The sequence below is a fragment of the Streptomyces sp. NPDC052042 genome, assembly GCF_044548345.1.
Lineage (GTDB): Bacteria > Actinomycetota > Actinomycetes > Streptomycetales > Streptomycetaceae > Streptomyces.
This window is the reverse complement of record NZ_JBIUBU010000001.1, coordinates 997,309-1,227,994: the sequence shown is the minus strand read 5'-3', so window position 1 is coordinate 1,227,994 and position 230,686 is coordinate 997,309. Positions and strand designations below refer to the sequence as shown.

At 71.5% G+C, this 230,686-nt stretch carries 187 protein-coding genes, 6 tRNA genes, 1 other RNA gene, 3 pseudogenes and 1 riboswitch (2 of these 198 running past the window's edge); of the genes and pseudogenes, 107 read left to right on the top strand and 90 right to left on the bottom strand.

The window, feature by feature from the left end; genetic code table 11:
* Nucleotides 1-1,111 carry the 3' end of an NAD-glutamate dehydrogenase gene (locus ACIHCL_RS05180; RefSeq protein WP_399857012.1) on the top strand. It extends 3,935 nt beyond the left edge of the window, so the window shows 1,111 of its 5,046 coding nt (coding positions 3,936-5,046); the start codon falls outside the window, past its left edge; its stop codon occupies nt 1,109-1,111.
* A 231-nt stretch (nt 1,112-1,342) separates the two neighbouring features.
* Here the strand turns inward: ACIHCL_RS05180 and ACIHCL_RS05175 are convergent, their stop codons facing one another.
* Complete coding sequence (locus tag ACIHCL_RS05175; protein WP_399857165.1) at nt 1,343-2,122, bottom strand: ABC transporter ATP-binding protein; 780 nt, start codon at nt 2,120-2,122, stop codon at nt 1,343-1,345.
* A 34-nt stretch (nt 2,123-2,156) separates the two neighbouring features.
* Complete coding sequence (locus tag ACIHCL_RS05170; RefSeq protein ID WP_399857010.1) at nt 2,157-3,098, bottom strand: ABC transporter permease; 942 nt, start codon at nt 3,096-3,098, stop codon at nt 2,157-2,159.
* A 129-nt stretch (nt 3,099-3,227) separates the two neighbouring features.
* Between ACIHCL_RS05170 and ACIHCL_RS05165 the strand changes: the two genes are divergently transcribed.
* The gene (locus ACIHCL_RS05165) at nt 3,228-3,842 is read left to right on the top strand and encodes a TetR/AcrR family transcriptional regulator (protein WP_399857008.1); all 615 of its coding nucleotides are present in this window, start codon (nt 3,228-3,230) and stop codon (nt 3,840-3,842) included.
* A 252-nt stretch (nt 3,843-4,094) separates the two neighbouring features.
* Here the strand turns inward: ACIHCL_RS05165 and ACIHCL_RS05160 are convergent, their stop codons facing one another.
* A complete protein-coding gene (locus ACIHCL_RS05160) occupies nt 4,095-7,787 on the bottom strand; it encodes a CDP-glycerol glycerophosphotransferase family protein (RefSeq protein ID WP_399857006.1) in 3,693 nt (1,230 codons plus the stop codon).
* Between the two features lie 375 nt (nt 7,788-8,162).
* On the opposite strand from ACIHCL_RS05160, the gene ACIHCL_RS05155 reads away from it, so the two are divergent.
* The 4 genes from ACIHCL_RS05155 to ACIHCL_RS05140 all read left to right on the top strand — a co-directional run bounded on the left by ACIHCL_RS05155 (nt 8,163) and on the right by ACIHCL_RS05140 (nt 15,492).
* Entirely contained in the window at nt 8,163-11,852 is a 3,690-nt protein-coding gene (locus tag ACIHCL_RS05155; RefSeq protein ID WP_399857163.1) for a CDP-glycerol glycerophosphotransferase family protein, read from the top strand.
* Nucleotides 11,853-11,989: 137 nt separating this feature from the next.
* A complete protein-coding gene (locus ACIHCL_RS05150) occupies nt 11,990-13,234 on the top strand; it encodes a glycosyltransferase family 39 protein (RefSeq protein WP_399857004.1) in 1,245 nt (414 codons plus the stop codon).
* A gap of 160 nt (nt 13,235-13,394) precedes the next feature.
* Complete coding sequence (locus ACIHCL_RS05145) at nt 13,395-14,909, top strand: methyltransferase domain-containing protein (protein ID WP_399857002.1); 1,515 nt, start codon at nt 13,395-13,397, stop codon at nt 14,907-14,909.
* A gap of 208 nt (nt 14,910-15,117) precedes the next feature.
* Nucleotides 15,118-15,492, top strand: coding sequence for a hypothetical protein (locus ACIHCL_RS05140; protein WP_399857001.1), 375 nt, complete (start codon nt 15,118-15,120; stop codon nt 15,490-15,492).
* A 49-nt stretch (nt 15,493-15,541) separates the two neighbouring features.
* On the opposite strand, the gene ACIHCL_RS05135 is transcribed toward ACIHCL_RS05140, so the two are convergent.
* From ACIHCL_RS05135 to ACIHCL_RS05120, 4 genes are all read right to left on the bottom strand, one after another.
* The gene (locus tag ACIHCL_RS05135; protein ID WP_399857000.1) at nt 15,542-16,441 is read right to left on the bottom strand and encodes a carbohydrate ABC transporter permease; all 900 of its coding nucleotides are present in this window, start codon (nt 16,439-16,441) and stop codon (nt 15,542-15,544) included.
* Nucleotides 16,438-17,883 (bottom strand): carbohydrate ABC transporter permease, encoded by a 1,446-nt coding sequence (locus ACIHCL_RS05130; protein WP_399856998.1) that lies wholly within the window; start codon nt 17,881-17,883, stop codon nt 16,438-16,440. The genes ACIHCL_RS05135 and ACIHCL_RS05130 overlap by 4 nt, the downstream gene beginning before the upstream one ends.
* A gap of 4 nt (nt 17,884-17,887) precedes the next feature.
* Nucleotides 17,888-19,255: an ABC transporter substrate-binding protein gene (locus ACIHCL_RS05125; protein ID WP_399856997.1), complete on the bottom strand. Its 1,368-nt coding sequence runs from the start codon at nt 19,253-19,255 to the stop codon at nt 17,888-17,890.
* A 277-nt stretch (nt 19,256-19,532) separates the two neighbouring features.
* Nucleotides 19,533-23,171, bottom strand: a complete 3,639-nt coding sequence (locus tag ACIHCL_RS05120) for an FHA domain-containing protein (protein ID WP_399856996.1) — start codon at nt 23,169-23,171, stop codon at nt 19,533-19,535.
* 674 nt (nt 23,172-23,845) lie between these two features.
* On the opposite strand from ACIHCL_RS05120, the gene ACIHCL_RS05115 reads away from it, so the two are divergent.
* The 4 genes from ACIHCL_RS05115 to ACIHCL_RS05100 all read left to right on the top strand — a co-directional run bounded on the left by ACIHCL_RS05115 (nt 23,846) and on the right by ACIHCL_RS05100 (nt 29,567).
* Entirely contained in the window at nt 23,846-25,468 is a 1,623-nt protein-coding gene (locus ACIHCL_RS05115) for a serine/threonine-protein kinase (protein WP_399856994.1), read from the top strand.
* A gap of 200 nt (nt 25,469-25,668) precedes the next feature.
* The gene (locus tag ACIHCL_RS05110; RefSeq protein WP_399856992.1) at nt 25,669-26,904 is read left to right on the top strand and encodes a serine/threonine-protein kinase; all 1,236 of its coding nucleotides are present in this window, start codon (nt 25,669-25,671) and stop codon (nt 26,902-26,904) included.
* Nucleotides 26,905-27,076: 172 nt separating this feature from the next.
* Nucleotides 27,077-28,183, top strand: coding sequence for a peptide chain release factor 2 (gene prfB, locus ACIHCL_RS05105; protein WP_399856991.1), 1,107 nt, complete (start codon nt 27,077-27,079; stop codon nt 28,181-28,183).
* 424 nt (nt 28,184-28,607) lie between these two features.
* On the top strand, nt 28,608-29,567 hold the full coding sequence (locus tag ACIHCL_RS05100) for an LPXTG cell wall anchor domain-containing protein (protein ID WP_399856989.1): 960 nt from the start codon (nt 28,608-28,610) through the stop codon (nt 29,565-29,567).
* 220 nt (nt 29,568-29,787) lie between these two features.
* Here the strand turns inward: ACIHCL_RS05100 and ACIHCL_RS05095 are convergent, their stop codons facing one another.
* Nucleotides 29,788-29,982 (bottom strand): hypothetical protein, encoded by a 195-nt coding sequence (locus ACIHCL_RS05095; protein ID WP_399856987.1) that lies wholly within the window; start codon nt 29,980-29,982, stop codon nt 29,788-29,790.
* Between the two features lie 270 nt (nt 29,983-30,252).
* On the opposite strand from ACIHCL_RS05095, the gene ftsE reads away from it, so the two are divergent.
* The 5 genes from ftsE to ssrA all read left to right on the top strand — a co-directional run bounded on the left by ftsE (nt 30,253) and on the right by ssrA (nt 34,243).
* A complete protein-coding gene (ftsE, locus tag ACIHCL_RS05090) occupies nt 30,253-30,942 on the top strand; it encodes a cell division ATP-binding protein FtsE (protein ID WP_399856985.1) in 690 nt (229 codons plus the stop codon).
* Nucleotides 30,943-30,965: 23 nt separating this feature from the next.
* The gene (gene ftsX, locus ACIHCL_RS05085) at nt 30,966-31,883 is read left to right on the top strand and encodes a permease-like cell division protein FtsX (RefSeq protein WP_399856983.1); all 918 of its coding nucleotides are present in this window, start codon (nt 30,966-30,968) and stop codon (nt 31,881-31,883) included.
* A 67-nt stretch (nt 31,884-31,950) separates the two neighbouring features.
* Nucleotides 31,951-33,159, top strand: a complete 1,209-nt coding sequence (locus tag ACIHCL_RS05080) for a S41 family peptidase (RefSeq protein ID WP_399856981.1) — start codon at nt 31,951-31,953, stop codon at nt 33,157-33,159.
* Between the two features lie 18 nt (nt 33,160-33,177).
* Entirely contained in the window at nt 33,178-33,669 is a 492-nt protein-coding gene (gene smpB, locus ACIHCL_RS05075; protein WP_399856979.1) for an SsrA-binding protein SmpB, read from the top strand.
* Nucleotides 33,670-33,873: 204 nt separating this feature from the next.
* Nucleotides 33,874-34,243, top strand: a transfer-messenger RNA (tmRNA) gene (gene ssrA, locus ACIHCL_RS05070).
* Nucleotides 34,244-34,583: 340 nt separating this feature from the next.
* Here ssrA and ACIHCL_RS05065 read toward each other — a convergent pair.
* From ACIHCL_RS05065 to ACIHCL_RS05055, 3 genes are all read right to left on the bottom strand, one after another.
* Nucleotides 34,584-35,831 carry a TrmO family methyltransferase gene (locus ACIHCL_RS05065; RefSeq protein WP_399856977.1) on the bottom strand — a complete coding sequence of 416 codons (1,248 nt, stop codon included), beginning with the start codon at nt 35,829-35,831 and terminating at the stop codon, nt 34,584-34,586.
* Between the two features lie 203 nt (nt 35,832-36,034).
* Nucleotides 36,035-37,255: a helix-turn-helix domain-containing protein gene (locus ACIHCL_RS05060; protein WP_399856976.1), complete on the bottom strand. Its 1,221-nt coding sequence runs from the start codon at nt 37,253-37,255 to the stop codon at nt 36,035-36,037.
* Between the two features lie 146 nt (nt 37,256-37,401).
* Nucleotides 37,402-38,592, bottom strand: a complete 1,191-nt coding sequence (locus tag ACIHCL_RS05055; RefSeq protein WP_399856974.1) for an MFS transporter — start codon at nt 38,590-38,592, stop codon at nt 37,402-37,404.
* Between the two features lie 83 nt (nt 38,593-38,675).
* Here ACIHCL_RS05055 and ACIHCL_RS05050 point away from each other — a divergent pair, with 83 nt between their 5' ends.
* The 3 genes from ACIHCL_RS05050 to ACIHCL_RS05040 all read left to right on the top strand — a co-directional run bounded on the left by ACIHCL_RS05050 (nt 38,676) and on the right by ACIHCL_RS05040 (nt 40,857).
* Entirely contained in the window at nt 38,676-39,647 is a 972-nt protein-coding gene (locus tag ACIHCL_RS05050) for a LysR family transcriptional regulator (RefSeq protein WP_399856972.1), read from the top strand.
* 180 nt (nt 39,648-39,827) lie between these two features.
* Complete coding sequence (locus tag ACIHCL_RS05045) at nt 39,828-40,208, top strand: DUF4259 domain-containing protein (protein WP_399856970.1); 381 nt, start codon at nt 39,828-39,830, stop codon at nt 40,206-40,208.
* Between the two features lie 85 nt (nt 40,209-40,293).
* On the top strand, nt 40,294-40,857 hold the full coding sequence (locus ACIHCL_RS05040) for a GNAT family N-acetyltransferase (RefSeq protein ID WP_399856968.1): 564 nt from the start codon (nt 40,294-40,296) through the stop codon (nt 40,855-40,857).
* A 61-nt stretch (nt 40,858-40,918) separates the two neighbouring features.
* On the opposite strand, the gene ACIHCL_RS05035 is transcribed toward ACIHCL_RS05040, so the two are convergent.
* Nucleotides 40,919-41,236 (bottom strand): hypothetical protein, encoded by a 318-nt coding sequence (locus ACIHCL_RS05035; protein WP_399856966.1) that lies wholly within the window; start codon nt 41,234-41,236, stop codon nt 40,919-40,921.
* A gap of 80 nt (nt 41,237-41,316) precedes the next feature.
* Here ACIHCL_RS05035 and ACIHCL_RS05030 point away from each other — a divergent pair, with 80 nt between their 5' ends.
* The 3 genes from ACIHCL_RS05030 (at nt 41,317) to ACIHCL_RS05020 (ending at nt 46,567) form a co-directional block, all read left to right on the top strand.
* Nucleotides 41,317-43,710: a HelD family protein gene (locus ACIHCL_RS05030; protein ID WP_399856965.1), complete on the top strand. Its 2,394-nt coding sequence runs from the start codon at nt 41,317-41,319 to the stop codon at nt 43,708-43,710.
* An 814-nt stretch (nt 43,711-44,524) separates the two neighbouring features.
* Nucleotides 44,525-45,958, top strand: coding sequence for an NAD-dependent malic enzyme (locus tag ACIHCL_RS05025; RefSeq protein WP_399856963.1), 1,434 nt, complete (start codon nt 44,525-44,527; stop codon nt 45,956-45,958).
* Nucleotides 45,959-46,285: 327 nt separating this feature from the next.
* On the top strand, nt 46,286-46,567 hold the full coding sequence (locus tag ACIHCL_RS05020; RefSeq protein ID WP_017237029.1) for an HU family DNA-binding protein: 282 nt from the start codon (nt 46,286-46,288) through the stop codon (nt 46,565-46,567).
* Nucleotides 46,568-47,245: 678 nt separating this feature from the next.
* Here ACIHCL_RS05020 and murA read toward each other — a convergent pair.
* Entirely contained in the window at nt 47,246-48,586 is a 1,341-nt protein-coding gene (murA, locus tag ACIHCL_RS05015) for a UDP-N-acetylglucosamine 1-carboxyvinyltransferase (RefSeq protein WP_399856962.1), read from the bottom strand.
* 450 nt (nt 48,587-49,036) lie between these two features.
* Between murA and ACIHCL_RS05010 the strand changes: the two genes are divergently transcribed.
* The 10 genes from ACIHCL_RS05010 (at nt 49,037) to ACIHCL_RS04965 (ending at nt 62,817) form a co-directional block, all read left to right on the top strand.
* On the top strand, nt 49,037-49,597 hold the full coding sequence (locus ACIHCL_RS05010) for a YqgE/AlgH family protein (protein WP_399856960.1): 561 nt from the start codon (nt 49,037-49,039) through the stop codon (nt 49,595-49,597).
* 30 nt (nt 49,598-49,627) lie between these two features.
* A complete protein-coding gene (locus ACIHCL_RS05005; RefSeq protein WP_399856958.1) occupies nt 49,628-49,915 on the top strand; it encodes a DUF3039 domain-containing protein in 288 nt (95 codons plus the stop codon).
* Between the two features lie 651 nt (nt 49,916-50,566).
* Nucleotides 50,567-51,871, top strand: a complete 1,305-nt coding sequence (locus ACIHCL_RS05000; protein ID WP_399856956.1) for an extracellular solute-binding protein — start codon at nt 50,567-50,569, stop codon at nt 51,869-51,871.
* A 311-nt stretch (nt 51,872-52,182) separates the two neighbouring features.
* The gene (locus ACIHCL_RS04995) at nt 52,183-53,028 is read left to right on the top strand and encodes a carbohydrate ABC transporter permease (protein WP_399857161.1); all 846 of its coding nucleotides are present in this window, start codon (nt 52,183-52,185) and stop codon (nt 53,026-53,028) included.
* A gap of 2 nt (nt 53,029-53,030) precedes the next feature.
* Nucleotides 53,031-53,873, top strand: coding sequence for a carbohydrate ABC transporter permease (locus ACIHCL_RS04990; protein WP_399856954.1), 843 nt, complete (start codon nt 53,031-53,033; stop codon nt 53,871-53,873).
* Nucleotides 53,874-53,877: 4 nt separating this feature from the next.
* Nucleotides 53,878-55,548, top strand: a complete 1,671-nt coding sequence (locus ACIHCL_RS04985) for a beta-N-acetylhexosaminidase (protein ID WP_399856952.1) — start codon at nt 53,878-53,880, stop codon at nt 55,546-55,548.
* 695 nt (nt 55,549-56,243) lie between these two features.
* Nucleotides 56,244-57,140, top strand: coding sequence for an FAD binding domain-containing protein (locus ACIHCL_RS04980; protein WP_399856950.1), 897 nt, complete (start codon nt 56,244-56,246; stop codon nt 57,138-57,140).
* Nucleotides 57,137-59,797 carry a 2Fe-2S iron-sulfur cluster-binding protein gene (locus ACIHCL_RS04975; protein ID WP_399856949.1) on the top strand — a complete coding sequence of 887 codons (2,661 nt, stop codon included), beginning with the start codon at nt 57,137-57,139 and terminating at the stop codon, nt 59,795-59,797. The genes ACIHCL_RS04980 and ACIHCL_RS04975 overlap by 4 nt, the downstream gene beginning before the upstream one ends.
* The gene (locus tag ACIHCL_RS04970; RefSeq protein ID WP_399856947.1) at nt 59,794-62,130 is read left to right on the top strand and encodes a xanthine dehydrogenase family protein molybdopterin-binding subunit; all 2,337 of its coding nucleotides are present in this window, start codon (nt 59,794-59,796) and stop codon (nt 62,128-62,130) included. The genes ACIHCL_RS04975 and ACIHCL_RS04970 overlap by 4 nt, the downstream gene beginning before the upstream one ends.
* Nucleotides 62,131-62,289: 159 nt before the next feature.
* The gene (locus ACIHCL_RS04965; RefSeq protein ID WP_399856945.1) at nt 62,290-62,817 is read left to right on the top strand and encodes a hypothetical protein; all 528 of its coding nucleotides are present in this window, start codon (nt 62,290-62,292) and stop codon (nt 62,815-62,817) included.
* 62 nt (nt 62,818-62,879) lie between these two features.
* Here the strand turns inward: ACIHCL_RS04965 and ACIHCL_RS04960 are convergent, their stop codons facing one another.
* Nucleotides 62,880-63,395 (bottom strand): hypothetical protein, encoded by a 516-nt coding sequence (locus ACIHCL_RS04960; protein WP_399856943.1) that lies wholly within the window; start codon nt 63,393-63,395, stop codon nt 62,880-62,882.
* Between the two features lie 1,017 nt (nt 63,396-64,412).
* Here ACIHCL_RS04960 and mycP point away from each other — a divergent pair.
* From mycP to ACIHCL_RS04945, 3 genes are all read left to right on the top strand, one after another.
* Nucleotides 64,413-65,777 (top strand): type VII secretion-associated serine protease mycosin, encoded by a 1,365-nt coding sequence (gene mycP, locus ACIHCL_RS04955; protein WP_399856941.1) that lies wholly within the window; start codon nt 64,413-64,415, stop codon nt 65,775-65,777.
* Nucleotides 65,778-65,965: 188 nt separating this feature from the next.
* Nucleotides 65,966-66,553, top strand: a complete 588-nt coding sequence (locus tag ACIHCL_RS04950; protein ID WP_399856939.1) for an AAA family ATPase — start codon at nt 65,966-65,968, stop codon at nt 66,551-66,553.
* A gap of 163 nt (nt 66,554-66,716) precedes the next feature.
* The gene (locus ACIHCL_RS04945) at nt 66,717-67,424 is read left to right on the top strand and encodes a hypothetical protein (protein WP_399856937.1); all 708 of its coding nucleotides are present in this window, start codon (nt 66,717-66,719) and stop codon (nt 67,422-67,424) included.
* Nucleotides 67,425-67,609: 185 nt separating this feature from the next.
* Here the strand turns inward: ACIHCL_RS04945 and ACIHCL_RS04940 are convergent.
* Nucleotides 67,610-67,681 (bottom strand) — tRNA-Cys (locus ACIHCL_RS04940).
* 187 nt (nt 67,682-67,868) lie between these two features.
* On the opposite strand from ACIHCL_RS04940, the gene ACIHCL_RS04935 reads away from it, so the two are divergent.
* From ACIHCL_RS04935 to ACIHCL_RS04925, 3 genes are all read left to right on the top strand, one after another.
* On the top strand, nt 67,869-69,350 hold the full coding sequence (locus tag ACIHCL_RS04935) for an MFS transporter (RefSeq protein ID WP_399856935.1): 1,482 nt from the start codon (nt 67,869-67,871) through the stop codon (nt 69,348-69,350).
* Between the two features lie 3 nt (nt 69,351-69,353).
* Nucleotides 69,354-69,728: a type II toxin-antitoxin system death-on-curing family toxin gene (locus ACIHCL_RS04930; RefSeq protein WP_399857159.1), complete on the top strand. Its 375-nt coding sequence runs from the start codon at nt 69,354-69,356 to the stop codon at nt 69,726-69,728.
* Nucleotides 69,729-69,887: 159 nt separating this feature from the next.
* A complete protein-coding gene (locus ACIHCL_RS04925; RefSeq protein WP_399856933.1) occupies nt 69,888-71,669 on the top strand; it encodes a DEAD/DEAH box helicase in 1,782 nt (593 codons plus the stop codon).
* A 165-nt stretch (nt 71,670-71,834) separates the two neighbouring features.
* On the opposite strand, the gene ACIHCL_RS04920 is transcribed toward ACIHCL_RS04925, so the two are convergent.
* The gene (locus ACIHCL_RS04920; RefSeq protein WP_399856931.1) at nt 71,835-71,981 is read right to left on the bottom strand and encodes a hypothetical protein; all 147 of its coding nucleotides are present in this window, start codon (nt 71,979-71,981) and stop codon (nt 71,835-71,837) included.
* 359 nt (nt 71,982-72,340) lie between these two features.
* Here ACIHCL_RS04920 and ACIHCL_RS04915 point away from each other — a divergent pair, with 359 nt between their 5' ends.
* Complete coding sequence (locus tag ACIHCL_RS04915) at nt 72,341-72,982, top strand: IclR family transcriptional regulator (protein WP_399856929.1); 642 nt, start codon at nt 72,341-72,343, stop codon at nt 72,980-72,982.
* Nucleotides 72,983-73,037: 55 nt separating this feature from the next.
* The gene (locus ACIHCL_RS04910; protein ID WP_399856927.1) at nt 73,038-73,835 is read left to right on the top strand and encodes a S16 family serine protease; all 798 of its coding nucleotides are present in this window, start codon (nt 73,038-73,040) and stop codon (nt 73,833-73,835) included.
* 52 nt (nt 73,836-73,887) lie between these two features.
* Here ACIHCL_RS04910 and ACIHCL_RS04905 read toward each other — a convergent pair.
* The 7 genes and pseudogenes from ACIHCL_RS04905 to ACIHCL_RS04875 all read right to left on the bottom strand — a co-directional run.
* Nucleotides 73,888-74,139 (bottom strand): annotated as a pseudogene (locus tag ACIHCL_RS04905) (MFS transporter); the annotation flags it as partial.
* Nucleotides 74,136-74,354, bottom strand: coding sequence for a hypothetical protein (locus ACIHCL_RS04900; protein ID WP_399856925.1), 219 nt, complete (start codon nt 74,352-74,354; stop codon nt 74,136-74,138). The pseudogene ACIHCL_RS04905 and the gene ACIHCL_RS04900, both read right to left, overlap by 4 nt.
* A gap of 55 nt (nt 74,355-74,409) precedes the next feature.
* Complete coding sequence (locus tag ACIHCL_RS04895) at nt 74,410-75,411, bottom strand: glycine betaine ABC transporter substrate-binding protein (protein ID WP_399856923.1); 1,002 nt, start codon at nt 75,409-75,411, stop codon at nt 74,410-74,412.
* Nucleotides 75,412-75,413: 2 nt separating this feature from the next.
* Entirely contained in the window at nt 75,414-76,364 is a 951-nt protein-coding gene (locus ACIHCL_RS04890) for an ABC transporter permease (RefSeq protein WP_399856921.1), read from the bottom strand.
* Nucleotides 76,361-77,587: an ABC transporter ATP-binding protein gene (locus tag ACIHCL_RS04885; protein WP_399856919.1), complete on the bottom strand. Its 1,227-nt coding sequence runs from the start codon at nt 77,585-77,587 to the stop codon at nt 76,361-76,363. Before ACIHCL_RS04885 ends, ACIHCL_RS04890 begins: the two co-directional genes overlap by 4 nt.
* Before the next feature lie 187 nt (nt 77,588-77,774).
* Nucleotides 77,775-78,422 carry an ABC transporter permease gene (locus tag ACIHCL_RS04880; RefSeq protein ID WP_399856917.1) on the bottom strand — a complete coding sequence of 216 codons (648 nt, stop codon included), beginning with the start codon at nt 78,420-78,422 and terminating at the stop codon, nt 77,775-77,777.
* A gap of 28 nt (nt 78,423-78,450) precedes the next feature.
* Nucleotides 78,451-78,924 (bottom strand): Lrp/AsnC family transcriptional regulator, encoded by a 474-nt coding sequence (locus tag ACIHCL_RS04875; RefSeq protein WP_399856915.1) that lies wholly within the window; start codon nt 78,922-78,924, stop codon nt 78,451-78,453.
* A gap of 134 nt (nt 78,925-79,058) precedes the next feature.
* Here ACIHCL_RS04875 and hppD point away from each other — a divergent pair, with 134 nt between their 5' ends.
* Nucleotides 79,059-80,204, top strand: coding sequence for a 4-hydroxyphenylpyruvate dioxygenase (gene hppD, locus ACIHCL_RS04870; protein WP_399856913.1), 1,146 nt, complete (start codon nt 79,059-79,061; stop codon nt 80,202-80,204).
* A 93-nt stretch (nt 80,205-80,297) separates the two neighbouring features.
* On the opposite strand, the gene ACIHCL_RS04865 is transcribed toward hppD, so the two are convergent.
* Nucleotides 80,298-82,007 carry a hypothetical protein gene (locus ACIHCL_RS04865; protein ID WP_399856911.1) on the bottom strand — a complete coding sequence of 570 codons (1,710 nt, stop codon included), beginning with the start codon at nt 82,005-82,007 and terminating at the stop codon, nt 80,298-80,300.
* Between the two features lie 448 nt (nt 82,008-82,455).
* Here ACIHCL_RS04865 and ACIHCL_RS04860 point away from each other — a divergent pair, with 448 nt between their 5' ends.
* Entirely contained in the window at nt 82,456-83,823 is a 1,368-nt protein-coding gene (locus ACIHCL_RS04860) for an FAD-binding oxidoreductase (protein WP_399856910.1), read from the top strand.
* Nucleotides 83,824-84,011: 188 nt separating this feature from the next.
* Here the strand turns inward: ACIHCL_RS04860 and ACIHCL_RS04855 are convergent, their stop codons facing one another.
* Nucleotides 84,012-84,488: an SsgA family sporulation/cell division regulator gene (locus ACIHCL_RS04855; RefSeq protein ID WP_399856908.1), complete on the bottom strand. Its 477-nt coding sequence runs from the start codon at nt 84,486-84,488 to the stop codon at nt 84,012-84,014.
* 211 nt (nt 84,489-84,699) lie between these two features.
* On the opposite strand from ACIHCL_RS04855, the gene ACIHCL_RS04850 reads away from it, so the two are divergent.
* Both ACIHCL_RS04850 and ACIHCL_RS04845 read left to right on the top strand, forming a co-directional pair.
* Nucleotides 84,700-86,526, top strand: a complete 1,827-nt coding sequence (locus tag ACIHCL_RS04850) for an RDD family protein (RefSeq protein WP_399856906.1) — start codon at nt 84,700-84,702, stop codon at nt 86,524-86,526.
* 138 nt (nt 86,527-86,664) lie between these two features.
* Nucleotides 86,665-87,441, top strand: a complete 777-nt coding sequence (locus ACIHCL_RS04845) for an RDD family protein (RefSeq protein ID WP_399856905.1) — start codon at nt 86,665-86,667, stop codon at nt 87,439-87,441.
* Nucleotides 87,442-87,647: 206 nt separating this feature from the next.
* Here ACIHCL_RS04845 and ACIHCL_RS04840 read toward each other — a convergent pair whose 3' ends face one another.
* Nucleotides 87,648-88,037, bottom strand: coding sequence for a hypothetical protein (locus ACIHCL_RS04840; protein WP_399856903.1), 390 nt, complete (start codon nt 88,035-88,037; stop codon nt 87,648-87,650).
* 368 nt (nt 88,038-88,405) lie between these two features.
* Here ACIHCL_RS04840 and ACIHCL_RS04835 point away from each other — a divergent pair, with 368 nt between their 5' ends.
* Both ACIHCL_RS04835 and ACIHCL_RS04830 read left to right on the top strand, forming a co-directional pair.
* Nucleotides 88,406-90,805: an immune inhibitor A domain-containing protein gene (locus tag ACIHCL_RS04835; RefSeq protein ID WP_399856901.1), complete on the top strand. Its 2,400-nt coding sequence runs from the start codon at nt 88,406-88,408 to the stop codon at nt 90,803-90,805.
* A gap of 125 nt (nt 90,806-90,930) precedes the next feature.
* Nucleotides 90,931-91,242 (top strand): annotated as a pseudogene (locus tag ACIHCL_RS04830) (hypothetical protein); the annotation flags it as partial.
* Nucleotides 91,243-91,468: 226 nt separating this feature from the next.
* Here the strand turns inward: ACIHCL_RS04830 and ACIHCL_RS04825 are convergent.
* Entirely contained in the window at nt 91,469-92,071 is a 603-nt protein-coding gene (locus tag ACIHCL_RS04825) for a nicotinamidase (RefSeq protein WP_399856899.1), read from the bottom strand.
* 493 nt (nt 92,072-92,564) lie between these two features.
* Entirely contained in the window at nt 92,565-93,893 is a 1,329-nt protein-coding gene (locus ACIHCL_RS04820) for a nicotinate phosphoribosyltransferase (RefSeq protein WP_399856897.1), read from the bottom strand.
* A 78-nt stretch (nt 93,894-93,971) separates the two neighbouring features.
* Here ACIHCL_RS04820 and clpS point away from each other — a divergent pair, with 78 nt between their 5' ends.
* The 7 genes from clpS (at nt 93,972) to ACIHCL_RS04785 (ending at nt 99,173) form a co-directional block, all read left to right on the top strand.
* Complete coding sequence (clpS, locus tag ACIHCL_RS04815) at nt 93,972-94,286, top strand: ATP-dependent Clp protease adapter ClpS (protein WP_399856895.1); 315 nt, start codon at nt 93,972-93,974, stop codon at nt 94,284-94,286.
* 218 nt (nt 94,287-94,504) lie between these two features.
* Entirely contained in the window at nt 94,505-95,089 is a 585-nt protein-coding gene (locus ACIHCL_RS04810) for a DUF2017 domain-containing protein (protein WP_399856894.1), read from the top strand.
* 436 nt (nt 95,090-95,525) lie between these two features.
* The gene (locus ACIHCL_RS04805; RefSeq protein WP_399856893.1) at nt 95,526-96,962 is read left to right on the top strand and encodes an amino acid permease; all 1,437 of its coding nucleotides are present in this window, start codon (nt 95,526-95,528) and stop codon (nt 96,960-96,962) included.
* A gap of 166 nt (nt 96,963-97,128) precedes the next feature.
* The gene (locus ACIHCL_RS04800) at nt 97,129-97,560 is read left to right on the top strand and encodes a Mov34/MPN/PAD-1 family protein (protein WP_399856892.1); all 432 of its coding nucleotides are present in this window, start codon (nt 97,129-97,131) and stop codon (nt 97,558-97,560) included.
* 123 nt (nt 97,561-97,683) lie between these two features.
* The gene (locus ACIHCL_RS04795) at nt 97,684-97,809 is read left to right on the top strand and encodes a putative leader peptide (protein ID WP_274535416.1); all 126 of its coding nucleotides are present in this window, start codon (nt 97,684-97,686) and stop codon (nt 97,807-97,809) included.
* Between the two features lie 135 nt (nt 97,810-97,944).
* A complete protein-coding gene (locus ACIHCL_RS04790) occupies nt 97,945-98,223 on the top strand; it encodes a MoaD family protein (RefSeq protein WP_399856890.1) in 279 nt (92 codons plus the stop codon).
* On the top strand, nt 98,223-99,173 hold the full coding sequence (locus tag ACIHCL_RS04785; protein ID WP_399856888.1) for a PLP-dependent cysteine synthase family protein: 951 nt from the start codon (nt 98,223-98,225) through the stop codon (nt 99,171-99,173). Before ACIHCL_RS04790 ends, ACIHCL_RS04785 begins: the two co-directional genes overlap by 1 nt.
* A 123-nt stretch (nt 99,174-99,296) precedes the next feature.
* On the opposite strand, the gene ACIHCL_RS04780 is transcribed toward ACIHCL_RS04785, so the two are convergent.
* Nucleotides 99,297-99,800 (bottom strand): type II toxin-antitoxin system PemK/MazF family toxin, encoded by a 504-nt coding sequence (locus ACIHCL_RS04780; RefSeq protein ID WP_399856886.1) that lies wholly within the window; start codon nt 99,798-99,800, stop codon nt 99,297-99,299.
* 177 nt (nt 99,801-99,977) lie between these two features.
* Between ACIHCL_RS04780 and ACIHCL_RS04775 the strand changes: the two genes are divergently transcribed.
* A complete protein-coding gene (locus tag ACIHCL_RS04775) occupies nt 99,978-100,727 on the top strand; it encodes an MBL fold metallo-hydrolase (protein WP_399856884.1) in 750 nt (249 codons plus the stop codon).
* Nucleotides 100,728-101,160: 433 nt separating this feature from the next.
* Here ACIHCL_RS04775 and ACIHCL_RS04770 read toward each other — a convergent pair whose 3' ends face one another.
* Both ACIHCL_RS04770 and ACIHCL_RS04765 read right to left on the bottom strand, forming a co-directional pair.
* A complete protein-coding gene (locus ACIHCL_RS04770; protein WP_399856882.1) occupies nt 101,161-102,444 on the bottom strand; it encodes a PTS transporter subunit EIIC in 1,284 nt (427 codons plus the stop codon).
* A 303-nt stretch (nt 102,445-102,747) separates the two neighbouring features.
* Nucleotides 102,748-104,058 carry a PTS transporter subunit EIIC gene (locus tag ACIHCL_RS04765; protein ID WP_399856880.1) on the bottom strand — a complete coding sequence of 437 codons (1,311 nt, stop codon included), beginning with the start codon at nt 104,056-104,058 and terminating at the stop codon, nt 102,748-102,750.
* Between the two features lie 242 nt (nt 104,059-104,300).
* On the opposite strand from ACIHCL_RS04765, the gene ACIHCL_RS04760 reads away from it, so the two are divergent.
* From ACIHCL_RS04760 to rdgB, 4 genes are all read left to right on the top strand, one after another.
* Nucleotides 104,301-104,534, top strand: a complete 234-nt coding sequence (locus tag ACIHCL_RS04760) for a glucose PTS transporter subunit EIIB (protein WP_014046255.1) — start codon at nt 104,301-104,303, stop codon at nt 104,532-104,534.
* 415 nt (nt 104,535-104,949) lie between these two features.
* A complete protein-coding gene (gene rph / locus ACIHCL_RS04755; protein WP_399856878.1) occupies nt 104,950-105,687 on the top strand; it encodes a ribonuclease PH in 738 nt (245 codons plus the stop codon).
* Between the two features lie 101 nt (nt 105,688-105,788).
* Entirely contained in the window at nt 105,789-106,181 is a 393-nt protein-coding gene (locus ACIHCL_RS04750) for a hypothetical protein (protein WP_399856876.1), read from the top strand.
* Between the two features lie 34 nt (nt 106,182-106,215).
* Nucleotides 106,216-106,818, top strand: coding sequence for an RdgB/HAM1 family non-canonical purine NTP pyrophosphatase (gene rdgB / locus ACIHCL_RS04745; protein ID WP_399856874.1), 603 nt, complete (start codon nt 106,216-106,218; stop codon nt 106,816-106,818).
* 43 nt (nt 106,819-106,861) lie between these two features.
* Here the strand turns inward: rdgB and ACIHCL_RS04740 are convergent.
* Nucleotides 106,862-106,939, bottom strand: a tRNA-Leu gene (locus ACIHCL_RS04740).
* A gap of 243 nt (nt 106,940-107,182) precedes the next feature.
* Nucleotides 107,183-107,650, bottom strand: a complete 468-nt coding sequence (gene bcp / locus ACIHCL_RS04735; protein WP_399856872.1) for a thioredoxin-dependent thiol peroxidase — start codon at nt 107,648-107,650, stop codon at nt 107,183-107,185.
* Between the two features lie 127 nt (nt 107,651-107,777).
* On the opposite strand from bcp, the gene ACIHCL_RS04730 reads away from it, so the two are divergent.
* From ACIHCL_RS04730 to ACIHCL_RS04720, 3 genes are all read left to right on the top strand, one after another.
* The gene (locus tag ACIHCL_RS04730) at nt 107,778-108,098 is read left to right on the top strand and encodes a DUF3618 domain-containing protein (RefSeq protein WP_399856870.1); all 321 of its coding nucleotides are present in this window, start codon (nt 107,778-107,780) and stop codon (nt 108,096-108,098) included.
* Nucleotides 108,099-108,198: 100 nt separating this feature from the next.
* Nucleotides 108,199-108,501, top strand: coding sequence for a co-chaperone GroES (locus ACIHCL_RS04725; protein ID WP_107430514.1), 303 nt, complete (start codon nt 108,199-108,201; stop codon nt 108,499-108,501).
* 345 nt (nt 108,502-108,846) lie between these two features.
* Nucleotides 108,847-108,905, top strand: a riboswitch (guanidine-III (ykkC-III) riboswitch).
* 40 nt (nt 108,906-108,945) lie between these two features.
* Nucleotides 108,946-109,266, top strand: coding sequence for a DMT family transporter (locus tag ACIHCL_RS04720; protein ID WP_399856868.1), 321 nt, complete (start codon nt 108,946-108,948; stop codon nt 109,264-109,266).
* On the opposite strand, the gene ACIHCL_RS04715 is transcribed toward ACIHCL_RS04720, so the two are convergent.
* Nucleotides 109,260-111,917: a transglycosylase domain-containing protein gene (locus ACIHCL_RS04715; RefSeq protein WP_399856866.1), complete on the bottom strand. Its 2,658-nt coding sequence runs from the start codon at nt 111,915-111,917 to the stop codon at nt 109,260-109,262. The genes ACIHCL_RS04720 and ACIHCL_RS04715 overlap by 7 nt on opposite strands.
* Before the next feature lie 170 nt (nt 111,918-112,087).
* Between ACIHCL_RS04715 and ACIHCL_RS04710 the strand changes: the two genes are divergently transcribed.
* The 4 genes from ACIHCL_RS04710 to ACIHCL_RS04695 all read left to right on the top strand — a co-directional run bounded on the left by ACIHCL_RS04710 (nt 112,088) and on the right by ACIHCL_RS04695 (nt 115,899).
* Complete coding sequence (locus ACIHCL_RS04710) at nt 112,088-112,888, top strand: ABC transporter permease (protein WP_399856865.1); 801 nt, start codon at nt 112,088-112,090, stop codon at nt 112,886-112,888.
* 55 nt (nt 112,889-112,943) lie between these two features.
* Nucleotides 112,944-113,801: an ABC transporter permease gene (locus tag ACIHCL_RS04705; protein WP_399857157.1), complete on the top strand. Its 858-nt coding sequence runs from the start codon at nt 112,944-112,946 to the stop codon at nt 113,799-113,801.
* 176 nt (nt 113,802-113,977) lie between these two features.
* Nucleotides 113,978-115,156 (top strand): ATP-binding cassette domain-containing protein, encoded by a 1,179-nt coding sequence (locus ACIHCL_RS04700; RefSeq protein ID WP_399856863.1) that lies wholly within the window; start codon nt 113,978-113,980, stop codon nt 115,154-115,156.
* Nucleotides 115,157-115,209: 53 nt separating this feature from the next.
* Entirely contained in the window at nt 115,210-115,899 is a 690-nt protein-coding gene (locus tag ACIHCL_RS04695; RefSeq protein WP_399857156.1) for a DUF1707 domain-containing protein, read from the top strand.
* Between the two features lie 16 nt (nt 115,900-115,915).
* On the opposite strand, the gene ACIHCL_RS04690 is transcribed toward ACIHCL_RS04695, so the two are convergent.
* Nucleotides 115,916-117,364 (bottom strand): GDSL-type esterase/lipase family protein, encoded by a 1,449-nt coding sequence (locus tag ACIHCL_RS04690; protein WP_399856861.1) that lies wholly within the window; start codon nt 117,362-117,364, stop codon nt 115,916-115,918.
* Between the two features lie 143 nt (nt 117,365-117,507).
* On the opposite strand from ACIHCL_RS04690, the gene ACIHCL_RS04685 reads away from it, so the two are divergent.
* Nucleotides 117,508-119,229, top strand: a complete 1,722-nt coding sequence (locus ACIHCL_RS04685; RefSeq protein ID WP_399856859.1) for a DUF445 domain-containing protein — start codon at nt 117,508-117,510, stop codon at nt 119,227-119,229.
* A gap of 173 nt (nt 119,230-119,402) precedes the next feature.
* Here the strand turns inward: ACIHCL_RS04685 and ACIHCL_RS04680 are convergent, their stop codons facing one another.
* The gene (locus ACIHCL_RS04680; RefSeq protein ID WP_399856857.1) at nt 119,403-119,753 is read right to left on the bottom strand and encodes a hypothetical protein; all 351 of its coding nucleotides are present in this window, start codon (nt 119,751-119,753) and stop codon (nt 119,403-119,405) included.
* A 223-nt stretch (nt 119,754-119,976) separates the two neighbouring features.
* Here ACIHCL_RS04680 and ACIHCL_RS04675 point away from each other — a divergent pair, with 223 nt between their 5' ends.
* The 3 genes from ACIHCL_RS04675 (at nt 119,977) to ACIHCL_RS04665 (ending at nt 122,790) form a co-directional block, all read left to right on the top strand.
* Entirely contained in the window at nt 119,977-121,497 is a 1,521-nt protein-coding gene (locus ACIHCL_RS04675) for an MFS transporter (RefSeq protein WP_399856855.1), read from the top strand.
* Nucleotides 121,494-122,141: a TetR family transcriptional regulator gene (locus ACIHCL_RS04670; protein ID WP_399856853.1), complete on the top strand. Its 648-nt coding sequence runs from the start codon at nt 121,494-121,496 to the stop codon at nt 122,139-122,141. Before ACIHCL_RS04675 ends, ACIHCL_RS04670 begins: the two co-directional genes overlap by 4 nt.
* 85 nt (nt 122,142-122,226) lie before the next feature.
* Nucleotides 122,227-122,790, top strand: a complete 564-nt coding sequence (locus ACIHCL_RS04665; protein ID WP_399856852.1) for a hypothetical protein — start codon at nt 122,227-122,229, stop codon at nt 122,788-122,790.
* A 331-nt stretch (nt 122,791-123,121) separates the two neighbouring features.
* Here the strand turns inward: ACIHCL_RS04665 and ACIHCL_RS04660 are convergent, their stop codons facing one another.
* Nucleotides 123,122-124,129 (bottom strand): hypothetical protein, encoded by a 1,008-nt coding sequence (locus ACIHCL_RS04660; RefSeq protein ID WP_399856850.1) that lies wholly within the window; start codon nt 124,127-124,129, stop codon nt 123,122-123,124.
* Nucleotides 124,130-124,534: 405 nt separating this feature from the next.
* Nucleotides 124,535-125,104 (bottom strand): DinB family protein, encoded by a 570-nt coding sequence (locus tag ACIHCL_RS04655; RefSeq protein WP_399856849.1) that lies wholly within the window; start codon nt 125,102-125,104, stop codon nt 124,535-124,537.
* 887 nt (nt 125,105-125,991) lie between these two features.
* Here ACIHCL_RS04655 and ACIHCL_RS04650 point away from each other — a divergent pair.
* Together ACIHCL_RS04650 and ACIHCL_RS04645 are read left to right on the top strand one after the other, a co-directional pair.
* The gene (locus ACIHCL_RS04650; RefSeq protein WP_399856847.1) at nt 125,992-126,726 is read left to right on the top strand and encodes an LPXTG cell wall anchor domain-containing protein; all 735 of its coding nucleotides are present in this window, start codon (nt 125,992-125,994) and stop codon (nt 126,724-126,726) included.
* Between the two features lie 383 nt (nt 126,727-127,109).
* Entirely contained in the window at nt 127,110-128,033 is a 924-nt protein-coding gene (locus ACIHCL_RS04645) for a YDG/SRA domain-containing protein (RefSeq protein WP_399856845.1), read from the top strand.
* Nucleotides 128,034-128,197: 164 nt separating this feature from the next.
* Here the strand turns inward: ACIHCL_RS04645 and ACIHCL_RS04640 are convergent, their stop codons facing one another.
* On the bottom strand, nt 128,198-128,719 hold the full coding sequence (locus tag ACIHCL_RS04640) for a GNAT family N-acetyltransferase (protein ID WP_399856843.1): 522 nt from the start codon (nt 128,717-128,719) through the stop codon (nt 128,198-128,200).
* A gap of 174 nt (nt 128,720-128,893) precedes the next feature.
* The gene (locus tag ACIHCL_RS04635) at nt 128,894-129,895 is read right to left on the bottom strand and encodes an SEC-C metal-binding domain-containing protein (RefSeq protein ID WP_399856841.1); all 1,002 of its coding nucleotides are present in this window, start codon (nt 129,893-129,895) and stop codon (nt 128,894-128,896) included.
* An 87-nt stretch (nt 129,896-129,982) separates the two neighbouring features.
* Here ACIHCL_RS04635 and ACIHCL_RS04630 point away from each other — a divergent pair, with 87 nt between their 5' ends.
* From ACIHCL_RS04630 to ACIHCL_RS04620, 3 genes are all read left to right on the top strand, one after another.
* Nucleotides 129,983-130,774 carry a class E sortase gene (locus ACIHCL_RS04630; RefSeq protein ID WP_399856839.1) on the top strand — a complete coding sequence of 264 codons (792 nt, stop codon included), beginning with the start codon at nt 129,983-129,985 and terminating at the stop codon, nt 130,772-130,774.
* A gap of 166 nt (nt 130,775-130,940) precedes the next feature.
* Nucleotides 130,941-131,273 (top strand): DUF6412 domain-containing protein, encoded by a 333-nt coding sequence (locus ACIHCL_RS04625; RefSeq protein WP_399856837.1) that lies wholly within the window; start codon nt 130,941-130,943, stop codon nt 131,271-131,273.
* Between the two features lie 200 nt (nt 131,274-131,473).
* On the top strand, nt 131,474-132,244 hold the full coding sequence (locus ACIHCL_RS04620; RefSeq protein ID WP_399856835.1) for a YidC/Oxa1 family membrane protein insertase: 771 nt from the start codon (nt 131,474-131,476) through the stop codon (nt 132,242-132,244).
* 66 nt (nt 132,245-132,310) lie between these two features.
* On the opposite strand, the gene ACIHCL_RS04615 is transcribed toward ACIHCL_RS04620, so the two are convergent.
* Nucleotides 132,311-133,459 carry a Gfo/Idh/MocA family oxidoreductase gene (locus tag ACIHCL_RS04615; RefSeq protein WP_399856833.1) on the bottom strand — a complete coding sequence of 383 codons (1,149 nt, stop codon included), beginning with the start codon at nt 133,457-133,459 and terminating at the stop codon, nt 132,311-132,313.
* 618 nt (nt 133,460-134,077) lie between these two features.
* Between ACIHCL_RS04615 and ACIHCL_RS04610 the strand changes: the two genes are divergently transcribed.
* The 11 genes from ACIHCL_RS04610 (at nt 134,078) to ACIHCL_RS04560 (ending at nt 145,094) form a co-directional block, all read left to right on the top strand.
* Nucleotides 134,078-135,157, top strand: coding sequence for a hypothetical protein (locus ACIHCL_RS04610; protein WP_399856831.1), 1,080 nt, complete (start codon nt 134,078-134,080; stop codon nt 135,155-135,157).
* 96 nt (nt 135,158-135,253) lie between these two features.
* Nucleotides 135,254-136,024, top strand: a complete 771-nt coding sequence (locus ACIHCL_RS04605; protein WP_399856830.1) for a GntR family transcriptional regulator — start codon at nt 135,254-135,256, stop codon at nt 136,022-136,024.
* Between the two features lie 336 nt (nt 136,025-136,360).
* Nucleotides 136,361-137,485: a TIGR03364 family FAD-dependent oxidoreductase gene (locus ACIHCL_RS04600; RefSeq protein ID WP_399856828.1), complete on the top strand. Its 1,125-nt coding sequence runs from the start codon at nt 136,361-136,363 to the stop codon at nt 137,483-137,485.
* 95 nt (nt 137,486-137,580) lie between these two features.
* A complete protein-coding gene (locus ACIHCL_RS04595) occupies nt 137,581-138,261 on the top strand; it encodes a phosphonatase-like hydrolase (RefSeq protein WP_399857154.1) in 681 nt (226 codons plus the stop codon).
* Complete coding sequence (locus tag ACIHCL_RS04590) at nt 138,258-139,442, top strand: ABC transporter ATP-binding protein (protein ID WP_399856826.1); 1,185 nt, start codon at nt 138,258-138,260, stop codon at nt 139,440-139,442. The genes ACIHCL_RS04595 and ACIHCL_RS04590 overlap by 4 nt, the downstream gene beginning before the upstream one ends.
* 82 nt (nt 139,443-139,524) lie before the next feature.
* Nucleotides 139,525-140,538, top strand: coding sequence for a 2-aminoethylphosphonate ABC transporter permease subunit (locus tag ACIHCL_RS04585; protein ID WP_399857152.1), 1,014 nt, complete (start codon nt 139,525-139,527; stop codon nt 140,536-140,538).
* Nucleotides 140,525-141,322, top strand: a complete 798-nt coding sequence (locus tag ACIHCL_RS04580) for an ABC transporter permease (protein ID WP_399856824.1) — start codon at nt 140,525-140,527, stop codon at nt 141,320-141,322. The genes ACIHCL_RS04585 and ACIHCL_RS04580 overlap by 14 nt, the downstream gene beginning before the upstream one ends.
* Before the next feature lie 169 nt (nt 141,323-141,491).
* Complete coding sequence (locus ACIHCL_RS04575; protein WP_399856822.1) at nt 141,492-142,553, top strand: 2-aminoethylphosphonate ABC transporter substrate-binding protein; 1,062 nt, start codon at nt 141,492-141,494, stop codon at nt 142,551-142,553.
* Nucleotides 142,554-142,781: 228 nt separating this feature from the next.
* The gene (locus tag ACIHCL_RS04570; protein WP_399856820.1) at nt 142,782-143,570 is read left to right on the top strand and encodes an HAD-IIA family hydrolase; all 789 of its coding nucleotides are present in this window, start codon (nt 142,782-142,784) and stop codon (nt 143,568-143,570) included.
* A gap of 173 nt (nt 143,571-143,743) precedes the next feature.
* The gene (locus ACIHCL_RS04565; RefSeq protein WP_399856818.1) at nt 143,744-144,409 is read left to right on the top strand and encodes a hypothetical protein; all 666 of its coding nucleotides are present in this window, start codon (nt 143,744-143,746) and stop codon (nt 144,407-144,409) included.
* Between the two features lies 1 nt (nt 144,410).
* Nucleotides 144,411-145,094, top strand: coding sequence for a class F sortase (locus tag ACIHCL_RS04560; RefSeq protein ID WP_399856817.1), 684 nt, complete (start codon nt 144,411-144,413; stop codon nt 145,092-145,094).
* Between the two features lie 703 nt (nt 145,095-145,797).
* Here ACIHCL_RS04560 and ACIHCL_RS04555 read toward each other — a convergent pair.
* Nucleotides 145,798-145,871 (bottom strand) — tRNA-Lys (locus ACIHCL_RS04555).
* 184 nt (nt 145,872-146,055) lie between these two features.
* Here ACIHCL_RS04555 and ACIHCL_RS04550 point away from each other — a divergent pair.
* The 3 genes from ACIHCL_RS04550 (at nt 146,056) to ACIHCL_RS04540 (ending at nt 150,068) form a co-directional block, all read left to right on the top strand.
* Complete coding sequence (locus ACIHCL_RS04550; RefSeq protein WP_399856816.1) at nt 146,056-147,453, top strand: peptidoglycan-binding protein; 1,398 nt, start codon at nt 146,056-146,058, stop codon at nt 147,451-147,453.
* Nucleotides 147,454-147,463: 10 nt separating this feature from the next.
* Complete coding sequence (locus ACIHCL_RS04545) at nt 147,464-149,320, top strand: SPFH domain-containing protein (protein WP_399856815.1); 1,857 nt, start codon at nt 147,464-147,466, stop codon at nt 149,318-149,320.
* A gap of 157 nt (nt 149,321-149,477) precedes the next feature.
* A complete protein-coding gene (locus tag ACIHCL_RS04540) occupies nt 149,478-150,068 on the top strand; it encodes a lytic polysaccharide monooxygenase (protein ID WP_399856813.1) in 591 nt (196 codons plus the stop codon).
* Between the two features lie 429 nt (nt 150,069-150,497).
* On the opposite strand, the gene ACIHCL_RS04535 is transcribed toward ACIHCL_RS04540, so the two are convergent.
* The 7 genes from ACIHCL_RS04535 to ACIHCL_RS04505 all read right to left on the bottom strand — a co-directional run bounded on the left by ACIHCL_RS04535 (nt 150,498) and on the right by ACIHCL_RS04505 (nt 156,023).
* Nucleotides 150,498-150,571: transfer RNA gene (locus tag ACIHCL_RS04535), tRNA-Lys, on the bottom strand.
* Nucleotides 150,572-150,688: 117 nt separating this feature from the next.
* Complete coding sequence (locus tag ACIHCL_RS04530) at nt 150,689-151,447, bottom strand: IclR family transcriptional regulator (protein WP_399856812.1); 759 nt, start codon at nt 151,445-151,447, stop codon at nt 150,689-150,691.
* Nucleotides 151,448-151,613: 166 nt separating this feature from the next.
* Nucleotides 151,614-152,465 (bottom strand): ectoine/hydroxyectoine ABC transporter ATP-binding protein EhuA, encoded by an 852-nt coding sequence (gene ehuA, locus ACIHCL_RS04525; RefSeq protein ID WP_399856810.1) that lies wholly within the window; start codon nt 152,463-152,465, stop codon nt 151,614-151,616.
* Nucleotides 152,455-153,111 (bottom strand): ectoine/hydroxyectoine ABC transporter permease subunit EhuD, encoded by a 657-nt coding sequence (ehuD, locus tag ACIHCL_RS04520; RefSeq protein WP_399856808.1) that lies wholly within the window; start codon nt 153,109-153,111, stop codon nt 152,455-152,457. The genes ehuA and ehuD overlap by 11 nt, the downstream gene beginning before the upstream one ends.
* Nucleotides 153,108-153,848: an ectoine/hydroxyectoine ABC transporter permease subunit EhuC gene (ehuC, locus tag ACIHCL_RS04515; protein WP_399856807.1), complete on the bottom strand. Its 741-nt coding sequence runs from the start codon at nt 153,846-153,848 to the stop codon at nt 153,108-153,110. The genes ehuD and ehuC overlap by 4 nt, the downstream gene beginning before the upstream one ends.
* 24 nt (nt 153,849-153,872) lie before the next feature.
* Nucleotides 153,873-154,775, bottom strand: a complete 903-nt coding sequence (ehuB, locus tag ACIHCL_RS04510; RefSeq protein WP_399856805.1) for an ectoine/hydroxyectoine ABC transporter substrate-binding protein EhuB — start codon at nt 154,773-154,775, stop codon at nt 153,873-153,875.
* 288 nt (nt 154,776-155,063) lie between these two features.
* A complete protein-coding gene (locus ACIHCL_RS04505) occupies nt 155,064-156,023 on the bottom strand; it encodes a D-2-hydroxyacid dehydrogenase (protein WP_399856803.1) in 960 nt (319 codons plus the stop codon).
* Nucleotides 156,024-156,572: 549 nt separating this feature from the next.
* On the opposite strand from ACIHCL_RS04505, the gene ACIHCL_RS04500 reads away from it, so the two are divergent.
* Both ACIHCL_RS04500 and ACIHCL_RS04495 read left to right on the top strand, forming a co-directional pair.
* Entirely contained in the window at nt 156,573-157,394 is an 822-nt protein-coding gene (locus tag ACIHCL_RS04500) for a decarboxylase (RefSeq protein WP_399856802.1), read from the top strand.
* Nucleotides 157,395-157,785: 391 nt separating this feature from the next.
* Nucleotides 157,786-158,898 (top strand): LLM class flavin-dependent oxidoreductase, encoded by a 1,113-nt coding sequence (locus tag ACIHCL_RS04495; protein ID WP_399857150.1) that lies wholly within the window; start codon nt 157,786-157,788, stop codon nt 158,896-158,898.
* A 179-nt stretch (nt 158,899-159,077) separates the two neighbouring features.
* Here ACIHCL_RS04495 and ACIHCL_RS04490 read toward each other — a convergent pair whose 3' ends face one another.
* Entirely contained in the window at nt 159,078-161,030 is a 1,953-nt protein-coding gene (locus ACIHCL_RS04490; protein ID WP_399856800.1) for a putative bifunctional diguanylate cyclase/phosphodiesterase, read from the bottom strand.
* A gap of 420 nt (nt 161,031-161,450) precedes the next feature.
* Here ACIHCL_RS04490 and ACIHCL_RS04485 point away from each other — a divergent pair, with 420 nt between their 5' ends.
* Nucleotides 161,451-162,671 carry a M6 family metalloprotease domain-containing protein gene (locus tag ACIHCL_RS04485; protein ID WP_399856798.1) on the top strand — a complete coding sequence of 407 codons (1,221 nt, stop codon included), beginning with the start codon at nt 161,451-161,453 and terminating at the stop codon, nt 162,669-162,671.
* A gap of 201 nt (nt 162,672-162,872) precedes the next feature.
* On the opposite strand, the gene ACIHCL_RS04480 is transcribed toward ACIHCL_RS04485, so the two are convergent.
* The 7 genes from ACIHCL_RS04480 to ACIHCL_RS04450 form a co-directional block, all read right to left on the bottom strand.
* A tRNA-Lys gene (locus tag ACIHCL_RS04480) sits at nt 162,873-162,946 on the bottom strand.
* Nucleotides 162,937-163,638 carry a hypothetical protein gene (locus tag ACIHCL_RS04475; RefSeq protein ID WP_399856797.1) on the bottom strand — a complete coding sequence of 234 codons (702 nt, stop codon included), beginning with the start codon at nt 163,636-163,638 and terminating at the stop codon, nt 162,937-162,939. Before ACIHCL_RS04475 ends, ACIHCL_RS04480 begins: the two co-directional genes overlap by 10 nt.
* Nucleotides 163,639-163,929: 291 nt before the next feature.
* Nucleotides 163,930-164,271 carry a hypothetical protein gene (locus ACIHCL_RS04470; RefSeq protein WP_399856796.1) on the bottom strand — a complete coding sequence of 114 codons (342 nt, stop codon included), beginning with the start codon at nt 164,269-164,271 and terminating at the stop codon, nt 163,930-163,932.
* 395 nt (nt 164,272-164,666) lie between these two features.
* Nucleotides 164,667-166,001 carry an AAA domain-containing protein gene (locus tag ACIHCL_RS04465; RefSeq protein WP_399856794.1) on the bottom strand — a complete coding sequence of 445 codons (1,335 nt, stop codon included), beginning with the start codon at nt 165,999-166,001 and terminating at the stop codon, nt 164,667-164,669.
* A 79-nt stretch (nt 166,002-166,080) separates the two neighbouring features.
* The gene (locus ACIHCL_RS04460; RefSeq protein WP_399856792.1) at nt 166,081-167,694 is read right to left on the bottom strand and encodes a hypothetical protein; all 1,614 of its coding nucleotides are present in this window, start codon (nt 167,692-167,694) and stop codon (nt 166,081-166,083) included.
* Nucleotides 167,685-168,920 carry a hypothetical protein gene (locus tag ACIHCL_RS04455; RefSeq protein ID WP_399856791.1) on the bottom strand — a complete coding sequence of 412 codons (1,236 nt, stop codon included), beginning with the start codon at nt 168,918-168,920 and terminating at the stop codon, nt 167,685-167,687. Before ACIHCL_RS04455 ends, ACIHCL_RS04460 begins: the two co-directional genes overlap by 10 nt.
* Nucleotides 168,805-169,839: a phosphatase PAP2 family protein gene (locus ACIHCL_RS04450; RefSeq protein WP_399856789.1), complete on the bottom strand. Its 1,035-nt coding sequence runs from the start codon at nt 169,837-169,839 to the stop codon at nt 168,805-168,807. Before ACIHCL_RS04450 ends, ACIHCL_RS04455 begins: the two co-directional genes overlap by 116 nt.
* A gap of 371 nt (nt 169,840-170,210) precedes the next feature.
* On the opposite strand from ACIHCL_RS04450, the gene ACIHCL_RS04445 reads away from it, so the two are divergent.
* Nucleotides 170,211-170,816, top strand: coding sequence for a histidine phosphatase family protein (locus tag ACIHCL_RS04445; RefSeq protein WP_399856787.1), 606 nt, complete (start codon nt 170,211-170,213; stop codon nt 170,814-170,816).
* Between the two features lie 240 nt (nt 170,817-171,056).
* Here ACIHCL_RS04445 and ACIHCL_RS04440 read toward each other — a convergent pair whose 3' ends face one another.
* Nucleotides 171,057-172,415 carry a tetratricopeptide repeat protein gene (locus ACIHCL_RS04440; RefSeq protein ID WP_399856785.1) on the bottom strand — a complete coding sequence of 453 codons (1,359 nt, stop codon included), beginning with the start codon at nt 172,413-172,415 and terminating at the stop codon, nt 171,057-171,059.
* 312 nt (nt 172,416-172,727) lie between these two features.
* Between ACIHCL_RS04440 and ACIHCL_RS04435 the strand changes: the two genes are divergently transcribed.
* The gene (locus tag ACIHCL_RS04435; protein ID WP_399856784.1) at nt 172,728-173,183 is read left to right on the top strand and encodes a hypothetical protein; all 456 of its coding nucleotides are present in this window, start codon (nt 172,728-172,730) and stop codon (nt 173,181-173,183) included.
* Between the two features lie 436 nt (nt 173,184-173,619).
* The gene (locus ACIHCL_RS04430; protein WP_399857148.1) at nt 173,620-174,405 is read left to right on the top strand and encodes a spermidine synthase; all 786 of its coding nucleotides are present in this window, start codon (nt 173,620-173,622) and stop codon (nt 174,403-174,405) included.
* A 266-nt stretch (nt 174,406-174,671) separates the two neighbouring features.
* On the opposite strand, the gene ACIHCL_RS04425 is transcribed toward ACIHCL_RS04430, so the two are convergent.
* Both ACIHCL_RS04425 and ACIHCL_RS04420 read right to left on the bottom strand, forming a co-directional pair.
* Nucleotides 174,672-174,887 (bottom strand): hypothetical protein, encoded by a 216-nt coding sequence (locus ACIHCL_RS04425; RefSeq protein ID WP_399856782.1) that lies wholly within the window; start codon nt 174,885-174,887, stop codon nt 174,672-174,674.
* Nucleotides 174,884-175,141: a hypothetical protein gene (locus ACIHCL_RS04420; protein ID WP_399856780.1), complete on the bottom strand. Its 258-nt coding sequence runs from the start codon at nt 175,139-175,141 to the stop codon at nt 174,884-174,886. The genes ACIHCL_RS04425 and ACIHCL_RS04420 overlap by 4 nt, the downstream gene beginning before the upstream one ends.
* A gap of 103 nt (nt 175,142-175,244) precedes the next feature.
* Here ACIHCL_RS04420 and ACIHCL_RS04415 point away from each other — a divergent pair, with 103 nt between their 5' ends.
* The gene (locus tag ACIHCL_RS04415; protein WP_399856778.1) at nt 175,245-176,009 is read left to right on the top strand and encodes a GntR family transcriptional regulator; all 765 of its coding nucleotides are present in this window, start codon (nt 175,245-175,247) and stop codon (nt 176,007-176,009) included.
* 112 nt (nt 176,010-176,121) lie between these two features.
* Here the strand turns inward: ACIHCL_RS04415 and ACIHCL_RS04410 are convergent, their stop codons facing one another.
* Nucleotides 176,122-176,457 (bottom strand): hypothetical protein, encoded by a 336-nt coding sequence (locus ACIHCL_RS04410; protein ID WP_399856776.1) that lies wholly within the window; start codon nt 176,455-176,457, stop codon nt 176,122-176,124.
* A gap of 306 nt (nt 176,458-176,763) precedes the next feature.
* On the opposite strand from ACIHCL_RS04410, the gene ACIHCL_RS04405 reads away from it, so the two are divergent.
* Entirely contained in the window at nt 176,764-177,882 is a 1,119-nt protein-coding gene (locus tag ACIHCL_RS04405) for a helix-turn-helix domain-containing protein (RefSeq protein WP_399856774.1), read from the top strand.
* Between the two features lie 12 nt (nt 177,883-177,894).
* Entirely contained in the window at nt 177,895-178,476 is a 582-nt protein-coding gene (locus ACIHCL_RS04400; protein ID WP_399856772.1) for an HD family hydrolase, read from the top strand.
* Between the two features lie 146 nt (nt 178,477-178,622).
* Here the strand turns inward: ACIHCL_RS04400 and ACIHCL_RS04395 are convergent, their stop codons facing one another.
* The 11 genes from ACIHCL_RS04395 to ACIHCL_RS04345 all read right to left on the bottom strand — a co-directional run bounded on the left by ACIHCL_RS04395 (nt 178,623) and on the right by ACIHCL_RS04345 (nt 187,272).
* A complete protein-coding gene (locus ACIHCL_RS04395; RefSeq protein WP_399856770.1) occupies nt 178,623-178,799 on the bottom strand; it encodes a hypothetical protein in 177 nt (58 codons plus the stop codon).
* 148 nt (nt 178,800-178,947) lie between these two features.
* Entirely contained in the window at nt 178,948-179,199 is a 252-nt protein-coding gene (locus tag ACIHCL_RS04390; RefSeq protein ID WP_399856768.1) for a hypothetical protein, read from the bottom strand.
* 559 nt (nt 179,200-179,758) lie between these two features.
* A complete protein-coding gene (locus ACIHCL_RS04385; protein WP_399856766.1) occupies nt 179,759-180,946 on the bottom strand; it encodes a methyltransferase domain-containing protein in 1,188 nt (395 codons plus the stop codon).
* Entirely contained in the window at nt 180,943-181,908 is a 966-nt protein-coding gene (gene tgmB / locus ACIHCL_RS04380; RefSeq protein WP_399856764.1) for an ATP-grasp ribosomal peptide maturase, read from the bottom strand. Before tgmB ends, ACIHCL_RS04385 begins: the two co-directional genes overlap by 4 nt.
* Nucleotides 181,909-181,912: 4 nt before the next feature.
* The gene (tgmA, locus tag ACIHCL_RS04375; RefSeq protein ID WP_399856762.1) at nt 181,913-182,209 is read right to left on the bottom strand and encodes a putative ATP-grasp-modified RiPP; all 297 of its coding nucleotides are present in this window, start codon (nt 182,207-182,209) and stop codon (nt 181,913-181,915) included.
* A gap of 527 nt (nt 182,210-182,736) precedes the next feature.
* Entirely contained in the window at nt 182,737-182,922 is a 186-nt protein-coding gene (locus tag ACIHCL_RS04370) for a hypothetical protein (protein ID WP_399856761.1), read from the bottom strand.
* Between the two features lie 506 nt (nt 182,923-183,428).
* Nucleotides 183,429-184,634, bottom strand: a complete 1,206-nt coding sequence (locus ACIHCL_RS04365; RefSeq protein ID WP_399856759.1) for a helix-turn-helix domain-containing protein — start codon at nt 184,632-184,634, stop codon at nt 183,429-183,431.
* A gap of 234 nt (nt 184,635-184,868) precedes the next feature.
* The gene (locus tag ACIHCL_RS04360; protein WP_399856757.1) at nt 184,869-184,997 is read right to left on the bottom strand and encodes a hypothetical protein; all 129 of its coding nucleotides are present in this window, start codon (nt 184,995-184,997) and stop codon (nt 184,869-184,871) included.
* A gap of 110 nt (nt 184,998-185,107) precedes the next feature.
* Nucleotides 185,108-185,180: transfer RNA gene (locus tag ACIHCL_RS04355), tRNA-His, on the bottom strand.
* A 258-nt stretch (nt 185,181-185,438) separates the two neighbouring features.
* Complete coding sequence (gene orn, locus ACIHCL_RS04350) at nt 185,439-186,041, bottom strand: oligoribonuclease (RefSeq protein ID WP_399856755.1); 603 nt, start codon at nt 186,039-186,041, stop codon at nt 185,439-185,441.
* Nucleotides 186,042-186,051: 10 nt separating this feature from the next.
* A complete protein-coding gene (locus ACIHCL_RS04345; protein ID WP_399856753.1) occupies nt 186,052-187,272 on the bottom strand; it encodes a helix-turn-helix domain-containing protein in 1,221 nt (406 codons plus the stop codon).
* Between the two features lie 989 nt (nt 187,273-188,261).
* Here ACIHCL_RS04345 and ACIHCL_RS04340 point away from each other — a divergent pair.
* Entirely contained in the window at nt 188,262-188,783 is a 522-nt protein-coding gene (locus ACIHCL_RS04340) for a universal stress protein (RefSeq protein WP_399856751.1), read from the top strand.
* A gap of 1,018 nt (nt 188,784-189,801) precedes the next feature.
* Here ACIHCL_RS04340 and glmS read toward each other — a convergent pair.
* The 7 genes from glmS to ACIHCL_RS04305 all read right to left on the bottom strand — a co-directional run bounded on the left by glmS (nt 189,802) and on the right by ACIHCL_RS04305 (nt 199,608).
* Nucleotides 189,802-191,631 (bottom strand): glutamine--fructose-6-phosphate transaminase (isomerizing), encoded by a 1,830-nt coding sequence (gene glmS / locus ACIHCL_RS04335; RefSeq protein ID WP_399856749.1) that lies wholly within the window; start codon nt 191,629-191,631, stop codon nt 189,802-189,804.
* Between the two features lie 183 nt (nt 191,632-191,814).
* The gene (locus ACIHCL_RS04330; RefSeq protein ID WP_399857147.1) at nt 191,815-192,090 is read right to left on the bottom strand and encodes a hypothetical protein; all 276 of its coding nucleotides are present in this window, start codon (nt 192,088-192,090) and stop codon (nt 191,815-191,817) included.
* A 297-nt stretch (nt 192,091-192,387) separates the two neighbouring features.
* Entirely contained in the window at nt 192,388-193,377 is a 990-nt protein-coding gene (locus ACIHCL_RS04325; RefSeq protein WP_399856747.1) for a DUF4429 domain-containing protein, read from the bottom strand.
* A gap of 278 nt (nt 193,378-193,655) precedes the next feature.
* The gene (locus tag ACIHCL_RS04320) at nt 193,656-194,822 is read right to left on the bottom strand and encodes an acyl-CoA dehydrogenase family protein (RefSeq protein ID WP_399856745.1); all 1,167 of its coding nucleotides are present in this window, start codon (nt 194,820-194,822) and stop codon (nt 193,656-193,658) included.
* A gap of 85 nt (nt 194,823-194,907) precedes the next feature.
* Nucleotides 194,908-195,846: a hydroxymethylglutaryl-CoA lyase gene (locus ACIHCL_RS04315; RefSeq protein WP_399856744.1), complete on the bottom strand. Its 939-nt coding sequence runs from the start codon at nt 195,844-195,846 to the stop codon at nt 194,908-194,910.
* The gene (locus ACIHCL_RS04310; protein WP_399857145.1) at nt 195,843-197,972 is read right to left on the bottom strand and encodes a biotin carboxylase N-terminal domain-containing protein; all 2,130 of its coding nucleotides are present in this window, start codon (nt 197,970-197,972) and stop codon (nt 195,843-195,845) included. The genes ACIHCL_RS04315 and ACIHCL_RS04310 overlap by 4 nt, the downstream gene beginning before the upstream one ends.
* A gap of 13 nt (nt 197,973-197,985) precedes the next feature.
* The gene (locus ACIHCL_RS04305) at nt 197,986-199,608 is read right to left on the bottom strand and encodes a carboxyl transferase domain-containing protein (protein WP_399856742.1); all 1,623 of its coding nucleotides are present in this window, start codon (nt 199,606-199,608) and stop codon (nt 197,986-197,988) included.
* A gap of 179 nt (nt 199,609-199,787) precedes the next feature.
* Between ACIHCL_RS04305 and ACIHCL_RS04300 the strand changes: the two genes are divergently transcribed.
* From ACIHCL_RS04300 to ACIHCL_RS04285, 4 genes are all read left to right on the top strand, one after another.
* A complete protein-coding gene (locus ACIHCL_RS04300) occupies nt 199,788-200,423 on the top strand; it encodes a TetR/AcrR family transcriptional regulator (protein WP_399856740.1) in 636 nt (211 codons plus the stop codon).
* Nucleotides 200,424-200,731: 308 nt separating this feature from the next.
* Nucleotides 200,732-202,204 (top strand): glycosyltransferase, encoded by a 1,473-nt coding sequence (locus ACIHCL_RS04295; RefSeq protein ID WP_399856739.1) that lies wholly within the window; start codon nt 200,732-200,734, stop codon nt 202,202-202,204.
* 170 nt (nt 202,205-202,374) lie between these two features.
* Complete coding sequence (locus ACIHCL_RS04290; RefSeq protein ID WP_399856737.1) at nt 202,375-204,036, top strand: DUF6056 family protein; 1,662 nt, start codon at nt 202,375-202,377, stop codon at nt 204,034-204,036.
* Nucleotides 204,037-204,345: 309 nt separating this feature from the next.
* Nucleotides 204,346-205,125, top strand: a complete 780-nt coding sequence (locus ACIHCL_RS04285) for a phosphatase (RefSeq protein WP_399856736.1) — start codon at nt 204,346-204,348, stop codon at nt 205,123-205,125.
* A 315-nt stretch (nt 205,126-205,440) separates the two neighbouring features.
* Here ACIHCL_RS04285 and ACIHCL_RS04280 read toward each other — a convergent pair whose 3' ends face one another.
* The 4 genes from ACIHCL_RS04280 to ACIHCL_RS04265 form a co-directional block, all read right to left on the bottom strand.
* On the bottom strand, nt 205,441-206,178 hold the full coding sequence (locus ACIHCL_RS04280) for an SAM-dependent methyltransferase (RefSeq protein ID WP_399856735.1): 738 nt from the start codon (nt 206,176-206,178) through the stop codon (nt 205,441-205,443).
* A 254-nt stretch (nt 206,179-206,432) separates the two neighbouring features.
* A complete protein-coding gene (locus ACIHCL_RS04275) occupies nt 206,433-207,368 on the bottom strand; it encodes an acyl-CoA thioesterase (RefSeq protein ID WP_399856733.1) in 936 nt (311 codons plus the stop codon).
* A gap of 18 nt (nt 207,369-207,386) precedes the next feature.
* Entirely contained in the window at nt 207,387-208,544 is a 1,158-nt protein-coding gene (locus ACIHCL_RS04270) for an acyl-CoA dehydrogenase family protein (protein WP_399856731.1), read from the bottom strand.
* Between the two features lie 787 nt (nt 208,545-209,331).
* Entirely contained in the window at nt 209,332-209,727 is a 396-nt protein-coding gene (locus ACIHCL_RS04265; RefSeq protein ID WP_399856729.1) for a peptidase inhibitor family I36 protein, read from the bottom strand.
* Nucleotides 209,728-210,343: 616 nt separating this feature from the next.
* Between ACIHCL_RS04265 and ACIHCL_RS04260 the strand changes: the two genes are divergently transcribed.
* A complete protein-coding gene (locus tag ACIHCL_RS04260; protein WP_399856727.1) occupies nt 210,344-211,555 on the top strand; it encodes a lanthionine synthetase LanC family protein in 1,212 nt (403 codons plus the stop codon).
* A gap of 264 nt (nt 211,556-211,819) precedes the next feature.
* Here ACIHCL_RS04260 and ACIHCL_RS04255 read toward each other — a convergent pair whose 3' ends face one another.
* Nucleotides 211,820-213,286 carry a PucR family transcriptional regulator ligand-binding domain-containing protein gene (locus tag ACIHCL_RS04255; RefSeq protein ID WP_399856726.1) on the bottom strand — a complete coding sequence of 489 codons (1,467 nt, stop codon included), beginning with the start codon at nt 213,284-213,286 and terminating at the stop codon, nt 211,820-211,822.
* Nucleotides 213,287-213,607: 321 nt separating this feature from the next.
* Between ACIHCL_RS04255 and speB the strand changes: the two genes are divergently transcribed.
* The 4 genes from speB to ACIHCL_RS04235 all read left to right on the top strand — a co-directional run bounded on the left by speB (nt 213,608) and on the right by ACIHCL_RS04235 (nt 220,943).
* Nucleotides 213,608-214,591 carry an agmatinase gene (gene speB / locus ACIHCL_RS04250; RefSeq protein WP_399856724.1) on the top strand — a complete coding sequence of 328 codons (984 nt, stop codon included), beginning with the start codon at nt 213,608-213,610 and terminating at the stop codon, nt 214,589-214,591.
* 331 nt (nt 214,592-214,922) lie between these two features.
* Complete coding sequence (locus ACIHCL_RS04245; protein ID WP_399857143.1) at nt 214,923-218,708, top strand: ABC transporter ATP-binding protein; 3,786 nt, start codon at nt 214,923-214,925, stop codon at nt 218,706-218,708.
* 277 nt (nt 218,709-218,985) lie between these two features.
* A complete protein-coding gene (locus ACIHCL_RS04240; protein WP_399856722.1) occupies nt 218,986-219,357 on the top strand; it encodes a hypothetical protein in 372 nt (123 codons plus the stop codon).
* A gap of 98 nt (nt 219,358-219,455) precedes the next feature.
* The gene (locus ACIHCL_RS04235; RefSeq protein ID WP_399856720.1) at nt 219,456-220,943 is read left to right on the top strand and encodes a S28 family serine protease; all 1,488 of its coding nucleotides are present in this window, start codon (nt 219,456-219,458) and stop codon (nt 220,941-220,943) included.
* Nucleotides 220,944-221,094: 151 nt separating this feature from the next.
* On the opposite strand, the gene ACIHCL_RS04230 is transcribed toward ACIHCL_RS04235, so the two are convergent.
* Both ACIHCL_RS04230 and ACIHCL_RS04225 read right to left on the bottom strand, forming a co-directional pair.
* Nucleotides 221,095-222,987, bottom strand: coding sequence for a glycoside hydrolase family 3 protein (locus ACIHCL_RS04230; RefSeq protein ID WP_399856718.1), 1,893 nt, complete (start codon nt 222,985-222,987; stop codon nt 221,095-221,097).
* A 164-nt stretch (nt 222,988-223,151) separates the two neighbouring features.
* Nucleotides 223,152-223,880 carry a LysR substrate-binding domain-containing protein gene (locus tag ACIHCL_RS04225; protein ID WP_399856716.1) on the bottom strand — a complete coding sequence of 243 codons (729 nt, stop codon included), beginning with the start codon at nt 223,878-223,880 and terminating at the stop codon, nt 223,152-223,154.
* On the opposite strand from ACIHCL_RS04225, the pseudogene ACIHCL_RS04220 reads away from it, so the two are divergent.
* A pseudogene (locus ACIHCL_RS04220) lies at nt 223,789-224,606 on the top strand (EamA family transporter); the annotation flags it as partial. The gene ACIHCL_RS04225 and the pseudogene ACIHCL_RS04220 sit on opposite strands and share 92 nt — an antisense overlap.
* A 46-nt stretch (nt 224,607-224,652) precedes the next feature.
* On the opposite strand, the gene ACIHCL_RS04215 reads toward ACIHCL_RS04220, so the two are convergent.
* From ACIHCL_RS04215 to ACIHCL_RS04200, 4 genes are all read right to left on the bottom strand, one after another.
* Nucleotides 224,653-225,450, bottom strand: coding sequence for a sugar phosphate isomerase/epimerase family protein (locus ACIHCL_RS04215; RefSeq protein ID WP_399856715.1), 798 nt, complete (start codon nt 225,448-225,450; stop codon nt 224,653-224,655).
* Between the two features lie 55 nt (nt 225,451-225,505).
* Complete coding sequence (locus ACIHCL_RS04210) at nt 225,506-226,087, bottom strand: GAF domain-containing protein (protein WP_399857142.1); 582 nt, start codon at nt 226,085-226,087, stop codon at nt 225,506-225,508.
* A 130-nt stretch (nt 226,088-226,217) separates the two neighbouring features.
* The gene (locus ACIHCL_RS04205; protein ID WP_399857140.1) at nt 226,218-227,075 is read right to left on the bottom strand and encodes a S8 family peptidase; all 858 of its coding nucleotides are present in this window, start codon (nt 227,073-227,075) and stop codon (nt 226,218-226,220) included.
* A gap of 167 nt (nt 227,076-227,242) precedes the next feature.
* Nucleotides 227,243-230,686: the 3' portion of an adenylate/guanylate cyclase domain-containing protein gene (locus tag ACIHCL_RS04200; RefSeq protein WP_399856713.1), read on the bottom strand. Its footprint extends 126 nt past the window's final position; 3,444 of the gene's 3,570 nt are visible here — the last part of the coding sequence; its start codon lies beyond the right edge, outside the window — the gene reads right to left on this strand; the stop codon is at nt 227,243-227,245.

Here is a 230,686-nt window from a genome sequence, read left to right as displayed (position 1 = left end):
CCGCGACGGGGACCTGAACCGCTCGCTGGAGTTCCTGCCCACCGACCGGCAGATCCGGGAGCTGCTGAGCGGCGGCAAGGGACTGACCCAGCCGGAGCTGGCCGTGCTGCTGGCCTACACCAAGATCACGGCGGCCCGGGACCTGATCCGCACCAGCCTGCCGGACGACCCGCACCTCCAGGAGCTGCTGCACGCCTACTTCCCGCGGCAGCTGCGCGAGCGGTTCCCCGAGGCGGTCGACGGGCACGCGCTGCGCCGCGAGATCATCACCACGGTGCTGGTCAACGACACCGTCAACACCGGTGGTTCGAGCTTCCTGCACCGGTTCCGGGAGGAGACCGGCGCGTCCATCGAGGAGATCGTGCGGGCGCAGTTCGCGGCCCGCGAGATCTTCGGTCTGGGCCGGGTGTGGGACGCCGTCGAGGCGCTCGACAACAAGGTCGCCGCCGATGTGCAGACCCGGATCCGGCTGCACTCGCGCCGGCTCGTCGAGCGCGGTACGCGCTGGCTGCTCGGCAACCGGCCGCAGCCGCTGGCGATCGCCGAGACGGTCGACTCCTTCAAGGCGGGCGTCGAGCAGGTCTGGGCCGAGCTGCCGAAGACGCTCCAGGGCGCCGACCTGGAGTGGTACCAGTCGATCCTGGACGACCTCGCCGCGGCCGGTGTCCCGGACGAGCTGGCCCAGCGGGTCGCCGGGTTCTCCTCCGCCTTCCCGGCGCTGGACATCGTGGCGATCGCGGAGCACACCGGCAAGGAACCGCTCGCCGTCGCCGTGGTGTACTACGACCTCGCGGACCGGCTGGGCATCACCCAGCTCATGGACCGGATCATCGAGCTGCCGCGGGCCGACCGCTGGCAGTCGATGGCCCGTGCCTCCATCCGCGAGGACCTGTACGCGGCGCACGCCGCGCTCACCGCGGACGTCCTGTCCGCGGGCGACGGGAGCTCGACGCCGCAGGAGCGGTTCGAGGAGTGGGAGGAGAAGAACGCGGCGGTCCTCACCCGGTCGCGCTCCACCCTTGAGGAGATCCGGGGCTCGGACTCGTTCGACCTGGCGAACCTGTCCGTGGCCATGCGGACGATGCGGACGCTGCTGCGCACGCACGCGTAGGGACGCTCGACGAGGCGGGGCGGTCACCGGTTCTCCGGTGGCCGCCCCGCCTCGCTTCTCCCGCCTTCCCCGCCGCCCCGGCCGCGTTCCGCGCTCTTCCGCAGTCCTGCGTTCCCGGCCGTCCCCGGCCGGCCGCCTCCCGCGGCGTTCCGTCCGCCGGGGGCACGCGGAAGGGCGGGGGCCGCCGGACCGGTGCGTCCGGGCTCCGACGGCTCCCGCCCGCGACCCCGTTCACTTCCTTCCGGAGGTGAACTTCTCGTACGCGGCCACGACCTCGTCCGCCGGGCCGTCCATCCGCAGCGTTCCCGCCTCCAGCCAGATCGCCCGGTCGCAGGTCTCGGTGATCGACTTGTTGCTGTGGCTGACCAGGAAGACCGTCCCGGCCTCCTGGCGCAGCTCCGCGATCCGGTCCTTGCTGCGGCGCTGGAACTTGGCGTCCCCGGTGGAGAGCGCCTCGTCGATCAGCAGGACGTCGTGGCTCTTGGCCGCGGCGATCGAGAAGCGCAGCCGGGCGCCCATGCCGGAGGAGTACGTCCGCATCGGCAGCGTGATGAAGTCGCCCTTCTCGTTGATGCCGGAGAAGTCGACGATCTCCTGGTAGCGCTCGCGGATCCGGGCACGTGACATGCCCATCGCGAGGCCGCCGAGCACCACATTGCGCTCCCCGGTCAGGTCGCCCATCAGCGCGGCGTTCACGCCCAGCAGCGAGGGCTGGCCGCGGGTGTACACCCGGCCCTTCGTCGCGGGCAGCAGCCCGGCGACGGCCTTCAGCAGGGTCGACTTGCCCGAACCGTTGGAGCCGATCAGGCCGATGGCCTCGCCCCGGTACGCGGCGAAGCTCACCCCCTTCACGGCGTGCACCTCGCGTGTCCCGGGGGTCTGCCGACGCGAGACGATCCGGCTGAGCGCCGAGGTGGCGCCGCCCCTTCCGGTGCGGGCCCCATGGACCTGGTACGTGATGTGCACGTCGTCCACGACGACGGTCGGCACCCGCTCGTCGGCGCCGCGCACGCCGCCGATGCGACAACCGGTGTTGCCGTTGAGGTCAGCCACGTCCGTACCGCTCCTCCGCCTGCCAGAAGTACACGAAACCGCCCACGCCGCACACGAGCGCCCAGCCCGCGGCGATCGCCCAGACGTGCGGCGGCAGATGGGACGCGCCGAAGCTGTCGATGAGCGCGAACCGCATCAGATCGATGTAGACGGCGGCGGGATTGCACTTCAGGGCCACCTCGACGATGTGGGGAACCCGGTCGCCCTTGAGTATCTGGTCCACGCTCCACATGACGCCGGAGGCGTACATCCAGGTGCGCAGGACGAACGGCACCAGCTGGGCGATGTCCGGGGTCCGGGCGGTCAGCCGTGCCACCGCCATGGAGACGCCGGTGTTGAACACGGCCTGGAGGAACAGGGCCGGGACGGCCAGCAGCCAGGAGGGCCTGGGGAACTGACCGAACCCCACCAGGATCAGCGTCAGCGCGGCCAGTGAGAACAGCAGCTGCTGGAGCTGCTGGAGGGCCAGCGCGATCGGCAGCGAGGCGCGCGGGAAGTGCAGGGCCCGGACGAGCCCCATGTTTCCGCTGATCGCGCGGGTCCCCGCGGTGATCGAGCTGCTGGTGAAGGTCCAGATGAACACGCCGGTGACGAGGAACGGCACGAAGTCCTCGACATGGCGCTTGGTGTCCATCAGCACGCCGAAGATGAAGTAGTAGACGGTCGCGTTCAGCAGCGGGGTCATGATCTGCCAGATCTGGCCCAGTTTCGCCCTGCTGTACTGGGCGGTCAGCTTGGCGGTGGAGAACGCCGTGATGAAGTGCCGCCGGTCCCACAGTTGCCGGACGTAGGCGCCGAGCGAAGGCCGGGCCCCGCTCACCGCCAGTCCGTGCCGGGCGGCGAGTGCGGCGAGTTCGCCCGGCGCGTACACGGGGAGGGCCGCGGCGGCGGGGGTGTCGGGCGGGGCCGCTGGGGTCGTTGTCTGGCTCACCACGATCGCTTTCGACGGAGGGGGGAACGCGGGATCGGTCGATGGAACGGGACCGTATCGTCGCAACGCAGAGAGTAGGGCGGGCCGACGTCGCAACGCAACCGTTTCGTCGTGGCGGACTATCATTCGGCCATGACCACCGCTCCCGGAACCCGCCGCCGTGCCCCCGCCGGAGCCGCCGTGCTGCGCGAGGACGTCACCGACGCGATCCGCAGCGCGGTCTTCGAGGAACTGGCCGCGGTGGGCTTCGCCCGGATGTCGATCGAGGGCATCGCCCGGCGCGCGGGCGTCGGCAAGACCGCCGTCTACCGGCGCTGGAAGTCGAAGCTGGCCCTGGTGCTCGACCTGGTCTCCGCGGTGGCCGTGCAGGGCATGCCGGCCCCGGCGACCGGTTCGCTGCACGGGGACGTGCGCGCCGTGCTGGAGCTCGCCGCCTACGCCCTGCGCCATCCGGTCGCCTCGCAGGTCATCCCGGACCTGCTGGTCGAGGCGGCCCGCAATCCCGAGATCGCCGACACGATCAAGGCCGCCCTGCTGGACCCGCAGCAGGGCATCGCCGCCGTGGTCGTGCGCGACGCGGTGGCACGCGGCGAACTGCCCGAGTGCAGTGACCCGGACCGGGCCCTGGACCTGATCGTCGGCCCGCTCTACTGGCGCCTGGCCGTCGTCCGCACCCCGCTGCCCGAGGGCTACCTCGACGAGCTGGCGGTCGCGGCGGTCGCGGCCCTCAGAACGCCCGCGGGGTGAGGCCGCGGGCGGAGCGAGCGGCTTCGTCCAGTCCGCGGACCGGGTGTCTTCCGGCCGCGACCGGTCCGCGGACCGGGTGTCCAGCGAGCGGAGGGCCGCGGGCCGTGTCCCGTGTCCGTGAATGGTGTGCCCTTCGGCCGCGTCCTGTGCCCATGGACCGCGTTTCCTCCGGCCGCGTGCTGTTTCCGGGCCGCCGTCGTCGGGGCGGAGGCCGGGCGGTCGGCGTCCGGGTGGCGGGTCGTGCCCTGCGACCTACCCGGCGACGGCGAGGAGACGGTCCGCCACGCGGGACGCCGCTCGGCCGTCGTCCAGGTCGCAGAAGTCGCGGCGGAAGCTCTCGTACTCCGCAACGTACCGGGCGGCCGAAGCGGCCAGGGCGCCGGTGTCGCGCAGTACGGCGGCGACGGCTTCCGTGTGGGGGAGCAGCGGGCCCGGGGCCCGGTTCTCGAAGTCCAGGCAGAAGCCGCGCGCCGTGTCGCGGTAGTGGGTCAGGTCGTAGGTGTGGAAGAGCATCGGCCGGCCGGTGTGCGCGAAGTCGAACATCACGCCCGAGTAGTCCGTCACCAGCACATCGGCGATCAGCAGCAGCTCCACGACGTCCGGGTGCGCCGACACGTCGCGCACCCCGTGCTCCTCGGGCACGGTCCCGGTCACCCGGGGATGGCGCCGGACCAGCAGGGTGTGGCCGTCGCCCAGGGAGCGGGCCAGGGTGGGCAGGTCGAGGGCCGGGTCCCAGCGGTAGCGGGGGTCCTCGCCGTCGTCGGCGCCGGCCGGATGGGTGAGGTGGTCGCGGTAGGTCGGCGCGTACAGCACGACGCGGCGGCCGTCCGGGATGCCGAGCCGGTGGCGCAGCCGTTCGGCGGTCTTGGCCCGGTCGGCGGCGAAGAGCAGGTCGTTGGCCGGGGAGCCCGCCTCCAGGACCTCGCCGCCGTAGCCGAGCGCGCGGCGCAGCAGCGGTGTCGAGTGGCGGCTGGGGGAGACCAGGACGGACCACTGGGCCGCCTGGCTCGGCAGCGAGGCCAGCCGCTGGTGGTCCGCGTACAGGGTGCCGCCCAGGTCGGTGCCGAAACGGCCGAGCGGAGTGCCGTGCCAGGTCTGCACGACCGTCTGGCCAGGCCGCCGTCGGAACCACTCGGGGAGCTGTCCGGCGGTGACGATCCGGCGGGACCGGGCCAGCGCCTCGTACCAGGCGGCGCTGTGCTCGACGACGGGGACCGCGGTGTGCGGGACATGGCCGTGGAGACCGTCGGTGACCCAGAGGTGCTCCGCGTTCACGCCCCGGCGCACCAGTTCGGCGTGCACGGCGCGTGGTGCGCCGCCGCCCGCCCGGCCGCCGGAGTACAGGACGGTGTCCCGCAACGGGAGTGCGCGCCGCGCCGGGTAGTGCCTGCCGCGCAGTTGGGCCCGTCGGTACGCGCCCCGCTCGGTGACCGCGAGGACCGGCCCGGCCCGCAGCGCCATCCGGTCGCCGAACCGGCGGTCCAGGGCGAACTCCCGGCCGGAGGAGGGGGCCGCCGGGTCCGTGCCGCTGCGGGGCAGCGGAAGCCGGGCGCCGAGCGCGGTCAGCACCCGGACCGGCCGGCCGCCGAGATACGCGTCCCAGCAGCCCTCGTGCAGCCCCGCCGCCACCTTCGGCGCGAGGAACGCGGTGAAGCGGCGCCCCTCGTACGTCCCCGTGCCCGTGCCCTCGTACGCCCCGGCCGTTCCCGGGCCGGCGTGTGTTCCGGGGCCCGTGCCGATGTGTGTTCCGTGGCCCGGCTCCCCGTAGGCGCCCGCCTGCTCGTACGCTCCGGAGCCGCCCCTTCCGTCCGCGCCCGCGCGCGCACCGGCACCCTTCTTCCCGTACGCCTCCGCTCCCGTGGACGGCGGCGCGTGGGTGACCGGGACCGCCACCGTCTCGCGCAGTTCCTCGTGCCGCAGGACCAGGCGGGCCGGACCCTCCTCCTGCCGCAGCCCCGTCCCGGCCCCCGCGACCCCCTCGATCCGCAGGGCGCCCTCCGCCGTCCACACGGCCGCGTCCACGAACGGCTGTCCGCTCAGGTCCAGCACCAGTTCGCCCGCCGCGTCCGCCACCACCGGCGGAGCCGTCTCCGGGGCCGCGGCCAGCGGCACCCGTGAACCGTCCGCCAGGACGAGCCGGGCCCGCCACCGCCCGCCGGGCTCCGGCTCCACCTCGCGCGGCGCCGGGTGCGGGGCCGCCGGTGCGGATGCCATCCCGGCGAGGTCGGCGAGCGGGATCCGTACCGTGAACCGGCCGTCCGCCCGGCATGCGACCGGATGGCCGAACTCCTGGTCCGGCACCCCGTCACAGGCCAGCACCACGGCCTTCGGACGGGGGCCCGCGTACAGCCGCCCCGTCAGCTCCAGATCCCGGCCGAAGTGCCGGTCCTCGCACCGGGCCGGGAGCTGCTCCAGGGTCAGCCGCAGCCGCTCGCGCCGGTAGTCGAGCACCGCCCGCCGCCCGTCACCCAGGTCGTGGACGAGCGGCTGGACGGTCCCGGCCTCCACCGCGCGCAGGGCCACCCGGCGGACCGTTCCCTGGGCGGCCACCATGACGCCCACCAGCCATTCGCCGGACCGCAACCGGCGTGGATCGATGGTCAGCTCGAAGCCGGAGTTCTCGTAACAGTGCAGCTCCTGACCGGAGTTGATCGTCGCCTCCGGTGCGGGAACGTTTCGCAGCGGCACGGTGCGCAGTTGTCTGCCATGGACCGCGTACACCATGCCCATCTTCAGCGAAGTCCGCGGCGAGGCGGCCGGAAGGTTGCGGACGTACGCGTAGCCGCGCAGCCTCAGCTTCCCGTCGTGGCCCCACCGCGCCTCCAGCAGCCGGGCCACGGCCGGGAGATCGGGGCGTGCCAGGCGGGTGAGGTCCGGCAGCCCGGGAAGACCGGCCTGTCGCAGCCCCGGCACGCCGTCGACCATGAACGCCCCCGACCCGTTGGCCCGTTCGAAGGCGAGCACGGACAGCAGCTCGGCGAGTCTGCGCTCCCGCACCAGCCGCCATTTGATCCGCAGTGCCGCGGGCAGTTCCTGGAGCGCGTCCCGCCCCGGCGCGTCCATCTGCTCCATCCGGTCCAGGAACGCGCCCGCGCCCGCCATGAACGCCTCCCGGTACGCGGGCCCGCCCCGCGCGAGCCCCTCCAAGCAGTGCACGAGATCGTCGCGCAGGCACGACAGGTCGTAACGCCGTCGCGCACCGGCGCCCGCCAGCCCGCCCCGGTCCGCCAGGAACGCGCTGACCCGCTCGCACGCCGCGATCCGGTCCCGTACGCCCCGCGCGTCCGTACGCCTCCGGGTGACCGAACCATCCCGCATCCGCCAGTAGTAGACGTGTTCGTGCAGCACGTCGACCGCGCCCGCGAGGTAGTGCGCCGGGATCGTCACAGGGGCGTCCTCGCAGAGCCTCCCCTCCGGGAACATGAAGGAGTGACGGTCCCAGAAGGAGCGCCGGAACACCTTGTTCCAGGCGATCCGGTCGGCGAGCAGCCGGGGTTCGCGGCCGATGTGGGTGCGCGTCCGGGTGGTGGTCAGCCAGCGGTACTGCCACGCCTGCCGCCGCCCCCGCTCGTCCAGCCGCCACACGTTGCCGGTGGCGAAGTCGGCCCCGGTCGTCTCCAGCGAGGCCAGCATCCGCTGGAAGGCGTCGTGCACGACGACGCCGTCGCTGTCGACGAACGCGAGGTACGGCACGTCCGGAGAGGTGTGCCGCACGCCCGTGTTTCGGGCCGCGCCCAGCCCGGCGTTGTCCCGGCGCACATAGCGGACGCGGCGGTCGCGGGCGGCGAAACCCCGGGCGATGTCCGTGCTGCCGTCCGTCGAACCGTCGTCGACGAGGACCACCTCGATGTCGGAGACCGTCTGTCCGGCCAGCGACCGCAGGCAGTCCTCCAGGCAGTCCTCGACGTTGTGGACCGGGACGACGACACTGAGGCGCGGTTTCATGCACGGACAACAGGGGCGGACGCACACGGTCACCGGCACTGCCCCGATCGGGTGAACACGGGGGCCAAAGGCCGCGGACGTGCGGTGCTGGAAGCGGTGGACACGGCCCCGCTCGGTAGCCGTGCCGGTGCTCGGCTTCGCCGTGGCGGTCCACCGCACCCCGGGACGTCTCCGGGCGACCCCGGAGTCCGCGCTCGGCCACGGGGCCGGTGGCCCCCGGCCCGGCCTGCGCACATGTTCGCCGCCGGTTGACGTTTCGTCAGCGCGCCGCGCCGGACGCCACCCGTTCGGGAGAGACCGTGAGCGGTGACCCCCGGCCGCCCAGGCGGTTGAGCCGTACGCACAGCCAGGCCCCGATGAACGGACGTGCCCACCATGCCGCCACGGCTCAGTGTCGTCGTACCCGTCCACAACGTCGAGCTCTATCTGACGGACTGCCTGAAGTCCCTCGCCGAGCAGACCATGAGCGACCTGGAAGTGGTGATCGTCGACGACGGGTCCACCGACGGCAGCGCGGGCCTGGCCACCGGCTTCGCCGCCCGCGACCGCCGCTTCCGGCTCGTCAGCCAGGCCAACGGCGGCCCCGGGCACGCCCGCAACACCGGGGTCCGCCACTGCGACCCGGGCGCCCGCCACCTCGCCTTCGTCGACAGCGACGACGTGATCCCGCCCCGCGCGTACGAACTCCTCGTCGGGGCCCTGGAGGAGACCGGCTCCGACTTCGCGTCCGGCAACGTGCTGCGGCTGCGTCGCTCCGGGACGCTCCAGCAGTCGCCCGACTTCCGCAGGCCGATGGCGACGACCCGGCTGCGCACCCACATCTCCCGCGACTGGGACCTCGCCGCCGACCGGATCGCCTGCAACAAGGTCTTCCGCCGCTCCTTCTGGGACGAGCACGCCTTCGCCTTCCCCGTCGGCGCGCTCCACGAGGACATCCCGGTCGTCCTGCCCGCCCACTTCCTGGCCCGGTCCGTCGACGTGCTGAAGGAGCCGGTCTACCACTGGCGCGAGCGGCCGGGCTCGGCCCCCTCCCGCCGCGCCGTCGTCCGGGGCGTCCAGGACCGGGCCTCGCACGTCCTCGGTGTCTCCGCCTTCCTCGACGAGCACCGCGGCGCCGCCGACAAGCGGCGGTACGAGGAGCACGTGCTCGCCGACGACCTCCGGCACTTCATGGAGGCGCTGCCCGGAGGGGACGAGGACTACCGGCGCGCGTTCTTCACGTACGCCAACGAGTTCACCGACCAGGTCGACCCCGCCGTGCTGGACGCGCTGCCGGTGCGGCTGCGGCTGATGTGGCACCTCGTGCGCGAGCGAAGGACGGAGGAGCTGCTGGCCCTGCTGGCCCACGACGCCGCCGAACCCGGCGCGTTCGCGGTACGCGGCATGCGGCGCCGCACCGCCTCCTTCCCGGTGCTCACCGGCCCCGTCCCGCGCCCGGTGCTCAAGGTCACCGAGCGGGACCTGCCGCTCACCGCCCGGCTCCGGAACGCCCGCTGGCAGGACGGCAGGCTGCACCTGTCCGGATACGCGTACATCCGCAACCTCCCCGCCGCCTCGCGGGTCGGCGAGATCCGCGCCGGCTGGCTGAGGGCCGGGCGCAGACGCCTGGTGCCGCTGTGGCTGCGGACCGTCGTCGACCCCGAGGCCACCGCCCGGTCGCGGCAGAGCCTGCACGACTACGACCGGTCCGGCTTCGAGACGGACATCGACCCGGCCCGGCTCCGCATCGACGCCCACCGCGGGCCCGCGAGCCTCACCTGGCGGCTGGAGATCGGCATCGCCGGCCACGGCATGCTGCGCCGCTCCGCCCTGTCGACGGACGAGGCCGCCGCCCCGCCGCCCGTGCACCGGCCCGACGGCGACCACCGGATCGTGCCCGCCTTCGACGACGACACGCTGGTGCTGCACGCCGAACGGATCGACGCCCGCTTCGAGTCCCACCGGGCGGGCGGCACCGGCGGCCCGGACGGTCGGTGCGACAGCGTGGTGATCGACGGAATGGTCCGCGCCCGCCTCGCCGAGGGGCCGCTGCTTCTCGCCCTCACCCACCACCCCTCCGGGTCCTCCTTCGACAGCCCGGTCGCGGTCCACGACACCGGACCCGCGTCGTCCGGATGGCGCCGCTTCACCGCCACCGTCCCGCTCGGCGCGTTCGCCGGCGCCCGTGCGGGCGCGGGGGAGGGGGAGCCGCCCGCGCAGATCGCGTACAGCGTGCACCTCCTCGGCCCGGACGGGCGCCGGACGCCGATCGACGTTCCGGGGCCGGTGCTTCCGGGCCGCTACCCGCTGGACGGGGACGAAGGCATGCAGGCCGGAGGCGTACGGGACGGAGGCGCACCGCGCGGAGCGGGGCCGGACCGGGAGCCTCGGCGTGAACTCGGGCTCACCGCGAGCGCGCGCGGCGATCTGCTGATCGGCGACCGCACCGTACAGCCCGCCGTCGACCTCGCGACCTGGACGGACGACGGGCGGATCGTCCTGGAGGGCACCTTCCCAGGATGTTCCGGACGCCCCGCCGCACTCGTGGCCCGGCACAGCGGCCACGACGAGGAGGCCGTCCTCCCCGTCGCGTTCCACGGGGCCGACGGGGCGCGGCGGTTCCGGTCCGTGTTCCGGCCGGACGCCGTCGACGGGCCCGGCGGACCGCTGCCGCTGGGCGAGGGCCGCTGGTACCTCTTTCTCCGCGAACCCGGCGCGGACGGGGACGCGTATGAGACCCCGCTGCGCGTCCCGGCCGCCGCCCACCGCACCCTGCCCGCCGCCCGCACCCTCGACGGCCGTGTGTACGTCGTCGAACGGCGCTGCCACGACCAGTTGCTGATCGACTCCGCGCCGGTGCTCCCCGCCGCCGAACGCGGTGCGCGCGGCAGACGGCTGCTGCGCGGCACCTACCGGAGCAGCCGCACCGCGCCCGCGCGCGACACCGTCCTGTACAGCAGCTTCGACGGCCGGCAGTACTCCGACTCGCCCCGCGCCGTCCACGAGGAACTGGTACGGCGGGGCGTCGAGTTCGAGCACCTGTGGGTGGTGCGCGACCGGCAGGCGCGCGTCCCGGCCGGGGTCACCGCCGTCGAACACGGTTCTGCCGCCTGGCACGAGGCGCTGGCGACCAGCCGGTACGTCGTCACCAACACCCAGCTCCCGGAGTGGTTCGAGCGGCGCGACGACCAGTTCGTCGTCCAGACCTGGCACGGCACGCCCCTCAAGCGCATCGGCCTCGACCTCGCGGGCGCGGCATGGGCCGACGCCGCCTGCCTCGCCACCATCGAGCGGCGCGCACGCCAGTGGAGCGTCCTGGTCTCCCCGAACGGCTTCTCCACCCCGGTCCTGCGGCGCTCGTTCGGCTACCGGGGCGAGGTCCTGGAGTGCGGCGCCCCCCGCAACGACCTGTTCCGTGCCCCGGACCGGGCCAAGGTCGCCGCGGGCGTACGGGAACGGCTCGGCATCCCCGAGGGCCGACGGGTCGTGCTGTACGCGCCGACCTGGCGCGACGACCAGCCGCGCGGCGGTGGGCGGTACGCCCTGGACCTGCGCCTCGACCTGGCAGCCGCCGAACGCGAACTCGGCCCGGACACCGTACTGCTGGTACGCCGCCACCACCTGGTCGCCGACCGGCTGCCGGACGGCGGAAGCGGCTTCGTCCGCGACGTCTCGCGCCACCCGGACGCGGGAGAGCTGATGCTGATCAGCGACGCCCTGGTCACCGACTACTCCTCGCTGATGTTCGACTTCGCCCTGACCGGCCGCCCGATGCTGTTCCACAGCTACGACCTGGCGCACTACCGCGACACCCTGCGCGGCTTCTGCTTCGATTTCGAGGCACGGGCCCCCGGCCCGCTGATCCCCGGCTCCACCGGACTCGTCGAGGCGCTGCGCGACCCGGAGCGCGCCACACGGGGCCACGCGCGGGCGTACGAGGCGTTCCGCCGGGACTTCTGCGACCTGGACCACGGGCACGCGGCGGCGGACGTGGCCGACCGGATGCTCCGGGGGAACGGGAACGGGAACGGGAACGGGAACGGGAACGGGAACGGGAACGGGGCCGGCCGGGCGGGCCGGAGGTGAGCGTTTCCGGCTGATCCGTTCGAGTGATTCGGGAATACGGGCGTCCACCCTGCTCCGCAGGGAATCGACGCGGCGGTCCGCACACCGGAAGCAACGATGCGTCACTCGGCGTCCACGGGTTGCTACGTTCTGTTTTCATGGGTATCCGAACGCGGTGCGAGACCTGGGGCGTGCGACGAGCGAGAGCAATGGTGCTCGCCGTCGCCGCCGTGGGTCTCCTCACCCGAATGCTGATCGCGGCCAACAAACCCGGACCGGCCGACGTACACATCTTTCGCGGTTTCGCCGAGGCCGTCGCGCGTTACGGCCCCATTCGGATCTACGAACAACCGCTGCCGGGACTGCCCGTCTACAACCATCCACCCCTGGCGGGATGGCTGCTGCTCGGTTTCCATGAACTCTCCGAACTCGGAATCCCGTTCGGAATCCTGATCAGGTCGCCCGCCTCGATCGCCGATTTCTGCTGTGCGCTCCTGGTCTTCGAAATCGTGCGCCGACGCCGCTCCATGGGCACGGCGGTCGCCTGCGGGGCGGGCGTCGCCCTCTGCCCCGTGCTCATCGCCACGTCCGGCTACCACGGAAACACCGACGCGGTCGCCATCACCTTCGCCCTGGCCGCCGCCCACCTGCTCGTGGACCGGAAGGCACCGCTGGCCGCCGGGCTGGCCGCGGCGCTCTCGATCAGCGTCAAGTTCATTCCGGTGGTGACGATTCCGGCGATGTTCGTCGTCGCGCTGCGGGCGGGGCGTCCGGCCCTCGTCCGCTTCACCGCCGCGTTCACCGCCCTGACCGCCCTCGTCTGGGGGCCCGTTGTGGCGACCGTGCCGCAGGACCTCAAGGAGAACGTCCTGGAGTACGCGGGCGGCGACCACCGCCTCTGGGGCGTCGTCCGGTTCGCCGACCTGTTCGGGCTGCCGGACGCCTTCATCGCGTTCGTCCAGGGCGGCGGGCACTTCCTCTTCGTGCTCACCTGTGCGGTGGCCGGGGCGTGGCTCGCCCGGTTGCGGCCCGTGCAACTGCCCGTCGTCGTCGGCCTCACGATGGGACTGCTGCTGCTGCTCTCCACCGCGTCCGCCCTCCAGTACCTGACCTGGGCGGCCGCCGGGCTCTTCCTCGTCGGGTTCTGGGAGGGCGCCGCGTACGGCTGCCTGCTGGGACTGACCGCGCTCCTCGGATACATGGGGCGTTCCGCCGTGCGCTGGAGCGAGACCGTGATGCACCTGGGCGAGGCCGGCTGGGTCGTCCTGGCCGTCGGCCTCGCCGGCGGGGTGCGCGCGATCCTCGCCGCGCCGGCGTCCGTGCCCTCCGCCCGGTGCGCCGCCGGGCCCGCCCCGCTCACCGCGCCCCGCTCCTCGCGGCCCGCCGGTTCCCCCGCCAAGTGACCCGCCGTCCCGCCGGGCCCCGGGCCCCGAACCTCCCGGCTCCCGCCCCCGGGCCACGGGCCGCAGGGCCATCGGGCCGCCGGACCTCCGGCCCCGAGCCGCCGAGCGCCGGACTCCTGGACCTCAGTACCGAGCACCGAGCACGACTGGAGAACGTTCCGTGAAGGAAAGCCCGAGCCCCAGGATCGGCATCCTGGTGGTCGCGTACAACGCCGAGACGACACTGGAGAGGACCCTCGACCGCATCCCGGAGGACTTCCGGTCCAAGGTCGCCGAGATCCTCATTCTCGACGACGCGAGCCATGACGCGACCTTCACCGCGGGCTGCCGCTGGTCGCAGACGGAGGGGATGCCGCGGACGGTCGTCATGCGGCACACCAAGAACCTCGGATATGGCGGGAATCAGAAGGCCGGCTACGCCCTGGCCGCCGACCACGGACTCGACATCGTCGTGCTGCTGCACGGCGACGGACAGTACGCCCCCGAACTCCTGCCCGAAATGGTCGCGCCGATCGAACGCGGCGAATGCGAGGCCGTGTTCGGCTCGCGGATGATGAAATCCGGCTCCGCCCTCAAGGGCGGTATGCCGATGTACAAATGGCTCGGCAACCGCATTCTCACCCGCCTGGAGAACGCCCTCCTCGGCTCGCGGCTCACCGAATTCCACTCCGGATACCGCGCCTACAGCGTCGCCGCGCTCAAAAAACTGCCGATCGACCGGAACACCGATGCGTTCGACTTCGACACCCAGATCATCGTCCAGCTCCTCGACGCCGGAATGCGGATCAAGGAGATCCCCGTCCCCACCTACTACGGCGACGAGATCTGCTACGTCAATGGCATGAAATATGCGAAGGACGTCATCAAGGACGTCCTCGAATACCGCTTCGCCGTCAAGGGATTCGGCACCTGTCCCTGGATCCCGAAACCCGTCGAGTACGCGTTCAAGGAGGGAGACGGCTCCTCGCACGCCGTCATCCTGGAGCGGATGCGCGGTCTGCCGCCCGGCCGGGTCCTCGATCTCGGCTGCTCGGGCGGCCTGTTCGCGCAGCGTCTCGAAGCCCTCGGCCACGTGGTGACGGGCGTCGACCTCGTCGAGGTCCCCGGGGTGCGCGAGAGGTGCAGCCACTTCCACCTCGCCGACCTGGAGGCGGGGTTGCCGGCGGAGGTCGGCACCGGCTACGACTACGTGGTCGCCGGGGACGTCATCGAGCACCTCTCCCGGCCCGAGCGGCTCCTCACCGAACTCGCGACCGTGCTGCGGCCCGGCGGCCATGTGCTGCTCTCCGTACCGAACTTCAGCCACTGGTACTCCCGGCTGCGGGTCGGGCTCGGGGTCTTCGACTACGACCGGCGCGGCATCCTCGACGAGACGCATCTGCGCTTCTTCACCCGGGCCAGCCTGCGCCGCACCGTCCGTGGCGCCGGGTACGACATCCTCCACATCACGTCCACCGGGGCTCCGTTCTGGGCACTGCTCGGCGGAGGGCCGCTCCCCGCGGTCCTCGGCGGGCTGTCGAAGCTGCTCACCCGGCTCCGGCCGACGCTGTTCGGCTATCAGCACGTCGCCCTGCTCACCCCGCACGCCGCCGAGACGATCATCGCTGGAGAGCACGTCGATGTTCAGGACATCCTCAACCGACAGTACGTCCCGGCCGACCGGGTCGGGGTCTGAGACGACGCGGCCGGTGACGCGGACGACCGGTCGGGCGTCCGGAGCGGCGTCCGGGGCGGCCGGCCCCGTACCGGAAGTGCCCAGGGCTGTACCGGAAGCGACCGGGACCGCACTGGAGGCGACCGGTCCGGTGTCCGGGGCGACCGTCCCCCGTCCCACCCCCGCCCCGTCGTCCGGGCCCCCGGCCGCCGCAGTCAGGAGCAAGACCTTGACCGTCCCCAGTCTGATGCTGCTGCTGTTCGCCGTGTTCTCCTCGGCGGGCGGCCAGATCATGCTCAAGCACGGGATGAAGGGGGCCGCTGCCGCCGCCGCGCACGGTGGCGGGTCCGTGGCCCTGCGTGCCGCGGCCAGTCCCTGGGTCGTCCTCGGCCTGCTGGTCTTCGCGGTGTCCGCCGTCGCCTGGATGACCACCCTGGCGACGGTGCCGCTGTCCATCGCCTATCCGTTCAACGCGCTCGGATATCTGCTGATCGTGCTGGCCGGGGCGACCGTGCTGCACGAACGGACCTCGCTGTGGACCTGGGGAGGCTCGCTGCTCGTGGTCATCGGGCTGATCACGGTGATGGCCGGGCAGCAACGCTGACCGCGCCGCCGGACGGGTCCCGCTCCCGGCCCGTCCGGCGGCGCTGCAGCTACTTCACCGCGCCCGCCATCACACCGGAGACGAACTGGCGCTGGAAGGCGAAGAAGACGGCCAGCGGAATGACCATCGAGACGAACGCGCCGGGGGCCAGCACGTCGATGTTGTTGCCGAACTGCCGCACCTGCTGCTGGAGCGCCACCGTGATCGGCGGCGATCCGGAGTCCGCGAAGATCAGCGCGACCAGCATGTCGTTCCACACCCACAGGAACTGGAAGATGCCGAGCGAGGCGATCGCCGGACCGCCCAGCGGCATCACGACCCGGGTGAAGAGCCGGAGCTCGCCCGCCCCGTCGAGCCGTGCCGCCTCCAGCAGCTCCCTCGGGATCTCCGCGAAGAAGTTCCGCAGCAGGAAGATCGCGAAGGGCAGGCCGAAGGCGGTGTGGAAGAGCACCACGCCGAACGTCGTCTCGAAGATCCCGACCGCGCCGAAGAGCTTCGAGACCGGTACGAGGGCGACCTGCACCGGGACCACCAGCAGCCCCACCACGACCAGGAACCACCAGTCGCGGCCGGGGAAGTCCATCCAGGCGAAGGCGTATCCGGCCAGGGAACCGAGGACGACGACGAGAACGGTCGACGGAACGGTGATCAGGACCGTGCTCAGGATGGAATGGGTGATCGTCGGATTGTCCAGCAGCCGGGCATAGTTGTCGAAGGTGAGCTGCGACGGGGCGGTGAACACCCGCCACCAGCCGCTGGAGGCGATGTCCTCCGCGCCGCGCAGCGAGGAGAGCAGCAGCCCGATGGTCGGCATCAGCCAGAACAGGCCCACCAGGACGAGGAAGACCCGCATCGCGCCGCCCCCGGCGCGGGCCGCGGCCCGGGCGGCCAGGGACCGTTCGGCCCGCACCGGCCCGGCCCCGGCGGACGTGGTCGAGGCGGTCGTCATCGGCGCCCCTCCTTCCGGATCCGGCGGATGTTGACGTACATCATCGGGAGCACCAGCAGCAGCAGGAGTACGGCGATGGCGCTGCCGATGCCGAGGTTCGCCTCGGTGCCGAACGAGGAGCGGTAGAGCTGGAGCGCCAGCACGTTCGCGTCGGCCAGCGAGGAGCCCGGCGCGATGATGAAGACCAGGTCGAAGACCTTCAGGACGTTGATCATCAACGTGACCAGCACCACCGAGAGGACCGGTGCGAGCATCGGCACCGTGATCCGGCGGAACACCTGCCACTCGTTGGCGCCGTCCACCCGGGCCGCTTCGAGGAGTTCGCGGGGCAGCCCGGCCAGGCCCGCGGCGATCAGCACCATCGCGAACCCGGCCCACATCCACACGTAGGAACCGATGATCGCCGGGGTGACGAGGGTCGGGCCGAGCCACTCGACACCGTTGTACGGCTCTGTGAAGTTCGATGCGGGGAGCCGGAGTTCGGCGCCGTCGGCGGAGGCGGGCAGGGTGAACACCCCGTCCGCGCCCGCGGTCGCCCGGGCCACCACCTCGCCGCCCCTGACGGCCTCGACCTCGACGCCCCTGAGCCCCAGCTCCTCGGGGTCGATGACGTTGGGCCGGCCACCGCCGCCCCGGGTGAAGTCCAGCCACACGGTGCCGGTGACCTTTCCGGGCTCGGCCGCGGCGGCCCGCGCGGGCTTCGCGTCCGAGGGCATCTTCGCCGGGGCCACGCCGACCAGGGGCAGCCGTACCGGCTGCCCGGCCCGCACCGGCTCCTTGGTGACGAACGAACCGCCGCCGCCCGCCTTCAGCGGATGCACGGGCAGCGGATGCGCGTTCGGGTAGCCCGCCGACTCGGCGAACGTGTCGTGCACCCCCACCCATACGGCGTTGGCGACGCCGCGCTCCGGGGCCTGGTCGTACACCAGCCGGAAGATGATGCCCGCGGCGAGCATGGAGATCGCCATCGGCATGAAGACGACCAGCTTGAACGCCGTTCCCCAGCGGACGCGTTCGGTCAGCACCGCGAAGATCAGCCCGAGGGCCGTGGCGACCGTCGGCGCGAACACCACCCAGATCGCGTTGTTCTGGATCGCCGTGCGGATGGTCTCGTCCGTGAACAGCGCCTTGTAGTTGTCGAATCCGGCGAAGCCCGTGCCCGCCTGGTCGAGGAAGGACCGGTAGACCGAGTACCCGATCGGGTAGACCACGAGCGCGCCGAGCAGCACCAGCGCGGGCGCCAGGAAGAGCGCGGCGAGCATCCGGCGGGTACCGGTCACGCTCCGCAGGCGGCGCCTCGGGGAGCCGGACGGGGCGCCCGCCGGACCCGCGTCCCCCGGACCGCCGGACGGCTTCCGGGGCGCGGGCAGCGGCGGACGCGCGGACGCATGAGGGTCGGCGGGGGGCACCTCGTCGGCGCCCCCCGCTGCGGCTGTCGTCATCGCGTCAGCTCTTGTACGCCTTGGCCGCTTCGGACTCCAGTCTCGCCTGGGTCCCCGCGATGTCCTTCGGGTTCTTCAGGAAGTCCTGGAGGATCTTCCACTCGCCCTTTCCGGGCGTCCCGCCGAACGACTGCGGGGCCTGGTCGGACATGTCGAACCGGACCGCGTCACCCGCCGCGACCAGCGCCTTCGCCATGGTGCGCTGCACCTCGTTCGGGTAAGCGGCGGGGTCCAGGGCCTTGTTCGGGGAGATGAAGCCGCCCTGCCCGGCCATGATCTGCGCCGCGTCGACCGAGCCCAGCCAGGTCAGCAGGGCCTGCGCACCCTTGCCGTCCTTCAGCGCCACCGCCGCGTCGCCGCCCGTCACCAACGGGGACTCGGGGCCGACGGCCGGGAACGGGAACACCTTGGCGTCGGTCCCGATCTTCGCCTTCGTCTGCGCGATGTTGACGGCCACGAAGTCGCCCTCGAACACCATCGCCGCCTTGGGCTGGTCGCCCCCGGTGAAGGTCTGGGTGACCGAGGTCGGGAACTCCGTCTGCAGCGCGCCGTCGGCGCCGCCCGCGATCAGCGACGGCTTGCCGAAGAGCTCGGCAAGGCTGATCAGCGCGTCCTTGACGGACGGGTCCGTCCACTTGATCTCGTGCTTGGCCAGCTGGTCGTACTTCTCCGGGCCCGCCTGGGAGAGGTAGACGTTCTCGAACCAGTCGGTGAGGGTCCAGCCGTCCGCGCCGCCGACCGAGACCGGGGCGACGCCCGAGGCGGAGACCGTCTCGGCCGTCGCGAGGAAGTCCTTCCAGGTCTTCGGCTCGGACGCGCCCGCGTTCTCGAACGCCTTGGCGTTGTACCAGATCAGGGACTTGTTGGCGGCCTTGAAGTAGACCGCGTACTGGGTGCCGTCCACCGAGCCGAGGTCCTGCCAGACCTTCGCGTAGTTCTTGGTCAACTGGGCCTTGGCCTCGGCACCGACCGGTTTGGCCCACTTCTTCTCGGCCGCCTGCTGGATCGCGCCGACCTGCGGGATCATCGCGATGTCCGGCGGCTGGCCGCCCGCGATCTTCGTACCGAGGAAGTTGATGATCGGGTCCTGCGCCGGGACGAAGGTGACCGTCGCTCCCGTGCGCTTCTCGAACTCCTTGAGCACCTTGACGAAGTTGGCCTGCTCCGCCCCGGTCCAGACCGCCGCGACCGACAGCTTCTCGCCGTCCAGCTTCGGCAGGACCACGTCCGACGCGCTCGGCTTGCCGCTTCCGGAGTTCCGGTCGGGCTCTCCCTTTCCGCTGTCGTCGCTGCCACCGCAACCGGTGAGGGCCAGTGTGCCGATGGCGGTGAACACCACGGCGGCTCTGCTGATCCGATGGGTCGTGCGCATAGCTTCCCCGTCTCTCACATCGTCGTGTGCGCACAGTCCTACGCTGCGTGTACGAGGCCCGCAATACCGCTTCCCGGAACAACTCCTTGATCGTGATGGGCTCGTGACGTGCCATCAAGGGAGGGCGCGGGGTGTGCGGGCGGTTCCGGCGGACGCATCGGACCGGATGCAGCGGACCGGACACACCGGGTCGGCGGCCCGGACCGGCCCCGCGGCAGGACGGGAACGGGCCGGGGCGGCCGGGCAGGGGCGGACGAGGTGGATGGGGCGGGGACGCTCAGGAGTGGACGGGCCCGAGCGGGGCCACCGGTTCGGCGTTCACCGTCCGCGCCGCCCGCTCCAGCGCACTCGCCAGCAGCGCCAGGTCCGTCGGGCCGTTGCCCAGCTCGCGGACCGGGCGGCGGGTCGGCGGGTCCCCCATCCGCTCCCAGTCCAGCGGGACGACGGTGGGCCGCGATGTCGCCGTACGCGGTATGCGTCCTGTCACCCGGCCGCCCTGGAACGGCGTCACCCGCCCGTCCGGATGGCCCAGGCGGCCGCGTCCGGGCTCCGGGTCCTCGGGCGAGCGCGGAACGGCCGGGGCGTCCAGCACGATGCGCAGCCGGGCTCCCTGAGCGAGGTCCGTGTCCTCCGTGCGCTCCGGGCGGGCCGATGCCGCGACCAGATGGACGCCGAGCCGGCCGCCCTCCCGGGCCACGGCCTCCAGCGCCCGAACGACCGAACCGGCGGCGGGGCGACCGGGATTGCCGAGCGAGGGGGCGACCAGCGCGTCGAAGTCGTCGACCAGGACGACCAGCCGGGGCAGCGGGGTCGGCCCGGGGACCTCGGGCCGCGCACCCGCGGGGCGCAGCCGGAGCGTCCCGCTCATCGGGGAGTCCAGGTCGCCGCGCTGCTCCGCGGCGCTCGGCGGGCGCTGGCCGACCATCCGCCGCGCCAGCTCCCGCTGCCGGTGCCACCCGCCGAAGTCCTCCTCGCCCAGCAGCTCGGCTCGCCGCTTCAGCTCACCGCCCAGCGCCTGCGCGAACTCCCGCATCCGCACCGGGTCGCAGGCCACCAGATGAGCGAAGGCGTGCGGGAGTTCGGCGCACGGGGCCAGGCCCTCGCCGCCGGAGCCGTCCACCAGCACGATGCCCAGCCGGTCGGGCCGGTCGGCGGCGGACAGCGAGGCGGCGACGGCGCGCAGCAGCTCCGTGCGCCCGCTGCCGGGCGGCCCCTCGACGAGGAGATGGGGGCCCTCCTCCGTCAGATCCACGCCGACCGGGCCCTGCGGCCCGGCGCCCAGCACCACGTAGGGGCGACCGAAGGCGGGGGCGGGGGACGCCCGTCTCCGGGTGGCGGCGGCCACCTCCGCGCCCGCGGCCCTTCCCGCCGCGGTGCCCGGGTCCGTGCCCGGGGCGGTGTGCGGGGCCACCGCGGCACGGGCTGCCACGGCTCCGCCCGCGCCACCTCGGCCACCCCCGCCGCTCCACGGACCGGATCCGGCGACCGTGCGGGCGTCCGGGGCGTCCGCGGGCGCCTCGCCGTAGCGCCCGCCGCTGACCCGTGGGGCGGCCCCGGAGCCCCGGCCCTCGTGGTTCGCGCGCCCCCCGGGCCCCTCGTCGGCCTCCGGCGCGCCCTGGGCCCCGTGCGCTCCGCGCACATCGTCGCGGGCCAGGCCGTGGCCGACCGCGCCGACATGCGTGACGGTCTCGCTGCCGGGGTACGGGGCGCGCCCCGGGGCGGAGCCGTACCCGCCCGGTCCGTACGACGGTCCGGCGACCGTGCGCTGGGCGCCCACGCGCGGGGTCACGCCGCGCGCCCGCTGGGCGGGGTACGGCGTGCGGCCCGAACCGGGGCCGTCCGCCTCGCCCGCGCCGCCGCTGCCGCTGCCCGCGGAGCCGACCGGCCGACGGGTGGCGGGCGCCGGGGAGGCGGGGCGCCGTTCGTCCGCCGCGGAGGCCCAGCGGGCCATCAACGAGGCCGGGGTGGCCCGGGCCAGGCCCAGCTCGTCCAGCAGCCGGGCGGAGAGCGGCAGCGCGGTCGAGACGGGTCCGTGCGCCGGGGCCGGGGCGTCCGTGCGCAGCGGGGCCAGGGCCCGGCCGAAGCGTTCCGCCCAGTGCGCCGACACCGCGTCCACCGCGGCGACGGTGCCGTGTCCGGCGGCCCGGCCGTCGGACGTGCGCAGCAGCCGCAGGGCCGTCGCCACGTCACCGCTCAGCATCGCGACGGCCCCGCACTCGCGGAACGCGATCGAGGCGTGACAGGCGTCCTCGTATGTTGCCGCGACCGGCGACGTGGGCGTGGCGGCCGACGTCTCGGCCAGACAGATCAGATGGATCCCGGCGGCGGCACCGGCGGCGGCCAGCCGGGCGGTGCTCTCGCGCAGCGCCGCCGAACCGGGGTCGCCGTCGACGACCAGCACCGTGAACGGCCCCGTGTGCCGTGCGGCGGCCTGCCCGACCGCGGCCCTGTCCTGGCTTGCCCAGCCGGGGCCGAGCAGCCCCTCGTCCAGGCGCCGTTCCAGCTCGGCCGTGCGGGCCGCCGCCTGTTCGCGGTCGTACGCGAGCAGCAGCCGGCAGTCCTGGCCGCGCGTCGGGCGCACATGGGGCAGCCAGCCGAGCCAGGCCCACTCGCGTCTGCGCTCCTCGGCGCCGCGCGACCGGTCCGTGCTGATCAGGACGATCTCCAGGTCGGCGGGGGAGTGCAGCGCGGCGAGCTGCGCCACCGTGGAACGGGCGAGTCCGGCCAGCCGGTTCCGCGGCCCGGCCAGGCCGAGCGAACCGGCCTCCCGCAGTCCCACGGTCACCGGTACGACGGGCAGTTCGGCCCGGTCGGTCGTGCCCAGCCGCACCACGAGCGCCTCCGGGTGAGCGGGGTCGCGCTCCCAGAGCCGGGGGCCGGGGCCGAGCGCGGTCAGCAGTACGGCCGCGGGGTCGGGCCAGACGCTTCCCGCCGCCGAGGCCGCGGGGGGCACCTCCGACGGCGTGTGCGGCGCCGCGGCGGATCCCGCTCCGTCGGGCGCCGCCTCATGAACGGCTTCGCCCCGGCTGCCCGCGAGCTTGCGCGCCCAGGCGCCTATCCCGCCGCGCCGGGGCGTGGCACCTTCCGGGAGGCCGGCGGAGGCGTCCTCCGGGAGGCCGGAGGAGGGACCGGGAGCGTCATCATGCCCGCCGTCGCCCCCCTCCCGCGTGTCCTGCGGGGCAGCCCCGGGCCCGGCTCCGGGGAAGACGGCCGGGGCGTGCCCGTGACCGGAGTCGTGCTCCCCGGGCCGCCCGCCCTCGGCGCCCGCCGTGCCGGACACCCGCAGGTGGCCCTCGCCGTCCGGCGCCGTCGCCAGCGTCGGCGTCCGCGCACCGGAGGCCAGCAGGAGTGTCGACTCGCCGAGCCTCAGCAGGGCGCCGGGCTTCAGCCGGACCGGGTGCTCGCGAACCGCCCGGCCGTCGAGCAGGGTGCCGTTGGTGGAACCCAGGTCCGCCACCGAGACCAGGCCGTCCTCGGCGACCGTCACCGCGCAGTGCACCCGGGAGACGTCCGGGTCGTCGAGCGGGACGTCCGCGTCGGCGGAGCGGCCGATGCTGACCCGGCCGCCGTGCAGCAGATGGACCCCGCCCGCGTCGGGGCCCGCCACCACGTGCAACTGCGCCGGAACGATCTCGTCCCCGGCCTCGTCCTCGCCCGGGACCTGGAGGGACAGCACGGCCCCGTCGAGCAGCGGGGGCTCACCCAGCGCGCACCGCTGCGGGTCGAGCCGCTCACGCCCGGCGAACAGCGCCACGGACCCGCCGGCGGGCGGCCCGTCGGGCCCGGAGACGGCCGAGGCCAGCTCGGACGCCACGGCGGCGAGCGCCGTCCCGGTCGGGGCGGTGACCAGCACGTCACAGGCGCGCGCCGGGGTCTGGCCGCTGCGCGGCGCGAGGACGGTCAGCCGGATCTGCATCGCCGTCAGCGGTCCCTTCTACGCGGGGCGCCGGGCAGGGGGAACGCCCTGTCGGTCTCCCCCACCCGGCACGGACGCGTCGTCCGGTACAGGATCGTCACGAGTCGCGGGGCTTCCCCTCCCGCGGCCCGTGCTGTAGGCATCCTCGCACCTGTCGGCGGCAATCCGCCCGGCGGCCGTCAGAAAATGATCTTGAATGGCCGAGTGTGCTCCCATAAGTGCCTGATCCGAGCGCATTGCGTGGCACGGGAACCCTCCCGGAGCTTCCTTCGGGGCCCCGGTGGCCGTTCCACGGCCCCGGTCCCCGCCGTATGCCCCCGGTCGCCGCCGCACGGCCCCGGTCCCACTGAATGCCCCAGACCCGCCCGACCCGGGACGGTGCGGCCCCGGACGCGGCAGGGAACGCGGGGAGCACGGGGCCCGGCAGGCGCGCGCGGTGCCCGTCGGCCGGGTGCGCGGCAACCATCGGTGGAAAAGGAGCGTCTTGTTCCGTGGCGGCGGGGTGCCGGACCCCGCCCGGCCGCCCGCCGGGCGACGGCGCCGGTCACGACGGCCCCCGGAGCCTCCGGTGCAGTGACCGGCGAACGTTGCCGGGAGCGGCACTAGAGTGGGCCGGACCCCCGGTGCGAATCCGGGGACACCGTGAACACCACGATCTGCAGGGAGCGCATGACGTGCGGCCGGTAGGCAGCAAGTACCTGCTTGAGGAGCCGCTGGGGCGCGGCGCCACGGGCACCGTCTGGCGAGCCCGCCAGCGGGAGGCAGCGGGCGCCGAGGCGGCCGTCGCCGGCGAGCCCGGCGCGACCGTGGCCATCAAGGTCCTGAAGGAGGAGCTCGCCAACGACGCGGACATCGTGATGCGGTTCCTGCGCGAGCGCTCGGTGCTGCTCCGGCTCACCCACGAGAACATCGTGCGCACCCGCGACCTGGTCGTCGAGGGCGATGTCCTCGCCCTCGTCATGGATCTGATCGACGGCCCCGACCTGCACCGGTACCTCCGCGAGAACGGCCCGTTCAGCCCGGTCGCCGCCGCGCTGCTCACCGCGCAGATCGCGGACGCGCTCGCCGCCAGCCACGCCGACGGCGTGGTCCACCGCGACCTGAAGCCCGCCAACGTCCTGCTCGACGAGCGCGACGGGCAGATGCGGCCCATGCTCACCGACTTCGGCATCGCGCGCCTGGCCGACTCCCCGGGGCTCACCCGGACCCACGAGTTCGTCGGCACCCCCGCCTATGTCGCGCCGGAGTCCGCCGAGGGCCGCCCGCAGACCTCCGCCGTCGACGTCTACGGCGCGGGCATCCTGCTGTACGAGCTGGTCACCGGCCGCCCGCCGTTCTCCGGCGGAACCGCCCTCGAAGTCCTGCACCAGCACCTCAGCGAGGAGCCCCGCCGCCCCACCACCGTCCCGGAACCACTGTGGACGGTCATAGAACACTGCCTGAGCAAGGACCCGGACCGCCGCCCCAGCGCGGAGAACCTCGCCCGCGCGCTGCGCACCGTCGCGGCCGGCATCGGCGTCCACGCCTCCGCCGCCGAGATCGCCGCGGCCGACGACGTGGCGTCCCTGCTCGCTCCCGACCCGTCGCCCGCGCACGTTCCGGAGCCCCCGGACGCCGCCGCCCCGACGCAGGTGCTGCCGAGCAACGCCGGCTCCTACGACCCCGGCGCCGCGACCAGCGTGCTGCCGCACACCTCCGGCCAGGACGGGCAGGCCGAACCGACCACGGTCATGCCGCCCATGCCCCCGCGCCCGGACGACCCCCCGCGCCCCGAGGGCCCGCATCCCTGGCAGTCCCAGCTCCAGGCGGCCCGCGACCGCAACGAGCAGACGCAGGTCCAGTACCTCGACCCCAGCCAGGACCCGCTGCGCCGCCGCCCCCAGCGGCCCCAGCCGCCGCAGCCCCAGCCCCAGCCCCGGCCGCAGCAGTACGCTCCGCAGCAGCCGTACGCCCCGCAGCAGTACCAACCGCAGCAGTACCAACCGCAGTTCCAGCCCCAGCAGCCCCAGCCGTACGCGCCCCCGCAGCAGCCCGCACCCCGCCCGCCCCGCGAGCCGAGCCCTCCCCGTGAACCGCGGCAGCGCAGCGCCAACCCGATGCGCATTCCCGGCCTCGGCTGCCTCAAGGGCTGCCTGTTCACGCTGGTCCTGCTCTTCGTCGCGGGCTGGCTGATCTGGGAACTGACTCCGCTTCAGGACTGGATCGGCCAGGGCAAGAGCTACTGGCAGGCCATCAGTGACACGATTTCCAATATCACCGACTGGGTCTCGAAAATCGGCGACATCGGCAAGAGCTGAACCGCCGTCCGACGCGAAGGCGTCGGCATGTCATCGACTCTGTAGCTATGTCGACTTCCGCGGGCCGGATTCCACCGCGATTCGCCCGCGGAAGCGAGGGCTGGCACCATCCCAGGCACTCAACCCCCCGGTCGGCGCGTAACTTTGTCGACCGGGGGTCGTGAGCGACGGTCCACCCGCCAGCCGCTGAGGGAGCAGTCTTGGCACGGAAAATCGGCAGCCGGTACACCGCCCACCAGATCCTGGGGCGAGGCAGCGCCGGAACGGTGTGGCTCGGCGACGGGCCCGAGGGCCCCGTGGCGATCAAGCTGCTCCGCGAGGACCTCGCGTCCGACCAGGAACTCGTGGGCCGTTTCGTCCGGGAGCGCACCGCCCTGCTCGGCCTGGACCATCCCCACATCGTCGCCGTCCGCGACCTCGTGGTGGACGGCAACGACCTGGCCCTGGTCATGACCCTGGTGCGCGGCACCGACCTGCGCACCCGTCTCGACCGCGAACGCCGCCTCGCCCCCGAGGCCGCCGTCGCGATCATCGCGGACGTCGCCGACGGCCTGGCCGCCGCGCACGCCGCCGGAGTGGTCCACCGCGACGTCAAGCCGGAGAACATCCTCCTCGACATGGAGGGCCCGCTCGGCCCCGGCAACGCGCACCCGGCCCTGCTCACCGACTTCGGCGTCGCCAAGCTGATCGACACCCCGGGCCGCACCAGGGCCAGCAAGATCATCGGCACTCCGGACTACCTGGCCCCCGAGATAGTCGAGGGCCTTCCGCCCCGTGCCGCAGTCGACATCTACGCCCTCGCGACCGTCCTGTACGAACTCCTGGCCGGCTTCACCCCGTTCGGTGGTGGGCACCCCGGCGCCGTGCTGCGCCGCCATGTGACGGAGACGGTCGTCCCCCTCCCCGGCATCCCCGAGGAGCTCTGGCAGCTCCTGGTCCAGTGCCTGGCCAAGGCCCCGGCCTCCCGGCTGCGCGCCTCCGAGCTCGCCTCCCGGCTGCGCGAGCAGCTTCCGCAGCTGGCCGGCATCCCGCCGCTGGACGTGGACGAGCCGGGCGCCGAGCCCGAAACCCGGGCGTACGACGAGCAGCCGTACGCCCCCGCCGAGTCGCCCCGCCGCCGCGGCGCCGTGCCGCTGGTCCCCGGCTCGTCCACGGACTCCAACCGCGACACCCACACCAGCATGCGCGTCCCGGCCCCCGACGAGCTCTCCGGCGGCCCCCTCGGCACCGCACGGGCCCCGCGCTCCCCGGGCGCGCCCCGCCCCGGCTCGGCCCGCAACAAGTCCGCGGCCGTCCGCAAGCGCCGCCTCACCCTGGGCGCCGCCGCCCTGGTGCTGGTGGCCGCGCTGGGTGTGGGCGGCTGGTTGATGCTGCGCGACGGCTCCTCGGACGTGCCCCCGCAGGAAACCGAGAGCTCGGCGCCGGAGACCCCCTGAGCCGAGGCGCCCGCACCACCGCGCCGAGAGCCGGCGGGGCCGTGACGCCCCGGACCAGCGGGGCGGTGAGGCCGCGGACCGGCGGGCCCGCGAACCGTGATTCAGCGGTGTCGGCGCATCGTGATCATGCCGTCCGGGGAATGTCCGCTCCGACAGCCGTTACGCTGGACCCGTGGCAGTCGTCGATATTTCCGAAGAGCTGAAGTCCCTCTCCTCGACCATGGGGTCCATCGAGGCCGTTCTGGACCTGGATGCGCTGAGGGCGGACGTCGCCGCGCTCGAGGAGCAGGCGGCCGCGCCCTCCCTCTGGGACGACCCCGAGGCGGCGCAGAAGATCACCAGCAAGCTTTCGCACCTCCAGGCCGAAGTCCGCAAGGCCGAGGCCCTCCGCGCCCGCATCGACGACCTCGGAGTCCTCTTCGAGCTCGCCCAGGACGAAGGAGACGCCGACGCGCTCGCCGAGGCCGAGGCCGAGCTGGAGGACGTCAAGAAGGCGCTGGACGAGATGGAGGTCCGTACGCTCCTCTCCGGCGAGTACGACGCCCGCGAGGCCCTGGTCAACATCCGGGCCGAGGCAGGCGGCGTGGACGCCGCCGACTTCGCCGAGAAGCTCCAGCGCATGTACCTCCGCTGGGCCGAGCAGCACGGCTACAAGACCGAGATCTACGAGACCTCGTACGCGGAGGAGGCCGGCATCAAGTCGACCACCTTCGCCGTCCAGGCCCCGTACGCCTACGGCACGCTCTCCGTCGAACAGGGCACGCACCGGCTCGTCCGGATCTCGCCCTTCGACAACCAGGGCCGCCGCCAGACGTCCTTCGCGGGCGTCGAGGTGCTGCCCGTGGTCGAGCAGACCGACCACATCGAGATCGACGAGTCCGAGCTGCGCGTCGATGTCTACCGCTCCTCGGGCCCCGGCGGGCAGGGCGTCAACACCACCGACTCCGCGGTGCGCCTGACCCACATCCCGACCGGCATCGTCGTCTCCTGCCAGAACGAGCGCTCGCAGATCCAGAACAAGGCGTCCGCGATGAACGTCCTCCAGGCGAAGCTCCTGGAGCGCCGCCGCCAGGAGGAGCAGGCCAAGATCGACGCCCTGAAGGGCGACGGTGGCAACTCCTGGGGCAACCAGATGCGGTCCTACGTCCTGCACCCGTACCAGATGGTCAAGGACCTGCGTACGGAGTTCGAGATCGGTAACCCGGAATCGGTCTTCAACGGCGAGATCGACGGCTTCCTGGAGGCGGGCATCCGCTGGCGCAAGCAGCGGGAGAAGTAGGCGGAGAAGCGACCGCCGACGAAGCGGCCGGCGGAGACGACCGACGGAAGAGCGACCGGTGCCGAAATCCCCCGACGGGGTTCGGGCGCCGGTCGCTTTTCCGTCGGAGCAGGTCACCGGACCGGTCCCAAGGGGGAGTTGGGGCTGGGCGCCGCACGGGCGGCGTGGCGAGTGCGTCACAGTCTCGCTGCTGAATGATGGCCAACTGCGAGCAAAGCGGGGCACATTGCTTGGAACGGCCTTGACGTAATTCTTAACTGTGGACAGGGTGCTAGAGCAGCATGCGTATGTCCGGGACGGGTGTGAGCGGGGGCGGGCGGCATGGCTACGACTCGATGTGGCGCCGTTCGGAGCGAACCCCGCGGAGCCGAGGCCCACATATGGCTGCTCCACTGACGAGAACAGCTACTGGGGGTAGCAACAGATGACCAAGAAGACGCGAGTACGCGTCGCGCGGATCACCGCCGGTGCGGTGATCGCCGCAGGTGCCTCGCTCACCGCTGCCGGTGCGGCGTCGGCCACCGGAATGGTCGATGTGAACGTGCCCGGCCTGTCCGCGAAGGCCGAGGTCGACAACACCAGTGTGGAGCTCGACGCCGGTCTGGGACTGGAAGGCGGGTCGGAAGGCGGGTCGGAGGGCGGGTCGGAAGGCGGTGACGCCGCCGGTGGCGCCGATGTCGGCGGTGGCGGTGACGCCGCGGGTGGCGCCGATGTCGGCGGTGGCGGTGACGCAGGTGGCGGTGACCAGTCCGGCGGTGGTGACCAGTCCGGTGGCGGTGACCAGTCCGGTGGCGGTGACCAGTCCGGCGGTGGAGACCAGTCCGGCGGTGGAGACCAGTCCGGCGGCGGTGACCAGTCCGGCGGTAACGGCAATGGTGACCAGTCCGGCGGTAACGGCAATGGTGGCCAGCAGTCCGGCGGTAACGGCAATGGTGGCCAGCAGTCCGGCGGTAACGGCAATGGTGGCCAGCAGTCCGGCGGCAACGGCAACGGTGGCCAGCAGTCCGGCGGCAACGGCAACGGTGGCCAGCAGTCCGGCGGCAACGGCAACGGTGGCCAGCAGTCCGGCGGCAACGATTCGTCCGGCACGTCCGGGAACGGTTCGTCCGGCACCACGGGCAGTGCCTCCTCCGGCACCACCGGCTCCGGTACCGGTGGGGCCGACACCTGCACCGTCGACCACAACGGCGCGAAGTGCGCCGACAACACCAACCCGAACTCCGTCGGCAACCAGCCGGTGGAGCAGAGCAAGGGCAAGGACGAGCTCGCCGAGACCGGTGCCGCCGAGACCACGTTCCTGCTGGTCGGCGCCGCGACGATGATCGCCGGAGGCATCGGCTTCCGGATCCTGCCGCGTCTGGTGGGCGGCCGTACCGTCGCCTGAGGACGATCGCGCGACGCGTAGTGTTCACAAGGGTGCCACGCATACGCGCAAGGGGCCCGGGACGCCGATGACCGGCATCCCGGGCCCCTCCGCATGACCGCACACGTACACACCCGCCGTAACCGCCCGCTCGCACCCGGTGCGCGTTGGTCCGGCCCTCCGGCGCGTGCCTCCGTCCGCCACGGGACGGGGTGCGCGGACCGGCTCCGTGCGGTCGCCGCTACACGGTCTGGTGCGCCAGCAGTGCCAGCGCGCCCAGCATCACCACCAGCAGGGCCACCAGCGTCACGGGGCTCAGCCCCGCGAGGACGCCCTGCTCCTGCTGCAGCCGTTCCCGGCTCGCCCGGCACGTGGGGCAGCGGCCCTCGTTCACGGGCGCCGCGCAGTTCGCGCACACCAGTCGGTCGTAGGTCATGCGCTTTCCTCCTCTCGCGCGGCGGAGCCGCATGTGCCTTCTCTCCGCACAACGCTCACGGAAACGCAACCGTTCCCCCTCCCACTGTGCCAGCTTGCGCGGATTTCGGCGCGGCCCGCCCGGCATCGCCCGTTCCGCATCGTTCCCGCCCCTGCTCCCGGCTGGTTCCGTTCCCCCATAAATCGCCCATGACCGGACGTCCGCCTGCACGCGTAAGGCCGGTTCGCGTATGGTCACGCACACCTACTCCCGGCCGACCGTGGTGCATCCGTGATCCGATTCGACAACGTCTCCAAGACCTACCCGAGGCAGAGCCGCCCGGCTCTCCGGGATGTGTCGCTCGAAATCGAGAAGGGCGAGTTCGTCTTCCTGGTGGGCTCCTCCGGCTCAGGCAAGTCCACCTTCATGAAACTCATGCTCCGCGAGGAGCGCGCCAGCACGGGCTCGGTCCACGTTCTGGGCAAGGACCTCGCCCGCCTGTCCAATTGGAAGGTGCCGCACATGCGCCGCCAGTTGGGCACGGTGTTCCAGGACTTCCGGCTCCTCCCCAACAAGACCGTCGCGCAGAACGTGGCGTTCGCGCAGGAGGTCATCGGCAAGCCGCGCGGCGAGATCCGCAAGGCGGTGCCCCAGGTCCTCGACCTGGTCGGCCTCGGTGGCAAGGAGGACCGGATGCCCGGCGAGCTCTCCGGTGGTGAGCAGCAGCGCGTGGCGATCGCGCGGGCGTTCGTGAACCGTCCCATGCTGCTGATCGCGGACGAGCCGACCGGTAACCTCGACCCGCAGACCTCCGTCGGCATCATGAAGCTGCTGGACCGGATCAACCGGACCGGTACCACCGTGATCATGGCGACCCACGACCAGAACATCGTCGACCAGATGCGCAAGCGCGTGATCGAGCTGGAGCAGGGCCGTCTCGTACGTGACCAGGCCCGCGGCGTCTACGGCTACCAGCACTGATCATCCAGCACTGAAAGGACGCCATGCGCGCCCAGTTCGTCCTGTCGGAGATCGGCGTCGGCCTCCGTCGCAACCTCACGATGACCTTCGCCGTCGTCGTCTCCGTCGCCCTCTCGCTCGCCCTGTTCGGCGGCGCGCTGCTCATGCGCGAACAGGTCAGCACGATGAAGGACTACTGGTACGACAAGGTCAACGTCTCGATCTTCCTCTGCAGCAAGAACGATGTGACCTCGACGCCCAAGTGCGCCAAGGGGGCCGTCACCGCCCAGCAGAAGAAGGAGATCGAGGCCGATCTCACCAAGATGGACGCGGTCCAGAAGGTCACGTACGAGTCGTCCGACGAGGCGTACAAGCACTACCAGCAGCAGTTCGGCGACTCGCCCATGGCCGGCAACATCACGCCGGACCAGATGCAGGAGTCGTTCCGGGTCAAGCTGCACGACCCGAAGAAGTACAAGGTCGTCGCCACGGCCTTCGCGGGCCGTGACGGGGTGCAGTCCGTCCAGGACCAGAGGTCGATCCTGGACAACCTCTTCGGTCTGATGAACGGCATGAACGTGGCGGCCATCTTCGTGATGGTGCTGATGCTGGTGATCGCGCTGATGCTGATCGTGAACACCGTCCGGGTGTCCGCGTTCAGCCGACGGCGGGAGACGGGCATCATGCGGCTGGTCGGCGCCTCCGGTTTCTACATCCAGATGCCGTTCATCATGGAGGCCGCGTTCGCCGGCCTCATCGGCGGCGTGCTCGCCTGCGTGATGCTGCTGGCCGGGCGGTACTTCCTGATCGACGGCGGTCTGGCGCTCCAGAGCAAGCTGACCCTGATCGACTTCATCGGCTGGGAGGCGGTCCTCACCAAGCTGCCCCTGGTGCTGGCGATCGGGCTGCTGATGCCCGCCGTTGCCGCTCTCCTCGCACTCCGCAAGTACCTCAAGGTGTGACGAGTGCCCCGCGGGGAGGCGGTCAACCGTCCGTGCGCCCGCGGGGTGTTGTCCTAGACTCGGCGCCATGTCGGGTCCCGCACGGTGTTTCGCGCCCCGCGGTGTGCGCCGCGGGGCCGCTCTGAGCTTGGTCTTCGTGTCCGTGCTGGCCACCGCCGCGGCCACCGGCTCGCTGCCGCGCGACAAGGCGAAGTCCCCATGGCCGGCGGCCCGTTCCGCGGCCCCCCTCAACGCCGCCTCCGCTCCCGCCGTCGACGGCGACGAGGTGGCCTCGGCCGCCGCCCGCGCCGTGGCCGACGGCAAGTCCGGTACGGAGGCGGCCGAGCGGGTCGTCAGCCGGAGCGGGGACCGCTGGGGCGCGGTCTACGACGAGCGGCAGTACGAGGAGTTCGAGCAGGCCCTCGACGGCTCGTACACCGGCGTCGGGATCGCCGCCAGACGCGCGGCCGACGGACGGGTCGAGGTGGCCCGGGTGCAGCCGGGCAGCCCCGCCGAGCGGGCCGGTATCGCGCCGGGCGACCTGCTCCGCACGATCGACGGGCGGCGGATCGACGGACGCCCCGTCGCGGAGGCCGTCGCCCTGTTGCGCGGGGACCGTACGGGGGCGGCGGCGGGCAGCACTGTGGTCCTGGGAGTCCAGCGCGGCTCCGCCCTCCGCGCGAAGAGGCTGCACCGGGCCAGGCTCAGCACCGAGGCGGTCACCGTCCGGCGGCTCGGACCGGACCGGATCGCACCCTCGGCGGCGGTGCTGATCGACGTCGACTCGTTCACCAGGGGGTCGGGGGCCGAGGTGCGGGACGCGGTCCGCGGGGCCCCGGCCGGTGCCGGGGTGCTGCTGGACCTGCGGGGCAACTCCGGCGGCCTGGTCACGGAGGCGGTCACCGCCGCCTCCGCCTTCCTGAACGGGGGCCTGGTCGCCACGTACGACGTCCGCGGAGAGCAACGGGCGCTCTACGCGGAGCCGGGCGGTGACACCGACCGCCCCCTCGTCGTCCTCGTCGACGGCGGCACGATGAGCGCCGCCGAACTCCTCACCGGGGCGCTCCAGGACCGGGGCCGCGCCGTCACCGTCGGCTCGCGCACCTTCGGCAAGGGATCGGTCCAGATGCCCAGCAGGCTCCCGGGCGGCGCGGTGGCCGAACTGACCGTGGGCCACTACCGCACCCCCGCGGGCCGCGGTGTCGACGGCCACGGCATCACTCCGGACCTGGTGGTCGAATCCCGGGCCGAGCAGCGGGCCGAAACGGTATTGAGTGGCCTCGGAGGCGGCTCGTAGTGCGAAAATGGCCGCACTATGGCCAAGGAAAAAAACACCGGGCGCAAGCTCATCGCGCAGAACAAGAAGGCGCGGCACGATTACCTCATCCTCGACACCTATGAGTGCGGTCTCGTCCTCATGGGCACCGAGGTCAAGTCCCTGCGGCTGGGCCGGGCCTCCCTGGTGGACGGCTTCGTCCAGATCGACGGGGGCGAGGCGTGGCTGCACAACGTCCATGTACCGGAGTACGTGCAGGGCACCTGGACCAACCACGCGGCCAGGCGGAAGCGGAAGCTGCTGATGCACCGGGCCGAGATCGACAAGCTGGAGTCGAAGTCGAGCGAGACGGGCCACACCATCGTGCCCCTCGCGCTGTACTTCAAGGACGGCCGGGTCAAGGTCGAGATCGCGCTCGCCAAGGGCAAGAAGGAGTACGACAAGCGGCAGACCCTGCGCGAGAAGCAGGACCTGCGCGAGACGAACCGCGCGATCGCGGCGGCACGGCGGCGTCAGCGTGCCACCGGCTGAGCCGGGGGACGTCGGATCGGCGGGTGCTGGAGCACGACGGGCGGCCGGGCGGACCCATGGGTCCCCGGCGGCGACGGTCCGTGACCGGGCCGGGACGTCCGGCTGCCGACCGGGGCCCGCGGGAATAGGCTGGCATCGTCATGCGTTGGTCACGTACGATGGCATCGCACCTCACAGCGGGTGCACGCATTGAAAACACAACATGGGGATGATCGGTTTCGACAGCGGCTGTCGAAGCAGGGGAAGCGTGTCGAGGAAGCGGCAATGATCTCGTAAACCATATGTCGCAACCAATAATCGCCAACACCAAGCGCGATTCCTTCGCCCTCGCTGCCTAAGTAGCGACTTGCGAAGTGTCAGCCCGGGGGTGATCCCGACCCGGATCCTGGCATCATCAAGGGATCTAAACTCCTAGACCCGGTCACGGGGCCTGGGAGGAAATCAAACAGTGACTGAGCCCGTCGGAGACTTGTTCGCGTGATCTCCGGGGCCGAGAAAAGCGCAGCGAACTGCACACGGAGAAGCCCTGATTCCGCACCGTTGGACGCGGGTTCGATTCCCGCCATCTCCACAATTCCCATGTGATCGAGGACCCCGTTGCCCACGCGGCAGCGGGGTCCTCGTGCTTTTCCGGACCTCGGGCCTGCGATTTCGTCGTAGCGCAGGGGGCACCCCTCTATGCGGGAGCACCCTGGGAGCAGCACGCTCATGGGAGCACAGGCAGAGCGCAGGCAACGAGATCAGTGCCGACGCTCTGGGATCTGCCCGGTCCTCGTCTCCTCTCCCCACGCGCCGATGCCCGCCCGCCACACGCCGGCCATCCGCGTGCCTGTGGGCCCGTTGTCGCGTTCCACGTAGCCGCTGACACGGCCTCGAATGTGCACGAGGGACGTCCGAGGCCAACGGCGCAGCGGTCAGCCCTTGGTGGGGGCGTAGTAGTTGCCGAGCATGTCGGTGACCCATTGGGGCTGGTGGACCTCGCCCCGGGGGCCCATCTCCTTGAACCAGGGCTTCACTTCGATGACCGGGGTGCCGTCCACGGCATCAAGATCTTCGACATGAAGGTCCAGGCCGTCCACCTTGACCAGACGGCAGCGGGAGACGCCGAGCCGGTTGAGACGGCGCATGTTGCGGTGGCCGACGAAGCCGACTTCGGGCCAGTCGGGATTGTCCCGAGGACGGCGGGCACCGAGGGGGAGGGCGACGGGGTCGGTCAGGTGGAAGCGGAAGACCACGTCGAGGTGGGAGAACTCTTCCAGCCTCTGCGTGGCCTCCAAGGGGAAGCGGCCGTCAAGGCGGATGATCGCACGGGTGCCGCCCCAGTAGTCGTCAGTCGGCTCGGTGCGGCCTCCGACGACGTGGCCCAGTGCCTCTACCTCGAATTTCTCTGCCATCAGGTTCCTTCCAGAGTCGGGCTGTAGCGGCCAGGTAGGCCGCAGCCCGGGTGTCCACGGTGGTGGCGGATCGGATGCCGCGGCGGCGAAGTGGGGAGAGGGCCGCTCGCATGTCGGCAGCCGCCTTGCGGGTGCGTGCGGACCGGACGCCGTCCATGGCGTCCAGGGACGCGGACCACGTCGCGCAGGCCTCTTCGGCGCCCCGCCTTCGGGGCGATCGCTCGGGCTGTAAGTCGCCGCTCGCTGTTGCGGCCTGTGTTGTTGGATATGGGAGGCGTACCGCATCAGGTAGTAGACCGCCTTGCCCAGCAGCCGGAGCATAGCGGCCGAGTCACCGTCCTGCTCGCAGAACAGGCCACGGGCGTGGCCCACGGTGGCGGTCGCAATGTCCCGGGCCCGGGAGTCGGCCAGGCCCATCGCGTACTCCTCGGCCGGGTCGGCGAGTAGTCCGATGTAGGAGCGGAGCCGCTGGCGGACCTCGTCGGCCGCCGGACCGGCCGGCCGCCCCTGAGCGAGCGCGAGCGCCAGGTCCACGTCCCGGCCCATGTCGATCCAGGTCGGGGGCGTCTCGGTCACCGCGCTCACCGCCCGGTCTGCTCGTCGGTCCGGCGGTGCTCGACCTCCTTGCGGCCCGGTGCGGGCCGGGAAGGTGTTCCAGCCATGCTGGGCCCGTGTGAGCAGACTGGTGGACGGGTGGCCGTCGGACAGGCTCGTGCCGGAGGCGCGGATTGGAAGCGCGGGCTCGGAACGGTCGGGCTGGGTGCTCATGCCAATCTCCGTGTGCGGCGGGTTCCGCCGCACATTTGTGTCGGGGCCCGTAAGGGCGGTGGGCTTTGCTGACATTCAGTGAACGCGCGGCAGCGCCCCGGAACTGACACACGTTGTGACAGTCTCGGGGCGCTGTGTGACAGTCTGGATAAAGGGGCTTTACGCTGTGCCGACACTACGTACAGCCAGTGCCGCTCACGGCACTAGAGCTGGGCGCCGCACCAGGAGGCGTAGCCGATGAGGGCGTCCGGGGTGCGCCGGGCGACGTGCACCAGCCCGGCGACGGTTTCGCGGACGGACGGGTGGTACTTGGCCTGCTGCGGTGCCACCTTCCGCGCCTTTAGTAGGGAGACGAGGGCGGCGTCGGTCTTGCCGGTCCAGAGCTGGGAGCGGGCGGTGTCGATCCAGAAGTGCCCCAGCCGGTCGGGAAAGTAGTCCGCCGGGGGCTGCACCAGCTTGGCGAGCTGGAGTGACTTGCTGTGGTTGCCCAGCTCCATCTCCACCGCAGCCGCGTGGATCGCCACATTGGTCGGCCCGAACGACTGGACGTGCGCCCCGTCCCCTTCCCCGCCGACGACTTCACGACCCAACTGTTCCGCTAGGCGGCGGGCTTCGGCCAGCTCGTCCCGGGCAGAGTCGGCGTTGCCTTGCCGGGTGGCCAGCATTGCTGCCCGCAGGTGCAGATTCCCGGCGGAGCAGAGGGCGGGGAGTTCCCCGGCGCACACGCCCTGGTCGATGGTCTCGCGGGCCTTGGTGATGATCTTCCGTCCGACCTCGTGCCGTCCGGCGGCGAACGTCGAGTAGGCGCGCATGTAGCCGTACAGGCTCATCAGATACGGGTCGCCTGCGCGCCGGGCGGAGTAGTCCATGCGGGAGAGCAGCAGCGACACCAGATCCGACAGGCCGAGCCCGTAGGCGACGTCGTAGGCGGACCGGTACACGTGCGCGAGAAGCCGGTGCGCCTCTTCAGCCGACCGGCCCTGCGCGGTCTGGGAGACCTGGACCAGTTCATCCACGAGCGGGGGTGTCATGGCGACGATCCGCCCGAAGTTCGCCCCCCTGCGGGCGAGGAGCACGGCGCGCACGTCGGCGGCGATTTCCGGCAGGGCGCGCACGGGGAGTTCGTCCAGTGGGAAGTCATAGTTGTCGAGCGCGGCGCGCAGGTCGGCCAAGGGGCTGTCGAGGCGGTCGTGGGTGTGGTCGGTGGTGTAGGGCTGGCCGGTGAAGGTGGTGACGGGTACGCCCATGGCCCGCGCTACGGCGGCGATGAACGAGCCGCTGGCGGGGCGGCGGCCCTGTTCGACCTTCACCAGGAGCGAGTAGGAGACGGCTGCTCTGCTGGCGAGTTGGTTTTGCGTCAGGCGGTGCAGGCGCCGGTAGGCGGCGATTCGTGACCCTGTTCCGATGCCAGTAGGCGTGGGCATACTGAGCTCCGTCCTCATAGTCGCGTACTGGGACGGTACCCGTCTGCATGCGGCGGGTGATACGGATCGGCCCCTGCCGCCAAGTTCCCGGCGGTGGCGAATCGTTCACCTCAATGCCTGTTCCCATTTCCGTGCTCCGGTTCCGGTTATGGGACGCGGACCGCCGCTGCCGCGACGGCCAGTGCCAATCCCGCCGCGCAGACCGGCGCGGCGTAGCCCGTGACGGGCCCCATGTGTTCCACCAGCCGGCCGCCGATCGCCGACCCCGCGGCGATCCCGCCGAGCAGCGCGGTCACGGCCAGCGTCATTCCTTCGTTCAGCCGGTCCTGCGGGGTGAGGCGTTGGACCAGCGTCATCCCGGTGACCATCGTCGGGGCGGTCGCCGCGCCGGCCAGCAGCAACGCGCCCGCGAGAGCGGGCAGCGAATCGGTCGAGGAGACGGCCAGCAGCGGCAGGGACATCAGCGCCGTCATTCCCGCCAGGCAGCCCAGCAGCCGCCGCCTGATGTCCCGGGCCGGTCGCAGTGATCCGTACAGCAGCCCCGCCGCACAGGAGCCGGCCGCCTGAAGGGCCAGGACCGCGCCTCCGGCGTGGGCGATCGTGACGATCTCCATCGAGCCGAAGACCGCGCCGGTGGCGAGGAAGGCGGTCAGCAGGGCGGGCATGCCGGGGGCGCGGAGCGGGGAGCCCGCGCGGGTGCGGGGTGCGACCGGTGGCTCCGTGGCGCGCTGGGCGGCGAGGATCAGTACCCCGGTCATCAGCAGGACCGCCCCGATGAGCGTTCCGGCCTCCGGGAAGAGCGAGCCGCACAGCAGGGCGGCGAGGGCGGGGCCGAGCATGAAGCAGAGTTCGTCCACGGCTTGTTCGAAGGAGTTCGCGGTGTGCAGGGCGGCCGGATCGTCCCGGTGCAGATGGGACCAGCGGGCCCGGGACATCCCGCCGGTGTTGGGGGTGGTGGCGGTCGCGGCGTAACAGGCGAAAAGCGTCCAGTCCGGGGCGCCGTAGTGGACGCAGAGCAGCAGGGAGAGCGAACCGAGCACGGCCGTCGCGGTGGCGGGCACCGCGATCCGGCCCTGCCCGTACCGGTCGACGAGCCGGGCCGTCCACGGTGCGACCACCGCCGTCGCGGCGAGCCCGGCCGCGGTGACGGCGCCTGCCAGGGCGTACGAGCCGCGCGATCCGGCGATCATGATCACCGCGCTGACGCTGAACATGCCCATGGGCAGCCGGGCGAGCAGGCCGCCCGCCGTGAACGCGCGGGCGCCGGGGGTGGCGAGGAGCCGGAGGTAGGGATTGCGGGCGGTCACGGGGCCGGCGGTGGTGGATTTCTGGGACACGGACCAAGCCTCCTGGCGGGCCGTTCCCGCCGTCCAACACCTGTTCGGCACCCATTCACATACCTGGGTTGTAAATTCGGCGGGTGACCGCTCCCGACACCGATCCCCGGCTGCTGCGCGCCTTCGTGGCCGTTGCCGAGGAACTGCATTTCACCCGTGCCGCCGCCCGCCTCTTCGTCGCCCAGCAGGCGCTGAGCCGGGACGTCCGGCGGCTGGAACGCGAGCTGGGCAGGGAGTTGTTCGCCCGCACCACCCGGCAGGTGGCGCTGACCACCGACGGGGAACGGCTCCTTCCGTATGCCCGGCGGGTGCTGGACGCGCACGCCGATCTCGCTGCCGCCTTCACCGACCCCGCGGCCCGGCCGCTCTTCGTCGACCTCAACACCGACGGCATGACGGCCGCCCGGGTGCTGGCCCGTTCCCGTGAACTGGCCCCCGCGTGCGAGCTGATGGCGCGCTTCGAGAGCGGGCTGACCTGGGCGGCGGGAGAGATCCTCGCCGGTCGGCTCGATGTCTCCTTCGGCCGCGCCGCCGGGCTCGACCCCGGGGTGCGGGCCCGGCTCGGCGTCCTGCCGGTGCGGTACGAGCCGATGGCCGTCCTGCTGCCCGACGACCACCCCCTCGCCGCGCGCGCGAGTGTCGCCATGGGCGACCTGGCGGGCGAGACCGTCTACGCGGGCGACGGGAACCCGCGTACCGGGGAGTGGACGGACCTGGCCCGGCTGCTCTTCGCGGAGTGGGGCATCGAACTGGCCCCACCGGTTCCGCTCGCGGTCGGCACGGCCGAGTTCCAGCGGGTGATGGCGAAGTCGTGGCACCCGGTCCTGTGCGTCATCGACTTCCCGCCGCTGCCGGGGACCGTGGTGCGTCCGCTGGTCCGGCCCGTACCGGTCTCCCCGCTGCTGATGGTCTGGCGCAGAGGCTTGCGCCATCCGGGCCTCGACGCCCTGCGCGAGGCCGCGGCCCGGCTGGGGGCCGAGGAGGACTGGATGGTGCGGCCGGACGGGAGCTGGCTGCCGGAGGCCGATGCCGCGCTGATGCTGACGCGCGGTTGAGGGGAAGCGTCCGGCCCGCGGCGGCGCGGTGGCGCGTGGTGTGGCGGGAACGGGAGGCGGGAGCGGGGGCGGGAGGGGCGCGACGACGGGGAACAGCCCCTCGTCCGGCCGCTGTTGTCGGTGCCGTGCGATAGAACCGTGAGGACGGCGTGGAACGGACGCGCGGCGGAGGGGAAATCCATGGGCACCTGGGGCAGCGGGAACTTCGACAGCGACACGGCGGCGGATCACTTGTCGGAGATCACCGGACGTCTCCTCTCGGGGATCGAGGAGGCGATGGCGGGCGATCCGGTGGGGCTGGAGCCCGACGACTACTGGGGGGTGACCGTGCCGTGCGACATCGAGCTGCTGTGCCTGATCGCGGACCAGGGCCATGTCGGTGCGGCGCTGCCGGAGCCGGCGGTGGCCGAGGCGTGGAAGAAGACGTTCATGGACGTGTGGGAGCGGACCATCGACGAACTGGAGCCGGAAGACGGGTACAAGGAGGCACGGCGGGCGGAGCTGAACCGCACGTTCGACCGGCTGGTGGGCCTGGCGAGAGAGCGGCACACGGAGGGGTGAGCGGCGGCGAGGGGCGGTTGGCCGCAGGGGGAGTGTCCAAGGAGGGGACGGGGGTCACCCTGCGGCGCGGCGATAGCCTGAAGAGATGATCAGCGACACCCATCAGCTCGACGCGGAGATACGGCTCCGCCCCGCCACCCTGGCCGATGCCGCCGCCCTCGCCGCCTCGCTGACCCGCAGCCGCGCCTACATGCGGCCCTGGGAACCCACGCGCCCCGCGTCCTTCTACACCGAGCACGGACAGCGGGAACGGCTGGCCGGGAGGCTCGCGGAGCAGGACGCGGGACGGTCGATGTCCTGGGTGCTCGCGGATGGACAGGACCGCGCGATGGGCGGGTTCGACCTCAACGGCATCGTGCTCGGGCCGTTCCGCAGCGGCACGCTCGGCTACTGGGTCGACGTCGAGTACGCGGGCCGCGGGCTGGCCACGACCGCCGTGCGCCGGATCTGCGAGACGGCCAGGGACGATCTGCGGCTGCACCGGATCGAGGCGGGGACGCTGCTGTACAACGTGGCGTCGCAGCGGGTGCTCACCAAGTGCGGCTTCGAGGAGTACGGGGTGGCCCCGCGCTGTCTGTACATCGACGGCGAGTGGCGTGACCACCGGATGTTCCAGCGCATCCTGCACGACGATCCGCCGATCGATTGAGCATCGGCTCCGGGCGGGGATCTTCCCGTCCGACGCTCCGGGGAGCGCCGAGGGCGGATGGTCAAGAGCAGCGCTGCCCGGTGTCCTCGGGGCGGACCCGCACATGCCGGTGGTCGTCCCGCGGCCAGGGCGGCCGTGCCGGTACGACCTCCGCGAGGCCGTAGCCGCACTTCTCCGTGACCTGGCACGAGGCGACGTTGCCCACCTGGTGCAGCAGGTCCAGCCGCCCCGGCCCCTTCTCGGCGAACGCCGCGAACGCCCAGTCCGTGAGTGCTCCCGGCGCCGCCGACGGGGGTACGACGGGGAAGCCGGGGAGAGGGGGAGGGACGGGGCGGGCGAGGAATCCGAGCAGCCCGGAAAACGGGGCCCGCCACGCCATTCTCCTGCGGCGCGGATGCGTCGTGGCCCCCCTTCGCATATGGTTGACGGCTGCCCAATGCACGTCAGAAAGGGGCCTCGGTGGCCGCGCAGGATGCCGCTGTCGATTCACTGCGGGACCGGGAGATCGGTGTCGAGCAAGAACATCTCGACCGTGTGTACCGCCGTCTCGAGGAGAAGATCCACGAGGCGGAGTTCCTCATGGACGACGCCGCCAAGCGCGGCCAGGTCGGCACCCCGGGGGCACTCGCCGAGCGCGACGCCCAGGTATTCCGCGCCGGAATCCACCTCAACCGGCTGAACAGCGAGTTCGAGGACTTCCTCTTCGGACGCGTCGACCTGCTGCTCGGCAAGGACGGCGAACGCGGGCCGGACGGCGCGTACACCTCGGTCGAGCCGGCCGACGACGCCGTACGCCCCGACATGAGCGCCGACATCGCGGAGACACTGCACATCGGCCGGATCGGTGTCCTCGATTCCGAATACGTGCCCCTGGTCATCGACTGGCGCGCCCCGGCTGCCGCACCCTTCTACCGGTCGACGCCGAAGGACCCCGGCCGGGTGGTGCGCCGCCGGGTCATCCGCTCCAAGGGCCGCCGGGTGCTCGGCGTCGAGGACGACCTGATGCGCCCCGAGCTGACCGCGTACCTGGACGAGCAGCGGCTGCCCGTCATCGGCGACGGCGCCCTGATGGCGGCACTGGGCCAGGCGCGCAGCCACACCATGCGAGACATCGTCTCTTCCATCCAGGCCGAACAGGACCTGGTGATCAGGGCCCCCGCCGCCTCCGTCACCGAGGTGTCCGGCGGCCCCGGCACCGGCAAGACCGCCGTCGCCCTGCACCGTGCCGCCTACCTCCTCTACCAGGACCGACGGCGCTACGCGGGCGGCATCCTCATCGTCTCGCCGACCCCGCTCCTCGTCGCGTACACCGAAGGCGTGCTGCCCTCGCTGGGGGAGGAGGGTCAGGTCGCGATCCGCGCGGTCGGCTCGCTCTCCGACGAGGCGGCGGGCACCGAGGGCGCCACCGTCTACGACGATCCCGCCGTCGCGCGGATCAAAGGCTCCTCCCGGATGCTCCCGGTGCTGCGCAAGGCCGCGCGCGGAGCGCTGGAACGGCCCGGTGCGGCGGGCGCGGCGGAGGACCGCGAAAGCGGCCAGCTCACCTTCGGCGATGTGGGCGACGCGGCCGGTGCGCCCCCCGCCACCCCGACCCGGCTCCGGGTCGTCGCGTTCGGCGCTCGCGTCGAGCTGGACGCCGAGGAACTGCGCCGCATCCGGCAGTCGGTGCTCGGCGGCACCGCGCCGGTCAACCTTCTGCGCCCGCGCGCCCGTCGCATGCTGCTGGACGCCCTGTGGAACAAGTCGTCCGGCCGGGACCGCTACACCGATCCCGAACTGGCCGCGGAGCTGCGTTCCTCCTTCGACGAGGACGTCTCCACGGAGACCCCCTTCATCGAGTTCCTGAACGCCTGGTGGCCCGAGCTCACCCCGCGCGGGGTGCTCGCCGCGATGGCGGACGAGAAGCGGCTCGGCCGCTGGGCGCGCCGGGTCCTCGGCCAGGGCGAGGTGCGCCGTCTGGCCCGTTCCCTGAAGCGGCTGGGCGAGGACGGCGACGGCCCGGTCTCCGCGCACGACGTGGCGATCCTCGACGAGCTCCAGGTGCTGCTCGGCACCCCGCACCGGCCGAGGAAGAAGCGCGAGATCGACCCGTTGGACCAGCTCACCGGACTGGACGAGCTGATGCCGCAGCGCGAGGAGACCCAGCGCGAGCGGGCCGAGCGGCTGGCGGCGGAACGCACGGAGTACACGCACGTCATCGTCGACGAGGCGCAGGACCTCACCCCCATGCAGTGGCGCATGGTCGGCCGCCGCGGCCGGCACGCCACCTGGACGATCGTCGGAGACCCCGCCCAGTCCTCCTGGTCCGACCCGGACGAGGCCGCGCGGGCGCGCGACGAGGCGCTCGGCACCCGGCCGCGCCGCTGCTTCACCCTCACGGTCAACTACCGGAACCCGGCGGAGATCGCGGAGCTGGCCTCCAGGGTGCTGGCGCTGGCGATGCCCGGGACGGAGCCGCCGGCCGCGGTCCGCTCCACCGGTGTGAAGCCGCGGTTCGTGACCGTGCGGGACGGCGACGACCTGGCCGAGTCGGTGCGCGAGGAGGCCCGGCGCCTGCTGGCCGAGGTGGACGGAACGGTCGGCGTGGTCGTCGCGATGCACCGCAGGGCACAGGCCCGTGCCTGGCTCGCCGGTCTCGGCGAGCGGGTGGTGGCACTGGGCAGCCTGGAGGCGAAGGGCCTGGAGTACGACGCCACGGTGGTCGTCTCGCCCGCGGAGATCGCCGACGAGTCCCCGGCCGGACTGCGGGTGCTGTACGTGGCGCTGACGCGCGCGACGCAGCAGCTCACGGTGGTCTCGGGCGAGCGGGACCTGCCCGACGAGGACGGCATCCCGGACCTGCTGCGGGACTGACGGCGGACCGGCTCCACCACCTGCGGGTACTGACGGCGGACCGGCTCCGCCATCGCACCGGGGACACTCGCCGCCGCCGACGGGGTGACGGCGTCCGGCCTCGTTCCGGGCCTTCTCCACTTCCGGCCGTGACCGGGCCCCGGCGCCCGGGGCCGAGCAGTGACCTCCTGGTGTCTCCCGGGCTCCTGGCTGGATTCCGGACCTCGCGCCCCGGTCTGCCGTCGGACTGCCACCGGGCGGACGGGGCGCGGACGGGCCCCGGACCGGTCCGGTCACCGGAATCGGGACCGCCTTCCAGGAATCGCTTCCCCCGGGTTTTTGTTAGCCTGGTGTGCGGCACCGGCTCGATCCAAGCCCCCGGGCCCAACCTTCGTCGCTTCGAGCGACCACTTGCCGCGAGGCGAGCATGGCGGGTCGGTGCCGTTCAAGCAGTCGAAAGACCCGTGTCACCTCCCGGTGGCGCGGGTCTGTTCTCGTTCACGGGGGCGCGAGCGCGGTTCACGCCTCGGCCGTGGCCGAATCCGGTGGGTGCCGCCCGTGACGGCCCGGTCCGCGGAAGAGGGCATGGTCGGACGCGTCCCCGGACGTGGTCCAGGAGGTCACGTACGGGCACGCGCGATCCGGCCCGGGGCGAGCGGACGCACCGGGTTCGGACTTCCCTCAAGACCTCTTGTCTCGTATGGTGGAAATCACTTTCCGGCATGTGATAGTCATTACCGGCTACCGGCTGGTAGGTGCGACGATCGGGAGGCACGTCCGAGGCGAGTGCCCCGGCCGCGCGGCAAAGAAGCTAAGGAAAGCGAAGGACTCGGCCATGGCAACGGCGCCCAGCGTCTCGTACTCGATGACGGTCAGGCTGGAGGTGCCCACGAGCGGCACATCCGTCTCCCAGCTCACCACGGCCGTGGAGTCCTCGGGTGGTACGGTCACCGGCCTCGACGTGACCGCCTCCGGCCATGAGCGGCTGCGCATCGACGTCACCGTCGCCGCCACCTCCACCGCGCACGCCGACGAGATCGTCGAGAAGCTGCGCGGCATCGAGGGTGTCGTCCTCGGCAAGGTCTCCGACCGTACGTTCCTGATGCACCTCGGCGGCAAGATCGAGATGGCGTCCAAGCACCCCATCCGCAACCGTGACGACCTCTCGATGGTCTACACGCCGGGCGTGGCCCGCGTCTGCATGGCGATCGCCGAGAACCCCGAGGACGCCCGCCGCCTCACCATCAAGCGCAATTCCGTCGCAGTTGTGACGGACGGTTCCGCCGTGCTGGGCCTCGGCAACATCGGGCCGAAGGCCGCCCTGCCCGTGATGGAGGGCAAGGCGGCCCTCTTCAAGCGGTTCGCCGGCATCGACGCCTGGCCGATCTGCCTGGACACCCAGGACAGCGACGCCATCGTCGAGATCGTCAAGGCGATCGCGCCCGGCTTCGCGGGCATCAACCTGGAGGACATCTCCGCCCCCCGCTGCTTCGAGATCGAGGCGCGCCTGCGCGAGGCCCTGGACATCCCGGTCTTCCACGACGACCAGCACGGCACCGCCATCGTGGTGCTGGCCGCGCTGACCAACGCACTTCGCGTGACCGGCAAGGGAATTGGGGACGTACGGGTCGTCATGTCCGGCGCCGGGGCGGCCGGTACGGCCATCCTCAAGCTCCTCATCGCCGCGGGCGTCAAGCACGCCGTCGTCGCCGACATCCACGGTGTGGTGCACGAGGGCCGTGAGGACCTGCTCTCCGCCGCCGCCGACTCGCCGCTGCGCTGGATCGCCGACAACACCAACCCCGAGTCCATCACCGGCACCCTCAAGGAGGCCGTCGTCGGCGCCGACGTCTTCATCGGCGTCTCCGCTCCGAACGTCTTGGACGGCACCGACGTCGCCGCCATGGCCGATGGCGCGATCGTGTTCGCGCTCGCGAACCCGGATCCCGAGGTGGACCCGGCGGTCGCCCGTCAGACGGCAGCGGTTGTGGCCACCGGCCGTTCCGACTTCCCGAACCAGATCAACAACGTGCTGGTCTTCCCGGGTGTCTTCCGCGGCCTCCTCGACGCCCAGTCCCGTGCCGTCAGCACGGACATGATGCTCGCCGCGGCCCGCGCGCTTGCCGATGTCGTCGCCGAGGACGAGCTGAACGCGAACTACATCATCCCGTCGGTCTTCAACGACAAGGTCGCGGGCGCGGTCGCCGGAGCCGTCCGGGAGGCGGCGAAGGCCGCCGGGGGTGCTGTGACGGGGCCCACGTCGATCTGAGTCACCACCGGCCCGCCTACGGCGCGTCGCGGGTCGCACCGCCCCAAACACCCCTTTAGGGTGGGCGGGCGGCGCGTCCCGCACAGCCCCGCACCCGCTGCGGACTGCTTCGCGGCGTCGACGGAACGTCACCACGGCGACGAAGTGGTGCTTTTCGTGTGACTCCGGAGGGTGCCGGATTGGCTTTCCCGCCGTGGGTGGGGGCAGGATGCGTAATCGGGCGCGAGGGTCTGACGAAAGACCCGGGGCCGGGGACTGTCCGAGGGCCCTGGCAGCATCGGCTTCGATCTCACGCCTCACAGGCAAGAAGAACACGGGAGTAACAAAATGAACCGCAGTGAGCTGGTGGCCGCCCTGGCCGACCGCGCCGAGGTGACCCGCAAGGACGCCGACGCCGTTCTGGCCGCGCTCGCCGAGACCGTTGGCGAGGTCGTCGCCAAGGGCGACGAGAAGGTCACCATCCCCGGCTTCCTGACCTTCGAGCGCACCCACCGTGCCGCTCGCACCGCTCGTAACCCGCAGACCGGCGACCCGATCAACATCCCGGCCGGTTACAGCGTGAAGGTCTCCGCGGGCTCCAAGCTCAAGGAAGCCGCCAAGGGCAAGTAAGCCCCCCAGGCGCCACGAAGGGCGGACACCCGGTTCGGGGTGACCGCCCTTCCCTGTACCCGCCCGAGAAGGCCCGTTGCGGCCCTCCGTCGCCTGCCTGGTGCCGTGGCCGGGAAGGTTTGCCGGGTCGCTCGCCGAAAGAGATCGGCGCGGCGCTGCTCCGCGAACGACGTACGGGGCCGCTGTGTCGCGGTGTCGAGCCCGCGAACAGCCGGACGAGGCCTGCGGAACGAGGCCTTCTGACGCCGCGTACGGTCGGACGCCGTGTACGGTCGGACGCCGCGTACGGTCGGTCGCCGTGTACGGGCTGACGCCGCGTACGGGATCTGCGGGACCGCCGCGTACAGGGAGCTGCGGAGTGGGGCGCCCGGGAGCGCGACAGGGCCTGCGAGGGCGCCGCGTTTCGGGCCTGTCGCGTACCGGGCCCGAAGCGCCGAACAGGGGTGCGGAACGGGCTTTGCGCGTATGTGGACGGAGGCCTCGGAACAGGCTCCGCGAACGCCGGGCGGGGGCCCGGGGCAGCGCCCCGAACCCCCGCCCGAACCCGCGTCGGCGGTCCTCGATCACACGGCCCTCGGCCCGGCACCGGGCCTGGAGCCGCACGGGATCCAGCCCCGAGGCGGGTCCGTCAACGGACCCGTACCTGGCCCCGGAACGGCACCGCCCCCGGGCGGTGGATCAGACCAGTGCCCCGCCCGGCAACTCCACGTTCGCGCCCAGTTTCTCCAGCTTCTCCATGAAGTTCTCGTAGCCGCGGTTGATCAGGCCGATGCCGTGCACCCGTGAGGTGCCCTGCGCCGCCAGCGCCGCGATCAGGTAGGAGAAGCCGCCGCGGAGGTCGGGGATGACCAGGTCCGCCCCCTGGAGCTTCGTGGGTCCGGACACCACCGCGGAGTGCAGGAAGTTGCGCTGGCCGAAGCGGCAGTCCGAACCGCCCAGGCACTCGCGGTAGAGCTGGATGTGCGCGCCCATCTGGTTGAGCGCGGAGGTGAAGCCGAGCCGCGACTCGTACACCGTCTCGTGGACGATGGACAGGCCCGACGCCTGCGTCAGGGCCACGACCAGCGGCTGCTGCCAGTCGGTCTGGAAGCCGGGGTGCACGTCCGTCTCCAGGGCGATGGCGTTCAGCGCGCCGCCAGGGTGCCAGAAGCGGATGCCCTCGTCATCGATCTCGAAGGCGCCGCCGACCTTGCGGAAGGTGTTCAGGAACGTCATCATCGAGCGCTGTTGTGCGCCCCGTACGTAGATGTTGCCCTCGGTGGCCAGGGCCGCGGACGCCCAGGAGGCCGCTTCCAGACGGTCGGGGAGCGCCCGGTGGGTGAAGCCGTCCAGGCGGTCGACACCGGTGATCCGGATCGTCCGGTCGGTGTCCATCGAGATGATCGCGCCCATCTTCTGCAGCACGCAGATGAGGTCCTCGATCTCCGGCTCGACCGCCGCGTTGGTCAGTTCGGTGACGCCTTCGGCGAGCACGGCCGTCAGCAGCACCTGCTCGGTGGAGCCCACCGACGGGTACGGCAGCCGGATCTTCGTGCCGCGCAGTCGTTGCGGCGCCTCAAGGTACTGGCCGTCCTCGCGCTTCTCGATGGTCGCGCCGAAGCGCCGCAGCACGTCGAAGTGGAAGTCGATCGGCCGGCCGCCGATGTCGCAGCCGCCGAGCCCGGGGATGAACGCGTGGCCGAGCCGGTGCAGCAGGGGGCCGCAGAAAAGGATCGGGATGCGCGAGGAACCCGCGTGGGCGTCGATGTCGGCGACGTTGGCGCTCTCCACATGGGTCGGGTCCAGGATCAGCTCGCCCGGCTCGTCACCCGGGCGCACCGTCACGCCATGGAGCTGCAGCAGACCCCGCACCACCCGCACGTCGCGGATGTCGGGCACATTGCGCAGTCGGCTGGGGGCGCTGCCGAGCAGCGCGGCGACCATCGCCTTCGGCACCAGGTTCTTGGCGCCTCTGACGCGGATCTCGCCCTCCAGCGGGGTTCCGCCGTGGACAAGCAGGACATCGTCTGTGCCGGTCATGAATCTCGCGTTCCGGAGTGGTCGGGCAGGGGCCAAACGAAAGGGTAATGGCCCATCGTGCCCCCTCCCGCCGGGGACAGGGGATGCGGGAACGTCATGAATTCGCCACAATACGCTCCGCTTCCCCGCTCTTGCGGACGGTTATCGTCCGCTACGCCTTCTTGCGTCGCTTCGGTCACTTGTGCCCCTCGGGTCTCACCGGGATGTTTCCCGTTCGGCCGCGCCGCGCCGCGCGGGCGGGCCATGCGGGTGGGCTGCGGGGGCCGTGCGGGCCGTGCGGGAACGCGCCGATGGGCGCGCCGTGCCATGGCGACCGGCTTTGCCCGTACCTTCCGGTCATACGCGCTCCTTGTGCATCCGTGCGCCCTGAACTGCGCGCAGGGGTGCCTTCGGTGTCCGGAAGGCCGGCCGGGGCTCCGCGGAGAGCCGAGATGCGGGATCATTTCTGCCATGACCGAGGTGTCCTCGCTCACAGGGCGACTGCTCGTGGCCACACCCGCGCTCGCGGATCCGAATTTCGACCGTGCCGTGGTGCTGCTCCTCGACCACGACGAGGAGGGCTCGCTCGGCGTCGTCCTGAACCGGCCGACCCCGGTGGGCGTCGGTGACGTCCTCATGTCCTGGGCCGGGCTGGCCGGCGAGCCCGGCGTGGTCTTCCAGGGCGGCCCGGTCTCGCTCGACTCGGCACTCGGCGTGGCCGTGATCCCCGGGGACGAGGGACCGCTCGGCTGGCGCCGGGTGTACGGGGCGATCGGCCTGGTGGACCTGGAGACGCCACCGGAGCTGCTGGCCGCGGCCCTCGGCTCGCTGCGGATCTTCGCCGGGTACGCCGGGTGGGGCCCCGGCCAGTTGGAGAAGGAGCTGACCAGTGGCGCCTGGTATGTCGTCGAGTCCGAGCCGGGAGACGTCTCCTCGCCTCGCCCGGAGCACCTCTGGCGGGCGGTCCTGCGCCGCCAGCGCAGCGAACTGGCCATGATCGCCACGTATCCCGACGACCCTTCGCTGAACTGAAGTCCCGGGCTTTCAGTACCCTTGGCCTCTATGAGCACTCTTGAGCCCGAGCGCGGGGCAGGTACGGGCACCCTCGTAGAGCCGACGCCACAGGTGTCGAACGGCGACGGCGACCACGAGCGCTTCGCCCATTACGTCCAGAAGGACAAGATCATGGCGAGTGCCCTGGAGGGCACCCCCGTGGTCGCGTTGTGCGGCAAGGTCTGGGTACCGGGGCGCGACCCCAAGAAGTACCCGGTCTGCCCCCTGTGCAAGGAGATCTACGACTCCATGGGCGCGGGTGGCGACAAGGACAAGGGTGGCAAGGACAAGAAGTAGTCCGCGGATCCGCCGGTGGTCCCCAGCGGCCCGCGGCGGTCAGGGCTCTGCGGCGTCAGTGAGCGGACTGCGGGCGGCTGGTGTCCCTTCCGGCCATGTCCGCCCCGTCGCGTCGTTCGGCCCTTCCCCGGCCTCTCGGCTTCGTCCGGGCAGGGGAGTCCACGTCCGAGGCGTCCGGCCGCCTTGCGATCGCACGCGTCGAACGCCGTACGGCCCGGCCGTCGGCCGGACGCCGCCGGATTGAAGAAACGGCCCAGTACCGTTCGGGCACCATGACTTCGGGTCCCCGGGGTGTGCGTCGACACACCCCGGGGACCCTTGGCGTTGTACGGGGTCTTCCGCGTCGGACGGGAGGCGCGGCCTTTCGGTCACGCGCGCGAGCGCGAGGCCACGCGATCCGCAGTCCTCGTTCGTTGCGCTCGGTCCGCTTTCATCGCGCTACTCGGTCCGCCTTCACCGCGCTATTTGTGCACCTTATGCAGGATCTGTGTGTATCGCGTGGTCTGCATGCGTTGCACGGACTGCGTCCCTGGGTCACAGAGTGGTTGAGACCACTTGTCGGCGTCGGCGTGCGCCCCTACTCTCCTGCCAGTTGTGCAGAACGAAACGCGCGTTGCACATGTTGCAACGCCTGGCGGTAGGAGTGCCCGGATGAAGCTTTCTGTCCGAATCGCCGCCCCGGCCGCGGCGCTTGTGCTGGCGGGGCTCACCGCCACCGCCTGCGCGCCGCAGACCTCCGACACCGGGGCCAAGGGCGACGAGAAGACCGGCACACTGCGGGTCTGGCTCTTCCAGGAGGTCGGCAACAAGCCCAAGGAACAGGTGGTCGACGCCGCCGTCGCCGAGTTCGAGAAGGCGCACAAGGGTGCGAAGGTCGAGGTCGAGTACATCCCGGTCGATACGCGAGCCCAGCGCATCAAGGCCGCCTTCAACGACCCGAAGAGCGCCCCCGACATCATCGAGTACGGCAACACGGACACCGCGGGATACGTCAAGGACGGCGGACTCGCCGACGTCAGCAAGGAGTTCGCCGCCTGGGACGAGGCCAAGGACATCGACCCGACCGCCAAGCAGTCCGTCACCGTCGACGACAAGGTCTACGGGGCTCCGCTCTTCGTCGGCGTACGGGCGCTGTACTACCGGACCGACGTCTTCAAGGAGTTGGGGATCGAGGCTCCCAAGTCCCAGGCCGAGCTGATCTCCACCGCGAAGAAGATCCACCAGAGGAAGCCGGACCTGTACGGACTGGCGGTCGGTGGCGCGTACACCTACGGCGCGATGCCGTTCCTCTGGGCGAACGGCGGCGAACTGGCCGAGGAGAACGGCGGCACGTACAAGGCGGCCATCAACAGCGACAAGGCCCGCAAGGGCATCGAGGCGTACACCGCGCTCTTCGGCGACGACAACTGTCCGGCCGCCAAGTGCGCCTCCATGGGCGGCAACGCGACCGTCACCGCGTTCGCGTCCGGCAAGGCCGCCATGGCGATCGGCGGCGACTTCAGCCACGCGGCCGTCGAGGCGGGAACGGTGAAGGGCAAGTACGCGGTGGTGCCGCTGCCCGGTGTCGAGACGGGCTCCATCGCCCCGGCGTTCGCGGGCGGCAACAACATCGGCGTGCTGAAGAGCAGCCCGCGCCGCACCCTCGCCGTCGACCTGATGAAGTCCCTGACCGGCAAGCAGACCCAGGAGAAGATGTTCGACGCGATGGGCTTCCTGCCGACGTACACGGACGTGCGGGCCGCCGCCGCGAAGAAGGAACCGTTCGTCGAACCGTTCGTCAAGACGCTCGGCGCGGGCGCCAGGTTCGTCCCCGCCTCGCCGGGCTGGGGCTCCATCGACTCCTCGCTGGTCCTGCCGACGATGTTCCAGGAGATCGTCAGCGGCCGCAAGGACGTGGCGGCCGCCTCGGACGACGCGGCGAAGAAGATGGACGCGGCGTTCGCCGACGCGGGCTGACGATGACCGCGAACACAGCGAACAACGCCGCGAGCGGCGACGGGAGCGACGCCGAGGGCGACGCGGCGGCCGGTACGGTCGCCGCGAACGGCCCGGCGTCCGCCACCGCCACCGCGAACGGCCCGGCGTCCGCCACCGCCACCGCGAACGGCCCGGCGTCCGCCACCGCCACCGCGAACGGCCCGGCGTACAAGACGCCCGGCGTATCCGCCGGACGCGGCGCGTCCGGGACGGACGGCCCCCGTCCGTCCCGGCCCCGCCGCCGAACCGCCTCACCCGGGCACCGCTCTGGCTGGACGCCCTGGCTCTATCTGCTGCCCGCGCTCGTCCTCCTCGGCGGGCTGCTGGTCTACCCGATCTACCAACTCGGCCTGATCTCCTTCCTGGAGTACACCCAGGCCCAGGTGAGCGGCGGCGAGCCGACCACCTTCCAGGGGTTCGGGAACTACGCGACGCTCTTCGGCGACAGCCAGTTCTGGCAGGTCCTCCTGGCGACCGTGGTCTTCGCCGCCGCCTGCGTCCTGGCCACCCTGCTGGTCGGCTGCGCGCTCGCCGTCCTGCTGACCCGCATCCGGGCCGTACCGCGACTGGTGCTCATGCTCGCCGCGCTCGGCGCCTGGGCGACCCCCGCGATCACCGGTTCCACCGTCTGGGTCTTCCTCTTCGACCCGGACTTCGGCCCGGTCAACCGGGTGCTGGGGCTCGGGGACTTCTCCTGGACGTACGGGCGCTACAGCGCTTTCGCCCTGGTGCTCCTCGAAGTGCTGTGGTGCTCGTTCCCGTTCGTGATGGTGACCGTGTACGCCGGCATCCGGGCGATCCCCACGGAGGTCCTCGAAGCCGCCGCGCTGGACGGTGCCTCGCAGTGGCGGATCTGGCGGTCGGTCATGGCCCCGATGCTGCGGCCGATCCTCGTCGTCGTCACCATCCAGTCGATCATCTGGGACTTCAAGGTCTTCACCCAGATCTACGTCATGACCAACGGCGGCGGCATCGCCGGCCAGAACCTGGTGCTCAACGTGTACGCGTACCAGAAGGCGTTCGCGTCCTCGCAGTACAGCCTCGGCTCGGCGATCGGCGTCGTGATGCTGCTGATCCTGCTGGCCGTCACGCTGGTCTACCTGCGCCTGATGCGGCGCCGGGGGGAGGAACTGTGAGCATGCCGAACCCGCTCCGAATCCGCCGGCCCGGCCGGCTGGCCGCCGAGGCCGCGGCCCTGCTGATCGCCGCCGCGGTCGCCTTCCCGCTGTACTGGATGGTGCTCTCCGCGTTCAAACCGGCCGGAGAGATCCAGTCCGCCCAGCCGCGCCCCTGGACGCTGTCGCCCTCCCTGGACTCGTTCCGCCGGGTCTTCGAGCAGAACGACTTCGGGCGGTACTTCCTCAATAGCGTGATCGTCGCCGGAACGGTCGTCGTGGTCTCCGCGCTGATCGCCTTCCTGGCGGCGACGGCCGTGACGCGGTTCCGCTTCCGGCTCCGCACCACGTTGCTGATCATGTTCCTGGTCGCACAGATGGTGCCGGTGGAGGCGCTGACCATCCCGCTGTTCTTCCTGATGCGGGACTTCGGGCAGCTGAACACGCTCGGCTCGCTGATCCTGCCGCACCTCGCCTTCTCGCTGCCGTTCGCGATCTGGATGCTGCGCGGCTTCGTCCGGGCCGTACCGGAGGCACTGGAGGAGGCCGCGTACCTCGACGGTGCCAGCCGCGCCCGCTTCCTGTGGCAGATCCTCTTCCCGCTGGTCTTCCCCGGCCTCGTCGCCACCAGCGTCTTCTCGTTCATCTCGACCTGGAACGACTTCCTGTTCGCGAAGTCGTTCATCATCAGCGACACCTCCCAGTCGACGCTCCCGATGGCGTTGCTGGTCTTCTTCAAACCCGACGAGAACGACTGGGGAGGGATCATGGCGGCCTCGACCGTCATGACCATTCCCGTGCTGGTCTTCTTCGTACTCGTACAGCGCCGCCTGGTCTCGGGACTGGGCGGGGCGGTAAAGGACTGACGTCATGGACATGGACCTCATCCCGGCCCCCGTACGCGTCGGCGACGCCGGCGACACCACGGGCGCCGACGGCACCGGAAGCGGGGCACCGGACGGCCTTGCGCTGGACTCCGCCACCACCATCACGGCGGCTCCCGGCACCGAAGGCACCGAACGCTGGCTGCGCTCCACGCTCGGCGCTGCCTTCGGCCTCCCGCTCGCGCCCGGTGGCGAGGACGCCACGCACACGATCCGGCTGGACATCGACCCCGCCCTGGAGGCCGAGGGCTACCGGCTGGCCCCGACACCCGGCGGCGGTGTCGAGATCACCGGAGGAAGCCCGGCGGGCGTCTTCTGGGGCGCGCAGACACTGCGTCAGCTCCTGGGCCCCGAAGCCTTCCGCCGCGCGCCCGTCAACCCCGGCGCACGGCCCGTCATCCCCTTCACGCACGTCGAGGACGCCCCCCGCTTCCCCTGGCGCGGGATGATGCTCGACGTGGCACGGCACTTCCTGCCGAAGGACGACGTCCTGCGCTACCTCGACCTCATCGCCGCCCACAAGCTCAACGTCTTCCACTTCCACCTCACCGACGACCAGGGCTGGCGCATCGAGATCAAGCGCCATCCCAGGCTCACCGAGGTCGGCTCCTGGCGGTCGCGCACCAAGCACGGCCACCGCGCCTCGGAACTGTGGGACGAGACCCCGCACGGCGGCTACTACACGCAGGACGACATCCGCGAGATCGTCGCCTACGCCGCCGAGCGGCATATCCGGGTCGTGCCCGAGATCGACATCCCCGGCCACTCGCAGGCCGCCATCGCCGCGTACCCGGAACTGGGCAACTCCGACGTCATCGACACCACCGCCCTCTCCGTCTGGGACACCTGGGGCATCAACGCCAACGTACTCGCCCCCACTGACAACACCCTGCGCTTCTTCGAGGGAGTGCTCGAAGAGGTCCTGGAACTCTTCCCCGCCGCCACCTCGCCGTTCATCCACATCGGCGGCGACGAGTGCCGCAAGGAGCAGTGGAAGGACTCCCCGACCGCCCAGTCCCGGATCGAAGGGCTCGGCCTGGCCAACGAGGACGAGCTCCAGTCCTGGATCATCCGGCACTTCGACGCCTGGCTCACGGCGCGCGGACGCCGCCTCATCGGCTGGGACGAGATCCTCGAAGGCGGCCTTCCGGCGGGCGCCGCCGTGTCGTCCTGGCGCGGCTACGGCGGAGGCGTCACGGCCGCCGAGGCGGGCCACGACGTCGTGATGTGCCCGGAACAGCACGTCTACCTGGACCACCGTCAGGACGGCGGCCCCGACGAGCCGATGCCCATCGGTTTCATCCGCACCCTGGAGGACGTCTACCGCTTCGAGCCCGTGCCCCCGGGCCTCTCCGAGGAGGCGGCCCGCCACATCCTCGGCACCCAGGCCAACGTCTGGACCGAGGTCATGCAGAACCGGGGCCGCGTCGACTACCAGGTCTTCCCCCGCCTCGCCGCGTTCGCCGAGGTTGCCTGGTCGCCGCTGCCCGCCTCCGCCGAGCGCGACTTCGCCGCCTTCGAACGGCGCATGGCCGCGCACTACGCCCGGCTCGACGCCCTCGGCGTCGACTACCGGCCCCCGTCCGGCCCGCTGCCGTGGCAGCAGCGCCCGGGTGTGCTCGGACGCCCTCTGGAGGGTCCGCCCCCGAACGTGTGATCCCGGCCCGGTACGGGAAGCGCCCCTGTCTCCCCGTACCGGTATCGGTATCCGACCTCTGTCGGACCTCGGAGCCCCGGTCCTCACGCTGGTCCGACTCCCGGTCCCGACTTCCGGTCCCGACTTCCGGTTTCTGTCCCCGGCCGTCACGCCTCTTCCGAAGGAGCGTGACGGCCGGGGTGCGTTCAGCGCCGCACCCCGGCCTCCACGGGGCGACCCGCCCTGCGCACCCGTATCTCCTTGCGGTACCTCCCCGCGCGCACGGCATCCCGCCACATGGGTGATGGTGCGGCACCCGACCCCACGAGGACCGGCGGCAACGCCACGGCTCCACGGGAACGGGCGGCATCCGTGCCCGTGCGCACAGGCCGAGCCCGTGCCCGTGCGCACAGGCCGAGCCCGCGGACGCGCGGTCGGGCGCATCCGTCCCGCGAGGGCGGGACGACACCCTTCCGACACCTCTCGCGAGAGTGGGACGGCCCGCACGGGATTCGCCGGACCGTGGCAATTCCTCGCCCCTGCCGAAGGGGAGCGAATCAGGATCATTCCCCCTGCTCATGGACGGATGCGCCCTTCGTGGACCCTCGCGTCGGTCTGGTCGGAAGATGTGCCAGAGTTGCAACGTCCAGGCTTTGAGCACGTACCGTACGGCGATACAAGCCGGACAGCCGGGACACCGGGAAGGGGCAGCTGGGTTGACCACGCACGCACCGCAGGCAACGCAGTCCGTGACGCTGCCGGCCTCGCTCGACGAGGCCGTGGCGGCACTCGGCGCCATGCCTGCCGCCGTTCCCGTGGCAGGCGGGACAGACCTGATGGCGGCCGTCAACAAGGGGCTGTTGCGTCCCTCGGGGCTGGTCGGCCTCGGCCGCATCAGCGAACTCCGCGGCTGGCACTACCAGGACGGCCACGCCCTGCTCGGCGCGGGGCTCACCCACGCACGCATGGGACGGCCGGACTTCGCCGCCCTCATCCCCGCCCTGGCCGCGGCGGCGCGCGCCGCCGGCCCACCCCAGATCCGCAACGCCGGAACGCTCGGCGGCAACGTCGCCACCGCCGCGCCGACCGGCGACGCCCTCCCGGTGCTCGCCGCCCTGGAGGCCGACCTCGTCATCGCGGGCCCGAACGGCGCCCGCCGGGAGATTCCCGTCTCGCACCTGCTGGCCGGCCGCGACATGCTCGGACCGGCCGAGCTGATCGGCTTCGTCCGCGTACCGCTGTTGCACGCACCCCAGGTCTTCTTGAAGGCCACTGGTCGCACCGGCCCCGGCCGCGCCACCGCCTCCGTCGCGATAGTCCTGGACCCGGCCCGGCGCGGGGTGCGCTGCGCGGTCGGCGCCATCGCGCCGATGCCGCTGCGCCCGCTGGAGGCCGAGCGCTGGATCGCCTCACTGATCGACTGGGACGGTGCCCGGGCCCTGGCCCCCGAGGCGCTGGCCGCTTTCGGTGAGTATGTCGCCGCCGCCTGCGTCCCCGACCAGGCACCGCCCGTCGAGGGGGGAGAGGCGCCACCGCTGCCCCCCGCCGTACTGCATCTGCGGCGTACCGTCGCCGCACTGGCCCGGCGTGCGCTGGGGAGGGCACTGTCGTGAGCAACGAGGACCGCAACAAGCAGCACGAGCAGCACGAGCAGTACGGGCAGGGGGAACAGACTCCACCGCAGCCGCAGCCGCAGCACGGGGGCTGGCAGCCCACACCGCAGGGCGGCGAGTTCGACACGGAGGCGACCGCCTTCGTCCACCTGTCGCCGGAGGACCTGGCGAACATTCCGCTGGCCGCGCCCGGCCACGGCTACGTACCACCGATGATCGTGCCGCTGACCCCCGCGGCCGACTTCGACCCGGCCAGCACACAGAACTGGGTCTCGCAGCCGCAGGACGGCCAGGAGGAGACCACGGGCGCCGGCGCGGAGCAGCCGGCCCAGCCGTCGGCGCCGGACGCGGTGCACTGGCCCGACCCGAACGGACAGCAGGCGCCGTACGGATACGGATACCCGCAGCAGACGCCGTACGAGGAGACCCCGACCGGGACGGGCCAGTGGAACTTCCACGAGTCCGCCGATGCCGGGTCCGGCAGTCATGTCGAGCCCGGCGGGCATGCCGGGGGTAGTGGGTACGGCCAGTCCGGTGGATACGGCGAGCACGTCGGTCACACCGGCCACACGGACCTTTCCCGTTACGAGGGTTACACCGGCTCCGGTTACGACGGGTCCGCCGTCCACGGCGTGCAAGGGGACCCCGCAGACCACGGCGGTCCGTCAACTCAGGCGGATCACACCAACGCTGCCGGTTTCACCGGCCACACCAACCACGCCGGTTTCACCGACGAGACGGGCCACACCGGCCGGATCGACCCCGGCGTACAGACAGGCCACACCGACCACATCGGCCGTACCGAGCACGCAGGCCGGCCTGCCCCTGCCGGCCAGCCCGGTCACACCGGCGGCTCCGGCCACATCGGTGGCTCCGGGCACACCGGCCAGTGGACGATTCCGGTCGCCGAGGGCGACCTGCCAGAGGAATCGGGCGAGTTCGCGGCCTCGGCACTGGCGGCTCAGTGGTACGGGGACCGCACCCCGCCGGCCACGCTGCCGGGCGGCGCCCCCGCACCGTGGGCGGCGCAGCAGCCGGTGGCGGAGCCCGAGCCCGAGCCCGGACCCGCCCCCGCGTCCGAACCCCACGCCCCGCACCAGCCCGGGCCCCAGGCCGATTCCCGGGCGCCCGAACCCGTGGCCGAGCCCGCGCCCGGCGCGGACGTCGAGCCGGAGCGGGCATCGGAAGCCGGCGTCGCCCCCGCGACGGAACCGGCCACCGCCCCTTCGACGTCCCCGCCCCCGGCCGGGGCGAGCCCCACCGCGCACCTTGAAACGTCCCCGGTGGCGTACGAGGACGCTGCTCAGCCCTCCGACGCGGTCCCGGCGACGCCCGTCGAGGACATCCCCGACGTACCCGTTCCCGGAAGGCGTCTTGCCCAGCCTCCGGTCCCTGACGACAACGTCGGGGCCGGAGCCGGAGCCGGAGCCGGTGCGGGTGCCGGAGCCGGTGCCGGAGCTGAAACCGGTGTGGGTGCCGAGACCGTCGCCAATGCCGAACGCGCTGCGGAGACTGCCGTTCCGTCGCCGGACACGGCGTCGGGCGCGTCCCGCGACGGGACGTCACCGGGCGTCGGACCGGACGGTACTGCTGCGGAAGCTCCGTCACTGGAAGCTCCGTCGTCCGAGGCCCTGTCACTGCAAGCCGCGTCGCTGGAAGCCCAGTCACCTGACGCACGGCCCGGCGAGTCCCGGCCGACCGAAGCGGAGAAGGCCGAGGCGGACAGCGCCGAACCGTACCCGGCCGCCCCCCGACCCACCGATCAGGAGCCCGGGGGTCCGGAGCCGGCCGAGCCGCGGCCCGGTGAACCGCACCCCGGCGAACCGCAGCCGGCGGCGGCCCACGCCGACGACTCCCAGGTCGCCGGGTCCGACGATTCCCGGGTCTCCGGGTCCGACGATTCCCGGGTCTCCGGGTCCGACGACTCCCGGGTCTCCGGGTCCGACGACTCCCGGGTCTCCGGGCCCGACGACTCCCAGGTCTCCGGGTCCGCAGACGCCGCTTCCCGGCCCAGCGCAGCCGAGCCGACCGACCCGCAGCCGCTCGGCGTACCGGACGAACACCCCTCCATCTCCTACGCCCTGCACGTGAACGGCACCGACCGCCCCGTCACCGATGCCTGGATCGGCGAATCGCTGCTCTACGTACTCCGTGAGCGCCTCGGCCTCGCCGGTGCCAAGGACGGCTGCTCACAGGGCGAGTGCGGCGCCTGCAACGTCCAGGTGGACGGGCGGCTGGTCGCCTCCTGCCTGGTCCCCGCGGCCACCGCGGCCGGCAGCGAGGTCCGTACGGTGGAGGGCCTGGCCGTGAACGGCGAACCGTCCGACGTCCAGCGCGCCCTCGCCAAGTGCGGCGCGGTCCAGTGCGGTTTCTGCATCCCGGGCATCGCGATGACCGTCCACGACCTGCTGGAGGGCAACCATGCCCCCAGCGAACTGGAGACGCGCCAGGCGCTCAGCGGCAATCTCTGCCGCTGCTCCGGCTATCGCGGCGTCCTCGACGCCGTGAACGAGGTCATCGAGAGCCGCGAGACGCACCCCGCCCCCGCCTCGTCGGACTCCACGTCTTTGGAGCCCGATGGGGCCCACATCCCGCACCAGACGGCCCCCGACGCCGCCGGTGCCCAGTCGCTCCCGCAGGACGGAGGCATGGCGTGAGCAACGACGCGGCCACCGCGGCCACCGCGACCAGCACACGGAACGCCGCCTCGTCGGCCGAGGGGACCGGCACCGAGCCGCCCGCGCTCGGCCTCGGCGCCTCCCTCATGTCCGCCGACGCGCGTGCGAAGACCGAGGGCACGTTCCCGTACGCCGCCGACCTCTGGGCCGAGGGCCTGCTGTGGGCAGCCATCCTCCGTTCCCCGCACCCGCACGCCCGCATCGTGTCCATCGACACCTCGGGCGCCTCCCGGATGCCGGGGGTACGGGCCGTCGTCACCCACGAGGACGTACCGGGGGAGGACACGTACGGGCGGCAGGTCGTCGACCGCCCGGTCTTCGCCTCCGCCGTGGTGCGCCACCACGGCGAACCGATCGCCGCGGTCGCCGCCGACCACCCCGACACGGCCCGCCTCGCCGCCGCCGCCATCGCCGTCGAGTACGAGGTCCTCGACCCGGTCACCGACCCGGAGAAGGCGTTCGCCGCCGAACCGCTGCACCCCGACGGCAACCTGATCCGCCACATCCCGCTGCGTTACGGCGATCCGGAGGCCACCGGGGACGTCATCGTCGAGGGCCTGTACCGCATCGGCCGCCAGGACCCGGCCCCGATCGGCGCCGAGGCCGGCCTGGCCGTGCCCCGTCCCGACGGTGGCGTGGAGATCTACACCGCGTCCACCGATCCGCACACCGACCGCGACCTCGCGGCCGCCTGCTTCGGCCTCGAACCCGACCGGGTGAAGGTCGTCGTCACCGGAGTGCCCGGCGCGACCGGCGACCGCGAGGACCCCGGCTTCCAACTTCCGCTGGGTCTACTGGCGTTGCGTACCGGCTGCCCGGTCAAGCTCGCCGCTACCCGTGAGGAGTCCTTCCTCGGCCACGCGCACCGCCACCCCACCCTCCTGCGCTACCGCCACCACGCGGACACCGAGGGCAGGCTGGTGAAGGTCGAGGCGCAGATCCTGCTCGACGCGGGCGCGTACGCCGACTCGTCGTCCGAGTCGCTGGCCGCGGCGGTCGCGTTCGCCTGCGGCCCGTATGTCGTACCGCACGCCTTCATCGAGGGCTGGGCGGTCCGCACGAACAACCCGCCGTCCGGCCATGTACGCGGCGAAGGTGCGATGCAGGTGTGCGCGGCGTACGAGGGCCAGATGGACAAGCTGGCCGCCAAGCTCGGCATCGACCCCGCCGAACTGCGCCTGCGCAACGTCCTGGACACCGGTGACATCCTGCCCACCGGCCAGACGGTCACCTGCCCCGCCCCGGTGGCCGAACTCCTCGGCGCCGTACGGGACTTCCCGCTTCCCGTCCTGCCCAAGGACACCCCGGAAGACGACTGGCTGCTCCCCGGCGGCCCGGAGGGCGCGGGCGAACCGGGCGCGGTGCGACGGGGCGTCGGCTACGCGCTCGGCATGGTGCACATGCTCGGCGCGGAGGGCGCCGACGAGGTTTCCACGGCCACGGTCAGGGTCCACGACGGCGTTGCGACGGTGATCTGTGCGGCGGTCGAAACGGGCCAGGGCTTCTCCACGCTCGCCCGCCAGGTGGTCCAGGAGACCTTGGGCGTCGAAGAGGTGCACGTCGCGCCCGTCGACACCGACCAGCCCCCGGCCGGCCCCGCCACGCACGGACGCCACACCTGGGTGTCGGCCGGAGCGGTGGAACGCGCCGCCAAGATGGTCCGTACGCAGCTTCTCCAGCCGCTGGCCCACAAGTTCGGCATGTCCACGGAACTGCTGCAGATCAACGACGGCAAGATCACCTCTTACGACGGCGTGCTGTCCACCACCGTCACCGAGGCCCTGGACGGCAAGGAGCTCTGGGCCACCGCCCAGTGCCGCCCCCACCCGACCGAGCCCCTGGACGAGTCGGGCCAGGGCGACGCCTTCGTCGGCCTCGCTTTCTGCGCGATCCGCGCGGTGGTGGACGTCGACATCGAGCTCGGCTCCGTCCGCGTCGTGGAGATGGCGGTCGCCCAGGACGTCGGCCGGATCCTGAACCCCTCCCAACTGGCCGCCCGTATCGAGGCAGGTGTCACCCAGGGCATCGGCGCGGCCCTCACCGAGAACCTCCGCACCGCCCGCGGCCTGATCCGCCACCCCGACCTCACCGGCTACTCGCTGCCGACGGCCCTCGACGCTCCGGACGTTCGCATCGTCAAACTCCTCGAAGAACGCGACGTGGTCGCCCCGTTCGGCGCCAAACCCGCTTCCGCGGTCCCCGTCGTGACCTCTCCGGCCGCCGTCGCGTCGGCGGTGCGAGCGGCCACCGGACGCCCCATCAACCGTCTCCCGATCAGGCCCCAGTCGGCCGTGGCCACCCCCAACCCCTGACCTCCGTACCGATGGCGTAATCCGGGTTGCAGCTGCAACCCGGAAGTGCACACTGTCATGGGGGCTGTCTAAGGTGAACCCTTGGGCAGTGATGGGCTGTTGCCAAACGGGGGAGGGGTTGCTGTGGGACAGAGCGAACCGGGAGTCGAGTCTTCGCCATTGTCATCGGCCGTCATGGGCGGTCTCGGGGCCATGGGCGCCATCAGCCCCTTCGGCGTTGGCGTCCAGGCAGCGGCGGGCGATCTGGTCACCGAACTGTCGTCGTTCACCAAGTTCCGTGAACGGATCGAGGAGATCCTGCGCGACCTCAAGGCTTCACCGGCGGGCCCGGGCAAGGTCGGCGAGGACCTTGCCTCGCGCGCGCACTTCGGCGGTGCGGCGGGCGAGTGGGCAGAAGCAGATGGCCTTTACAAGTCGTATTCCACCGTCATCGAGGAGCTGGAGCGGCTGTCCAAGCTGCTGTCGGACTCCATCGAGGGCCTGAGCATCGCGGTTCTGGCGGCGCACAAGGGCTACGAGAACATCGACGAGGACATCCGCGAGCGCATGGCCGCGATCAAGCAGGACATGCAGGCGCACTACGACGGGGAGTACAACCCGGTCCCCGAGGAGGGGAAGCCCGGCGGCGGGAAGCGGGCTGCTGCGAAGCCGGCAGGGGGCGAGACTTCGGGCGGCACTGGCATCTGATGGCTTGCCATCATGGGTTGGACACCGGGAGAAACGGGGGGCGAGATGGGTACGACGTCGTTCTATGACAAATCGCACGAGCAGATGAGCGCATGGCTGGACAAGGCCAACAACGGGGCGGTCCAGGCCGCAGCTGATCGTTTGTCGAGCGCGGCAGCGGAGATCGACAAGATCGGTGAAGAGCTGAAGATCCGGCCGCAGTTCGTGGACTGGAAGGGGGATGGAGCGAATTCGTTCCGCACCTGGAGTGCCGACTTGGCCAATGCGACCTTGCGGCTGGGCCTGTTCAGCCGGGAGGTGTCGAAGCGACTTGGCGAGGCCGCTGATTCGATCGCCTCGGCCAAGGCGGCGGCACCCCGCCCGAAGGCGGGTGCGGAGGCGTCGCTGAAGGCGGCTCTCACCACGCCGAACGACCCGGACGCGGTGTCACTGGCAAGGGAGTTGCGTACTGAGAAGGACGCCATGGCCAGGGAGATGACGAAGCTCTCTGAGGCGTACAACCAGACGGTGGAGAGGATCGGCGCTCTGGAGAAGCCGGAATTTCCTCCGCCGCCGAAGGCAATCGCGCAGACTGGCACAGGGGCGGAATACGACCGCTCGGCACATGGATATGCCTCTGACGGGCGTACGGCAGTGGGCGTTGCCGGTACGGCGGTGGGCGCTGCTGGCGTGGTGTCACGGGGTGTTTCGACGCCTGGCGGTGGTCATGTTTCCCCTGGCGAGGTGGCAGCGCCGTCAACTGCGCACGCGAGCGAGAGCGTTCCGGTAGGTGGTGCCGTGTCGCGTCCGGTGGGCATGGAGATCGATAGCGTTGCTACGCTGCCGACGACCTCACCGACCACCTCAGTGAATCAGCCTGGCGCGCCGGGCCCGGTGAGACCGGAGGGCGGTTTGCCTGTGACGTCTACCGTGCTGCCGCCCAGCATCAGTGGCGGACCCGGTGTACAGCCTCCGTCGACCAAAGCGGGCGGCGGGCCAACTGGTATGCCTCGTTCACCGATGCCTTCGGTTATTGGGAACCCGGGGGCCGGTCCCGTGGGCAGGTATCCGCAGGACAGTGGAATCGTTGGTGGCCGGCCTGTGGCGCAGACTCCTGGGCGTTCCACGGGCGGTGTTCCCCGCGGCACCGTGGTCGGTGGTGAGGGCGCTCAGGCCGGTCGCGGAATGATGGGGCACGGCCCTGGGATGGGTGGAGCTGGGGGCGGTGGCCAGAACGGGGTTGCTGGTGGCCGTCGGTTGGCACGTGAGGCGGGCGGGGTGGTGGGAGGGCGTTCCCAGCAGCCCGGCCGCACGAGTACTCGCCCTTTTACGCCCGGCGGTACCGGTCTGGTGCGGGGGGCGGCAATGGGAGACGGCAGCCGTGGGGCTGGGCAGTTGGGGCGCGGGGCCTCCAACAACTCCCGCCCCGGAGACGCGCGCCGTGATGAGCGGGAGCGTCCGGGTTACCTCGTTGAAGACGAGGAGACCTGGCAACAGGGTGACCGGCGGGTTGTGCCGCCGGTCATTGACTGATCAGTCGAGACCAGAAAAAAGGGAATGGGATGCGTACCAGCAGAGCAGCGGTAATCCGTCGTGGAATCGCCCTATCGTCCGCGTTGGCGCTGCTGCTGGTGGGCGCTGGCCCCGCTTACTCGAACCCTGTCCGTTCGGATCAGTGGTACCTGGATGCGATGAAGGCCGAGCAGATGTGGGAACTGAGCACCGGGGAGGGCGTCACTGTAGCCGTTATCGATACGGGTGTGGACGCATCCATTCCGGACCTCCGAGGGAGGGTTCTCAAGGGGTTGGACCTGGCGAAGGATTCCCCAGGTAATGAACAAACCGACTACCGTGATCACGGAACTGGTATGGCAAGTATTATCGCCGGAACTGGTAATTTTCGTGGTGGCGGCGGTTCTTTCGGTCTCGCTCCGGGGGTGAAAATCCTGCCGATTCGCTTGAGGGACAACGTCGGTAAAGTGAACGGGGCTACGGCGAGCAAGTATCTTAATGAAGACTTGTCCGCGGGGATTCGTTTCGCTGTCGATCACGGCGCGAAAATTATTAATGCTTCGGTTGGGGACACCATTGGAGGGTCGCAGCAGCTCACGGATTCCGTGAAGTATGCTGTGGATAAAGGTGCGCTCATTTTCGCGGCTGTAGGGAACAGTGCTGACGAAGGAAACCCTGTCTCGTACCCTGCCGCGACCCCGGGGGTCGTCGGTGTGGGGGCGATCGGGAAGGACTTGCAGAAGGCAGATTTCTCTCGGCACGGTCCAGAGGTCGATCTCTCGGCCCCCGGAGTGGACATGGTGCACGGTTGCAGTACGGGCACTAAACTCTGCAGAACCAGTGGTAGCAGCGATTCCGCAGCCATCGTGTCCGCTTCGGCTGCGCTGATCTGGTCCAAGTACCCGAAGTGGACCAATAATCAGGTCCTGCGTACCTTGCTCAATACGGTCGGCGGTCCGACCAGTGGCGCGCTGCGCAATGACTACATTGGTTACGGAATCGTCCGCCCCCGTTTCGTGCTGAAGAACCCGGGCGATCCCGGCCCTGCCGATGTCTACCCGCTTCCCGACCTCGCCGAGGCGGCGTCTCCGTCCCCTTCCGTTCAGCCCTCCCAGGCCGGTGGTGGTGTAAAGGAAGGCGACAAGCCCGCTGCTGCCTCTCCGGCTGCTGACGATCGGGGCGGTAACACTCCGCTCTGGATTGGCTCGGGCATCCTTGTGGCCGCTCTCGTCGGTGGTGTGGTGACCTTCGCCGTCGTCCGTTCCCGTCGTCGTCGGGCCGTAGCCGCGGTTCCGCCGCCGCCCTCGTACCAGCCGCCGCACGGCTATCCGCTGCCGCCGCAGGGCTATCAGCAGCCACAACAGGCGTATCAGCAGCCGCCGTACGCGCCCTACGCTCCGCCGCAGGGCGGCCAAAGCGCCGGCTCGCCGTACGGCGGAGCACCGAACCAGGGCGACCCGACCGGGTGAGCGTGGAGCGCCATGCGCCTGTCGCGACGGCGCAGGCTGGTCGCTGCCTTGGGCGCAATGGGGTCTGCCACGGTCGTTCTGTTCCGGCGAGGACACTCGGCGCGGCGCGGGCCGGAGCAGTGGAGTAGGCGGAGTTGGTGGAGTAGACGGACTTGAACGTCAGGAGGCGCATCCGAGTGGAGCACGACATGAAAGCCGGAAAGTCGGCACGCGGCCAAAAGAACGTCCAGGACGAGGGGCCGGGCCCGGCCGTCATCCTCATCACCGGTGTGATGGCCTCCGGGAAGTCCACCGTCGCCCAGGCTCTCGCCGAGCGATTGCCGCGGGCGGTGCATGTGCGGGGCGACGTCTTCCGGCGGATGGTGGTGTCGGGGCGGGCCGAGATGGTGCCGGGGGCGTACGAGGAGGCGACCGCCCAACTCCGGCTCCGGTACCGGCTGTCCGCGATGACGGCCGACACGTACGCGGAGGAGGGCTGGACCGCCGTGGTCCAGGACGTGGTGGTGGGCGAGGAGTTGAACACGTACCTCGGCCTCGTGCGCACGCGACCGCTGTACGTCGTCGTGCTCGCTCCCGAAGCACGGGCCGTGGCCGCGCGGGAGGCCGGGCGGGCCAAGAGCGGGTACGGCGCCGGGTGGACGGTCGAGGCGCTGGACCGGGTGCTGCGGGAGGAGACGCCGCAGGTCGGGCTCTGGCTGGACACGACCGGGCAGAGCGTGGACCAGACGGTCGACACGGTGCTGGGCGGGTTGGAGCGGGCGCGTGTGACGGGCTAAGACGCCGTTTCTCACGACATCCAAGGCCGTGTCCACGTGGTGGGGCGTGGGCGCGTGGTGGGGCGGACGCTGTGCCGGTACGGCTGTCGGCAGGACGATTCGCTTCGGCGCCAAGTGAGAGGTTGTTCGAGCCCGTGATCCACTGTTCCCGAAGGGAAATTCCGTGTTCGCACGACGTACCAGGCCGGCCCTCCGCAGCCTTGCCGTGGTGGTGATTCTCGCCAGTGGCGCAGTCGGCTGCGGCAAGGGGGACGATTCCTCGTCCGGCAGTTCCGAATCGTCGGCCTCGGCGCGCATCGACGCGGTCAACAAGACCATGCGCGGGACGTCGTTCACCGCCACCGGCACGACCACCGCCTTCGAGGGCGCGACCCAGAAGACGTCCTGGGATCCGAAGCAGGGGTACCGCATGGAGGTCGGCGGCACACCGGAGACGGAGGGCGGCAGCATGTACTGCAAGGACGGTACGAGCTACACCAGCACACGTCTCTTCGCCGCGATGCTCGCGCAGAAGGGGCAGCTGGTCACCGTTCCGGACCGCCTCTCCGACAGCTATGTCAGCAGTGACACCGGCCAGGACTGCTCCTTCTCCTTCGCCATCTCCTCGGACGGACGGTTCGCTCCGGACAAGGACACGGCCGTCGACGGCAGGAAGGCGCAGGCCATCGAGGTGTCGTCGGAGCTGGCGGAGGACGTCTACCTCGTCAGCCGCGAATCCCCGGACCACCTGCTGAAGCAGGAGGCGAAACGGGACGGGAAGGCCAGCAGCACCACGTACTCCGGCTTCGGCGAGAAGATGGACATATCCATGCCGCCGGCCGACAAGACGATGACCATGAGCGAGTTCCGCGACGCGGTCGGCGCCGGCTGAGGGTGGTGAACGGCCGTGGGCCGAGGCTGTCGGCACGCGGCCCCGTTGACGTGGGTCGGTCCCGGAAAGCGGCCCGCAGGGGGAGGAGCGCGTCGCCGGGGGTGAGGGCCTCGCGTGGCCCGGGCCGGGGTACGGCCGCCCCCACGCGATGAGGGCGGTCGTACCCGTGCGGGTCGTTCATCCGGAGGCCGTGACCGGATTCGAACCGGTGTAACTCGAGTTGCAGTCGAGCCCCTGAGCCACTCGGGCACACGGCCGGGTGTTCCTTGTCGTGGTTCGACCGTAGGGGGCTGGGCCGGGGCGGCTCAAGGGTGTGGGACGGGGTGCAACACGACTGCCATACGGCGTTCACGAACGGCTGTTCCGGTCCTACGACCAACGGCCTAGCGAGGGACCTCCTCCCGACAGCGCTCACCAGGGGATATGCCCCTTACTCTGGGGTTCATGAGTGCCCTGGAACCCCGAGACGCCGCTACCGGCACCGCCGACGACACGCCCCTGCCGGCCCCGCCCGCCGCCGAGGCCGCCGAGCCGGGAGGGGTGCTCGGGCGGACGTACCGGGCGCTGAGTGTCGGCATCGTCTCCGTCGTGTTCCTGATCGCCTTCGAGGCGACCGCCGTGGGGACCGCGATGCCGGTGGCCGCCCGTGAGCTGCATGGCATTCCGCTGTACGCGTTCGCGTTCTCCGCGTACTTCACGACCAGCCTGTTCGCCATGGTGCTGTCCGGGCAGTGGGCGGACCGGCGGGGGCCGCTCGGGCCGCTCGCCGCCGGGATCAGCGCGTTCGGGGCGGGACTGCTGCTCTCCGGGACCGCCGGGACCATGTGGCTCTTCGTCGCGGGGCGGGCCGTGCAGGGGCTCGGCGGCGGGCTGGTGATCGTGGCGTTGTACGTGGTGATCAGCCGGGCCTACCCGGAGCACCTGCGACCGTCGATCATGGCGGCGTTCGCGGCGAGCTGGGTGATTCCGTCCGTCGTCGGGCCGCTGGCCTCCGGAACGGTGACCGAACACCTGGGATGGCGGTGGGTCTTCATCGGCATCCCGCTGCTCGTGGTGTTCCCGCTGGCACTGGCGCTGCCCGCGATCCGGCGCCGGGCCTCCGGGCCGCCCGACCCCGCGGCGGCGGCCGAACCGTACGACCGTCGCCGCATCCTGCTCGCGCTCGGCATCTCGCTGGGCGCCGGGCTGCTCCAGTACGCCGGACAGCAGCGGAACTGGTTCGCCCTGCTGCCGGCCGCCGCGGGCTTCGCCCTGCTCGTGCCCGCCGTGCGTGGGCTGCTGCCGCCCGGGACCGGCCGGGCGGCGCGAGGGCTGCCGTCGGTGGTGCTGCTGCGCGGGGTGGCCGCCGGCTCGTTCATCGCCGCGGAGTCGTTCGTACCGCTGATGCTGGTGACCCAGCGCGGTCTGAGCCCGACGCTGGCCGGGCTTTCGCTCGCGGCCGGGGGCGGGACCTGGGCGCTCGGTTCGTTCGTGCAGTCCCGGCCGCGCCTGGAGCCGTACCGGGAGCGACTGATGGTGGGCGGCATGGTGCTGGTCGCCGCCGCGATCGCCGCCGCGCCGTCCGTGCTGATCGACGCGGTGCCCGTCTGGACCGTGGCCGTGGCCTGGGCCTTCGGCTGCTTCGGCATGGGCATGGTGATCGCATCGACGAGTGTGCTGCTGCTGAAGCTCTCGGCCCCGGAGGAAGCGGGGGCGAACTCGGCGGCCCTCCAGATCTCCGACGGGCTCTCGAACGTGCTGCTGCTGGCCGCCGGGGGTGCGGCCTTCGCGGCGCTCGGCGGCGGGACGGTGGGGGCCGTGCACGAGGCGGTGGGGGCGGGGTCGTCCGGGGCGCACCCGGGGGCGTTCGCCGTGGTCTTCCTGCCGATGGCGGGCGTGGCGCTGGTGGGGGCGTGGGTGGCGTCGCGGGTGCGGGCGAAGCCTTAGTACCTGACACTTCCCGAGCTGCTCATCCTTGCCGAGCGCCTCGGGGCTGCCGAGGTGCGCGACTACGGGCTGCTCGATTCGGCACTCGTGCGCCCGCAGGCGAGCGTGTTCGGCCAGGATGCCTATCCGGACGTGTGGCAGAAGGCCGCGGCGCTCATGGAGTCCCTGGCGCGCAATCATTCGCTCGTCGACGGAAACAAGCGCATCGCCTGGTATGCCACCTGGGTCTTCCTGTACATCAACGGGTCTCGCCTGAGCGCGGACTTCGATGTCGACGAGGCCGAGAGGTTTGTGCTGGACGTGTGCCAGGGAGCGCTCGACATGCCCGGGATCGCGGAGCGGCTCCCGGCTTTCGCCGTGCGTGACGACGTTTTGTGACGTTTGTGAGGGGGGTCTCAGTACGGCCGAACCGCCGTTCGCCCGTACGGGATTCCGCCGCGCCCACCGGTAGGGTGGCCCGGTTGTCGTATCGCCTGCGGGCCCGTCCCGGCCCGCACGGACAGCACCCACGTACCCGAGAGACCCGAACCGGAGACCGTGACTACTACCGCCTCCCACCACCTCTCACCCGCCTTTCCCGGCCGCGCCCCCTGGGGCACGGCCGGGAAGCTGCGAGCCTGGCAGCAGGGCGCCATGGAGAAGTACATCCAGGAGCAGCCGCGCGACTTCCTCGCGGTCGCCACGCCCGGCGCGGGGAAGACCACCTTCGCGCTGACCCTCGCGTCATGGCTGCTGCACCACCACGTGGTGCAGCAGGTCACCGTCGTCGCGCCGACCGAGCATCTGAAGAAGCAGTGGGCCGAGGCAGCCGGCCGGGTGGGCATCAAGCTCGACCCCGACTACAGCGCGGGCCCGCTGAGCAAGGAGTACGACGGAGTCGCGGTCACCTACGCGGGCGTCGGCGTCCGCCCCATGCTGCACCGCAACCGCTGCGAGCAGCGCAAGACCCTCGTGATCCTGGACGAGATCCATCACGCCGGCGACTCGAAGTCCTGGGGCGAGGCGTGCCTGGAGGCGTTCGAGCCGGCAACGCGACGGCTGACGCTCACCGGCACGCCGTTCCGGTCCGACACCAACCCGATCCCGTTCGTCGAGTACGAGGAGGGCAACGACGGCATCCGGCGCTCCTCCGCCGACTACACATACGGCTACGGCAACGCGCTCGCCGACGGGGTCGTCCGGCCGGTGATCTTCCTCAGCTACAGCGGCAACATGCGCTGGCGCACCAAGGCGGGTGACGAGATCGCCGCCCGCCTCGGCGAGCCCATGACCAAGGACGCCATCGGGCAGGCGTGGCGCACCGCCCTGTCGCCCACCGGCGAATGGATCCCCAATGTGCTGACCGCCGCGGACAAGCGGCTGACCGAGGTGCGCAAGGGCATTCCGGACGCGGGCGCACTCGTCATCGCCACGGACCAGGAATCGGCGCGCGCGTACGCCAAGATCCTGAGGAAGGTCACGGGCGAGAAGCCGACCGTGGTCCTCTCCGACGAGAAGGCCGCGTCGAAGAAGATCGACCAGTTCAGCGCGGACGACTCGCGTTGGATGGTCGCGGTCCGCATGGTGTCGGAGGGCGTCGACGTGCCGCGCCTCGCCGTGGGCGTGTACGCCACCACCATCTCCACGCCGCTCTTCTTCGCGCAGGCCGTCGGGCGTTTCGTGCGTTCGCGCAGGCGTGGTGAGACCGCTTCGGTCTTCCTGCCGACCATTCCGATGCTGCTCGGCTTCGCGAACGAGATGGAGGTCGAACGCGACCACGTCCTCGACAAGCCCAGGAAGGGCGGTGACGAGGAAAACCCGTTCGCGGAGGAGGACAAGCTCCTCGCCGACGCCGAACGGGCGGAGGACGAGGCGACCGAGGACCAGCTGCCCTTCGAGGCCCTCGAATCGGACGCGGTCTTCGACCGGGTGCTGTACGAGGGCGCCGAATTCGGCATGCAGGCGCATCCCGGGAGTGCGGAGGAGCAGGACTACCTCGGGATCCCGGGGCTGCTCGAACCGGACCAGGTGCAGCTGCTGCTCCAGAAGCGGCAGGCCCGGCAGATCGCGCACAGCCGGCAGAAGCCGGCCGATCAGGCGGACCTGCTGGAGAAGCCGGCCGAGGCGCGCCCGGTGGTCACGCACAAGGAGCTGTTGGGGCTGCGCAAGCAGCTCAACACGATGGTGTCGGCGTACACGCACCAGAGCGGCAAGCCCCACGGGGTGATCCACACGGAGCTGCGCCGGGTGTGCGGTGGGCCGCCGAGCGCGGAGGCCACGGCCGGGCAGATCCAGCAGCGGATCAAGAAGGTCCAGGAGTGGGCCACCCGTATGAGATGACGGGGCATGGCCGACTGTGCGGAGTGACGGGTAGGTGGCCACCCGTGTGACGTGATGAGCGGGGGTCCACCTGTGTGAGGCGGCGGGTGGGGGTTCTGGACGCGCCGGTCCGGGGGCAGGGTTCGTTTTCCGTCCCGGACCGGTTCGTTGTGTGTGAGGTGTCGGTCAGTTGTCGTCGGGGGTGGCGGCGGGCACCTTGTCGGGCAGTTGTGCTTGTGCGGCGCAGCCCAGTTCCGCGCCTTCACCGTCCGCGACCCGGCGACGAAGGCGATCAGGGCCTGCGAGGTCCGCGTAAGCGGAAAAGTTATACAAGGATCGTTCACGGTGAGTTAACGTGCGTTTGCGTCGGGTGTACTGAGCGCGATTGGGGCGTCGGCCGACCTGGACGCGCGTAGACATCCGGGTTCCAGCCATCGTCGCGCTGACCGGGGGTTATGCCCCCGCATCGCGTTTCGCTCCGCGCGCACGCCCGGATTCTGGACGAGGTCTTCCGCTGAGCGGACTGGCTCGCTACTGTCCCCCGAAATGGACGCACCGTGGCAATGCCGCCGCGGAGCGCAGCCGGTGTCTTGGCCAGGTAGGCGGCCCTCTCCGTGCGACGCCGACGGGACCGGTGGCCGCACATCCGCGGGAACCAGCCGCCGCCGCTCACCACAAGAGGAGAGGGCGTCGTGACCGCTGAGACCTCCCAGACGCTCGACCGGGGACTGCGGGTCCTCAAGCTGCTCGCCGACACCGACCACGGCCTGACCGTCACCGAGTTGTCCAAAAAACTCGGCGTCAACCGAACAGTGGTCTACCGTCTGCTCGCCACTCTGGAACAGCACGCCCTGGTGCGCCGTGACCTGGGCGGCCGGGCCAGAGTGGGCCTGGGCGTGCTGCGTCTGGGTCGTCAGGTGCATCCGCTCGTACGGGAGGCGGCGCTGCCCGCGCTGCGGTCCCTGGCCGAGGACATCGGGGCCACCGCACACCTCACGCTGGTCGACGGCAACGAGGCGCTGGCGGTGGCGGTCGTCGAACCGACCTGGACCGACTACCACGTGGCCTACCGGGCCGGTTTCCGGCACCCGCTGGACCGGGGTGCCGCGGGCCGGGCGATCCTCGCCGCCCGTCAGAAGCCGACGGGCGGTACGGCCCTCACCCTCACCCACGGCGAACTGGAGACCGGGGCGAGCGGGGCGGCGGCCGCACTGGTGGGGGTGACGGGTGTCGAGGGCAGCGTGGGCGTGGTGATGCTCTCGGACTCCGTACCCGAGCGGGTCGGCCCCCGGGTGGTGGACGCGGCCCGTGAGGTGGCGGAGGCGCTGAGGTAGGGCCGGACCGGGCGACCGGCCTGCCGTGCCCCGTCCGGGCGGTTAGATTGGACGGGTGCTCACACGCCTCACTCGTCTCTCGCGTCCCCGTGCCCTCGCCCTGTGCGCGGTGCCCGTCCTCGCCCTCTTCGGCGTGGCCGCGTTCGCGCCGCTGCCGTTCACACTGGCGCAGCCCGGTACGACCGCGAATGTGCTCGGGGACGATCACGGTACCCCCGTGATCAGCGTCAAGGGCGTCCCCGCCCGCACTCCCGGCGGTGAGCTGAGGATGACGACGATCGTCGCGACCGGGCCCACCGCCGACATCGGCATCGGTGATGTGATCGACAGCTGGTTCCGGACGGACCGCGCCGTCCTGCCGCGCGACTCGGTCTACCCGTCCGGCGGCTCCGTGAAGGAGATCGAGAAGCACAACCTTCAGGACATGAAGAAGTCGCAGAACTCCGCCGTCGACGCCGCTCTGAACTACCTCGGCAAGCCCAAGGGGTCGGTCGACGTCACGCTGCACCTCGCCGATGTGGGCGGCCCCAGCGCGGGCCTGTTCTTCGCGCTCGGCATCGTCGACAAGCTCGCCGGCGACGGCTCCGGAGGCGATCTCACCGGCGGTCGCACGATCGCGGGCACGGGCACGATCCAGCCGAACGGCGAGGTCGGGCCGGTCGGCGGGGTGTCGCTGAAGACCCAGGCGGCGCATCGCGACGGCGCGACCGTCTTCCTCGTTCCGAAGGCCGAGTGCACGGAGGCGGGCGCCGAGCTTCCCAAAGGGCTGCGGCTGATTCCGGTCTCGACTCTGAAGGACGCGGTGTCCTCGCTCCGGGCGCTGGAGCGAGGACACCGGGTCCCGAGCTGCTGACCTCGGCCTTCGTCTCGGCTTTCGGTTCGCTCCGGGGCCTCGTCATGCCGGACACCAGGTCGGAGGCGATGGAGACGCGGCGGCGTCCGACGGGGTCGATGACCGGCCCACCGATCAGCGCGGAGACCACGATCGGGAGGGGCGCGCAGAACGCGACCACACCGGCTCGTCCCGCGCTGCCCGTGGCCTCCAGCACGAACCAGGGGGCCGAGATCAGGGTGAGTGAAGTGCCCGCCATGGATACGGAGTTGGCGGACAGTACGGCAATGAGCGGGGCGCGGCTCCGGTGCGCCCGGCCGTTCATGTCGTACTGGGCAGGGCGGAGCCGCGGCCGGGGCGTCCGGGGTGGCGGGGCAGGATGCGCAGCCCCGACTCGACGAGGAACCAGCCCAGCCGGGTGCGTAATCCGGTATGCGTCGCGGTCGGGGCGAGGTTGAACTCCATGGCCTGACACCGGAGTTCAGCGTGGATGCTGTGCCGGTTGGCGGGGCGCTCGCCGCCGTTGTCTTTTGCGGGCATGACGCGACCGCGAGCTTGCAAAGAAAACTTTGCAAGCTGTCTTTGTAACTTCTGGTCAGCCGTTCCTGATGAACCCCTCCCGGATCAGCCAGTCCTTCGCCACCTGGTGCGGGTCCTGCCCCTCCACGTCCACCTTGGCGTTGAGTTCCTGGGCGACCTCGGTCGTCAGCTTCCTGGTGAGCGGGTCGAGGAGCCGTGCGATCTGCGGGTACTTCTCCAGCGTCCTGGTGTGGACGACGGGTGCGGCGTTGTAGTTGGGGAAGAAGTGCTTGTCGTCCACGAGCACCTCCAGGTCCATGGCCTTGACCCGGCCGTCGGTGGTGTACACCTCGCCGAGCAGGCAGGAGTGGGACTGGGAGACCTGGGTGTAGATGATTCCGGCATCCATCTTCTTGATGTTGCCGGCGGGGAGGGACATTCCGTACGCCTTCTGCATGCCCGGCAGCCCGTCGTCCCGGGAGGCGAACTCGTTCTCCACGCAGACCGTCACCGCCGACGGGTTCCGCTTCGCCAGCGCGGCGACATCGGAGAGCGTCCGCAGACGGTACTCGGCGTTGTTCTTCCTGCTGATGGCGAGGGCGTAGGTGTTGTTGAGCGTGGACTGCGGCAGCCAGGTCACGCCGTTCCTCCGGTCCTCGTCGCGGACCGCCCGCCACTGCTGCGTCGGATCGGGGATCGGCCTGGCGTGACCGAGGTAGGTGATCCAGCCGGTGCCGGTGTACTCGTACATGGTGTCCGCGTCGCCCTTGACGATCGCCTCGCGGGCGCTGATCGAGCCGGGCAGGTTGGTGCGGTCCAGCACCTCGGCGCCCGCGGCCTTGAGGACCAGGCCGATCATCTGGCCCAGGATGATGTTCTCGCTGAAGTTCTTCGACGTGACGGTCAGCGAGGCGCCCTCCAGTGGCCGGCCCCGGCCGACCGAGCCCGGCCGTACCTCGTCCGCCATCGGTGAGCCGCTCTTCAGCCCGCACCCGGAGAGCGCCGACGCCAGGGCCGTCGTGGCCGCGAGCGCCCGCAGGAGCCTGCCACGCGTCCGGCGCCCGTCACACGGTCCCATCCTCAGTCCACCTCCAGTCCGCGCGGCGTCAGCGCCACCTCGGCCAGCGAGGCCAGCCAGTCGACCAGCAGTGCCAGCACCACCGTCAGTACCGAGCCCAGCACCAGCACCGGCATCCGCTGTGTCTGGATGCCCGAGGTGATCAGGTCGCCGAGGCCGCCGCCGCCGACGAACGTGGCCAGCGTCGCCGTACCCACGTTGAGCACCAGCGCCGTCCGCACACCGGCCAGGATCAGCGGGACGGCGAGCGGGAGTTCGACCTTGGTGAGCGTGCCCCACGACGACATGCCGATGCCGCGCGACGCCTCGACCAGACTCGGGTCGATCGCCCGCAGACCCGCCACCGTGTTGGAGAACACCGGCAGCACCGCGTAGATCACCATGCCGGTGATCGCCGTCGACGGACCGATGCCCAGCCAGATCACCAGCAGCGCCAGCAGACCGATCGCCGGGGTCGCCTGCCCGATGTTGGCGAGCGCCGTGACCAGCGGCGCGCCCCTGCGCAGCCCGCGCCGGGTGAGCGCGATGCCCAGCGGAACGGCGATGACCAGCACCCAGAACGTCGAGATCGCGGTCAACCTCACGTGCTGCCACCAGCGCAGCCGCACATTTCCGCCGGTGAGCGAGTTCCGCGCGATCGAGTCCAGCGGGACGTGGGTGATCCACAGATAGGTGACGGCCAGGACCGCCACCAGCGCGGCAGGCAGTACCACCAGCTTGCGCCAGGTGAGCCGGCGCCGCGGCTTCGACGGCGGGGGCGGCGGCTCCTCCTGCTCCTCGTCGCGGAAGGCATGGCCCTTGACATCGTGTTCGCCGGGCGGGCGGTCCCGGTCGGAGGACGGCGCGGTCCGCTCGGATCGCGCCGGGCGGGAAGCCCGGGAGGTCCGCCGGGTCCGCGCCGGGCCGGAATTCGTCCGCGTCGGGCCGTGGTTGGACGGGGATTCACGGGTCATGCGCCGGCACCGCCCTCCAGCTCCTGCTCGGTCTGATGGGCGCGCAGCACCTCCAGATCGTGCTGGTGCTCGATGGCGGCCAGCCGGTCGGCCTCCAGCAGCTCGTGCACCGAGTTCATCAGGGTGTGCATGTCGACGACCCCGATGAACTCGCCGCGCCGCCCGGTCACCGCGACCCGGCCGCCACTGTCGGTCAGCACCGCCTCCAGCGCGTCGTGCAGCGTCGCGTCCCGCGTCACCGTGTCGTGCACCAACTGCCCGGCACGGGCCAGCGAACCGCGCGCCCGCATCAGGTCACCGCGCCGCAGCCACTTGTACGGGCGGTTGTGGCGGTCCAGCATCAGGATCTCGTTGTGCGGGCCGATGCGCAGCTTGTTGAAGATCGACTGGAGCGGATCGTCGACCGTCACCGTCGGGAACCGGGCCACCTCCACATCGCGTACGCGGGTGAGATTGAGCCGTTTCAGCGCCGCCCCGGCACCGACGAACCCGGAGACGAAGTCGTCCGTCGGGTTGGTGAGGATCGCCTCCGGGGTGTCGAACTGGGCGATGTGCGAGCGCTCCCGCAGGACGGCGATCCGGTCGCCCAGCTTGATCGCCTCGTCGAAGTCGTGGGTGACGAAGACGATCGTCTTGTGCAGTTCGTGCTGGAGCCGGATCAGTTCGTCCTGGAGGTGGTCGCGGGTGATCGGGTCGACCGCGCCGAACGGTTCGTCCATCAGCAGCGCCGGGGGATCGGCCGCCAACGCCCTTGCCACGCCCACACGTTGCTGCTGCCCGCCGGAGAGTGCGCGCGGATGGCGATCGTGGAACTCCCTCGGGTCGAGCCCGACGAGGTCGAGCATCTCCTCGACCCGTTCCTTCACCCGCGCCCTCGGCCAGCCGACCATCTTCGGGACGAGGGCGATGTTCTCCGCGACCGTCATGTGCGGGAAGAGCCCGGACGACTGGATCGCGTACCCGATCTTGCGGCGCAGCCGCACCGGGTCGATGTCGGTCACGTCCTCGCCGCCGATCAGGATCCGCCCGGACGTCGGCTCGATCAGCCGGTTGATCATCTTCAGGGTGGTGGACTTGCCGCAGCCGGACGGGCCGACGAAGATCACCGTCTCGCCCGCCCTGATGTCCAGTGTGACGTTGTCCACCGCCGGGTTCGGATGGCCCGGGTACCTCTTGGTCAGGTTGTCCAGGTGGATGGTGGCGCCGGACGCGGCCTTCGGCACGTCGGCGCTGTCGGCGGCCCTACGGCCCGGGGCCCTACGGCCGGAAGCCGTCCCCCCGGAAGCCGTACCGCCGGCGCCCGTCCCCTCGGCGGACGCACCGCCGGAACCGCCGGCGCGGGCGCCGGGGTTCTCAGGCGCACCGGAGGGACCGGGCGCGCCGGAGGAGGCACCGTGCGTGTCGGGTGTCTCAGGCACGGATCCCCCTGGGAATGGTGAGCCGCCCGAGCAGGACGTACGCGGCGTCGAAGAGCAGGGCGAGGACGACGATGCCGAGCGTCCCGGCGAGCACCTGATTGATCGCGTTGGCGCTGCCCAGCGAGGCGATGCCCCGGAAGATCTCGTTGCCCAGGCCGGGGCCGGACGCATACGCGGCGATGGCCGCGATGCCCATCAGCATCTGCGTGGACACCCGGATGCCGGTGAGGATCGGTGGCCAGGCCAGCGGCAGCTCCACCCGCAACAGCCGGGCCGGCCGGGACATCCCGATGCCCTTCGCCGCGTCCACGAGCGCCGGATCGACGCCGCGCAGCCCCACGACGGAGTTGCGGACGATGGGCAGCAGCCCGTACAGCGTCAGCGTGATCACCGTGGGTGCCACCCCGAGCCCGACCAGCGGGATGAGCAGACCGATCGCGGCGAGGGACGGGATCGTGAGCACCGTCGCGGTCGATGTGACGGCCAGCGACCCGGCCCAGCCGCTGCGATAGGTGACGACGCCGATCAGGACCCCGAGCACGGTGGCGATGACCATGCACTGGAACACGGCGCTGACGTGCTGGAACGCGTCCGTGAGCAGCTGTTGGTGCCGGTTGCCCAGATACTCCCAGAAGCTCACACGCCCCTCCTCGGCCTCGGCACGGTCGTCAGTCGGCGTCCTCCGCGGCCTGCTCGACGAGCGGGATGACGCGCAGTGGTACCGGGTTCTCCATGACGATGGCCGTGGAGGCCCGGACGATGCCATCAAAACCGACAACCCGGTCGATCACCCGCTGGAGATCGGCGTTGGAGCGGGCGACGAGCCGGCAGAGCATGTCGCCGTGCCCGGTGGTGGTGTGCAGCTCCAGCACCTCCGGGACACCGGCCAAGTGGGCCCGTACATCGGCCCCTTGGCCCTGCTTGATCTCCAGCGTCGCGAACGCGGTGACGGGGTAGCCGAGCGCCGCCGGATCGACGGTCGGACCGAAACCGCGAATGACTCCATTCGACTGAAGCCGGTCCAGACGCGCCTGCACCGTTCCGCGCGCCACACCGAGCCGGCGCGACGCCTCCAGCACGCCGATGCGGGGTTCACGCGCCAGAAGCACGATGAGCCGGCCGTCCAGATGATCGATCGCCATGGTCCGCCTCCGGAGCCTCACTGTGATGGTCATCATGTACAGATAGCCCGACCATCATCGCTATTCGCTGTACAGATTGCCCAGCGATTCCGCGAACTATTGCGCACCTTGCGAAGCGGCGAGAACCTTCGGGCATGACTGAGACTCTGCACACCACCCCCGAAACAGCCCGGCAGGCCGACCCCTTCCCGGTCAAGGGAATGGACGCGGTCGTCTTCGCCGTCGGCAACGCCAAGCAGGCCGCGCACTACTACTCGACGGCCTTCGGCATGAAGCTGGCCGCCTACTCCGGACCGGAGAACGGCAGCCGGGAGACCGCCAGTTACGTGCTGACCAACGGCTCCGCCCGCTTCGTGTTCACCTCCGTCATCAAGGCGTCCACCGACCACGGCCGCTTCCTCGCCGAGCACGTGGCCGAGCACGGCGACGGCGTCATCGACCTCGCCATCGAGGTCCCGGACGCCCGCGCCGCCTACGCGTACGCCGTCGAGCACGGTGCCCGCGGCATCGACGAGCCGTACGAGGTCAAGGATGAGCACGGCACGGTCGTGCTCGCCGCGATCGCCACGTACGGCAAGACCCGCCACACCCTCGTCGAGCGATCCGGCTACGACGGCCCGTACCTGCCCGGCTACGTGGCCGCCTCCCCGGTCGTCGAGCCGCCCGCCAAGCGCACCTTCCAGGCCATCGACCACTGCGTCGGCAACGTGGAACTCGGCCGGATGAACGAGTGGGTCGGCTTCTACAACAAGGTCATGGGCTTCACCAACATGAAGGAGTTCGTGGGCGACGACATCGCCACCGAGTACTCCGCGCTCATGTCCAAGGTCGTCGCCGACGGCACGCTCAAGGTCAAATTCCCGATCAACGAGCCGGCCATCGCCAAGAAGAAGTCCCAGATCGACGAGTACCTGGAGTTCTACGGCGGCGCCGGCGTCCAGCACATCGCGCTGGCCACCAACGACATCGTCGCCTCCGTGCGCGCCATGCGGGCCGCGGGCGTGGAGTTCCTGGACACCCCTGACACCTACTACGACACCCTCGGCGAGTGGGCGGGCGAGACCCGGGTACCGGTCGAGATCCTGCGCGAGCTGAAGATCCTCGTCGACCGCGACGAGGACGGCTATCTGCTCCAGATCTTCACCAAGCCGGTCCAGGACCGTCCGACCGTCTTCTTCGAGATGATCGAGCGCCACGGCTCGATGGGCTTCGGCAAGGGCAACTTCAAGGCCCTGTTCGAGGCGATCGAGCGCGAGCAGGAGCGGCGCGGCAACCTCTGAGTCGCGAGGGCACGGACCAGGGCGGGGCACCGGTGATCCGGGGCCCCGCCCCCTTTCGTGCACCGGCCGTTCCTCCGCGTCGGCCGGTGCCCGTCAGCCGCCGGGCGTGGAACGCGGTGCCGGGGCTGCGCCGCCGGGGGCACGCGGTGTCGGAGGCCCGGCGGACGCCCCCGCCCGCGGCCCGGGGGCGGCGGGTCCGTCCGCACCGGGCGGAGCCGGGATCGGCCGCACGGGCGCGGGCGGGACCGACTCGTCCGCCGGGGCCGGAGCGGGCAGCACACCGCGCGGCAGAACCGTCGGCAACCGGTCCAGGGAGACCAGGGCCCTTTGGGCGGCCGGGGCCTCCAGCGGCGAGAAGTACGGGTTGGCGCGCAGGGCCTCCGTCAGGTGGCGGCGGGCCGGACCGTAGTCCTCCAACGCCCGCTGGATCGCTCCGAGGCGGGACAGGTACCCGGCGTTCCACGCCTCCGCCGCGACCGCCCGCCTCGCATAGGGCAGCGCCGCCGCCGAGTCGCCCGAGCGGTGCAGCGCCCAGCCCAGCGCGTCCGCCACGGCGGCACCGCGGTGCCCGCGTGCCCACTCGGCGGTCAGCAACGCCACCGCGGCCGTCGGCTCCCCGTGCGCGGCCTCGAAACGCCCCCGGAGCAGCACGTCGTCCACGCCGCTCTCCTGGTCCCGGGCCAGGACCGTGCGCAGCCGCTCGTACTGCCTCCGCGCCTCCGCGCTCCGGCCCAGCGACTCGTTCAACTCGCCGAGTTCCAGCAGGAGGCCCGGACTCGGCGGATCGCCCAGCGCCGCCTCGTAGTCGCGCCGGGCCTCGCTCGTCCGGCCGAGCGCCGCCAGCGCCCTGGCCCGGCCCGCCAGCGACGGCCGGTGAGCCCGGTCGATCCGCAGCACCGCACCGTACTGCGCCATCGCCTCCCGCGGCTCGCCCCGCTCCCATGCCAGATCGCCCAGCAGACGCAGGCACTCCGCCTTCTGCGCGGGGGTGCCCGCCCGGTCCGCCGCGTCCCGCGCCCCCGCCACCGCGTCCTCGCCGCGCCCCATGTCCCGGTACATCCGCGCCGTCAGCAGCAGCGCCCCGACACCGGGTCGCAGCTCCGCGAAGCGCCGCACGGCCGCATGCGAGGAGGCGAGGTCCCCGAGCCCGTCGTACGCCTCGACCAGCGCCGGGTACACCGACCACTCCTCCGGATGTCGTGCCCGTACCTCCTCGCCCCACTTCTTCGCCGCGCCGAAGTCGCGCCGGGCGGCGGCGAGCCGCGCCATCCCCACCCGGGTGACCACGCCCGCCTCCTCGTCCGGTCCGGCGCGCAGCGAGCGCTTCAGCGCCTGCTCGGCCCGGACGTAGTACGACGCGTCGGCGGAACGCCTCGCCCACTCCACATACGCCGTGCCGAGCGCGGCCCACGACCGTGCGTCGGAGGGATGCCGTTCCACGTGCCGCCGCCGGTTCTCGACCAGCGCCTCCAGATCGCGGAGCGAGGCCGGATAGCCCAGGTCCGCGGCCTTCAGGGCGCGCGAGACCGCCCCGGTGGCGGACGTCGCGGACTCCTCCCCGTCCTCCGGAGCGGCCACCACCATCCCCACCACCAGCGCCGCGGACACCACCGCTCCCAGGGCGGCGCGGCACAGCGCGGCGCACTGCGTCATGGGCGGCGCGTCCCCGGTCTCCCCGGTCTCCCCGGTCTCCCCGGTGGGCGGCGGCACCTCGGCGGGCGGCGGCTTTTCGTCGGGCGGCCGGTCCTCGGTGGGCGACCACTCCTTCGCGGGCGTGGGTTTCGGCGGCGCGGGGCCGGCCACGGGATCCTCGGAACGCTCGGAGTGTTCGGAGTGCTCGGGGCGCCCGCCGGGTCCGGAACGCTCGGAAGGGCCTGAGGAAGCCGGGGGCTTCTCGGTGCGCCCGGCGGGCTCGGCGGGTGTCCCGGGCTCGGCGGATACCGCGGGCTCGGTGGATGTCGCAGGCTGGGCGGGCGTCGCGGACTTCGAGGGGTCGGGAACGGGCGACGCGGTCGAATCCTGGGGCTTCTGGTTCCTCGGGGGCCTCTGGGGGCTCCGGCGCATCTGCGTCTTCCGAGGCTTCTGCGTCTTCCGAGGTTTCCGGGGGCTCCGGGCTTTCTGAGGCTCAGGGGGCTGCCGCGGTGTGACATCCATGCCGATCACTCTGCGTCGGCAAGATGATCACGTTGCGCTGTCCGGAGGTCGTCGCGGACGGGTTCACACCAATGGACCCGGGTGTCAGTCTTGGATCGTGACCGGACTTCTCGAACACCTCCGCACGGGACTTCCCGCCGAGGCCCTGATCACCGATCCGGACATCACCGCCTCGTACGCCCGGGACATGGCGAGCTTCTGTGAGGCCGGCACGCCCGCCGTCGTGGTGCTTGCGCGCACGGTCGAGCAGGTCCGGCATGTGATGCGCACCGCGACGGCCCTGTGCGTGCCGGTCGTCCCGCAGGGAGCCCGCACCGGCCTGTCGGGCGCGGCCAACGCCTCCGACGGCTGCATCGTGCTGTCCCTGGTCAAGATGGACCGGATCCTGGAGATCGACCCGGTCGACCGGATCGCGGTCGTCGAACCGGGTGTCGTCAACGCGGTGCTGTCCCGGGCAGTCGAGGAACACGGTCTCTTCTACCCTCCGGATCCTTCCAGTTGGGAGATGTGCACCATCGGCGGCAACATCGGCACCGCGTCCGGCGGGCTGTGCTGCGTGAAGTACGGGGTCACGGCGGAGTACGTACTCGGCCTGGACGTCGTCCTCGCCGACGGGCGTCTGCTCACCACCGGCCGCCGCACGGCGAAGGGCGTCGCCGGTTACGACCTCACCCGGCTGTTCGTCGGTTCGGAGGGCAGCCTCGGCATCGTCGTCAAGGCCGTGCTGGCACTCAGGCCGCGGCCGCCGCGCCAACTGGTCCTGGCCGCCGAGTTCCCGAGCGCGACGACTGCCTGCGACGCGATCTGCCGGATCATGGAACGTGGTCACACCCCATCACTCCTCGAACTGATGGACCGCACGACGGTCCGGGCCGTCAACCGGATGGCCGCCATGGGCCTGCCCGACGGCACCGAGGCGCTTCTGCTGGCAGCCTTCGACACCCCGGACCCGTCGGCCGACCTGGCCGCCGTCGGCGAGCTGTGCGCCGCGGCGGGTGCCACCGAGGTGGTGCCCGCCGAGGATGCCGCGGAGTCCGAACTGCTGCTCAGAGCCCGGCGGATGTCGCTCACGGCGCTGGAGTCCGTCGCGTCGGCGACGATGATCGACGACGTGTGCGTACCCCGTTCGAAGCTCGGCGCGATGCTCGACGGCACGGCGGCCATCGCCGGGAGGTACGGCCTCACCATCGGTGTCTGCGCGCATGCGGGGGACGGCAACACCCATCCCGTCGTCTGCTTCGACCACACCGATGCCGACGAGACCCGTCGGGCGCGCGAGTCCTTCGACGCGATCATGGCGCTCGGTCTGGAACTGGGCGGGACGATCACCGGTGAACACGGCGTCGGCGTCCTGAAGAAGGACTGGCTGGCACGGGAACTCGGCGGGGTCGGCATCGAACTGCACCGGGGGATCAAGCAGGTGTTCGACCCGCTGGGGCTGCTCAATCCGGGCAAGGTGTTCTGACGTCCGTTCGCGCCGGAGCCGTTCGGCTCGGGACGGCTCGCGCGCGGAGCGGTTCGGTTCAGGACCGCTCACGCCGGCACGGGTCGGCTCGGGAAGGCCCACGCCGGCGTGGTTCGGGCGGGGGCGGCTCGCCTCATGTCGGTTCGCGCGAGGGAGGCGTGTCCCGCGCTCGTCGAACTCTCCCGTGCTCATGCGTCGCCGTCCTGCGACTCGTCCGACTGCCAGGGGTCGCTCAGCCACAGGTCGTCGGCGGGCAGCGGGGCGAGCAGCTCTGCGAGTGCTTCGTCGATGTTGAGGCGGTCGCTCTCCGTGCCCGGCGGAACCACACGCAGGGTCCGCTCCACCCAGGCGGCCACGGCGGCCGACGGCATCTCCAGAAGGGCGTTTCCGTCGGGTGAGGTCAGCGCCACGAAGACGACGTTGCGCTGCTCGACCTTGGTCGGCCAGATCCGTACGTCCCCGTGCCCGCACGGCCGGAAGACCCCTTCGACCAGCAGGTCGCGGGCAAACGTCCAGTGGACGGGGAACTCGGAGCCGATGTGGAATTCGATGTGCACGGCGTACGGGTCGTTCGCGCGGTACGACAACCGGGCGGGAACGGGAATGCTGCGCTCGGGCGACAGCACCAGCCTGAGCTCCATGTCGCGCTCCATGACGGTGTTCATGAGTACGTCCTCTCGAAGTCCGTGAACCGGCCCCATGACCGGTCCCGCACTGGAGAGAGCGCCCTGCACGCCGACTATTACGCGACTTCGGGAAAAAATTTCTTGGCGGCCTGAAAGAGGACCAAACCGCTGGACCGGCCCGGGGGCGGGCGGGTGTCTGATAGATGTGGACCCGTTGATTTGAGGCAGCGAGAGATACGGGACCACGGTGATGAGCGCCCCAACTCCGGCACCCGGTGACGAAAGCCCCCGCGAGGGCTACTACCCCGATCCCTCCATTCCTGGATACGTCCGGTACTGGAACGGTGCTTCCTGGGTGCCCGGTACGAGCCGGCCGGCCCCGCGGCAGGACGAGCCGATGCCGGCGCCGCCGCCGGCCGGTCGGCAGTACCAGCCTCCGCAGCCGAACTCCCCGGTCCCGTCGGCCTCATCCACCTCATCCACCTCATCCGCGCCGTCGAGTCCGTCGACCCCCTCGAATGCTTCGAACCGTTCGAACTCCTCGAACCCGGTGGCCGCGTCCGTTCCGGCCGCCGTACCGGCGGACCTGCCGATCGACGAGACCGGTCCGGTCTTCCTCGATGAGGAGCCGCAGCCGGACAACCGCCCGGAACCGGCCACCGCCTGGCAGGCCGATGCCTCTCGACAGGCCGGTTTCGGCGGCGAACACGGCCGGTGGGTCTCCTGGGGCGCCGCACCGCAGCCGGGCGGCCAGGCCGATCCGGCCCTGCCGTCCGGACCCGGGCCCGAGGCGGGAGCCGGGACGGGTCCGGGAGCGGTGGCCGGCCGGGGGCCCGGTATGCCCCCGGGCCCGGTACCGGCCGACCGCACGCCCACTGACGGAGCGACGGCGGACCGGGGCCCGCACGACGGGGCGCCCGCGGTCCGCGCGGCCTCCGCTGCGGTTGTGGCCGAGCCGCGTCGGTCCACCCCGCAGGCACCGGCCGACGGCGCGCTCCCGGGCAGGCGCGGCAGCGGCGACGCCCAGGCGGCCGAGAACACCGTGACCCTCCGTGCCGTGGGCCGGGGCGAGCGCCCGCCGGCCGTCGGGACGTCCGGACCGCCGCCCGAGGAAGGGACGATGGCGATCCGCGCGCTGTCTCCGGGTGCCGGCGCATCGGGCCCGGTGCCGCAGACCCCGAGTGCGGGCCGCGGTCCGGTTCCGGCCCAAGGCCCGGTCTCCGTCCCCGCCGCGCCCGTGCCCGTGCCCGTGCCCGCGAGCCCGAACCCGGTGCCGGCGCAGAGCCCCGTTCCTCCCGTGGACTCCGGAGCCGGGGCCGCCTCCTGGGGCCAGCAGGCCCGCCGAAACACGCAACCCGCGCCGGTGGCTCCGCAGCAGCCTCAGCAGTCCCAAGCGCCTCAGCTTCAGCAGTCTCAACCTCAGCAGTACCAGCCTCAGCCCCAAGCCCAACCTCGGCAATCCCGCCTTCCACTCCAGGCACAGGAGCCCCATCCGCAACTCGGCATGGCGGGCGGGCAGCAGCCGGACCAGCCCGTCACGCCCTGGAAGCCCCCGGTCGACGACCTCTTCCAGCAACTCGCCCAGGCGCAGATGTCGGGCCGGCCCGCCGGGCTCGGAAAGCGGTTCGTCGCCCGGCTCGTCGACACCGTGGTGCTGGGCGCTCTGGTCGGTGCGATCGGGTTCCCACTCGTCACACGGGCGTTGGACCACATCGACGCGAAGATCGACGCGGCGAAGATGTCCGGCCGGACGGTCACCGTCTGGCTGGTCGATCCCACCACGGCGGGTCTGTTCGGTGCGGTGCTCGGCGCGTTCCTCGTACTCGGGGTCCTGCTGGAGGCGCTGCCGACCGCGAAGTGGGGCCGTACGCTCGGCAAGAAGCTCTGCGGACTCGACGTACGCGGCATCGAATCCCACGAACCCCCCTCCTTCGGCGCCGCGTTGCGGCGTTGGCTGGTGTACGGGGTGCTGGGTGTCCTGGTGGTCGGAGTGGTCAACGTGCTGTGGTGTCTGTTCGACCGCCCATGGCGCCAGTGCTGGCACGACAAGGCGGCACACACCTTCGTCGCGGGCTGAGACGGGCCGGGCCTCGCGTGCTGCGGCCGGCGGAGCCGGTCACCCCTTTGGGCGGCGGCCCATCGGGTGGGGGCGGGGTGTTCCCCCGAATGCACCTGAGCCGTTGCGAGCGTCCTGGGGCCGGGGTGCACTGCCCCCATGAGCAACGATCAGCCGCCGTCCGGACAGCCGCCCGAGGATGACCCGTTCCGCAAGAAGCCGGAGGAGGAGGAGCCGCGGCGGTCCGAACCGTGGCGGTCCCAGGGCCCGCGGGAACCGAACGGGCCGGAGGAACCCCACGGCCCGCAGGGTCCGCAGGGGCCACCCCCCGGTCCCGGTCCGTCGTCGGGCCCGCCCTACGGGAGCATGCCCCCTCCTCCCCCTCCGCCGCCGTACGGCCCCGGCCCCTACGGCGGCGGAGGGCCGTACGGGGGAGTGGACCCGCTGGCGGGCATGCCGCCGCTGGGCGAGCCGGGCAAACGGATCCTGGCCCGGCTGATCGACCTTCTCATCATCTCGATCCCGCTGTATCTGATCTCCCTGCCGTGGGGCGGCGCGGTCGGGACGTCGAACACCGGCACCACCAACAACGGCGATGTCGGCGATCTCTTCACCCAGACGTACAGCGCGCGCCAGATGCTCTGGTCGCTGATCGGGCTGGTGGCCTACGTCGCCTACGACACGTACTTCACGCACAAGGACGGCCGCACCATCGGCAAGCGGCTGCTGAAGCTGCGGGTGGCGATGCTCAACGACGGCCGGGTGCCGGACACCGGGACGTCGTTCCTGCGCGCCGTGGTGCTGTGGCTGCCCGCGCTGTTGTGCTGCCCGTGCCTGTGGTGGTTGATCAACATCGTGTTCATGTTCACCGACAAGCCGTACCGGCAGGGGCTCCAGGACAAGTCGGCGAAGACGGTGGTCGTCCAGACCGACTGATGCGCGCCCCGCGGCCGATGCTCCTTCCCGCACCGGGGTGTCCGAACGGATCGGCGCGGGTCCCCGGACGTCTCGGCGCGGGCACCGGTCACGCGGCACCGGCTGGTCGGCCGCCCGTGCCATCGGCCGGACGCCCCGGCCTGCCGGGCGTCGTTCACCCGAGGACGGGCGAGTAGACCCGGGCGGGACCGGCGCGCAGTGCTGGGCTACTGCCGCAGTGAGCGGTTGTCACGGTGGTCTTCCGTTCGCGCCGGAGTGGCCGGAGTGGCGGGCCCGGCGGCCCGTTCGGCCTCGCGGACGGACGGGGCCGAATCCCGTACTGCCTCGTCGAGGGAGAGGCCCTCGGCCTCGACGGCGGCGGAGACCGCGTCCAGGTCGGTACGAGCCGAGGTCCGGGCCCTCGCGGACTTCGCCGTTCCGGCCGGGGCCGGGCGGGGTACCTTCACGGCCACCAGCAGACCGAGCGCGAGCGCCGCGGTCCCGATGACGGCGACGCCGATCCCCGACTCCGTACGGGAGAGCAGCAGCATGGCGAGGGTCGAGAAGACGACGGTGACCGAACCGTAGGAGAACTGTGCGGCGGTGATGCGCGGCATAGCGGTGTCCGTCCTCGGGGCATCGGATGGGCCGTCCTCGGCACGGTCGGACGACCCTTGGCGACTCTACGACGGATGCCCGAGAGGTACCGGAACCAAGCCCGGTCCGAGGCGCGAGGCCGATGCACGGGGGGCGCACGGAGTCACTCCGCAGCCGTGGGAACGGATCTGACGCACCGTATCCGGACAGGGCGAACGTCCGGATATCGGAAAATGGCTCCTACATAGTGCAGTTGATTTGTCCAAGTCAAGATCTGTATTTTTTCTTGCACCTCCGGTCGAATGTCGTCACTTGTGAGCGTTTCCGCGCGCGGCCCTTCATCCGACTCCCAGGCCGCAGCCGTGGACGCCGGGGAGGACTGCATCACGTGAGTACCAAGAGACGGGCGCTGCGCGGCGCGGCGGTTGTCGTGGCCATGGCCGCCATGGCTGCCACCGCGTCGACCTTCGCCACGGCCCAGGCCGATGACCACACGTCAGGAGCGGGGGGCGCGACGGTCGACCGCCGTGACCCGGGGACGGGCAAGGGTAACGCGCACGACCTCCAGGGGCCGTTCAGCGAGCAGCAGGACGCTCAGCGCCAGGCCGCCCTGGAAAAGGTCATATCGGGCGAGAAGAAGATATCGAAGCGGGACGGCTCGCAGGTCGTCAAGCTCGGCGACAAGAAGTACGTCGAGCTCGGCCGCGAGAAGACCGACAAGATCTTCACGATCCTGGTCGAGTTCGGCGACCAGGTCGACGACACCACGATGTACGACCCGGACGGCGAGGGCCCCCTGCCGCCCGTCAAGAAGTACGGCGGCACGCCCGGCCCGGCGCACAACACCATCGCCCAGCCGGACCGCGAGAAGGACAACAGCACGGCCTGGCAGGCGGATTACAACCAGGAGCACTTCCAGGACCTCTACTTCGGCACCGGTCCCGGCAAGAACTCGCTGAAGACGTACTACGAGAAGACGTCCTCCGGGCGCTACTCCGTCGACGGCGAGGTCAGCGACTGGGTCAAGATCCCGTACAACGAGGCGCGTTACGGTTCCAACTACTGCGGCTCGTCCAACTGCGCCAACGTCTGGGACATGGTCCGCGACGGCGTGAACGCCTGGGTCGCCGACCAGAAGGCCAAGGGCCGTACCACGGACCAGATCAAGGCCGATCTGGCCCAGTACGACCAGTGGGACCGTTACGACTACGACAACGACGGCGACTTCAACGAGCCGGACGGTTACATCGACCACTTCCAGATCGTCCACGCCGGCGAGGACGAGTCCGCGGGCGGCGGCGCGCAGGGCACCGACGCCATCTGGGCCCACCGCTGGTACGCCTACGGCACCGACGTCGGTGCGACCGGTCCGGCGGAGAACAAGGCGGGCGGCACCCAGATCGGTGACACCGGTTTCTGGGTCGGCGACTACACCGTGCAGCCCGAGAACGGCGGCCTGGGCGTCTTCGCCCACGAGTACGCCCACGACCTGGGCCTGCCCGACCTGTACGACACCACCAACACCGCCGAGAACTCGGTCGGTTTCTGGTCCCTGATGTCGGCGGGTTCCTGGCTCGGCACCGGCAGGAACGAGATCGGTGACCTGCCCGGCGACATGACCGCCTGGGACAAGCTCCAGCTCGGCTGGCTCAACTACGACGAGGCCAAGGCTGCGACGAAGTCCACCCACAAGCTGGGCGTGTCCGAGTACAACACCAAGGACAAGCAGGCGCTCCTGGTCAAGCTCCCGGACAAGGCCGTCACCACCCCTGTCACGAAGCCCGCGGAGGGCTCCAAGCAGTGGTGGAGCGACATGGGTGACAACCTGAACAACACCCTGTCCCGCCCGGTCGATCTGAGCGGCAAGACCACGGCCTCCCTGGACCTCGCGGGCTGGTGGGACATCGAGCAGGACTACGACTTCCTCTACACCGAGGTGTCCGAGAACGGCGGTGCCGACTGGACCGCGCTCGACGGCACGGCCGACGGCAAGGCGCTTCCGCGCGACGCCAGTGACAAGCCGGCTCTGACCGGTGTCTCCGGCGCGTACCAGAAGCTCTCCTTCCCGCTGGACGCCTACGCGGGCAAGAAGATCGACATCCGCTTCCGCTACAGCACCGACGGCGGCGCGGGCGGCCTCGGCTTCGCGGCCGACATCATCGAGGTCAACGCGGACGGCGCCGCGCTCTTCGCGGACGACGCCGAGGGCGACGACAACGGCTGGACCGCCAAGGGCTTCTCCCGCGTCGGCGAGTCCTTCACCAAGGACTACGCGCAGTTCTACATCGCGGAGAACCGCCAGTACGTCAGCTACGACCGGACCCTCAAGGTCGGTCCGTACAACTTCGGTTTCTCCCACAGCCGCCCGGACTGGGTCGAGCACTACCCGTACCAGACCGGCCTGCTCATCTGGCAGTGGGACACCTCTCAGAAGAACAACAACGTCTCCACCCACCCGGGCAAGGGTCTGATCCTGCCGATCGACGCGCACGCCAAGCCGCTGAAGTGGGCCGACGGCACGATCATCCGCAACAAGATCCAGCCGTTCGACGCGCCCTTCAGTCACTACCGGACGGACGCCTTCACGCTGCACAACGCCGATGTGCCGGTGAAGATCCCGTCGCAGCCCGGTGTCCCGGTCTTCGACGACCACAAGGGCACCTACTGGTACGCCGAGAACAAGACCGGAAGCGTTCAGGTCACTGACACGAACACCCGGATCGCGATCACCGGCCAGCCGCCCCACGGCTCGACGATGACCGTCAAGGTCGGTCCCTCGACCAAGTAATTTCGCATCACCGCAGGTCAGAGCTTGATCGGCCGTCGCCCTCTAGCGGGCGGCGGCCGATCGTGTTTAGGTGCGTCTTGACCACATCCTTATTGACACGACGTCTCACGGGGGGAGCGCGGAACATGGCATGCGGAGGGTTCAGCAAGCTGCCGAACGGCAGCGTGGTGGTGGCGATCACACTGCCCCGTCCCACGAACGGAACGGGGCCGGGCCCTCTGGTCCGGGTCCTGGTGCACGCGGGCAACCGGGCCCGTGCGCTGACCCGGCTGCGCAATCTGGGGCTCCGCTCCGTCTACCTGCGAGGCAACGCCGAGCCGCCCACCCCGGACGAGATCACGGCCGTGCTGCACCACCCGGACGGGATGCTCTGGCGGGGGAGACCGGAGCGGGCCCAGGAGCTCTGGCACCCCATCCGGGCCCTGCTCCGGCCCGCGCCGTCCACCGCGTCCGGCACATCGGCCCCATCGCCTCAGCGCACGGCCGCGTCGACCGCCCCGGCCGGCCGTCGGCCGTGCCTGCCCTCCGCGCCGGTCCATCGCCCGGCCTGAAGGCGTGCGGGCGGCGGCGCGGCCCGACGGGGTGCGTGCGGGCCGCGCCGTACGGCCCAGTGTTGCTCCCGGCAACGTTCGCCCCGTCGCGCAAACACTGACGCTCCCGGCACTAGTGCCGGGAGCGGCGCTGGACCACCGGCTTGCCGGACAGCTTCACGCCCGCGCCGCGGAGTTCCTCCAGCGCCCGCTCCGTGGTCTCCTCGGCCACTCCGGCCGTCAGCCCGAGGAGCACATGGGTCGTGAAGCCCTCCCGGACCGCGTCCAGCGCCGTCGCCCGTACGCAGTGGTCGGTCGCGATGCCCACCACGTCCACCTCGGTGACGTGGTGGGACCGCAGCCAGTCGGCCAGTCCCACACCGTTCTCGTCGACGCCCTCGAATCCGCTGTACGCCGCGGAGTGGGCGCCCTTGTCGAACACCGTGTCGATCGCCCCCGAGGCGACCGCGGGTGCGAAGTTCGGGTGGAAGCCCACCCCCTCCGTACCGGCGACGCAGTGCGCGGGCCAGGAGCGCTCGAAGTCCGGCCGCTCGGAGAAGTGGTCGCCCGGATCGACGTGGTTGTCGCGGGTGGCCACCACATGGCGGTAACCGGGCTGGGCCTCGCCGATGAGGTCGGTGATGGCGGCGGCCACGTCGGCGCCTCCCGGCACGGCGAGGCTGCCGCCCTCGCAGAAGTCGTTCTGGACGTCCACGACGATCAGGGCGCGGTGCATGGCGGGTGTCCTTCGGTGGGGGAGAGGGGGCGGGAGCGGGAGCAGGTGCGGTCGGCGGTCACATAGTGCGTGTGTTTAGTGCGTGTGTTCGAGCCTAAGGGCTGTGCTGCCATCCGTGGTGGAGCGGCGCAGACGTCGGATGTGATGTGGCGCGCGACGGAGGGGTGCCCGCCCACCGGATGTACGCGGGCGCCGCGACGGCGACGTGGCGAGGTGCCGCAGGTCGTCGGGCGCGCAGAGAGGGACGGGACCGGCCCTCAGAAGTGCGCGGGCGGCTCGGCGAAGGGCGTGAAGCGTCCCGTGGGGCCGGGGCGGGGCCTGTGGGTGGGGCGGGGTCCGGTCCCCTCGCCGGGGCGCCAGGTGAGAGCCGAGTCGGGTGTGAACCGTGCCGGGTGGGGCGCGTCGGATGGGCGCCGCGTCGGGCGGGCGCCCCCGTCGCACGGCCTCGATCACACGAGGCCCCGCACGAGAACTCCGGTCGCATGAACTCCGGTCACATGAACTCCGTGGGGATCACCGGCTCGCCCCGGGACAGCTGCGTCGCCGACATCGGCAGTCCCGCGCGGGCCGTGATGTGGCGCTGACGCGCCGCGTCCAGCGGCTCGCGGGCGACCACCTCGCCGTCCCTGACCAGCTCGACCAGCAATTGCCGGTCGGCGAGATCGTCCGGGACGGGGCCGGTGCCGACCACCTCGGCCTCGGCCACCCCGCTCCCGTCCAGTCGGCGCGCGGCCCACTTGCGACCGCCGGTCGACGACTTCGAGCCGAGCGACTTCTTGGCGACCGGGCGCAGCGGCGCCGCAGGGTCGGTCGAGTCCGCCCGTGCGACCAGCTTGTACACCATGGAGCAGGTCGGGTGCCCGCTGCCGGTCACGAGCTGTGTGCCCACCCCGTACGCGTCGACCGGCGCCGCGGCCAGCGAGGCGATCGCGTACTCGTCGAGGTCCGAGGTCACCACGATCTTCGTCTCCGTGGCCCCCAGTTCGTCCAGCTGCTGCCGCACCCGGTGTGCGACCAGCAGCAGATCACCGGAGTCGATCCGCACCGCGCCCAGCTCCGTCCCCGCGACCTCCACCGCCGCGCGGACCGCCTCGGTCACGTCGTACGTGTCGACCAGCAGCGTCGTGCCCCGGCCCAGCGAGTCCACCTGGGCCCGGAACGCGTCGCGCTCGCTGTCGTGCAGCAGTGTGAAGGCGTGGGCGCTCGTCCCGACGGTCGGGATGTTGTAGCGGAAGCCCGCAGCCAGGTCGGAGGTGGTGTCGAAGCCGCCGACGTACGCGGCACGCGCGGAGGCCACCGCCGACAGCTCATGCGTGCGCCGCGCACCCATCTCGATCAGTCCGCGCCCGCCCGCCGCCACGGACATCCGGGACGCCGCCGCGGCGATCGCCGAGTCGTGGTTGAGGATCGACAGGATCACCGTCTCCAGCAGCACGCACTCGGCGAACGAGCCCTCGACCCGCAGAATCGGCGAGCCGGGGAAGTACACCTCGCCCTCCGGGTAGCCCCAGATGCCGCCGCCGAAGCGGTAGTCGGCCAGCCAGTCGAGGGTGGGCCCGTCGACGATGTCCTGTTCGCGCAGGAAGGCGAGCATCTCGTCGTCGAAGTGGAAGTTCTCCACCGCGTCCAGCACCCGTCCGATCCCCGCGACGACACCGTAGCGCCGACCCTCGGGCAGGCGGCGGGTGAACGCCTCGAAGACCGAGCGCCGGTCCGCTGTGCCGGCCTTCAGCGCCGCCTGCACCATGGTGAGCTCGTACTGATCGGTGAAGAGGGCGGTCGACGGCACGCCGACCCGTCGGCCAAGGTCCGCAGATTTCATGCTCCGGATGCTACCCCTATTTCGTCAGAGTGACGAGATGTCGGGTCGTTTGTGCGGTGCCCCCTCCCGGGTGGCAGCATGGGAGAGGTGAGTGTCGCCCCTACTGAGATCGAGCGTCCCGAATCGGCCGAGGAGAGCGTTGTCGTTCCCGAGCCCGACGTCCCCTGGGTGACGCTGGTCCACAACGACCCGGTCAATCTCATGAGCTACGTGACCTATGTCTTCCAGGCGTACTTCGGGTACTCCAAGGACAAGGCGCACAAGCTGATGCTGGACGTCCACCACAAGGGCCGCGCCGTCGTCTCCAGCGGCAGCCGCGAGGAGATGGAACGTGATGTCCAGGCCATGCACGGGTACGGGCTGTGGGCCACCCTCACTCAGGACCGTGGATAGCGCCCACCCGCGGACGATGTCTTCCGTACGGACACCGTCCCGGTCGGCCTCCGGTGCGGGCGAGGTGCCGTTGGCAACCGTCGTCGACCGTGCGGCCGGTACCGTCTGTGCGGACGGCCACACCGCACGGGTGGCGCCCCGCGCGCACCACGTCTCCCGCGGCCCCCATCCGGCAAGCCCGAGCCCTGCCCCGTCCGAACCACCACCGGAGTAAACCCATGGCCGGCCACTTCGAGGCCACCCCCGACGGCGGCGCGGCCGTCGCGCTCGACGAGGTGGAGATCGCGATCCTGCGCTCCCTCGCCGTTCAGTTGCTGGAGCTCATCGGCCCCGGCGACGAATCCGCCGAGAGCGAGGACCCGCTCGCCGCCCTCTTTGCCGAGGGCCCCAGCGAACGGCCCGCCGACCCCGCCCTGGCCCGCCTCTTCCCCGACGCGTACGGCGACGAGGACAGCGAACTGCGCGCCGCCTCCGCCGAGTTCCGCCGCTTCACCGAGAACGACCTGCGCGCCCGCAAGCGGGACGACGCGCTCGCCGTCGTACGCTCCCTCGACGCCCTGACCATCGCCGGGGACGGCGGCGCCGTGCTCAGGATCCCCGGCGACGAGTGCCGCAAATGGCTCGGCGCCCTCAATGACCTCCGGCTCACCATCGGCACCCGCCTGGACGTCTCCGACGAGGACGACGGCGGGGCCGACACGCTCTACCGGCTTCCCGACACCGATCCGCGCAAGCCGATGGTCATGGCCTACCTCTGGCTCGGCGCGCTCCAGGAGACCCTCGTGGAGACGATGATGCCGTAGCGGGCGCCGGGCGCGGCCGGTGCTCCCGGCACACGGCCGGAAGGGCCACCGTGCGCGGCCCGCCGGATGGCCGCCGACGGACGGCCGACCCTGCGCCCGGTCCGTCCCGGTGCCGCGCGGGGCCCGCGTCCGGGCCCCGGACCGTGGCCGCTCCCGCGCTCCGTCAACCGGGCGCCGTTCCCGCCGTCACCTGAACGGTCTCCTCCGGGGCACCGGATCCCGTCGGCCGTTTCTGCCCGTGGTGCCTGCCGGACAGCGGTCCGGCGCACCGTCCGCCCGCCCATGACGCGCGTCCACGACCGTCCGGACGGCGCCACCCTGTTCCCGTGAACGCGATGTGTCCGGTACGTCACCGAGCGCACTTCGGTCACACCCGGGACCGGGACCCGGTGCGCGGCGACGACGGCGCGGACCGGCGGGGAGAAAGGCGCGGTACATGACATCGGCGCAGCTGGACGAGGGACAGGACGGGCGACCGTCCGCGGTGGTCACGGACGCCGAGGTGACGGGCGAGGGGTACCGGCGGACGCTCGGCGCCCGCCAGATCCAGATGATCGCCATCGGCGGAGCCATCGGAACCGGACTCTTCCTCGGCGCCGGAAAGGCGATTTCCAAGGCCGGCCCCAGCCTCGTCCTGGCCTACGCCCTCGCGGGCGTGGTGATCTTCATCATCATGCGCGCCCTCGGCGAACTGCTCATGTACCGACCGGTCTCGGGCTCCTTCTCGGAGTACGCCCGGGAGTTCGTCGGGCCGTTCGCCGGCTTCGTCACCGGATGGACCTACTGGCTCTTCTGGGTCGTCACCGGAATCACCGAAGTCACCGCGGCGGCCCAGTACATGACGTACTGGTTCAGCGTTCCGCAGTGGGTGTCGGCGCTGATGTTCACGGTCGCCCTCTACGGCGTGAACCTGATCTCCGTCAAGGTCTTCGGCGAGCTCGAGTTCTGGTTCTCGATGGTGAAGGTGACCGCCATCGTCGGCATGATCCTCATCTGCGTCGGCGTCCTCACCCTCGGCGTCTCCGACGCGGGCGACACCGCCTCCGTCACCCACCTCTGGGCCGACGGCGGATTCTTCCCGCACGGTGTCAAGGGCACCCTGATGACCCTGCAGATCGTGATGTTCGCCTTTCTCGCCGTGGAACTCGTCGGCGTCACCGCGGGAGAGTCCAAGGACCCCGAGACCGTGCTGCCCCGTGCCATCAACACCGTGCCGTGGCGCATCGCCGTCTTCTACATCGGCGCGCTGGTCATGATCCTCTCCGTGGTTCCCTGGACCGCGTTCCGGCCCGGCGTCTCCCCGTTCGTCGCCGCTTTCGAACGGATGGGGCTGGGCCTCGGCGCAGGCATCGTCAACTTCGTCGTGCTGACCGCGGCCCTCTCCTCCTGCAACTCCGGCATGTACTCCACCGGCCGCATGCTCCGCGACCTCGCGCTCAACGGGCAGGGCCCCGCGCGCCTCACCCGGCTCACCGGGAACGGCACCCCGCTCGTCGGCACCACTCTCTCCGCCGCGCTGATGCTCGTCGGCGTCTGGATCAACTACCGGTGGCCCGGCGACGCCTTCACCTACGTCGTCTCCTTCGCCACCATCTCCGGCATGTGGGCCTGGATCATGATCCTCGTCAGCCAGCTCCGCTACCGGCGCCTCGCCGGACGCGGAGCCCTCCCGCAGTCCTCCTTCCGGACTCCCGGCGCCCCGTACACCAGTGTCTTCGCCCTGGCTTTCATCGGTGTGGTGGTCGTGATGATGGGCATCGACGAGGACACCAGGATCTCGCTGTACTGCGCCCCGCTCTGGGGGGCCGCCCTCGGCGTCTCGTACCTGGTGGTCAGGGGGCGGCGCACCGGCGGGGTCCTCGTGAAGGGCTGAGGCCGAGAAGGGCGGACACACCGAGAAGGGCGAATGTGCCCGCAGGTGCGGACAGGGGGAGGCCCGGCCGTCCGTGGCGTCGTGGCCACCGTCCGTAATGTCCACGATGTGGGCTCCGTCGTACCACTTCTCGATACGGTGATGCGGGCATGCCTATCCTGGCGCCATGCTGACCATCACCCAGGCGCTTTACGACCAGATCGTCGCGCACGCCCGCGCCGACCATCCCGACGAGGCGTGCGGCGTGGTTGCGGGCCCCGTCGGAACCGGCCGCGCCGAACGGTTCATCCCCATGCTCAACGCCGCCCGGTCGCCCACCTTCTACGAGTTCGAGTCGGGCGACCTCCTCAAGCTCTACCGGGAGATGGACGACCGGGACGAGGAACCGGTGATCATTTACCACTCCCACACCGGGACCGAGGCGTATCCCTCGCGCACCGACGTCACATACGCCAACGAGCCCGGCGCCCACTACGTCCTCGTCTCCACCGCCGACGTCGACGACGCGGGCCCCTTCCAGTTCCGCTCCTTCCGCATCGTGGACGGCGCGATCACCGAGGAGGACGTCAAGATCGTCGAGGCGTACGAACCCGCCTGACGCGGCACTCCGTGAGGTGTACGGGGCGGCCCCGTTCCGGCCCCGTCCACCTGTCGGGCACCATTCATCCACAAGCTGAGATCACACTCTTATTCGCCGACCGGGAATCGATACGATGACCGCATGGTTCCCCATGACGTGAGCGACAAGACGCCGGGCATGCTGCTCGTCGCGCGGTTGCACGTCGACCTGTGCAGGCTTTCCAGCGCGATCTGTACGAACCGCCGGTCCGACGGCCGCAGGGCCTGAACCGGGGGCTCGCCGCCCGAGGACCCGGCCACGACGCGACGCCCCCGAGCGGGGCGGAGCCCCGCTCCCCGTGTCACCGCCACACCCCCTCTCTTCCCGTTCTCCGCTTCCGAGCTTCCGACAGGAGCCCACGCAATGGCCATCGAGGTCCGCATTCCGACCATCCTCCGCACCTACACCGACGGCGCCAAGGCCGTCGAGGGCGACGGAGCGACCCTCGCCGACCTCCTCACGGACCTCGACAGCCGTCACAACGGCATCCGTGAGCGCATCGTCGACGGCGGCGAGCTGCGCCGCTTCGTGAACGTGTACCTCAACGACGAGGACGTCCGCTTCCTCGACGGCATCTCCACGAAACTCAACGACGGCGACAGCATCACCATCCTCCCCGCCGTCGCCGGCGGAATGTGCTGATGCGGTACGACAACCCGCTCGCCGCGGTGGGCAACACCCCGCTCGTCCGCCTGCCGCGGTTGTCGCCGTCCGAGGACGTCCGGATCTGGGCCAAGCTGGAGGACCGCAACCCCACCGGCTCGATCAAGGACCGCCCGGCGCTCCACATGGTCGAACAGGCCGAGAAGGACGGTCGGCTGACGCCGGGTTGCACCATCCTGGAGCCCACCAGCGGAAACACCGGCATCTCGCTCGCCATGGCGGCCAAGCTCAAGGGCTACCGCATCGTGTGCGTCATGCCGGAGAACACCTCCCAGGAACGGCGCGACCTGCTCACCATGTGGGGCGCCGAGATCATCTCCTCCCCGGCGGCGGGCGGCTCCAACACCGCCGTACGCGTCGCCAAGGAACTGGCCGCCGAGCACCCCGACTGGGTCATGCTCTACCAGTACGGCAACCCGGACAACGCGGGCGCCCACTACGCCACCACCGGCCCGGAGATCCTCGCCGACCTCCCGTCCGTCACCCACTTCGTGGCGGGCCTCGGCACCACCGGCACCCTCATGGGCGTCGGCCGCTATCTGCGCGAGCACAAGCCCGACGTCAGCATCGTCGCCGCCGAGCCGCGCTATGACGACCTGGTCTACGGGCTGCGCAACCTCGACGAGGGCTTCGTCCCCGAGCTCTACGACGCCTCGATCCTCACCACCCGTTTCTCCGTCGGCTCGGCGGACGCGGTCGCCCGCACCCGCGAACTCCTCCAGCAGGAGGGCATCTTCGCGGGGGTTTCCACCGGCGCCGCGCTCCACGCGGCGATCGGCGTCGGGAAGAAGGCGGTCAAGGCGGGGGAGAGCGCCGATATCGTCTTCGTCGTCGCCGACGGCGGCTGGAAGTACCTCTCGACGGGCGTCTACACGGCGCCCACGACCGAGGCCGCGGTCGAGACACTGCACGGCCAGCTCTGGGCGTAGGGGCCGGTCCCCTACGAACCGGGTACGCGGACCGGGCCCGGCCCGGTCCGCGTCGGACCGAGCCCGGTCCGGTCTCCCGGCTCCGAGGCTCGGCCCCGTCCCACGTGGGACGGGGCCGAGCCTTCACCCCAGCTTCCGCACCCGCTCCCACACCTGCGGGTCCACGGTCCCCACCCGCCGCCGGAACACCCGCACGGCGACCTCCCGCAGCTCGTCCGTCTCCAGGAAGCTTGCTCGCCCCCGCGCGTCCCCCACCGACCCTTCGGGCAGCGCGATCACGCCGGGCCGGTCCGCGTGGTGCTTGCTGGTGATCTTCGCGACGAGCGCCGAGCCGCCCCGTATCCGCAGCACCAGGCAGGGGCGGTCCTTCGCCCCGGGGCCGTCCTCGTACGGCACCTCGGCCCACCAGATCTCACCCGGCCGAGGCCCGCGCCCCGGCTCCGGCGCACGGCCCGGACCCGCCGGCGGACGCGTGCGCCCGCCCGGGCGGCTGCCGGAGCGCGTCCCCGCCGAGCCACCGGGACGAACGGGCCGCCGCCCGCCCCGGCCCCGCCCGTCGGACACGGCCACCACGAGGGCGAGCAGCACCAGAAAACCCAACGCGATCCACCACCACGACATGCTCATGCCCCGACGGTACCGGCGCCGCGAGCCCTTCCGTCGAACCGGTGACAGCACAGGTGAGTTCCCCCACAACGGACGGCCGCGGAGGAGCGACCGGGGGTTTCGCCCCTTACGCTCGACGGACCGCTCAACAGACCGTACGAACCCTCCCCGTTCCCGCGTCCCGGAGGTTCACGCTCCATGAAGCTCACCGTCGTCGGCTGCTCCGGCTCGTTCCCGTCCGCGGTATCCCCGTGTTCGAGCTACCTCGTCGAGGCCGACGGCTTCAGGCTGCTCCTCGACATGGGCAACGGCGCCCTCGGAGAGCTGCAGCGCCACATCGGTCTCTACGACCTCGACGCCGTTTTCCTGAGCCATCTCCATGCCGATCACTGCATCGACATGTGCGCGTACTTCGTCGTCCGCTACTACCGGTTCGGGGGACGTCCCGCCCCCCTCCCGGTCTACGGTCCCGACGGCACCGAACAGCGGCTGACCACGGCCCACGGTGACACCCCGTCCGAGCGGGCGATGGGCGAGGTCTTCGACTTCCACACGCTGAAGCCCGGCTCGTTCACGATCGGCCCCTTCTCCGTTCGCGTCGAGAAGGTCTGCCACCCCGTCGACTCCTATGCCATCCGGATCGAGCACGGCGGCCGTTCGCTCACCTATTCCGGCGACACGGGGACCTGCGAGGCGCTGAGCGAACTCGCCGAAGGCGCCGACCTCTTCCTCTGCGAAGCGTCGTTCGTCCACGGCAAGGAGAACATTCCGGACCTGCACCTCAACGGCCGCGAGGCGGGCGAGGTCGCCGCCCGCGCCGGAGTGGGGCGGCTCGTCCTCACGCACATCCCGCCGTGGACCGATGCCGAGCGCAACCTGGCGGACGCCCGCGCGGTCTTCGACGGCCCGGCGGAAGTGGCGGTGGCGGGCGCCGTCTACGAGGTCTGAACCCACTCCCCGAAGGCCCGCCGGGTGACGGCGGACGGGCCGGACGCGGGCAGCGGCGTGCGGTCTCCGCCGCCGGGCGGGGCGGGTGGGGCACAGAGGCTTGCGGTACCTGCCGGGCGGGGCGGGCGTGGGCGCAGGACAAGCGGTACCCGCAGGGCGGGCGGGACGCCCGGGGCCCGTTCGCCCCGCCTGCCGGTCCTTCCTCCCGTCCTTCCTCCCACGCCCTCCCGCCCGGTCTCGGCTCCCCGCTCCCTCGCCTAGTGCCGCATCAGGCAACGTTCGCCCCGTCGCGACGTCCGGCACGCCCTCTCGCTGCACCGGCCGAAAACCCGAGTACGTCCAGTACGAGGGTTTCCGGCCGGCACACCGAGAGCACGCACCGGACGCGCTCCTTGACGGGCAAACGTTGCCTGCCGCGGCACTAGACCTTGCGTTACTTCGCCTCGGCCTTGAGGAGCTCGGCGAGTTCCTCGTCGGACTCGCGCCCCGGCGTCGGCAGGTTGAATCTGGTGATCGTGAAGCGGAAGACCACGTAGTAGACCGCCGCGAAACAGAGTCCGACCAGCACCAGCAGCCACGGCTTGGTGGCGATCCCGAGATTCAGCAGGAAGTCGACCGCCCCCGCCGAGAAGCCGAAACCGTCCTTGATGCCGAGGCCCCAGGTGAGGGCCATCGAGACGCCGGTCAGCACCGCGTGCACCGCGTACAGCGCCGGGGCGATGAACATGAACGTGAACTCGATCGGCTCGGTGACGCCGGTCACGAACGCGGTGAGCGCGAGGGAGAACATCATGCCGCCGACGACCTTGCGCCGCTCCGGACGGGCGCAGTGGACGATCGCGAGGCAGGCCGCCGGGAGGGCGAACATCATGATCGGGAAGAAGCCGGTCATGAACTGCCCGGCCGTCGGGTCACCGGCCAGGAAGCGGTTGATGTCGCCGCTCTTGCCGTTGAACTCACCGGCCTGGAACCACGGGAACGAGTTGAGCAGGTGGTGCATGCCGACCGGGATCAGCGCACGGTTGGCGACGCCGAAGACGCCCGCGCCGACCGCGCCCGAACCGACCAGCCATTCACCGAGATTGTGCAGTCCGGTGCCGAGCACCGGCCAGACGTAACCGAAGACGATGCCGATCACCAGGCCCGCGAACGCGGAGAGGATCGGGACCAGGCGCCGACCGCCGAAGAAGCCGGCCCAGGCAGGCAGCTTCGTCCGGTGGAATCGCTGGTAGAGCAGTGCGACGGCGATCCCCATCACCACACCGCCGAGGACCTTCGCGTCCACCGGGGCGTCCGTCATGACGACCTTGCCGTCGACGACCTCCGCGACCTGCGGGAGGTTGCTGTCCGTGAAGGTGGCGAGCACCTTCTGGAAGACCAGGTAGCCGGTGACCGCCGCGAGCGCGGTCGAGCCGTCCGACTTCTTGGCGAAGCCGATCGCGATGCCGACGGCGAACAGCAGCGCCATGTTGTCGAGGATCGCGTTGCCGCCCGCGGCCATGAAGCTCGCGATCCTCGTGACGAAGTCGGGGAACGACTCCCTGCCGAGCATGTCGTCGTTGCCGAGACGGACCAGCAGCGCGGCCGCGGGCAGCACCGCGACCGGCAGCATGAGGCTGCGGCCGATGCGCTGCATGACGGCCATCGCACCGGCGCCCTTCTTCCCGGGCGCCGCGGGCTTCCCGGTGGCCGCGGGGGCGGCGTCTGCCGTGGACATCAACTTCCTCCATGGGGGCAAGGCGCCGCCCGGACATCGGCGAGGCGGCCGTCGGCGAGACGGTCATCGACGAAGGGGGAGCGGGGCGGCGACTCGGAGAACGCGGCAGAGCGCCACGCGGTCGGTATCGGTACCACTCAGTGGTTTAGACCTGTTGTAACACGGTGAGGGCCGGATAAGGAACCTTTGGTTCCGGACTACTTCGCAGCAGTGATCCATCACGCTGCGTGACATGGCGAAGGCCCTCGGGCGGCAGGGTCCGAGGGCCTTCGTCCGACGGGCCGAGTGGGCCCGCCCGGTCGGCTACTTCGTGAGATTCCCCTCGATCTCCTCCGCCACCTCTTCGGGCTCCCGGCCCGGTGTCTGGAGGTTGAACCGGGTGATTGCGAACCGGAAGATCGCGTAATAGGCGGCGGCGAACACCAAACCGATCGGAATGATCAGCCAGGGCTTGGTCGCCAGGCTCCAGTTGATGACGTAGTCGATCAGCCCCGCGGAGAAACTGAAACCGTCCTTGACCCCGAGCGCCCAGGTCACCGCCATCGAGACACCGGTGAGCAGGGCGTGGATCCCGTACAGCACCGGCGCGACGAACACGAACGAGTACTCGATCGGCTCGGTGATGCCCGTCACGAACGACGTCAGGCCGACCGAGAGCATCATGCCGCCGACCGCCTTCCGGCGATGGGGCCTGGCGCAGTGGTAGATCGCCAGCGCCGCCGCCGGAAGGGCGAACATCATGATCGGGAAGAAGCCCGAGGTGAACTGGCCGGCCGTCGGGTCGCCCGCCAGGAACCGGTTGATGTCGCCGTGCACCACCGTCCCGTCCGGCTTGATGAAGTCGCCGAACTGGAACCAGGTGAAGGTGTTCAGGAACTGGTGGAGGCCGATGACCAGCAGCGCGCGGTTGGCGATGCCGAAGACACCGGAACCCGCCCAGTCCAGATCCACCAGCCACTTGGAAAAGCTGGTCAGGCCGTCCCCGATCGGCTGCCAGAGCCAGGCGCACAGCGCCGCGAAGAGCAGGCCGACGAACGCCATGATGATCGGTACGAGCCTGCGGCCGTTGAAGAAGCCCAGCCAGTCCACCAGCTTGACCCGGTGGTAGCGCTGCCAGAACCAGGCGGTCAGCAGCCCCATCACGATGCCGCCGAACACCCCCGGATTCTGGTACTCCGCCGCCGTGACCACGGCGCCCTTCGTGACACAGGTCCCGCCCCAGGTGCCGCCCGAGGTGAACGTCGAACCCGGCGCGCAGTCCACTGGGAAGGCGTGCAGCACCGCGTAGTAGACGAGGAAGCCGGCCACGGCCGCGAGCGCGGTCGACCCGTCCGCCTTCTTCGCCATGCCGATCGCCACACCGATGCAGAACAGCAGCGGCAGGCCGAGCCCCGAGTCGAGCAGCGCACCGCCCGCCGCCGCGAACACCTTGGCCACGTTGTCCCAGCCCAGGCCCTCGTCGCCGAACACGTCCGGCTGGCCCAGGCGGTTGAGGATGCCCGCCGCGGGCAGGACCGCGATCGGGAGCTGGAGGCTGCGCCCCATCTTCTGAAGGCCCTGGAAGAAGCTGTTCCACCACGTCTTCCGTGGTACTGCGGTACTGCTGGAGCTCATCGGCGTCCTCCCCGGGCCAAAGATGTTCGGCGGTCGGTGCTTGTCGGTGCTTGTCGGTGCTTGTCGGGGTGGTTCGCTTGGGCGCGGCAGGTAACCCGCCTGGCGGACACGGCACCGGTGATCGTCATCATTGGGGATGGGTCGGGCTCCCGCCTGCGAAGGTGGGCCAAACGTGCGTTACGGTGACGAAACGGACCCAGGGTGGGCCGTCGCACGCACCGTGAACAAGCAGGGAGAACGCCATGGCCAGCAAGGCCGAGAAGATCGTCGCCGGGCTCGGCGGCATCGACAACATCGACGAGATCGAAGGCTGCATCACGCGCCTTCGCACCGAGGTCCACGACCCCAGCAAGGTCGACGAAGCCGCGCTCAAGGCCGCCGGGGCGCACGGCGTCGTCAAGATGGGCACCGCGATCCAGGTCGTCATCGGCACCGACGCCGATCCCATCGCCGCCGACATCGAAGACATGATGTGACCCTTCGGCCCGTACACGGACCCTTCCGCGCAACCGCTCGCGGAACCCTCCGCACCTCCCACGCGACCGCTCGCGGAACAGCTCGCAGGACCTCGCGCCGAGCCCGCCTCCGGACCGTCGGCTGAGCCGGACCGCCAGGCGTCACCACAGGCCCCGCCCCACCCGGACGGGGCCTGTGTCGCGCCCCGGATGCCCATGCGTACGCGAGAGGAGCCGAGGGGACCGAGCGGCGAACCGCGGGCGGCCCCCTCGGCACTCCCGGAACGAGGGCCCGGGCGACGGACCCGCTCGGGCAACGGCCCCGGAAGGCTCCCGTACCACCCCGAGGACGCCTCCTGGCATCCCGTACCACACCCGACCGGTCCCGCACCGCACCCGAACGGGCGTCACACCCGCACCCGATAGGGTCGACGCCATGTCTCGTATCGACGGCCGCACCCCCGAACAGCTCCGCCCCGTCACCATCGAACGCGGATGGAGCAAGCACGCCGAGGGCTCCGTGCTCATCGCCTTCGGCGACACCAAGGTCTTCTGCACCGCCTCCGTCACCGAGGGCGTCCCCCGCTGGCGCAAGGGCAGCGGAGAAGGCTGGGTCACCGCCGAATACTCCATGCTGCCCCGCTCCACCAACACCCGCGGCGACCGCGAGTCCGTACGCGGCAAGATCGGCGGCCGCACCCACGAGATCAGCCGGCTCATCGGCCGCTCCCTGCGCGCCGTCATCGACTACAAGGCCCTCGGCGAGAACACCATCGTCCTCGACTGCGACGTCCTCCAGGCCGACGGCGGCACCCGTACCGCCTCCATCACCGGCGCCTACGTCGCCCTCGCCGACGCCGTCGCCTGGGCGCAGGGCAAGAAGCTCGTCAAGCACGGCCGCAAGCCGCTGACCGGCACCGTCTCCGCCGTCAGCGTCGGCATCGTCGACGGCGCCCCCCTCCTCGACCTCTGCTACGAGGAAGACGTCCGCGCCGAGACCGACATGAACGTCGTCTGCACCGGCGACGGCCGCTTCGTCGAGGTCCAGGGAACGGCCGAGGCCACCCCCTTCGACCGCAAGGAACTCAACGCCCTCCTCGACCTCGCCACAGCGGGCTGCGCCGACCTCGCCACCCTTCAGAACGAGGCCCTCGCCCGCGTACTGGGCGGGTGAGAGGCAACCACCCGCGCACCACAACGCGTCGTTACGCATACGGGCGCACGGATCGAACCGTGCGCCCGTCCGCGTATCCGCCCCCGGGGAGGGACCGCACCATGGCCGAGGCCGCCCACCGTCGCCGCACCACCGTCGCACTGACCCTGGCCGCCCTCGCGCTCACCGCGGCGACCGGCTGCGGGGCCGTCGACAAGGCACTCGACTGCGTACGCACCGCCGACGCCATCGCCACCAGCGCGGACAGCCTCCAACAGGCCGTCCTCGACGCCGCGATCGACCCCGCCCAGGCGTCCGAAGCCCTCGACGACATCGAGGAGGAGTTGGGCGCACTCGGCGACGCGACCGGCGACGCCGACCTCGGAAAGGCCGTCGACCACCTCCGAACCGCCGTCGACAACGTCCGCGACGCCATCGAGAAGGGCGAGGCCACCCCCGACATCGCGCCGGTCGCCGCAGCCGCCAAGGAGATCGGCAAGATCTGCACACCCTGACCGGCCCCGACGGGCACCCCTGATACTGGGTGGCATGACCCGCCTCATCCTCGCCACCCGCAACACCGGGAAGATCACCGAGCTCCACGCGATCCTCGCCGACGCCGGCCTCGACCACGAACTGGTCGGCGCGGACGCGTATCCCCACGTCCCGGACGTCAAGGAGACCGGCGTCACCTTCGCCGAGAACGCGCTCCTCAAGGCCCACGCCCTCGCCAAGGCCACCGGTCACCCCGCCATCGCGGACGACTCCGGCCTCTGCGTCGACGTGCTCGGTGGCGCCCCCGGCATCTTCTCCGCCCGCTGGGCCGGCACCCACGGCGACGACCGGGCCAACCTGGAGCTCCTCCTGGCCCAGCTCTCCGACATCGACGCCCCCCACCGCGGCGCCCACTTCGCCTGCGCCGCGGCCCTGGCCCTGCCCGACGGTACGGAACGCGTGGTCGAGGGCCGCATCACCGGCACCCTGCGCCATACCCCGTCCGGCACCAACGGCTTCGGCTACGACCCGATCCTCCAGCCGGACGGCGAGACCCGCACCTGCGCCGAACTGACCCCGGCGGAGAAGAACGCGATCAGCCATCGCGGCAAGGCGTTCAGAGCACTGGTGCCGGTGGTGCGGGAGCTGGTGAAGTGATGTGGAGGTGTCTGCCTCTTGAGGGGGCAGACACCTCCACGCCTGGTGCGCCCGGTCGGACTCGAACCGACACAAACACGACTACCTAAAAGTCGCCGCTCACCAGTTGGCGTACGGGCGCAAGCCAGCCCAATGCTACTGCGTCGTGAAGCGCGGACGGGAACGATCCGCGAAAGTACTCGTGCGGCTGTGGCAGGACGGGCGCAGGTACCGCACGTGCTCGCGACGGCTTCCCCCTGTCCGGATGTCTCTCGCGGCGTGCGGATGTTCCTCGTCCGTGTTCGGCCCGTCCGGGGTGGTTCCCACCGGACGGCCGGGGCCTCTCGGAGTCCGACGGGCCCGGGCCCGTCGGACTCCGAGGTCCTCAGATGCCGAGGTCCTTGATGATCTTGGCCACGTGCCCGGTGGCCTTGACGTTGTAGAGGGCTCGCTCGACCTTGCCCTCTTCGTCCACGACGATCGTGGAACGGATGACTCCCGTCACCGTTTTGCCGTAGAGCTTCTTCTCGCCGAAGGCGCCGTATGCGGTGAGGGTCTCCTTGGAGGGGTCGGCGACCAGGGTGACCTTGAGGCTCTCCTTCTCGCGGAACTTGGCGAGCTTCTCGGGCTTGTCGGGGGAGACGCCGATGACGTCGTACCCGGCGTCGGCGAGCAACTCCAGGTTGTCGGTGAAGTCGCAGGCCTGCTTGGTGCAGCCGGGAGTCAGGGCGGCCGGGTAGAAGTAGACGATGACCTTCCGGCCCTTGTGGTCGGCGAGCGCGACCTCGTTGCCGTCGGCGTCGGGGAGGGTGAAGGCCGGGGCGGTGTCGCCGGGCTGGAGTCGCTCGCTCATGGTTCTCCTCGGGTGGCGCGTGCGGTGTACGGGACCGAGCGTAATAGGGGTGCCGACGGGTGCGGGGGCGGCCGAGCTGACAGACTGTCGATGAAGATTGACGGACAAGGACCACGGAGGCGGCGCGGTGTCGGATGCCAGGACCCCTGCGCAGATCGAGGCGGACATCATCAGCAGGCGTGAACAGCTCGCGGTGGTGCTCGATGAGATCGGGATGCGGGTGCACCCGAAGACGATCATGGACGACGCGAAGGCCAAGGCCGCCGAGGCGGTGGACCGGACGGCCGGCCGGGCCTTCGTCGCGGTGAACCGGGCGGTGTCGGATGTGAAGGCGCAGTTCGTGACCGAGGACGGGGCCCCGCGCCTGGAGCGTGTCGTTCCCGTGGCCCTGCTGGCGGTCGGTGTCGTGGGGTTGATCGCCACGTCGAGAAAGCGACGGAAGAGCTGATGCGGAGGTCTGTACACCCCGGAGGCGTGCGGAACGGCATCGGACAGGTAGGTTGCGGGTCGTGAGTGAGAACAACACCGACGACAAGCTGCCCATTCGTATGTTGCACGACCGTGTGCTGGTTCGGTCCGATGCGCCGGAGGGCGAGCGGCGTTCGGGCGGCGGGATCCTGATTCCGGCGACGGCCGCGGTCGGCCGTCGGCTGGCCTGGGCGGTGGTGGTCGCCGTGGGCCAGAACGTGCGGACGGTGGAGCCGGGGGACCGGGTGCTGTTCGACCCGGAGGACCGGGCGGAGGTCGAGGTGCGCGGTGTGGCGTACGTGCTGATGCGTGAGCGGGATCTGCACGCGGTGGCGGCGGACCGGTTCGAGGGGTCGGAGGATTCGACCGGGCTGTATCTGTAGGGCGCGCCGTTCCTGGCCGGTCTGTTCGCGGCCTCCCGTTCGCGGCCCACGCTGTACGCAGCCAGCGCTGTACGTGTTCCGGCCTGTTCGCGGCCCGCGCTGTACCTGAGGGTGAGCCGGTTTTGCCCATGGCGTGGCTTTCGCGGTCCGCCCGTGGCCGGTGCTGTCGGTGGCTCGTGCGGCTCGGTCCCTGGGGTGAGCCCGGTCCTTCGGTGCCGGCACCGTTCTTCGGTGGCCGGTGCAGCGCGTGCGGTGGCGTGAGGGCGTGCGGACGGGAGCGGCGGGGCCGGTTCCTGCCGAGCGGGGTCCGGTGACCAGGATCACCAGGCCCTTTGTGCGCGTTTTGCTACGGTGGACCGACCCGACGAGACGCGCCGTACCGGGATTCGCAAAGACGACGCACCCCTGTTGTTTCGCGTGTTCTGTTTCGTCGGAGGTGCCGTCATGGCGTGGTTTCTGCTGGTGCTCGCCGGTCTGCTGGAAGTGGCCTGGTCGATAGGGATGAAGTACACCGAGGGCTTCACGAAGCTCTGGCCGAGTGTGTTCACCGGGGCCGGGATCGTGGTGAGCATGGTGCTGCTGTCGCATGCGGCGAGGACGTTGCCGATCGGTACGGCGTACGGCGTGTGGGTGGGCATCGGTGCGGCGGGGGCGGCGGTGATCGGCATGATGGTCCTGGGTGAGCCGGCGACCGCCGCCCGGATCTTCTTCGTCTGTCTGCTGCTGGTGGCCGTCGTGGGGCTGAAGGCGACCTCCGGTCACTGATGTGGTGCCACGGTTCCGTGGGGCGACGGCGTGGCCCCGGGGGCGTGCGTGACCGGCGGCGCGGGAGCGCCGCCGCCGACCGGGCCCTGGTGGTCATGGTGGACTCCGCCGCCGGGGCCGTGGCTCCCGCCGACGGCTCCGGTACTGCCACCGGTTCCGGCACCGCTCCCGGCGCTGGTACCGGCTCCGGTCTCCGTGCCGCCGCCCACGGACGGTTTCCCGCTCCCCGGCTTGTGCGGTCCGGCGGACGGACTGGGCTTCGGGCGGTGCGGCGGGGCGCCGTACAGGTTGTCGTACGGCCTTCTGCTGCCGTACGGGTTGTCGTACGGCCTTCTGGTGCCGTACGGGTTGTCGTACGGCCTTCTGGTGCCGTACCTCCCGGTGTCGTAGGGGTCGTCCCACTCGGCGTAGACGTCCGACTCGTCGAAGCCGCTTTGGAGGTGGAGGTCGAAGCCCTTGGCCGCGGCGCCGAGCAGCGCCGCACCGGTGTACTGGCCCCAGATCTGGGCGGGCGGTCCGCCCCCGCTCATACGGGACAGCCCGAGCGCCCCGTAGAGCGACTTCTGCGCGCCGGTCTTGGGGTCCTGTCCCATGACCGCGATGACGGTGGCGAGGTCGGGGGTGTAGCCGGCGAACCAGGCGGCCCGGTCCTCCTCGGCGGTGCCGGTCTTGCCCGCGGCGGAACGGCCGGCGGACTGGGCGGCGGTGCCGGTGCCGTCCTCGACGACGTTCTGGAGGATCCAGGTGGTGGTGTCGGCGGCTTGACGGGTGACGGCCTGTCCGGTGCTCCGGTCGGGGAGCGTCAGGTCCTCGCCGTCCTTGCCGACCTTGTCGACGAGGATGTGCGCGTGGTGCACGCCATGGCTGGCGAGGGTGGCGTAGGCCTCGGTCATGTCGAGGACGCTGGCGGTGGCGACGCCGAGGGCGATGGACGGTGACGCGGTGAGATCGGGGGTGTTCTTGGGGATGCCGAGGGCGACCGCGGTCTGTCCGACCTTGGCGGGGCCGACGTCCTGGGCCATCTGGGCGTAGACGGCGTTGACGGACCGGTCGGTGGCCGCGCTCACGGTGATGTGCCCGTAGCTCCGATCGTCCTCGTTGGCGGGGGCGTAGCCGGTGGGGCCGCTCGGGCCCTGGACCGTGCGTTTGGTGGTGCCGTCGTAGACGGTGGCGGGGGTGATGCGGCGACCACCCTGGGTGGTGGAGCCGTTGACGACGGCGGCGGCGAAGACGAACGGCTTGAAGGTGGAGCCGACCTGGTAGTCCCGGCGGGTCGCGTTGTTCACGTACTGCTTGGTGTAGTCGACGCCGCCGTACATGGCGACGACCCGGCCGGTGGCGGGGTCGATGGAGGCGCCGCCGACGCGGACGTAGCGGTCGATGTCGCGCTCGGTGCTGGTCTGGGAGTTGACGTTGTCGTCGACGGCCTTGACGAGGGCGTCCTGCTTCTTCTTCTCCAGGGTGGTGGTGATCCGGTAGCCGCCGGCGGCCAGGGTGTTCTCGTCGACGACACCGTGGCCGGTGAGGTAGTCGTCGACGGCCTGGACGATGTAGCCGCGCTGCCCGGAGAGCCCGGTGGGCGGCTTGACCTTGCCGGGCACGGGGAATCCCATGGCGGCCCGTTCACCGGCGCCGATCCACTTCTCCTTGACCATGCCGTCGAGGACGTAGTTCCAACGGGCGAGGACCGAGGCCCTGTTCTCGGGGTGGACGACGACGTCGTAGGCGCTGGGGGCGTTGAGCAGGGAGGCGAGGTAGGCGCCCTGGGCGGTGGTGATCTGCCCGACGTCCTTGCCGTAGTAGGCCTGGGCGGCGGCCTGGATGCCGTAGGCGTTGCGGCCGAAGTAGCTGGTGTTGAGGTAGCCCTCCAGGATTCGGCTCTTGGGCTGTTCGCGGTTGAGTTTGACCGCGATGAAGAGCTCCTTGACCTTCCGGACGACGGTCTGTTCCTGACCGAGGTAGTAGTTCTTGACGTACTGCTGGGTGATGGTCGATCCGCCCTGGGTGCCCTTGCCGGTGAGGGTGTTCCAGGCGGCGCGGGTCATGGCTTTGAGGTCGATGGCCCGTTCGGAGTAGAAGTCGCGGTCCTCCGCGGCGAGAACGGCGCGCTGGACGGTGAGCGGGACCTGGGAGAGCTTGACGTTCTCCCGGTTGACCCTGCCGGAGCGGGCGATGACGCTGCCGTCCCGGTAGAGGTAGACGTTGGACTGCGCGGTGGCGCTGGCGTTGGCGGCCGGGATGTCGACGAGTTCGTATCCGGCGATGAGGCCGCCGAGCAGGAGCAGGCCCGCGAGGAGCAGGGTGCCGATGGTGGTCCGCAGGAAGGAGACGGCCCGGCGTCGCCCGGTCCGTTCGGGGCGTCCGTGCCGCTCCGGCTCGTCGGTGCCGCCGTCGAGCCGGCCGGGGTCGGCGTTGGTGGTGGTGTCGGGGTGCTCGGCGTTGTTCCGGTCGGTCTCTTTGACGCCGTCCCGGCCGGTGCCGCCGGTGGTGTCGGCGCCGGTGCGGTCGGCGCCGCCGTTGCTGTTGTTCCTGTCGGCGGGGTCGGTGATGCCGGTGGTGCCGGTGCTGCTGTCGGCGCGGGCGGACGGGGCCCCGGAGGGCCGGTTGCCGGGTTCGTGTCTCCCGCTCGGCTGCTGTGGCTCGTCGCTCATGTCGGTGCAGACTCCTCGGCTGCGGTCACTTCCCCCATAGTGCACTTTTCTGGGGAATACGCACCGGATCGACGGCCGAAAAGCGCTCGCGGCGACCGCCCGCATGGGGGTAACGTCACGCACTTTGGTGCCTGACGACGGCTCGGCACCTGGGTGACGGGAGCGGGGTCGTGCGCTTGTACGCGCTGGTGGCGGTGGGCGGGTTCCGGCGTTACGCCACGTACCGGACCGCCACGGCGGCGGGAGTGTTCACCAACACCGTCTTCGGCTTCATCATGGCCTACACCTATGTGGCGCTGTGGGACGAGCGCCCGCACCTCGGCGGCTACGACATGCCTCAGGCGCTCACCTACGTGTGGCTGGGACAGGCGCTGCTGATGACCTGCGCCATGATGGGCGGCAGTTTCCAGGACGAATTGATCGAGCGAATCCGCACGGGTGACGTGGCCGTCGATCTCTACCGGCCGGCTGACCTCCAACTGTGGTGGCTGGCAGGCGATGTGGGGCGAGCGGCGTTCCATCTCCTGGGGCGTGGTGTGGTGCCGATGCTGCTGGGGGCGCTCGCCTTCGAACTCGCCTTGCCGACCTCGCCGGGGGTCTGGGCGGCCTTCCTCGTCTCGGTGGCGCTGGGGGTCGTCGTCAGTTTCGCGATCCGCTATCTGGTGGCGCTCTCGGCGTTCTGGCTGCTGGACGGTGCGGGGGTGTCGCAGATGACGTCCCTGGCCGGGTTGTTCTTCTCCGGGATGCTGCTGCCGCTGACGTTGTTCCCCGGAGTGCTGGGCGAGGTGGCGCGGATGCTGCCGTGGTCGTCGCTGCTCCAGGTGCCGGCCGACGTGTTTCTCGGCAAGCGCACGGGGTGGGGGCTGTTGGAGGCATACGCGTTCCAGGGCGGCTGGGCACTGGCGCTGCTGCTGGTGGGACGGCTGGTCCAGTCGGTGGCGACGCGGAGGGTGGTGGTCCAGGGTGGCTGAGACGGTCGGCGCGACGGAGGAGGCGGAAAGGACAGCGAAGCCGGGGGCGAGGGCCCTGGGCGCGCCCGTGGGAGGTGGGGCCGCGGTGGCGTTCGACGAGCGGCGGCGCCTCGTCGAGGGCGTTCGGGCGTACGGGCTGATCGCGGCGATGTGGCTGCGCTCCACGATGGCGTACCGGGCCTCGTTCGCGATGACCGTGTTCGGGAACTTCGCGGCGACCGCCTTCGACTTCGTCGCGATCCTGCTGATGTTCTCGCACGTCGACGTGTTGGATGGTTACTCGCTGCCGGAGATCGCCCTGCTGTACGGGGCCTCGGGTACCGCGTTCGGTCTGGCCGATCTGGTGATGGGCTCGATGGACCGGCTGGGCCGACGGGTGCGCGACGGCACGCTGGACACGCTGCTGGTGCGGCCGGTGCCGGTGTTGGCCCAGGTCGCGGCGGACCGGTTCGCGCCGCACCGACTGGGGCGCATCACGCAGGGCGCGTTGGTCCTCGGGTATGCGCTGGTGGTGCTGGAGGTGGAGTGGACGCCGCTGAAGACGGCGATGATTCCGCTGATGCTGCTGAGCGGGGCGGCGATCTTCGCGGCGGTGTTCGTGGCCGGGGCGGCGTTCCAGTTCGTCGCGCAGGACGCCTCCGAGGTGCAGAACTCCTTCACGTACGGTGGAAACACACTGCTCCAGTACCCGCCGTCGATCTTCGCCAAGGATCTGGTGCGCGGGGTGACGTTCGTGGTGCCGCTGGCATTCGTGAACTGGCTGCCCGCGCTGTACGTGCTGGGCCGGGAGTACCCGCTGGGGCTGCCGGAGTGGGTCGCGTTCCTGCCTCCGGTGGTGGCCGCCGTGTGCTGGGCGGGCGCGGGCCTGGCCTGGCGCAAGGGCCTGCGCGCGTACCGCAGCACGGGCAGTTGAGCGCACGGGCAGTCGAGAGCACGGGGGGCCGAGAGCACAGTCAAACGAGCGCGCGACGCCAGGGCATGGGGCCGCCGGTGCGGGAGCGGGCACCGGAGCGGGCACGGGGGCGGCGGGGCAGGACAGCGTGAGGCACCGCAAGAACAGGGACAGAGACAGGGACAGGGGCGTTGGAGATGGCAGCAGAGGCGGAAGCGGAGACCGGTACCCGTTCGGGGAAAAGGGGCGACGCCGGTGCCGACAGCGAGTTCATCGTGCTCGACAACGTCGAGAAGGTCTTCGAGGTGCGCCGCAAAACCGGGTTCCTGCGTCGTGATCGCCGCCAGGTGCGAGCCGTCGATTCGATCAGCTTCCGGGTGCCGCGCGGCGAGATGGTCGGATACATCGGTCCGAACGGTGCCGGAAAGTCGACCACGATCAAGATGCTGACCGGCATCCTCACCCCGAGCGGGGGTCGGCTGCGGGTGGCGGGCATCGACCCGTCCAGGGAGCGGACGAGGCTGGCGCACCGGATCGGCGTGGTGTTCGGCCAGCGCACCACGCTGTGGTGGGACCTGCCGCTGCGCGACTCCTACCGGCTGATGCACCGGATGTACCGGATCCCCGACGCCCGTTACCGCAAGAACCTGGACCGGTGCGTGGAACTCCTCGATCTCGGTGACCTGCTGGATGTGCCCGTACGGCAACTGTCCCTGGGGCAGCGGATGCGCGGCGACATCGCGGCGGCCCTGCTGCACGATCCCGAGGTGCTGTACCTGGACGAGCCGACGATCGGGCTGGATGTCGTGTCCAAGGCCAAGGTCCGTGGGTTTCTGAGGGACTTGAACGCTGAGCAGGGCACGACGGTGTTGCTGACCACGCACGATCTGACAGACATCGAGCAGTTGTGCAAGCGCGTGATGGTGATCGACCACGGTCGGCTGATGTATGACGGCTCGCTCGCCGGACTGCACGAGGTGGGGCGGAGCGAGCGGATGCTGGTGGTCGACCTGGAATGCGAACTCCCGCCCATTCGACTGGAGTCGGCACCTTTCGTCCGCACGGTGAAGGTGGAGGGGACGCGCCAGTGGTTGTCCTTCCCGGCCGCGGAGTCGGCCGCACCGCTGGTCGCCCGGATCGCCGCGGACCATCCGTTGGTCGACCTGTCGGTACGGGAGCCCGACATCGAGGCGGTGATCGCGAAGATGTACGCGTCGGGCGACGGCACGCGGGCGCGGGAGGCGGGGGAGAACGCGGGGGAAGGCGGGAGGAACGCGCGGGAAGGCGGGACAAATGCGCGGGAGGACGGAGCAGGAACGGAGGCGGACCCGACCGAGGCGCGGGACGACGGGGCGGGGGCGAAGGTGGAGCGGTGACGGAAGCGCGCGCGTTCAATAGGCTTCGCTTTATGACAAGTGACCTTCCCGAAATGCGTGCCTCCGATGCCGAACGTGAGCGCATCGCCGAAACACTGCGTGAGGCGGTGGCCGAGGGCCGGCTGGAGATGGAGGAGTTCGAGCAGCGGCTCGATGCGGCCTACAAGGCCCGTACGTACGGGGAGTTGGAACCGCTCGTCCGCGACCTGCCGGCACCGGGCACGATGGCGGCCCCGTCCGGCACGTCCCCCCAACGTGCCGCGACCGGATCGGAGCTGCGGTGGGCGGACCGGGTCGGCAAGCCCGCCACGTCGGGCGGCGCGTTCGCGTTCTTTGGAGGCTTCGGCCGCCGGGGGAACTGGACGGTGGGCCGGAAGTTCAACGCGTTCGCGATGTGGGGCGGTGGTGAAATCGACCTGCGCGAGGCCAACTTCGAAGACCGCGAGGTGGTCATCCGCTGTCTCACGATCATGGGCGGTATCCATGTGACGGCTCCTCCGGAGCTGAATGTCGAGGTCAGAGGCATCGGCATCATGGGCGGCTTCGGGGAGAGCTCGAAGGACGAAGGCACGCCGTCACCGGACTCGCCGCGGGTGCGGATCACCGGTTTCGCACTCATGGGGGGCGTCGGCGTGGAGCGCAAGCGCAGCAAGGTGGAGCGGCAGCGGCTCAAGGAGGCGGAGCAGGCACGAGAGCTGGAGGAGCGGGACGGTCGCGAGCGCGGACGGCTGGAGAAGGGCTGAGGCGCGGGACGCTCTTTCACGGGACGCTCTTTGAGGGCTGCCCCGCAGAACGGTCCGAGAGTGCTTGGCCCACCGAGTCCACCGAGCTCACCGGAGCCACCAAGTTCGCCAGATCCACGGACGAACCGAGTCGCCGGTATCCCTTGTCATTCAGGTGGAGATGGTCGCCGGAGTCGTAGGCGGGCAACAACCGAGTCGGGCGGCGCGGGTCTCGGGCCACGGCGTCGAAGTCGATGACCGAGTCGAAGATCCCGCCCGCTCGGATCAGCTCGTTGACCCGTTCCCGTACGGCGTTCCGCTCGGGCGTCCAGGTGCGGTACCCCTCGTACGGCATCAGCGTCGCCCCGACGACCCGCACTCCGCGGGCGTGGGCTCGCAGCGTCAGGGAACGCAGGGCATCCGCTATGCGGCGCGGATCGGTCTCCTGCGGGTGCTTCTGCACGTCATTGATGCCGAGGGCGATGACGACGGTCCGCACCCCGGTGACGTCCAGGGCGTCGCGGTCGAAGCGGGCACTCGCCCGTACCCCCGTGCCGTCGCGCAGCACGCGATTGCCCGCGATGCCGGCGTTCACCACTGCGTAGCGTCCGTGCAGCCGGTCGGCGAGCACGTCGGGCCAGCGGTTGTTCGTGTCGGGCGTGGAGCCGGTGCCGGCGGTCAGGGAGTCGCCGATCACCGCTATCGTTCCGGCCGCGGCCGTGCCGCGGACATCGACGGCGGTGAGATAGCGCCAGTCGGTGGTGCGCCGGACGCCCTGCCCGTCCTCCAGGTACGACGTCTGGTGGCCGCGCGGGTGTGCGGTCACAGGACCCTCGGCGGCCGGGGTGCGCAGGGTGACGACGAGATCCGCGTCGGCTGCGACCGGGACGGCGACCGGGTCGCTGACGACCTGCCCGCCCGCGGCGATCGTCACTCCGGTGGCGCCCCGGAACGTCACGGGCCGTGTGTTGACCACGGCGTGGTCCACGACCAACGGGTGGGTACCGAAGACGTTGGACAGGGTGATGCGCGCCGCATCGCCGCCGATGCTGGTGTGCACGACGTTGTGGATGGTGCGCCGGACCGGGCCGTCGCCGGGCGGGGCCTCGGTCAGCCCGGCCGTGGGCGCCGCCGACCAGGTGCTGAGCCAGAGGCCAAAGGAGCGGGCGGAGGAGGCCGACGGGGCCGGGATGGCGGGCCTGGGAGACGAGGCCGACGGAGTCGCCGGGAACGGAGCGGGTGAAGTGGCGGGCACCGGCGCGGTGACCCGGTGCGGGGGCGTACCGGCGTCCGGCCCCGTGCCGGATTCCGATCCCGGTCCCGAACCGGCGTACGGGTCGGTGCCGGGCCCCGCGACCGAGCCGGTGTCGGAGAGGGGCCGGTCCCCGGCGAAGAGCAGCGGACCGGTGGACACGGCCCCGGCGGCGAGTGCGGCGGTGGCCGCCACGAGGGCGATGAGCGGGGCATGTTCCCGGCGCCTGGGCATGGACGGTGATTCTCCTTGTACGTGTCGGGCTGGTCCCATGATGGGGCAGGCCTCGGGAACTCGAAGCGCGGGCCGGGAGTAGGACAGACAGGCACAATGCGTACGGGACACCGGGGGTGATGCGTACGCGGACGGGTGGAGCGATGGAACGGACCGACAGGACTGGCGGGGCCAACGGGGCTGAGGGGGGTGATGGGGCTGGTCGGCCCGATGGGGCTGCTGGGGCTGCTGGGGCCGATGAGTCGGTTGGGGCTGGGGCTGGAGAGGCCGGGCTGGCCGAAGGGTCCGACGGGGCCGGTGGGGCCAGCGGGACCAGTGGGGCTGAGCGGTCTGCCGAGGCCGACGAGTCGGCTGGGGCCGGGGCTGGAGAGGCCGGGCTGGCCGAAGGGTCCGACAGGACCAGCGGGAACAGTGGGATCAGTGGAACCAGCAGGGCTGACGGAGCCAGACGGGCCGATGGAGCCAGCGGCCCCGGTGACCCCGGTAACCCCGGTAGTTCCGGCAACCCCGGTGAACAGGGCGCGGGGCGGCCGCAGCGTACCTCGGAGCGGACGGCGGGCGCGGCTCGTCCCGCACCCGGTGGTCGTCCCACCACGCTCGCCTCGTTCGCGTACACCGCCGCCGACGAGGAGAAGCGGCGCGGTGTGCGCCGGATGAAGGCCACGGCCACGGGTCTCCTCCTGCTGGTCGCGCTCGTGTACGTGCTCGCCACCTGGGCGAAGCACGCGGGAGTGGGCGGCTGGCCGGGCTTCGTCGCCGCGGCGGCGGAGGCGGGGATGGTGGGTGCACTGGCTGACTGGTTCGCCGTGACGGCCCTGTTCAAGCGTCCGCTCGGCCTGCCTATCCCGCACACCGCCATCATTCCCACCAAGAAGGACCAGCTCGGGCAGTCCCTGGGCTCCTTCGTCGGCGAGAACTTCCTCTCCGCCGATGTGGTGCGCGGACGCATCCATGCCCTCGGCATCGGCGGACGGCTCGGTGGCTGGCTGGCCGAACCCGCCCATGCCGGCCGGGTGACCGCCGAACTGTCGACCGCGCTGCGCGGTGCGCTCACGGTGCTGCGGGACTCCGATGTGCAGGCCGTGGTGGGCGAGGCGATCACCCGGCGGGCCAACGCGGTGGAGATCGCGCCCGGTCTCGGCAAGATGCTGGAAAGAGTCGTCGCCGACGGCGGCCATCGCAGGATGGTGGACCTGATCTGCGTACGGGCCCATGACTGGCTGGTGTTGCACGGTGACTCGGTGATGGATGCGGTGCAGGGCGGTGCGCCGGGCTGGACGCCGCGGTTTGTCGACAGACGGGTGGGGGAGCGGGTCTACAAGGAACTGTTGCGTTTCGTCACGGAGATGCGCGACATGCCGGGGCATCCGGCGCGCGCCTCGATCGACACCTTCCTCACCGACTTCGCGGCCGACCTCCAGACGGACCCGGACACCCGGGCGCGGGTGGAGCGGTTGAAGTCGGAGATCCTGGGACGCAGCGAGGTCCAGGACGTCATCGCGTCGGCCTGGGCGTCGCTCCGCACCATGATCATCACGGCGGCGGACGACGAGCAGAGCGAACTGCGGCTGCGGGCGCGGGCCTCGCTGCTGACGTTCGGCGCCCGGCTGGCGACGGACGAGCGGATGCAGGCCAAGCTGGAGGGCTGGCTGGAGGACGCCGCGGTCTACGTGGTGACGACGTACCGCGCGGAGATCACCTCGCTGATCAGCGACACGGTCGCGAGCTGGGACGCGGAACAGACATCGCGGAAGATCGAGGCGCACATCGGCCGCGACCTGCAGTTCATCCGCATCAACGGCACGGTGGTGGGTGCGCTGGCGGGGCTGCTGATCTACACGGTGACACGGGTGCTGGGGGCGTAGTCCGCAGCGGCGGACGCGGTGGCCGGGCACGCGCCGCTCCGGGACCACCCCGAAGCGGGCGGGCGGCAAAGGCGTACGGGGGCCGCCCCGGCACGGCGCTGCCGTGCGCGGCAGTGGCCGCACCACCGCGACCGACCCGGCCCGAGGGCCGGGTCACCGAACGGTGTGCCCGGTCACGCCCCGTTCGCGCCGCGGCCGCACCGTTCCCGCCCGGCGCAGGCGGAGCCGGAGCAGCGGGTGACCGCCCACGACGCCGCGGCCATGCCGCCCGCCACCGCGAAGACGGAGGGCCAGGCGCCGATCTTCTTGGCCAGTGGGTGCGAACCGGCGAACGCGGCGAGGTACGCCGCGGTCAGTCCGATGGCCGCGCAGCGCCCGGCCTGCCGGTTCCACTCGTACGCGGCGACGCCACCCGCGGCGGCCAGCGCGACCCCGCCCAGCGGACGCTTCCCGGTCCACCGTGCGACCGCGTATCCGCCGACCAGTCCGCCCGCCGCCACCGCCGCTGCCGGAACCTTCGCCATCGCAGCCACCTTCGCCTTCTCATCCGTGTCGTCCGGGCCGCCGGCCCGGGACTTCGAGGCTAACGCGGGATCCGGACTCTCTGTCGCCGAGGGGGTGCACAGCCGTTTACCCTGAGCGGTGAACAAGTGTGCACCTCGTGCCGCGTACCGCCTGAGCCGCCCGAAGATCCCGAAGACCCCGAAGGGCCCGAGGGCACGCCGTCGACGCACCGTACGGAGGACCATGCCCGCGGACATACCCGCCTCGACGCCGACCGACGTCGCCGCCCCGCATCCTCGGTTCGCCGTCGGCGTGCTGGCCTTCTGCGGTGTCGTGGTCGCGGTCATGCAGACGATCGTCGTACCGCTGCTGCCGCACATCCCCCGGCTCACGGGCGCCACTCCGGCCGCCGCGAGCTGGCTGGTCACCGTCACCCTGCTGACCGGCGCCGTCTTCACCCCCGTCCTGGGCCGGGTCGGTGACATGTACGGCAAGCGGCGGGTGCTCGTCGCCTCGCTCATGGTCCTGGTGCTGGGCTCGGTGCTGTGCGCGGTCAGCTCCCACATCGGCGTACTGATCGCCGGTCGCGCCCTGCAAGGTGCTGCGCTCGCCGTCGCCCCGTTGGGCATCAGCATCCTGCGCGACGAACTCCCGCCCGAGCGGGTGCTGTCCGCGGTGGCGTTGATGAGTTCGACGCTCGGCATCGGCGCCGCGGTCGGCCTGCCGGTCGCCGCGCTCGTCGTCGAGAACTTCGACTGGCACACGATGTTCTGGGTCTCGGGGGCCATCGGCGTCATCGACGTCCTGCTGGTGCTCCGGTACGTACCCGAATCCCCGCTCCGCACCCGCGGCCGGTTCGACGCCGTCGGCGGCCTGGGTCTGGCCGCCGCCCTGGTCTGCCTGCTGCTCGCCGTCACCCAGGGCGCCGACTGGGGCTGGACGTCCGCCCGCACGGTCGGCCTGCTGATGACCGCCGTCGTGGTGGCGCTGGCGTGGGGGGTGTACGAACTCCGCGTTCCGACGCCGATGGTCGATCTGCGGGTCTCCGCTCGCCCGGCCGTCCTGCTCACCAACATCGCCGCCCTGTTGATCGGCTTCGCCTTCTATGCGAACTCCCTGGTCACCGCCCAGATGGTGCAGGAGCCGAAGGAGACGGGCTACGGGCTCGGCGCCTCGCTCGTCGTCAGCGGGCTGTGTCTGCTGCCGGGCGGCGTGATGATGGTGGCACTCTCGCCGGTTTCGGCCCGGATCTCCGGGAAGTACGGCCCCAAGGTCAGTCTGGCGCTGGCGGGCGCCGTGATCGCGATCGGTTATGTGGTGCGGTACTTCACCAGCCACAGTCTGTGGCTGATCATCGCCGGCGCGACGGTCGTCGCCTCGGGCACGGCCCTCGCGTACTCGGCGCTGCCCGCGCTGGTGATGCGCGGTGTCCCGATCAGTGAGACGGGCGCGGCCAACGGGCTCAACACCCTGATGCGGTCGATCGGACAGGCGTGCTGCAGCGCGACGGTGGCCGCGGTCCTCTCCGCCCTCACGTTCCAGGTGGGCGGCCGGGCCGCCCCGACACTCCACGCCTACCAACTCGTCTTCCTGATCGCGGCGGGCGCGGCGCTCGTGGCACTGCTGGTCACCCTGTGCCTGCCGGGCGGCCGTACGCCCGTGACGGGTACGGTCGGGAAGAGCGGCGACACCTCGGCGGACCGGACGGAACGCGCGCGATCGGCGCCGGTCCACGAGGTCCAGGAGATCCAGGAGAGCGCATGACCAGCGGCCAGGCCCCCGTACCGGCCCGGCCCCCCGGCCCGGGTGGGGCTTCCGTCGCCCCCGGTACGGCCTCGGGCGATCCGGGCACAGGGCGGGACGCGATCCTGCGCGCCGCCCGCCGTGCGTTCACCCAGCGCCCGTACGCCGATGTGACCATCAGGGGGATCGCGGCCGACGCCGGGGTGAGCCCGTCCCTGGTCGTCAAGCACTTCGGCCGGAAGGAAGAACTCTTCAACACCGTCGCCGACTTCGGCCCCGCGGCGGCGGAACTCCTCGCCGCGCCGCTGGGCACACTGGGCCGCCACATGGTGCTGACGCTGGTGAACCGCCGACGGGAAACGCAATCCGACCCCCTGCTGCGGGTCGTCTTCTCGCTCGGCAACCGCGACGAACGCTCCCTGCTCCGCGACCGCTTTCACGAACAGGTCACCGACGCCCTCACCGCCCGCCTCCGCGGCCCCGACGCCGCACTGCGCGCCGAACTGCTCGCCGGCCACCTCCTCGGCCTCGGGGCGACCCTCAGCCTCCACCGTGAAGGCGCCGGTGCCCGGGCCACCCCCGAACGCCTCGCGGACCTGTACGCGCCCGCACTCCAGTCGCTGATCACGGGCCGGGAGCCCGATGACGCGGGGCCGGTGAGATAAGGTCCGGCCACAGCGCCGGGCCGTGTCTTCGAACGGGCGGTCTTCGGCCGAACGCCGCCCGATTGAAGACGGCCCAGGGGGCCTCATGTCTGTCCGTACACGTACGAGAGCCGTCACGACGACCGCGGTCGTCGCCGCACTCCTCGGGGCGTTCCTGACGGGCTGCTCCGGGGCGGAGGCATCGCAGGAACCGGGGGACGACGTTCCGCGCGCGGCGGCGTCCGGCGCGTCCGGCCGCGCCGGAGCGGCGAACGGCGGTGCGAACGAGGCGGATCCGGGCAGGGAGACCGCCGGGGAGGTCGGGACGGATGAGGGGGACGAGGCCGACCACGGCAAACCGGAGGCCGTACGCGACGCCTTCGCGGGTCTCCAGGCCACCCTGGGCGAAACCTGCACACCTGGATCGGCGGGTTGTGCCTACCTCCTGGGACGCGTCAACGACGAACTCTCGCGCCTGGAAAGAGCGATGACGGCAGACTCGCAAGGCTCCGGCCACTTCGAGGAACCACTGGCCTGGATCAAGGCCCTGCACAAGACGCTGAACGGAGACGCTGCCGCGGCGAACCCGGAGAAGCACCGCTCCGAACTGCTCGGCACGCGCGACCGCATCAACACGTGGATGCAAGGCCATCCGGAGGACTACCGCTGATACGCGTCGGCGTCCGTCGGCTTCGGCCTCACGGCAGGCCCGGTTCGCGCACGCACCATCGGTGCGGAGACGTCAGCATCCACGCCCCACTCCGACCGATCTCGCCGGCGCACCACGTATAACGCACCACGTACAACGCGTCTCGCACCACACACCGAGGACCGCGCATCATGTGCGCCGCACACCATCTACCGCGCACGACGTGCCGCACACCGCACGGTGCACACAATGCGCGTGCCCTCGTCACGGACCCGAGGGGTCATGACGAGGGCGAGCGCCGGATTCTCCCGGACGCCCGAAGGCGTGCGGGGGAAAGCGTGCGGGAGGTGGATCAGCTGGCGGGAGCCTGGTAGAGGCCCCGGCCGGCGCGGTGGGCTCGGGAGGTGCCGACGAGCCGGTCGAGGGTGCTGCGCACGGTGTTGATGCCGTTGGGGGTGAGCTCACGGCCCAGGGCCTTTGTGACTTCACGGGCACGCACGGGGGTGTCGCCGAACGTGGCGAGCACCTTGATGACCATCTCGGTGAGGCTGCCGCTGTCGTCGACGGCCGGTGCGGAGGCCACGGTCTTCTTCGACGCCTTGGCCTGCGTCGACTTGGTGTCCTTGGCGCCCTTGGCGTTCTTGGCCGCATCGGCGGAGTCGGCTGCCTTGGCGGAGCCGGTTCCCTTGGTGGAGACCGTCGCCTTGCTCGCCCGGGCCGGCTTGCCCGTCCCGGCCGACTTGGCGGTCTTGGCGGCCGAAGTCCTGGAACCGGCGGCCTTCTTGGCCGCCTGCCCGCGCTCACTCTTCGGCTTGACCGCCGGCTGCTTGCGGCCCTTGGAAGCGGAGGCCTTGCGGGCGGTGCGACGCGCGGGCGCGGTGGCGGACTCCGCCTCCTGACCCGACTCCGCCTCCTGGTCCGAAGCGGCCTTCGCCCGCTCCTGCGGTTCCTCCGCCTGCTCCTGCGGCTCCTGCGCGGAGGCGTGGGAGTCCTGTGCCTGCTGCGGGATCAGGGGAGCGGCAACGCTCTCCGCGGGGGTGTCCTCCACGGAAGCACCCTCCACAGCCGCGCCGCCCTCGCGCACGTCACCGGCCTCGGCGACGTGCGCGGCTTCGGCACTCTCCTTCTGCGCCGCGGCTTCCGCCTCGACGGCCCGCGATGCCGCCTCCGACGACGGAAGCGCGGCACCGGACAGCGCACGCAGCGCCGTCAGCGCGGTCCGCACCGACTCCAGCCGCTCGGTGACGGCTGCGAGTTCGCTTCGGAGTGCCTGCTGATGCTGTTCCAGACGCGGAAGTTCCGCCTGCAACAAGGTAGTTGTGGCATCGATGGTGCCCAATGTGCTGGTCTCGGTGGTCATGTTGTCGCCCTTCTCTTACGGCCGACCGTTGGTGACTTGATGTGGTGCAGCGTAAGGGGCGTTGTGTTGTGGCCGGAAATCGACGTTCGGTACGAACTGTCGGGACGCCCACCTCTGCATGGACGGACAGTGTGCTCAATTCCCCGTTCGTGCACCCCCGAGCCGGCCACGGGCCACTCGTTCGGCCGCATGGCAAGCACCTCGCGGTAGTGGTGTACGGGAGCGGCACAGGCGCCACAACGCAACGCGGTGCGGGGCCGGAGCGAGGCGCCGCGCGTCACTCCGGGCCCGCACCGCACGGAGCCGCCCCGCCCTTCTCCGAACCGCCCACCACTTCGTCGCACCGCCCACTTCCTCGTACCGCCCGCCTGCTTCCTCGTACCGCCCTCGTGCGTGCCGCCACTGTCAGCCGTCGTGGCCGTCCGTGCCGCTCCCGTGCGAGATGGCTTCGATCATGTATGCCGTAGTGGTGGAACCGTCCAACGCCTCCCGGATGATGTCCGCGTGCCCGCAGTGGTGCGCGATCTCCCGGAAGACGTGCAACAGCACATGCCGAACGGTCCATGCGATCGGCTTGGACGCCCACGGGTACAGCGGGAGGGTCACGACACGGCCGAGGTCGGGTTCCCGCCGTACGGTGCGATCGAACTCCGCGGACGCGGCACGGAACGAGTCGAGCAGCCCGGCCAGGGTGTCGTTCCCGGTCATGCGGAAGCGGTCGGGGTCCGGCTTGGTCCGCTCGATCTTCGCCGGTGCCGTGCCGTCGATCACCGCGAGCCAGGTTCGCTGTATTGCGACGAGGTGCTTGACCAGGCCACCGAGTGTCAACTCGCTGACGGTGGTGGTGAGAGCCGCCTGCTCCTCGCTGATTCCCGTAACCGTGTGGAGGAAGTTGGCGCGTTGATCCGCCACGATCGTCAGGAGGTCCTTGCGTTCCCCATCGCGCACCTCGTCGACGTGGGTCGTCGTTCCCATGGAATGTTGCCTTTCGGTGGGCTCCTGGGTCATGTCTTCGAACTCCACCCGCTGTGCGGCATCCGCCATCCGCATCCGGCATATGCGTTCGCCGGGTCGTCGGAGCCGTCCTCGTACGTCCAGTACGAGGGCGATCCCCCGGCTCGCGATCGCATGTGCCAGACGTCGCACAGCCCGGCCTCCGGCCGGACGCCGCCCGTTCGAAAGCACGGCCTGGTGTTGCGGCCGGTAACCTCTCCGGTCGCAGCACCAGCCGCCCACCCTAGGGAAGACTTCCGGGCAGAACGGGCGAATCGTCGGTGGGCCACCACCCGTATTTCTGTTCCCGTGCCGCATTCCGTCCCCGTACCGCAGGGCGTGCAGCACCCCTGCGTGGGCCACGTGCCGCTGCGGTCGTTTCAACTCCGGGGCGCCGGCGGCATCGCGTCCCGGTCGGCTCCGGCTCACCACGAGTCCGCCCGAATGCACCATGCCCCGGATCAGTACGGCCGTGACCATCGGTGCGAACGCCGGGCCCACGGCGTACAGAAGCCCGTAGACCAGCAGACGCAACACCGGGTACGCGCCCGAGGCGCCTGTGACGCTGCGCCGCAGCAGACCACCGAAGGTGAAGTTTCCGGCGATCATCACGACGCCGAACGCCATCAGCGTGTCGCTGGCCAAACACTTTCGGTCACCGTATTAGCTTTATCGATCTGAAGGGGTAAGCCGAGGCGTCGAAAACGATCAGCTGGCTGTCTCAATCGTTATGCGGAACTAATGGGGCAAGTGACACTGCATGTGGCATATGCGGTCAGAAGCTGATTGACGGGCGTGCGCCATCGAAGGAAGCTGAGCCGCCCCCCACGGTAGCCATCTCTTCCAGTCTTCCAACCGTTGGATTTCCCATGCGCACAGTTGCTTCCGCATGCACGCTCACGGCCGCCGCGGCGGCGGCCCTGCTGCTTGCCCCTACGGCGTACGCCGCCGCTCCCGGCGACAACGGCACCGTGAAGATCCACGATGCCGCGACGGGTGAGGAGCTCCGTAAGAACGAGCCTCACGTGTGCACCTTCTACCTCGACGCCTTCGGCTTCGACGCGAGCCAGGACATCGCCTGGCGCATCGAAGGCTGGCCCCCCACCGCCAAGGTCAAGGGTGAGATCGTGAAGTCCGGGTCCCTGGCGCTCGACGCCAAGGGCCACGGCCGTTCGTCGGACCAGTCCCTGTCCGACGGCCACTACAAGCTGTTCTGGAACTTCGACGGCGAGCACGGCCGGGCCAAGCAGAAGGTCTTCTGGGTCGACTGCGGCGACAAGCCGAAGCCCGAGGACAGCGAGTCCGTCAGCCCCACCCCGTCGGCGTCCCCCAGTGAGCCGGACTCCGTCACCCCGTCCGAGTCGGCCACCCCGTCTACGCCGTCCAGCCCGTCCATCCCGTCCGACTCGACGCAGCCGACCGGGACGCCCACCATGCCCGCCGAGGGCTCCGTCGCGACGCCCTCGTCCTCCCCGTCCGCCCCGGCCGAGGGCGACCTCGCCGAGACCGGCACCGGCGCGCCGGTCGGCCTGCTGTCCGCAGCGGCCGCCGTGCTCGTCGCGGCCGGCGGCTTCCTGCTGATCCGCCGCCGCAAGGCCCAGTAGCACTGACACGGCGCCCGTGGCCCCGAGCCGCGGAGCCGCTGAGGCTGCTTCTCGCCCTTTGCCCGTGGTCAGCTCCATGCTGACCACGGGCTTTGAGGTTCTCGGCATGCGTGGCGTCGATCCCATCGCTATGGCGTGGGCGCTCGTGCTGGCGAAGGCTGGGGAAGCGGGCGCGAAGTCGCTCATGGTCTTTCAGGAGAACGTCGCGTGCGACCGCGATGCGTGCCAGCGCCCAGCGCGTAGGTGGGGGTGGGGGCTTGTATCGGAGCCCACCTCGCTGAGGGGTGCTGGCAGTGTGGTTGTTTTTGGGACACGCCCCGTGGAAAGTGGCCATGATCAGTTTAGAGGATTGACTAAACGCCAGTATTCGGCAATATGTTCGCATGTCGCGATCGAAGTCCATCTATTTTGGTCCCCCTCCCGATGTAAGCGAAGGGCAATGGTTTCGAACGCACGATGACCTATATGGGGCCGATGTGCACCGATTCCGTGGTCAAGGGATCTCAGGAACGTCGTATGAGGGCCTCGACTCGATAGTCGCCAGCGGCGGCTATGCCGGGGATGAGGACCTGGGTGACGTCATCATCTATACGGCGCAAGGCGGATCGCCGGACAAGGACGGTCACATCACGGAGGACCAGTCGCTGACTGGGGTCAATGAGGGGATGCTGATCAACTATCGGGAGGGGCTGCCCATCCGATATGTACGCGGTCTGGGGATCAAGCGGCGCAAGGCGACTGAAGGCTACCGATATCGGGGGTTGTACCTCGTGGAGGGCTACTGGAGCGTGCTGACTGCTCGTGGGCACGTCATGTGGCAGTTTCGCCTTGCGAAGATCGCAGCTGGGGAGCGTTGGGATTCTGACGAGGCGAGCCACACTGCAGCAGATGATGAAGCGACCCCGGTTCAGCAAGCAGCTGCAAGGTACGTCAGCACCCAGCGCAGGGTGCGGAACACTCAGGAGGCCCGCGCCATAAAGGCGCTCTACAACAACACCTGTCAGATGTGTCGAGTCCCGGTTGTGGTGGACATCAACGGTGCGCGGTACAGCGAAGGCGCACACATACACGCACTTGGCAGGCCACATGGCGGTCGCGACGTTCGGAGCAACATCCTGTGTCTGTGTCCGAACTGCCACGTGCTCTTTGATAACGGAGCACGCCTCATCACTGACGACCTCAAGGTCGTAGATGCTCTCAGTCGCCGGGTGCTCGGAGATCTTCATGTGGTGCCTGAGCACCAGATCGACCCTGCGTGTGTGCACCAGCACCGTTCTCGGTGGGTAGATCGTTCAGGAGGGGTCTAAAAAAGGTCTGTCCCGGAGTCCCTGGTGGGCGCCCCCCGATGGCTGCGACACCTCGTCGCGTTGTCGGAACATCCGCATACACCCGGTATGCAGGCGCTCCTCTGCTGTGCGTTGCACCACATCTGACGCCGGGCGCTGATCCACCACGGATGACGGGACGGCCTTTAGTGGGGCCAGGCGGCGGAAGCGTTGCTCAAGTCCCGCACGTACGTCAGCCCCGGTCGGCCGTCCAGCACGGGTTCCTCGCCGGTCGGGGCGAAGCCGGTGCGGGTGAGGACTGCCTGGGAGGCGGGGTTGTCGAGGGTGGTGGTGGCGCGGAGGGTGGTCAGGCCGTATTCCTCGGTGGCCAGGGTGCACAGGTGCCGGATGGTGGCCGTGGCCAGGCCGCGGCCGGTGGCCTTCTCCGCGACGCGATAGCCGAGTTCGGCGGAGCGGTCGGCCACGTCGACCAGGTTGAAACGTCCCAGGATCTCGCCGCGGTCGTCGGGGCCGGTGGACACGAGGACGTGGAAGTGGCAGGTTCCGGCGGCCTGTTCCGCGAGCAGAGCGGCGTGACGGGTGTTGAAGTGGGTGAAGTAGTCGTCGCCGCGGTCGGGCACCGAGGCGGCGAAGTAGGCGCGGTTCTCCCGCTCGAACGCGAGGAGCGCCGGGGCGTGGTCGGCGCGGAGACGCTGGAGTTCGTGCATGGGGGAAGTGTAGGGACGGCCTGGAGGCGACTCCATCGCATTGATGGAGGGGTGCGGGGTGGGTGGCCATGTGGCCGCGTGTGTGGGGCCGAGCGCGGGGCGTCGGACCGTCGCGTTCGCCACCCAGGCGTCGGCCCGGGGCGACGGGGCCGGGCCGACGCATCGGGCGCGCGTTCAGTCCGTGCCGTGGCACTCCCGGTACGGGCGGCCCGAGCCGCACCAGCAGGGGGCGTTGCGGGCCGGGGGCCAGGGGACGGCGCGGCCACGGGCGGCGAGGGTGGTGGCGTACTGGGGGAGCAGATCCGGGTCGGTGGGGGACGCGGTCTCGGACGCGGCGAACGCCTCGTACGACGGGACCGTGCCGGTCACGATGCCCAGGTTCGGGGTGCCGGCCTGGTGCAGGTCGCGGAGGGCGGCCTCCAGACGGGCCAGATGGTCGGCGTGGGACGGGTACTCGGCGCGCAGGCTCGGGTACGCGGCGAGGAGTTCGTCGAGTTCGTGGGCCGGCCAGTGCAGCATCGCCACCGGGAACGGGCGGGACAGCGCCGTGCGGTAGGCGCCCAGTTCCGCGCGAAGGCGGGTGATCTCGGCCTGGAGCTCGCCCGGGTCCGAGGAGCCCAGTGCCCACAGCCGCTTCGGGTCGTGCAGCTCGTCCAGCGGGACGGAGGCCGTGTGGATGGTGTCCGCCAGGTCGTCCCACACGTCGTGGGCGGCGCCCATCATCCTGCGGACACGGTGGCGGCCGATCAGCAGCGACCGCGTCGCGTACGGCACCTCCTCGCCCGGCGTCAGCAGCAGGGTCAGCGCGGTCGTGAAGCAGTCGTGGGCCGTTTCCAGTTCGTCGTGGGACGCGAAGGTCTCCGCCGCGACCTGCCAGGGCGCCGTGTCCAGCGGCTTCGCGGCACGGACGCCGTCGAGGATCGCGCGGGCCTCGGCCTCGTGGCCGTACTCCCACAGGTTGGCCGCGTTCAGCGCCTTGACCAGGTGCGGGCGGTCGAGGCCCGGAGAGGCGAGCAGGTCCTCGTAGAGGGTGGTGGCACGGGCGCGATCGCCGGAGAGTTCCAGATGGGCCGCGGCCCGGAGGAGGAGCGGCTCACGGTCCTCGGGGTAGCGCTCCGCGGTGCGCAGCAGGCGTTCGGCTTCGGTGGTGTGGTGGGCAGGCGTGTCGGGACGCATGAACCACACGGTACTGCCGTGCGACCCGTGGGCGGAGAGTCGCTCCGCCCCTGGAGAGTTACGGGGCAGGGCCTTATCGTGCGGGCCGTGCGGGAGCGGATACCGGTGGTGGTGCAGCACCACGTGCGCGGACGCAGGGCCTTCGCGCGCGGTCTCTGGACGGTGGCCGAGGCGGTGGTGACCCTCGGCGTCGTCCTGTTGTTGCTCGTTGTTCATCAGCTGTGGTGGACCAACCGGCAGGCCCGCGTCGGCGCCGAGGACGAGGTGCGGGCCCTGCGGAAGACATGGCAGGAGCCGGAGGGCCGGGGGCCGGGGCGGACGGACGGGAACCCCGGTACGGGGAGCGGCGGCGGGCCGGACGGCGCGGCCTCCGGCGGGCGCACGGCCCAGGGGCACCACGCGCCCGCCGCGTCCGCCGAACCCCGCTGGGACCAGGCGTACGCCGTCATCCGGATACCCCGGATCGGACTTGTGGCCCCCGTCGCCCAGGGCATCGGCAGACGAGGCGTCCTCGACAAGGGATACGTCGGCCACTATCCACGGACCGCGCAGCCCGGTGAGACGGGCAACTTCGCGCTCGCCGGGCACCGCAACACCCACGGCGAGCCCTTCCGGTACATCGACCGGCTGCGCCGCGGCGACCTGATCGGCATCGAGACCCGGGAAGCCGTGTACACGTACACCGTGGACCGGACGCTCGCGCGGACCAGCGCCCTCGACAGCGGTGTCATCGCGGCTGTCCCGCGCAGCGAGGTGAAGCCGCGCGCCGGGTACACGGCGGGCGGTTCCTATGTGACGCTCACCACCTGCACCCCCGAATTCACCTCCCGGTACCGGCTCGTGGTGTGGGGAAGGCTCACCGGTGTTCGGGCGCGGTAGCGGGCCCGCGGACAGGGCCGGTGCTCGTGGGAGGGGGAATGGGGCCCGGGGGAACGGCCGCCTTGTCGGAGCCGTCGTGTATAACGGCTGGAGAGTGGAGCGCACACACGCACGCGCGCATGTCGTGTCGTGACGGCGACGAGGGGAGGGGACGATGAGCGGTGACATGAGTCGTCCGCGTGACGGCCGCGCCCGGTCGTTCCGGCCCGTGGTCCTGCTGCTCTGCCTCGTCACCGAACTGTTCACCGCCGCCCTGCTCGTCGAGGGCGGCAGCCTCTCCACCGCCGTCGCCCTCGCCGCCACCGCGGCCGTCGGTTCCGCGCTCGTCGCCGCCGCGGTCATCAGCGCCCGCTGCGCCATGCCCGTGCCCCGGACCCGTGTCCGCACGGCCATACGCGACCGGGAACAGCGCACCGCGTTCCTGCCGCAGCGGGATCCGGACGCCAGGGGCCGCAGACGCCCCAGGGCCCCCGGCCACGCCCTGCCGACGACCGCGTAGGGGCTCGTCCGGTCCGTTCCTCCCTGCTTCGTTTCCGTCTTCGTGCGTGGGCACGCCCGGATCCGACGCGTGGGCGGTGCGTACGCACGGCACGCCCGTGGCAGGTGCGCGTACGCCCGGCCGCGGGTGCCCCTCGTGGTTCGTCACGCCGAGTCCGTTCCTCACTCCCGGCATGACGAGAACCCTCGGAGGGCTCACCGATGTCCGTCCTCATGTCCGCATTCGCCGCCCTGGTCGGCGCGCTGGCCGATGTGCTGCACCCGATTTTCCAGACCGCTTCCGCCGCCGCGGCCATCGTGCTGTTCACCGCACTCGTGCGGCTCGCCGTGCATCCCCTGTCGCGGGCCGCGGCACGCGGGCAGAAGGCCCGTACCAGGCTCCAGCCACAGATCGCCGAGCTGCGCAGGAAGCACGGAAAGGACCCCGAGCGCATGCAACGGGCGCTCATGGACCTGCACCGGGAGGAGAAGGTGTCGCCGCTGTCCGGCTGCTTGCCGAGCCTGCTCCAGATGCCCGCCTTCTTCCTGCTCTACCACCTGTTCTCCAGCCGGAGCATCGGCGACGGGCCCAACGAACTGCTCGGCCACCGGCTGTTCGACGCCCCGCTCGGCGAGCGCTGGTACGACGCGCTGGCGCACGGCGGGCCGCTGGGGGCGCAGGGGCTCGTGTACCTCGGACTGTTCGCGATCGTCGCCGCCGTGGCCACGTTCAACTTCCGGCGTACGAAGCGTCAGATGGCGGCCGGCCCCGTCGTTCCCGCCACCGGACCCGACGGCCGGCCCGTTGCGGGCATGAGCGCGATGACGAAGCTGATGCCGCTGCTGTCGTACGCGACCCTCCTGACGGTCGCCGTCGTGCCGCTCGCCGCCGCCCTGTACGTCGTCACCAGCACCACCTGGAACGCGGTCGAGCGGGCCGTCCTCTACCGCGACGCGCCCGTCGTCGACGCCGGGGCCGCCGCCATGGCATGACCGGACCGCCGTCATCCGCGGTCCGGGCCGGGGCGGCTGTACGGGCCGGCTGTACGGGGCGGCCGGTCAGCGGGGACCGGCGGTCGCCTCGTCCGCGGCGGGCAGGGTCACGGTGACGCCCTCTCGGGCCGAGCGGCGGGCGGCCTCCAGCACGTCCAGGACGGTGGCGGCCTGGAGGGCGGTCACCGGATTGCCTCCTTTGCCACGCAGCGCGTCGTGGACCGCCGCGTAGTACGTGCGGTAGTCGCCCGGCACGGTGGGAACGGGGGCGCCGCCGCCCGTCAGCGGGGACTCGCCCGAGCCGATCCGGCCCCACAGCGTCTCCGGTTCCTCGCCCCACGGCTCACCGTCCGTGGGGCGAGCGCCGGCGCGCAGGGCGGCCTCCTGCGGATCGAGGCCGTACTTCACATAACCGGCGGTCGAACCGAGCACCCGAAAGCGGGGGCCGAGCTGGGCCGCGGTGGCGCTGACGTACAGATGCGAGCGGACCCCGTTCGCATGGGTGAGCGCGAGGAAGGTGTCGTCGTCGGTTTCGGCGCCCGGACGGCGCACGTCGGACTCCGCGTACACCCGCACCACCGGCCCGAACAGCACCAGCGCCTGGTCGACGACATGGCTGCCCAGGTCGTACAGCAGTCCGCCGATCTCCCGCGGATCGCCCGACTCGCGCCAGCCGCCCTTCAGCTGCGGACGCCACCGCTCGAAACGGGACTCGAAGCGCTGGACGGTGCCCAGCTCGCCGTCCGTGAGCAGACGGGCGAGCGTGCGGAAGTCATTGTCCCAGCGGCGGTTCTGGAAGACCGAAAGCAACAGCCCGCGCTTGCGCGCGAGTGCCGCGAGCCCCCGCGCCTCGGCGGCCGTACCGGCGATCGGCTTGTCCACGACGACCGGCAGACCGGCCTCAAGTGCGGCGGTGGCGAGCGGGACGTGGGTCCGGTTCGGTGAGGCGATCACGACCAGGTCGAGCTCCCCCGCCCGCTGCCACAGCTCCTCGGGCGCCGCGGCGAACCGCACGGCGGGGAACTCGGTCCGCGCCCGGGCCCGCCGCTCCTCGTCCGAGGTGACGACGGTGTCGAGGACGAGACCGCCGGTCGCCGCGATCAGCGGGGCGTGGAAGACGGAACCGGCCAGTCCGTAGCCGATGAGTGCGACGCGTAGGGCGGACGAGGAGGCATCGAACGCCACAGGCGTCTCCTGAGTCGAGTTGCCAGTCATGCACGCCACTTAAGCAACGCCGCCGCCGATGTGCGAGAGGCGGGCGGGTCGGTGCCGAGTGCGTCGGTACGCGGGGCGCCCGGGGCTGGGCCGATCGAGCGGTCCCGACGGGCGGCCGGGCGGCGTTCCGGCACGTCGCCGCCGGTCGCCCCGCGCGTGCGTGGCAGTGTCGTGTATCCAGAGCCGTGAACTCCGGCATACAGGCCGGGCGGGTGCTGAAGATCTTGGCCGGGCCCGCGGCAGCCGACGCGCACAGCTCCGGCGCCTTGTGGTTGTACGCGTCGGCCGCCGCCCCGGATCCGGCCAAGGTCTTCAACGCTCGCCCGGCCCACGCCCGCCCGCTGGTGCTGCGGGCGGGAAGGTTCACCGGTTCGCGACGCCCGGCACGTCCCCGAGCGCTCGGTTTCGTTCGGGCAGGGGAGCCCTCGTCCCTCGCCGCGTTGGCGCATCGCCCGAGTACATCCGGTACGCGGGTGGTGCTCCGCCGTGCGATGCACCGCATCGGACGCCGCGAGCTTCCCGGCAGACCTTCCCGACCACAGCACTGGGCGGGGCATTCGGTGAAGGGCGTCCGGCGCACACGGCCAGCCGTTCGGTAAGCAGCGAAGGTGAGCCCGCATGTCCCACACACCGCCTCTGCCCGGTACGTCCGGACCTCTGCCCGGTGCGTCCGGACTTCAGCCGGGTGCGTCCGGGCCTTCGCCGGGTACGCCCGGGACGTCCGGCGCCCCGGTCTCCCCGCCCACCGGGCGGACGCGGCAGGGGCCGGCGCTCTGGCTGGCGGTGGCGAGCGTGGTCCCCGCCGTCCTCGGCGGAGCGTCCGGCGCACCCGCCACCGCCGCGTCGTCGGCCACCGCCGTCGCGAAGCCGAACGCTGCGAAGCCGGGCGCCGGAAAGCTGACAGCAGCGGAGGCGGGCGCCGCGAAGCCGGGCGACGACGGGCAGCCCGGCTGCGGCGATCCGAAGGCGAGCGAGTTCCCGATCCGCACCCGTATCCACGGCGGTCCGGCAACCTACGCGGCCGGTGGCGGCTACGGAACCTGGTTCCTGGACCTGACCAACACCACGGACGAGGAGTGCCGGGCCGTTCACCCGGTCCTCGTCCTTGTCGACGAGAACCGGAAGCTGACCTCAAAACAGATCCAACTGGTGTTCTCCGAGCGGAACCGCCCCGACGCAGAGCACCGAGTCACCTGGGAGACCACCGACCAGGACGAGCACATCGGTGTCTTCGGGGACGGGGACGCGGACGGGGACGGTGCCGATTCCTTCGACGGCTTCACCGTCCCCGCGGGGCGCACCCTCACCGTGCGGGTCAGGATGGCGTTCACCTCGGACACCAGCCCGGGGCGGGTGACCGCGGCGGCGGCGATCGTGCAGCGGCTGCGCATGCCGGAGGGTGGGGGCGGCGAGGACGACGGGGAGTGGGTCGGCGAGTCCGGTCGCTACTCCTTCGCCCTCGTCGACGACGGCGAAAGCGGAGGCGTCGGCAGAGGCCACGGCGGCGCACTCGCCCACGGGGCCCCCGAGCCGACCCCGACCGCACCGGCCGCGACCAGACCGGCCGCGACCGAGCCGACCCCGAACGCACCGGCCGTCGTTCCGCAGGTCGGCGTCACCATCACCGGTTTCCTGATCGGCGGCGGGGCGGCGGTGATCTGGTCCCGCCGGTCGCGGCGCGCCCGCTCAGGTCCCTGATCCAGTCCCGCCCCGGCCCCGGCCCTGGCTCCGGGCCCGGTTCCCGTTCGGGACGTCCGTCCACAACTGTTCATGTCCGTCTGCCACCATCCCGGCGTGGACTACCCGCACGACCAGACACCTGGCGCACCCATCCGCTCCGGCATTCCGGAGCACGGCCGCATCCCGAAGTACTACGCGGTCAAGGCACGCGTGTCCGTCCTCATAGAGGAGTTGGGCGAGGGCGGCATGCTGCCCACCGAACGCGATCTCGCCGAACGCTACGAGGTCTCGCGCGAGACCGTGCGACAGGCACTGCGCGAACTCCTGCTGGAGGGGCGGCTCGCCCGTCAGGGGCGCGGCACCGTCGTCGCCGGCCCGAAGCTGGAACAGCCGCTCTCGCTGGCCAGCTACACGGAGGGCGTACGCCGCCAGGGCCGTACGCCGGGGCGCCACCTCATCGGGTTGGAACGGTTCCCCTGCCCCGAACCACTGGCCGCCGATGTCGGCGTGCGGCGTGGCGAGCCGGTCTGGCATCTGGAACGGGTGCTGCTCGCCGACGACGACCGGGTGGGCCTGGAGAGCACGTATGTGTCCGTCGCCCGGGTGCCGGACCTGGACACGGAGTTCGACTCCGACTCGTCCTTCTACGCGTACCTGCGCGACCGGCTCGGGATCGTCTTCGGCGACGCGGACGAGCGGATCGAGACCGTACTGGCGACCCCGCGCGAGGCGTTGCTCATCGGTACGCCGCCCGCCCTGCCCATGCTGCTGATGCACCGGGTCTCGCGCGATACGGCCGGGGCGCCACTGGAACGCGTACGCACGCTCTTCCGCGGGGACCGGTTCTCCTTCACCACGCATCTCGGGCCGCAGCACGGGCGCTGAACGGCGGCGGGCACGGGCATCGAGCGCCGAGGCGCCGGCACCGGGCTGTCGCCGGGGCTGGGCGGGGGCTGGGCCGGGGCGCTCTCGCGGGTGCCCGGCCCTCGGAGCGCCTGCTCGGGGTGCCGCCTGAGCTTGAGGCGCGACCGGCCCTCAAGCTCAGGCGCGATCGGTCCTCAAGTCCAAGGCGCTAACGACCGCCCCTCAAGCTCAAGGCGCCGCGACCGCCCCTAAAAGTAACGAGAATATAACGGGTCTAGGCCAACTTTGGGGCCCAGTTCACCGTTCCGTTGCCACGCCGCCCCTTCCGGGACACCGGCCCCCAGGAACGTAGCCGTCGTGAGAGTCATCGTCGTAGGAGCCGGCGTGGTGGGAACCATGCACGCCTGGCACGCAGTGAACCGCGGCCACGAGGTCGTACAGATCGAGCGCGAGACCGAGGCGCGCGGAGCGTCCCTCCGCAATTTCGGACAGATTTGGGTCAGCGGCCGGGCCGGTGGCGAGGAACTGGAGACCGCGCTGCGCGCCCGTGAGCTGTGGGAGGAGGTCGGGGCCAGGGTCCCCGGGCTGGGGTTCCGGCCCTGCGGTTCGCTCACCCCGATCCGCAGCGAGCTGGAGATCGCCGTCGCCGAGGCCGCCGCCGCCCGGCCCGACGCGGCGGCGCGTGGCTACAAGCTGCTCACCGCCGACGAGGCCCGCGCGATCAACCCGGCGCTGCGCGGCGACTTCGCCGCCGCCCTGTGGTGCGGGCGGGACGCCGCGGTCGAGCCGCGTACCGCCCAGGTCGCCCTGAAGAACGAACTGCTGAAGTCCGGCCGTTACACCTTCCTCGGCGGGCGCGAGGTGCGCGAGATCGTGGGTTCGGCCTCGGTCCGCGACGACCACGGCGACGTCCACACCGGCGACTCCGTGATCCTGGCCACCGGTGCCTGGCTGGGCGGACTCGTTCGTGAGCTCGCCGGTCCCGACCTGCCGGTCCGCCGCGTCCGCCTCCAGATGATGCAGACCGAACCGCTCGGCGAACCGCTCACCACCTCCATCGCCGACGCCGACAGCTTCCGCTACTACCCCGCGTACCGGGGCGAGGCGCTGGACGCGCTCAACGCCGGACAGGCCCAGGCGCCCACCGCCGCGGCCCACAGGATGCAGTTGCTGATGGTGCAGCGCCGTGACGGCGGACTCACCATCGGGGACACCCACGAGTACGCGTACCCCTTCGCCTTCGACACCGTGGAGGAGCCGTACGAGCACCTCACCGGGGTCGTCGAATCCCTCCTCGGCCGCCCGCTGCCGAGGATCCGTCACCGCTGGGCCGGTGTGTACGCCCAGTGCACCGACACCAGCCGGGTCGTCCACCGCCAGCAGGTGAGCGACGGCATCTGGCTGGTCACCGGGCCGGGCGGCAGGGGCATGACGTGCTCGCCCGCCATTGCCGAAACGACCGCCGACGAACTGGGCTGGTGAAGAAGTTGACCACGCAGAATCCCTTCAGCGCGACCACGCGGAATCCCCTTGCCGCGGCCACGCGGACCCCTCGGACCACGACCCCGCGAAACCCCATCCACCTGGTCGTCCTGGACATGGCCGGCACCACCGTGGCCGACGGCGGACTCGTCGAGCAGGCGTTCTCCGCCGCCGCCGAGCGTCTCGGTGTGGAGCCCGGTTCCACCGACCACGACGAGAAGCTGGACTACGTACGCGCCACCATGGGCGAGTCCAAGATCTCCGTCTTCCGCCATCTCTTCGGCGACGAGGACCTCGCCCAGCGGGGGAACGCCGCCTTCGAGGAGGCGTACGGCGAACTCGTCGACGGCGGCCGCATCGCGCCCGTCCCCGGTGCCCGGGAGGCCATCGAACGGCTCCGGGCAGAGGGCCGCACCGTCGTCCTGACCACCGGCTTCGCCCGCGTCACCCAGGACGCCATCCTGGACGCGCTCGGCTGGCAGGACCTGGTCGACCTGACCCTGTGCCCGGCCGATGCGGGCGGGCGCGGACGCCCGTACCCCGACATGGTGCTCGCCGCCTTCCTGCGCACCGGGGCCGTGGACGGTGTGCGGCAGATCGCCGTCGCGGGCGACACCTCGTACGACATGCTCAGCGGCGTGCGCTCGGGCGCCGGGATCGTCGCGGGCGTGCTCACCGGCGCCCACGACCACGACCGGCTGACCAGGCACGGGGCCACCCATGTGCTCGGCTCGGTCGCCGAACTCCCCGATGCGATCGCGCGGGCCGAGGCATGACCAGCGCGGCCACGACGGGCCCGCGCGCGACGGCCGAGGGCCGGCTGAGCGGCGACCCCGCCCCCGCCCTGCCAGGCGCCCCCGTCCGGGCGGGGGCGGCCGTCCGCAGCGGCATCCGGTTCGACCGGGTCAGCGTCGCGTACGGCGGGAACACCGTCCTCGACCGGCTCGATCTGACCGTCGAACCCGGTGAGGTCATGGCCCTGCTCGGGCCTTCCGGGTCCGGCAAGACCACCGCCCTGCGCGCCGTCGCCGGGTTCGTCCGGCCCGCCTCGGGCCGGGTGTACATCGGGGGCCGCGATGTCACCGCGCTGCCGCCGCACCAGCGAGGCATCGGCATGGTCGTCCAGCAGTACGCCCTCTTCCCGCACATGCGGGTCCGGGACAACGTCGCCTTCGGCCTCAAGGCCCGCAAGGCGGCGAAGGCGGAGATCCCCGAACGGGTCGCCGAGGCCCTCGAACTCGTCGGCATGTCCGCCTACGCCGAGCGCTACCCGCGCGAACTCTCCGGCGGACAGCAGCAGCGAGTCGCCATCGCCCGCGCGCTCGCGATCCGCCCCGACGTGCTGCTGCTCGACGAACCGCTCTCCGCGCTCGACGCCCAGCTGCGCTCCGGAATGCTCGCCGAACTGGCGCGACTGCACCGGGAGTTGCCGGAAGTCTCGATCCTGTACGTCACCCACGACCAGGTCGAGGCGCTGACCCTGGCCGACCGGATCGCCGTCATGGACAAGGCCCGGCTCCAGGACTGCGGAACCCCGCAGGACCTGTACCGGCGCCCGCGCACCGAGTTCACCGCCTCGTTCGTCGGCAACGCCAACCTGCTGCCGGTCACCGTCGCCGACGGTGCCGACACCGTCGACTTCGCGGGACGGGCGCTCGACGTGCCGACCGGCGAGGCGTCACGCGGCGCCACCGCCACCCTCTGCGTCCGCCCCCATCTGGTCGGACTCGGTGACGGCCCCAACGCACTGAGCGGCACCATCGCCGAGGTCCAGTGGCGCGGTTCCACCCACCGGCTCTACGTCGACATCGACGGGCACCGGATCAAGGCGGACCTGCGCGAACTGCGCGAGACCCCGGCGCTCGGCGACGAGGTCACCCTGCACTTCGCCGCCGAGGACGCGGTGCTGCTGCCCGCAGGCGCGGCCCCGGGCACCGGGGGAGGCCCCCATGTCTAGCGTGACCACCGCCGACATCCGCCCCGGCCCGTACGGGAACCCCGGCGCGGCGTCCGATGACTGCGACGGCGCCCAGGGCCGCATGGACTCCGGCACCGGACGGCGCACACCGCCGGACGGCGGCCCGGACCGACGCGGGGCAGCGGCCGGTGCCGGAACGGAAGCAGGAGAAGCGGCCGGCGGAACGGGAGCGGGCGAAGCAGCCGCCGGAAAGGGAGCCGGAAAGAGAGCTGGAAAGGGAGCCGGGAGGGGGAGAGCGGCAGGGGCCGGACCACGGGGCGTTCCCCGCTTCGTCTGGGCGCTGCCGCCCGTCGCCGTGCTCGCGCTCGTCTTCCTCTACCCGCTGGCCCTCGTCATCCAGCAGTCCGTCAGCCCGGACGAGGGCGGCACCTCGCTCGCCCCGTACGCCGATGTGTTCGCCTCCGAGGCGTTCCGCTCCGCGCTGACGACCACCGTGTGGCTGGCGCTCGCCTCGACCGCCGGATGCCTGGTGCTGGGCTTCGTCCTGGCCATGGTCATCGCGTTCGTGCCGTTCCCCGGCGGGCGGGCCGTCTCCCGGTTCATCGACGTCTTCCTCTCCTTCCCGTCGTTCCTGATCACGCTCGCCCTGCTGTTCATCTACGGCAGCGTCGGCATGGCCAACGGCGTCTGGACGGACGTCACCGGGGCGTCGAACGGCCCCTTCGACTTCCTCACCACCCCGTGGGGCGTGCTGCTCGCCGAGATCACCTACTTCACCCCGTTCGTCATGCGTCCGCTGCTCGCCGCGTTCTCGCAACTGGACAGCGCACAACTGGAGGTGGCGTCCTCGCTCGGTGCCAAGCCGGCCCGGATCGTGCGGCGGGTGATCCTCCCCGAGGCGCTCCCGGCGCTCGCCGCGGGCGGCAGCCTCGTCCTCGTGATGTGCCTCAACGAGTTCGGCATCGTGCTGTTCACCGGCGCGAAGGGCGTCACGACCCTGCCGATGCTCGTCTACGGCAAGGCGATCCTGGAGTCCGACTACCCGGCCGCCTGTGTCGTCGCCGTCGTCAACATCGCGATCTCCGTGGGTCTCTACAGTCTGTATCGGATGGTGAGCCGCCGTGTTGGTGCATAGCCGTACGGGGAAGTGGGCCGCCTGGGCCGTGTTCTTCGTGCTCTTCGTCCCGCTGTTCGCGCTGCCGCTGCTGGTCGTCCTCGCCGCGTCGTTCGCCACCAACTGGTCCGGCGCCTTCCCCTCGGGGCCGACCACCGAGCACTACACGGCCGCGACCGGCGGGGAATCCCTCCAGGCCCTGACCACCAGCCTGGTCACCGCCCTCGCCGCCAGCCTGCTCGCCCTCACCCTCGGGTCCTGGGCCGCGCTCGCCGCCGCCTCGCTGCGCAAGCGCGGCAAGCGGTTCCTGGACGCGCTGCTCATGCTGCCGGTCGCCGTGCCGTCCGTCGTCGTGGGCCTCGCCGTGCTGGTGGCGTTCAGCAAGCCGCCGGTGCTGTTGAACGGGACGCGCTGGATCGTGATCCTCGCGCACACCATTCTTGTCACGGCGTTCGCCTATTCGTCGGTTTCGGCGGCGATAGTACGTCTCGACCCGATGTACGAGCAGGCGGCGGCCAGTCTCGGCGCCCGCCCCTCGTACGTCCTGTGGCGCGTCAGGCTGCCGCTCCTGCTGCCGTCCCTCACGGCGGCGGCGGGGCTCTGCTTCGCGCTGTCCATGGGCGAGTTGAGCGCCACGATGATGCTCTACCCGCCGGACTGGACACCGCTCCCGGTGCAGATCTTCGCGGCCACCGACCGCGGCTCGCTCTTCACCGGCGCGGCCGTCGCCGTGGTCCTGATGGGGACGACGCTGCTCGTGCTGCTCGGTGTCTCCCGCATCCGCACCAGGGCCTCGTTCCGCTGACACGCGTCCACGCTCCTGCCCGGACCGGCGTCCGTCGGCCCCCGCCGACTGTGCTTCGCGGCCCGGACATCCCGTCGGCCCGCCGACATCCCCGTGGCGAAACCCCCGTAGCCACATCCCGTACCGACTCCGGCCGGCTCCCGGCCGACCTCCAGGAGATTCGACAGCCATGCGCAAGACCCACCTCAAGCCCATAGCCGCCGTCACCGGCGCCCTGGCCCTCGCCGCCACCCTCTCCGCCTGCGGCGGTGCCTCCGCCGCATCCGACGAGAAGGTCGTCACCGTCTACAGCGCGGACGGCCTCAAGGGCGAGAACGGCGACGGATGGTACGACAAGGTCTTCAAGGACTTCGAGAAGAAGACCGGCATCAAGGTGAAGTACGTGGAGGGCGGCTCCGGCGAGATGGTGCAGCGCGCCGTCCGCGAGAAGTCCAACACCCAGGCCGATGTGCTCGTCACCCTGCCGCCGTTCATCCAGCAGGCCGACCGCAAGGGTCTGCTGGCGGCCTACGCCCCGGCCGGCTCCGACAAGGTCGACGCCGCCGACAAGGCGTCCGACGACAAGTGGGCCTCGGTCGTCAACAACTACTTCGGCTTCATCTACAACAAGAAGGAACTGAAGTCGGCGCCCACCACCTGGGAAGAGCTGCTCGACGGGAAGTTCAAGAACAAGATCCAGTACTCCACGCCCGGAGTCGCCGGTGACGGCACGGCCGTGCTCATCAAGGCGATGCACGACTTCGGCGGCAAGGACCGGGCCATGGAGTACCTGAAGAAGCTCCAGGCCAACAACGTCGGCCCGTCCGCCTCCACCGGCAAGCTCGCGCCCAAGGTCGACAAGGGCGAACTGCACGTCGCCAACGGGGACGTGCAGATGAACTTCGCGCAGTCCAAGGACATGCCGAACCTCGGGATCTGGTTCCCCGCGAAGGAGGGCGGCAAGGCCACCACCTTCGCCCTGCCGTACGCGGCCGGCCTGCTCGACAAGGCCCCGCACAGCGACAACGGCAAGAAGCTGCTCGACTTCATGCTCTCCGAGCAGGCGCAGAAGGACGTCAGCGCGGTCGGCGGAGGCTTCGCGGCCCGCAAGGACATCCAGCCCGCCGACGCCAACGCCACCGCCCTCGCCAAGGTGATGGAGGGGGTGGAGGTCTTCCAGCCCGACTGGTCGGACATCGGCACCAACCTGGAGTCGTACGTCGGAGCCTGGAAGACGGCCGCCGGCAGCTGAGGCCGTCGCAGGGGCGACGCCGCCGGGCACGCGCACCGGGTGTGGGACAACCCTGGGGCGGCCGGTGATGACGACCGGTGGTGAGGGACCGACAGCCGATGTCCGGTATCGCCCCTCGGTCGCACGGACGGCCCGGACGAACAAACGCTCTAAACTCGGGGGCGTCGGCGCTGCACGACGCGGTGCCGCCGGCGTCCCCGCACACGGCGTACGGCAGGAGTCCCACGCATGGCAGAGCGCAAGCCGATCACATCCTGGCTCACCGACATGGACGGAGTCCTGATCCACGAGGGGACGCCGATCCCCGGGGCGGATGCCTTCATCAAGCGGCTGCGGGACTCGGGCATGCCCTTCCTGGTCCTCACCAACAACTCGATCTACACCGCCCGCGACCTGCACGCCCGCCTCCAGCGCATGGGGCTCGACGTGCCCGTGCAGAACATCTGGACCTCCGCCCTGGCCACCGCCAAGTTCCTGGACGACCAGCGGCCCGGCGGCACGGCGTACGTCATCGGCGAGGCCGGGCTGACCACCGCCCTGCACGACATCGGCTACGTCCTCACCGACCACGACCCGGACTACGTGGTCCTCGGCGAGACCCGCACCTACAGCTTCGAAGCGCTCACCAAGGCGATCCGGCTGATCAACGGCGGCGCCCGCTTCATCTGCACCAACCCGGACGAGACCGGACCGTCCGCCGAGGGACCGCTGCCCGCCACCGGGTCCGTCGCCGCTCTGATCACCAAGGCGACCGGCAAGGAACCGTACTTCGCGGGCAAGCCGAACCCGCTGATGATGCGCACCGGACTCAATGCCATCGGCGCGCACTCCGAGTCCAGCGCCATGATCGGCGACCGGATGGACACGGATGTGCTGGCCGGTCTGGAGGCGGGCATGCAGACCTTCCTGGTCCTCACCGGTCTCACCGAGACCGCGGACATCGACAAGTACCCCTTCCGGCCGTCCCGGATCGTCGACTCCATCGCCGACCTGATCGACCTCGTCGACGAGGCCTGAGCCCGGCGGTCCCGCGGGGAGCCGCGCGGGCCCCGGAAGGAGTCGGTGGTCACGGGGAGCCGCGCACGGGGCGGCCCGTCCGACGCAGGGACGGGCCGCCCCGCGCGTCCGCCCGGTCCGCTGCGGATGCGGAAAGCGGGAGCAGGCGTGAACCTGCATGGAGGAGGTTCACGATGCGCTCCATATCCCTCACGCTCTGTGTTCTCGCGGTCATGGCGGCGGCCCTGACGACGGTCCCCGCCGCACTCGCCGAATCGGCCCCCGCCACCGCTGCCGCCACGCCCACCGGCACCGGAGCCGGCCCTGCCACCGACTTCGGCTCCGGAGCGCGATCCGACCGGGGGACGGGCTCCGGCACCGGCTCCGACACCTCGGGCTCGGGTACCTCCCTCACCGTGACCCCGTCCGTCGTCGCCCCGGGCGGCGAAGTCGCTCTCCGGCTGGACGGCTGCGGGGGCAAGGGGGCCGAGGGGGGCTCCGACGCCTTCGTCTCGCAGGCGCGCTTCACACCCGCCGCCGACGGGGGCCTGTTCGCGCGGGCCTGGATCGGCGCCGACGTCGTACCCGGTGACCACGACATCCGGGTCGTCTGCGCCGACGGCACGGACGGGGCGACCGGGACGGTCACGGTCGCGGTCGCCGGACGGGCCGCGGCCGCCAGTCCCCTCGCCCCGGTCCGCGCGGGCGGTGGCGGCACCGCCGTCCTCACCGACCGGGAGGCCCGGCGGAGCGGCCCCGGCGTCGCGCACGCGGTGATCGGCCTGACCTTGGCGGCCGTCACGGTCACCGCCTTCGTGCTCCGTAGTGCGACGCGCCGTCGTCGCCGGGGGGCGGACTGACATGCCCGCCCCGCACGGCCCCGCCGGCCACGGCCGACTGCTCGCCGGAACGGCCTGGGCCGTCCTGCTCCTGGGCCTGTGGCTCTGGGGGCGCGATGTCACCGATGGTTCCGGCGTCGGATCGGCCCCGACCACCGGCGACATCGCGGCGGTCGGCCGCCCTCTCGGCGTTGCGCTGCCCCCGCCCCACGACCCGATCGGGGGTGCCGAGCCACGACGGATCGAGGTCCCTTCGATCGGCGTCGACGCGCCTGTGGTCGCCCGCGGTCTGGACGAGGAAGGCGCGATCGAGCCGCCGCCGTTCGCCGAGCCCCGTACCGTCGGCTGGTACGGCGACGGCACCGAGCCCGGGGCCGAGGGGCCCGCACTCTTCGTCGGCCATGTCGACACCGAGACCAGGCCGGCCGTCTTCTACGGGCTGAGTGCGACCCGCCCCGGCGCCAAGGTCGAGGTGACCCGCGCGGACGGCCGCGTCGCCGAGTTCACCGTCGACGACGTCCAGGTCCTCACCCGCGAACGCTTCAACGCCGACCGGGCCTACGGCCCTCGCAAGAAGGGTCGCGCCGAACTCCGCCTGATCACCTGCGGCGGCACCTACGACCGGGCGTCCCACTCCTACGACGCCAACGTGGTCGTGTCGGCCTACCTGACCGGCGAGCGGGCGAAGGGGAACGGCGGGCGCTGATCCTCGATCCGCCATGTCGCTCCGCCCACGCCCCCCGTCGACACGTTCCCGCCCATGCCTGCGCCGACCGGCCCGACCACTCCGGGGAACCGCCGCAGTCCGACCGCTTCGAGGCGCCGACGTCTTCCCGGTCGGCCCGATCGGCTCCGGGGCGCGGCTCTCATCATGAAACCCCTTCAGATCGAAGGAACCTGACGCGAAATCAGAGGCATGTGCCGGGCACGGTGGTGTCGTTCCCGTGCCTTCCGTGCCTTCCGTGCCCTCCGCGCCGCCCGGTCGACGGTTCGTGCGACGAGCGGATCCGGCGGGGAGCCGGATGTGACTCTCTTCACGGTGTTCAGGGCTTCTTTCGTCGTCGCGGAGCCGTTTCCCGTTCCGGAGGTGAGGGCCGAGCACCCCGGGTGGGACCTGGCCCCTCGCGTGGATTCCTTCCTCGTGCCCCCTGACTGCGGGGCTTGAGAGCCTGATGAAAGCCGACACCCCGTCACGGGCCGTACGTGAATGGGTGCGTAGAGTCATTGGCTTGCTACGGAGAGTGTTGATTGCCGTGTCGTGGCCGGGTGTTGCCCGTGCGCCGCCCGCGCTCCCGTGGCGGCTGCGGTGGCGGCCCGGCGGGGCGGTGTGGCCGCCCGGCGTGATGTGACCGTTCGGGCGGGCATGAGCAAGGCCCCCTCACGCTCGGTGAGGGGGCCTTGACTTCGCGTGCGCCGCCAGGGACTCGAACCCCGGACCCGCTGATTAAGAGTCAGCTGCTCTAACCAACTGAGCTAGCGGCGCCTGCTGACCCGGAGAACTTTACCCGAAGCGGAGAGGTGCTCCTGACCGTTTCCTGTCCGGCACGGCCTGTCGGATGGTCGTTTTTTCTCGCCTATCCGTCAAAATGCAATATGTCATAAGGGTTGAGACACTGACGCCCGTGCAGATGCGCCCAAAGATTTTGACGAACGCGGAGGGGAATCGCATGACTGTGCCGGCTTTCGAGGAGTATGCACCTGCCATCGACTGCGCCTGTGCGGGGTGTGCCGCACAGCGGCGGGCCGCCGGGGCCCTGGCCCCGCGGGACGGCGGACATCCGGGGGCACACGGCGCGCGTCGCGTCCTGGTGCTGGCCACCGCGGCCGGTGTGGTGCTGAGCACCGGGGTGGCCGAGGCGGTGAAGGTGCCGGGCGACCAGGCGGCCGACGCGCCGGGGGCGGCGGGAACCATCCGTTCGGACGAGGCGACGGCCTCGGTGGACATGCCGGACCCGGAGGCCCCGGCCGGGGAGGACGGCCCCCTCATCGGGACCGGAGTGGACCCGGACACCCCGCAGGGCAGGCCGGGACCGGTGCAAGGTACCGGGTCCGCCGGCGCCCCGTCCTACACGAACGCCTCGCTCACGCTGCGCAAGACCAGCCGCGCCGCGATCATCAACCGGGCGAAGAAGTGGGTCTCCGCGCAGGTCCCGTACAGCATGACGAGGTACTGGTCCGACGGTTACCGGCAGGACTGCTCCGGCTTCGTCTCGATGGCCTGGAACCTGCCGGGCAACGAGTGGACCGGAAGCCTCGCCCGGTACGGCACCAGGATCGCGCGGAAGGACCTGCAGCCCGGCGACATCCTGCTCTTCCACAACCCCTCGGACCCCAACAAGGGCTCGCACGTCACGATCTTCGGCGGCTGGACCGACCACACGCGCACCCACTACACGGCGTACGAGCAGACCCAGCCGCAGACCCGCAAACGGACGACGCCCATGGCGTACTGGAGCTACTCCGGCTCGTACGTCGCGTACCGCTACAAGGGGCTCAGCGAGGGGGGCGGGGACGACGGCGGTTCGTCGGCGTCGTTCCCGGGCGTCGGGAAGTTCGGCCCGGGTGCCAGCAACGCGCACGTCACCCAGCTCGGGAAGATGCTGGTGGAGCGGGGTGGCGGACGCTTCTACTCGACCGGCCCGGGCCCGGTCTGGAGCGACGCGGACCGGCGCGCCACGCAGGCGTTCCAGAAGGCCCAGGGTTGGAAGGGCGCCGAGGCGGACGGGCTCCCGGGCCCCCACACCTGGCGCCTCCTGGACGGCGGGGCCGGCAAGGACATATCCGGTGGCGGGTCCGGGAACAGCGGCGCGGGCGGGGCGAACGCGGACTCGTCGTTTCCCGGGCGCGGCCATTTCCGGCCCGGCCAGTCCAACGGCCATGTCGAGAAGCTCGGCAGGCAGTTGGTCAAGAAGGGCTACGGCAGGCACTACCTGTCGGGCCCCGACCCCCAGTGGTCCGAGGCGGACCGACGCAATGTCGAAGCCTTCCAGCGGGCCCAGGGCTGGCGGGGCGCGGAGGCCGACGGCTACCCGGGACCGGAGACCTGGCGGCGGCTCTTCTCGTGAGGAAACGAACATGACGGAGGCGGGAATGGGATCCACGGTGTCGGACCGCGCCGGAGTGCCGGAGGGCGGGGAAGAGCGGGCGGCGGCGCGGATGCGGGAGCAGGCTCCGGCGATGACGCGCGGTCCGGGCGGCGGGCCCGAGGTCGCGACGGACCGGGGCGCCGCCCCGGCCGCGGGCGGTGGTACGCCGTCGGACCGGGACCGGCTCGTCCCGGAGGGCCGGGGCGCGCGGGAGGCCCAGGAGGCCGGGCCCGCCGAGCACCCGGAGCCCGAACGCGACCCGGACGGAACGGTGAACGGACCGGTGGACGAGCCGGAGGCCGTGGTCGACCTGGTGCTGGACATGCTCCCGGACGGGGGCGGCGGCGTCGCCCTGGGCGCGGCCTCGGCTGCGGTGTCGGTGCCGTCCGTGGGCACCGCACCCCACCCGGCCGCGGCGGTGAACGTCGTGCCCGCCGAGGGACCGGGGCTCCTGCTCGGCAGCACGCCCACGGCGAAGCCGGGGTCCGCGGGATCCGCCGGGGGCGATGCGGTCGGTGCGAAGTCGGGGCTCCGGCCGGACGATGAACTCGCGGGTCCTGGAGCGGGCGCCGGGGCCGTACCGGTCGCGGCCCGCATCCGCCCCGCATCCGCGCGCGGCACCGCGCACCCGTCCCCGGCCCCGTCCGCGCTCGCGTCGCCGCTGCCGTCCCCCTCTCGGCACCGGGACATCGTCGACCGCACCCGCGTCGGGGGCGAACGGTCGGCCGGACGGCGTCATGTGGTCATCGGCAGCGAGTCGACCGCGACCATCCCCGTCCACCTGCTCTTCCGCGACGACCCCGGGAACGTCGACGGCACCGGGCTCCCCACCGACGTGCTGCGCCGGGGGCGCGGTGGCGGGAGCGCCGCGCCGGGGGTGCGGCGCCCGCCCGCGCCGAGGGGGCCGCAGGTGCGCCCCTCGACCCGGCCCGCGCCCGCCGGTGATCCGGAGCTCGCCGAGCGTCCGGGGCCCGCGCTGCCGGGCTGGGTGGCCCTGTTCACCGCGCTGATCGGGCTCGCGGGTGCCGGGGCCGTCCTCTGGTGGATCGGCGCGCTGCCCGCCACCGCGCTCACGCGGTTCGGGATCGTCCCGAGGCCGTACGCCGGGATCGGTGTCCGAGCCTGGGCGGCCCTCGCCGCACTGGGGGTGCTGGTGCTCCTCGCGCTCGGCGGGCTGAGCCGCGGCCGGGTCGGATACGCGTGGGTGCTCACGCTCTTCGGCAAGTACCGGGGGAGTGTGCGACGGACCGGGCTGATGTGGATCAGCCCCCTGCTGCTGCGCCGCCGGGTCGATGTGCGCCTGCGGCACTGGCGCAGCGAACCGCTGCCCGCCGTGGACGCCAACGGCACCGCTCTGCGCGTCGTCGTCCTCGTGGTGTGGCGGGTCCGGGACACCGCTCGGGCGCTGCTGGGCGTGGAGGAGCACGAGACGTATCTGCGTGAGCAGGTCGAGGCGGCGATGGCCCGGGTCCTCTCGCAGCTTCCCGCCGATGCTTTCCACGAGGACGCGCCCACCCTGCGCGACGCGGAGGCCGTCGGCGACGCGCTGACCCGGATGCTCAAGGCGGACTGTGTGCCCGTCGGCATCGAGGTGTACTCGGCGCAGCCGACCGGGATCGAGTACGCACCGGAGGTCGCCGCGGCCATGCAGCGCCGACGGATCGCCGCCATCGATGCCCAGCACCGCGACAGTGTTCTGACGTCGGTGGTCGACGCGGTGGACGACACCGTCAACCGGTTGACCGAGCGAGGCATCGTGGAACTGGATGACTACGAACGGAAGGTGCTGGTCAAGGACTTGACGGTGGCCTTCTACACGGGACGCAGCGGCGGCGAGGGGGGCTGAGGGGGTCGGGGAGCGCCTGGGGCGGCGAAGCGGAATCGCACCCCCATTGGTCTGGACATGTTCATTTCCAGTCAATAATCTAAGCGTTGGTCTAGACCGCAGTATGCGCGCAGCAGGGCTCATGGAACCTCCCCCACGTTCTTGAGGAGCGACAGCAATGCGTAAAAGGGCAAGTGCGGCCGTAGTCGGCCTGGCGATCGCGGGTGCCTCGTTGTTCGCGACGAGCAGCGCCAGCAGCCACGGCTACACCGACAACCCGATCAGTCGTCAGAAGCTCTGTGCCAACGGCTCGGTGTCGGGTTGCGGCAGCATCCAGTGGGAGCCGCAGAGCGTCGAGGGTCCGAAGGGCTTCCCGGCGGCCGGCCCGGCCGACGGAAAGATCTGCGCCGGCGGCAACTCCGGCTTCGCGCAGCTCGACGACCCGCGCGGCGGCAACTGGCCCGCGACCAAGGTGACGGCCGGTCAGGGCTTCAGCTTCCGCTGGCAGTTCACCGCGCGCCACGCCACCTCGGACTTCCGCTACTACATCACCAAGGACGGCTGGGACCCCGCCAAGCCGCTCACCAGGGCCGACCTGGAGCCTCAGCCCTTCATGACGGTCCCCTACGGCGGCAAGCAGCCCCCGGCGACCCTCACCCAGCAGGGCACCATCCCCACCCAGAAGACCGGGAAGCACATGATCCTGAGCGTCTGGAACGTCGCTGACACGGCGAACGCGTTCTACGCCTGCTCCGACGTGCAGTTCTGACGCGAAGCGCCGAAGCGCCGAGATGTGGCGGTGCTGAAGTGCTGATGTACCCGGGCGTCGAGCCGGGGTGCTGAGGTATCAGTGATCCCCCTCGGGTCCGCCCGGGGCGCCGCCGAATCGGCCGCACCCCGGGCGGACCCGAGGGGAAGGTCCGTACGTGCCGAGGCGCCGTCCCGTTCCGCCGGCGCCCGCTGCCTCGGCGGCGCCGCGGTGACCACTGCCCCCGCCCGTGGCGGCACGGCTTCCGTCGCCGCCCTGTCCTGCGCATGCGGGGGCCCTGCCCGGTGGTGATCGGTGCACCGCCGGGTGGCCACCGCCCCGTCGGCGTCTGCGGATGTCCTTCGGCGTGGGACATGTGTACATCTCAAGGGTGGCAAAAACGTACTGGGCGGTTCACGTGTGTACGTGAACCGCCCAGTACGTCGTCTGTGCGCCGCCAGGGACTCGAACCCCGGACCCGCTGATTAAGAGTCAGCTGCTCTAACCAACTGAGCTAGCGGCGCCTGCTGACACGAAAATCATACCTGGTTTCGAGGGGCGTCGATGACACCACGAGCAAACCATGAAAAAGAAGGCGTAAACGGGGTGAACCGCCCAGTTCTGAAGGTGCCGGGCGGCCCTTAGAGGGCGAGTGACAGCAGCATGGGGGCTGCCCGCCGATTCAGTGTGTCCGCCGCCGAGCGCAGGCGGTGCGCGTCCTCGATCGGGAGGGAGAGCGCCAGGCATCCCGCCGAGGAACCGGCCGTGAGCGGCACCGCCGCGCACACCGTGCCGACCGCGTACTCCTGGAGGTCGAGCATGGGAACGGTCGCCGGCTGGCTGTCGAGCTTGGAGAAGAGCACCTTCTCGTTGGTGATCGTCCGAGAGGTCAGCCTGGGTGTCTTGTGGCGCGCGAGATGATCGCGGCGGCCGTTCCGGTCGAGCTGGGCCAGCAGGCACTTGCCCGCCGCCGAGGCGTGCGCGGACGACCGGAAGTCGACCCATTCGTTGACCGCCGGGGTCTGCGGGCCGTCGGCGTACTGCGTGACCCGGACCTCGCCGTCGACGTACCGGCTGATGTAGACCGCCGCGCCGACCGAATCGCGCAGCCGCGCCAGTGACTGCTGGAGTTTCTCTTCCAGGGCCTGTCTGCGGGCCGTTCCGGCGCCGCGGAGCAACAGCGACGAACCGATGACGTACGCCCCGTCGGTGACCTGTTCGACGTAGCCCTCGCGGCGCAGGGTCAGCAACAGGGAGGTGAGGTAGTCGGCGGGCAGCCCCGTCTTCCGGGAGATCTGGGTGCTCGTCACGCCGTCGCCGTGCCTGGAGACCGTTTCGAGTACGCGCAGGGCGTACTGCACCGAGTGGAACGGTGTGGTCGGTTCGGGCTTCAACGGCACGGTTTCCCCCTACCAGGTTGTGACCGCAAGCTCTGAGCTCACGATAGCCGCCAAGAGCCTGTTCCGGGGCGGTTGTTGACGAAGCGACGATGCGCCCCAGCCTCATGAGCTGGGGCGCTTTTGCCCGGCATATGCCAGGGTCACTGGCGGGACGCGAGTGGCGAGGTCACAGCACCGCTGCGAGGAATTCGCGCGTACGTTCGTGTTCGGGATCGGAAAAGATCTTCTCCGGCGGCCCTGATTCGATCACGTGTCCCGAATCAAACATCAGTACCGTCTCCGAGACGTCGCGGGCGAAGTTCATCTCGTGGGTCACGCAGAGCATGGTGATGTCGGTGTTCCGGGCGATGTCGCTCAACAACTCCAGTACGCCCGCCACCAGTTCCGGGTCGAGCGCGGAGGTCACCTCGTCCAGCAGCAGGATCTCCGGCCGCATCGCCAGCGCGCGGGCGATCGCCACCCGCTGCTGCTGTCCGCCGGACAGCTGGGAGGGGTGGGCGTCGGCCCTGCCCGCGAGCCCGACCATGTCGAGCAGTTCGAGGGCGCGGGACTCCGCCTCGTCGCGGTCCATGCCCAGCACGTTGACCGGTGCCTCGGTGATGTTGCGCAGCACCTTCATGTTGGGAAAGAGGTTGAACTGCTGGAAGACCATGCCGATCTTCTTCCGGGCCTCGCGCAGATGCCGCTCGGTCGCGGGCTTCAGCGATCCGTCAGGTGCCCGGACATGGGACAGCGGTTCGCCGTCCACCCAGATGACACCGTCGCTGACCTTCTCCAGCGTCATCAGCAGCCGCAGGATCGTGGTCTTCCCCGAGCCGCTGGGGCCGATCAGGGTGACGTGCTCGCCACGCCGCACCGAGAAGTTCAGCCGGTCCAGGACGACGTGGTCGCCGTACCGCTTCACGACGTCGTCGAAGCGGACCAGGGCCTGGCCGGTTCCCGCGAGCGCCTGAGCCGGCACGATGCGCTCGGGGGTCGGGCCCGCGTTCTTCCGCAGGGGGAGGGGTTCAGTGGCCAAGGCGCTTCTCCAGCTTTCTCATCAGCAGCGAGGTCGGGAAGCTCGCGATCAGGAAGATCAGTCCGGCGAGTGTGAACGCCTCGGTGTACGCGAAGTGCGCGGCGCCGTACTTCCGGGCCTCGAAGACCATCTCCTGCACCGTGATCACGGCGAGGAAGGGGGTCTCCTTGAACATCGAGATCGCGTAGTTGCCCAGGGCGGGCAGGACGTTGCGCACCGCCTGCGGCAGAATCACGGACTGCCAGGTCCGGCGCGGGGTGAGCGAGAGCGCCCGACACGCCTCCCACTGCCCCTTCGGCACGCTGTCGATCCCGGCCCGGTACACCTCGGAGGTGTACGCGGCGTAGTGGATGCCGAGCACCACGATGCCCGTCGCCAGCGGCTCCACCGAGGGGAACAGGGCTGCGGCGCCGACCAGTTGGACCAGGAGCGGGGTGGAACGGACGAACTCCGTGACGGCCCGCACCGGCACCGTCACGAACCTGCTCGGCGCCCGTCCGGCGATCGCGACGGCGAGTCCGAGCACCGCCGCGAACAGGGTTCCGAGCACCGTCGCGAGCAGAGTCACCCGGAACCCGTCGAGCAGCAGGGGCAGGGCCTCCCCGATGGCGTTCCAGTCGACACCGTTTGCCGTGGAGCCGTTCACCGGGCACCTCCGGAGGCCGATGCGACGGCCGGGGCGGGGCCGCCGCCGCGTGGCGGTGAATCCGTGCCGGTCGACAGCCCGAGACGGCGCTTGGCGCCGCGCTCCAGCAGGTTCATCAGCAGGGTGAGCGCATAGGCGAGGACGAAGTAGGCGGCCAGCAGGGTCAGATAGGCGGTGAGCGTCTCACCGGTGCGATCGCGCAGCTGCTGGATCACGGTCATCAGATCGGCCGCGGAGATCAGCCACAGCAGCGGGGTGCACTTGAGCAGCTGGATCAGCAGATTCGTGAACGACGGGATCATCTGCACCCACGCCTGCGGGAGGATCACCCGCCGCATCCGCTGCGCGGGCGTCATGTTCAGCGCGACGGCCGCCTCGTACTGGGCACGGGGCACGGAGTTGATCGCCCCGCGCACCACCTCGGCCCCGTACGCGCCGTAGTTGAGGCCGAAGGCGACGACCCCGCAGAGCAGCGGCGTCAGTTCGTACCCCGTCAGCGGCGGCATCGCGTAGTAGAGCCAGAACAACTGGATGTAGAGCGAAGTGCCGCGGAAGAACTCCACGATCACCCGGGACACGCCGCGTGCGACCAGCGTTCGGCTGATCGACATCAGACCGAGGACGAACGACAGCAGCAGGGCGAGCGACGCGCCCAGGACGGTGGCCTGGACGGTCACCCACAGACCGGAGCGCAGGTGGGGAAGGTCGTCGAGAAGGGCGGAGAAGAAGTCACTCATGCGGTGCGTTCCGTCCCGTTCCCCTCAGCCCGCGCACAGATCGGCGGTCTTCAGGGTGGCCGGCGGGAGTTCGGAGGCCCCGAAGCCGTACTCCCGGAGCAGGTCCACGTACCGCGACCGGTCCGAGACGATCTTCTTCAGCTCGCGGTTGAAGGCGTCCCGCAGTTCCTCGTTCCCCTTGTGGAAGACGGCACCGCCGGGGCTGTACTGCTTCGTGCCGTCGACCTCCGGTACGAAGGGCTCGGTGACCTCGGTCTCCGGGTTGGTCTTGGCCAGCCAGCGCAGCGAGATGCCGGTGAGCAGGAATGCGTCGATCCGTCCGCCCTTGACCGCGTCGGCGCCGTCCTGGGGCTTCTGCAGGGTCTTGATCCGGTCCTTCGCGATGCCGGCGCCCTCGGCGTACCTGCCCTCGACGGCACCCGACATCACACCGACGGTGATTCCGGCGGCCTTCGCCGACGCCAGGTCGGTGACCTTCTGCGGGTTGCCCTTCTTCACCATCAGCGCGGTCGGGGAGATGAACTCGGGCTCCGAGAAAATGGCGTTGGCGCATCGCTCCGGAGTGATCGCCATGCCGGCGCTCACCACGTCGTACTTGCCCGCCTGGAGGCCGGGGATCAGCCCGTCCCACTCGGAGAGGGTGGGCTTCAGCTCGTCGACCCCGAGCGCCTTGAAGATCTCGCGGTGCAGGGTCGGCGCCTCGCCCTTGAGCTGCTTGCCTTCCAGATAGCCGTACGGGGCCTCGTTGGCGTACGCGACCCGCACGAAGCCCTGCTCGCGGAGCTTGTCCAGCGCCCCCGCGCCGTCCGTGGCGCCGGCGTCGGTCTTGCTGCAGGCGGAGAGCAGGACGGGAGCGACGAGCAGGCTGCCCACGGCCGCCGATCGGTGGAGGAAGCCCCTGCGGGACAGGTGGGGAAAGTCGGCCATGGTTCGTGAACTCCTGGAGGGATCAGGCGGGCTTGGACCGGTGGGACGCCTGCCCGATCCCGCACGTCTATGCAGGAAGCGCCCGCCTGTGGCCGAACCGTGGCCGGAGGGTGACCTTTCCGTGTCCCGTCGCCCCCGTCGTCGGTGCGGCCCGGGGCTCTCGATGGCCCGTATGCGCGGGCATGCGAAGGGGGGTGACGGCGTGTCGCACCAGCACCAGCACCTGAGGCGGAGAGGGGGGAGGGGCGGCCCGGCGGAAAGGCCGCTGCGGGGGAAGGGGGGGCTGGGTCAGCCGTCGTGGTCCTGGACGGGTACGTACCCGAGCCGCTTGTCCACCACGTTCGGCAACGGGTGCCCGGCCGACCAGAGTTCGTACATCTCCACGAACTGCACGGCCAGCCGGTCCCGCCAGCCCGCCGTGTCGCCGCTCATGTGCGGCGAGACGACCAGATCGGGCACGTCCCACAACGGGCTCCGGGAATCCAGCGGTTCCCGCTCGAACACGTCCAGCGCGGCCCCCGCGATCCACCGCTTGCGCAGTGCCGCCGCCAGGTCGTCCTCGACGACCAGCGAGCCGCGCCCCACGTTGATGAAGCGGGCCGACGGCTGCATCAGCCCGAAGAACCGCGCGTCGAACATGGCGCGGGTCGCGTCCGTCAGCGGTGCCGCGCAGATCACCCAGTCGGCCTGGGCGGCCAGCCGGTCCAGGTCCGCCGCGCCGTGGATGGTGCGCCGGGCCCTACGGCCCACCAGTGCCACCTGGATCCCGAGGGCGGTCAGCAGCCGGGTGATCTCCCGGCCGATGGGACCGGCGCCGACGACGACCGCGCGGCTGCCCGCCACCGTCGCGGTCTCGCGGTGGCGCCACACCCGCTGCCGCTGGAGATCCAGGGTGCGCGGAAGGTCTTTGGCGAACGCCAGCACCAACCCGGTCACATACTCGGCGATCGGCCGCTCGAAGACCCCGCGCGCGTTGGTCACCACGGTGTCGGAGGCCACCAGCTCGGGGCAGAGCAGCCGATCCACGCCCGTGCTCGCGGTGTGCACCCACGCCGGGCGCGGCCCGTCGCCGGGCCAGGCGGCCCGCACCGCGTCGGAGGCGAAGTCCCACACCAGCAGCACATCGGCCTCCGGGAGCCGCGCGGCGAGCCCGGCCCCATCCGTGTACCGGATGTCGGCACGCCCGATCAGCCGGCCGAGGCGCGGTGACGGGTCGGTGTCCAGGACGAGCAGGGTGGGCTCTGGCATGAGAGACGGTCGCTCCGCTGCGTCTGACGCATCCGGTGTCTCCGATGCGTCGGGTGTGTCTGATGCGCCTGTGGTGTCTGAAGTGTTTGTAGTGCCTGAAGTATTTGCGGTGTGCGGTCTGACCACGCTCGCACCCGGGTTCGCCGCCGTCAACAGTGCACATCGAGCCCGGGGCTCCGGTGGCCGAGCCGGGAGGCCGGTCCGGCGGCCGTCGGCGAGATCCGTCCGGTGCGCCGCGGAGGCGCGGCCGGTGTGCCGTGAGGTCCGTCCGGTGCGCGCCCCGCGACCGGGCCGGTACGGGCTGCGAGGCCCGGCCGTTCCCCGGCGCGCCCACCGTTCCCCGGCATGGAGGCCCGGTCGTTCCCCGGCATATGGGGGAATACTGGGGAGAAGCGGGCGCATGTGCGTGCCCGCCACCTTCGAGTGCTTCCGGGAGGGGACCGGGGCGGTACGGCAGCGGGCGAGTGGGCGGGCCCGAGCGGAAGCAGACGGGAACGGACGGGAACGGACGGGAACAGGCAGGAACAGACGGGAACAGGAAGGGCGGACATGACGACCCTCGGCTTTCTCTACCCGGGCCACTTCGCGGAGGACGACTTCCCGCGGATGGAGACCCTGTTCGACGCGGTCCGCCTGGTCGTGAACCACACCGCCATCGACGAGGACGCCTACCGGACCGACGTGCTGATGAGGGCCGGTGCGCCCGAGCGGCTGGCCGCCGGGGTGGAGGACCTCCAGCGCGCCGGCGTCGAGTGCGTGGTGTGGGCGAGCAGTGCGGGCAGCTTCCTGTACGGCTGGGAGGGCGGGCACGAGCAGATCGCCGCCCTGGCCCGCGCGGCCGGGGTGCCCGCGTCCAGTACCTCTTTCGGCTTCGTCCACGCGGTACGGGAACTGGGTGCCGCCCGCGTCGCCGTCGCCACGACCTACCCGGAGCACATCGCCGACCTGTTCACCGACTTCCTGCACTCCGCGGGCGTCGAGGTGACGGCCACCCGCACCGCCGCTCTCGCCTCGGCGACCGAGGCCGCCCGCTGGGGCCCGGACCAGGTGAGGGAACTGGCCGAGGCCGCGGACCGGCCGGACGCGGAGGTGGTGCTGCTGCCCGACACGGCTCTGCACACCGTCTCGTACGTGACGGAACTGGAGGAACTCCTCGGCAAGCCCGTCCTCACCGGGAACCAGGTCACGGCCCGGGAGGGGCTGCGGCTGGCGGACCGCCGGGCCTGGTCCCCGAGGCTCGGCCGGATCTTCGCCGCCCGTGAGGCTCCTCCGGCCCCGGTCACCCGGTGGGGCGAGGGCCGCGCCTGGGCGCACGGCGGCAGGAAGGGGCGTTCCGGGAAGCAGGCCGAGCCCGGCCGGCGGCGGGAGTGAGGCGGTCCGGTCTGCGGGGAAGCGGGACGGCCCGGACAGTCGGCCGCGGTGGGGACGGCCGCAGCGAGCTGGTGCGAGCGGCGGTGGGGAGCAGGTCGCCGCGAGCCGCGGTGGGACGGGCCGGAATAACCGGAGATAGCCTCCTGTTACGTTGGCGCGGGCATATGAGCCGTAGACCGCTGACCGCGTCCGCAGCCGTGCGTACGGCCCTGTGCGGGCGCGGATGCGGACACAGACCCGGTGCGCACGCGCGGACGATGCGTGCGCACGCGGGGGACGGATGCGTATCACCAGGAGAGGCGGGGACGTGAACGAGAGCCGGGACGACGAGGTTCGTGGTGGCGGGGTCCGGGGCGACGGGTCCTGGGAGAACGGCACCGGAGGCGGCGTGATCGACGGCGCCGCCGGTGAGGGCGGCCGGGGCGACGGCATCCGAGGGAGGGCGGAGGGCTCGGCTCCGGTGCCCCTCTCTGTGCTGGACCTGGTGACCGTGGGCCAGGGCCGCACCTCCACCCAGGCGCTGCGTACCGCCGTGGACCTCGCGCGACTCGCCGAACGCCGCGGATTCCACCGCTACTGGGTCGCCGAACACCACTCCATGCCCGGCGTCGCCTCCTCCTCACCAGCCGTGATCCTGGCCCATCTCACCGCCCGCACCGAGCGCATCAGGCTCGGTTCCGGCGGGGTGATGCTGCCCAACCACGCCCCGCTGGTCATTGCCGAGCAGTTCGGCACCCTCCACGCCATGGCACCCGGCCGTATCGACCTCGGTCTCGGGCGTGCCCCCGGCACCGACGGCGCGACGGCCGCCGCCCTGCGCCGCACCGACCGGCCGGGCGAGGGGGCCGACGACTTCCCGCAGCAGCTGGCCGAGCTGACCCGGTTCCTGGACGACGACTTCCCGGGCGGCCACCCCTACTCCCGCATCCACGCGGTGCCCGGCCCGGTCCAGGCCACCGCGGAGGGCGGCGTCCAGTCCCCGGCCCGCCCGCCGATCTGGCTGCTCGGCTCCTCCGGGTTCAGCGCCCGGCTGGCCGGCGTACTCGGCCTGCCGTTCGCCTTCGCCCACCACTTCTCGGCGCAGAACACGATCCCGGCCCTCGACCTGTACCGGGACTCGTTCCAGCCGTCCCCGGTGCTCGACGCCCCCTATGCGCTGATCGGCGTCTCGGCCCTGGCCGCCGACGAAGAACGCGAGGCCCGCCGCCAGGTGCTCAGCGGCGCGCTGTCCATGGTCCGGCTGCGCACCGGCCGTCCGGGCCTGGTCCCGACACCGGAGGAGGCGGAGGCGTACGCCTTCACCCCCGTGGAGCGCGACTTCGTCGACAGCTGGCTGTCCAACGTGGTCCACGGCACGCCCGACGCGGTCCGTACCGGGCTCGACGCCCTGGCCAAGCGCGCCGGAGCCGACGAACTGATGATCACCGCCAATGCCCACGGCAGCGAGGCCCGGCTGCGCAGCTACGAACTGATCGCGGACGCGTACGGCCTGCCGACGGCCTGACCCCGGGCCGTCCCGGACGGCCCGGGGACGCGGGGCACCGCTGCCCCACTGCCCCGATGCCACACCACTCCGGGGCACGGGCCCGGACCGTCGCCCCGGGCCCGTACGTCCCGGGGCCCGTCGCACTCGGTACGCACACCGCCGCCCGGCCCATCACTCCCGGCGCACCCCGCCCCGGGTCACACCGCCAGTTTCCGGCGGCCGATCAGTTCGGCGATCCGCTCCGGGCCCACCGCGCGCGAGTACAACCAGCCCTGCCCGGTGTCGCAGCCGATCCTGCGCAGCCGCTCGGCCTGGCCCGCCGTCTCCACGCACTCCGCCGTGACGGTGAGGCCCAGGCGGTGTGCCAGGTGCACCATCGCCTCCACGATCGTCTCGTCGGCCGGGCTCGCGTGGGCGCCGTCGTCATGGCGGAAGCCGCGTACGAACGAACCGTCCAGCTTCAGCACGGAGACGGGCAGCCGACTCAGATAGGCGAGGTTGGAGTAGCCGGTCCCGAAGTCGTCGATGGCGATGCGCACACCCATGTCGCTGAGCCGCTGGAGGGCCTGGAGCGGGCGGCCCGCCGAGCCCATCACTGCGGACTCGGTCAGCTCCAGTTGCAGCAGACCGGGATCGAGGCCGGTCTCGGCGAGGATGTCCGCGACATCGGTGACCAGGTCGGAGTCCCAGACCTGCCGCACGGCGACGTTGACGCTGATGAACAGCGGCGGTTCGGACGGGTGGGCGAGTTGCCAGCGTCGCGCCTGCCGGCAGGCGGAGCGCAGCACCCATCGGCCCAACTGGACGATCGACCCGTCCTCCTCGGCGATCGCCACGAACCGATTCGGCGCGAGCATGCCGAACTGGGGGTGGTTCCAGCGGACCAGGGCCTCCACGCCGCGCACCATCCCGTCGGCCATGCCCACCAACGGCTGGTATTCGATGGTGAACTCGCCGCGTTCCACGGCCGGCCGCAGATTGGAGGAGAGCGTCTGCCGGGTCATCCGGTGGGCGTTGCGCTCCGGATCGAAGACCGTCCAGCGGGCCTTGCCGTCCGCCTTGGCCCAGTACAGCGTGGTGTCGGCGGCCTGCATCAGACCGGTCGCGGAGGTGCCGGCCACCGGCCGTTCCACCACCCCGATCGAGGCCGAGACGGAGAGCCGCCGCCCGCTCAGGTCGAACGGCTTCTGCAGTGCGGCCAGCACCCGGCGGGCCAGTTCCGTGAGCTGCTGCGTACCGGCCGAGTCCTCGACCAGGATGGCGAACTCGTCGCCGCCCAGCCGGGCCACGAGATGAGGTCCGGGGCGGTGTGGACCGTCCTGGGCGTACGGGTCGTCCTGCGAGGCGCAGTCGGTGAGCCGTGCGGCGACGGCCTCCAGCAGTTGATCGCCGATCCGGTGCCCCATCGCGTCGTTGACGGCCTTGAAGCCGTCGACATCGAGGTAACAGAGGCCGATCCGGCCGCGTACGGGGGTGATCCGGTCGTCCTGGTACGGCGGAGTCTCCAGGAGGGCCGAGAGCCGCTCGAAGAACAGGGCCCGGTTGGGCAGCCGGGTCACCGGGTCGTGCATCTGGAGATGGCGCAGCCGCCTCTGCAGTTCGCGCCGGTCGCTGATGTCGGCGACGGAGAGCAGCACACGGCCCGGACGCGGCGTGCGGTCGGGGCGCGGCACCCGGCCGGGGCCGGGGCCGCCCGTTGCGACGGTCTCCGGGTGAGGCTCCGGGGACGTCTCCTGCTCGGGCATCGGTACGACGACGACCTCGGCCCACAGTGAGCGCCCGTCCGGATGCTTGAGCCTGCGGGTGCAGTGGAACCGCGGCCGTCGGCCGTGCAGCACCGCGCGGTACGCGTGCCAGGTGCGGCCGTCCGCGGCGAGGTCGAGGAGATCGGCCGCCGACTGGGCGGTCAGCGCCGAGGGACAGGATCCGAGGAGGTCGCCGAGCGCGTCGTTGGCGGCCACCACCAGGCCCTCGTGGTCGACCACCGCCATCGGCAGTGCGGCGGCCCGAAAGGCTGCCCGGTAGCCGTTCGGATCGGAGCCGTGACCGTCGGCAGGAGGCCACGGGTCGTCACGCTCCGTGACCGAAGGTCCTGGGGAGTGGGAGTGTGTGCCCGCCGTGGGCCTCGGCCCTTCGGAGGTTCCGCTCACCGTTCGCTCCTGCCGTGCAGTTCGGTTCTGAACAGGTGGGGGCCGGACCGGCCCGCCGCGCGGTGCACCGCCGCCGGAGGCGGGAACCGCGGGGGAAAGCCTGGTGAAGCATAGAGGTTGGTGCGTCGGGCGTTCCAGCGTCCGACCCTTCCGCGCCACGCGGTCGCCCCGCATGGGCCAGTCTCCCGCCGATCCGATTTGCCCATGATTGATCTTTCGTAAGCAGTTCGGCTCCGGTTCTGCTCTCTGATGGCGTAGTCGTGATTGATTGTGACTTTCCGTGAGGGTGAATGCCTCGTCCGGCTGCTGACTCGACTGGGGCAGCCCAACAGGACGGGAGCCTTGAACCGCCACAGGGTGGTGCGTGATCGCATCTCGCACCCGGAGGTAGATGTGCCGTGTCAGCACAGGACCGGGGGAGTGGAGAGGCCGAGTCTGCGCGGTGTGACGGCGGCCGTGACCTCGCTCCTGGCGTTCGCGGCCACCTCCCTCGTAGCGGGGCCGGCCGCGGCCGCAACCGGTGAGAAGGGGCCGTGTGCGTTGCCGCGCACCGAGGCGCACCACTCCCTCGGTCTGGACGACTGGAATGACACCTATCCCCGCCCGGACCACCCGCTGGACGCGGTCGTGATCTTCCTGTCCTTTCCCGACCACAGCCCCACCGTCACCCCCGCCGAACTCGCCGCGGACCACTTCCCCGCCACCACGCACTTCTTCCGGAACGCCTCGTACGGGAAGTTCACCCTGCGCCCGCACCCGCTGCCGCAGTGGATCCGGATGCCCAGACCGTCGGACTGGTACGGCATACAGCGCGACTGGGACAGTGAACGGCGCGGCGCCTATCTGCACGACGCCATCGGCGTGATCGACCCGAAGGTGGACTTCTCGCGGTACGACCTCGTCTATCTGGTCGCCGACCCGGACGCCCCGGGTGTCGACTCCGACGCCACCAAGGTCGTGAACTTCGGCCGCCCGCTGCGCATGGACGGCAAGGACGTCCGGCGCATCGTCACCGTTTTCGAGCGGCACCCCCCGGACCGCAATGTGCTGGCCCACGAGACCGGGCACCTCTTCGACCTGCCCGATCTCTACCACCGGCCGTCCGACAACAAGGGAGACTGGGACACCCACGTGGGCGACTGGGACGTGATGGGCAGTCAGTTCGGGCTCGCCGCGGACTTCTTCGGCTGGCACAAATGGAAGCTGGGCTGGCTGGAGCAGGAGCAGGTGATCTGTGTCCAGCGAACCCAGGAGATCGCCCTGGAGCCGATCGCGGCCGCACCCCGGGCCGGCGCCCCCCTCGGCACCCGGCTGGCGGTGATCCGCACCGGGGAGGGGAGCGCCGTGGCCGTCGAGGCGCGCAGCGCCACCGGAAACGACCGGCTGACCTGCACCGAAGGTGTCCTGATCTACCGGGTGCGCAATGCGACCCCGTCCGGCGGCGGGCCGGTCGACGTCATCGACACCCACCCCGGTTCCGGGGCGTGCTGGGGCCGGTCCGTCTACGCGCCGCTCGCGGACGCCCCGCTGCGCGTCGGTGAGACCTTCAGCGTCCCCGGGGCGCACACCAGGGTCGAAGTCCTCGGCCGGAAACCCTCGGGCGCCTGGCATGTCCGGATCACCACGGGGGTGTCGACATGACACGGGGATTGCGACAGGGGCGGTCATGGTGAGGGGGTGGCCGCAGCAGAGGGCGTGACCGCGGCGGGGATGTGGTCGGTGCGGGGAAGGCGGCGGGTGCGGGGCGGGGCGCCGACCGGGCCGAAAGGGGTGCTGTACCGGCCGGGCGGTCGTGATCACGAGAAAGGCCCCTCACTCTCGTGAGGGGCCTTTCCCCGTCTGTGCGCCGCCAGGGACTCGAACCCCGGACCCGCTGATTAAGAGTCAGCTGCTCTAACCAACTGAGCTAGCGGCGCCTGCTGACGTCGTAGACATTAGCACCCTGATCGGCGGTAGGAAAAATCGGATTCCGGGCCGCCGGGGACGGTGCCGATCTGTTCACCCGCACGCAGGCCCAGAGCAGGACGTCAGGGCCCGGAAGCCAGGGGGTGCGGGTGTCCGGGGCGACCACCCAGCGGGGGTCGGGAGCGGTGGCGGTGCAGGTCAGGGGCGGTACGGTCACCGCATCACCGGTGCCGTGGCAGAGCAGGGGCGGGACCTTGGTGTCGTTCTCCGTGCCGCAGCGCGGTTCGAGGCCGCCGCCCCACTCCTCCCAGTCGAGCAGCGACGGCAGCCGCTGCGCGGTGCCGGGCGAGGCGAACAGCAGCACCCGGCCGCGATGGGTGGCGACCGGCCCGGAGCCGGGGCCGTCGGACCACAGGTGCTCCAGCATCCGGCGCCCGAAGAGGTCGGGGACGTTCACCACGTCGAAGGCCGACCCGCACGGCAGCACCGCGGGGGAGTCGGGGTTGGCCTCCCACTGTGCCAGCGTGCTGTGCGGATAGGCGGAGGCGCCGGCGAGCCAGGCGGCGCCCGCCGCGGTGACCTGGGCCGTCTGACTCGTGGGCCGGTCCTGCAGGACGGCGAGGACGCCGGCGCCGTGCCGAGGGTCTCGATGAGGGGCGTCGCTGTGATGCAGGGTCGTTTCGTCGGGCAGCCATGCGCTCATGCGTTCATGTCTACCGGGCGTGATCAAACGGATTCCCAGAGTTGCCGGAAACCGGGACAGGGTGGGGTGGGAACGAGTATCGTGCGCCCCGGCATATGCCAGGGGCTGTACCCCGACCCTTCGACGGCCGCTCCCGCCTGGTCGCGCGGTCCCCGTCGACCAGCGGCCAGGGTGCGGTACCTGCCGTGTGGCCGGCCGGAGACGGAAGGTCCCGTGCACGGCCGGTCAGGGGCCGGACGTGCGTACCGGGCGACCGGTCATGGACGGCACACGCCATGCGGCGGTGGCAGGTCAGGGGGCCGAGCCGCCCAGCAGGCTCCGGCCGAACTCGACCATCTTCTTGGCGTAGTCCTCGGTCCACTCGGCACGCTGCGCGATGTCCGCGGTCGTCAGCCGGTCGAACCGGCGAGGGTCGGCGAGCTGTGCGGCCGCGATCGCCTGGAACTCGACCGCGCGATCGGTCGCGGCACGGAAGGCCAGCGTGAGCTCGGTGGCGCGGGCCAGCAGCTCCTTCGGGTCCTCCATCGACTCCAGGTCGAAGAAATGCTCGGGGTCGGCGACCGCGGCCGACGGTTCGAAGAGCAGGGGCGCGGGGCGCAGCCGCTGCCGCTCGTTCCGCTCGGGTTGTGCCATGTGGTGATTCCTCCTTCGATGGGCCCCGACGGAACCGGTGGGCTCGGATGGGGCCCGGTGGGCCACCCTCCATTGTCCAACGCCGGGCGAGCGGGCTCGCCGGAATCGCGAAACCCGGGGCCCCGACCGTCCGGAGCGGCGCCGACGGCTCGCCCCCGGCCGGTCGTCCGGACCGCGCACCACCGGTTCCCGCCCGTGCTCGCCGCCATCGGGGCGGCCCCGGCCGCTTCGCCCTGTACACCGCCCTCCGCCGGTGCGCGCCCGGCACGCCCGAGAGGCCCGCAGCCGGGCGCCACGAGCGCGGCGCTCCCCTTCCCACCGGAAGAACCGGCTTCCCACCGGTAGCCCCGGTCGGCGACGCGGGCCGTCCAGGCAGCCCGGGGCTCGTACGGCGGTCACGGCCGCCAGGGCACCCGGTGCTCCGCCAGGTGGGCCAGTACGGAGTGGTTCGCCTCCCAGCCGTCCGGGAACTTCACCGTGACGCCCAACTGCACCGGTTCCGTCGACGGATGTTCGTCCAGCAGCTCCGTGACACCGGCCCGGCACACCACGACACAGGCGTGGCGGTGGCGCGAGGCCAGCACGCACAGGCGGCCCGTCTCCAGATGGAACGCCGTCGCGTCCGGACGGCCGGAGAGCGGGTGCAGCACCACCGTCACATCGAACTCGCGGCCCTGGAGCCGGTTCGCCGTGTCCACCGCGACACCCGTCACACCCAGGTCCGCGAGCGCCGCGCGGACCGCCGCTGCCTGGTCGCGGTGGGCGGTGCCGACGGCGATCCGGTCCGCCGTCACCGGGACCGGGCCGGGGGAGCGCTCGCTCGTCGCCGCGGCGCCCCGGTCGAGGAGCCGCCGCACCACCAGGGCCACCGCCCGTACCGCCTCGGGGTCGGTGCGCGGGGTGTGCCGGGCCGGCAGTTCGAGCAGGCCCCAGCCGGACTCCGCGGCCTCGTCCAGCACCCGGTCCGGGGGCGAGCCGTCGGACGCGATCCCGAACGACAGCCGCCGGTCCCCGTGGCCCGTACCGCTGCGGAACGGGGTGTACGGGTAGAACGCGTCCGAGACCAGCGGAGCGGCCGAGGCCGGCAGCCGCCACGACACCGGCAGCCGGTGCTGCGGGAGCCCGGGATTGTGCGCCAGCAGCGTGGACACCGCGCTCGCGGACGGGTCGTAGGACAGCCCCGCCCACTGCTCCGCACCGACGATCGAGAACGGGTCCAACTGCCCCGGGTCACCGACGAACAGCGCCCGCTCGAAGAGGCCGGCCACGGCCAGCAGCGCGTCCGAACGCATCTGGTACGCCTCGTCGACGATCGCGTGGCCCCACGGCTCGACGTTCTTCACGTGCGCCCACTTCGCGGCCGTCGAGATGACGATGTCGAGCCCCGCGAGATCGGACACCTTGGCGGACTTCCGCACGTTGGCCAGACCGTTCAGCACCGGGTCGTACGGGTCAAAGTCGCTGCTGTGCAGGCGGCCCACCGGCAGGTCCGGATCCTTCTCGGCCAACCGCACCACCAGGTCGTCGACCTGCGCGTTGGTCTGCGCCACCACCATCAACGGGCGCCCGGCCGAGGCGAGTTCGAGCGCGGCCCGCACCACGAGCGTCGACTTGCCCGCGCCCGGCGGGGAGTCCACCACGATGCCGCGCGACACCCCGCCCAGGGTGTCGGCGAGGATCGCGTCGGTCGCCCGCGCGGCCTGCACGCCCGGGTCGGACGCGGCCGTCACGACATCTCCTCCGGAGTTACGCGTCACCACAAGGTCCTCCGTGCTCCCGCGTCACAGCAAGGTGCTCCGTGCTCCCGTGTCACAGCAGGTCCTCCGCGGTCACCGGGTCGGGACGCTCGGCGTGCCCCGACACCACGCCCGGCGGGCCGCCGTGCGTCCACGGCGTCTCCTCCGGGTCCGGCAGCTTCGGGCCGCTGCGCTGATCGTGCTCGAACAGCGTCCAGACGATCCGGTCACCCGGCTCGGGCACCGAACCCGCGGCCGGGTCCTTTCCCCGCCCCATCCGGTCGGTGATCCGCAGCACCAGCGCGGTCGCGTCCCCGTCCTCCGGCTCCGCCGCGTACTCCACGAACTCGGCGGTCTGCGGTCTGCCGTCCAGCGAGCGGTACACCTTGACGCGCTCGCCGAGATGGGGGCGCTCGTCCGTGCGGACCGTGACCAGCGGACGCGGAGACGGACGCTTCGACTCGCTGTACGCCATCACCACCTCCGTCACCTCGCCCACGAACGCCTCACCGGCCAGTCGCCGCCCGGCCAGCACCAGCGGATCGTCCAGCGCCTCCTGCGCCTCCAGCTGCGCCTGCGCCGTCTCGCGCGAGGCCAGCTTCTGTGCGGCCGTCACCGCGTCGTCCCGGCGCGGCTGCGGCGGCTCACCGGACCGCACCCGGTCCCGGTGACCGGTGAACGACCAGCGGTCCCGCGTCCAGCGCTCCTCCGTCCTGGACCCCGCGGGCAGTTCCCGCAACAGATCGAGCCCCCGCCACACCGCGTCCCAGGTCGGCCGCATCACCCCGGCCAGCAACTGCCTGATCTCCCGCTCCGCGGCCGTCAGCCCGCCCAGCCGGACATCGGCCGCCAGACCGTCCTCCGCCGCGGCGAGCGCGCTGCGCGCCCGGTCGTACCGCTCGATGGCGGGCGCCAGCAGCCGGTTGTCGAAGGCCGGGTCCGTGGCCGGACCGGCGGGCGGGCACAGCAACTGCCCCTCGCCATCCCGTGCCGACTCCGCGCGCAGCGCCGCCGACGCCCCGAACTCGCCCGGCGGAGGGGCGATCCAGGCCAGCAACGCACCCAGGTGCTGGTCCTCCAGGCTGCTCTGCCCGGTCGCCCAGTGCCGGTTCAGCAGGTCCGTGACGGCGAGCAGCAGCGAGGAACCCGGCACCCGGGCCCGCTCCCCGTAGTGCGTCAGCCAGCGGCCGAGCAGCGGGACACGCGGCGGGGCGGGGTAGGGGCTGTCGGGATCGTCCTCGGCCGTGCGCCGGAACCGCATGGAGCGCCCGAGCAGCCGCACGAAATCGATGCCCGCGCGGCTCGGCACGATCAACTGAGGCGCGTCCGCGCATAGTTCGACCTCGACCTTGGTCCGTTTCCCGGTCGCCGGGTCGGTCTCGTTGCGTTCCGCGGGCTCGACGACGTCCTCGTACGCCTCGATGTGCGGCAGCACCGCGTCGGCCAGATCGGCGAGGAACGAGAACCGCTGGTCACGGTCGCGAGGCTGCGGGACCGCCAGCAACCGGGGCGCGTCCCGGTCGGTGCCGACCAGCGCCCCCAACGGCGCGCCCGCCTCACCGGCGGTGGTCAACGGCACGAGGACCAGCGGCCGGTCGGTGAGACGGCGGTGCAGGACGGTCGTCAACGGCTGCGCCCGGCCGCTCTCCACGGCCTCCAGCCGGGCCAGGGTGCTGATCAGCGACATGCCGCACCGCTTCCCTCCACCACGGTCGCACCGCTCCCCGGTGCCCCCGCGTCGGCGTACTCCAGCGCCTCCGTGCGCAGTGCCGCCGCGCGTCGCAGCGCCGCGACCGTCGGATCGGCCGGATCGCCCTCCTTGCCCGCCGCGGCGGCCAGCACCGCTCCCACCGTGGTCAGCCCGCCGAGTTCGCCGCGCACGCTCCGTCCCAGTGCCGTCACCGCGCCCGCCGCTCGGGCCTTCGCCCGGCAGTGGAAGGCCAGTTCGCACGTGGACAGGCACTCCGGGGCGTAGGCCGCGCCGACCGATGCGACCGCCGCGTCCAACTCCCGTGCCGAGCACGCCGGATCGAAGGTCGTACCCTGCGGCAGCGCCGCGGCGATGTCCTCGATCCGGGTCAGCCGGGTCAGCTGGCGCCGTGTGACCGCGCGTTGCTTGCGTACGTCGACGACCGACGCGGTGGGCAGGTTGGAGAAGTCCTTCGGGCAGACCAGCAGCACCCGGTGACCGGCCTCGGCGCCCCCGGTCAGCTCCGCGAGCCGCTCCAGCGCCAGTACGTAGACGGCGGACTGCCGGGCCGCGGCCCCTACCTTCGCGGCGTCGGCGGAGCCGTCGACCATGGGGAAGGACTTGATCTCGATGACCGTCCAGGTGCCGTCGGGATGCACCACCACCGCGTCCGGCTCCAGATGGACCGGGGAGCCCGCCACGTCCAGGGTCAGCATCGGGTGGTCCAGCAGTGCCCAGCGGCCGGCCGCGGTCGCCTCGCGCAGCGCGAGCGCCGTACGCGCGGCGCGGCCCTCGGGGCCGGCCGCGGTCAGATCGGGCACCGGCACCTCGTCGGGTGCCGGAGCGCCGCCGCCGAGGCGTTCGTACAACAGCCGCATCAGCTCCGTCCCGCCGTCGGCCTTGACCTTGGCCTCGAAGGAGTTGCCCCGGACGAGAGCGAACTGCGACTGCCCGAAGGGGGCCGGCGAACCGAGCGCCTCGGCCAGCGCCGCCTTGTTCACCCCGGCGCCGTCCAGCAGGGCGCGGCGCCGGCAGCCGGGGTTGGCGGCGAGGGCGGCCAGCGCGCGGGCGTCCAGCGGACGCGGCGCGACGTCCGGGCCGCGCAGCTCAGCGAGCCGCTGCCGCAGCGTCGTCCCTCGCTGCCCCCGCTCCCGCTCGGGCGGCGGCTTCGGCCCCGGGGACGGGACGGGTCCGGGCGTCCGGGGCACCCGCCGTCCCGGCATGGGTGGAGTCTGCGGAGGCGGTCCGCTGGCCAGGGATTCGCTCACCCGGCGAAGTCTCGCATTCGGCACTGACAATCGGGGAATCCGCGGCAATCGGGGAATCCACGGCCGGGGCGAACCGTGGGAAGACGGCCGGGGCGAACTGCGGGAAACGGCCGGCGAGCAGGGCCCCGACCCGGTCCAGGGCGCGCAGCACCGGGGTGGTCAGCAGGGCCCCGACGCCCATCACGACGGCCCCGGCCACCGCGTCGAGGAAGTAGTGGTTGGCCGTGCCCATCACCACGAACGTGATGACCAGGGGGTACGCGACGGCGGCGGCCCGAACGAGCGGATGCCGGGCGTGGCGCCACAACACGATCCCGCACCAGAGCGCCCAGCCGACGTGCAGGCTGGGCATCGCGGCGTACTGGTTCGTCAACGCCCCCAGGCCGCGCGGGGCGCTCGCCTCGGCGCCCCACCAGCCGTACGAGCTGTACCGCGCCATCGTGTCGACGAAGCCGTGCGCCGCGTCCAGCAGCCGCGGCGGGCAGGTCGGCATCAGCGTGAAGCCGACGAGACCGAGCACGGTGGACGTCATCAGCCAGGTGCGGGCCCTGCGGTACAGGGCCTCGCGGCGGCGGAACAACCAGACCAGGACGACGGGGGTGACCAGGTAGTGCAGTGAGGCGTACACGAAGTCCGCGGGTATGCCGAGGGCGGGATGGGCGGTGAACAGCCGGTTGAGCGGGTGCTCGGCGTTGATGTGGAGCGTCTTTTCCAGGCGCAGGATGGCCAGGCCGTGGTCGATGGCCGTGGAGGTGTCACCGCGTGCCAGCAGCCGGCCCGCCGAATAGGCCGCGTACACCAGCGCCAGCAATGGCAGTTCGGTCCACCAACGGGGCCGCGGGCGTGCCGCGGGCGCGGTGCTGGCATGCTGCATCCGGTTGCTCTCCATCATGTCTTCATCCGGCCGACGGCATGCGTTCACCGTAGGGTGGGAGGTCGGCCGCGATTTCCCCGGGGCATCTGGCGGCCCCTTGTGCCACGTGCGGATTCTTCCGTGCAGGGAGGGACGTCTGTGCCGCCCCGGAGGTTGCGCTCCGCAACGGTGCGCGATGATGGGAACCGGAAGATCCGCGTCGGCTCAGCGTCGAGTCGATGTCGAGCCCGTGCCGAGTCGACTCAAGCCGCTGTCGAGCCGATGTCCACTCGTCGTCGGCTCGTTTTCGACTCGTTTTCGACTTGATCTCCGGCCTCGGATCAAAGTCCTCGATCTCCGGCCTCAGATCTCGGTTCAGGGAGAGAGCCGTCATGGCACCGCGTATCCTGCTCGCCCGGCACGGTCAGACGGAATGGTCCGTCAACGGCAAACACACCGGCCGGACGGACATCCCCCTGCTCGACTCCGGCCGGGTGGACGCCGAGCTGCTCGGCGAACGGCTGCGCAGCGGACCGTGGGCGGAGCTGCCGGGACTCGAAGTGCGCACCAGCCCGTTGCGGAGGGCCAGGGAGACCTGCGACATCGCGGGGTTCGCGGACCGGGCCGAGCCGTGGGACGCGCTCCAGGAGTGGGACTACGGCGCGTACGAGGGCATGACCCCGGCGCAGATCAAGGCGATCCGGCCCGACTGGTTCATCTGGCGCGACGGGGTGCCCGAAGGGGAGACCCTGGCCGAACTGTCCGCCCGCGCCGACCGAATCGTCGACTGGGCCCGCTCGGCCGACCGCGATGTGCTGGTCTTCGCGCATGGCCACATCCTGCGGGCGCTGGGTGCGCGGTGGCTCGGCGAGGACGTGTCGTTCGCGGCGCGCATCAGGCTCGACCCGACGTCCTTGTCGGTGCTGGGGTGGGCGTACGGGGCACCGGCGATGGAACGGTGGAACGACACGGGCCACCTGGAGCGGCAGGGACGATAGGGGCGGCAGCGGAGCCGTGGCCGTGGTGCGCCGACGCCGACGCGCGGCCCGGGAGGCGGATGGGTGAGCGGGCCGCCCGGGGCGGGCGGGGCGCTACGGCCGACCGCCTGCCGGCCTGGAGCGCCCCGCCGGTCCGGGACCCATGGTTCCTTTGGGCTTCCGCTTCTCGGCCCTCCGCTCCCCGGGGCTCACATACTTCCGGCCCCCCGGGGCCTCGTTCCTCCGGCGTTCCCAGGCCGCCTACCCGGAGACCCCCGACACGGTCGCGTACCGTTCCAGAAACCCCCGCACCTCGTCGGCGCCCCGCCGCGGTGCGAGCACCTGCGTCACGCCCGCCAGCATCGTCCGGATGCGCGAGGAGCGGACGCCGTCCAGCAGGTCCAGCACCCGATGGCCCGCCGTCGCCGCCTCCTCGGCCCGGCCGCCCCGGGCGAGGTCCCAGGTCAGCTCGGTCCGGTAGAGCGCCAGGTTCCGGGTGAAGTGCGGGTCCTGGAGCCGGACCGCCCGCCGCGCATGGCGGGCCGCCCGTGGCCAGTCGCCCAGCGCCGACCAGCACTGGGCCTCCAGCATCTCCAGCTCCGCCTCGCGGAAGAACGTCATCCACTCCGGATCGGCCTCGCACGGCCCGCGCTCGAACGCCGCACGGGCCCGGCCGATCGCCCGTTCGCAGCCCGGCCGGTCCCCGAGCCCGGCCCGCCCGCCCGCCTCCCGCAGCGCCAGCAGCGCCAGCAGCCGCGGCGAGCCCAGCGGGCGCGCGGCCCGCTGCCCGGCCTCGGCCGCGCGCACGGATTCGCGGGGCCGCCCCATGTCCCTGGCCAGGAACGACGTGTTGCAGAACGCGTGCGCCTCCAGCGCCGCGTCGCCCGCCACCCGCGCCGTGGCGAGCGCCTCCGCATAGTGCGAGCGGGCGTCCTCGGACCGCCCGGAGTCATGGGCCAGCCAGCCCACCGAGATGGCCAGTTCGCCGGCCCCGGCATGCAGCCGGTCGGCCGTGGAGCGCTTGGCGGCGGTCCCGGTGTCGAGCAGTGCGTACGCCGCCCGCAACGGCCGGGACGCCTCGCGGTACAGTCCGTCGCCGCCGTGCCGGTCGTCGAGCAGCCGGATCCGGCGTACCGCGTTCTCCACGGCACTGACCTCGGCCTCGCCGACCCGGTGCCGGTCCGGCGCGGTGGCCCCGGCGGCGGGCGTACCGCCGACGCCGAGGCCCAGGGGCGCGGCCGCCAGCGCGGTGGCGGTTCCGCTCGTCATGAATACGCGACGCAGCACGTCGCTCTCCTCGTCGATGTCGCTGTGGAGCACAGGGGGTGGGGGGATCTCGACGGCGGCCCGCGCGCCCCTGCCGCGTACCGTCTCACGCGGTGAGAAGCCGAGGTCCGCCAGGGACATCCCGGGGAACATGTGCAGGAAGACCCGCTCGTACGCGTAGTTGGGACAGCGGATCTCGCCGGACTCCACGCGTCCGATGTACCGGGCGTCGCACGCGACGCGTTCGCCGATCTCACGGGCTGATCTGCGTACCGCGGCGGCGAACTCCCCGGCGGAGCGCTGTCCGCGCAGCCGCCGGAAGGCGAAGTTGGGAACTGCCCCTGTCGACACCATGGACCAGGACCTCTCTTCCGCGGCCGGGTTCCTGCTTCCGGTGTCCCGGAGTGTCCCGGCGGAGCAAGAACGTACTCGCCATGACCGGCCGCACATGGGGTGTTTGGTAATGAAAGGGGCATCTCTCTTGCGATCTGCCATGAACTGCCACTCAATGCGGCGGCGTGGCACCGTAGCCCTTGACGCGTTCGGCGCGTTGGTCCCTGCGGAAGACGGAATCCGGCTCCGCCCGGCGATGAGATCCGGCGGTGATCCGCCCGGTGAATGAGACGCAGCGACGAACCAGCGATGAGAGATGAGAGGAGAGGTCCCTTGCTGAATCTCGGCACGGAGACCGGCTCACGGACGACTGCGACGGCCCCGGCCGCGACGGATGCCGCGAAGTCCGCGGCGTCTGCGGCATCCGCGGAGGGCCACGACGCCGAACCCTGCGATGTGGTGACCGTTCCGGCCCGTCAGGGCCTGGAGGCCGTGGACATCCTGCGCCGGGGCGGCGACCAGGAGGCCGTGGGCCCGGTCCTGCACGACGGCGACTGCGACACCCTCGGCTTCCTGGTGCCCCCGGGCACCGCCGAGGCGTGGGACGTCCCGGGGAGCGCCTGTACGCGCACCGACGGCCGCGAGTCGCCCGTTCCCGCCGAGCCGCCGGTGGGCGGCGGCTGGCTGCTGCCGCCCGCTGATGACGCCCCGGTCACCGACCCGGTCGTGCTGCGGGCCGCCCTCGACCAGGCAGCCCGGCTGATCGAGGCGGCCGACAACTGTTGCTGAGCACGGTCCGCAGACCGTTGCCGACCACGGTCCGCAGTCTGTCGCCGACCACGGCCCGCCCGCCCGAGCCGGAGGCGATCGTGGGCCCGTTCCCTCATGGGCCCTCTGAGGTCCGTTCTCACGGGCGTTGCGGCAGGTCCCTCGTGTGCCGCCCATAATGGGCCGGTGGCCGGGGTTCCCCGGCACGGCCGGTCGCGCACCGGTCCGGAGCGATGAGCGGTGAGCAGGGGCACGAGCGGCAGTGGCACGTCGAGCAGCGTCGAGCGGGGGCGCGCCCGCCCGCAAACGATCCGGTCGCAGGGCCGACGTCGGGACCGAGCACGGTTCCGGGCGTGGGGCCGGGAACGCTTCCGGGCGCGGCGGACGCGGTTTGGGCCGCGGCGGGCGTGGTGCGGAGACCGTCGCCGAGCCCGTGGACGGCGGTCTCGCCGAGCTGATGCCCGACCGGGAGCGCCCGCGCGCCTGGACGCTCACACTCGACGGCGCCCCCCAGTCCCATGTGGACCTCGACGACCCCACGCACCTGTCCTTCGAGTACCAGCGCAGGATCGGTCACATCGCGGACCTCGTCGCACCGTCCGGGCACCCGTTGCACGTGGTCCACCTGGGCGGCGGGGCCTTCACACTGGCCCGCTACATCGCCGCGACCCGGCCCCGCTCCACCCAGCAGATCTTCGAGGTGGACGCCCGGCTCGTCCAACTGGTGCGCCGGGAACTCCCGTTGGACCCGCAGGCCAGGATCCGGGTCCGTAACACCGATGCCCGTGCCGGGCTGGGAAAGGTCCAGAACGGCTGGGCGGACCTCGTCATCGCCGACGTCTTCAGCGGTGCCCGCACCCCGGCGCACCTCACCAGTACGGAGTTCCTCGCGGAGGTGCGGCGGGTCCTGAAGCCCGGCGGGAGTTATGTGGCCAACCTCGCGGACGGGCCGCCGCTGGCCCATCTGCGCGGCCAGGTCGCCACCGCCGCCGCGGTCTTCCCCGAACTGGTCCTCGCCGCCGACCCGGCCGTGTGGCGCGGTCGCCGCTTCGGGAACGCCGTGCTGCTCGCCTCGGACCTGCCGCCGAAGGCCGCGGAACTGACTCGCCGGGTCGCGGCCGATCCGCACCCCGGGCGCGTCGAACACGGGCGGGCGCTCACCGACTTCACTGGCGGGGCGGCGGCGGTGACCGACGCGGACGCCAGACCCTCCCCGGCGCCGCCGCCCTCGGCCTTCGCCTGACCCCGCCCGCCGACCGGGCCACCGGGCACGCCCGGCCACCCGCCCCGGCACGCCCGGCGGTCCGGGCCGTGGGGCATGACGGCGGCCGATACGCCACGGAATCCTTCTGTGCGGGGCGGTACGGGGGTGAACGGGCGGGACGGCCGTGCTCGCGGGCGCCATGCCGTCCGCCGCCGCGGACGGACCGCCCGTGCCGGACCGCCCGTGCCGGACCGGTCGTGCGGGGCCGGTCGTGGCAGGGTGCGTCGGGCTGCCGTCGACGGGAGTCACCGGGGCCGCGCCCGGGGCTGGATGCCGGCGCAGCAGGGCCCGGTCCACACCTCGGTGTCGAGAATGTGGGCGCCGAGCCGGTCGCGGATGATGCCGACGCTGACCGTGCCGGTGGTCAGGGGCTTCCTGCACCAGACGCAGGCGCGCCCGGCGGCCTGGTCCCACGTCAGCGTCCTCGGGTCGGGGAGCGGGCGGGTGGGGGTGGTGGTCACCGCTTCTCTTCTCTGTAGAGGTAGATCTCGGCCCAGACGACGTCGCCGTTCTCCGTGCGGTCGTGGCCGTACCGGTCGGCGGTGCCGAGGGTGCGGAGGATGGCGGACCGGGTGACGGCGCTCAGGTCGGCGGGGAGGTTGGCCTCGATCCGGATGGCATCGGCCGTCTCCGTGATGCGCGGCTCGCTGTTGGTCGCCGCGGAGAGCAGCGACGCGAGCGCGACGACATGTGGAAGCGCGGCAGACATAGACATCCCCTGACGATCGGCCGTCACTGTTCGTGAGGCTGAATATTCAGCTTCGACCTGATGGGTTAGCTTTGTCAATGTCGACGTACAACGTCCCGGAGTCGCGTACATGCCACGTGAAGCGCCCTATCTGCGAGTGGCCGCCGCTCTGCGCACCCGCGTCGAGGCGGGTGAATGGGCCGTGGGCGACAAGCTCCCGTCCCGGGCCCGGATCGCCGAGGAGTACGGCGTGGGGCAGTCCGTCGCCCAGCGCGCCATGGAGCGCCTGATCATCGAAGGCATCCTCGAAGGGCGCGCGGGATCCGGCACCTACGTACGCCGACCGCGCGAGCGGCTGCGCATGGTCCGCTGCCGGGACCGCGAACACGGCGCCGGGTCCTCGTTCCGCGCCGACATGCGCAAGCGGGGTCGCGCCGGAACGTGGGAGTCCCGCAGCGCCGCCCGCACCCCGGCCCCGATCCACATCGCCCAGCGGCTGGCCATCGAGCCCGGTGACCTGTGTGTCGTCACCCACTACGAGTTCCTCGCCGACGGGCTTCCCGCCCAGCTGTCCGAGTCGTGGGAACCCATGGCCATCACCGACGGCACCCCGATCGTCCTGCCCGAGATGGGCCCGCACGCCGGTGCCGGCGTCGTCGAGCGGATGCGATCGATCGGCGTCGCCATCAAGACCGCCGTCGAGGTGCCCCGTCCGGCCCGCGCCTCGCAGGAGCAGGCCAACCTGCTGGGCATAAGCGTCGGCGACCTGGTCACACAGGTGGAGCGGACCTACTACGACATCGAGGGGCGCCCGGTCGAGACCGCGGACATCGTCATTCCCGATGTGCGGTGGGAGATCGCCTACGAGTTCGCCGTCGACCAGCCCGGCACCTGATCCCGGACGCACGGGCTCCGCAAGGTCTGAGTAGCAAAGCCCTTAACCGTCATGACCCGGGAACGTAGCAGCGTCGCCGCCGAAGCGGGGGCGCCGTCGTGCGCGGAGTGGGTTACCCGTGGGCGGGGACGGCCCAGCTGGTTCCGTCGGAGATGTACCAGACGCGCGCGGCCCCGTCCGCCTCGCGGACGTAGCCGAACCTGTCGTGTGAGGGGCGGCCCGCGTCGTTCCACCAGCGCCATGCGTCCTCGACCCGGGCCCAGAGGCCAGGGTCGCCGCCGTAGGTAACGGTGCCGGTTCCCTCGCCAGTGAGGGGCGCACGGGCCCACGAACCGTCAGGGCCCTGAATCTGGAGTGCCGTAGTCCCTGCGTCGTCGATGTGGTACACGATCTCTGCTCCGGGCAGGTGGAAGGCGAGGAGCAGGCGGAAGGGGTCGTGGGTGCGCACCCGCCACCGCCGCCTGCCCGGACGTGCGACGCGTGCCGCACAGGTCGCACTCGCAGGCCGGGTAGGCGTCCGCCAGCGGCGCGTGTTCAAGCGGAACAACCTCAGCTTTCGGGCGGACAACTCGCGTTGTTCGACCGTACCGGTCGACCTCGTACACCTTGATCGTCATCGTCACGACGACGTCCCTTCCACTACCCTGAGTTGCCAGGCCGTCACTGTGCCTACGACGGTATGGGGGCAGGGGCCGCCGCTTGAACTGACTGCGAGTACGGGTGCCTGGCCGCGTTCAACAGACAAGGGGGTGCCATGGACACCGGATCACGCACCCCCCTGACTGGCGGTCAGGGAACGCCGCGGAGGAGCCGCAGCGGCATAGTGTCCGGGTACATCTTCCGCCTGATCCGTGAGCAGTTGGGCCACACTCAGGAGGGCCTCGCGGAGCGGTTCCGGGTTTCGCCCGACACGGTCGCAGGATGGGAATCAGGGCGCCGGCCCCTGATGGCTATGCCGGTCGGGCAGATGCTCATGTACCGACACGAGCTCTTGCAGTTGGGTAGCGCGCCAGCCCTGCTCGCAGCCTTGGAGCGGGCTATGGAGGCAGACGTACTGCTGGCCGGCGCCCTTGACGAGGACACGTCCGCCGACGACAGCCCGATCGGCGCATGGGTCATGCAGCGGGACCTGGTTGAGGTGCTCTCCTGGCCGCTCAACGGCGTGACTCCGACACCGCTGCGAGCACTGCCTGACCCGCCGCGACCGCGCCGGGGCCCCGTGCCGTGCGGGCCGGAACTCCCCACCGCCGACCGCAGGCGCTTCTTCTCTCGCATGCGCCAGGCCGCCGAGCACGCGCGCGGCAAGGACCGCTTTCTGCTGCGCCGCCAAGCCCTCTACCTGGCCGGGTACGACGACGCGCCCGACACCTCTGAGTGGCTGGCCCAGCAACAGCGGACCGAGCGCCCGGACGACTGGCTGACAAGCTGGCTCAACTCCCGCTCGGTCGCGGCCGTCGCCGCCAGGCAGGGCGATCGGGACCGGATAGGGCACTTCATCACGACGACGCTCGCCGACGACGACGCGGGCGAGGCAGCGAACCTCAACTACTGGGCGTACTGGATCGGCGAGACACCGCACATCCAGCTGTCTGACGACTTCATTGCCGCCGCGAGCCCAGGACCGTGGCCCGGCGACAAGCTGATGCGTCACCTTGTACGAGGCATGACCCCGAGTCATGGCTTTTTCGACCTGAACATTCACACCCTGTGGGCCCTGCTCGCCGCTCGACCGACCTTGTTGCGCCCCGGAACCTCGACTGGGAACGAGCTACGCGCATCCTTCCCCGTGATGTTGGATAGCCGGGAGTTGTCGGCGCGAGCGCGCCGGGAGCTGGAGGGCATCCGGTACGCAATCCGCCTCGCCGAGGCGTGAGAGGAGAGGGTCGTGGCTGACGACCTGGCCGCAGTGGGCCGCTTCCTGTACGAGGCGGGCACGCTCAAGCAGACGCGGCGCACTGGCTGGTGGATGGCCGGGGTCCGCGATCCCGAGAGTGTTGCCGAGCACTCATGGCGCACGTCGCTGATCGCCACGATCATCGCGAAGTTGGAGGGTGCCGACCCTGCCCGAGCCGCCTACCTCGCGGTGTGGCACGACACTCAGGAGACCCGGACCGGGGACGTGAACTACGTGGGAAAGAAGTACGCGCCTGCCGGTGACCCGCAGGAGGTGACCGCGGACCAGACGGCTGACATGCCGGAGGTGCTTGCGTCGGCGATCCGCGACATCGTCGCCGAGTACGAGGGCAAGGAATCGCCCGAAGCCATCTGTGCCCGGGACGCGGACAAACTGGAGTGCTTGCTCCAGGGTATCGAGTACAAAGCCCAGGGCTACGAGAACGCACAGCGGTGGATCGACAACAGCCGCGGCCGCCTGCTCACCGAGACCGGCCGGCGCCTTGCGGATGAGCTTCTCAGCCAGGGGCCTCTGGACTGGCTGCGCACCGCCCTCGGCGAGACAAAGCCCTGACCCCGGACGCACGAAACCGCCTCTCCCCGCACCACTTCCGTTCTAGTGGTCCTCGTACTCCCAGCCGGAGAACCGGGCGTTGCCGTCGACCCTGTTCGCGTTGCCCCTCGTCGGCCGGGTCGGCGCCGTGCCGAGGGACTCGGCGATCACTTGGTCCAGGACCCGGGGTCGCCGCCCCCGGCGTGGTTGGTGCGGTCCCAGCCGACCATGTGCACCCAGTCGTCCTTCGTGATCAACCGCCGCAGAGTGGGCAGGGCAGGCGTATACCCGTCACGGACGATCGCCACGGTGGACGCGGTGCCCTTCGTCCCGGTGTGGTGCACGATCGACCCGTTGACCGGGCCCCACGCTCAACGATTGGTCCGGCCCGCTGTGGCGGTGCGTGATGGGTGATCTGCCTGGGGGCGGAATGAACGTCTCCGCTTTACGCCGTGCGATTCGAACTGACATTCGTATTGTGGCCCGGGGCGGTCAAGTGCGGGGAGGTGCGCTGTAATGAGCGAGACGCCGGAGGATTTGTCGGCGCACGAGATCAATCTGCACGGGGGAGAGCGCGATCAGGCGCCGGGCTGGCTTCGTCTGCCACTTGCCGTTCTGGCGCCACTTCACCTGGTAGATGGTGGTGCAGTCCTTCTTGGGCCGTTCCACGTTGCTCGCCGTGCGGGGCGATATGGCCCAGGACGGGCACCCGTGTTCCCGCAGTGCTCCCAAGTGTGCGGACATGAAGAAGGGCTGACCGGTTATCACAGGTCAGCCCTTGATCATTCAGGGTGAGTAACGGGGCTCGAACCTGTTTTGTTACCTACTTTTGACCTGCGAGGATGCCGAAAATCTGACCCGAACGGGTCAGTTCGATACCAGTGCGCGCCACTGAACGCCTGACTGTTTCCCCTCGTGTTCCCGCGGGAACAGCCCGGCTGCGTGTCCGCCAGGCCCTGCAAGGTCTGAGTAGCAAAGCCCGTAACCGTCATGACCCGGGAACGTAGCAGCGTCCCCGCCGAAGCGGCGGCGGCCTGGACGGCTCCGGGGTTCATCGGGGGACGTGGTCGGCTGTGCGCCGCCGTCGGACTGGGGCATCGTGCTCGCTCTGGGTGTTTCGGTTGGGAGGCCCCGGCCAGCACACGGGGGATTTGGTGCTCGGTCGGGGCCGCCTGCGCAGTGCCCCGCGGCTGGCCGACAGCGGCACCCGCGGGGAGTCATGGGCCCCTGGCTCCGCGCCGGGCGGGCATGCGCGCCCCGCCGCACGAGAGCGGCGGGGGGTCTGTCGTCGGCGCGGGGCCGACTACACGCGGGCTGGGATGTTCCACCGGGTTCCGTCGGGGATGTGCCAGGCGTGTGCGCTCCCGTCTGCCTCGCGGACGTAGCCGAACCTGTCGTGTGAGGGGCGGCCCGCGTCGTTCCACCAGCGCCACGCGGCTTCGACCTGGGTCCAGAGGCCGGGATCGCCGCCGTAGGCGACCATCCCCATGTCGTCGCCTACGAGGGGCGCGCGGGCCCATGAGCCGTCGGGGCCTTGGATCTGGAGAGCCGTGGTTCCCGAGTCGTCGACGTGGTAGACGATCTCCGCCCCGGGCAGATGGAAGGCGAGGAGGAGTCGGAAGGGGTAGTGGGTGCGCATGTGTGTGGCCGTGACTGCCGAGGGGTGCGTGTCCGTCTCCGCGGCGCGCTCGCGCCGCTGCGGCGCGGCGTATGTGCGGGCCTCGGCGCGCGCCGCCATGAAGCGGCCGGCCGTCGCGGTGAAGTTGCCGAAGGAGCGGCCGGTCTCGTCGACCTCCAGGCGGACGAGCCCGCCTTCGATGCCGAGGGCGATGTCGGAGACCAGGATCGTTCCGGGCTTGCTCTGCTCGATCCAGGCGGCCGGGATGGCCGGTACGGAGCAGGTGGCGATGATCCGGTCGAACGTGTCCCCAGTGGGGTAGCCCTGCGTCCCGTCGGCGGGGACGAGTTGAGGCGTGAGGCCTGCGGCCGACAGGTGGTCTTGCGCGGCGGCGACGAGGGCGGGGTCGATGTCGACGGAGTACACGAGGTGTTCGCCGAGCCGGTGGCAGAGCAAGGCTGCGTTGTAGCCGGTGCCGGTGCCGATTTCGAGGACGCGGTGGCCGTCCCGGACGTTCAGGTCTTCGAGCATTCCGGCCATGAGGCTGGGCAGGGTGCTGGAGGACGTGGGGATGCCGGTCCACGCGGTGTCGTCGACCTGCTCGGCGGTGTCCGGGTCCAGGGCGGTGACGAGCGTCTGGTCGCGGTAGACGGCGACGAGGTCGTCGGCCGTGTTCGCGCCGTGGTGTTCGCGCCATACGGTGATGCCTTTGCCGTTCGTCTCCTGCTGGAACCAGCGGGGCACGAACACGTGCCGAGGAACGTCCCCGAACGCTTGGCCCCACGCGGGAGTCCGGATGGCACCGGAGCGGGTCAGTTCGTCGGTCAGAGCGGTCATGTAGGGGCGGGCCTGGTCGATGGGCGGAGCGCTCATGCGGGGACTCCTCGTAGTTCGTCGGCGATGGCCGACGCGATGGGTAGGCCGGTGGCGTGTTCGAGCCAGTCCCACTGGCCGCACGGGTTCGCCTCCAGGAACGTCCACCCTCCGTCGGGGCTGACGATGAAGTCGGCGGCGGCGAATCGCAGGCCGAGGGCGGTCATGTAGCGTCGCACGCCCTCGGCCACGTCGTCGGGCGTCGTGGCGGGGCGGTACGTGAGGGATGCGTAGTCGCTGCGCCAGTCGGTGTGGGCGGCGGCGCTGCCCGCGTGGACCTCGGCGGCGAACAGGCGGTCGCCCACCACAGTCAGGCGCACCTCGTGTGCCTTGTCCACCCATGCCTGGAACAGGTGGGCGGTGGTGTCGATGCCGCGCAGGTCGTCGAGGTCGGCCTCGGTGACGCGGTGGGTGTACACGGTCTTGAGCTGGTCGCCCTCGACGAATACGGGGGTGGCTACCGGCTTGCAGATGACGGCGCCGCCGGTGTCGCCGACGAACGCACGGACGGCGTCCGGGGTGTTGGTGATGAGCGTCGGCGGGATGGTCAGGCCGCTGTCTCGCGCGGTGGCGAGTTGGAGGGGCTTGTATTCGGCGCGGGACATGGCAGCCGGGTGGTTGACCCATCGGCAGTCGAGCGCGGTGATGATCCCGCCGAGGCCGGAGCGGGCCTGCGCGGCGGCGAACCGGCGCTCGGGCTCCGACATGGCGGCGGGGAGGACGAAGGGGTTCGGGGCGCGGTAGTAGACGGCGGAGACGTCGGAGAGGTCCACGGCGCGGTGGGCGGTGGTGAGCCCGCCAACCCATCCTCGCCGGGCGTCGATGCGCCCGGCGAGGGTGAGTTCCTGCGGGAACTCGGCGGTGTCCATGCGGAACACCTCCACCCCACCGTCCGTGAGGGCCTGGACGACGCGGTCGGTCGGCCAGTCGTCGCGCGCTGCGATCACGAGAACGGTGGGCATGGGGTCAGTCCTTCGGGCCCTCGTCGAGTGGCGGCGGGTTGTCGACGGACCCGTCGGGGATGGTGGGCGTGTGGGTCTGCATGTACGGGAGCGGGCCCTCGTAGAGGCCGACGGACATCTGCAACTCGTTGTCGTAGACGGCCGGGGGCTTCACGATGGCCTGTGTGGCGTCGGGCGTCCGGGCGAACCGGAGGACCCACGGGCGGGTGGCCTCGTTGCTCGGCGGTTCACTGCTGTGTAAGACGCGCGCGCCCTCGGCTGTGAGCGGAAAGACTTCCCGCGGGTCCGCAAGGGTGATCATGGTTCATTCCCTCCTGTCTCAGGTCTTCCAGGTCGGCGGCCCCGGCCGGTGCACGGGGGGTTGGTGCCGGGCCGGGGCCGCTGTGCGCAGTGCCTCACCGCTGACCAGGCGGCACCCGTGCGGGGAGTCATGGGCCCCTGGCTCCCCGCTGGGCGGACAGTGGCACCCGGGGTGTCCCTGTCGGGGGTGCGCGCCCCGCCGTCCGTGCGGCGGGGGATTTCGCCGTCCCTCCCGCGCGATGGTGCTGGCGTGGGAGAGGCGGGGCCAGACCCGCTTTGGTGCATGAGTCCCCACCGGGCCACCGGAGCGGGAGTCTCGGGTCTACGGGGCAGGCGCCCCGGGGGTTGCGCAGCAGGGCCCGGTCCATACCTCGGTGGAGAGGTTGTGGGCGCCGAGCTGGTCGCGGATGACGCCGACACGAACCGTGCCGGTGGTCAGGGGCTTCCTGCACCAGACGCACGTACGCCCGGCGGCCTGGTCCCACGTCAGCGTTCGCGGATCGGGGAGCGGGCGCCCGGCCGGCGCGGTCACGGCTGCTCGTCGTACGGGCGGAGACCGCGCTGCTCTCGGCACGGGGCACACGCGTACTGGGCGATCCCAGGGCCTGAGTTCTGCTCGATGATGCAGACCAGGACCGCAGTGCCGGACGGGCCCTTGTGCCAGTGGCACCAGCCAGGGCCAGGCGGCGCGGCCGGTTTCGGCTGCGCGGTCATCTCTGTCCGTCCTTGCACCGGTCGCACCGGCAGGCGGGGAACCCGTCCTTCGTGGGCAGTTCCTCGGCCGGGGTAACCTCGCCCTTCGGGCGGATGACCCGTGTCAGGCCGTGTCGGTTGACCTCGTACACCTTGAGCGTCATCCCCATACGACCAGCCCCCGATCGACGCGGCATCCTTGGCAGCAGCGGGGGAACCACCAGGCGTCTGTCCCGTGTGCCTTGATGGTGCGCGGTCCGAGATTCATGGCGGTGGCGGGCGAAAGCGTCACCGCGCACCAGATGCAAGCCGCTCCCCGCTGCTGGGCGGCAGACAAAGACTTCATGTCTGGTAAGGCGATCGTCGACACGAGTTCCCCTGATGTGTGAGGACGACGTCGGCCGAACCTGGCGGGAGACCGGCGCCGCTTACGTGAATCACGCTATGAGCGCGCGCGATTACACCCCAGGGACGGAACCCACCAGTCAGGGAGAAAGCCCAGTTGTAGGTAGGGCGTAACGTCTTACCTACAGTGCCGGATCAACGCCGAGCCGTGACGCCAAGCCTCGCAGCGTGCTGTTCCGGCGACGCTCGGCCTCAAGCATCTCGCGCACGGTGGCGGCGGCCAGAGCCTGGAACCGGATCCACTCGGGCTGGTCGGCCTCCACTTCCAGGAGCAGTTCCAGAGCGCCCGCGCTGTCCCCCGTCTGGTACATGGCCTGCGCTACGTCGAGCCGGTAGGAAGCCGAGTGAACAGGGCGGCTGATCTCTGTCAGGTCCACTTCGCCGGATGCGGTCAAGGCGGCATCCGGCTGTCCAGCGGTGCCAGCCAGAGAGATGTTGACCCGCTGTGTCCGGACGTCGGTCACGGAAAACGCCGAGCCGTAGGCGCGTACGGGGCCGGACTGGACAGCGGCGGACTCGGCCAGGGTCAGTAGTTCCATGGCCTTGTCGTGGCTGTCACTGCGAGCGGCCGGGGTTGCTGCGGCGATCAGCAGGTTGCCGTACACGGCCAGTTGCTCCGCTGTCGCTCGTCGGCGTGCTGGCTCCAGGGCATCCGCTTTTCGTTCTGCGACGGACTGGGCCTGTTCCCAGCGGCCTTGACGTAGGAGGACCCACGAGAGGGTGGAGACCCCCATGCCTTCCAGGAGTGGGTCGGACGCCCGAGCAGCGGCAGCAAGCTGCTTCTCAACTGCGGTGTACGCCCAATCTGGGTGGCCAGCCTGGGCGGAAAGCGACGCAGCCAGCTGGTAGGCGAGCGCGAGGTGAGTCCATACGGTCTCAGTGTCGTGCTCGCGGGCCGCGGCTTGGCCGTCCCGAAGGAGACTGGGGAGGGTGCCCGCCAGTTCGGAGTAGCCGCCGGTCCAGTACGTGTGGGTCGCTGCCTGGACCTGCTCGGCCCACTCTGTAGGGCTGGGTGGGTCTTCGAGGTTGTCGTCATCGAGGACGCCCGGTAGTGAGCCGGGGTCCTGGATGGCGTCGCGTAGGGCGAGTAGACCGCCGTCGTCAGTGAGTTGCTGGGTCACGGTGGGCTGTCCTACAAGGCGTTCAAGCTGGACGTCCAGGGCGCGGGCAAGCCCACGTAACGTGTTGATGCGTGCGGATTCCCGGACGCCCTGTTCCAGCTTGCGGATGGTGTCAACCGACACTGAGGCACGCTGTGCAAGCTGCTCTTGTGTGATGTCGCGGAACTCGCGCAGGGCGCGGATGCGGTCGCCAATTGACGTATTCATGTGGACCCCCGCCAGAACGTGTGTCACCACCGTACTCCGACGCACGGAACCGCCCCTCCCTGCGCGGGGCGAACCCCACGCCTGCGGGGACCACGGCGAGCATGCAGACACGCCACGTGACCATGGAGGACCACCCCCGCGCCTGCGGGTCCACAAGGGCGGGCGCGGATTCGGCGTGGAGATCGACGGACCACCCCCGAGCCTGCGGGGACCACATCAAAGACCTGGCCCGGGTCAGCCCGAAGACTGGACCATCCTCGCGCCTGCGGGGGACCGCTCTGACTGCCACTCGCCGTCCTGGCGCCACTTCACCTGGTAAGTGGTGGTGCCGTCCTTCTTGGGCCGTTCCACGATGCTCGCCATGTGGGGACGATATGGCACAGGACAGACATCCATGTTCCCGTGACGTTCCCAAATGCGAGAAAACGAAGAAGGGCTGACCTGTTTTCACAGGTCAGCCCTTGATCACTCAGGGTGAGTAACGGGACTCGAACCCGCGACATCCTGGACCACAACCAGGTGCTCTACCAGCTGAGCTATACCCACCGCGTCCGGTCGTTTCCGACCGGCCGAGAAAAAGTGTACAGGGTCCGGGAGGGTGCTCGCGCCACAGTTGTCCGGCCGTCGCCCCGAATCCCCGAAAGGCCCATGACCAGTAGCTTCACCGAAGGCCGCGGCGTGTCCGCGAAACCTCGCCGTAGCGCCCCGCACGCGGCGCGGGCCGGGCGGTACGGCGGGGCTCCGGGCATGGGCCGGGGGCCGTCGCCAGGCGTCGTACGACAGGCGGCAGCCCGGGGGTGGTCCCTACGGCGCGGGCGGTGCGACGCGTGTCGCGATGGCCTTGGACCGCTCCGAGTCCGGTCCGGGCTGCGGCACGAAGATCGCCTCGCGGTAGTAGCGCAGCTCCGTGATGGAGTCGCGGATGTCCGCGAGCGCCCGGTGGTTGCCGTTCTTCTCCGGGCTGTTGAAGTACGCCTTCGGGTACCAGCGGCGCGCCAGCTCCTTGATCGAGGACACGTCGACGATCCGGTAGTGGAGGTAGCCCTCCAGCGCCGCCATGTCCCGCGCCAGGAAACCGCGGTCGGTGGAGACCGAGTTTCCGCAGAGCGGGGCCTTGCCGGGCTCCTTCACGTGCTCGCGGACGTAGGCCAGCACCTGGGCCTCGGCGTCGGCCAGGGTGGTGCCCCGGGCCAGCTCGTCGAGGAGGCCCGAGGCGGTGTGCATCCGGCGCACCACCTCGGGCATCGAGTCCAGGGCCGCGTCCGGCGGGCGGATCACGATGTCCACCCCTTCGCCGAGCACGTTCAGCTCCGAGTCGGTGACCAGCGCGGCCACCTCGATGAGCGCGTCGTTCGACAGCGAGAGCCCGGTCATCTCGCAGTCGATCCACACCATGCGGTCGTTCATGGCCCCAACCCTACGGGGCGCTCCTCTGGCCCGGCAGGGCCGGGCGTCCGGCGACGAACGCGTCGGGGCTCGGTCTACCGAGCTCCGACACCCCCGCCACGACCGTCGGCGACGTCACGGCATGCGGCCCCGCCGCACCGCGCCGACCCGCGGCGCCGGCCTGGGTGGGCACGATCGTCCCCATCACGTCCCCGACCCCTTCACCGCCTCCGCTCTGCGGACGGCGGGCCCGGTAGGCGGCCCGGTACGCGGCGGGGGAGGAGCCCAGCTGGCGCCGGAAGTGCCCGCGCAGCGCGACCGGCGAGCGGAAGCCGCAACGGCCCGCGACCTCGTCGACCGAGTACTCGGACGTCTCCAGCAGTCGCTGTGCCTGGAGCACCCGCTGGGTGATCAGCCACTGGAGCGGTGCGCTTCCGGTGAGCGAGCGGAACCTGCGGTCGAAGGTCCGTCTGCTCATGTAGGCGCGCGCGGCCAGTGTCTCCACGTCGAACTGCTCGTGGAGGTGCTCCAGTGCCCAGGCCACGACCTCGGCGAGCGGGTCGGAGCCGATCTCCTCTGGTAAAGACCTGTCGAGGTAGCGCTCCTGACCGCCACTGCGCCGCGGCGGCACGACGAGCCGTCGGGCCAGTGCCCCGGCGGCCTCCGTGCCGTGGTCGGTGCGGACTATGTGGAGGCACAGGTCGATTCCGGCGGCGGTCCCGGCCGAGGTGAGTACATCGCCGTCGTCGACGAAGAGTTCGCGCGGATCGACGTGGACCGATGGGTAGCGCTTGGCCAGCGTCGGCGCGTACATCCAGTGCGTGGTCGCCGGGCGGCTGTCCAGCAGTCCGGCGGCGGCGAGCACGAACGCGCCGGTGCAGAGCCCGACGATGCGGGCTCCCTCCTCGTGGGCACGGCGCAACGCGTCCAGCGCCTCCGCGGGCGGCGGCGAGGTGATCGAGCGCCAGGCGGGCACCACGACGGTGCCGGCCCTGCCGATCGCCTCCAGCCCGTAGGGCGCGGCGAGTTCGAGGCCGCCGGTGGTGCGGAGCGGCCCATCCTCCCCGGCGCAGACGAGGAGTCGGTAACGCGGAACTCCCGCGTCCTGTCGGTCGATTCCGAACACGGAGAGCGGGATCGAGCTCTCGAAGATGGGACCGCCGCTGAACAGCAGCACGGCGACGACTTCCCGTCGTCGTCGACCACTGAGCTTCCGTACGGCCTCCGTTGCGGTGGCGGAGTCCTGGATCATGACGCTAAGCCCCCCTCGGTGTTCGCGTCTTCCTGGTCCTTGCGGGCCTGTCGCTCCTGCACTTTTCCCCTCGGTCCTGCACGAGTCCCCGGTCCTCGATGCCCAAGATCGAATCTACTGCTTCCGTGCCGCCGTCGTGACAAGTTCGCCCACCGGCGTTATGTCGACAAGGCAACTTGGCGGGAAGCATTCGATCACGAAGCGTTCCACTCGGCGACCGTCCGCGGAAGGGGGCCTCGCCTTGATGGCCCGTCCCCATCCCGTCTTCGGCGGACAGAATCGTACCGCGCGGTCTCTTCCTTCCTGGTGGCAAGGGGGTTGATCGGCCATTTCGGCAAGGAACAGACGGGGGTACGAAGTTGGCTGAAAATAGATGGTTGTGCATGCATGATTCGGTCAGTAAACCGGCGCACAACCCTGGTTCGCGACTGCTTCTCTGCGCCCCCTGGGCAGGTCGAGCGACTGATCGCCCGGAATGTCCGGGCAGTGCCGGCGGGCCGACGGTTTCCGACCGGTGGGCCGGTATCGGTCCGCTGTCGGGTGGAAGGCTCGGGGTGGGGTGGCGGAGGCGGGTGGGGGCGACGTGTGTCCGCGAGGTGGCCGCCAGTGCGGCGGCCGCCCGTGGGGTGGTGATCCACTCCGGGCGGAGGCCGGAATTCCGGGGCGGGGCGGGGTGGCGTGGGGTTCGGCGGCGGTGTGATGGGCGCGGCCCCGGGCGCCATCGGGATGTCACTCAGCGGAGTCGTTCGGGACAGTCCGGAGTCGCCCCTGTCGGTGTAGAGCGCAACCGGCATTGCCATACGGGTCCGCCTCGGGCATGCTCCGTGAAACGTCGCGCGCGCTTTGCGCAGGTCTGGGCAGTGGAGGAATGGCGCCGTACCCTTGGGGGTAAGGGGTTGGGAAGATGATTCCCGGACACCGCAACACCGCCCGCTGACGCTCTTTCCCAAGTCGCTCTCCTCACGAGGACCCTCTTCGCCGAGACACCGATGGCCGGTCACGAAATCCCCGAACCCGCCGACCGCAAGCAGGTGGCCGACGCCATGTCGGGCCCGCAGGCGGCCGAAGAAACACGTCATTCCTGCGATCCCGCCTTCCAGCACGGAGTCGTCGTCGGCTTCGACGGCTCCACCTCCAGCGAACGCGCGCTCGCGTACGCCATCGGCATGGCCCGCCGGTCAGGTTCGGGCCTGATCATCGTCCACGTCGCCAATCGGCTGCCGACCACCGTCTGGGCGGGCTGCGAACCCCCCGTCTTCGTCGACGTGCCCGACCACCGCACCGAGGTGCTCGGCCTGGAGCTCGCCTGTGCGGACTACCTCTCCGAGGTCCCGTGGGTGCTCGTTGAACGCGGCGGGGACATCTGCCACGAACTGGAGGAGGTCGGCCGGGAGTACTCGGCGGACGCGATCGTCGTGGGCTCCACGCACGGCGTCGTCGGCCGTATCTTCGGCTCGGTGGCGGGGCGCCTCGCGCGGCGGGCGCAGCGCCCGGTCGTCGTCATCCCCTGAGCGGTGGCCGTCCGGCCGTACGGCCCGGTGCGAGGCGGGTACCGCTGTCGCGGTCCGGCTGCCCGGTCCGCCCCGCCTTGGCCCGGGGCGGCTCCGGTTCGGCCCGCTCCGGGCCGCTGTGGTCCGGGCGGCGGACTCGGCGTGGACCGTGAGCCCGCGGCCCTGGTCCTTGCGGCTTCCGTCGCCGCCGTCGCCGGTGCCCTCGTTCCGGTCACCGTCCGGGCCGCCCCGGACGCCGGGCTCGGGGGCGGGGCGCCCCGGAACTCCTACATCCCGGAAAGGGCCGCCCCGGCCGCCGGGCTCGGGCAGCCGTCCCGCCCGCCCCTCTCGCATGCTCCGCTGCGCCATCCCCAAGTCCCGCTGTGCCGCAGTCCCGATGACGTCCCGTGGTCCCGAAGTCCCCGTCGCCATGGGCGCGTACTCCCGCGTTGTCCCGCCCCCGCTCCCGTCGTAGCCGTGTCCGGGACGCCTCCCCCGTTGTAGGGGACCGTTCCGGTTGTGAGGTGTGATTCCTTCACCCGACGTGGCGTCAAGTCGCCTGCGGGAAACCGGCGATCCGCCCGTCCGTGGTGGGGCTCAGTGATGCGCGAAGGGTGCATAACGCTCACCTGGTGGCAGGGCGGGCACACGCGGAGGGAGTCCGTCGCGGCCGCCGGCCGTACCCGGGGGCGCCACGCTCCCTGTTGGCTCCGGTCGCCGCGTGCCGCCGTCGGCTCCCTGGGCGTCCAGTATCGGTCACCGTCGGATGGGCGCGAGGGGCCGACAGCGGTCGGTACGGGAACGGTCGGTACGGGGCGTCCACGCGGCGGGCCCCTGTACAGAACAGCTGACAGGGCGGGCGCGGAGGCCCCCGTACGGGACGGCCGACGGGGTGGGAGCTCGTACAGGACAGCCGGTATGGGAACGGCCCCGCAGCCGCGGGCACGGTGGGTGCGGGGCCGTTCGGCCGGGAGCGGTGGGTGCGCGGGGAGGGCGGACCTCGCCGACCGGCGGGAGGGGGCCGCCCGTGGCGACGCGCCTATTCGACGGTGACGGACTTCGCCAGGTTGCGCGGCTTGTCGATGTCCCGGCCCATGGCCAGCGCCGTGTGGTAGGCGAAGAGCTGGAGCGGGATGCCCATCAGGATCGGGTCCAGCTCGTTCTCGTTCTTCGGCACGACGATGGTGTGGTCGGCCTTGTCCTGGGGCTGGTGGGCGACGGCGAGGATGCGGCCGCTGCGGGCCTTGATCTCCTCCATCGCGGCACGGTTCTTCTCCAGCAGGTCGTCGTCCGGCACGATCGCGACCGTCGGCATGGCGGGCTCGATGAGAGCCAACGGCCCGTGCTTCAGCTCGGAGGCGGGGTACGCCTCGGCGTGGATGTACGAGACCTCCTTGAGCTTCAGGGACGCCTCGCGGGCGACGGGGTAGCCGCGTACCCGGCCGATGAACATCATCGACTTGGCGTCCGCGTACTCGGCCGCCAGCCGCTTGACCTCGTCCTCGTCCGCGAGGATCTCGCTGATCTGGTCGGGCAGCCTGCGCAGCCCCTCGATGATCCGCTTGCCGTCGGCGACCGACAGATCCCGGATCCGGCCCAGGTGCAGCGCGAGCAGCGCGAATGCGACGACCGTGTTGGTGAAGCACTTGGTGGATACGACGCAGACCTCGGGCCCGGCGTGCACGTACATGCCGCCGTCGGCCTCGCGGGCGATGGCGGAGCCCACCACGTTGACGACGCCGAGCACCCGGGCGCCCTTGCGCTTGAGCTCCTGGACGGCGGCCAGCACGTCGTATGTCTCACCGGACTGGGAGACCGCGATGTACAGGGTGTCCGGGTCGACGACCGGGTTGCGGTAGCGGAACTCGGAGGCGGGCTCGGCGTCCGAGGGGATGCGTGCCAGCTCCTCGATGAGCTGCGCGCCGATCTGCCCCGCGTGGTACGAGGTACCGCAGCCCAGGATCTTGATCCGGCGCACCCCGCGCGCCTCGCGGGCGTCCAGGTTGAGCCCGCCCAGGTGCACGGTCGCGAACCGGTCGTCGATCCGACCGCGCAGCACCCGGTCGACGGCGTCCGCCTGCTCCGAGATCTCCTTGTGCATGTACGTGTCGTGGCCGCCCATGTCGTACGACTCGGCCTCCCACTCCACGGTGGTGGGCGTGGCGGTCGTGGAGGAGCCCTCCGTCGTGTACGTGCGGAAGTCGTCGGCCTTCAGGGTGGCCATCTCGCCGTCGTCGAGGGTGACGACCTGGCGGGTGTGGGCGACGAGCGCGGCGACGTCGGAGGCGACGAACATCTCCTTCTCACCGATGCCGAGGACCACCGGGGAGCCGTTGCGGGCGACCACGATCCGGTCGTTGAAGTCGGCGTGCAGCACGGCGATGCCGTAGGTGCCCTCGACCGTGCGCAGTGCCTCGCGGACCTTCTCCTCCAGGGTGTCCGCCTGGGCACGGGCGATCAGGTGGACCAGTACCTCGGTGTCGGTCTCGGAGCGGAACTCGACACCGTTGGCGACGAGCTTCGCACGGAGCTCGGCGGCGTTGTCGATGATGCCGTTGTGGACGACGGCGACCTTGTTGTCGGCGTCCAGGTGCGGGTGCGCGTTCTCGTCGCTCGGGGCGCCATGGGTGGCCCAGCGGGTGTGGGCGATGCCGGTGGTGCCGCTGAAGCGCTTGGGGATACGGGCCTCCAACTCACGGACCCGGCCCTTCGCCTTCACCATCTTCAGCGCGGCGGTCTTCCCGGCCGGCGCCTTGCCGGTGATGACGATGCCCGCGGAGTCATACCCCCGGTACTCCAGTCGCTGCAGCCCCTCCAGCAGCAGCGGGGCCACATCGCGCTTCCCGATATATCCGACGATTCCGCACATAGAGTCTCTGCCCCTCCATCGATGTACTTGTGGTGCCCGACGCCCAACCGTCTCGGCCGTCTCGGTCGTACCTGCCCTTTCGGGCGCACCGGTCTTCGCAGCCGTCTCGGGTGTCTCGGTTGCCTTGACCGCCTCGGCCGCTCGGTCATCCCGGCAGGCCCCGTCGCGATCGTCCCGGGCGTCTCAGCCGTAGACGATGCGGCGCAGTTGGCGGAGCGAGAGCTCCGGCGGCGCGACCGCACGGTGCCGCAGCTCGGCAGCGATCCGCTCGAAGATCTCCGCGTTCACCAGGCCACCGGACTGCAGTTCTCGGTGGCGGCGGCGGACGAAGTCCTCGGCCGTCTCGTCGAAGTACGCCAGCACGTCGAACACCACCCGGGTGGCCTCACCGCGCTGAAGCGCGGTGCTGCGTACCAGGTGTTCGATGAGGTCGTCATGCGACGGGCGGCGTTCGAGCACTCGTAGATACTGCGGTGGGCGGGTCACTGGTGCAACAATTCTGCCCGATATCGGGCAGGCGGAGATGTGATTACGCTCTCGGGCGGGTCCGGAGCCGACCCCTGCGACGGTCGGAACCGACCAGGAAAGCGGTCGGAAGCGACCGGGCAGGTGCTTGGAAGCGACCGGGCAGGTGCTCGGAAGCACTGGCCGGGGCGATGCTCGGAGGTGCTGACCAGCGGGAAAGCGGGAAAGCGGGAAAGAGAGGGGGAAGGGCGGACAGGGGGAAAAGGCGGCAAGGGGCGGAACGGGGAGCGCTCAGAGGCGCTTCAGCACGGCCTGCTTGGCCGCGGTGAACTCGTCGTCGGTGAGAACCCCCGTCCGGTGCAACTCGCCGAGATCCCGGAGCCGCCGCAGCAGCACGTCGTGGTCGTCGGCGGGCGGCGTGTCCGGGGAGGCATCTGTGGTCGGGGCCGTCGCCGGGGCTGCCGGGGTCTTCGCGAGCCGCGCGCCCTCGACGGCCTCGCCCGCCTCCGGCGCCGGGCCGATCGCGGCCGTGGGCGCCGTCGTGCCCGGTCCGGCGGTACCGGATCCCGTTCTGTGCGGCAGCCGGACCAGCACCGCCGACGCGACCAGCACCGCCGTGTACTCCTTCTTGGAGAGCCCCCAGAGATCCAGCGCGTACGGGTCGAACTCGGCTGCCGGTGCCGGTGCGGAGCTCAGGCCGGTCGCGCCCCGGACGAAGCGCAGATGCCCGTTGGCCAGACCGATGGAGGGCATCCAGTGGACCTCGGTCACCTCCGACACCGGGAAGGCGACCGGGCCGCCCGAGCTCTTGACCTCTTCGGCCTTCCAGTTCCAGGTGAGCCGGATGGTCTCCCCGTCGAACGAAGCCGTGCCGTCCCCGCCGCCTCCGGCGACCGGCACCGCGGGCCCGGGCAGCAGGAACCGGTCGGTGGGACCGGACGGCACCTGTTCGAGCAGCAGGGCGTTGCGGACCTCCTCGACGAAGTACTCCGCCACTCCTCCGCGATCCTTCTCCACGGCAAGCTGGTACGGGTCCGCGGCGTCCTTGAGCCGGCCGTTCGCGGCGCGCAGGATCGGGCAGGCGCCGTCGCGCAGTCGCAGGCGCAGCCGACCGCCCTTGCGGTGGGGTTCGAAGGCGATACCGGCAAGTGCCCGGAGCGGGACGGCGAGCTCACCCAGTTCCTGCCGGAGGGGATGTACGCCCCTTCCCCGCCCGGGTACGATCCGCACCGTCTCTCCGTCGAAGGTCCAAGTTCCGTCGTGCTGGGTTATCTCCGCCATGGGGCGGATTCTCTCAGCCGGCCCATAGGACGCGCCCCGGCCTTGACCATCCGTGCGGCGAGAGAAATCCACGGTGATGATTCGATCGGTGTTCGGCCACCCGCATTGCCACCACCCGGAATGCGGAGCCGTACGAACAGGCGGACAACCGTCCCGAACAGGTGATCGCGTCGCGGCGCGCACGCCGCCGCGGCGCCGCATGTTCCCGTCGCGTCCGGGACGCCCCGGGCGCCCCGGACGCGACGGGACTCAGGCCCTGCGGGGGCAGGCCGACCGGGTCAGGCCGGAAGGCCCATTTCCCGGGCGATCAGCATGCGCTGGACCTCGCTCGTGCCCTCGCCGATCTCCAGGATCTTGGAGTCGCGCCACATCCGGGCGACCGGGTACTCGTTCATGAAGCCGTAGCCGCCGTGGATCTGGGTCGCCTCGCGGGCGTTGTCCACCGCGACCGTCGAGGAGTACAGCTTGGCGATCGCCGCCTCCCTCTTGAAGGGCTCACCCGCCACCAGGCGGGACGCCGCGTCGCGCCAGGCGAGGCGGGCCATATGGGCGCGGACCTCCATGTCGGCGATCTTGAACTGGATGGCCTGGTTGCTGCCGATCGGCTTGCCGAAGGCGCGGCGCTCCCGCGCGTACTTCACCGACTCGTCCACACAGCCCTGCGCCAGGCCCGTGGACAGGGCGGCGATGGCGATCCGGCCCTCGTCGAGGATGCGCAGGAACTGCGCGTAGCCCCGCCCCTCCTCGCCCAGCAGGTTGTCCAGCGGGACACGCACGTCGGTGAAGGACAGTTCGCGGGTGTCCGAGGCGTTCCAGCCGACCTTGGAGTACGGGGCGGCGACCGTGAAGCCCGGGGTGCCGGACGGGACGATGATCGAGGAGATGAGCGGGGCGCCGTCCTCCTTGCGGCCGGTGACGGCCGTGACCGTGACGAGGTCCGTGATGTCCGTGCCGGAGTTGGTGATGAAGCACTTCGAGCCGTTGATCACCCACTCTCCGGCGGCCTCGTCGCGCACCGCCGTCGTACGGGTGCCACCCGCGTCCGAACCGGCCTCCGGTTCGGTCAGGCCGAACGCGCCGAGCGCCTCGCCCGCGCAGAGCCTCGGCAGCCACTTCTGCTTCTGCTCCTCCGTGCCGAAGCGGTAGACGGGCATCGCGCCGAGCGACACCCCGGCCTCCAGGGTGATCGCCACGGACGAGTCGACCCGGGCCAGTTCCTCCAGGGCGATCCCGAGGGCGAGGTAGTCCCCGCCCATGCCGCCGTACTCCTCCGGGAACGGCAGCCCGAACAGGCCCATCCGCCCCATCTCCCGCACGATCTCGTACGGGAACTCGTGGTGCTCGTAGAAGTCGCCGATCTTCGGGGCGATCACATCGTGCGCGAACTCCTCGACGGTGCGGCGCAGTTCCTCGTGTTCGGCGGTCAGCCGGTGGTTCAGGGGCATGGCAGGTCACTCCTTGTGGGCGACTGGGGTGGGGCGGTGGCGGTTGGCTGCCGCATGTCGGGTGGGGCGCCGCGGTGACGGTCGGTCACCGCGACGTGAGCGCACGGACGGTACGGGACGGGCTGGGGCGACCCAGTCGCTCGGCGAACCACACGCTGGTGGCGGTGAGCGCGTCGAGGTCGACCCCGGTCTCGATGCCGAGGCCGTCGAGCATCCACACGAGGTCCTCGGTGGCGAGGTTTCCGGTCGCGCTCTTCGCGTACGGGCAGCCGCCGAGGCCGCCCGCCGAGGCGTCCACGGTGGTCACCCCGTGCTGGAGCGCGGCGAGGGTGTTGGCGAGGGCCTGGCCGTACGTGTCGTGGAAGTGCACCCCGATGGTGTCGGTGCGCACGCCCTCCTCGTTCAGCTCGGAGAGCAGGTCCAGTACGTGACCGGGGGTGGCGACGCCGATGGTGTCGCCCAGGGACAGCTCGTCGCAGCCCAGGTCCATCAGCGCCTTGGCGACCCGGACGACCTGGTGCACGGGGACGGGGCCCTCCCACGGGTCGCCGAAGCACATCGACAGGTAGCCCCGGACGTGCACCTTGTCGTCCTTGGCGCGGGCCACGACCGGTTCGAACATGGCGAGCGACTCGGCGATCGTGCGGTTGAGGTTGCGGGAGGCGAACGTCTCGGTGGCCGAGCCGAACACGGCGATGCGCCGGGCGCCGAGCGCCAGGGCCCGGTCCAGCCCCCGTTCGTTCGGCACGAGGACCGGCAGGGCGACCCCCTCGATGTCGCGGAGCCGGGGGAACAGGTCCTCCGCGTCGGCCAACTGGGGAACCCACTTCGGGTGCACGAAGCTGGTCGCCTCGATGGTGGTCAGGCCCGACGCGGCGAGGCGGTGGATGAACTCCGCCTTCACCTCGGTCGGCACGACGGTCTTCTCGTTCTGGAGCCCGTCGCGGGCGCCGACCTCGTGGATGCGTACCCGCGGTGGCAGGTCCTGCGTGGGTACGGTCATGGGCAGGGTGCGGGGTGTCATGCGTCCTCCCCGGGGGGTTCGGCGGCGGCATCGGCCCCGGTGGGGGTCACGACCGCCAGGACCTGGTCCATGGCGACCGTGGCACCGGCGGTGACGTCCAGCTCGGTCACGGTCCCGGCGTGCGGGGCGGAGATGACGTGCTCCATCTTCATCGCCTCGACGACGAGCAGGCTCTGACCGGCGGCGACCTCGTCCCCGACGGCCACCTTCACGACGGTGACGGTGCCCGGCATGGGGGCGGCGAGGGTGTCCGCGCCGGACCGGGCGGACCCGGCCAGCGACGCCTCCACCGGGTCGTGGTCCTGCACGTGCCAGGTGTCGCCGTCGCGGCCCAGCCAGACCCCGTCCGGGGCGGCGGCATGGGTGAACGCGTGGGTGACACCGGCCAGGTCGACGACGACGCGGTGTTCGGACCGCTCGACCGTACGGGCCGTCTCCCGGCCGCCGGGCGTCGGGGCCAGCGGACCGCAGGCGCCCGTCGCGGGCTCGGGCGGCTGTGCCCCCTCCCCGATGTGGCCGAACGCCATCTCGGCGCCCACCGCGCGGGGGCGCAGCGAGACCTGCACCGGGTCGCGGCCCGGCAGCCGGAAGTGGTGCACCGTACGCGCCGGGGTGCCGCCCAGCCGCCAGCCGTTCGGTACCGAGAACGGATCGACCCAGCCACTCGGTGCCGAGGGCGGGCCCATCCGGCCGGAGGGGGCCGCGGCGTCCGGGCCGGTGGGCTGACGCAGCAGCGCCGCCGCCGCGTACACCTCCTCCGGTACGCCCTGCGGGATCAGCTTGTCGACCTCGCGTTCCACCAGACCGGTGTCCAGGTCACCCGCCGCCACCGCCGGGTGGGCGAGCAGCCGGCGGAGGAAGCCGGCGTTCGTCGGGACGCCGAGGATCACCGTGTCCGCGAGCGCGGCGCGCAGCCGGCGCAGCGCGGAGGCCCGGTCGGGCCCGTACGCGACGACCTTCGACAGCATCGGGTCGTACAGGCTGCCGACCTCGCCGCCCGCGCGCAGTCCGGAGTCGGTGCGCACGCCGTCGCCCTGCGGTTCGTGCAGCGCGAGCACCGTGCCGCCGGACGGCAGGAAGCCGCGGGACGGGTCCTCGGCGCAGATCCGGGCCTCGATGGCGTGACCGGTGAGCGTGATGTCCCGCTGCGCGTACGGCAGACTCTCGCCCGCTGCGATCCGCAGCTGCCACTCCACCAGGTCCAGGCCGGTGATCAGCTCGGTGACCGGGTGCTCGACCTGGAGGCGGGTGTTCATCTCCATGAAGCAGTACGCGGAGGGGTCGTCGCCCGGGACGATGAACTCCACCGTGCCCGCGCCGACGTAGCCGCAGGAGCGGGCCGCCTGCACGGCCGCCTCGCCCATCGCCGCGCGGGTCTCCTCGTCGAGCAGGACCGAGGGCGCCTCCTCGATGATCTTCTGGTGGCGGCGCTGGAGCGAGCACTCGCGCTCGCCGAGGTGGACCACATTGCCGTGGGCGTCCGCCAGTACCTGGATCTCGATGTGCCGGGGCCGGTCGATCCACCGCTCCACGAGCAGGGTGTCGTCGCCGAAGGAGGCGCGGGCCTCGCGCCGGGCGGCGGCGATCTCGTCCGCGAGCAGTGCTGCGTCGCGCACCAGCCGCATGCCCTTGCCGCCGCCGCCCGCGGAGGGCTTCAGCAGCACGGGCGTGCCGATCTCCCGCGCCGCTTCGGTCAGCTGGGCATCGGTGAGTCCGGTCCCGGAGGAGCCGGGCACCACCGGGACCCCGGCCGCCGCGACCGTCTCCTTGGCCTGGATCTTGTCGCCCATCAGCGCGATGGCGTCGGTGGGCGGACCGATGAAGACCAGCCCCGCCTCCGCGCAGGACCGCGCGAAGCCGGCGTTCTCGGCGAGGAAGCCGTAACCGGGGTGAACGGCCTGCGCGCCGGTGCGGCGGGCCGCGTCCAGCAGCGCGGGCACGCTCAGGTAGCTCATGGCGGCGGGCGGGGGCCCGATGCGTACCGCCGTGTCGGCCTCCCGCACGTGCCGGGCGTCCGCGTCCGCGTCGCTGAACACGGCGACCGAGCGGACGCCGAGCGCGCGCAGCGTACGGATGACCCGTACCGCGATCTCGCCGCGGTTGGCGACCAGAACGGTGTCGAACATCGTCATCTGTTCCTCACATCCGGAAGACGCCGAAACCGGGCGCCGCAGGGTCCCTCTGGGGAAGCGGGGCGTTCGCGCACGCGGTCAGGGCGAGCCCCAGCACCTGACGGGTCTCGGTGGGGTCGATCACACCGTCGTCCCAGAGCCGGGCCGTGGCGTAGTAGGCGTTGCCCTGGGTCTCGTACTGCTCGCGGATCGGGGCCTTGAACGCCTCCTCCTCCGCCGTGCTCCAGTCGTCGCCCAGCTGGTCGCGCTTGACCGTCGCGAGCACGGAGGCGGCCTGCTCACCGCCCATGACGGAGATCTTGGCGTTGGGCCACATCCACAGGAAGCGGGGGGAGTAGGCGCGGCCGCACATGGAGTAGTTGCCCGCGCCGTACGAGCCGCCGACCACCACCGTCAGCTTCGGCACGCGCGTGCAGGCGACCGCCGTGACCATCTTCGCGCCGTGCTTGGCGATGCCGCCGGCCTCGTAGTCGCGGCCCACCATGAAGCCCGAGATGTTCTGGAGGAAGACCAGCGGGATGCCGCGCTGGTCGCACAGCTCGATGAAGTGCGCGCCCTTCTGGGCGGACTCGGAGAACAGGATGCCGTTGTTGGCGACGATCCCGACCGGGTGGCCGTGGATGTGGGCGAAGCCGGTGACCAACGTCGTGCCGTACTCCGCCTTGAACTCGGCGAACCGCGAGCCGTCCACCACCCGGGCGATCACCTCGCGCACGTCGTACGGGGTGCGCGAGTCGACCGGGACGGCCCCGTACAGTCCGGCGGGGTCGGCCTTCGGCTCCTCGACCGGCCGCACCGGCCACGGCAGCTCCCCGCGCTCGGGCAGCGTGGCGACGATGTTCCGCACGATCCGCAGCGCGTGCGCGTCGTCCTCGGCCAGGTGGTCGGTCACACCGGACGTGCGGGAGTGCACCTCGCCGCCGCCCAGCTCCTCCGCCGTCACGACCTCGCCGGTCGCCGCCTTCACCAGCGGCGGGCCGCCCAGGAAGATCGTGCCCTGGTTGCGGACGATCACGGCCTCGTCGCTCATCGCGGGGACGTATGCCCCGCCCGCCGTGCATGACCCCATGACGGCGGCGATCTGCGGGATGCGTGCTCCCGACATCCGGGCCTGGTTGTAGAAGATCCGGCCGAAGTGCTCCCGGTCCGGGAAGACCTCGTCCTGCATCGGCAGGAAGGCGCCGCCGGAGTCGACGAGGTAGAGGCAGGGGAGCCGGTTCTCCAGCGCCACCTCCTGGGCGCGCAGGTGCTTCTTCACCGTCATCGGGTAGTACGTGCCGCCCTTGACGGTCGCGTCGTTGGCGACGATCACGCACTCCCGGCCGCTGACCCGGCCGATGCCCGCGATGACCCCGGCCGCCGGGGCGGCGCCTCCGTACAGCCCCTCGGCGGCCAACGGGGCCACCTCCAGGAACGGCGAGCCCGGATCGAGCAGGGTGTCCACCCGGTCGCGCGGCAGCAGCTTGCCGCGCGCCACATGCCGGGCGCGGGCCCTCTCACCCCCGCCCAGTCTGGCGGTGGCGAGCCGCTCGCGCAGCTCCTCGGCGAGTGCGTGATGCGCCGCCTCGTTGGCCTGCCAGGCCGCGGAGGCGGGATCCGCCGCGCTCGCCAGCACCGGTGCCTGCTGCATCGTGTCGAGCCCCCTTGCCCGTACCACCGCGCGTACCGCGGGGGTCACGGATGGTGCAGTGGTCGCAGTTGTTGCCGCTTGTTGCCGCATGTCATCGCCCGGCCGGTTTGTTAATGGGCGTTAACATCTCTCGCCTTCAGGTTAACGATCGCTAACAGGCTTGTCTAGAATGAACCTCCATGAGCACCAACGCCGCCCGCGTCGCGGCCGCCACCCGCCGCGAGCAGATCCTCAAGGAGGCCGCTCGCCTCTTCGCCGAGCGAGGCTTCCACGGCGTCGGTGTCGACGAGATAGGGGCCGCGGTCGGCATCAGCGGCCCGGGTCTCTACCGGCACTTCCCCGGCAAGGACGCGATGCTGGCCGAACTGCTGGTCGGCATCAGCGAGCGGCTGCTGGCCGGCGGGCGGCTGCGCGTGTCGGAGGAGACGGCCCGCCCGGACGGCTCGCCGCGGGCCCTGCTGGACGCGCTCATCGAGGGGCACATCGACTTCGCCCTCGACGACCGCCCCCTCATCACCCTGCACGACCGCGAGCTGGACCGCCTCCGGGACGCCGACCGCAAGCGGGTCCGCCAGCTCCAGCGGCAGTACGTCGAGGTGTGGGTGGACGCCGTCCGCGAGCTGTATCAGGACCTCCCCGAGCATGAGGCGCGTGCCGCCGTCCACGCCGTCTTCGGTCTGCTGAACTCCACCCCGCACCTGGGCCGCCCCGGTGTGCGGCCGGACCGATCGGACACGGCGGCGCTGCTGCACCGGCTGGCGCGCGGGGCGTTCGAAGCGGCGGCCGTCGGTAGCGGGCAGCGGCGGGGGCCGTGAGCGCGGTCACGAGCGGGGGCCGCTGACGCGGCGGTCGGCGGGTGATCCCGTTGGCGCGGTCGGGCGGCAGGGGTCGGCAGCGGGACCCGTCGCGCCTGTGAGTGGGGGAGGGGCGCGCGAAGGGGGGTAGCGCTTCACGCTCCGGAATCACCCCGAATATATGACATAAATGAATTGCCGCACGGCGGATCGGGGGTTATTCCTCCAATTCTCTTTCCTTTTTCTCCGCAGGCTTCGTCGGTCGGTTGTCCCGGTGTTCCCCAGGCATATGGTTTGAGCTGTCCCGCCACGCCTGATGGGAAATATGAATGAAAACATGTCAGGTTTCGGTCGTCGTCCCCTGTTTCAACGAGGACGAGGTGATCGAGGCGTTTCACCGCGCACTGATCTCCGTTCTCGAACCGACTCGTCGTACCTTCGAGATCTGTTATGTCGACGACGGCAGCAGCGACCGCACCAGGCTCAGGATCGGTTCACTCGCCGATGCCGACCGGCGGGTCCGCTACACCTCCTTCAGCCGTAATTTCGGCAAGGAGGCGGCCATGCTCGCGGGACTGCGCATGGCCCGCGGCGACTCCGTCGTCCTCATGGACGCCGATCTCCAGCACCCGCCCGAACTGCTGCCCCGCATGCTGGAACTGCGGCGCCGCGGATACCACCAGGTCGTCGCGCGGCGGGACCGCACGGGGGAGGGGGTCCTGCGCACCTTCCTCAGCATCGCCTACTACAAGGCCATGGGCCGGTGCATGGACGTCGAGGTCGTGGACGGCGAGGGCGACTTCCGGCTGCTGTCGCGCGACGCCGTGGACGCCGTGCTCGCGCTGCCCGAGACGAACCGGTTCTCCAAGGGGATCTTCTCCTGGATCGGCTTCGACACGGTCAGCTTCGCCTACCAGAACACGCAGCGCGCGGCGGGACGCTCGAAGTGGGGTGGCAGACGGCTGCTCAACTACGGGATCGACGGACTGATCTCGTTCAACAGCCGCCCGCTCCGCCTCGCCATCCACGTCGGTCTCGCACTCGCGCTCACGGCGCTGGGATACGCCCTGTGGATCATTACCGGGGTGGCCCTGCACGGCGTCGGCGTGCCCGGCTACACCACCCTGCTGACCGCCGTCATCGCCCTCGGCGGAATCCAGCTCGCGACACTCGGCGTCATCGGCGAATACGTGGGGCGTATTTACTTCGAGGCGAAACGCCGCCCGCACTACGTGGTGCGCGAGACGAACGAAACGGCGAAGGCGCCGCCGATCGACGGCTGGCCGACGAAGCACCGCCCGGGGCCACCGGACTCCATGGTGGACCGGTCCTTTGCGCGGCAATCCGGGGCGACCGCCATCGGGGCGTCCCGATTCCGCACGGTGCGCCAGTTCATCGCTTTCGCGGCGGTCGGCCTCGTCAATACGGCGGTATATCTGGCGGTGTACGCCACGCTGAACATCTGGATTCCCTATCTGACCGCGCACGTCATCGGATACGTGATCAGCGTTCTGGGTTCCTTCCTGCTCAACTCGTACATCACCTGCCGCACGAGGCCGACCTGGCAGGCCCTCTTCCGGTATCCGCTGTCGAGCGTCGTCAATCTCGTGCTCACCGGAGCCCTGCTGTACATCGGCGTGAGCCGGCTGGGCCTGGGCAAGAACGTCGCCGCCCTGGCCGCCGGAATCCTCGCCACGCCCTTCTCGTTCCTGCTCGCCCGCTGGGCCATCGACTCCGGGGCCGACCGGACCCGGCGACGCGCCGCACCGGCCGGGAGCGGGGCCGGACGCACCGCGCCCTGAGTCCTCGCACCACCCGGTCGCGTCGAAGCGCCATGCGATCCCCGGCGCGCGACACGCGACACACCACATGCGACACACCACATGCGGCGCATGGCATGCGGCGCACACACGCGACACATGACTCACACGACCCGCACGGCGCGAGCCCCGTACGGAAGGTCCCAGCGCACATGACCGCGGAAACGTCGAAGGGCGCCGCCGACGGCGAGCGGCGGAGCGGCGAGAAGGCGATCCACCCGGACGGTTCCACCGATGCCGTCCTCGGCCCCACCCCTGGCTCCGCCCGCCCCACCTCTGGCTCCGCCGGTCCCGCCCCGGAAGCCTCGCGGCGGAGCGGCGCGCGGAGAGCGGCCCGCGCCGTGCCGCTGCTCGCCCTGCTGCCGCTCGCCCTGCTCGGCGCGGCCTTCTGGATCGGCCGACTGGTCCGCCCGGGTGCGGACGACTGGTGCTTCCTCCCGGTCGTACGGGACGAAGGCGCCGCCGGGATGATCGCGAAGTTCTACCTCCAGGACAACGGCCGCGTCGCCAACGCGCTGCTCGTCGTCGCGTACGGAGCCTTCGACGTCGCCGGACACCAGTGGTTCGCCCTGGTCAGCGGGGCGGTCATGCTGGGCATCCTGTGGGCGCTGATCGCCTCCGTGCTCGGCAGGGCCCGGCTGACCGCGCCGCGCGGCCTCGCGCTGCTGGTGGCGGCGATGACCGCGGCGGTCTTCTTCCTGGCGACCTCGAACCCGTACAAGGTGTTCTACTGGCCCGCTTCCTCCGTCTCACACACCGTCTCGCCCGTTCTGGCCTGCGCCGCCGTGATTCCGGCGCTGCGGGCGCGGACCGGCCGGGGCCGGGCGCTCGCGCTGGGCGTCGCGCTCGTGACCGGGGTCTTCATCGGCACGCTGTCGGAGGAGACCGCGGTCGTCGTCCTCGTCCTCCTCGCCACCGTTCTGCTGCTCGGCCACCGGGCGGCGCCGGGGCCCGGCCGGACCCAGACCCGCGTCTGGTGCGCGGTCGCCTTCGCCGGGGTCGTGATCGGGGCGGCCATCCTGTACCTGTCACCGGGCGCGCGCACCCGCCGCGAACGGTTCGGCGCCGACTCCACCGCCGTCTTCGGTCCGCGGGCGCTGGGCGAGGCGCTGCGGGCCTTCGCGGATGTCCTGGGCACGGTCCTCACGACCTGGCAGTACGTGGGGGCGCTCGCGGCCGGCGTGCTGCTGGGATCGCTGGTACGCCGTGACGTGCGCGGGGACGGGCAAGGGGCCGAGGGACGGAGCCCGGACGGGCGGGGGAAGGAAGAGCCGTGGCCGGGCGGACCGCTGGGGCGCCGGCCCCTGGTCCTCCTTCTCGCCGGGTTCCTCGCCTTTCTGGTAGCCGGATTCCTCTGCACCGTCGTCGCCCTCCCCGCCTTCGGGACGAGCGTGGCGATCGCGCCGCGCGTATGGGGCGATTTCCTGCTGCTGTACGTGCTGCTCCTGGTGTGCGCGGGCGCCCTGCTGGGACGCGGGCTGCGGATGCGTGCGCGGCGCACCCGCCGACGGGCGACGCATACGGCGACGGTGGCGGTCGCGGCGGCCCTGTGCGCGCTGACCTGTGTCGGCCTCGCCGTTCCGCTGCTCCGGCTGGAACAGGAGATGGCCGTACGCGCCCAGCGCTGGGACCGGCAGGACCGTGCGCTGCGGGAGGGGGCGGCGCGCGGCGCGCGGGTGCTTCCGTACACGCCGGTGTCGGTCAGCGGGATGGGAGAACCCTTCGGCAACGGTGGCAAACGGCTGTGGCCGGGGCAATGCGTCGCCCGGTACTACCACCTGGAGCGGATCACGTACTCGACGCGACTGCCCTGAGCGGCCGACCGTCGGCCGATCGCCCGGCCGCATCGTGGGCCGGGGGCGGGGTGGACCGGGCCCTGGTGGATCGGGCATCTGGTGGATCGGGTGTGTGACGAACCGGGCTTCTGGCCGGTCGGTCGCTCGGCCGTTCGCTCGCTCGGGGGCGGCCGGTCCGGCGAAGAGGCACCGGGGGGAGATACCGGAGGGAGGACGTCGGGGCGGGGGAGCGGTGGTCTGCCCTGTCACAGGAAGATCCCGTCACAGGAAGATCCCGTCACAGGAAGATTCCGACACACTGCGCACATCTGACGGCACAATGGGTTCATGCCGATACCCAGCCGTGCCGCTCTCGTCGAGCACCTCGTCCGTACGCGCATCGCCGGAGACGTCGCCACACCCCGCGACAACAACCTCTCGCACTACCGCAAGCTCGCCAACGGGGACCGCCACTACTGGCTGGGACTGGAGCTCGGCGACCGCTGGCGCGATGAGCAGGACGTGCTGGCGGTGATGGCCGAGCGCTGCGGGGTCAGCGACGACCCGGAGCACCGGTTCGGGCAGGACACCATCGACCCGGAACTGACGGTCGGCGCGCTGGAGCGGATGGCGGCGCGGCTGCGGAAGGCGGCCGAGAGTTCGGAGCGGGTGCTGTTCGCGACCGGGCATCCGGGTGGTCTCCTCGACGTGCACCGGCAGACCGCGCAGGCGTTGCGGGCCGCCGGATGCGAGGTCGTGCGCATTCCGTCGGGGCTGGTGGCCGACGAGGGCATGGTGTTCCAGTTCGCGGACGTGGCGGTGCAGGAGCGTGGCGCGACACTCTGGCACACCCACTCGCCCGCCCCGATGGCCGCGATCCTGGACGGTCTGGAGCGGGAAGGCCGCCCGCTGCCCGATCTGGTGGTCGCCGACCACGGCTGGGCGGGATGCGCGGGACAGCGAGGGCTGGACGCGGTGGGATACGCGGACTGCAACGACCCGGCGCTGTTCCTGGGTGAGGCCGAGGGGACGCTCCAGGTGGTCGTGCCGCTGGACGACCATGTGCTGGATCCCCGGTTCTACGACCCGCTCACGGACTACCTGCTGGACGCGGCGGGGCTGCTCTGACCCCGGACGCAGCGGGGGCGCTTTGACCTGCCCTGGATGGGCCGGGGGCGCTCCGCCCCGGCGGAGCGCCCCCGAACCACTGCCCGGCACCACTGGACCGGCACCGGGGAAGCCCACTCATGCGGGTCCGGCGTCGGGCGGTGGGGTCTCGGAGCAGCAGGCCGAACGGTTCGGCGGATCAGCCGGCGGAGCGGTCGCAAACCGGCCCGCGAAGTGCCAGGGGCGGCCGGATCGGGCGGTGGAGTGGTGGGGACCGGCCCGCGGATGGCCCGGGAAGCAGCCCGGCGGATCAGTCCGTCGTCCGGCGGTTGGACCTCAGTCCGCGGTCCTGCGCAGGAGCAGGGTGAGGAACCCGAAGGTGTCCCGATAGACGTGCAGCCACTCGGAACGCCGGGCGGCGGCCGTCTCAAGCGCCTGGGCGCTGTCCGGATCGTCCGGGTGGTCCAGGGCCCACGACGCGATCGTTCCCCAGCACGCCCACTCGTAGGCGTCCAGTTCGGCGCGGGTGCTCACATGGCCGTACACGGGGGTCCATCCCTCCGCGACCACGCGGTCCACCGTGGTCGCCAGGTCGGCGAAGTCCCCGAGCATCTCGACGGCCTCCGGGGAGGGCTCACGGTCCCAGAACCCGTCACCGATCAGCACCCTCCCGCCCGGGGCCAGGTGTTCGCGCGCCGCGGCCAGGGTGGGCAGCAGCCCGCCGAAGGCATGGGACGCTCCGACGCTGAGCACCAGGTCGAAGGCGTGCGGGGAGGAGAATTCCCCGGCGCTCCGGTGGTGGAGGGCCAGACGGTCACCGACACCGCGGCGCAGGGCGTTGCGGCGGGCCAGGTCCAGGGCGTCCGGAGAGATGTCGACGCCCTCGGCATGCAGTCGAGGGTGTGCTTCCAGGGCGCGCAGAAGCCATTCCCCGCCGCCGCAGCCGAGATCGAGTATCCGCTCGTCGCCGCGCGGAAGCCCTTGTTCCAGCAGGCGTCGCACCGATTCGTCGTCGAGTGGGGCCTTGACGGGGTGGTGGGTGTGGGCGATCGCGGAGAGCTGTTCATGATTCATCGGCGCAGCGTGTCAGGACCGTGGCCGGTACGCACCCGCTTTTCGGCACGGGGCGGCACCGGACGGCCCGGCGCGAGGTGGGACGGTCACCGGCCGCCGAGGGGCGGCACCGGAGTGCACGGGGCCGAGGGGCCGGGGCACACGCCCTGCCCCGCCCCGCCCCGCGACGGCCCCGGCCCAGGGGCGCGCGCCGGCTTGCGGGCGCCCCGCGACGGCCGCTGCCCCCGCCCCGCACGCCCGCGCGCCCGCCCGGGTCACCGGGGTACGCGGACCACGCCCTCCTGGATGACGGTGATCGCCAGCCGGCCGTCCTGGGTGTAGATCCGCGCCTGGCCGAGCCCGCGCCCGCCGGACGCGGTCGGCGACTCCTGGTCGTACAGCAGCCATTCGTCGGCCCGGAACGGCCGGTGGAACCACATGGCGTGGTCCAGGCTCGCCCCGACCACGTCGCCGACCGCCCAGCCGCCGCGCCCGTGGGCGAGCAGCACCGAGTCCAGCAGCGTCATGTCGGAGACGTACGTCGCCATGCAGACGTGCAGCAGTGGGTCGTCGGCGAGCTTGCCGTTGGTGCGGAACCACACCTGGGAGCGGGGTTCGCGGGGCTCGCCGACCGTGGCGAACGGCGGCGCGTCCACGTACCGCAGATCGACTGCGGCGCGCGCCTCGATCAGCTGGTCCACCACCCCCGGATCGCTGAAGCGGTCCGCGTACCGGGGCAGCGACTCCTCTGCCGTCGGCAGCGTCTCCGGGTCCGGGGCGGGCGGCATCGCCGCCTGGTGCTCCAGGCCCTCCTCGTACGTCTGGAACGACGCCGAGAGGTGGAAGATCGGCTGGCCGTGCTGGATGGCGACGACCCGGCGGGTGGTGAAGGAGCGCCCGTCCCGGATGCGGTCGACGTCGTAGACGATCGGGGCGTCCGGGTCGCCGGGCCGCAGGAAGTACGCGTGCAGGGAATGGGCGGACGGGATTGCGAGTCCCCGCGCGGGACTCCGGTCGATACCCGGAACCGGGCCGGAGCCGTCCGTTTCGCCGCCGGGAACGGTGCGACCTGCGGCGACCAGGGCCTGGGCCGCGACCTGGCCGCCGAACACCCGGGGGATGACGGCCGAACGGCTCGTGCCCCGGAAGATGTCCCGCTCGATCTGCTCCAGGTCGAGCAGATCGAGCAGGGAGTCGAGTGCCGTGCTCATGGAAGGAACGCGCCCGTCCTACAGGCCCATCGACTTGGCGATGATCGACTTCATGACCTCGTTGGTGCCGCCGTAGATGCGGTTGACCCGGTTGTCCGCGTAGAGGCGGGCGATCGGGTACTCGTTCATATAGCCGTATCCGCCGTGCAGCTGGAGGCAGCGGTCGATGACGCGGTGGGCGACCTCGGTGCAGAACAGCTTGGCGGACGCGGCCTCGGCGGCGGTCAGCTCACCGGCGTCCAGGGCCTCCAGCGCGCGGTCGGCGACGGCCTCGGCGGCGTCCACCTCGGCCTGGCAGGCGGCCAGCTCGAACTTGGTGTTCTGGAAGGACGCGACCGGCTTGCCGAAGACCACGCGGTCCTGGACGTACTGCTTGGCGAACGCGACGGCGGCCCTGGCCTGCGCGTAGGCGCCGTAGGCGATGCCCCAGCGCTCGGACGGCAGGTTCTGGCCGAGGTAGTAGAAGCCCTTGTTCTCCTCGCCGAGCAGGTCGGCGGCGGGCACCTTCACGTCGACGAACGCCAGCTCGGCGGTGTCGGAGGCGCGCAGGCCCAGCTTGTCGAGCTTGCGGCCGACGGAGTAGCCCTCGGACTTGGCGTCGACGGCGAACAGCGAGATGCCGAAGCGGCGGTCCTCGGCGGTCGGCGCGGAGGTGCGGGCGCAGACGATCACGCGGTCGGCGTGGACACCGCCGGTGATGAACGTCTTGGCGCCGTTGAGCACGTAGTGCGTGCCGTCGTCCGAGAGCTTGGCCGTGGTCTTCATGCCCGCGAGGTCGGACCCGGTGCCCGGCTCGGTCATCGCGAGCGCCCACATCTCCTCGCCGGAGACGAACTTGGGCAGGTAGCGCTTCTTCTGCTCCTCGTCGGCCAGCATCTTGATGTACGGCAGGGCGAGCAGCACATGGACGCCGGAACCGCCGAAGGTGACGCCCGCGCGGGCGGTCTCCTCGTACTGGATGGCCTCGAACTTGTGGGTCTCCAGACCGGCGCCGCCGAATTCCTCGGGGACGTTGATCCCGAACAGGCCCAGCTCGGCGAGCTTGCCGTAGAACTCGCGCGGCACGATGCCCTGCTGGAACCACTCGTCGTAGTGGGGGACGACCTCGGCCTCGATGAAGGCGCGTATGGTCTCCCGGAACGCCTCGTGGTCCTCGTCGAATACCGTACGGCGCACGGGTGCCTCCTTGATCATCTTCGGTCGGGTTCGGACGGCGTCATCCGGACCAGGTCGGCTTCGGTCGGGTTCTGGGCCAGCCTGGCTAAGCGCTTGCTCAGGTAATAACAGAAGTTACCCGGCAGTTACTGCCGCTGTCCAGGGCCGTCCTTCCACCGCGATGGTCGCTGTCCGCCCGAGGCGTTGGTCATGGGGCGATGCTCGGCGAGGTCATGGGGCGATCGCCATGGGGAGACGGCGCGGGCCACGAGGCGTTCCGTCGTGCCCCGGCTGCCGCGCGTCGAGGGCCTGCGCCCTCGGGCCGTAGCGCATCCGGCCCGGGTGAGCAGACGCTCCCACATGGCCGGGAAGAGGCGACCCGGGTCGGTGACCGAGCGACTCCGGAGACCGGGTGGACGCCGGGTCCGGCAGAGGGTCGGCCCGGCGTCGTCCTTGAACACGGAGGCGGTGCAGGTGTCCTGCGGTTCGGCTCCGGCGCTGTCGTCCCGGGCGTGCGGGGCGTGCGGGGTGATTCCTCCGCGCGAGGGCCGACCCCGCCCTCGGAGGGGCGAGGACGGGGCCGGCGTATGAGCGGAGCGGCTGTCGGGGACTTTGTTGCCGCACGGCGAGCGGTCCGTGCCGTGGCCCCCCTGCGGGTCCTCATCGGTGTCGGCGCCGGGAGGCCTCGGCGCGGGCAACGGACGCGCGCCGGACAGCGCTGCCTTTCCCACCCCTCGGGCACTCCCCGGCCGATGGCCGGGGAGGAGGACGCACGGTGCGCCTCATGCGTGCGTCCCCGCTCCTCCCGTCACTGGGGCTGGAAGGAACGGATCTGGTAGTTCCCCTGAAGGTTGCCGCCCTTGCCGGAGGGGGTGGATCCGACGCGGTTGTTGTAGTTGGTCTTCGTGTAGTACTGCACGCGGTGGTTCGTCGAGTTCCACACGGAGCGGACGTTCTGGCCGCGTTGGATGAAGGAGCAGTCGTCGGCGGTGTTGGCCCGCTTCCGGTCCGACCACTGGCAACGCGTGCCCCCTCCGTTCCAGTCGCTGTAGATACAGAAGTACCCGGCGGTGCAGTTGTACGCGGTGGCGGTCTTCGGGGCCGCGGCGGGCGCGACCTCGCCGGCCGAGGCGGCGGCGGGTCCGGTGGCGAGCCCGAGGACCATGGCGAGCGAGGTGACGGCGAGCGCGGTGAAGCGGTTCATGGCGGATGCCTCTCTGCTGACGATGAGCCGGTGCCGCTCACGGCACTGGAGCTCCGGTGGCCAGGGGTTCGGCGACCAGGCTTCTTCTGGCGGCGGTCAGGGGTTCTTTCCCGATCAAGAGCTCGTTCCTGATCGACGGCAGCGTGACACGGCCGTGACCTGCGCAGAAAGGCGCGGATGCGGGGCGCTCGAAGCGTGCTGGGCAAGCGTGACACTCCGTCGCGCACCGGTGCGAAATGGAGGTGCGGAGTCCCGCCGGCCGCCCCGCCATCCCAGGGCTGAACCTCGTGCGTACGTCCGGCGGTTGGGGCGGTCGGGGCGGACTGGCCGCCGCCGCTCCGGCTCGTGCGACGGCGCGAACGGCCAATGCGCTGTTGAGCGGCTGCGCCAAGCGCACAACCACCCATCATACGAATAATTGCAATATCTCTTTCAGTCGGTACCAAAGCGGGAAACTGGTTGGCCGAGGGGGCCGGCAACGCCGCCCTGCCGTGACAGACGCATGAGAGACGGAGTCCTGCGCCGACGGCTCCGCATCCGGACATCAGCTGTCCACTGTTGAGTTGAACGAAGCCACCCGGACCGGTTCCGGGCGGCTCCTCGACGAGGAGTTCCGATGCACCCAGGCAGCCAGGCCCCGCTGCACCGTGCGGCCCCCGACATCGCCGTCCGGCTTCTCGACGACTTCTCCGAGGCCGGGCACGCGACCCCCGACCCCGGCATCCCCGTACTGGCCCGTCTGGTCGCGGAGACCTGCGACCCGGCGGCGGTGGCGAGCGCCGGACGCGCGGTGGAGCTGTGGGCGCGGTCCACCGGTCACGGCCCCTGCCACCCCGGCCTGCATGACGGCGGGCTGGCAGGAACGCTGATCGGGCTCAGGCTCGGCGCCCGTATCCATCCACCGCTGCACCGGGCCGCCGACAGGCTGCGCGATCACCTGCTGGACAAGGCGTGGAGACGTCCGTGGCGCACGGTGGACGTCGCGTTGCCCGACTACGACCTCGTCAGCGGGCCGTCCGGGACCCTGCTGGCCTTGTGCATCGGTACGCCTCAACCGAAGCGCAGCCAACTCATGCCGTTCACCGCGCACTTGACGGAACTGTGCGACAGCGGCGACCTGTACCGGCTGCGCGTCGGGCAGTACTCCGGCCATCCGGGTCTCGGCTGGTTGCAGGGCCGGGTGAACACGGGCATGGGACACGGTGTCGCCGGACTCGTCACGGCACTCACCGCCGCCGTCCGCCATGTGGGGCCGTGGCCGGAGCTGCTGGACGCGCTGCGCTGCGCCACCCGCTGGCTGGTGCGGCAGTCCTTCGACGACGCACGATCCGTCCGGAGCTGGGACGGTGCCGGACTCGACGGCCCGCCGCCGGAAGGGGGCCGGACCCGACAGGCGTGGTGCTACGGCAACCCCGGGGTCGCCTGGGCCCTCTGGGACGCGGCGGACGCCCTGGGCGACCGGAGCCTGGCCGACTGGGCGGCGGACGCGTTCACCACCCTCGCGGAACGGTACGACGAGGACCTTCATCTCGTCGGCGCTCCCCTGACCGAACGGCTCGGGTTGTGCCATGGCGCGGCGGGCGTGCTGGTGGTGGCGGACGCGTTCCACCGCTACGCCCGTCTCCCGGTCGCCGCCGTGCTGCGCGCCGGGCTGGCGGAGTACCTGGGACGACGACTTCCCGAGACCCTTGGCCCCGGAGCCCTTTCCAGCCGTGCGGCGCGGTCCTCCCACTCCCTGCTCGTCGGCGTTCCGGGGGTCTTGAGCGCCCTGCTCACCACCGTCCACGAAGCGCCGCGCGACTGGCTGCCCTGCCTCGGCCTGCGGTAACGGACGGCTCGCGGGACCGGGCGTGCGGTTCCCGGCCCGTGTACGGACGTGCGCGGGCACGACTCTTCGCCGTCCTTCACCGCACCCGGTTCGCGTACGGCGGACGCGGGGCCGGTCCATCCGCGGTCCCGATCCGTGCCGGGGTGGCACGGCCCGGCCCGTGTACGGGCCCGGCCCGTGTACGGGCGCGGGCCGGGTCGCCGTACGGCCCCGACCCGTACGGGGGTGCGCGGGGCGGCCGGCGTACGGCTCATGCCCCGGTGCTCACCGCGTCCGCAGGGCGAACCACAGCTCCGTCCGCACATCCATGTCGTCCAGGTCCGCGTCCAGCAGCGCCGCGCACCGGGTGATGCGCTGGCGGACCGTGTTGCGGTGGACCCGCAGGGCCGTGGCGGTGCGGTCCCAGCTTCCATGCAGACTCAGCCAGCAGCGCAGGGTCTCGATCAGTGGTTCGGTGAGCGGGGCGAGAAGCGCGCGGGCGTGGGCCTCGGCCTGGTCCGGAGGGACCAGCGCGGCCAGGCCGGAACCGGAGCAGGGGCGGTGGTGGACCAGCGGGGTGCGGGCCGCCACGGCGCGGCCCAGGGCGCGGGACGCCTGGGCATCGGCGAGTTCGAGAGCGGTGATCGCGACGGGGCCGGACGCGCCGAGCGTCCAGCCGGGCTGCGGGACGATCCGCTCACTGCCGGGGACCAGCACCCGTACGGCATCGCGCCCCCGGCCCGCGTCGACCAGGGGCGAGCCGAGCACGGCGCCGAGCGCTCCCGCGGTGAGCGGGTCGACGGGGGCACCGTCGGCACGGCGGGCGTGTACCACCGTCCACGGCTCGGCCCCGCCGAGGAGCGGTGCGACCTCTTCCGGGGCCGTGCCCAGCAGCAGCCGCACCAGTGCGGCGGAACGGCCCGCCGCGTCGGCGCCCTGGTGCGGGGCGGCCAGCAGCGACAGCAGCACGACCGCGATCCCGGCCACGGTGCGGTCGCCCTCCGCACGCCGCCCCGCCACCAGCCCCAGGACAAGGCCCCGACTGCCGCCCAGCGCGTACGCGGACACGTGCGCCCCGTGCACGGTGTCGGTGGCGGAGACCGGGGCGGGGCGCGTGGTGTCGGACACCACCCGGGTGAGCCGGGTCAGGGCGGCGTCGACATCGGGGGCCGGGTGGCGGCCCGCCGCGTGCAACTCCTCGCCGTCCGCGGAGAGCAGCACCGCCCGGCCCTCCAGCCCCGCCGCCAGTTGGTGCAGCACCGCCGGGACGGGATCCGGGCGGGCCGCGGCCGTGGCCAGGGCCTGCTGGGCGCGGGTCACCCGGCGCAGCTCACGGTGCCGGGCCTCGGCCATCAGCCGCCACACCGCCCGCGCGATCGCCGTGAACCGGGTCCGCGGCGGCACCTCCACCAGCGGCAGCCCATGCCGGTCGCATGCTTCGACCAGTTCCCGCGGCACCATGTCGAACACCGGCGTCACCCCGAAGCCCAGCGCCGCCGCACCCGCCTCCACCAGCCGGGACACATAGGTGTCCGCGTCGGCGTCCCGGAGCAGTACCCCGGCGCTCAGCAGCAGCTCGCCGCCCAGCAGATACGGGTAAGGATCGGCCATCTCCGAGGCGTGCACCCACAGCAGCTCCGCCTCGGCCGGGCCCGCGATCCGGCGCAGCCCCAGTTCCTCACGGGCCAGCAGCGCGGTGAGCGGGATCGGGGGAGTGGGCGGCGGAGTGACCCCGGCCATGGCCTGCGGCATGGACGAACCATCCATCTGAAACGGCGATGATGGATAAAACGTACACTTCACCACCGTCCGCGGGCCACCTACCGTCTTTACTGCGCACGACCATGCGCGGGTGCGGACGACGCGCGCCGCGCGATCGCGGACCACGTGCGGTGTGACCGCGCGCGGCCGACATGGAGACGCACCGACGTGGTGCACGACCGTGTACGCCCGCGCACCGCGAGCGGCGCGGCGCACGGCGCGCACTGTGACCGGGCGCACGCCCCGCACCACCGGGCACGCCCTGCGTCGCCATGCGCCGATACGAGACACGACACGAGAAAGGCCCCCACCATGAGCAGCAACGAAATGCCGCGCGGCCCCGTCGACTCCTCCCGTGTCCCGCGGTACGCCGGTCCCGCGACATTCGCCCGGCTGCCCCGCCTCGACGAGGTCCGTGCCACCGATGTCGCCGTCGTCGGCGTGCCCTTCGACACGGGTGTCTCCTACCGCCCCGGTGCCCGCTTCGGCGGCAACGCGATCCGTGAGGCGTCGCGCCTGCTGCGCCCGTACAACCCTGCGCAGGACGCCTCGCCGTTCGCGCTCGCGCAGGTCGCCGACGCCGGTGACATCGCCGTGAACCCGTTCGACATCAACGAGGCCGTCGAGACGATCGAGTCCGCCGCCGACGACCTCCTTTCCACCGGGGCCCGGATGATGACGCTCGGCGGCGACCACACCATCGCGCTGCCGCTGCTGCGTTCCGTCGCGAAGAAGCACGGGCCGGTCGCGCTGCTCCACTTCGACGCGCATCTCGACACCTGGGACACGTACTTCGGTGCCGAGTACACCCACGGCACCCCGTTCCGGCGGGCCGTCGAGGAGGGCATCCTCGACACCTCCGCGCTGTCCCACGTCGGCACGCGCGGCCCGCTCTACGGCAAGCAGGACCTGGACGACGACGCGAAGATGGGCTTCGGCATCGTGACCTCCGCCGATGTGATGCGGCGCGGCGTCGACGAGGTCGCCGACCAGCTCCGTCAGCGCATCGGTGACCGGCCGCTGTACATCTCCATCGACATCGACGTCCTGGACCCGGCGCACGCCCCCGGCACCGGCACCCCGGAGGCCGGCGGCCTCACCTCCCGCGAACTCCTCGAAATCGTCCGGGGACTGGCCTCCTGCAACCTGGTCTCCGCCGACCTGGTCGAGGTCGCCCCCGCGTACGACCACGCCGAGATCACCTCCGTCGCCGCCTCCCACACGGCGTACGAACTGACCACGATCATGTCCCGCCAGATCGCGACCGCCCGGCAGCCGGGCGGCTCCGCGGCCTGACCGTCCGGCGGATCCATGGCCCGTGTGCTCCCCGGCCGCGGGGGCGCACGGGCCGTTCACCGCCCGACGGCTGCTCCGCAGACGCCCGTGATCCTCTCGACGGCTTCGAGCCCCGCCTCCCGGCCCCGGGGAATTCCCGCCGCTGATCCGCGCTCGGGGAGCCCGGCAGGTCCTGGGCGGTGTCGCGCCGACCTCCGGGCCCCGGGTTCGTTACGGCGGGATGAAATCCGCTGCCCACGGTGTTGGTGCCTTGCGGCAGACCAGGTCGATCGGGAGGGCACCGGTGACGGACGCAGGGGACGCGGAGAGCGCGAGGCGCGGCGGCGGCGCGGTGGGCGCGGCGCAGGCCCCGGGCTGGGTGCGGCGGCTGAGCGGCTACGCGTGGCGCTACCGGCGCAACGTACTGCTGGCGCTCGGCTCGTCGCTCGCCGGCATGGCGGTCATGGCGGTCGTCCCGCTGATCACCAAGGTGATCATCGACGACGTGGTCGGCGACCACACCGGGTCCCTCGCCGTCTGGACCGGGCTCCTGCTGGTCGCCGCCGTCCTGGTGTACGCGGCCACGTACATCCGCCGCTACTACGGCGGACGCCTCGCCCTGGACGTCCAGCACGACCTGCGCACCGAGATGTACGGGACGCTCACCCGGCTCGACGGGAGGCGGCAGGACGAGTTGTCGACCGGGCAGGTCGTGGGGCGCGCGACCAGCGACCTCCAGCTCATCCAGGGGCTGCTCTTCATGCTCCCGATGACCATCGGGAACGTCCTCCTCTTCATCATCTCCCTGGTGATCATGGCGTGGCTCTCACCGCTGCTCACCCTGGTCGCGCTCGCCGTCGCCCCCGCCCTCTGGTACATAGCCCGCCACTCCCGTGCCCGGCTCTTCCCGGCCACCTGGTACGCCCAGGGGCAGGCCGCGGCCGTCGCGGGGGTGGTCGACGGGGCGGTCTCGGGGGTCCGGGTCGTCAAGGGGTTCGGACAGGAGGAGCAGGAGACCGGCAAGCTGCGGGCGGTCGGGCGGAGGCTGTTCGCCGGACGTCTGCGGGCGATCCGCATGAACGCCCGCTACACCCCCGCCCTCCAGGCCGTACCCGCGCTCGGCCAGGTCGCGATGCTGGCCCTCGGCGGCTGGCTCGCCACCCGGGGCCAGATCACCCTCGGCACGTTCGTCGCGTTCTCCACCTACCTCGCCCAGCTCGTCGGCCCGGTCCGGATGCTGGCCATGGTCCTCACGGTCGGCCAGCAGGCCCGTGCCGGTGTCGAACGCGTCCTGGAACTGATCGACACCGAGCCGACCATGGCGGACGGCACGAAGGAACTGCCCGCCGACGCCCCGGCGAGCGTCGAGTTCGACGACGTACGGTTCGGCTACGCCGACGGCCGCCCCGTCCTCGACGGGTTCTCGCTGACCATCGAGCCCGGCGAGACCATCGCCGTCGTCGGTGCGTCCGGCAGCGGCAAGTCCACCGTCTCGCTGCTGCTGCCCCGCTTCTACGACGTGACGCACGGTGCCGTCCTCGTCGGCGGCCACGACGTCCGCGAGCTGACCCAGCAGTCCCTGCGCGCCGCCATCGGCCTCGTACCGGAGGACAGCTTCCTGTTCTCCGACACCGTGCGCGCCAACATCGCCTACGGCCTCCCCGACGCCACCCAGGAGCAGATCGAGGAGGCGGCCCGCGCCGCCCAGGCCGACCGGTTCATCGCGGAACTGCCCGACGGCTACGACACCAAGGTCGGTGAACACGGACTCACCCTGTCCGGCGGCCAGCGCCAGCGCATCGCGCTGGCCCGCGCCATCCTCACCGACCCCCGTCTGCTCCTCCTCGACGACGCCACCTCCGCCGTGGACGCCCGGGTCGAGCACGAGATCCACGAGGCGCTGCGGCAGGTGATGGCCGGGCGCACCACCCTGCTGATCGCCCACCGCCGCTCCACCCTCGGCCTCGCGGACCGCATCGCCGTCCTGGAGGACGGGCGGCTCGCGGACATCGGCACCCACGAGGAACTGGAGCGCCGTTCCGCGCTCTACCGGCGCCTGCTCACCGACCCCGACGAACTGGGCGGCACCTCGCCCGGACACCGGTCGGCCGCGCCCGCCGACACCGACGCCGAGGACGACCGCGCGCTCCGCAAGGAGCTCGACGCGGAACTCGACGCCGAGTACGACGCCGAGCGGGGAATCAGCCCGCGCCTGTGGGTCCGCAAGGACGAGCCGCGCGACAACGGGGCGGCCGGCATGCCCGCGACGCCCGAACTGCTCGCCCAGGTCGAGGCGCTGCCGCCGGCCACCGACACCCCCGACATCGACGAGGCGCGGGCCGTCCGCCCCGAGGACTCGTACGGGCTGCGCGGGCTGCTGCGCGGCTTCGGGCTGCCGCTCCTGCTGAGCCTGCTGCTGGTCGCGGTGGACGCGGGCGCCGGGCTGCTGCTGCCGGTGCTGATCCGGCACGGCATCGACCAGGGCGTCACCCGGCTCGCGCTCGGCGCGGTCTGGGCGGCGTCCGCGCTGGCCCTGCTGGTCGTACTGGTGCAGTGGGCGGCCCAGATCGGCGAGACCCGGATGACCGGCCGTACCGGCGAACGCGTCCTCTACTCGCTCCGCCTCAAGATCTTCGCGCAGCTCCAGCGGCTCGGCCTGGACTACTACGAGCGCGAGCTGACCGGCCGCATCATGACCCGGATGACCACCGACGTGGACGCGCTGTCCACGTTCCTCCAGACCGGTCTGGTCACGGCCTTCGTCTCCGTCGTCACCTTCCTCGGCATCATGGTCGCCCTGCTGGTCCTGGACGTGGAGCTGGCCCTCGTCGTCTTCACGACCCTGCCGGTGCTGGTGATCGGCACGTACTTCTTCCGCCGCAAGAGCGTCCAGGCGTACGAACTGGCCCGTGAACGCATCAGCGTGGTCAACGCCGATCTCCAGGAGTCCGTCTCCGGGCTGCGGATCGTGCAGGCGTTCCGCCGCGAGGACGACGGCACGCGCCGGTTCGCCGAGCGCAGCGCCGACTACCGCGAGGCCCGGATCCGGGGGCAGTGGCTGATCTCGGTCTACTTCCCGTTCGTGCAGCTGCTGTCGTCGGTGGCCTCGGCGGCCGTGCTGATCGTCGGCGCGGGCCGGGTCGACAACGGCACCCTCACGGCGGGCGCCCTGGTCGCGTACCTGCTGTACATCGACCTGTTCTTCGCCCCGGTGCAGCAGCTCTCCCAGGTCTTCGACGGCTACCAGCAGGCCACCGTCTCGCTCCGCCGTATCCAGGAGCTGCTGCGGGAGCCGGCGTCGGCCGAGAGCCCGGACGAACCGGTGGACGTGCCGTCGCTGCGCGGCGAGATCGCCTTCGAGGACGTGTCCTTCGCGTACGGGAGCGATACGGGGGACGGGAGCGACGACGCCGGTGATGCCGCGCGCGCCAAGGACGCCGAGGCGGCGCTGTCCGGTGTCGATCTGCGGATTCCGTCCGGTCAGACGGTCGCGTTCGTGGGCGAGACCGGGGCCGGGAAGTCCACCCTGGTCAAGCTGGTGGCCCGGTTCTACGACCCGACGGGCGGCCGGGTCACGGCGGACGGTGTCGACCTGCGCCGCCTCGATCTCACCGCGTACCGGCACCGGCTCGGGGTGGTGCCGCAGGAGGCGTACCTCTTCGCTGGTACGGTCCGGGACGCCATCGCGTACGGGCGGCCGGAGGCCGGCGACGCGGAGGTGGAGGCGGCGGCGCGGGCGGTCGGCGCCCACGACATGATCGCCACCCTGGACGACGGCTACCTCCACGAGGTGGCCGAGCGGGGCCGCAACCTGTCCGCCGGACAGCGCCAGCTCATCGCGCTCGCCCGCGCCGAACTCGTCGACCCGGACGTCCTGCTGCTCGACGAGGCGACCGCCTCCCTGGACCTGGCCAGCGAGGCCCTGGTCAACCAGGCGACCGACCGCCTCGCCGGGCGGCGCACCACCCTGGTCGTCGCCCACCGGCTGACCACGGCCGCCCGAGCCGACCGGGTCGTGGTGATGGACCACGGCCGGGTCGTCGAGGACGGCACGCACGACGAACTCCTCGCCCGGGACGGGCATTACGCCGGGCTGTGGCGCACCTTCATAGGGGAGGACGAGCCCGCCGGGGTGTGACCGGCGGGCCGGATTCGGCGGTGGGCCGGGGACACGCCCCACGGTCGCTTTGACGGGGAAGTGTGCCGAATGCAACCGTCTGACGGACCGCTGCGTCGTACGCATGTATGGATAGGTGTCGAGCGGGCGTGCGCGTGTTCGGTAAGGGGACGGGGCGAGGGGCGGGCCTAGGGACGGACCGAGGGGACGGGAGCTGCCGGTGAGCGCGGGGGCGGGTGAGGTCGGGCGGGACCGCCGGGTCCGACGGGCCGGCTGGGCCGGGCGGGCAGGAGGGGGCGTGCCCGCGCGTTTCCTCACCCTGTCGCTGGCGACCGTTCTCGCGCTGGTGGCCACCGGTACCGTCGAGGGCCGGGCCGAGGCCACGGCGGCCTGCTCCGGGCGCCTGGCGAAGACGGTCCCGTTCAAGACCGGTGAGCTGCGCGTCTACAAGAGCCGCGCCTATGCCTGCGCCGTCGCGGTCGCCAAGAAGCCCGGCCCGAAGCGCCCGATGTCCGTGACGATCCAGCCGCGCGGCGGCGGCCCCGTCGTCGACAGCGGCCAGTACACCCGGCAGGCCGGTCCCGTGACGGTCCATGCGCTCAACCGGTGTGTCCGGGCATCGGCCGCCATCGCGGGCAAGTCCGGTTCCACCGGCTGGATCCTCTGCTGATGCTTTCGTCCCGTTCTTCCCATCGTCAATAAGGTCTGGCGACACGGGAGTTACCCCGCTAGGTTCACGACCACCGTTGTGAACCCAGGGGAGGATGCATGCGCAAGGCGCTCAGAGGTGTCCTGTCGCTCGCGGTGCTCGTGGGCACGGTGAGCGCGACCGGGGCCACGGCCGGGGCGGCCACCGCCGCTCAACCGGCCGCGCCGCGAACCGCGACCGCCGTCGACCACGGCACAAGTCCGGGCACGGCCGCGAGTGCGGACATCAAGGACCGCCTCCTGGCCATCCCGGGAATGAGTCTCATCGAGGAGAAGCCGTACGAGGGCTACCGCTACTTCGTCCTCGAATACACTCAGCCGACCGACCACCGAAACCCGTCCAAGGGCACGTTCCAGCAGCGCCTGACCCTGCTGCACAAGGACACGTCCCGGCCGACCGTCTTCTTCACCAGCGGCTACAACGTCTCGACCACGCCGAGCCGTTCCGAGCCGACCCGGATCATCGACGGCAACCAGGTCTCCCTGGAGTATCGGTTCTTCACTCCGTCCCGTCCGTCGCCCGCCGACTGGTCCAAGCTCGACATCCGGCAGGCCGCCGACGACCAGCACCGGATCTTCACCGCGCTGAAGGGCGTCTACACCAAGAACTGGCTGACCACCGGTGGTTCGAAGGGCGGCATGACCGCCACGTACTACAAGCGCTTCCACCCGCAGGACATGGACGGCGTCGTCGCGTACGTCGCGCCCAACGACGTGGTGGACAAGGAGGACTCCGCGTACGACCGGTTCTTCGCCGAGGTGGGCACCAAGAAGTGCCGCGACCGGTTGAACGGGGTGCAGCGCGAGGCGCTGGTCCGCCGCGGGGCGCTGGAGAAGAAGTACCAGGAGTACGCCGCCGCGAACGGCTACACCTTCAACACCCTCGGTTCGCTGGACCGGGCCTACGAGGCCGTCGTGATGGACTACGTCTGGTCCTTCTGGCAGTACAGCCTGCTGGCCGACTGCGACACCATCCCGGCCGACGCCAAGTCCGCCTCCGACCAGGAGATCTGGGACTCGATCGACTGGCACTCCGGCTTCTCCTCCTCCGCCGACCAGGGTCTGGTTCGGTACGTTCCGTACTACTACCAGGCAGGCACCCAGCTCGGCTCGCCCACCATCAAGCAGCCGTGGCTCGGCGGGCTCAGCCGCTACGGGTACCAGCCGCCGCGCAACTTCGTGCCGCGCGCCATCCCGATGAAGTTCCAGCCGCAGGCGATGCGCGACATCGACACCTGGGTGAGGCACCGTGCCGACCACATGCTGTACGTCTACGGCGAGAACGACCCGTGGGGTGCCGAGCGCTTCCGGCCGGGCACGAGCGGGCGGGACAACTACGTCATGACGGTGCCGGGCGGCAACCACGGCGCGAACGTGGCCGGGCTGGTCGAGGAGGACCGGGCGAAGGCCACCGCGGCCATCCTGCGCTGGGCGGGTGTCGCGCCCGCCGCCGTGCGGGAGGACCCGGCGCAGGCGAAGCCGCTCGCGAAGTTCGACGCGCGGCTCGACGACCGGGGCGTGATCAACGAGCACGGGGTGCGCCCGTAGCCCGTCGGTTTCTCCGTCCACCCGTCGGTTTCTCCGGCCACGCGGGAAGGGGGCCGCGCATCATGCGCGGCCCCCTTCCCGTACGGCACCGCCCGGACGCCGGGGGCGGCGTGCGGGGTCCGGCCCCGCCACGCCGCCCACCGGCCGGGCGTCAGTACCGCAGCCCGTATCCGACCGGGTACAGCACCCGCGCCGGATCGTCCGCGCGCTGCACCGGAACCGGCAGGGTGCCCTGCGGCCGGGCGTGGCCGGAGATGACCCGGGCGGCGGCACGGAGTTCGACATCGGTCCAGGAGTACGTGGCCAGGCACGCCGCGAATCCGGTGCCGGAGAGCTGTGCGACGTCGTACGGATTGCGGATCGCGACCGTGATCACCGGGACCCCGGTGGCCGCGAGGGCGCTCACGAGGGTGCGCTGCGAACTGGTCGCGGACACGTTGTACGTCCCCACGACCACCGCGTCCTTGCCCCGGGCGGCGGCCACCGCCTGGTCGATCGCCGCCTGGCTCGGGGCGGTACCGGTGGACAACGCCGTGGCGGTATGGCCGAGTTCGGTGAACGCCTCGGCGAGGGTGGTGGTCGGCGGTCCGGTGGTACCGGACGGGGAAGCGGGGTCGGCGCCGACCACGAGCAGCTTCTTGTGGGAGCGGCGGGAGAGCGGCAGCACCGCGCCGTCGTTGGCGAGCAGGGTGGTGGTGCGCTCGGCGATCCGGTCGGCGGCGGTGCGGTGGGCCCGCGTCCCGACGACCCGGTCCACGTCCTTGTGGCTGACGAACGGCTTGTCGAACAGGCCCAGCTTCGTCTTCAGCCGCAGGATGCGCAGGATCGATTCGTCGATCCGCGCCTCGCTGAGTTCGCCGCTCTTCACGGCCGCCAGGACGGCGTGCCAGGCGACGGCGAGGTTCGGCGGGTTGAGCAACTGGTCGACGCCCGCCTTCAGGGCGAGGACCGGCACGCGTTCGTCGCCGTACTTCGTCCGTACGCCCTGCATGTCGAGCGCGTCGGTCACCACGACACCGTCGTAGCCGAGTTCCTCGCGCAGGACGCCGGTGAGGATCGGGCGGGACAGGGTCGCCGGGTCCTCGGACGGGTCCAGCGCCGGTACCACGATGTGGGCGGTCATGATCGAGTCGATGCCCGCGGCGATCGCGGCCCGGAACGGAGGCGCGTCCAGCTCCGCCCACTCCTCGCGGGTGTGGGTGATGGCCGGGAGCCCGGTGTGGCTGTCGGTGCTGGTGTCGCCGTGGCCCGGGAAGTGCTTGGCCGTCGCGGCGACGCCGCCGCTCTGATACCCCTTCACCTGCGCGGCGACCATCCCGGCCACGGACCGCGGATCGGAGCCGAAGGAGCGCACGCCGATCACCGGGTTGGCCGGGTTGACGTTGACGTCGGCGTCCGGCGCGTAGTTCTGGTTGATGCCGAGCGCGGCCAGCTCGGCACCGGCGATCTGCCCGGCCCGGCGCGCGTCGGAGGGCGAGCCGCCAGCACCCAGCGCCATCGCGCCCGGCAGCAGCGTGGCGGGCTCGCCCACCCGGCACACGATGCCGTGTTCCTGGTCGGTGGCGACGAGGAGCGGCAGGGGAGTGGGCCCGGCGAGCCCGGCGCGCTGGATGCCGTTGGAGAGGTCGGCGATCTGGTGCGGGTCGCGGGTGTTGTGGGCCCAGACGAAGTAGATGATCCCGCCGACGTGGTACTTGGCGATCAGCTCGGCGGCGGTGCGGACCCCGATCTCGGCCATGTTGGCGTCGATGTCGGCCTGGTCGGGCGCGGTGGCGGAGTGCCCGTACACCCGCATCACGAAGAGCTGTCCGACCTTCTCCTCCAGGCTCATCCGGGAGATGAGCCGCTTGAGGCGCTTGGTCGTGGCCGCCGAGTGGTGGTTCCCGGCGGTGTCCGCGCCGCTCGCGGCCCCCTGGGCGGAGGCGGCGGGGGAGGCCCCGGAAGAGGCCACGGCACCGGGCGCGGCGGCCCCGCCCGTGACGGCGACCGCGGCGGTGGCGGCGGTGGCGGTGAGAAGCGTGCGTCTGGAGGTGCGGTGGGGCACGTGAGCTCCTTCGGCCTTGCTGGGGGACGAGAGTGAAAGAAACTTCCGAGGAGCACGGATATCCAGAAAATAACTTCCGGTCAAGGGTTCGGGCCGTATTCGGTCCGGGGCCGGTGAGTCCGCCGGGGCCGGTGAACCTGATGGGGCCGGAGCGGCGGGCCGGGTCAGGTCAGCCCTGCCGTCGCCCCGTGGGCCTGGAGCGCCGTCACCGCCGCCGTGATCGCGGGCCGCCGGGCCGCGCCCGCACGCCACAGCGCGTACAGCCTGCGCACCGGCACCGGGTCCAGCGGCACCGCCACCACCCCCGCGGGCAGCGGTCCCCGTCCCAGCCGGGGGATCATCGCGACGCCGAGCCCGGCGGCGAGCAGCGCGAGCTGGGTATGGTTCTCCTCCGCCTGATGCCGGATGTCCGGCTCGTAACCCGCCGCGCGCAGGGTCCGTACCAGCCAGTCGTGGCAGACCCTCCCCGGCGGCTGGCAGATCCACCGCTCCTTCGCCAGTTCCTCGCGCCGTACCGCTTCCCGCCCCGCGAGCCGGTGCCCCTCGGGCACCAGCAGATCGCACCGGTCGTCGCCGATCACCGCCTGTGCCACGCCCTCGGCAGCGGGCAGCGGGGCGATGTCCCAGTCGTGCGCGACCGCCAGATCGATCACCCCCTTGGCCACCAGGTCGACCGAGAGGTGCGGATCGACCTCGGTCAGCCGGACCTCCAGGGCCGGATGGTCCCGTTCCAGCCCTGCCAGCACCCCGGGCAGCAGCCCGCGCGCCGCCGACGCGAACGCGCCGATCGACAGCCGCCCCGTCTTCTTCGTCGGCCGGCCCAAGGTCGCCTGGAAGTGGATCGTGGGCGTGGGCCTGGTCCTCGGCGTGGCGAAGTTCGGGCTGCTGTTCATCGGCATGGACCGCGGCATGCCCGCCGGCCTCTCCTCCCTCGTGCTTCAGGTCCAGGCGGTCTTCACGGCCCTCTTCGCGGCCCTGGCGCTGGGGGAGCGGCCGGGAAGGACACGGCTGCTGGGGATGGCCGTGGCGCTGGCGGGCATCGGCGTGGCCGCGGTGGACGAGGGGACGAGCGGGCCGGTGTTCGCCTTCGCGCTGGTGGTCGCGGCAGCCGCCTGCTGGGGCGTGTCCTACGTACTGACCCGCAAGGCCGCCCCGCCGGACTCCCTGAACTTCATGGTCTGGGTCTCGGCCGTGCCGGTGCTGCCGCTGCTCGGCCTCTCCCTCCTCTTCGAGGGCTGGGACCGCGATGCCGACGCGCTGGCCGCGCTCGACTGGAGCGGCGTCGGGATCATCGTCTATGTCGCCTGGATCACCACCGTGTTCGGCTTCGGCGCCTGGGGCTACCTGCTGCGCCGGCACCCGGCGTCGTCGGTGGCCCCGTTCACCCTCCTGGTGCCCGTCTTCGGGATGTCCTCGGCGGCCCTGCTGCTGGGCGAGTCGGTGAGCCCCTGCGCTGGTGCGCGGCGGCGCTGCTGGTGGGCGGAGTGGCCCTCGCCTCACTGGCGGGGAGGCGGTGGGGGCGTACGACGACGGCGGGGCCGGAGCCGGATCCGGTGGTGGATCCGTCGGCGGACCAGGCGAAGGCGGACACGGTGCCTCCGTTGTCCCGCGTCGTCTGACGGCGCCCGGGGCGTTCTGTTTCCCGGGCGGTTCTGTCGGGGCGTTCTACCGCTGCGTCGCGCCCAGGCGCAGCAGGTGGTCCCGCCCGGCCGCCAGTAGGCCCGGCAGTTCCGCCGCCCCCGGGTGCCACCGCTTCTCGTACTCCCAGCAGACCCAGCCGTCCCAGGCATCGCCGCCCAGCGCGTCCAGACAGGCCCTCAGCGGCAGTACCCCGGCGCCCAGTGGCAGCGGGGTCAGGTCGTCCGCCGAGGCGATGTCCTTCACCTGTACGTAGCCCAGGTGCGGGGCGAGTGCCGCCTGGCCGGCGGCCGGGTCCTCGCCGGCGAGCCAGGTGTGCATGACGTCCCACAGCGCACCGATCCGCGGGTGGCCGACCGCGCCGACGACCCGGGCCGTGTCGGTGCCCGCCCGGTGCGAGTCGTGGGTTTCCAGCAGGACGCGTACGCCCAGCTCGTCGGCGTGGGGCGCGGCGGCGGCCAGCCTCCGGGCGGCCGTCTCGTCGGCCGCGGCGGGGTCCTGGTCGCCCCCGCCCGGGAAGACCCGGACGTTGTGCGCGCCCAGGTCGTGGGCCAGCTCCACCAGTCCGGCGATCTCGGCCAGCACGGGGCCGTCGTCGCCCTCGGCCGCGACCCGGGCGTATCCGGCGACGGTCAGGATCTCGACGCCCTCCTGCTCGAACTCCTTGGCGACCGCCCCTCGTTCGAAAGCCGAAAGGCCCGGGTGTACCGGCTCCTCCGGATGGGCGCGCAACTCCACGCCCTGATAGCCGTGTTCGGTGGCGAGCCGGACCACGTCGGCCATCGGCATGCCCGGCACGCCGAGGGTCGAGAAAGCGAGCTTCACTGCGTGGTCCTTCCGTCGTCGCCGTGCGTCGCTGCTCCGCAGGGCTCCCGAAGGCTCAGCACGGCTCTCGGAGCAACTGCTCCAGACTACCCAGCAGCCGCAGCGCGTCCGCCCGCTGCCCGGGGTCCAGCCGCCCGCCCGCGCCCCGTGCCCCGGTCTCGGCGGGCGCGTACGCCACCACCCGCAGCGCCGCCGCGGCCTGGCGGGCGAACATCGCGAGCAGGTCCAGCTCCCGCAGGTTCGTACGGGCGCACGGCGAGGGATCGAGCACCTCCAGCACGCCCAGCACCCGGCCCTCGCTGATCAGCGGGGCCGCCATCAGCGCGTTCGGCACGTACTCGGTGGACTCGGCGAGCGACCGGTCGAAGGACGGATCGGCGGTGAGGTCGTCCACCACCATCGGCTCGCCCGAGGTCGCCACCCAGCCCGCGATCCCGCGCCCGGCCGGGAAACGGCGGCCCACCAGGAACTCCTCGCCCTGGCCGGAGACCGCCTGGAAGACCAGCTCGTCCGCCTCCTCGTCCAGCAGGAAGACCGAGCTCGCCTCCGCGCCGAAGATCGCGCGGGCCACATCGACGACGGACTGGAGGAGTTCGCGCCGGGCCGCGGTCACCGCCGGGGCGTTTCCCGGATGCACCGACGGGAACGTCTCCGCAGCCGCTGTCGGGATGGTTCCCGCACCGACCGCCGGGACTGCCTCGGCGGCCACCGTCGCGACCGTTTCCGCGTTCACCGTCGGGGCCGTTCCCGGAGTGATTGGCGCTGATTCAGATCTTGGTGTCATCACAGACCTCTCCTGCCGGATCGGAGGGCCGCGGACCGAACCGCACGTTCGCCGCGGAGAGATAAAGGGCGTTCTTGAGCTGAAAGGCCGTCATCCTGGGGTGCGCCGACAGGAGACGCGCGCACAGCCCGCTGATGTACGGGGTCGCGAAGCTGTTGCCGGTGGTACGGATCGACGTGCCGCCCAGCCAGGGCACCGACACGTTCTGACCGGGGGCGAAGAACTCCACCGGTGGTTCGGGGTTGTAGAGGTGCAGGTCCGGGTCGTCCTCCTGGTGGCTGCCCACCGAAATCACCGAGGCGAACCGCCATGGATAGCTCTCCACCGGGCTGTTGTGCGCCGAGGCGACGACGACCGTACGGCTGAAGTAGGCGTGGTCGGCCAGCGCGTGCAGTTCCTGGGCGAACCGGGCGCGGGTGGTAGACAGCGACAGGTTCACCACGTCGAAGCCCTGCTCGACCGCCCACCGCAGTCCGGCGAGCAGTACGTCCCCGGTGCCGGAGAACCGTTCCCCCAGCACCCGGACGCTGTACAGCTCGCACTCCGGGGCGGTGCGGCGGATGATGCCCGCGCACGCGGTGCCGTGCCCGCAGGTGTCCCCGGTGTCGGTCTCCCTGACCTCGGTCTCACCGGTCTCCGGATCCTTGACCACCACCCACGAACCAGCGAGCGGCCCCACCCCCGGATGGTCGCGCTCCACCCCGGAGTCCACCACGCACACCCGCACGCCCCGCCCGGTGCCCGGCACCGTGCCGTCGTCGCGGAGGCCGTCGTGTCCGGGACCGGGGTCGGCCCGGACCGGCACGTCGTCGGGGCCGCGCCCCCGCAGGCTCCAGGTCAGCCCCGTCCTGGGGGTGGGTGCGGGTGCAGGCGCGCGTGCCGGTGCCGGTGTCGACGCCGATGCGGGTGCGGGTGGCGGTGCCGGTGTCGGTCCTGTTCCCCGTGTGGGGGGCGGTGCCGGTGTCGGGCCCGGCCCTGCCCCCGGTGCCGTGTCCGTGGTCGTCATCGTCAGCTCTTCTCCGTCGTGGCCGTCGCCGGTCCGGCGGCGAGCCGCGCCGCCCGCCGCTCACCCGGCAGATGTCCCTTCTCCGTGAACCGCTCCCGGGCCTCCCGCGCCGCCGTCACCGCGCCGTCCGGATCGTCCAGCAGCGCCAGCGTCCGCGCCCGGTCCAGCGACGCGGTGGCCCGTACCAGGGGCGAATCGGTCAGCAGGGCGTCCCGTACGGCGCGTCCCGCCCGGCGCAGGGCCGCCTCCCGGTCCCCGGCCTCCGCCGCAAGGCGGGCGCGCAGCCCCGTGAGGTCCACCCGGTCCGCGTGCGGCAGCGCCCGGGGCGCTCCGATCTCCTCAAGCCATGGACCGGCGGCGTCCGGCCGGCCGTCGTCGAGCAGCAGCCGGGCCGCCTCCAGGGCGATGGCCGGGCGCATGGACCGGGCCCCGGCGCGCACCGCGGCGCGGTCCGCCCGGACGAGCAGGCCCAGGGCCGGTTCGGTGCGCCCCAGCAGCGCCTCGACCGTCGCCCGGAACACCGGAAGGAAGACCTTCGCCTCCGCGTAGCCCAGGTCCTCGGCCAGTTGCTCCGCCTCGGCCAGGCACTCCGCGGCCCGGTCCGCCCGGCCGTGCAGCGCGTGGAGCACGGCCAGCGGGCAGTTGAGCGTGGTCCGTACGGCGGGACGGCCCGGCCCGTGCACGGCGAGCAGGTCCCGGCAGCGTGCCACCGCGACCGGTACCGGCTCCGGGCCTCGCCACAGCGAGATCCCGATGGCGCCGAGTGCCGCCGCCCGTTCCGGTTCCGCCCCGGCACGCATGGCATGGTCCAGGGCCAGGGTCAGGTCCCGGTCGGCCTCCTCGTGCCGCCCGGCCCGCTGCAACTGCTGGGCCAGCCGCAGCCGGGCCCGTGCCTGCCCCACGGAGTCCCCGGCGGCCTCGAACAGCGGCAGCACCGCGCGGGCGGCCGAGGACACGCTCACCGCGGCCGGGTCCAGCACGGCCAGCGCGAGCCGGGCGTGCGCTGCCTCCACCGGCGCCGTCCTGGCGGCCAGGACCTGCCGCAACAGGCGTTCCCCCTCCTCCGGGCGCCCGAGCGCCAGCCGTACCTCGCCGAGCCGTCGCAGCGCCGGCGTCGCGGCGGGATCACCCGGTGGATGCAGATCCACGGCGCGTTCCAGCAGTCCCTGAGCCCAGTGCAGATCGGAACGGGACAGTGCCTGCGCACCCGCCGACGCGAGCGTGGAGGCGGCCCGGGCCCGCAGGGCGTCGGCTCGTCCGTCGACCAGACCGAGCTCGGTGCGGTACCGGTACGCCCGCTCCAGGTGCCCGCCGACCGCCGCCTCGCCCGCCGCCGTCACACTGGGCAGTTCGGCCGCCCAGGCATGCCGTTCCGCCTTGGCCCGCTTGGACAACGAGGCGTACGCGACCTCCTGGACGAGGCCGCTGCTGAACCGATGGCGTCCCGCGTCCGGGGCGCCGCCCGGCACGGTCTCCACGAGGCGGCGCCGCCGCAGCCGGGCCAGCGCATGGCTCACCTGGACCCGGTCGTCCTCGTCCGGTACCGACAACCCGGGCCGGTCGGACAGGGACGACGACTGCGGGGTACGGGGGACGGAGGAGGCGGGGGAGGCTCGGAAGGCGGGTTCGAGGCGCTCGTACGGGTCGGACAGGCCGTAACGGTCCACGGTCTCGGCCTCGCGCGCGGCCCGGGTCAACCGGACGAGTTCCGGCGCGGTGAAGTCCCGGCCGACGACGGCGGCCAGATCGAGGGTGGCGCGTTCGGCGCGTTCCAGTGCGCCGATCCGGGCGCCGAGCAGCGCCTGCAGGGTCGGCGGAAGCACCGGTTCGCCGCTGGTGTGGCGGGCCGACGGCCGGTTCGACTGGTCCGGCCCGGCCGGGACCAGGAGCTGCTCCAGATACAGCGGATTGCCCTCCGCGCGGTCGTACAGGCCGCGTTCGTGCGTGCCGTGTTCGTGCGTGCCGTGTTCGTGTAAGCCCTGGTCGTGGAGGTCCTGGTCGTCGAGGTCGTGAGGGGCGTGGGGGGCCTGGAGATTGTGGGGGCCGTAGGGACCGCGGAGGGTGTGGTCGTACGGGCCTTCCCCGTCGACTCCACCAACCGGCGCTGGCGTTGGGACTGTTCCGGTCTTCCCGGCTGTGCCGGGCGATCCGGCTTTCCCGGCCGTACCGGGCGTATCGAACCCGCTGACCGCACCGGGCTCATCGGTCCCCCCAACCGCATCAGGCGTACCGGTCAGCGCGCGGATCAGGAGGGCCGCCTCGGCACGGGACAGGCCGGCCAGCGCCAGGACCTGCGCCGGGTGGGCAGGGGGATCGGTGGCGGGCGGCGGACCGTCCGGGCGGCCTGGGCACACCATGAGCACGCCCGCCCGGCCGAGTGGTCCGGCCAGCCGTTCGACGGTCCGCACCAGAAGCGGCTCGGCCCAGTGCCAGTCGTCGACGACCAGCACCACCGGGAGCCTGCCCGCGGCCCTGCCCAGCACTGTGATCAGCGCCGCGCACATGTCCTCGAACGGGGCGTTGGGCGTGCCGTCGTGCAGCAGACCGCCCCGCAGCACCGCCCGCGCGTCCGCCACCGCCGCCCCCGCCCGCCCGGCCGCCGCGTCGAGGGCTTCCCGGGCGTCGGGGGAGCCCAGTACCTCGCGTACCGCGTCGGCCAACGGGGTCAGGGTGCCGTGGTCGCCGTAGCTGCGGCAGCGCCCGGTACCGATGACCGGCCGGCCCGGTCCGGTGAGCCCGGCCAGCCATTCGCGTGCCAGCCTGGTCTTGCCGATCCCGGCGTCGCCCACCAGGCGGACCAGCCCCGGACCACTCCCACGGGCCGTCCGGTCCAGGGCCTCGTCCAGTACCGCCCGTTCCTCGGCCCGGCCGATGAACGGCACGTCGAAGCGGCGCAGCAGTTCGGGGTCGTCGGCGCCGAGCGCGATCAGCCGGTACGCGGTCACCCGGTCGCTCTTGCCTTTGAGACGCAGCGGGCCGACCTCCTCGACGACCACGGTCGGCCCGGCGGCCTCCAGCGTCTGCGGGCCGATGAGGATCTCGTCGGTGGCGGCGTTCTGTTCCAGCCGGGCGGCCACGTTCACGGTCTCGCCCGAGATCAGCGACTGCCGGGCGCTGGCGTCGGAACCCGCCACGACCGTACCGGTGTTGACGCCGATCCGGATGCTGAGCCGGATGCCCAGCGTGGCCTCCAGCTCGGTGTTGAGATCGGCCAGCGCCTCGCGCATCCCGAGCGCTGCGGCCAGCGCCCGCCGGGCGTCGTCCTCGCGCATCACGGGCACTCCGAACACGGCCATCACGGCATCGCCGATGAACTTCTCCGGGGTGCCGCCGTGCGCCTCGATCCGTTCGCTCATGACGGCGAAGTAGCGCAGGGTCACGGTGCGCAGCGTCTCCGGATCGAGTTGTCCGGACAGGGCCGTCGAGCCCACCAGGTCGCAGAAGAC

What these genes read in the sequence shown, in the direction of transcription:
- ACIHCL_RS05165 (WP_399857008.1), top strand. Translation starts at nt 3,228, where the DNA reads ATGACCACCGCTCCCGGAACCCGCCGCCGTGCCCCCGCCGGAGCCGCC.
- ACIHCL_RS05160 (WP_399857006.1), bottom strand. Translation starts at nt 7,787, where the DNA reads ATGAAACCGCGCCTCAGTGTCGTCGTCCCGGTCCACAACGTCGAGGAC.
- ACIHCL_RS05155 (WP_399857163.1), top strand. Translation starts at nt 8,163, where the DNA reads ATGCCGCCACGGCTCAGTGTCGTCGTACCCGTCCACAACGTCGAGCTC.
- ACIHCL_RS05150 (WP_399857004.1), top strand. Translation starts at nt 11,990, where the DNA reads ATGGGTATCCGAACGCGGTGCGAGACCTGGGGCGTGCGACGAGCGAGA.
- ACIHCL_RS05135 (WP_399857000.1), bottom strand. Translation starts at nt 16,441, where the DNA reads ATGACGACCGCCTCGACCACGTCCGCCGGGGCCGGGCCGGTGCGGGCC.
- ACIHCL_RS05130 (WP_399856998.1), bottom strand. Translation starts at nt 17,883, where the DNA reads ATGACGACAGCCGCAGCGGGGGGCGCCGACGAGGTGCCCCCCGCCGAC.
- ACIHCL_RS05125 (WP_399856997.1), bottom strand. Translation starts at nt 19,255, where the DNA reads ATGCGCACGACCCATCGGATCAGCAGAGCCGCCGTGGTGTTCACCGCC.
- ACIHCL_RS05120 (WP_399856996.1), bottom strand. Translation starts at nt 23,171, where the DNA reads ATGCAGATCCGGCTGACCGTCCTCGCGCCGCGCAGCGGCCAGACCCCG.
- ACIHCL_RS05100 (WP_399856989.1), top strand. Translation starts at nt 28,608, where the DNA reads ATGACCAAGAAGACGCGAGTACGCGTCGCGCGGATCACCGCCGGTGCG.
- ACIHCL_RS05095 (WP_399856987.1), bottom strand. Translation starts at nt 29,982, where the DNA reads ATGACCTACGACCGACTGGTGTGCGCGAACTGCGCGGCGCCCGTGAAC.
- ftsX (WP_399856983.1), top strand. Translation starts at nt 30,966, where the DNA reads ATGCGCGCCCAGTTCGTCCTGTCGGAGATCGGCGTCGGCCTCCGTCGC.
- ACIHCL_RS05080 (WP_399856981.1), top strand. Translation starts at nt 31,951, where the DNA reads ATGTCGGGTCCCGCACGGTGTTTCGCGCCCCGCGGTGTGCGCCGCGGG.
- smpB (WP_399856979.1), top strand. Translation starts at nt 33,178, where the DNA reads ATGGCCAAGGAAAAAAACACCGGGCGCAAGCTCATCGCGCAGAACAAG.
- ACIHCL_RS05065 (WP_399856977.1), bottom strand. Translation starts at nt 35,831, where the DNA reads ATGAGCACCCAGCCCGACCGTTCCGAGCCCGCGCTTCCAATCCGCGCC.
- ACIHCL_RS05060 (WP_399856976.1), bottom strand. Translation starts at nt 37,255, where the DNA reads ATGCCCACGCCTACTGGCATCGGAACAGGGTCACGAATCGCCGCCTAC.
- ACIHCL_RS05045 (WP_399856970.1), top strand. Translation starts at nt 39,828, where the DNA reads ATGGGCACCTGGGGCAGCGGGAACTTCGACAGCGACACGGCGGCGGAT.
- ACIHCL_RS05040 (WP_399856968.1), top strand. Translation starts at nt 40,294, where the DNA reads ATGATCAGCGACACCCATCAGCTCGACGCGGAGATACGGCTCCGCCCC.
- ACIHCL_RS05035 (WP_399856966.1), bottom strand. Translation starts at nt 41,236, where the DNA reads ATGGCGTGGCGGGCCCCGTTTTCCGGGCTGCTCGGATTCCTCGCCCGC.
- ACIHCL_RS05025 (WP_399856963.1), top strand. Translation starts at nt 44,525, where the DNA reads ATGGCAACGGCGCCCAGCGTCTCGTACTCGATGACGGTCAGGCTGGAG.
- ACIHCL_RS05020 (WP_017237029.1), top strand. Translation starts at nt 46,286, where the DNA reads ATGAACCGCAGTGAGCTGGTGGCCGCCCTGGCCGACCGCGCCGAGGTG.
- murA (WP_399856962.1), bottom strand. Translation starts at nt 48,586, where the DNA reads ATGACCGGCACAGACGATGTCCTGCTTGTCCACGGCGGAACCCCGCTG.
- ACIHCL_RS05010 (WP_399856960.1), top strand. Translation starts at nt 49,037, where the DNA reads ATGACCGAGGTGTCCTCGCTCACAGGGCGACTGCTCGTGGCCACACCC.
- ACIHCL_RS05005 (WP_399856958.1), top strand. Translation starts at nt 49,628, where the DNA reads ATGAGCACTCTTGAGCCCGAGCGCGGGGCAGGTACGGGCACCCTCGTA.
- ACIHCL_RS05000 (WP_399856956.1), top strand. Translation starts at nt 50,567, where the DNA reads ATGAAGCTTTCTGTCCGAATCGCCGCCCCGGCCGCGGCGCTTGTGCTG.
- ACIHCL_RS04990 (WP_399856954.1), top strand. Translation starts at nt 53,031, where the DNA reads ATGCCGAACCCGCTCCGAATCCGCCGGCCCGGCCGGCTGGCCGCCGAG.
- ACIHCL_RS04985 (WP_399856952.1), top strand. Translation starts at nt 53,878, where the DNA reads ATGGACATGGACCTCATCCCGGCCCCCGTACGCGTCGGCGACGCCGGC.
- ACIHCL_RS04950 (WP_399856939.1), top strand. Translation starts at nt 65,966, where the DNA reads ATGAAAGCCGGAAAGTCGGCACGCGGCCAAAAGAACGTCCAGGACGAG.
- ACIHCL_RS04935 (WP_399856935.1), top strand. Translation starts at nt 67,869, where the DNA reads ATGAGTGCCCTGGAACCCCGAGACGCCGCTACCGGCACCGCCGACGAC.
- ACIHCL_RS04900 (WP_399856925.1), bottom strand. Translation starts at nt 74,354, where the DNA reads ATGCCCGCAAAAGACAACGGCGGCGAGCGCCCCGCCAACCGGCACAGC.
- ACIHCL_RS04895 (WP_399856923.1), bottom strand. Translation starts at nt 75,411, where the DNA reads ATGGGACCGTGTGACGGGCGCCGGACGCGTGGCAGGCTCCTGCGGGCG.
- ACIHCL_RS04890 (WP_399856921.1), bottom strand. Translation starts at nt 76,364, where the DNA reads ATGACCCGTGAATCCCCGTCCAACCACGGCCCGACGCGGACGAATTCC.
- ACIHCL_RS04875 (WP_399856915.1), bottom strand. Translation starts at nt 78,924, where the DNA reads ATGGCGATCGATCATCTGGACGGCCGGCTCATCGTGCTTCTGGCGCGT.
- hppD (WP_399856913.1), top strand. Translation starts at nt 79,059, where the DNA reads ATGACTGAGACTCTGCACACCACCCCCGAAACAGCCCGGCAGGCCGAC.
- ACIHCL_RS04855 (WP_399856908.1), bottom strand. Translation starts at nt 84,488, where the DNA reads ATGAACACCGTCATGGAGCGCGACATGGAGCTCAGGCTGGTGCTGTCG.
- ACIHCL_RS04850 (WP_399856906.1), top strand. Translation starts at nt 84,700, where the DNA reads ATGAGCGCCCCAACTCCGGCACCCGGTGACGAAAGCCCCCGCGAGGGC.
- ACIHCL_RS04845 (WP_399856905.1), top strand. Translation starts at nt 86,665, where the DNA reads ATGAGCAACGATCAGCCGCCGTCCGGACAGCCGCCCGAGGATGACCCG.
- ACIHCL_RS04840 (WP_399856903.1), bottom strand. Translation starts at nt 88,037, where the DNA reads ATGCCGCGCATCACCGCCGCACAGTTCTCCTACGGTTCGGTCACCGTC.
- ACIHCL_RS04825 (WP_399856899.1), bottom strand. Translation starts at nt 92,071, where the DNA reads ATGCACCGCGCCCTGATCGTCGTGGACGTCCAGAACGACTTCTGCGAG.
- ACIHCL_RS04820 (WP_399856897.1), bottom strand. Translation starts at nt 93,893, where the DNA reads ATGAAATCTGCGGACCTTGGCCGACGGGTCGGCGTGCCGTCGACCGCC.
- clpS (WP_399856895.1), top strand. Translation starts at nt 93,972, where the DNA reads ATGGGAGAGGTGAGTGTCGCCCCTACTGAGATCGAGCGTCCCGAATCG.
- ACIHCL_RS04810 (WP_399856894.1), top strand. Translation starts at nt 94,505, where the DNA reads ATGGCCGGCCACTTCGAGGCCACCCCCGACGGCGGCGCGGCCGTCGCG.
- ACIHCL_RS04805 (WP_399856893.1), top strand. Translation starts at nt 95,526, where the DNA reads ATGACATCGGCGCAGCTGGACGAGGGACAGGACGGGCGACCGTCCGCG.
- ACIHCL_RS04800 (WP_399856892.1), top strand. Translation starts at nt 97,129, where the DNA reads ATGCTGACCATCACCCAGGCGCTTTACGACCAGATCGTCGCGCACGCC.
- ACIHCL_RS04795 (WP_274535416.1), top strand. Translation starts at nt 97,684, where the DNA reads ATGGTTCCCCATGACGTGAGCGACAAGACGCCGGGCATGCTGCTCGTC.
- ACIHCL_RS04790 (WP_399856890.1), top strand. Translation starts at nt 97,945, where the DNA reads ATGGCCATCGAGGTCCGCATTCCGACCATCCTCCGCACCTACACCGAC.
- ACIHCL_RS04785 (WP_399856888.1), top strand. Translation starts at nt 98,223, where the DNA reads ATGCGGTACGACAACCCGCTCGCCGCGGTGGGCAACACCCCGCTCGTC.
- ACIHCL_RS04780 (WP_399856886.1), bottom strand. Translation starts at nt 99,800, where the DNA reads ATGAGCATGTCGTGGTGGTGGATCGCGTTGGGTTTTCTGGTGCTGCTC.
- ACIHCL_RS04775 (WP_399856884.1), top strand. Translation starts at nt 99,978, where the DNA reads ATGAAGCTCACCGTCGTCGGCTGCTCCGGCTCGTTCCCGTCCGCGGTA.
- ACIHCL_RS04770 (WP_399856882.1), bottom strand. Translation starts at nt 102,444, where the DNA reads ATGTCCACGGCAGACGCCGCCCCCGCGGCCACCGGGAAGCCCGCGGCG.
- ACIHCL_RS04765 (WP_399856880.1), bottom strand. Translation starts at nt 104,058, where the DNA reads ATGAGCTCCAGCAGTACCGCAGTACCACGGAAGACGTGGTGGAACAGC.
- ACIHCL_RS04760 (WP_014046255.1), top strand. Translation starts at nt 104,301, where the DNA reads ATGGCCAGCAAGGCCGAGAAGATCGTCGCCGGGCTCGGCGGCATCGAC.
- rph (WP_399856878.1), top strand. Translation starts at nt 104,950, where the DNA reads ATGTCTCGTATCGACGGCCGCACCCCCGAACAGCTCCGCCCCGTCACC.
- ACIHCL_RS04750 (WP_399856876.1), top strand. Translation starts at nt 105,789, where the DNA reads ATGGCCGAGGCCGCCCACCGTCGCCGCACCACCGTCGCACTGACCCTG.
- rdgB (WP_399856874.1), top strand. Translation starts at nt 106,216, where the DNA reads ATGACCCGCCTCATCCTCGCCACCCGCAACACCGGGAAGATCACCGAG.
- bcp (WP_399856872.1), bottom strand. Translation starts at nt 107,650, where the DNA reads ATGAGCGAGCGACTCCAGCCCGGCGACACCGCCCCGGCCTTCACCCTC.
- ACIHCL_RS04725 (WP_107430514.1), top strand. Translation starts at nt 108,199, where the DNA reads ATGTTGCACGACCGTGTGCTGGTTCGGTCCGATGCGCCGGAGGGCGAG.
- ACIHCL_RS04720 (WP_399856868.1), top strand. Translation starts at nt 108,946, where the DNA reads ATGGCGTGGTTTCTGCTGGTGCTCGCCGGTCTGCTGGAAGTGGCCTGG.
- ACIHCL_RS04715 (WP_399856866.1), bottom strand. Translation starts at nt 111,917, where the DNA reads ATGAGCGACGAGCCACAGCAGCCGAGCGGGAGACACGAACCCGGCAAC.
- ACIHCL_RS04700 (WP_399856863.1), top strand. Translation starts at nt 113,978, where the DNA reads ATGGCAGCAGAGGCGGAAGCGGAGACCGGTACCCGTTCGGGGAAAAGG.
- ACIHCL_RS04695 (WP_399857156.1), top strand. Translation starts at nt 115,210, where the DNA reads ATGCGTGCCTCCGATGCCGAACGTGAGCGCATCGCCGAAACACTGCGT.
- ACIHCL_RS04690 (WP_399856861.1), bottom strand. Translation starts at nt 117,364, where the DNA reads ATGCCCAGGCGCCGGGAACATGCCCCGCTCATCGCCCTCGTGGCGGCC.
- ACIHCL_RS04685 (WP_399856859.1), top strand. Translation starts at nt 117,508, where the DNA reads ATGGAACGGACCGACAGGACTGGCGGGGCCAACGGGGCTGAGGGGGGT.
- ACIHCL_RS04680 (WP_399856857.1), bottom strand. Translation starts at nt 119,753, where the DNA reads ATGGCGAAGGTTCCGGCAGCGGCGGTGGCGGCGGGCGGACTGGTCGGC.
- ACIHCL_RS04675 (WP_399856855.1), top strand. Translation starts at nt 119,977, where the DNA reads ATGCCCGCGGACATACCCGCCTCGACGCCGACCGACGTCGCCGCCCCG.
- ACIHCL_RS04670 (WP_399856853.1), top strand. Translation starts at nt 121,494, where the DNA reads ATGACCAGCGGCCAGGCCCCCGTACCGGCCCGGCCCCCCGGCCCGGGT.
- ACIHCL_RS04665 (WP_399856852.1), top strand. Translation starts at nt 122,227, where the DNA reads ATGTCTGTCCGTACACGTACGAGAGCCGTCACGACGACCGCGGTCGTC.
- ACIHCL_RS04660 (WP_399856850.1), bottom strand. Translation starts at nt 124,129, where the DNA reads ATGACCACCGAGACCAGCACATTGGGCACCATCGATGCCACAACTACC.
- ACIHCL_RS04655 (WP_399856849.1), bottom strand. Translation starts at nt 125,104, where the DNA reads ATGGGAACGACGACCCACGTCGACGAGGTGCGCGATGGGGAACGCAAG.
- ACIHCL_RS04650 (WP_399856847.1), top strand. Translation starts at nt 125,992, where the DNA reads ATGCGCACAGTTGCTTCCGCATGCACGCTCACGGCCGCCGCGGCGGCG.
- ACIHCL_RS04645 (WP_399856845.1), top strand. Translation starts at nt 127,110, where the DNA reads ATGTCGCGATCGAAGTCCATCTATTTTGGTCCCCCTCCCGATGTAAGC.
- ACIHCL_RS04640 (WP_399856843.1), bottom strand. Translation starts at nt 128,719, where the DNA reads ATGCACGAACTCCAGCGTCTCCGCGCCGACCACGCCCCGGCGCTCCTC.
- ACIHCL_RS04635 (WP_399856841.1), bottom strand. Translation starts at nt 129,895, where the DNA reads ATGCGTCCCGACACGCCTGCCCACCACACCACCGAAGCCGAACGCCTG.
- ACIHCL_RS04625 (WP_399856837.1), top strand. Translation starts at nt 130,941, where the DNA reads ATGAGTCGTCCGCGTGACGGCCGCGCCCGGTCGTTCCGGCCCGTGGTC.
- ACIHCL_RS04620 (WP_399856835.1), top strand. Translation starts at nt 131,474, where the DNA reads ATGTCCGTCCTCATGTCCGCATTCGCCGCCCTGGTCGGCGCGCTGGCC.
- ACIHCL_RS04615 (WP_399856833.1), bottom strand. Translation starts at nt 133,459, where the DNA reads ATGACTGGCAACTCGACTCAGGAGACGCCTGTGGCGTTCGATGCCTCC.
- ACIHCL_RS04610 (WP_399856831.1), top strand. Translation starts at nt 134,078, where the DNA reads ATGTCCCACACACCGCCTCTGCCCGGTACGTCCGGACCTCTGCCCGGT.
- ACIHCL_RS04590 (WP_399856826.1), top strand. Translation starts at nt 138,258, where the DNA reads ATGACCAGCGCGGCCACGACGGGCCCGCGCGCGACGGCCGAGGGCCGG.
- ACIHCL_RS04585 (WP_399857152.1), top strand. Translation starts at nt 139,525, where the DNA reads ATGGACTCCGGCACCGGACGGCGCACACCGCCGGACGGCGGCCCGGAC.
- ACIHCL_RS04575 (WP_399856822.1), top strand. Translation starts at nt 141,492, where the DNA reads ATGCGCAAGACCCACCTCAAGCCCATAGCCGCCGTCACCGGCGCCCTG.
- ACIHCL_RS04570 (WP_399856820.1), top strand. Translation starts at nt 142,782, where the DNA reads ATGGCAGAGCGCAAGCCGATCACATCCTGGCTCACCGACATGGACGGA.
- ACIHCL_RS04565 (WP_399856818.1), top strand. Translation starts at nt 143,744, where the DNA reads ATGCGCTCCATATCCCTCACGCTCTGTGTTCTCGCGGTCATGGCGGCG.
- ACIHCL_RS04560 (WP_399856817.1), top strand. Translation starts at nt 144,411, where the DNA reads ATGCCCGCCCCGCACGGCCCCGCCGGCCACGGCCGACTGCTCGCCGGA.
- ACIHCL_RS04550 (WP_399856816.1), top strand. Translation starts at nt 146,056, where the DNA reads ATGACTGTGCCGGCTTTCGAGGAGTATGCACCTGCCATCGACTGCGCC.
- ACIHCL_RS04545 (WP_399856815.1), top strand. Translation starts at nt 147,464, where the DNA reads ATGACGGAGGCGGGAATGGGATCCACGGTGTCGGACCGCGCCGGAGTG.
- ACIHCL_RS04540 (WP_399856813.1), top strand. Translation starts at nt 149,478, where the DNA reads ATGCGTAAAAGGGCAAGTGCGGCCGTAGTCGGCCTGGCGATCGCGGGT.
- ehuC (WP_399856807.1), bottom strand. Translation starts at nt 153,848, where the DNA reads ATGAGTGACTTCTTCTCCGCCCTTCTCGACGACCTTCCCCACCTGCGC.
- ehuB (WP_399856805.1), bottom strand. Translation starts at nt 154,775, where the DNA reads ATGGCCGACTTTCCCCACCTGTCCCGCAGGGGCTTCCTCCACCGATCG.
- ACIHCL_RS04505 (WP_399856803.1), bottom strand. Translation starts at nt 156,023, where the DNA reads ATGCCAGAGCCCACCCTGCTCGTCCTGGACACCGACCCGTCACCGCGC.
- ACIHCL_RS04500 (WP_399856802.1), top strand. Translation starts at nt 156,573, where the DNA reads ATGACGACCCTCGGCTTTCTCTACCCGGGCCACTTCGCGGAGGACGAC.
- ACIHCL_RS04475 (WP_399856797.1), bottom strand. Translation starts at nt 163,638, where the DNA reads ATGAGCGCATGGCTGCCCGACGAAACGACCCTGCATCACAGCGACGCC.
- ACIHCL_RS04470 (WP_399856796.1), bottom strand. Translation starts at nt 164,271, where the DNA reads ATGGCACAACCCGAGCGGAACGAGCGGCAGCGGCTGCGCCCCGCGCCC.
- ACIHCL_RS04460 (WP_399856792.1), bottom strand. Translation starts at nt 167,694, where the DNA reads ATGTCGCTGATCAGCACCCTGGCCCGGCTGGAGGCCGTGGAGAGCGGC.
- ACIHCL_RS04455 (WP_399856791.1), bottom strand. Translation starts at nt 168,920, where the DNA reads ATGCCGGGACGGCGGGTGCCCCGGACGCCCGGACCCGTCCCGTCCCCG.
- ACIHCL_RS04450 (WP_399856789.1), bottom strand. Translation starts at nt 169,839, where the DNA reads ATGCAGCATGCCAGCACCGCGCCCGCGGCACGCCCGCGGCCCCGTTGG.
- ACIHCL_RS04445 (WP_399856787.1), top strand. Translation starts at nt 170,211, where the DNA reads ATGGCACCGCGTATCCTGCTCGCCCGGCACGGTCAGACGGAATGGTCC.
- ACIHCL_RS04440 (WP_399856785.1), bottom strand. Translation starts at nt 172,415, where the DNA reads ATGGTGTCGACAGGGGCAGTTCCCAACTTCGCCTTCCGGCGGCTGCGC.
- ACIHCL_RS04430 (WP_399857148.1), top strand. Translation starts at nt 173,620, where the DNA reads ATGCCCGACCGGGAGCGCCCGCGCGCCTGGACGCTCACACTCGACGGC.
- ACIHCL_RS04420 (WP_399856780.1), bottom strand. Translation starts at nt 175,141, where the DNA reads ATGTCTATGTCTGCCGCGCTTCCACATGTCGTCGCGCTCGCGTCGCTG.
- ACIHCL_RS04415 (WP_399856778.1), top strand. Translation starts at nt 175,245, where the DNA reads ATGCCACGTGAAGCGCCCTATCTGCGAGTGGCCGCCGCTCTGCGCACC.
- ACIHCL_RS04405 (WP_399856774.1), top strand. Translation starts at nt 176,764, where the DNA reads ATGGACACCGGATCACGCACCCCCCTGACTGGCGGTCAGGGAACGCCG.
- ACIHCL_RS04390 (WP_399856768.1), bottom strand. Translation starts at nt 179,199, where the DNA reads ATGTCCGCACACTTGGGAGCACTGCGGGAACACGGGTGCCCGTCCTGG.
- ACIHCL_RS04385 (WP_399856766.1), bottom strand. Translation starts at nt 180,946, where the DNA reads ATGAGCGCTCCGCCCATCGACCAGGCCCGCCCCTACATGACCGCTCTG.
- tgmB (WP_399856764.1), bottom strand. Translation starts at nt 181,908, where the DNA reads ATGCCCACCGTTCTCGTGATCGCAGCGCGCGACGACTGGCCGACCGAC.
- tgmA (WP_399856762.1), bottom strand. Translation starts at nt 182,209, where the DNA reads ATGATCACCCTTGCGGACCCGCGGGAAGTCTTTCCGCTCACAGCCGAG.
- ACIHCL_RS04370 (WP_399856761.1), bottom strand. Translation starts at nt 182,922, where the DNA reads ATGACCGCGCAGCCGAAACCGGCCGCGCCGCCTGGCCCTGGCTGGTGC.
- ACIHCL_RS04365 (WP_399856759.1), bottom strand. Translation starts at nt 184,634, where the DNA reads ATGAATACGTCAATTGGCGACCGCATCCGCGCCCTGCGCGAGTTCCGC.
- ACIHCL_RS04360 (WP_399856757.1), bottom strand. Translation starts at nt 184,997, where the DNA reads ATGGCGAGCATCGTGGAACGGCCCAAGAAGGACGGCACCACCACTTAC.
- orn (WP_399856755.1), bottom strand. Translation starts at nt 186,041, where the DNA reads ATGAACGACCGCATGGTGTGGATCGACTGCGAGATGACCGGGCTCTCG.
- ACIHCL_RS04345 (WP_399856753.1), bottom strand. Translation starts at nt 187,272, where the DNA reads ATGATCCAGGACTCCGCCACCGCAACGGAGGCCGTACGGAAGCTCAGT.
- ACIHCL_RS04340 (WP_399856751.1), top strand. Translation starts at nt 188,262, where the DNA reads ATGGCCGGTCACGAAATCCCCGAACCCGCCGACCGCAAGCAGGTGGCC.
- glmS (WP_399856749.1), bottom strand. Translation starts at nt 191,631, where the DNA reads ATGTGCGGAATCGTCGGATATATCGGGAAGCGCGATGTGGCCCCGCTG.
- ACIHCL_RS04325 (WP_399856747.1), bottom strand. Translation starts at nt 193,377, where the DNA reads ATGGCGGAGATAACCCAGCACGACGGAACTTGGACCTTCGACGGAGAG.
- ACIHCL_RS04320 (WP_399856745.1), bottom strand. Translation starts at nt 194,822, where the DNA reads ATGCCCCTGAACCACCGGCTGACCGCCGAACACGAGGAACTGCGCCGC.
- ACIHCL_RS04315 (WP_399856744.1), bottom strand. Translation starts at nt 195,846, where the DNA reads ATGACACCCCGCACCCTGCCCATGACCGTACCCACGCAGGACCTGCCA.
- ACIHCL_RS04310 (WP_399857145.1), bottom strand. Translation starts at nt 197,972, where the DNA reads ATGTTCGACACCGTTCTGGTCGCCAACCGCGGCGAGATCGCGGTACGG.
- ACIHCL_RS04305 (WP_399856742.1), bottom strand. Translation starts at nt 199,608, where the DNA reads ATGCAGCAGGCACCGGTGCTGGCGAGCGCGGCGGATCCCGCCTCCGCG.
- ACIHCL_RS04300 (WP_399856740.1), top strand. Translation starts at nt 199,788, where the DNA reads ATGAGCACCAACGCCGCCCGCGTCGCGGCCGCCACCCGCCGCGAGCAG.
- ACIHCL_RS04295 (WP_399856739.1), top strand. Translation starts at nt 200,732, where the DNA reads ATGAAAACATGTCAGGTTTCGGTCGTCGTCCCCTGTTTCAACGAGGAC.
- ACIHCL_RS04290 (WP_399856737.1), top strand. Translation starts at nt 202,375, where the DNA reads ATGACCGCGGAAACGTCGAAGGGCGCCGCCGACGGCGAGCGGCGGAGC.
- ACIHCL_RS04285 (WP_399856736.1), top strand. Translation starts at nt 204,346, where the DNA reads ATGCCGATACCCAGCCGTGCCGCTCTCGTCGAGCACCTCGTCCGTACG.
- ACIHCL_RS04280 (WP_399856735.1), bottom strand. Translation starts at nt 206,178, where the DNA reads ATGAATCATGAACAGCTCTCCGCGATCGCCCACACCCACCACCCCGTC.
- ACIHCL_RS04275 (WP_399856733.1), bottom strand. Translation starts at nt 207,368, where the DNA reads ATGAGCACGGCACTCGACTCCCTGCTCGATCTGCTCGACCTGGAGCAG.
- ACIHCL_RS04265 (WP_399856729.1), bottom strand. Translation starts at nt 209,727, where the DNA reads ATGAACCGCTTCACCGCGCTCGCCGTCACCTCGCTCGCCATGGTCCTC.
- ACIHCL_RS04260 (WP_399856727.1), top strand. Translation starts at nt 210,344, where the DNA reads ATGCACCCAGGCAGCCAGGCCCCGCTGCACCGTGCGGCCCCCGACATC.
- ACIHCL_RS04255 (WP_399856726.1), bottom strand. Translation starts at nt 213,286, where the DNA reads ATGCCGCAGGCCATGGCCGGGGTCACTCCGCCGCCCACTCCCCCGATC.
- speB (WP_399856724.1), top strand. Translation starts at nt 213,608, where the DNA reads ATGAGCAGCAACGAAATGCCGCGCGGCCCCGTCGACTCCTCCCGTGTC.
- ACIHCL_RS04235 (WP_399856720.1), top strand. Translation starts at nt 219,456, where the DNA reads ATGCGCAAGGCGCTCAGAGGTGTCCTGTCGCTCGCGGTGCTCGTGGGC.
- ACIHCL_RS04225 (WP_399856716.1), bottom strand. Translation starts at nt 223,880, where the DNA reads ATGAACAGCAGCCCGAACTTCGCCACGCCGAGGACCAGGCCCACGCCC.